The sequence below is a fragment of the Bradyrhizobium sp. UFLA05-109 genome, from assembly GCF_054185165.1.
Map to the genome: position 1 here is coordinate 1 of NZ_JBBIAR010000009.1, position 185,580 is coordinate 185,580.

Annotated in this window: 149 protein-coding genes, 1 tRNA gene and 5 pseudogenes; 62 read left to right on the top strand and 93 right to left on the bottom strand. The window is 60.9% G+C overall.

The features are described from left to right. Nucleotides 1–1,135: 1,135 nt before the first annotated feature. Both Q3C01_RS08265 and Q3C01_RS08270 read right to left on the bottom strand, forming a co-directional pair. On the bottom strand, nt 1,136–2,161 hold the full coding sequence (locus Q3C01_RS08265) for a PDR/VanB family oxidoreductase (RefSeq protein WP_458144829.1): 1,026 nt from the start codon (nt 2,159–2,161) through the stop codon (nt 1,136–1,138). Between the two features lie 10 nt (nt 2,162–2,171). Further along, nucleotides 2,172–3,245, bottom strand: a complete 1,074-nt coding sequence (locus Q3C01_RS08270; RefSeq protein ID WP_458144830.1) for an aromatic ring-hydroxylating dioxygenase subunit alpha — start codon at nt 3,243–3,245, stop codon at nt 2,172–2,174. Between the two features lie 168 nt (nt 3,246–3,413). On the opposite strand from Q3C01_RS08270, the gene Q3C01_RS08275 reads away from it, so the two are divergent. Continuing rightward, the gene (locus tag Q3C01_RS08275; protein ID WP_458144831.1) at nt 3,414–4,379 is read left to right on the top strand and encodes a LysR family transcriptional regulator; all 966 of its coding nucleotides are present in this window, start codon (nt 3,414–3,416) and stop codon (nt 4,377–4,379) included. A gap of 221 nt (nt 4,380–4,600) precedes the next feature. Here the strand turns inward: Q3C01_RS08275 and Q3C01_RS08280 are convergent. After that, nucleotides 4,601–5,826, bottom strand: a protein-coding gene (locus Q3C01_RS08280; RefSeq protein ID WP_458144832.1) for an IS3 family transposase whose coding sequence is annotated in 2 segments (ribosomal slippage) — nt 4,601–5,490 and nt 5,490–5,826 — 1,227 coding nt in all. Because the reading frame shifts where the segments join, the coding sequence is not laid out codon by codon here. 328 nt (nt 5,827–6,154) lie between these two features. Here Q3C01_RS08280 and Q3C01_RS08285 point away from each other — a divergent pair. Then, entirely contained in the window at nt 6,155–6,730 is a 576-nt protein-coding gene (locus Q3C01_RS08285) for an Mpo1-like protein (RefSeq protein WP_458144833.1), read from the top strand. A gap of 429 nt (nt 6,731–7,159) precedes the next feature. On the opposite strand, the gene Q3C01_RS08290 is transcribed toward Q3C01_RS08285, so the two are convergent. From Q3C01_RS08290 to Q3C01_RS08300, 3 genes are all read right to left on the bottom strand, one after another. Beyond that, on the bottom strand, nt 7,160–7,480 hold the full coding sequence (locus Q3C01_RS08290) for a DUF736 domain-containing protein (RefSeq protein ID WP_458144834.1): 321 nt from the start codon (nt 7,478–7,480) through the stop codon (nt 7,160–7,162). Nucleotides 7,481–8,030: 550 nt separating this feature from the next. Beyond that, nucleotides 8,031–8,381 (bottom strand): hypothetical protein, encoded by a 351-nt coding sequence (locus Q3C01_RS08295; RefSeq protein WP_458144835.1) that lies wholly within the window; start codon nt 8,379–8,381, stop codon nt 8,031–8,033. Between the two features lie 2,080 nt (nt 8,382–10,461). After that, nucleotides 10,462–10,647, bottom strand: coding sequence for a hypothetical protein (locus Q3C01_RS08300; protein ID WP_458144836.1), 186 nt, complete (start codon nt 10,645–10,647; stop codon nt 10,462–10,464). Between the two features lie 206 nt (nt 10,648–10,853). Here Q3C01_RS08300 and Q3C01_RS08305 point away from each other — a divergent pair, with 206 nt between their 5' ends. Continuing rightward, nucleotides 10,854–11,153 (top strand): hypothetical protein, encoded by a 300-nt coding sequence (locus Q3C01_RS08305; RefSeq protein ID WP_458144837.1) that lies wholly within the window; start codon nt 10,854–10,856, stop codon nt 11,151–11,153. A gap of 306 nt (nt 11,154–11,459) precedes the next feature. Here the strand turns inward: Q3C01_RS08305 and Q3C01_RS08310 are convergent, their stop codons facing one another. Then, nucleotides 11,460–12,398: a DUF2493 domain-containing protein gene (locus Q3C01_RS08310; protein WP_458144838.1), complete on the bottom strand. Its 939-nt coding sequence runs from the start codon at nt 12,396–12,398 to the stop codon at nt 11,460–11,462. A 570-nt stretch (nt 12,399–12,968) separates the two neighbouring features. Between Q3C01_RS08310 and Q3C01_RS08315 the strand changes: the two genes are divergently transcribed. Continuing rightward, complete coding sequence (locus Q3C01_RS08315) at nt 12,969–14,798, top strand: alpha,alpha-trehalose-phosphate synthase (UDP-forming) (RefSeq protein ID WP_458144839.1); 1,830 nt, start codon at nt 12,969–12,971, stop codon at nt 14,796–14,798. Nucleotides 14,799–16,386: 1,588 nt separating this feature from the next. Further along, the gene (locus Q3C01_RS08320) at nt 16,387–18,345 is read left to right on the top strand and encodes a glycoside hydrolase family 127 protein (RefSeq protein ID WP_458144840.1); all 1,959 of its coding nucleotides are present in this window, start codon (nt 16,387–16,389) and stop codon (nt 18,343–18,345) included. Between the two features lie 457 nt (nt 18,346–18,802). Here the strand turns inward: Q3C01_RS08320 and Q3C01_RS08325 are convergent, their stop codons facing one another. Both Q3C01_RS08325 and Q3C01_RS08330 read right to left on the bottom strand, forming a co-directional pair. After that, the gene (locus Q3C01_RS08325; protein ID WP_458144841.1) at nt 18,803–20,044 is read right to left on the bottom strand and encodes an O-antigen ligase family protein; all 1,242 of its coding nucleotides are present in this window, start codon (nt 20,042–20,044) and stop codon (nt 18,803–18,805) included. A gap of 905 nt (nt 20,045–20,949) precedes the next feature. Next, the gene (locus Q3C01_RS08330; RefSeq protein ID WP_458144842.1) at nt 20,950–21,576 is read right to left on the bottom strand and encodes a TetR/AcrR family transcriptional regulator; all 627 of its coding nucleotides are present in this window, start codon (nt 21,574–21,576) and stop codon (nt 20,950–20,952) included. A 109-nt stretch (nt 21,577–21,685) separates the two neighbouring features. On the opposite strand from Q3C01_RS08330, the gene Q3C01_RS08335 reads away from it, so the two are divergent. The 9 genes from Q3C01_RS08335 to Q3C01_RS08375 all read left to right on the top strand — a co-directional run bounded on the left by Q3C01_RS08335 (nt 21,686) and on the right by Q3C01_RS08375 (nt 30,980). Next, nucleotides 21,686–22,126 carry a VOC family protein gene (locus tag Q3C01_RS08335; protein WP_458144843.1) on the top strand — a complete coding sequence of 147 codons (441 nt, stop codon included), beginning with the start codon at nt 21,686–21,688 and terminating at the stop codon, nt 22,124–22,126. 817 nt (nt 22,127–22,943) lie between these two features. Beyond that, nucleotides 22,944–23,987, top strand: a complete 1,044-nt coding sequence (gene rfbB, locus Q3C01_RS08340; RefSeq protein ID WP_458144844.1) for a dTDP-glucose 4,6-dehydratase — start codon at nt 22,944–22,946, stop codon at nt 23,985–23,987. Nucleotides 23,988–23,994: 7 nt separating this feature from the next. Next, on the top strand, nt 23,995–24,888 hold the full coding sequence (rfbD, locus tag Q3C01_RS08345; protein WP_458144845.1) for a dTDP-4-dehydrorhamnose reductase: 894 nt from the start codon (nt 23,995–23,997) through the stop codon (nt 24,886–24,888). Further along, a complete protein-coding gene (gene rfbA / locus Q3C01_RS08350) occupies nt 24,885–25,757 on the top strand; it encodes a glucose-1-phosphate thymidylyltransferase RfbA (protein ID WP_458144846.1) in 873 nt (290 codons plus the stop codon). The genes rfbD and rfbA overlap by 4 nt, the downstream gene beginning before the upstream one ends. Before the next feature lie 34 nt (nt 25,758–25,791). After that, nucleotides 25,792–27,747 (top strand): glycosyltransferase family 2 protein, encoded by a 1,956-nt coding sequence (locus Q3C01_RS08355; protein ID WP_458144847.1) that lies wholly within the window; start codon nt 25,792–25,794, stop codon nt 27,745–27,747. A gap of 164 nt (nt 27,748–27,911) precedes the next feature. Next, entirely contained in the window at nt 27,912–28,676 is a 765-nt protein-coding gene (locus Q3C01_RS08360) for an ABC transporter permease (RefSeq protein ID WP_458144848.1), read from the top strand. Nucleotides 28,677–28,678: 2 nt separating this feature from the next. Further along, the gene (locus tag Q3C01_RS08365) at nt 28,679–29,461 is read left to right on the top strand and encodes an ABC transporter ATP-binding protein (protein ID WP_458144849.1); all 783 of its coding nucleotides are present in this window, start codon (nt 28,679–28,681) and stop codon (nt 29,459–29,461) included. A gap of 193 nt (nt 29,462–29,654) precedes the next feature. Next, nucleotides 29,655–30,662 carry a glycosyltransferase family 2 protein gene (locus Q3C01_RS08370; RefSeq protein WP_458144850.1) on the top strand — a complete coding sequence of 336 codons (1,008 nt, stop codon included), beginning with the start codon at nt 29,655–29,657 and terminating at the stop codon, nt 30,660–30,662. A 135-nt stretch (nt 30,663–30,797) separates the two neighbouring features. Beyond that, nucleotides 30,798–30,980, top strand: coding sequence for a hypothetical protein (locus Q3C01_RS08375; RefSeq protein ID WP_458144851.1), 183 nt, complete (start codon nt 30,798–30,800; stop codon nt 30,978–30,980). A gap of 318 nt (nt 30,981–31,298) precedes the next feature. Here Q3C01_RS08375 and Q3C01_RS08380 read toward each other — a convergent pair whose 3' ends face one another. After that, a complete protein-coding gene (locus Q3C01_RS08380; protein WP_458144852.1) occupies nt 31,299–32,072 on the bottom strand; it encodes an autoinducer binding domain-containing protein in 774 nt (257 codons plus the stop codon). Nucleotides 32,073–32,162: 90 nt separating this feature from the next. Between Q3C01_RS08380 and Q3C01_RS08385 the strand changes: the two genes are divergently transcribed. The 3 genes from Q3C01_RS08385 to Q3C01_RS08395 are packed head-to-tail and all read left to right on the top strand — an operon-like array spanning nt 32,163 to nt 34,476. Further along, a complete protein-coding gene (locus tag Q3C01_RS08385; protein ID WP_458144853.1) occupies nt 32,163–32,810 on the top strand; it encodes an acyl-homoserine-lactone synthase in 648 nt (215 codons plus the stop codon). Then, nucleotides 32,770–34,059: a cytochrome P450 gene (locus Q3C01_RS08390; protein ID WP_458144854.1), complete on the top strand. Its 1,290-nt coding sequence runs from the start codon at nt 32,770–32,772 to the stop codon at nt 34,057–34,059. The genes Q3C01_RS08385 and Q3C01_RS08390 overlap by 41 nt, the downstream gene beginning before the upstream one ends. Nucleotides 34,060–34,107: 48 nt before the next feature. Then, a complete protein-coding gene (locus Q3C01_RS08395) occupies nt 34,108–34,476 on the top strand; it encodes a hypothetical protein (RefSeq protein ID WP_458144855.1) in 369 nt (122 codons plus the stop codon). A gap of 237 nt (nt 34,477–34,713) precedes the next feature. Here Q3C01_RS08395 and rfbC read toward each other — a convergent pair whose 3' ends face one another. The 7 genes and pseudogenes from rfbC to Q3C01_RS08430 all read right to left on the bottom strand — a co-directional run bounded on the left by rfbC (nt 34,714) and on the right by Q3C01_RS08430 (nt 40,994). Then, the gene (gene rfbC / locus Q3C01_RS08400) at nt 34,714–35,283 is read right to left on the bottom strand and encodes a dTDP-4-dehydrorhamnose 3,5-epimerase (protein WP_458144856.1); all 570 of its coding nucleotides are present in this window, start codon (nt 35,281–35,283) and stop codon (nt 34,714–34,716) included. 179 nt (nt 35,284–35,462) lie between these two features. Beyond that, complete coding sequence (locus Q3C01_RS08405; protein ID WP_458144857.1) at nt 35,463–36,434, bottom strand: glycosyltransferase family 2 protein; 972 nt, start codon at nt 36,432–36,434, stop codon at nt 35,463–35,465. Nucleotides 36,435–36,600: 166 nt separating this feature from the next. Continuing rightward, a complete protein-coding gene (locus Q3C01_RS08410; protein WP_458144858.1) occupies nt 36,601–37,233 on the bottom strand; it encodes a helix-turn-helix transcriptional regulator in 633 nt (210 codons plus the stop codon). Nucleotides 37,234–37,701: 468 nt separating this feature from the next. Next, nucleotides 37,702–38,763 (bottom strand): DUF7146 domain-containing protein, encoded by a 1,062-nt coding sequence (locus Q3C01_RS08415; RefSeq protein ID WP_458144859.1) that lies wholly within the window; start codon nt 38,761–38,763, stop codon nt 37,702–37,704. Beyond that, a pseudogene (locus Q3C01_RS08420) lies at nt 38,763–39,170 on the bottom strand (strawberry notch-like NTP hydrolase domain-containing protein); the annotation flags it as partial. The pseudogene Q3C01_RS08420 and the gene Q3C01_RS08415, both read right to left, overlap by 1 nt. Beyond that, a pseudogene (locus Q3C01_RS08425) lies at nt 39,171–39,455 on the bottom strand (SAM-dependent methyltransferase); the annotation flags it as partial. 345 nt (nt 39,456–39,800) lie between these two features. Beyond that, the gene (locus Q3C01_RS08430; protein WP_458144860.1) at nt 39,801–40,994 is read right to left on the bottom strand and encodes a DUF932 domain-containing protein; all 1,194 of its coding nucleotides are present in this window, start codon (nt 40,992–40,994) and stop codon (nt 39,801–39,803) included. 812 nt (nt 40,995–41,806) lie between these two features. Here Q3C01_RS08430 and Q3C01_RS08435 point away from each other — a divergent pair. The 4 genes from Q3C01_RS08435 to Q3C01_RS08450 are packed head-to-tail and all read left to right on the top strand — an operon-like array spanning nt 41,807 to nt 43,749. After that, entirely contained in the window at nt 41,807–42,151 is a 345-nt protein-coding gene (locus Q3C01_RS08435) for an ArsR/SmtB family transcription factor (RefSeq protein ID WP_458144861.1), read from the top strand. Between the two features lie 11 nt (nt 42,152–42,162). Continuing rightward, nucleotides 42,163–42,633, top strand: a complete 471-nt coding sequence (locus Q3C01_RS08440) for an ArsI/CadI family heavy metal resistance metalloenzyme (RefSeq protein ID WP_458144862.1) — start codon at nt 42,163–42,165, stop codon at nt 42,631–42,633. A 13-nt stretch (nt 42,634–42,646) separates the two neighbouring features. Then, nucleotides 42,647–43,066 (top strand): arsenate reductase (glutaredoxin), encoded by a 420-nt coding sequence (arsC, locus tag Q3C01_RS08445; RefSeq protein WP_458144863.1) that lies wholly within the window; start codon nt 42,647–42,649, stop codon nt 43,064–43,066. Continuing rightward, a complete protein-coding gene (locus Q3C01_RS08450; RefSeq protein ID WP_458144864.1) occupies nt 43,066–43,749 on the top strand; it encodes an aquaporin in 684 nt (227 codons plus the stop codon). Before arsC ends, Q3C01_RS08450 begins: the two co-directional genes overlap by 1 nt. A gap of 338 nt (nt 43,750–44,087) precedes the next feature. Here Q3C01_RS08450 and Q3C01_RS08455 read toward each other — a convergent pair whose 3' ends face one another. From Q3C01_RS08455 to Q3C01_RS08470, 4 genes are all read right to left on the bottom strand, one after another. Then, nucleotides 44,088–44,414 carry an HU family DNA-binding protein gene (locus Q3C01_RS08455; protein ID WP_458144865.1) on the bottom strand — a complete coding sequence of 109 codons (327 nt, stop codon included), beginning with the start codon at nt 44,412–44,414 and terminating at the stop codon, nt 44,088–44,090. A 424-nt stretch (nt 44,415–44,838) separates the two neighbouring features. Continuing rightward, nucleotides 44,839–45,201, bottom strand: coding sequence for a ribbon-helix-helix domain-containing protein (locus Q3C01_RS08460; RefSeq protein ID WP_458144866.1), 363 nt, complete (start codon nt 45,199–45,201; stop codon nt 44,839–44,841). A 139-nt stretch (nt 45,202–45,340) separates the two neighbouring features. Then, nucleotides 45,341–45,943, bottom strand: coding sequence for a DJ-1/PfpI family protein (locus Q3C01_RS08465; RefSeq protein ID WP_458144867.1), 603 nt, complete (start codon nt 45,941–45,943; stop codon nt 45,341–45,343). A 271-nt stretch (nt 45,944–46,214) separates the two neighbouring features. Then, a complete protein-coding gene (locus Q3C01_RS08470) occupies nt 46,215–47,648 on the bottom strand; it encodes an MATE family efflux transporter (protein ID WP_458144868.1) in 1,434 nt (477 codons plus the stop codon). Between the two features lie 2,017 nt (nt 47,649–49,665). Here Q3C01_RS08470 and Q3C01_RS08475 point away from each other — a divergent pair. Next, nucleotides 49,666–50,337 (top strand): response regulator transcription factor, encoded by a 672-nt coding sequence (locus Q3C01_RS08475; protein WP_458144869.1) that lies wholly within the window; start codon nt 49,666–49,668, stop codon nt 50,335–50,337. Nucleotides 50,338–50,425: 88 nt separating this feature from the next. Then, nucleotides 50,426–50,812, top strand: coding sequence for a response regulator transcription factor (locus Q3C01_RS08480; protein ID WP_458144964.1), 387 nt, complete (start codon nt 50,426–50,428; stop codon nt 50,810–50,812). 1,765 nt (nt 50,813–52,577) lie between these two features. On the opposite strand, the gene Q3C01_RS08485 is transcribed toward Q3C01_RS08480, so the two are convergent. The 3 genes from Q3C01_RS08485 to Q3C01_RS08495 form a co-directional block, all read right to left on the bottom strand. Then, the gene (locus Q3C01_RS08485) at nt 52,578–53,024 is read right to left on the bottom strand and encodes a type 1 periplasmic-binding domain-containing protein (RefSeq protein ID WP_458144969.1); all 447 of its coding nucleotides are present in this window, start codon (nt 53,022–53,024) and stop codon (nt 52,578–52,580) included. After that, nucleotides 52,912–53,634, bottom strand: a complete 723-nt coding sequence (locus Q3C01_RS08490) for a LacI family DNA-binding transcriptional regulator (RefSeq protein WP_458144870.1) — start codon at nt 53,632–53,634, stop codon at nt 52,912–52,914. Before Q3C01_RS08490 ends, Q3C01_RS08485 begins: the two co-directional genes overlap by 113 nt. Before the next feature lie 533 nt (nt 53,635–54,167). Next, nucleotides 54,168–54,692 carry a hypothetical protein gene (locus Q3C01_RS08495; RefSeq protein WP_458144871.1) on the bottom strand — a complete coding sequence of 175 codons (525 nt, stop codon included), beginning with the start codon at nt 54,690–54,692 and terminating at the stop codon, nt 54,168–54,170. 951 nt (nt 54,693–55,643) lie between these two features. Here Q3C01_RS08495 and Q3C01_RS08500 point away from each other — a divergent pair. Beyond that, nucleotides 55,644–56,084 (top strand): VirK family protein, encoded by a 441-nt coding sequence (locus Q3C01_RS08500; RefSeq protein ID WP_458144872.1) that lies wholly within the window; start codon nt 55,644–55,646, stop codon nt 56,082–56,084. 362 nt (nt 56,085–56,446) lie between these two features. Here Q3C01_RS08500 and Q3C01_RS08505 read toward each other — a convergent pair whose 3' ends face one another. Continuing rightward, nucleotides 56,447–57,835: a methyl-accepting chemotaxis protein gene (locus Q3C01_RS08505; protein ID WP_458144873.1), complete on the bottom strand. Its 1,389-nt coding sequence runs from the start codon at nt 57,833–57,835 to the stop codon at nt 56,447–56,449. Nucleotides 57,836–59,617: 1,782 nt separating this feature from the next. Here Q3C01_RS08505 and Q3C01_RS08510 point away from each other — a divergent pair. Further along, nucleotides 59,618–59,740 (top strand): annotated as a pseudogene (locus Q3C01_RS08510) (ATP-binding protein); the annotation flags it as partial. Between the two features lie 394 nt (nt 59,741–60,134). Here Q3C01_RS08510 and Q3C01_RS08515 read toward each other — a convergent pair. The 12 genes and pseudogenes from Q3C01_RS08515 to Q3C01_RS08570 form a co-directional block, all read right to left on the bottom strand. Beyond that, the gene (locus Q3C01_RS08515) at nt 60,135–60,377 is read right to left on the bottom strand and encodes a hypothetical protein (RefSeq protein WP_458144874.1); all 243 of its coding nucleotides are present in this window, start codon (nt 60,375–60,377) and stop codon (nt 60,135–60,137) included. A gap of 386 nt (nt 60,378–60,763) precedes the next feature. Next, nucleotides 60,764–61,981 (bottom strand): MFS transporter, encoded by a 1,218-nt coding sequence (locus Q3C01_RS08520; RefSeq protein ID WP_458144875.1) that lies wholly within the window; start codon nt 61,979–61,981, stop codon nt 60,764–60,766. A gap of 1,150 nt (nt 61,982–63,131) precedes the next feature. Continuing rightward, entirely contained in the window at nt 63,132–64,034 is a 903-nt protein-coding gene (locus Q3C01_RS08525; RefSeq protein ID WP_458144876.1) for a terpene synthase family protein, read from the bottom strand. Further along, nucleotides 64,031–65,581: a hypothetical protein gene (locus Q3C01_RS08530; RefSeq protein WP_458144877.1), complete on the bottom strand. Its 1,551-nt coding sequence runs from the start codon at nt 65,579–65,581 to the stop codon at nt 64,031–64,033. Before Q3C01_RS08530 ends, Q3C01_RS08525 begins: the two co-directional genes overlap by 4 nt. A gap of 289 nt (nt 65,582–65,870) precedes the next feature. Continuing rightward, the gene (locus Q3C01_RS08535; protein WP_458144878.1) at nt 65,871–66,878 is read right to left on the bottom strand and encodes a polyprenyl synthetase family protein; all 1,008 of its coding nucleotides are present in this window, start codon (nt 66,876–66,878) and stop codon (nt 65,871–65,873) included. 144 nt (nt 66,879–67,022) lie between these two features. Next, complete coding sequence (locus Q3C01_RS08540) at nt 67,023–68,366, bottom strand: cytochrome P450 (RefSeq protein ID WP_458144879.1); 1,344 nt, start codon at nt 68,364–68,366, stop codon at nt 67,023–67,025. Then, nucleotides 68,366–69,211, bottom strand: a pseudogene (locus Q3C01_RS08545) (SDR family oxidoreductase). Before Q3C01_RS08545 ends, Q3C01_RS08540 begins: the two are co-directional and overlap by 1 nt. Further along, the gene (locus Q3C01_RS08550; RefSeq protein ID WP_458144880.1) at nt 69,198–69,506 is read right to left on the bottom strand and encodes a ferredoxin; all 309 of its coding nucleotides are present in this window, start codon (nt 69,504–69,506) and stop codon (nt 69,198–69,200) included. Before Q3C01_RS08550 ends, Q3C01_RS08545 begins: the two are co-directional and overlap by 14 nt. Nucleotide 69,507: 1 nt before the next feature. Then, nucleotides 69,508–70,797, bottom strand: a complete 1,290-nt coding sequence (locus Q3C01_RS08555; protein ID WP_458144881.1) for a cytochrome P450 — start codon at nt 70,795–70,797, stop codon at nt 69,508–69,510. A gap of 93 nt (nt 70,798–70,890) precedes the next feature. Continuing rightward, a pseudogene (locus Q3C01_RS08560) lies at nt 70,891–71,039 on the bottom strand (cytochrome P450); the annotation flags it as partial. Nucleotides 71,040–71,261: 222 nt separating this feature from the next. Then, entirely contained in the window at nt 71,262–71,669 is a 408-nt protein-coding gene (locus Q3C01_RS08565; protein ID WP_458144882.1) for a hypothetical protein, read from the bottom strand. A gap of 804 nt (nt 71,670–72,473) precedes the next feature. Next, entirely contained in the window at nt 72,474–72,779 is a 306-nt protein-coding gene (locus Q3C01_RS08570) for a hypothetical protein (RefSeq protein ID WP_458144883.1), read from the bottom strand. Between the two features lie 864 nt (nt 72,780–73,643). On the opposite strand from Q3C01_RS08570, the gene Q3C01_RS08575 reads away from it, so the two are divergent. The 3 genes from Q3C01_RS08575 (at nt 73,644) to Q3C01_RS08585 (ending at nt 77,258) form a co-directional block, all read left to right on the top strand. After that, the gene (locus Q3C01_RS08575; protein ID WP_458144884.1) at nt 73,644–74,111 is read left to right on the top strand and encodes a hypothetical protein; all 468 of its coding nucleotides are present in this window, start codon (nt 73,644–73,646) and stop codon (nt 74,109–74,111) included. 9 nt (nt 74,112–74,120) lie between these two features. Then, nucleotides 74,121–76,676 (top strand): caspase family protein, encoded by a 2,556-nt coding sequence (locus Q3C01_RS08580; protein WP_458144885.1) that lies wholly within the window; start codon nt 74,121–74,123, stop codon nt 76,674–76,676. 378 nt (nt 76,677–77,054) lie between these two features. Then, nucleotides 77,055–77,258, top strand: a complete 204-nt coding sequence (locus Q3C01_RS08585) for a hypothetical protein (protein WP_458144886.1) — start codon at nt 77,055–77,057, stop codon at nt 77,256–77,258. On the opposite strand, the gene Q3C01_RS08590 is transcribed toward Q3C01_RS08585, so the two are convergent. The 9 genes from Q3C01_RS08590 to Q3C01_RS08630 form a co-directional block, all read right to left on the bottom strand. Then, nucleotides 77,255–79,021 (bottom strand): gluzincin family metallopeptidase, encoded by a 1,767-nt coding sequence (locus tag Q3C01_RS08590; protein WP_458144887.1) that lies wholly within the window; start codon nt 79,019–79,021, stop codon nt 77,255–77,257. The genes Q3C01_RS08585 and Q3C01_RS08590 overlap by 4 nt on opposite strands. A 29-nt stretch (nt 79,022–79,050) precedes the next feature. After that, the gene (locus tag Q3C01_RS08595; RefSeq protein WP_458144888.1) at nt 79,051–81,225 is read right to left on the bottom strand and encodes a chitosanase; all 2,175 of its coding nucleotides are present in this window, start codon (nt 81,223–81,225) and stop codon (nt 79,051–79,053) included. Between the two features lie 9 nt (nt 81,226–81,234). After that, nucleotides 81,235–81,870: a papain-like cysteine protease family protein gene (locus tag Q3C01_RS08600; protein WP_458144889.1), complete on the bottom strand. Its 636-nt coding sequence runs from the start codon at nt 81,868–81,870 to the stop codon at nt 81,235–81,237. Nucleotides 81,871–81,930: 60 nt separating this feature from the next. Continuing rightward, entirely contained in the window at nt 81,931–82,110 is a 180-nt protein-coding gene (locus Q3C01_RS08605; protein ID WP_458144890.1) for a hypothetical protein, read from the bottom strand. 1,132 nt (nt 82,111–83,242) lie between these two features. After that, a complete protein-coding gene (locus Q3C01_RS08610; RefSeq protein WP_458144891.1) occupies nt 83,243–84,295 on the bottom strand; it encodes a hypothetical protein in 1,053 nt (350 codons plus the stop codon). Between the two features lie 89 nt (nt 84,296–84,384). Further along, nucleotides 84,385–90,174: an ATP-binding protein gene (locus Q3C01_RS08615; protein ID WP_458144892.1), complete on the bottom strand. Its 5,790-nt coding sequence runs from the start codon at nt 90,172–90,174 to the stop codon at nt 84,385–84,387. Further along, nucleotides 90,168–92,528, bottom strand: a complete 2,361-nt coding sequence (locus tag Q3C01_RS08620; protein ID WP_458144893.1) for a CHAT domain-containing protein — start codon at nt 92,526–92,528, stop codon at nt 90,168–90,170. Before Q3C01_RS08620 ends, Q3C01_RS08615 begins: the two co-directional genes overlap by 7 nt. Next, nucleotides 92,525–93,985, bottom strand: coding sequence for a M48 family metalloprotease (locus tag Q3C01_RS08625; RefSeq protein ID WP_458144894.1), 1,461 nt, complete (start codon nt 93,983–93,985; stop codon nt 92,525–92,527). Before Q3C01_RS08625 ends, Q3C01_RS08620 begins: the two co-directional genes overlap by 4 nt. 979 nt (nt 93,986–94,964) lie before the next feature. Further along, nucleotides 94,965–95,408: an AAA family ATPase gene (locus tag Q3C01_RS08630; RefSeq protein ID WP_458144895.1), complete on the bottom strand. Its 444-nt coding sequence runs from the start codon at nt 95,406–95,408 to the stop codon at nt 94,965–94,967. A gap of 448 nt (nt 95,409–95,856) precedes the next feature. Between Q3C01_RS08630 and Q3C01_RS08635 the strand changes: the two genes are divergently transcribed. The 4 genes from Q3C01_RS08635 to Q3C01_RS08650 all read left to right on the top strand — a co-directional run bounded on the left by Q3C01_RS08635 (nt 95,857) and on the right by Q3C01_RS08650 (nt 101,152). After that, the gene (locus tag Q3C01_RS08635) at nt 95,857–97,542 is read left to right on the top strand and encodes a hypothetical protein (protein WP_458144896.1); all 1,686 of its coding nucleotides are present in this window, start codon (nt 95,857–95,859) and stop codon (nt 97,540–97,542) included. 5 nt (nt 97,543–97,547) lie between these two features. Further along, on the top strand, nt 97,548–97,775 hold the full coding sequence (locus Q3C01_RS08640; RefSeq protein WP_458144897.1) for a hypothetical protein: 228 nt from the start codon (nt 97,548–97,550) through the stop codon (nt 97,773–97,775). 198 nt (nt 97,776–97,973) lie between these two features. Then, entirely contained in the window at nt 97,974–98,306 is a 333-nt protein-coding gene (locus Q3C01_RS08645) for a hypothetical protein (protein ID WP_458144898.1), read from the top strand. Between the two features lie 1,904 nt (nt 98,307–100,210). Then, entirely contained in the window at nt 100,211–101,152 is a 942-nt protein-coding gene (locus Q3C01_RS08650) for a hypothetical protein (protein WP_458144899.1), read from the top strand. Nucleotides 101,153–101,531: 379 nt separating this feature from the next. Here the strand turns inward: Q3C01_RS08650 and Q3C01_RS08655 are convergent, their stop codons facing one another. After that, entirely contained in the window at nt 101,532–102,152 is a 621-nt protein-coding gene (locus Q3C01_RS08655) for a hypothetical protein (protein WP_458144900.1), read from the bottom strand. A gap of 38 nt (nt 102,153–102,190) precedes the next feature. On the opposite strand from Q3C01_RS08655, the gene Q3C01_RS08660 reads away from it, so the two are divergent. Continuing rightward, the gene (locus Q3C01_RS08660) at nt 102,191–102,937 is read left to right on the top strand and encodes a hypothetical protein (protein ID WP_458144901.1); all 747 of its coding nucleotides are present in this window, start codon (nt 102,191–102,193) and stop codon (nt 102,935–102,937) included. Here the strand turns inward: Q3C01_RS08660 and Q3C01_RS08665 are convergent. Both Q3C01_RS08665 and Q3C01_RS08670 read right to left on the bottom strand, forming a co-directional pair. Then, on the bottom strand, nt 102,928–103,794 hold the full coding sequence (locus tag Q3C01_RS08665) for a DUF2971 domain-containing protein (protein ID WP_458144902.1): 867 nt from the start codon (nt 103,792–103,794) through the stop codon (nt 102,928–102,930). The genes Q3C01_RS08660 and Q3C01_RS08665 overlap by 10 nt on opposite strands. A 10-nt stretch (nt 103,795–103,804) precedes the next feature. Continuing rightward, nucleotides 103,805–104,626: a hypothetical protein gene (locus Q3C01_RS08670; RefSeq protein WP_458144903.1), complete on the bottom strand. Its 822-nt coding sequence runs from the start codon at nt 104,624–104,626 to the stop codon at nt 103,805–103,807. Between the two features lie 798 nt (nt 104,627–105,424). Here Q3C01_RS08670 and Q3C01_RS08675 point away from each other — a divergent pair. From Q3C01_RS08675 to Q3C01_RS08700, 6 genes are all read left to right on the top strand, one after another. Next, the gene (locus Q3C01_RS08675) at nt 105,425–105,673 is read left to right on the top strand and encodes a hypothetical protein (RefSeq protein WP_458144904.1); all 249 of its coding nucleotides are present in this window, start codon (nt 105,425–105,427) and stop codon (nt 105,671–105,673) included. A gap of 181 nt (nt 105,674–105,854) precedes the next feature. Next, a complete protein-coding gene (locus tag Q3C01_RS08680) occupies nt 105,855–106,385 on the top strand; it encodes a hypothetical protein (RefSeq protein WP_458144905.1) in 531 nt (176 codons plus the stop codon). A gap of 140 nt (nt 106,386–106,525) precedes the next feature. Then, nucleotides 106,526–106,942 (top strand): P-loop NTPase family protein, encoded by a 417-nt coding sequence (locus tag Q3C01_RS08685; protein ID WP_458144906.1) that lies wholly within the window; start codon nt 106,526–106,528, stop codon nt 106,940–106,942. Nucleotides 106,943–107,727: 785 nt separating this feature from the next. Beyond that, nucleotides 107,728–108,726: an ATP-dependent nuclease gene (locus tag Q3C01_RS08690; RefSeq protein WP_458144907.1), complete on the top strand. Its 999-nt coding sequence runs from the start codon at nt 107,728–107,730 to the stop codon at nt 108,724–108,726. Further along, a complete protein-coding gene (locus Q3C01_RS08695) occupies nt 108,727–109,506 on the top strand; it encodes an HNH endonuclease (RefSeq protein WP_458144908.1) in 780 nt (259 codons plus the stop codon). 161 nt (nt 109,507–109,667) lie between these two features. Beyond that, on the top strand, nt 109,668–110,999 hold the full coding sequence (locus Q3C01_RS08700) for an IS5 family transposase (protein WP_458144965.1): 1,332 nt from the start codon (nt 109,668–109,670) through the stop codon (nt 110,997–110,999). Between the two features lie 520 nt (nt 111,000–111,519). On the opposite strand, the gene Q3C01_RS08705 is transcribed toward Q3C01_RS08700, so the two are convergent. The 11 genes from Q3C01_RS08705 to Q3C01_RS08755 form a co-directional block, all read right to left on the bottom strand. After that, nucleotides 111,520–111,699, bottom strand: a complete 180-nt coding sequence (locus Q3C01_RS08705; RefSeq protein WP_458144909.1) for a hypothetical protein — start codon at nt 111,697–111,699, stop codon at nt 111,520–111,522. Between the two features lie 116 nt (nt 111,700–111,815). After that, complete coding sequence (locus tag Q3C01_RS08710) at nt 111,816–112,859, bottom strand: GSU2403 family nucleotidyltransferase fold protein (protein WP_458144910.1); 1,044 nt, start codon at nt 112,857–112,859, stop codon at nt 111,816–111,818. A gap of 89 nt (nt 112,860–112,948) precedes the next feature. Then, nucleotides 112,949–113,653, bottom strand: a complete 705-nt coding sequence (locus tag Q3C01_RS08715; RefSeq protein ID WP_458144911.1) for a hypothetical protein — start codon at nt 113,651–113,653, stop codon at nt 112,949–112,951. Then, entirely contained in the window at nt 113,616–114,845 is a 1,230-nt protein-coding gene (locus Q3C01_RS08720; RefSeq protein WP_458144912.1) for a Wadjet anti-phage system protein JetD domain-containing protein, read from the bottom strand. Before Q3C01_RS08720 ends, Q3C01_RS08715 begins: the two co-directional genes overlap by 38 nt. Further along, nucleotides 114,842–116,917 carry an SbcC/MukB-like Walker B domain-containing protein gene (locus Q3C01_RS08725; protein ID WP_458144966.1) on the bottom strand — a complete coding sequence of 692 codons (2,076 nt, stop codon included), beginning with the start codon at nt 116,915–116,917 and terminating at the stop codon, nt 114,842–114,844. The genes Q3C01_RS08720 and Q3C01_RS08725 overlap by 4 nt, the downstream gene beginning before the upstream one ends. A 227-nt stretch (nt 116,918–117,144) precedes the next feature. After that, nucleotides 117,145–118,341 (bottom strand): ATP-binding protein, encoded by a 1,197-nt coding sequence (locus tag Q3C01_RS08730; RefSeq protein WP_458144913.1) that lies wholly within the window; start codon nt 118,339–118,341, stop codon nt 117,145–117,147. Then, complete coding sequence (locus Q3C01_RS08735) at nt 118,338–118,979, bottom strand: DUF4194 domain-containing protein (RefSeq protein WP_458144914.1); 642 nt, start codon at nt 118,977–118,979, stop codon at nt 118,338–118,340. Before Q3C01_RS08735 ends, Q3C01_RS08730 begins: the two co-directional genes overlap by 4 nt. Next, on the bottom strand, nt 118,969–120,384 hold the full coding sequence (locus Q3C01_RS08740; protein ID WP_458144915.1) for a Wadjet anti-phage system protein JetA family protein: 1,416 nt from the start codon (nt 120,382–120,384) through the stop codon (nt 118,969–118,971). The genes Q3C01_RS08735 and Q3C01_RS08740 overlap by 11 nt, the downstream gene beginning before the upstream one ends. A 344-nt stretch (nt 120,385–120,728) precedes the next feature. Beyond that, nucleotides 120,729–120,805, bottom strand: a tRNA-His gene (locus Q3C01_RS08745). Between the two features lie 254 nt (nt 120,806–121,059). Then, entirely contained in the window at nt 121,060–121,494 is a 435-nt protein-coding gene (locus Q3C01_RS08750; protein WP_458144916.1) for a phasin, read from the bottom strand. 518 nt (nt 121,495–122,012) lie between these two features. Beyond that, complete coding sequence (locus tag Q3C01_RS08755; protein WP_458144917.1) at nt 122,013–122,396, bottom strand: phasin family protein; 384 nt, start codon at nt 122,394–122,396, stop codon at nt 122,013–122,015. 332 nt (nt 122,397–122,728) lie between these two features. On the opposite strand from Q3C01_RS08755, the gene Q3C01_RS08760 reads away from it, so the two are divergent. After that, nucleotides 122,729–126,004 carry a PAS domain-containing protein gene (locus Q3C01_RS08760; protein WP_458144918.1) on the top strand — a complete coding sequence of 1,092 codons (3,276 nt, stop codon included), beginning with the start codon at nt 122,729–122,731 and terminating at the stop codon, nt 126,002–126,004. An 8-nt stretch (nt 126,005–126,012) separates the two neighbouring features. Here Q3C01_RS08760 and Q3C01_RS08765 read toward each other — a convergent pair whose 3' ends face one another. Then, a complete protein-coding gene (locus tag Q3C01_RS08765; protein WP_458144919.1) occupies nt 126,013–127,224 on the bottom strand; it encodes an NnrS family protein in 1,212 nt (403 codons plus the stop codon). 137 nt (nt 127,225–127,361) lie between these two features. Here Q3C01_RS08765 and Q3C01_RS08770 point away from each other — a divergent pair, with 137 nt between their 5' ends. After that, nucleotides 127,362–128,075, top strand: coding sequence for a Crp/Fnr family transcriptional regulator (locus tag Q3C01_RS08770; RefSeq protein ID WP_458144920.1), 714 nt, complete (start codon nt 127,362–127,364; stop codon nt 128,073–128,075). On the opposite strand, the gene Q3C01_RS08775 is transcribed toward Q3C01_RS08770, so the two are convergent. Both Q3C01_RS08775 and hemN read right to left on the bottom strand, forming a co-directional pair. Beyond that, complete coding sequence (locus tag Q3C01_RS08775) at nt 128,076–128,273, bottom strand: DUF1858 domain-containing protein (protein WP_458144921.1); 198 nt, start codon at nt 128,271–128,273, stop codon at nt 128,076–128,078. It lies immediately after the preceding gene. A 96-nt stretch (nt 128,274–128,369) separates the two neighbouring features. Next, on the bottom strand, nt 128,370–129,722 hold the full coding sequence (gene hemN / locus Q3C01_RS08780) for an oxygen-independent coproporphyrinogen III oxidase (protein WP_458144922.1): 1,353 nt from the start codon (nt 129,720–129,722) through the stop codon (nt 128,370–128,372). Between the two features lie 282 nt (nt 129,723–130,004). Between hemN and nirK the strand changes: the two genes are divergently transcribed. Then, entirely contained in the window at nt 130,005–131,102 is a 1,098-nt protein-coding gene (nirK, locus tag Q3C01_RS08785) for a copper-containing nitrite reductase (protein ID WP_458144923.1), read from the top strand. 50 nt (nt 131,103–131,152) lie between these two features. Next, nucleotides 131,153–132,031, top strand: coding sequence for an SUMF1/EgtB/PvdO family nonheme iron enzyme (locus Q3C01_RS08790; RefSeq protein ID WP_458144924.1), 879 nt, complete (start codon nt 131,153–131,155; stop codon nt 132,029–132,031). Nucleotides 132,032–132,547: 516 nt separating this feature from the next. Here the strand turns inward: Q3C01_RS08790 and Q3C01_RS08795 are convergent. Together Q3C01_RS08795 and Q3C01_RS08800 are read right to left on the bottom strand one after the other, a co-directional pair. Next, on the bottom strand, nt 132,548–133,198 hold the full coding sequence (locus Q3C01_RS08795; protein ID WP_458144925.1) for a CoA transferase subunit B: 651 nt from the start codon (nt 133,196–133,198) through the stop codon (nt 132,548–132,550). A gap of 72 nt (nt 133,199–133,270) precedes the next feature. Then, nucleotides 133,271–133,978: a CoA transferase subunit A gene (locus tag Q3C01_RS08800; RefSeq protein ID WP_458144926.1), complete on the bottom strand. Its 708-nt coding sequence runs from the start codon at nt 133,976–133,978 to the stop codon at nt 133,271–133,273. A gap of 255 nt (nt 133,979–134,233) precedes the next feature. On the opposite strand from Q3C01_RS08800, the gene Q3C01_RS08805 reads away from it, so the two are divergent. From Q3C01_RS08805 to Q3C01_RS08820, 4 genes are all read left to right on the top strand, one after another. Further along, nucleotides 134,234–136,192: an AsmA family protein gene (locus tag Q3C01_RS08805; protein ID WP_458144967.1), complete on the top strand. Its 1,959-nt coding sequence runs from the start codon at nt 134,234–134,236 to the stop codon at nt 136,190–136,192. Nucleotides 136,193–136,558: 366 nt separating this feature from the next. Continuing rightward, complete coding sequence (locus Q3C01_RS08810; RefSeq protein ID WP_458144927.1) at nt 136,559–137,944, top strand: ABC transporter substrate-binding protein; 1,386 nt, start codon at nt 136,559–136,561, stop codon at nt 137,942–137,944. 94 nt (nt 137,945–138,038) lie between these two features. Beyond that, entirely contained in the window at nt 138,039–138,911 is an 873-nt protein-coding gene (locus Q3C01_RS08815) for a carbohydrate ABC transporter permease (RefSeq protein ID WP_458144928.1), read from the top strand. Continuing rightward, the gene (locus tag Q3C01_RS08820) at nt 138,908–139,759 is read left to right on the top strand and encodes a carbohydrate ABC transporter permease (RefSeq protein ID WP_458144929.1); all 852 of its coding nucleotides are present in this window, start codon (nt 138,908–138,910) and stop codon (nt 139,757–139,759) included. The genes Q3C01_RS08815 and Q3C01_RS08820 overlap by 4 nt, the downstream gene beginning before the upstream one ends. Here Q3C01_RS08820 and Q3C01_RS08825 read toward each other — a convergent pair. The 8 genes from Q3C01_RS08825 to Q3C01_RS08860 form a co-directional block, all read right to left on the bottom strand. Continuing rightward, nucleotides 139,756–140,253: a DUF6622 family protein gene (locus Q3C01_RS08825; protein WP_458144930.1), complete on the bottom strand. Its 498-nt coding sequence runs from the start codon at nt 140,251–140,253 to the stop codon at nt 139,756–139,758. The two genes, Q3C01_RS08820 and Q3C01_RS08825, sit on opposite strands and share 4 nt — an antisense overlap. A 13-nt stretch (nt 140,254–140,266) precedes the next feature. After that, nucleotides 140,267–141,079, bottom strand: coding sequence for an ABC transporter permease (locus Q3C01_RS08830; protein WP_458144931.1), 813 nt, complete (start codon nt 141,077–141,079; stop codon nt 140,267–140,269). Nucleotide 141,080: 1 nt separating this feature from the next. Next, nucleotides 141,081–141,992, bottom strand: coding sequence for an ABC transporter permease (locus tag Q3C01_RS08835; protein ID WP_458144932.1), 912 nt, complete (start codon nt 141,990–141,992; stop codon nt 141,081–141,083). Continuing rightward, nucleotides 141,989–143,158 (bottom strand): ABC transporter ATP-binding protein, encoded by a 1,170-nt coding sequence (locus tag Q3C01_RS08840; protein ID WP_458144933.1) that lies wholly within the window; start codon nt 143,156–143,158, stop codon nt 141,989–141,991. The genes Q3C01_RS08835 and Q3C01_RS08840 overlap by 4 nt, the downstream gene beginning before the upstream one ends. Before the next feature lie 116 nt (nt 143,159–143,274). Then, nucleotides 143,275–144,027, bottom strand: a complete 753-nt coding sequence (locus Q3C01_RS08845; RefSeq protein WP_458144934.1) for a hypothetical protein — start codon at nt 144,025–144,027, stop codon at nt 143,275–143,277. 19 nt (nt 144,028–144,046) lie between these two features. Continuing rightward, nucleotides 144,047–144,625 (bottom strand): hypothetical protein, encoded by a 579-nt coding sequence (locus tag Q3C01_RS08850; RefSeq protein WP_458144935.1) that lies wholly within the window; start codon nt 144,623–144,625, stop codon nt 144,047–144,049. Nucleotides 144,626–144,815: 190 nt separating this feature from the next. Then, on the bottom strand, nt 144,816–146,318 hold the full coding sequence (locus Q3C01_RS08855) for a glycerol-3-phosphate dehydrogenase (RefSeq protein ID WP_458144936.1): 1,503 nt from the start codon (nt 146,316–146,318) through the stop codon (nt 144,816–144,818). A 147-nt stretch (nt 146,319–146,465) separates the two neighbouring features. Next, on the bottom strand, nt 146,466–149,150 hold the full coding sequence (locus tag Q3C01_RS08860) for a sensor domain-containing protein (protein ID WP_458144937.1): 2,685 nt from the start codon (nt 149,148–149,150) through the stop codon (nt 146,466–146,468). Nucleotides 149,151–149,373: 223 nt separating this feature from the next. On the opposite strand from Q3C01_RS08860, the gene Q3C01_RS08865 reads away from it, so the two are divergent. Next, nucleotides 149,374–150,477: an NAD(P)/FAD-dependent oxidoreductase gene (locus Q3C01_RS08865; RefSeq protein ID WP_458144938.1), complete on the top strand. Its 1,104-nt coding sequence runs from the start codon at nt 149,374–149,376 to the stop codon at nt 150,475–150,477. A 265-nt stretch (nt 150,478–150,742) separates the two neighbouring features. Here Q3C01_RS08865 and Q3C01_RS08870 read toward each other — a convergent pair whose 3' ends face one another. Next, nucleotides 150,743–150,928 carry a YdcH family protein gene (locus Q3C01_RS08870; protein WP_449376847.1) on the bottom strand — a complete coding sequence of 62 codons (186 nt, stop codon included), beginning with the start codon at nt 150,926–150,928 and terminating at the stop codon, nt 150,743–150,745. 330 nt (nt 150,929–151,258) lie between these two features. On the opposite strand from Q3C01_RS08870, the gene Q3C01_RS08875 reads away from it, so the two are divergent. The 3 genes from Q3C01_RS08875 (at nt 151,259) to Q3C01_RS08885 (ending at nt 152,060) form a co-directional block, all read left to right on the top strand. Then, nucleotides 151,259–151,465: a YdcH family protein gene (locus Q3C01_RS08875; RefSeq protein ID WP_027553252.1), complete on the top strand. Its 207-nt coding sequence runs from the start codon at nt 151,259–151,261 to the stop codon at nt 151,463–151,465. 103 nt (nt 151,466–151,568) lie between these two features. Further along, nucleotides 151,569–151,784 carry a hypothetical protein gene (locus Q3C01_RS08880; RefSeq protein WP_254099836.1) on the top strand — a complete coding sequence of 72 codons (216 nt, stop codon included), beginning with the start codon at nt 151,569–151,571 and terminating at the stop codon, nt 151,782–151,784. Nucleotides 151,785–151,808: 24 nt separating this feature from the next. Further along, nucleotides 151,809–152,060, top strand: a complete 252-nt coding sequence (locus tag Q3C01_RS08885; protein ID WP_458144939.1) for a hypothetical protein — start codon at nt 151,809–151,811, stop codon at nt 152,058–152,060. An 89-nt stretch (nt 152,061–152,149) separates the two neighbouring features. Here Q3C01_RS08885 and Q3C01_RS08890 read toward each other — a convergent pair whose 3' ends face one another. Further along, nucleotides 152,150–152,911: a GGDEF domain-containing protein gene (locus Q3C01_RS08890; protein ID WP_458144940.1), complete on the bottom strand. Its 762-nt coding sequence runs from the start codon at nt 152,909–152,911 to the stop codon at nt 152,150–152,152. Between the two features lie 142 nt (nt 152,912–153,053). Between Q3C01_RS08890 and purE the strand changes: the two genes are divergently transcribed. Next, entirely contained in the window at nt 153,054–153,542 is a 489-nt protein-coding gene (gene purE, locus Q3C01_RS08895) for a 5-(carboxyamino)imidazole ribonucleotide mutase (RefSeq protein WP_458144941.1), read from the top strand. Further along, entirely contained in the window at nt 153,539–154,645 is a 1,107-nt protein-coding gene (locus Q3C01_RS08900; RefSeq protein ID WP_458144942.1) for a 5-(carboxyamino)imidazole ribonucleotide synthase, read from the top strand. Before purE ends, Q3C01_RS08900 begins: the two co-directional genes overlap by 4 nt. A gap of 147 nt (nt 154,646–154,792) precedes the next feature. Here Q3C01_RS08900 and aqpZ read toward each other — a convergent pair whose 3' ends face one another. Next, nucleotides 154,793–155,515, bottom strand: a complete 723-nt coding sequence (gene aqpZ / locus Q3C01_RS08905) for an aquaporin Z (RefSeq protein WP_458144943.1) — start codon at nt 155,513–155,515, stop codon at nt 154,793–154,795. A 262-nt stretch (nt 155,516–155,777) separates the two neighbouring features. Here aqpZ and rpsU point away from each other — a divergent pair, with 262 nt between their 5' ends. Then, nucleotides 155,778–156,080, top strand: a complete 303-nt coding sequence (gene rpsU / locus Q3C01_RS08910; protein ID WP_027525171.1) for a 30S ribosomal protein S21 — start codon at nt 155,778–155,780, stop codon at nt 156,078–156,080. A 127-nt stretch (nt 156,081–156,207) separates the two neighbouring features. After that, the gene (locus Q3C01_RS08915; RefSeq protein ID WP_458144944.1) at nt 156,208–156,861 is read left to right on the top strand and encodes a tetratricopeptide repeat protein; all 654 of its coding nucleotides are present in this window, start codon (nt 156,208–156,210) and stop codon (nt 156,859–156,861) included. Between the two features lie 28 nt (nt 156,862–156,889). Here the strand turns inward: Q3C01_RS08915 and Q3C01_RS08920 are convergent, their stop codons facing one another. The 10 genes from Q3C01_RS08920 to Q3C01_RS08965 form a co-directional block, all read right to left on the bottom strand. Continuing rightward, nucleotides 156,890–157,831 (bottom strand): hypothetical protein, encoded by a 942-nt coding sequence (locus Q3C01_RS08920; protein ID WP_458144945.1) that lies wholly within the window; start codon nt 157,829–157,831, stop codon nt 156,890–156,892. 92 nt (nt 157,832–157,923) lie between these two features. Continuing rightward, a complete protein-coding gene (locus Q3C01_RS08925; RefSeq protein WP_458144968.1) occupies nt 157,924–158,208 on the bottom strand; it encodes a cupin domain-containing protein in 285 nt (94 codons plus the stop codon). A gap of 14 nt (nt 158,209–158,222) precedes the next feature. Next, nucleotides 158,223–159,320 (bottom strand): calcium:cation antiporter, encoded by a 1,098-nt coding sequence (locus Q3C01_RS08930; RefSeq protein ID WP_458144946.1) that lies wholly within the window; start codon nt 159,318–159,320, stop codon nt 158,223–158,225. Nucleotides 159,321–159,380: 60 nt separating this feature from the next. Next, entirely contained in the window at nt 159,381–160,181 is an 801-nt protein-coding gene (locus Q3C01_RS08935) for an alpha/beta hydrolase (RefSeq protein ID WP_458144947.1), read from the bottom strand. 57 nt (nt 160,182–160,238) lie between these two features. Continuing rightward, nucleotides 160,239–161,636 (bottom strand): NAD(P)(+) transhydrogenase (Re/Si-specific) subunit beta, encoded by a 1,398-nt coding sequence (locus tag Q3C01_RS08940; RefSeq protein ID WP_458144948.1) that lies wholly within the window; start codon nt 161,634–161,636, stop codon nt 160,239–160,241. A gap of 39 nt (nt 161,637–161,675) precedes the next feature. Then, nucleotides 161,676–161,993, bottom strand: a complete 318-nt coding sequence (locus Q3C01_RS08945; RefSeq protein WP_283039714.1) for a proton-translocating transhydrogenase family protein — start codon at nt 161,991–161,993, stop codon at nt 161,676–161,678. Nucleotides 161,994–162,003: 10 nt separating this feature from the next. Then, a complete protein-coding gene (locus Q3C01_RS08950) occupies nt 162,004–163,131 on the bottom strand; it encodes a Re/Si-specific NAD(P)(+) transhydrogenase subunit alpha (protein ID WP_458144949.1) in 1,128 nt (375 codons plus the stop codon). 136 nt (nt 163,132–163,267) lie between these two features. Next, nucleotides 163,268–163,420 carry an aa3-type cytochrome c oxidase subunit IV gene (locus Q3C01_RS08955; protein WP_449376860.1) on the bottom strand — a complete coding sequence of 51 codons (153 nt, stop codon included), beginning with the start codon at nt 163,418–163,420 and terminating at the stop codon, nt 163,268–163,270. A 144-nt stretch (nt 163,421–163,564) separates the two neighbouring features. Further along, a complete protein-coding gene (locus tag Q3C01_RS08960; protein ID WP_458144950.1) occupies nt 163,565–166,516 on the bottom strand; it encodes a cell division protein in 2,952 nt (983 codons plus the stop codon). A gap of 347 nt (nt 166,517–166,863) precedes the next feature. Further along, a complete protein-coding gene (locus tag Q3C01_RS08965; RefSeq protein ID WP_458144951.1) occupies nt 166,864–168,744 on the bottom strand; it encodes a M3 family oligoendopeptidase in 1,881 nt (626 codons plus the stop codon). A 124-nt stretch (nt 168,745–168,868) separates the two neighbouring features. Between Q3C01_RS08965 and Q3C01_RS08970 the strand changes: the two genes are divergently transcribed. The 3 genes from Q3C01_RS08970 to Q3C01_RS08980 all read left to right on the top strand — a co-directional run bounded on the left by Q3C01_RS08970 (nt 168,869) and on the right by Q3C01_RS08980 (nt 175,004). After that, on the top strand, nt 168,869–170,371 hold the full coding sequence (locus Q3C01_RS08970) for a sigma-54-dependent transcriptional regulator (protein WP_458144952.1): 1,503 nt from the start codon (nt 168,869–168,871) through the stop codon (nt 170,369–170,371). Nucleotides 170,372–170,717: 346 nt separating this feature from the next. Beyond that, on the top strand, nt 170,718–173,027 hold the full coding sequence (locus Q3C01_RS08975) for a L,D-transpeptidase family protein (protein WP_458144953.1): 2,310 nt from the start codon (nt 170,718–170,720) through the stop codon (nt 173,025–173,027). A 339-nt stretch (nt 173,028–173,366) separates the two neighbouring features. Beyond that, the gene (locus Q3C01_RS08980) at nt 173,367–175,004 is read left to right on the top strand and encodes a peptidoglycan L,D-endopeptidase MepK (protein WP_458144954.1); all 1,638 of its coding nucleotides are present in this window, start codon (nt 173,367–173,369) and stop codon (nt 175,002–175,004) included. 111 nt (nt 175,005–175,115) lie between these two features. On the opposite strand, the gene Q3C01_RS08985 is transcribed toward Q3C01_RS08980, so the two are convergent. The 4 genes from Q3C01_RS08985 to Q3C01_RS09000 form a co-directional block, all read right to left on the bottom strand. Further along, nucleotides 175,116–175,538, bottom strand: a complete 423-nt coding sequence (locus Q3C01_RS08985) for a DUF1801 domain-containing protein (protein ID WP_458144955.1) — start codon at nt 175,536–175,538, stop codon at nt 175,116–175,118. A gap of 18 nt (nt 175,539–175,556) precedes the next feature. After that, nucleotides 175,557–177,323, bottom strand: coding sequence for an adenylate/guanylate cyclase domain-containing protein (locus Q3C01_RS08990; RefSeq protein ID WP_458144956.1), 1,767 nt, complete (start codon nt 177,321–177,323; stop codon nt 175,557–175,559). An 87-nt stretch (nt 177,324–177,410) separates the two neighbouring features. Next, the gene (locus Q3C01_RS08995) at nt 177,411–177,683 is read right to left on the bottom strand and encodes a DUF2312 domain-containing protein (protein WP_458144957.1); all 273 of its coding nucleotides are present in this window, start codon (nt 177,681–177,683) and stop codon (nt 177,411–177,413) included. A 194-nt stretch (nt 177,684–177,877) separates the two neighbouring features. Then, nucleotides 177,878–178,180: a DUF1244 domain-containing protein gene (locus Q3C01_RS09000; RefSeq protein WP_458144958.1), complete on the bottom strand. Its 303-nt coding sequence runs from the start codon at nt 178,178–178,180 to the stop codon at nt 177,878–177,880. A gap of 262 nt (nt 178,181–178,442) precedes the next feature. On the opposite strand from Q3C01_RS09000, the gene Q3C01_RS09005 reads away from it, so the two are divergent. Next, nucleotides 178,443–179,045, top strand: a complete 603-nt coding sequence (locus Q3C01_RS09005) for a DUF1036 domain-containing protein (RefSeq protein ID WP_458144959.1) — start codon at nt 178,443–178,445, stop codon at nt 179,043–179,045. Beyond that, nucleotides 179,042–180,478, top strand: a complete 1,437-nt coding sequence (pyk, locus tag Q3C01_RS09010) for a pyruvate kinase (RefSeq protein ID WP_458144960.1) — start codon at nt 179,042–179,044, stop codon at nt 180,476–180,478. The genes Q3C01_RS09005 and pyk overlap by 4 nt, the downstream gene beginning before the upstream one ends. Nucleotides 180,479–180,588: 110 nt before the next feature. On the opposite strand, the gene Q3C01_RS09015 is transcribed toward pyk, so the two are convergent. The 3 genes from Q3C01_RS09015 to Q3C01_RS09025 form a co-directional block, all read right to left on the bottom strand. After that, the gene (locus Q3C01_RS09015) at nt 180,589–181,266 is read right to left on the bottom strand and encodes a TetR/AcrR family transcriptional regulator (protein ID WP_027521917.1); all 678 of its coding nucleotides are present in this window, start codon (nt 181,264–181,266) and stop codon (nt 180,589–180,591) included. Between the two features lie 116 nt (nt 181,267–181,382). Next, complete coding sequence (locus tag Q3C01_RS09020; RefSeq protein ID WP_458144961.1) at nt 181,383–182,669, bottom strand: glycosyltransferase family 87 protein; 1,287 nt, start codon at nt 182,667–182,669, stop codon at nt 181,383–181,385. A 92-nt stretch (nt 182,670–182,761) separates the two neighbouring features. Then, nucleotides 182,762–182,926, bottom strand: a complete 165-nt coding sequence (locus tag Q3C01_RS09025; protein WP_027521915.1) for a Flp family type IVb pilin — start codon at nt 182,924–182,926, stop codon at nt 182,762–182,764. A 395-nt stretch (nt 182,927–183,321) separates the two neighbouring features. Here Q3C01_RS09025 and Q3C01_RS09030 point away from each other — a divergent pair, with 395 nt between their 5' ends. After that, nucleotides 183,322–184,812, top strand: coding sequence for a hypothetical protein (locus tag Q3C01_RS09030; RefSeq protein WP_458144962.1), 1,491 nt, complete (start codon nt 183,322–183,324; stop codon nt 184,810–184,812). Between the two features lie 221 nt (nt 184,813–185,033). Beyond that, nucleotides 185,034–185,345: a hypothetical protein gene (locus Q3C01_RS09035; protein WP_458144963.1), complete on the top strand. Its 312-nt coding sequence runs from the start codon at nt 185,034–185,036 to the stop codon at nt 185,343–185,345. Nucleotides 185,346–185,580: the final 235 nt, after the last annotated feature.

Consider the following 185,580-nt stretch of genomic DNA (forward strand, 5'->3'; position numbering starts at 1 on the left):
GAAGGCCGAAGACGATCGGCGACGCACCCGCTCGGGCCGGAGCGTACGCGGAGGACGCTGACGGGGAGACTTTCTTGTCTCGCGAGGAATGGGCGTAGCCCAGGGGAAGAAAGTCTCAACCGGCGGCGTTGCGGCTCAGACGATCGAGGCGCAGCCGGTCTTCGGCCAGATCAAGCCAACGAGGCGAGGTGCGTCCGAGCGCTGAACACAGACTGAAGTGGGAAAAAGACGTGGCAGACGTTGCTTTGCATCACAAGAAGGCCGCAGGTTTCGGCGCAGAGAAAGAAAGAGCGTGGAGGAAAGCGCGACATTGTTGCTAAGGAAAGCCCGCCACCGAGCCTCTCCCGTTGGCCGTTCATGGACGATCGAGTGGCGATATCGGTCTGACCTAACGCTACGATAGGCCGCCTGTCTCGAAGAGGCCTTCAACCCATCGCTATGCCGAGGCGAAAAGCACCCAAAGCGTAGGACCAAGCACTATTCCTCACGCGCCGAGCCATCAAAGCTGGCGGATTTCGGCCCGCCGCGTCCGTTCGTCGAATTGCGGTGGGGCGCCTTCATTCGGCGCGAAGAGGCGGTTGGTCAGCTGATCGCCATTAAACCGTGCTCGAGTATCGGTAGGTGGCGAGCTCGGCGCGGGGTATTGAAGCGGAGCACAAGGGGCGATCGAGGCCAATCACCAAGTCGCTGTCAAGTAGCTGTGATTCCGAGCAGCGCAGTCGCCATGGCGCCCATCTGAAAGCTTCCGCCCTGCGCAGCCGGACGGGTCGGCATGGTCGAGGACGGGTAAGGGGTAGCTATCGTATTGCGCGATTTGGGGCATTTCATACCCCAAATCGTGCATAAAATTTCAGTCTTCGCCAAACCTCCTCGGCCCCATAGTCACGAGGACCGAAGTTAGGTGGACTGACTGGGTTGCGACCACTGACCGCAACTGGCGATCACCTTTGTTCTTTCTGCGCGTGTTCTTTCTGCGCGGCAGACCGGACGCAAGGCAACCGAACAGATTGTGGTTCCCGGCCGCAATCCTTGCGCTTGGCTGAGACAATTTCTTTGGGTTGAAAGATAATCCCATTCTTCATCGGCATTGCGAGATTGGGCGCGATATTCGAGGTGCGAGATTTGCGCGGCGGTTTTACGGGGCGCCTGCATCCCACACCACGCCGGGGTCGGGGTCACGACGCAGGATCCGCGCTCGATCAGGCGTATCGATGGTTAAATTACCGCCCGCCGCGCGCGACACGCAAGTACAGAGCTTGCTGTTCGCCGCCCGCTCTTCACTGCTGAAGAACACGTCACGATGATCGACCTCGGCAGACGCCTCCATGATCGGCAGCACGCAAAGGCCGCATTCTCCCCGCCGGCAACCGAAGATCATGTCGACGCCGGCATCTTCAAGCGCCTCCAGCATGGAGCGGTTGGCTGGGACGTCGATTTCCAGACCCAACCTGGGAATCCTGATCTTGAACGGCGCGTCCGCAATGTTGCCGGCATTGCCGAACGTCTCATAGCGGAGATGCGGCGCTGGCCTGCCCGCCTCACGCCACAAGCGCTTGGCGGCGTCCAACATGCCGAACGGGCCACACACATAGAGCTCGCCGCGCGGATCCAGCTGCGCGATCGCGCCGGCGATATCGATGCGCTGTCCTTCTTCACTGACGACGAGCTGGAGCCGTTCGCCGATGTAGCGGGCAAGCTCGTCCGCGAACGCCAGGTCCCAGCGGCTGCGCGCGGCATAGAGCAGGCGAAATTTCGCGTCCGCTTGCTTCAGCGCCAGCGCCATTGTGTAGATCGGCGTGATGCCGATGCCGCCGGCCAGCAGCAAATAGTCCGGCCGGCCGTAGCTCAGTTCGAAGCCGTTTTGCGGCTCGCTGATCGTGAGCCGTTCGCCTGCCTTGAGGCGCCACATGCCGACAGACCCGCCACGGCTGGCAGCGAGCCGCTTGACGGCGATGCGATAGAGCCCGTCCGCACAAGGTCCCACCAGGGAATAGCTACGCAGCTGCGGTCGCCCGTCGATCGGCACGACGATATCGATGTGACTGCCAGGTGTTGCCTTGATCAACGGCCGATCCGGCTCGATCTCGAAAAGACGGACGTCGGGCGTAAGATCGCGCGTGGCGCAAAGGCGTGCACTGATCCGTTCCATCGGCTTGGCCATGATTTTTCGCTCACTCGGCCGCAACGTCTTCGATCACGCCGTCCTGTTCGCCGGCCATCATCCGGTCGATCAGCCGCCGTGCCCAGAGCGCGCCCGCATCGATGTTGAGATCGTAGAAGGGCGAACGCGGGTTCTTGTCGATGGCGGCCTGCTGCGCCTCCAAGATCCTGTGATCCTGATCGTAGACGCCCGCCCCGCCATTGACGTGGGCGAGCTGGAGCTCTTTCGTCAGTTCCACATCATCCTTCCGATAATTTCGGACGAAGTTCCAGAAATAGTGGCAGGTCGTCTCGGTTTCGGGCGTGATCGCCGCCAAGAACGCGCCGTTGACGCCGTGCGAGCGATCGCCTTGCGGCGCGCCCGTATTTGTCAGCGCCACGCCGACGTCGCCGACCACGACCGACGGTGCCTGGAACGTTACAATCTGCCAACGGTCGACACGGCCCGGCTGTCCAAGCTGCCGGCCCCAGAACGGGGGCGGCTCGATGTCGATCATCCAGCGCGTCATCGTCGCCGTGTTGTCGGTGTGGGTCACATCGAAGGGCGCAGCCGTAATCGCCTCGTCACCGATGCTGCCGGCGTGCACGTAGGTCTCGTGCGTGAGGTCCATCAGGTTGTCGACCACCAGGCGATAGTCGCATTTCAACCGATAGAACGTGCCACCCTCGCCAACCCATTGTGTGCCACCATTCCAGTGAAAATCCGGAATTTTGTCGGGGTCTGCCAGCGCTGGATCGCCGGGCCATAGCCAGACCAGGCGATGTCGCTCGGCGACCGGATAGGCGCGCACGCAGGCTGACGGATTGATGGTCTTCTGTGCAGGCATGTAGGAACAGCGGCCGGCCGAATTGAAGACCAGCCCGTGATAGCCGCACATGACATCGTCACCCTTGAGATGTCCGAGCGACAACGGGAGCAGCCGGTGCCAGCAGGCGTCCTCCAGCGCTGTGATGGCGCCATCCGTGCGGCGGTAAAGCACGACGTTCTTGCCGCAGATGGTGCGGGCGGAAAGCTCGCGGGCGATCTCATGACACCACGCAGCCGCGTACCAGGCATTGAGCGGAAAGGGTTTGGGTACATTCATGGGCCAGCTATCTCCATGGTTCGGTCGATGGTCGCGGGCTTGCCCTCTTAAGTCCCACTTTCGAGCAGATTGCGTTGGCAATAGTTGTCGGACAATCGGACAGAGTTGATATTCCTTATCTACTCTTTCGATATCGCATCGGGTTTCCGCCGGGAGAGTCTTGAGGAGATGGCAAAAGATTGGGATCCATTCGCGATTGATTTTGCCGCGATCCGTACCTTGCGCCTGGTATCGGAACTGGGTTCGTTCTCGAAGGCCGCCGAGGCGCTCGGCACCAATCAATCGACGATCAGCTACACCATGGATCGGCTACGCGCGGCGTTCCGCGACAAGCTGTTCGTGCGCCAGCGCGGCGGCATCGCGCCAACGCCCCGATGCATCGAGATCGTCGAATGTGCCAGCCGCCTGCTCGAAGATTTTGAAGGCCTAATGCAGCCGACGGATTTCGATCCCGCAAGCGCGTCCGGGCGGGTGACAATCGCCTGCAACTATTACGAACGCTCGATCATTTTGCCGCGTACCATCGCCGAGATTAGGCGCCGGGCGCCGCGCCTGGTGCTGGAGATCAAGACGGCGCGCGCCAAAGGTATCGCGTATCTCAAACGCGGCGAAGCCGATCTTCTCGTCGGCCCATACGACGTGCATGAGGACAGCTTCTATCATCGTCATCTGCTGGATGACCACTATGTGTGCGTCATGCACCGCAACCATCTGCTCGCCGCTAGGCGGCTCCGTATCGACGACTATGTCAAGGCGAGCCACGCCGTCGTCACCTATGGCGGAACCTGGCGATCAGGTTATCTCAGAGGACTCGACGAACGCGGCCTCTCGCTCAACCAGGTGGTCACAGTGCCGAGCATTTCCGATCTCACCCATATTCTCCCCGGCACAGATCTGATTTCGACGGTGCCAAGCCGCATCGCTTCGAACATCGCCAAATCCGTCGTGGCCACGTCGTGTCCTTTCCCGGAGCCGTTTCAAGTCGGGATGACCTGGACGTCCCGGACGCATCATTCCGCCGCCCACCGGTGGCTGCGGCAACTGATGGCCCGAATTGCCGGCGCTCTGCCGTACAATGCCCCTCCAGCCGCGCCGTCCGGGCCCAGCCGCAGCGGTGCCAATGCAAGAGCTTGAATTGCCTGCCCGCGGGCACATGGGTCTCTCCGCTCCCTTCGCATTTGGCACCGACCTTGTCTCCTCTATTCTGACTAAGCCGCCGACTTGCCCACGGCCTGCACGACCAAGTCAGTCCCGGCAGTCCGTCAGACCAGGCGGCTTCGCAAGTTCCAATCGGACGCGTTCTGTTCGTCCCGCCGCGGATTGAAACGAGAGAAACCGACGTGGAGTTGACCCCGTTAGACCGGACACTCGGCTGGTTTGAGTGATGCAATGTACTCCCGCGGCGAGCGGTAGCCCAGCCGGGAATGCGGGTGTTCTGAGTTGTAATCCTCCATCCAGTTGTCGATCCGCAGCAGCGCGGTGCGAGCGTCGGGGATCGGGTTCACACGAACATAGTCGCGCTTGAAGGTCTTCACGAACGCCTCGGCCATGCCGTTGCTCTCGGGGCTTTCGACCGGCGTGAAGCAAGGCTCGAGGTTCAGGGCCGCGGCAATCTCAAGAGTGCGATAGGCAGCGAAGATGGAGCCATTGTCGGTCAGCCATTGCACCTTGCGTGGAGCGCGCATGTCGCCAAACCGCTGCTCGACACAGTGGACCATCATGTCCCGGATCATCTCGCCGGAGATCCCAGCCGTTGTGGCCACCCAGCTGATGACCTCGCGGTCATGGCTGTCCAGGGCAAAGGCAACCCGCACGATCTCGCCGTTCCAGCAGGTGAACTCCAGCGCGTCCGAACACCAACGCACGTTGGAGTGGCTTGTCATGATCGTTCCATCATGGGCCCGCGGGATGCGGCGCCCTGTATGCCGGGCCAGCAACAAGCCGCCCTTCTTCATCAGCCGGTAGACGCGCTTGGCGTTGACGGGATCGTGGCCGGCGGATCGCCGCGCGCGCTTGAGGAGCGCGGCGATCCGCCGGTATCCATAGCTCGGCCGGCTATCCACCAGGCGCCGGATATCAGACATGAGCTCCACATCCCCGGCGCGGATCTGGGGACCGCGCTTCGGACGCTTGCCGTCAACTCGCTCAACCAGGTTGGAGCGGGCCACCCCGAGGGTCTCTGCGATCCGTTTCACGGGGTATCCTCCGGCGCTTGCGATCGCGACAGCAAGGTCGGTTTTTTTACCCGCGCAAGGTCAAGAGCCTCCTTGAGGATCTCGACCTCCAGGGTCTTGCGGCCGAGCATGCGTTCGAGGTCTCGAACCCGTTGCTCCAGCCGCCGGACCTCGGATGCGGCGACCACATCCTCATCCGCCCGCACTGCTTCCTTGCCCCCTTCGCTCATCAGCCGCCTCCATCGGAAGACCAGGCTCGGGGAGAGCCCATGGCGACGGGCAACATAGCTGATCGACATGCCCGGTTGCAGCGTCTCGTTAACGACCAGGAGCTTCTGCTCCGTCGTGAACCGTCGCCGGCGGGCAACGCCGGTGATGACTTCCACCTTTGAAAACGTCTCGGACATAGGCGTATGCCTAGGACTAGGCCTAGCTCCTCCGGCTAACGCCGGTGTCCGGTCAAAACGGGGAGCAGTTCACGACGTTCCTCCCGTGCCTTACTGCCCGCTTCAAAGAACGTTGCTTCCATGCGGATCGAGCGGGCGCACTAAGCTTACTCCTTTCTTGCCCGGTCACCACGAAACGCGCGTGTGGCTTTCGCCGTCTTCGTCATCAAACATGTTCAGGCAATCGAGGGAGCGGGTTACACGAGTCTACCAAATATGATGTTTTTGTTAGATTTGACGTGAGGCTTTCCTGCGCTTAAGCACCGGACGTTTTCGACAGGGGGCCAACATGCGCTCGGCAAATGATAAATTGTATCGTGGCTGCGGAGACGACGAACAAATCGAGCGCGGCATGAACTCCTTTTTCCGTCGGCTGCTCGCGGATTACGTGGAGTATCATCGCGATCCCTGGAATTGCGCGATGCACGTCATCAGCATCCTGTTCTTATTCCTGGCTGCCAGTCTTCCGCTCAGTCTGTGGGCTATCACACTATTCGGGCTTCAGATCAGCGTGGCGACCATCGCGCTTGCACCTATGCTGATCCTTTGGCTCGTGCTCGACTTCGAGCTTGGCGCCGCGATTCTTGGCGCTGTGATCGCATTGCTTGTAGCCGCGGCCGTGATCCTCAACCATGTGACGACCCTCGGTATGTGGTCGCTCACTGCCGTCCTGACTGTGCTCGGCGTTGCATCGCTGGTCATAGGGCACTTGGTGTTTGAGCGCCGTCGACCGGCAGTGGTCGACAATCCTGCCCATCTGTTGGTCGGACCCATGTTTGTCATGGCGAAGTTGGTTGTCGCGCTCGGCTTTCGGCACGATCTCGGCGCCATCATCGGGAATCGCCGCGACCCGTCTTTCCGGTGACCATGCTTTTCTTGTTGCCGCCCCTCCGCGAGGCGCCATTGAAGATTTCGGCTATGCGCCCGTCGATCAAGGTGGGGACCGACCTCTAAAGCGCGATGAGTTTCGGATGAATCGTCATCGCGCTTTGGCGCATGATCTTTCCGGAAAACCGCCTCACACTTGTCAGGATCATGCTTGAGCTGCCTGACGGAGGAGTGAACACCTCGTTGACTCTAGTTTCTGGTGAGTTCCGCGCATGAATTCGATGGTACCGGAAGATCGAGACGCTCATCTCTGAAGATTCACTCGTCTCTCATCATCTTGGACGGCTAAGAGCGACGTCGTTGTCGTGATCCGCTGCAACATAATTCGCCCCTCTCACTTTCCGTCCGCTGGCGTCAAAGAACGCCCCGCCCGAGTAGATCGGGCGGGGCGTAGGCGGGGCGAGGCTTACTCGCCGGACTTGCGCGGCCGCGACCAGAGCAGCGTGTAGCCTTCGCCACCTTCGTCGTCGAACAGGTTGGCGTAGATCGGCGCGTTGAACGAGGGGTCATCGAGCTTGAGCGAGAGGTAGTCGCGACCTTCCTCAGAGCGCTTGGACCAGGCCGCCCCAATCTCTGCCCGGCCCACATAGACGCGGTGGCTGGGAGCGTTTTCGTTGGTGCGGTTGGCCTCGGCGACGATGCGGACGCCCCTGGCCTGCAGGCTCAGCGTGACGATCTCGCCCTGGAAATCGGAGCCGACCTTCTTGAAAGAACCGATGCTAGCCATTGTCACTTCTCCTTGGTTTGTTTCGAGCCCCGCGACCACCGCGGCCTCGATGGCGATCTGAAGGCCGAAGACGATCGGCGACGCACCCGCTCGGGCCGGAGCGTACGCGGAGGACGCTGACGGGGAGACTTTCTTGCCTCGCGAGGAATGGGCGTAGCCCAGGGGAAGAAAGTCTCAACCGACGGCGTTGCGGTCAGACGATCGAGGCGCAGCCGGTCTTCGGCCAGATCAAGCCAACGAGGCGAGGTGCGTCCGAGCGCTGAACACAGACTGAAGTGGGAAAAGACGTGGCAGACCTCGCTTTGCATCACAAGAAGGCCGCAGGTTTCGGCGCAGAGAAAGAAAGAGCGTGCGGGAAAAGGCGACATTGCCGCTAGGTAAAAAGCCGCAACCAAGCCCCTTCCACTGGCCCGTGACAGGGCCGAATGAGCCGGCACGTCCGATTGATCCTTTACGAAGTCCGCCCTCTCCCGAAGAGTTCCTCTAATGAGGCCTAGATACCTCCGACCGAGGAAGAGCAACCCAGACGAAGCTGGCCAGGAACGATTCCTCAGGCGTCGCGGACGAGAGAGCCGGTTGACGCAGAATTGGTCAACGTGCCCGGCGCCGCCTCTGGCTCGGTCAAGACAGTGATCTGCGTCCAGGCCTTCCCGGCGATGAAGATTGCGCCGACGCATGAGAAGACCTCACGCCAGAACGGCGAGGATACGCCGATCTGCGATAAGGCGAGCATCACATGGTATCCAGCAATTCCTGCCGGAATGGCAAAAACCGCGCCAATCATGCCGCGCAAGATGATCGGCCGCGCCATCGAATGGGCGAATTGACCAATAGCGAGCATCGAGGCGGCACTGATGATGGCGACAATGAACGCGCCAGTCACCCCGGCGCCGCGTTCCAATGCCATTGCCGCGGCGCTGACCGCAACAAAGAATGGGAGGGCATAGACTGCGAGAGCAAAGGTCAGCCAGAATAAGAGGCCGAGCCCAACGAGATTGAGGGCAAGTCCAAGGGCAAGCACGGTGGTGGTTCCCGCTCAAAAGATGTAGGGACTGCGCCTTCCACCACCACCACGGCGCGACTTATTGTATAGAACCAAAACGTGATCAAATCGCGGCGCAAACTCCCGCATCATATGGAGATGCAGTTTTGCAGCGATTCAGGTCTCAAGGACAATTCGACCGCTGCGTCCGATTTTTGTTGGAATCGACCAAAACGTCCCTTGCGAGCGGTCCTTCACACTTCCAATCTGGATCGCGTTAGCCCGATAGCTTTTGCGGAGTTAGGAACTCGTTTCACCCTCCGCAATTGGCGCTACTCGCAAAATGCGTCTGGCACGACATCAACATTTTGGCGAGCTCGAACGCTGGACAGAAATGAAAGGTCTCGTACGAATGGATCTTCGGCCCATCGACGATTGACCTGAGACCCAAGGCAGCTCTGCATTCACCTGCAGCGCCAGCTTGGCTGGCGTGTCAAACACGACAAGGTGGTTCAAACGGCCGAGCGACGATGGCAAGGCGCTGCTCGCCATTTGTTATTCTGCGAGCCGAACACGACAAAGCACTCGATCGAAATCGCGCTATGATCGTGCCTCGTTCTTGCGCCCGAGGGATGCCGGTCTCGCGACAGCGCCCTTGGGCTCCTTGGCGACGGTATCAAAGGCACAATGGCATCGCTGCGCAGATCAAAGACGAGATGGACTTGTCAGACCGCCAGTTGGACCCGACTCCAGATTCCTTCCGTCACTCATATCGTGTGATGAGCGAGGAGCGTGAGGGAGCCACATTCCTCAACTCAGTGTGGATGCCCCTCGCCTCGGCCGATGAACTCCAACACCGTCTCGGCCTTATTGATCTCATGTGAGATACGCTCCAGTACCCGGATGGTAGAGGCCCGCGTCGGGATGAGACCCGCTCTTTCGTACGCAAGCTCCAAATGGTGCATCACCTGTTCGTGGGTAGGAGCGGCCCGGCTCTGCAGCGCGCTGATTGTCAATGATGCGAGCATGTGCTCGACCACGCTTTTTTCGGCCCGGCTCAATACTGCTTGCCTCTCTGATCGTTCTCGACTTTTTGAGATCGATTATCGGCAAAAGTGTGTGCGTTCCGAACCATCGGCGCGCCAGTTGGCGCGTACGTTGTGGATCGGCAACGCGCATGATGCAGAGGATTTCGCCGAAGGCCCCGACATCCTCGGGCGACGAAGTGCCGCATCGGAAAGCAACTGGCAAAGATCAGGCCAAGGCATCCGTCCAAGGCGTTGGTCCAAAGCACCCGTCCAACGCATGCGTCTTGGCTCGAAGCCGAGTCGCTCGAGGATTCAGCCGCGACAGAGGAGAACGATCAGAAATCGTGACACGAATCCGAGTCTTGGTCGGTTCTGTACACGTCGCGCCCTTCTGCGTACTGGGCTAGCTTGTCGTATTCCTCGGCGACTTTCAGGAGCCTGTCTCTGGGTTTGCCAGGTTCGAGCTCATCCGCTTTGATTCGCGTGGCCTGCGCACGACGGCGCCAGAGGTGTGGATCGTAGATTGGTCTGTATGGTGACATGCAGATGAAGATGCATATCGCAGATCAAGAAAATGCGACGGCCGACCTCCGTATCAGTACGTAGGTTGCGATTCGTAGTGACCAGAACTCACCCCTCTTGAATGCCAGCGGCAACGAACGAGCACGCGTTCTCGCACGACTTGGCACTCGGCTTCCGCAACGTCATGATGGCGAGCGCGATGAGGTGATACGGGAGACAATATGTCGCGAGCACACGTGGCTGCACCGGCGGATCACCGGTAACAAACATCGGCGATGCCGCCTCGTCGCAATTGGCCCGCCTGTCAGAATCCGAAAGAACCGCTTTCGTGGTGCCGGCCAACAGCTTTGCCGACTACGCGCCCGAGTCAGATCCGACGATCAGGTCGGCCTGGCTTGCTCTCGCAAGCTCGCGGCCGCTGCTCGCCTTGGCCGGATGGTCGCAGCTGCCTATCCGTTTTCCCATTCGGCCCCGCAGAGCGCTCGCATCTCGGCATAGGCACGGCGGATCATCGCGAACTTGATCAGACGGTCCACGATTGCGCAGGCTGCAAGCGCAAATAGGCCGGCCAGACAATCGTTCGTCCAACTCCAGTAGACATTCGAGGCTATTACCGGGAAAAACGCGACCAGCATCGCGCCCTTGCGGATCCATCGCATTTCTTAGAAATCGCTAGCCCGAGCGCGCACCAAAAGCTGCCCATCCGACCAAATCAATAGCACAAGACGTCGCATAAGTTCTTGGCTCGCCTACATCGGCAGCTGCAGGAACTTAATGTAGAAGGCCGAGCGCGCGAGGAAAACATGCGCCGAGTTGGACTTCATGTCCGAGAAAACATTGGGTGGCGGCCGGCCAAAGATTCGCATTTGTCATAGCGGCGCCTTCTGGGTATGTGTTGCTTGGCCTGTGTTACTTTTCTGCAATGAGCGTTGAGATGGAAAACTGTGTAATTGTGCGTGCTTATGGAAGAGTACTGGATCAGTTGCGCGAGGAGGCTTCCCGCGTTTCGCGAGGATACAAGGCGGACTGGTCGATCGAGCGTGGTGACAAAGGGGTACGCTTCTGCTTCGAGAACGCCGAAGCGAAAAAGGCGTTTGCGTCCATCTGCGAAAACCTCGCTATTTCGTACACGGAAGCTTAGACAGGCGCTTCAAATCAAAGGCCGACTGGAAGATACCTGATAGATACCGCCGAGATGACTTGGCGCCCGCTATGCGCGCGCCAGCGCATTTCGGTACGACAACGACCGAAGGAGCGCACCTTCCGGGTCACTGTTCGCGTGAATCGTGGAACTCCAAGGAAGCGAACAGGGAAGCGGACAAGGAAGCGAACAAGGAACGAAGAGGAACGGGCCGCCGGCTCGGTGTCTCGATGCACCATCGAATCCTGCGACATCGATTCTTTCAACGTGCCGCGCCCTAGCTTTCAGCGTCAGTCAGAACGGCGCTCACGCGCCGTCCTTGCCAAACTTCCAGACCGGGATACCGAGCTTCTTCGCCTTGTCGGCGAGGTTGTCCTGGATGCCTGTGCCCGGAAAGTGCATGACTCCGATCGGCATGACGTCGAGCATCGCGTCGTTGCGCTTGAACGGTGCGGCCTTCGCATGTTTTGTCCAGTCCGGTTTGAAAGCAATCTGCGGCACCTTGCGATGGCTGGCCCATTTTGCAGCGATCAATTCGGCGCCTTTCGGTGAGCCGCCGTGCAGGAGAACCATATCGGGATGTTTTGCGTGGACCTTGTCGAGGCGATCCCAGACGAGCGAAACGTCGTTGAATTCGAGGCCACCGGTAAGTGCGACCTTTGGCCCAGCTGGGAGCAATATTTCGGTTTCGGCCCTACGCCTGGCAGCGAGAAAATCGCGGCTGTCGATCATCGCGGCGGTGAGGGTACGATGGTTGACGACTGACCCGGAGCGCGGCCGCCAAGGCGAACCGGTGTGGACTTCGAAGTGTTCGGCAGCCTGGTCGCGAAAGAGCTCCATGACGCTGCGGCGTTCGATGAGCGTAATGCCCTGGGCAATGAGCCGTTCGAGCTCGACGGATCGCACCTCCGAGCCATTCTGCTCGCGTTGGCTCTCCTGCTGCGCCTGCTCGTTGGCGTCGAGTTCGCGTTCAATGCGGTCCGCCGCGCGATGGAAGAGACTGACGGTCGACCAGAGCAAGTCCTTAAGGTCAGGTTCCAGGCGCGTGTCATTCAGCGTCGCGACGAGAGCATCGAAGATATCGGCGACGGCGCCGGTGATCATCTTGGTTTCGGGAAGCGGCCGTGGATCGGGCTCGTCCTGCAAGGGACGGAAACCGAAGAGCTGAAGTTCGGCGAGAACGTGATCGGTCGGGGACGAAGCATGGAGCGGCTCGAATTGAGGGTCGTCGTGGTCGGTGGCCATGGGTAAGGTCCTTTGCGGGATCGGCCGCGCCCATCGCGGCCTTCGTGGCGATCACCTGACGGCGGGCGGAACGGACCAGAACCCGAAGCAAAGCGGAGGGCCGAAGCAGAGCGGAGGATGGCAGAGGTACAGCTATTTTGATTCGCGATGCAAAGGCGCGGGAAACGCGCCGGCGGAAAATAGCTGTGCCTCTGCCATTGCCGGCCCGTACCGCTTGCCGTTCGATCGCCTTCTAGAAGGCAAGGGGCGCAGCTTTATCCGAAAGGGCGATCTCACAGGGACCGATCATCACGAGCATCGCAAGGCCATCCGCATTGAACGTCCTCGAAACGCCACCGGACGCATGAATCGCGCAAAGCCTTTCATCTTGGAGCCGATCTCACAGATCAGCTCTCGTAGAGGGCGCTCAGTTGATAGCGGCATCAACATGGTGCACGAAGCGCGAAGGTCGCGAAAGGACGCAATCTGACACTGACTATAAGACTTGTCAGATTCCAGAAAGCTGCACCCACTAATCGACAAAGTGAGAAAATAAGAAGTCCGCAAGGCTGTATCGAACGGAGATACGGAATGGATCGAATTTCTGACACACTCAACGCGCCAGCGTCGATTCCAGGTGGGGCCATACATGCCACTCAGCAACATGAACCGATGGACGAGGCGGTCTTGGACCAGGACCTGAGCGGGCCATCACAGGGACGCGAGCCTCAAGGCGATACGGGTCCTGCCGGTCTCGATGTCTCGGTCCAGCCGGAGGTCAACCTCAATGCGGCAGCCCAGCAATCAGACATGAAGCTTGTCGTCTTGTCGAACCGCGTTTCGCCCTTCGACCCTACGAAACCCCGGGCCGGCGGGCTTGCCGCGGCCCTTGAGCCCGTCGTGGAACGTTCCGGCGCGATCTGGATGGGCTCCTCGGACGAGCGCAGCGATGGGACTGAGCGGCCCCTGCGCCTCGCGAAGATTGGCGAAGGCTATGTGGCGAGGCTGGATCTGCCGGCCGAGCCCTATCGTGGCTATTATCGAGGCTTTTCGAATTCGATGCTATGGCCGGTGCTCCACTCCCTCGCCGACCGCATCTCGGGTTCGGAAGGTGACTACGAAAGCTATCGCGCGATCAACGACCAATTCGCGCACGCGGCGTTCGACTTGCGCGATCGGGACGCATTCTGGGTGCATGATTATCATTTAATTCCGCTCGGGGCTGATCTGCATCGCCTCGGCGTCGAGCGGCCGACCGGCTTCTTCCTACATACGCCATGGCCGACGCCGGACATGATCGAACGGGTGCCCAACCATATTGAACTGTTGAAATCGATGCTGGAGTACAATCTGATCGGCTTTCAGACAAACCGGGACGTGAACAACTTCCTTGCCTGTCTGAAGTCACATCTCGGGCTCGAGAGCAAGGATGGCGTTGTGCGCTCGGAGCACGGCCAATCGCGATGTCAAAAGTTTCCAATCAGTATCGATCCGAGGCAGTTCGCAGAAAATCTTGCTGCAGAGCTTCCTGCCGAGGAGGAAGAAAAAATCTCATCTTTGCTGGAGGAGCTCAAGGGCCCCAAGCTTGCGATCGGCGTCGACCGGCTCGAGTATACCAAGGGTATCGACAAGAAGGTCGAAGCTTTCAATCAGGTGTTTGCGGCCGATCCAGGCAGCATCTCGCTCTTGCAGATCGCGCCCCTCTCACGCGCCGATATCGAAGCGTATCAGGAGTATGGGGAAGATGTTAAGAACGCGATTGATCGGGTCAATGCTGAGCATGGCACCGACAAGTGGAAGCCGATCCACTACGAAAACGTTCCTTTCAGCCAGGCCGCACTCGCGCGTCTTTACCGTACCGCGCACATTGGGGTCGTGACGCCGCTGGCTGACGGCATGAATCTGGTGGCGAAAGAATATGTTGCCGCACAGGATCCGAACGATCCCGGCGTTCTGATTTTATCGAAGTTTGCCGGTGCGGCTGAAGATTTCAATGAGGATGAAGCACTGCTGGTAGATCCGAACCGCCCGGAAGAGATCGCAGCCGCGATATTCAAGGCGGCCGAGATGCCGCGCGATGAGCGTATCAAGCGCTGGCGGTCGATGATGGACAAACTTGAAGCCTATACAATCCACGATTGGGCGGCGGACTACCTTGAGAAGCTGGACAACAGCCGGGTCACCCTGCCGGCCGATCACTTCCAACATCTCGGCCTAGGCTGGACCAACGAGAGCCAAATGCCTCTGTTCGCGAACTATTCCGAGGCGGCGGCCACCTACACGGAGGCGGATCCCGCCGATGTCGCGTTGAAGGAGGCCGCCTATGCCAATTTGGAGACGGCCTTTGACGCGTTAGCCGGCCCGCTTGCGCACACGCAGGATAGACTTTTTGTGCTGCCGACGAATGGTGCAAACCAATGAGAAGCGCGTTCGAACGATCGATCGAGCAATAGGATCGTCCTTCGTCAAAACTGAAATCCCTCAGCACGACAGCTGCATTTTTGCCTGAGATGGGCTTTGCCATCGATGCGTGGAATGGCGCTGACGTCCGCCGCCAAAATGGGAGGAGTTACAAGCGCCAGCAATAGGATCACAAAAGCGCGATGTGTCATTCTGCGGCCAATGACGAGACTGTCGCCTGGGACCAGGCGTGCGCCCGGAGCGCATCGCCTCACTGAAAATGGCACCCGCAGGAGCGTGAGCATAGCGACGCCGCAGGCGGCACGCGGGACCGAGTGCCGCGAGGAGACCGGTTAAAAGGGCACCCGGGACAGGGGCAGTGAAAAGCGACGCCGGCATGCTTCATGGCGGCGGGCCCCTTTCCCGAGTGCCCCCGGCGAGGAGCTCAGTATATCTTACGCGAGGGATTGCTACCCGAAAGGGCCGAGACCCAAGGCTCGGTGACCGCAGCGAGTAAAGCCCGGGCCGCCATCGGCGGACGCTCCCACAAGCTAGACGCCACTGCACATTTCTTACAAGGCGGCGATTTTGTAAGAGAAACTCTACAAATATCTTACAGACGCTCCGCCCTCGAACAATCCCAGGCGTACCGAAGCATCCAGTCGCGGCATCGTTGAAACCCGCGCACTGCGCAGACTTATGAGCTGGACACCCCTTCGGACACACCGGGATCAGGCGGTGTCCAACAGACGTACCTGGTCGCATCGTCTGTGCTTCCAGCGATTGGCTTATTGCGACAGATCTCGAAGGCTTGACAAGCCAGCATTAGCCGACGTGAGCATCGACCGGAGGGCACCTGCGCAACGCTAACCATTGGCTTTGAGGCTCACCAGCGGCAGCGCGGTCACTCGTGGAGCCCGGATTCAACCGGTCTCGACTGCGATCGGAGGAATGAGCAGGCGGCGTCCTGAGGAGTGAATCGGAGCTGCAAGGCCGAGCGCAATTCACCGAGATCGAACGTTCGCAGATCCTCGTTGAAGTCTGAAAGCCGACGCGAACGCAATCGCCCCGACGGCTCGACCTCAGCATGACCAGTCCGCGAGCAACCGCTCTCGACTGCAGCCAGAACTACGAAGCGCGGGGCCCCGCCGGAACCGAAACATCGGCAACGCAAAAGCGAAAATCGATCCGGGGCCGAAGGTGGCGCGCGGAATCCGCGTTGCCCCCCGATCAAGTGATGGACACCGACCACGGATGAACGATCTGCGCCTGTTCCCGGCACAGAAATTGCTGTCTTGATAGCGTGCTGGTCTACGCGATGTAAGGAAATCGACAATGTCGTTCGTATCGAGCGTCAAACAATGTCGCATTCTATTTGAAAACGGTGGGTTCGGTCTCCGCCCTGGGGTCAGGTTCGGGTTGCACTGCCAAAGGAACGCTTCATTCGCTGGTCACGCTCGGATTTGGACGAACGCGAAAGACGGATGAGCTGACCACAATAGGCAGGACGTGCTCGGGCTGCCCAGCCGCACCCCGCGATCTCGACAATAAGATATGGCGCAGGCTTTCGTGAAGTATGGGCCCGTGCACCCGACACGAAGGAGACCAGATGACTCAGCCGACGGTTACGGACGTAAATCTCCATGACTTACAGATCACGGATGCGGTCATTGGAAAATGCCAGCAACTGGTGAGGGAGGTGACGATTCCTTATCAGTGGGAGGCGCTGAACGATCGTATTCCCGAACTTCCACCGAGCCATGCGATAGAAAACTTCCGGATCGCGGCCAACCAAGCCAAGGGCGAATTCTACGGCACGGTTTTTCAGGACAGTGATGTGGCGAAATGGCTGGAAGCGGTCGCCTGGTCGCTATGCCAAACGCCCAATCCAGAACTGGAGAAAACCGCTGATGACCTGATTGAATTGATTGCGGCCGCCCAGTGCGGCGACGGCTATCTCAACACTTATTTCACGGTAAAGGCGCCCGGACAGCGCTGGAGCAACTTAAGCGAATGCCACGAGCTTTACTGCGCCGGCCACTTGATTGAAGCGGCCATCGCCTTCTTTCGGGCCACTGGCAAACGGCGCCTGCTGGAAGTCGTTTGCACGTTAGCTGACCGCATCGCCGTGGTTTTTGGCCCGGAGGGCCATCAGATACAAGGCTATGATGGCCATCCGGAAATCGAACTTGCATTGACGCGCCTCTACGAAGTGACGGAGGAGCGCCGATATCTCACACTCGCGAACTATTTCGTGGAGCAACGCGGCACTGAGCCGCACTTCTATGACATAGAATATGAGAAGCGATCCGGTCACCGCCAATCACACGGCACGCCCCGGGTGGTCAAGGATAAGGCCTATAGCCAGGCGCACCTGCCCGTCTCGGAGCAGCGGACGGCAACAGGTCACGCGGTTCGGTTTGTCTACCTCATGACCGGGGTTGCCCATCTGGCGCGTTTGCTTCAGAGCGAGCAGCTACGCCAGGCTTGCCTGCGGCTATGGCAAAACATGGTGCAGCGACAACTCTACATTACTGGCGGTATCGGCTCGCAAGGCGCTGGCGAAGCATTCAGCAGCGACTACGATCTGCCGAACGATACTGCGTACGCGGAGAGCTGCGCCTCGATCGGGCTGATGATGTTCGCCCGCCGGATGCTGGAGATGGAGGCGGATAGTCGCTATGCCGACGTGATGGAGCGCGCGCTTTATAACATCGTTCTGGGCAGCATCGCGTTGGATGGACGCCATTTTTTCTATGTCAATCCGCTTGAAGTTCATCCCAAATCGCTGCGCGCCAATCGCATCTACAGTCATGTCACACCGGTACGACAGCCCTGGTTCGCCTGCGCCTGCTGTCCGCCGAACATCGCGCGCCTTTTCACATCGATCGGCCACTACATCTATACGTCACGCTCCGACGCGCTCTATGTCAATCTCTACGTTGGCAACAGCGTGGCGCTTCCGATCGGAGAGCATACGCTGCGCCTGCGCATGAGCGGGAACTATCCCTGGGAGGACCAGGTGGAGATCGCCGTGGAATCCGAGCAGCCAATCACCCATACCCTGGCCTTGCGCCTGCCGGAATGGTGCGGCGCGCCAAAGGCCAGGCTCAACGGCGAACCGCTCAATTGCGAGTCGCGCAAAGGCTATCTGCACATCAAGCGCACGTGGCGGCAAGGCGATCGCGTCGAATTGATGCTGCCCATGAAGGCACGCCGCGTATACGGTCATCCGCAACTTCGCCACCTCGCCGGCAAAGTGGCTATTCAGCGCGGTCCTCTGGTTTATTGTCTGGAAGAAGCCGACAACGGGCCGGAGCTACACAATGTTTGGCTCGATGCAGACAGCCGGTTTTCGCTTGTTGAAGGCAGGGGCCTCTTTGCCGGCAAGATTTTGCTGCAGGCCGAGGGGTTCCGCTTGCAGCACGCGCTCGCTGAAGATGCACCGCTTTATCACTACGACAAAGTGCCAGGCCAGCGCCAATCGCAGCGGTTGACATTCATTCCGTGGTTCAGCTGGGCCAACCGTGGCGAAGGCGAAATGCGAATCTGGATCAATGAGTGGTAACCGGGGCCATCAGCGGCAGCTGTTTGAAGCAAACCTGGTCGCAGCAGAGAGCATCGGTTGAGCGCCGGCATGGGCTGGCCGGCCGCAAACAGGGCAGCAGGCCTTTTCAAGAGGCGACGGCTAGGCCGATGTTTTAGCTCGGCTTTCGGACTTTTAGCGATTCCAATCCCATCGACCTTCAAGACCTCGTTGGAAGTGGTCAGCCTTTCAGAGGCTGACCGCCGTCAGCATGGCCAGTAAGGAGATCGCATTCCGCGGGCCTTGATTGCAACCGGGCGTACGAAGCGCGCAACACCCTGCAGAGCCAACTGGCACTGCAGGGCTGAGCGGAATTGAAAGATGGCCATCTTGACGAGCGTTCCGCCAAACCATTTTTTAAATGAACGGGTCCGTGCCGGAGCGTCCTCGAAATTGTAAAGATTCCCTGCACGTCGCGCGGATGCGGATCGCTCTTGCCTTACTTAACATCCCGCGAACCAGGCGCGATGGCGGACTCCAGAGGGGCCGGCTTACGACCCTGAACCCGCAACAGTTCTCCGCCTGCAATTCCAACCACCAATACGTAGAGCCAGCCTTCGTACGCGTCCATCAGGTGCGAATTGAACATCGAGCTTGCAATATTCTGCACTGTCGCAAGCATTCCGATCCAGGCAACCAGGGCCCTGCTGCGGAACAGCCGTACGTGCGCTATCCACATTGCCCAGACAGCGAGGATCCCGACGCTGCCCCATTGCACCGCGGCCGCAAGCGTCTGATTGTGAGGATTACTCACAACGAGCGCCGATATTCCAGTTCGCCCAGCCGATTCTTGCTCGAAAAGACGTCGGATCGAACCAGTCCCATGACCCAGGACAGGTGCGCTTTCAATGAATTGAAACGACTTGCGCCAAAATTCAAGCCTTTCAGCTGCTGAAGGCTCTTTCTCTCCAATCTGGGCATCCGGCTGGAATGCAGCCACTTCTATGAAAATTGCAGAGACTTTTCGTTGGAGATTGGGGGATGTCTGCCACAACGCCCCGCATAAGATGCAGACTCCGATGAATCCCGCCAACGCAGTTCTTTGGCTTGCGTAACGTATTGTCAGGAGGACCAACATGATCGGTAAATAGAAGAACGCCGTTCGGGCGACATTGATAAAGGCAAGGTTAGCAAAGAATAGAAAGCTGACCACGGCCAGCGCAGCAACCAAATAATACTTCTGCCGAGAGGCGGCCTCGAATGCAACGCCGGCCAAAGCCACGGCAACAAGCGAAAACCCTTGGCTTTGGTCAATGTAATTTCTCACGGGAACGCCGAAGCCACCGACTCTTTGAACAATCGCCAGTTCCGGCATTACCGATGCAACGAACGAGTAGACCAGCAGAATCATGTTCGAGCCCACGAAGGCTGCGAACATCCATTTGGCGCGCGGACTGGATTGGAAATGGAACAACAGGAGCGGGAGCAGCAGCAGCTTGGCCATTTTTCCGAGAGCATTCAGCCGCTCCGGCCAAGGTACTCCGCCTGCCCAGGTCACCCCTGTCGCCGCTAGCAATACGAGCGCGAGCGGCAGAGCGCCGGCGGGATGACTGACAACGGTGAGAATCCGCTCGGTGCGAATCGTTGTCAAAATGGCAAAAAAGAGCACTACTCCAAGTATGCTGGTTAGGCTCGTCGACCAAGGTAGTCCGGCCACAAGCGCAAGCGCGATGATGTCCACATTCCGGAGTCTCAGACTGTCCGCACGGACTACCTCTGGGCCGCTCCAGGTTGTGCAGGCGAGCGACGCCTCTGTCACAAATCGCCGAGAATAAAGGAGAACAGCTGACACCATCTGCATATTGAGTATCCCATTGCGACCGCCTGCGCTCGCGCTGAGGCTTATGAAGCGGATCGCTCGCGACGTCGTAATCGTGTCGATGCGTTTCTTTCGGAAGGACTTGCGAAAGAGGCGGTTGAAATTGCTAACCCCGCCAAATTCCGGCTAGATGTTCCACAGTTTCCCGAGCAGGAAGCTCAGAAAAGCGAAGCTCTTTCTGTGTCGATTACGTGCGGTAAGATGAGCCAGAGAGATTTCGTGATGGCAATTCCACGACGAGCTGATCTTCGTTGTTCTTGCCAGCCCTGTTGTCGGGCCCGAGCCAGCGCGATGCCAGCCAAACGGTGAAGCCCTTTTCCAAGAGCGAGCAGGTGGCTTCATTCTTGGGTCATGATTCTTGGGTCATGAACGTCGACGCCTCCAGCTGCCAGCTCCCGCCAATCGCTCAACGGGATTGTTCTCGATCGGCGCAGCGAGGCCACACGCTAGATTAGGAATCCCGGCGAGGCACATAGCAGTGGAATAAACTCACCGCGCGTCCCATTTGGGATGGCATCTATCTTCTCGCGGAGTACTAAGCTCCAGTTAGGCCGTGTACCTACAATGGCGTGACACTGCAATGTCTGCGCCAGTCCGTTAGCGGGCGACTTCACGTCAGCGATGCAATACGTTTCGAAGGGCCAGAACCGGAGGTAAGCCAGGGGCTTTTGCCGCCACCCATCATTTTCGAAACAGGTTCAGTTCGTTTTTAACGATGTGCTGCCGTACGTGATCTATGCGACGGCGGCCCGCTCTCCCGATTTGAGTCAATCGCCCTCTTCGACCAATACATCGTCAGGAGATCCTTCGCTAGGCCAGCAGCGCGTTGCCATTTCCCACACGCTTTCTAGCTCGGGGCGTGTGGCTCCCCCGGCGGCTTGCACCGCCACTCCCTGATTGACGGTCCAGACAAAGCGGGCGAGTTGCGTCGGATCAAAGGCCGGCGGCAGATCACCTTCACGCGCGGCGCGTTCAAAACGCTCGCGAATTGCGGTTTCCGCGCCGTGCCGGTACTGCATCAGAACTGTTCGCGCCGAATCCGCGTCCGGCCCAGACGCGAGCGCTCCCTGGACGAGCAGGCAGCCGTCGGGCCGCCTTGGGCGCGTGGCTTGGATGATCGCGGCTCGGATGAGGGATGCAAAAACGCGCCGCGCCGTCGGTTCTTCCAGAGCCGCCCGGAACAGCTCGCCATACTTCTCATCGTAGCGCTCGACGGCCTTGCGAAAGAGCTCGTCCTTGTTACCGAACGCCGCATACAGACTCGGAACGCCGATTCCCATCGCTTCGATCAGCATGCCGATGGATGAGCCTTCGTATCCGTGTCGCCAAAAGACCTCGACTGCTGCGTCCAGAGCTGCTTTTACATCGAACGTTCGGGGTCTACCTAACCGCACAACTCAAATCCTGATTTCTAGAACGATCATAATATTAGTCCTCTTGACTCTCTCACGCAACCATCGATATATATAATGATCGTTATATAACATCATAGGGAGCTGCAACATGGCCGAACATCGCCCATCCCCTCTCCTCCGCAACGTCGGAACCGTGTTTGTGCCAGTTGCGGACCAGGACCGCGCACTATCCTTCTATAATGATGCATTGGGCTTCGAGACGCGATTAGACTTCGAGTATGACAATGGGCTGCGTTGGATTGAGATAGCTCCTCCGGGCAGCGCACACAGGATCGCTTTGGTTCCAAGAACCGAAGGCTCGGCGCGTGCTGGACCCCATACCTATTGCGCCCTTGAGGCGGACAACGCTGAAGACATTCACCAGGCACTCAAGTCACGGGGCGTGACGGTCTCTGAAATAGCCCGTGAGGGCTCCGAGCGCACGGGACTGTTTGGGGACAACGTGATCGTCAGAAATCCCATGCCTCCGCAATTCTATTTGCAAGATCCGGACGGCAATCGCTTTCTGGTCGTTCAGGCCCGAGGGTGATGAGCGCCAAAAAAACACACTCGAAAACACCACTTGGATTAGCGAATCGCAACGGGGCCTTCGGCGTCCTTAAAGCGCGATGAGATTAGGAAGAATCGTCATCGCGCTTTAGGTTGTTGTTTGAGCCTGATCTGGAAAGCCACTTCACACTTTTCCGGATCAAGCTCTAGGCCGCAGTTTAATCTAATCGATGGCCCAACGGGATCACGTCGCTGCACGCGCCCGCAGGGCACCGGGCCGAGCCAGAGTGTTGCCTATGATCGCGCGCTGGTGATTCAAACTCCCAACTGGGGCTCGAATCGTCCGCTATGAACTCGCCGATTTTGAATGGGCTGCCACAACGCCGAACCTCGGCACCCCTCGGGCAACAATCGGGCCTTCCATGGGCAGGCGCCCCGCTCGGCAAACTTGACGCCGTTCAAGATCGTGGCGCGTTTGGGCTGCACTTACATAGCGTAGAGCTTGGGCCACGCAAACTTGCACACTTCACCGCGGCTGGAGACCTTCTTCCGATAGGCCGAACAGCCGGCCTTCGGTGAACGCTGGGCGCGATCATGCCGAACTCGCCTATCCCAAATGGGACTGGCGCTCCCTTGAAGCTTCCCGCATGGGTACAGAAATCGAGACTGGCGGCCTGGATATGCAAGCTAATCGACGAACTATCCACTTAGTTGCGCTCGTGCCATCGCTCGAGATGATCCCGCATTCGAGGTTGATTGCAGGATGCCGTGGAGCGATTCCCGTTGTCAAAAGACAAGGGCAGCCAAGACGAGCTGCCGTAACGCCGCCTTTCAGCTACCAAAGCTTGAGCAATTGAATGCGCATTCTCGTATCGGGCGGCGCCGGCTTTATCGGGTCGGCGGTTAGCCGTCATTTCGTTTTAGAGCTCGGCCACGAAGTGGTCGTGGTGGACAAGCTGACCTATGCGGGGAATTTGGCGTCGTTGGCACCCATTGCCAACGATCCGCGCTATCATTTTGAGCAGCAGGACATCTGCGACGTAGAGGCCGTCGACGCCCTGTTCGCGAAATATCGCCCCGATGGCGTGGTTCACTTGGCCGCTGAGAGCCACGTTGATCGGTCGATTTCCGGATCTGACGTCTTCGTGCAGACCAATGTGGTCGGAACCTTCGCCTTGCTGGAAGCTGCCCGGCGGTACTTCTTATCCCAAAACCTGCCGGACTTTCGTTTTGTCCACGTATCGACTGACGAGGTCTATGGTTCGCTCGGAGAGCGCGGACTATCCACTGAAGCTACGCCGTACGATCCAAGCTCTCCGTACTCTGCAACCAAGGCCGCATCGGATCATCTCGCGAAGGCCTGGCATCGCACGTATGGCTTGCCGGTGATTGTTTCCAATTGCTCGAACAATTACGGCCCTTATCACTTCCCGGAAAAGCTCATCCCGTTGATGATCCTCAATGCCCTGAATCGCCAGCCGCTTCCCGTATACGGGACTGGCTCGAATGTTCGCGATTGGCTCCATGTTGAAGACCATGCGCGCGCGCTGGGCCTCATCTTGAAGGGCGGACGCGAAGGCGAGACGTACAACATTGGCGGGAGAAATGAACGCCGGAACATCGATGTGGTGCGCCAGGTTTGCTCGTGGATGGACCTGTTGCGGCCATCTGATTGGTCACATCACGATCTCATCCAATTCGTGCCGGACCGGCCGGGTCACGACCGCCGCTACGCTATCGACGCCTCAAAACTCGAAAACGAGCTGGGTTGGCGGGCCCAAGAAACGTTTGAATCCGGACTCGCCAAGACCGTCCGTTGGTACCTGTCAAACCAGGATTGGTGGCAGCCTCTCAGAGAGAAGATATATGCCGGCGAGCGCCTCGGTCTTGTAAGGGAATGAGTGCAGCGTGCGCCTCTACGTGATCGGGACGCAGGGACAAGTATCAAGGTCCCTCAGAGAGTTGGCTCCGTTCGTGAGTGACTTGGATATCGGCTTTGCGGCCCGGCCCGAGCTCGATCTCACGCGGCCGCAATCCGTGGCCAATGCAATTATGTCGTTCAAGCCGGATATCGTGATCAATCCAGCTGCCTACACCGCTGTCGATCAGGCGGAGACGGAATCCGATCTAGCCTATGCCATAAATCGCGACGCGGCCGGCGAGGTCGCGAAAGCGGCAAACGCGATTGGTTCGCTTATCATTCATCTCTCCACCGATTACGTTTTCGACGGAAAAAAGCCGGATCCTTACGTAGAGACGGACCAACCTAATCCGCAAGGCGTTTATGGACGCTCCAAATTGGAGGGCGAACTTGCTGTCGCCGCCGCCAACCCCCGCCACGTGATCTTGAGGACGTCTTGGGTTTATGCGCCGTTCGGGCACAATTTCGTTCGCACCATGCTGAAGGTCGGCGCGGAACGAGACTGCGTTCGCGTGGTGGACGATCAACGGGGCTGTCCGACCTATGCCCCCGACATCGCCGCTTCGATCGTCTCGATGGCCAGACGGTTGAGACCTTGGCAGCAGCAATATAGCGGGATTACCCACCTCGCCGGGTTGGAAGCTATGACGTGGCATGAATTTGCCCGTCTGACTTTCAGCGAAAGCGTGAAACGAGCGGGCCCCTCCGCCGCGGTCGAAACCATTTCGTCGGCCGAATATCCGACCGCGGCTGTACGGCCGGCCAATTCACAGCTGTCGACCGAAAGGTTGCGCTCACTCTTCGAGATCAGCTTGCCACCGACACCATCATCCATCTCGGCCTGCTTGGATCGCATTTCGCATGAGGAGAAAGGACTATGAAGGGGATCATTCTTGCCGGTGGCAACGGTACACGCCTTTATCCAATGACGGCAGTGACATCCAAGCAGCTTCTGCCGGTCTACGACAAGCCCATGATCTACTACCCCCTCACAACCCTGATGCTCGCAGGTATTCGAGACATTTTGATCATTGCGACGCCCCACGATCTACCGTTGTTCCAGTCCCTTCTTGGAGATGGCGCTCAATGGGGGATGTCACTGTCGTACATGCCACAGCCAAAGCCTGAGGGGCTGGCGCAAGCCTTTATTATTGGTGCAACGTTCGTGGAAGGGCACAATTCAGCGCTTATCCTGGGCGATAACATTTTCTTTGGACATGGCCTTCCTGCGCTGCTTGCGAACGCACGTGCTCGCACAAACGGCGCTACGGTGTTCGCTTATCAGGTTTCAGATCCTGAGCGTTACGGCGTCATCACCTTTAATGAGAGCGGAAAGGCTGATTCTCTTGAGGAAAAGCCAAGACAGCCAAAATCCAACTTTGCCGTAACGGGACTTTATTTTTACGACCCGCAGGTTGTCCATCTGGCAGCCGGTGTACGCCCGTCAGCGAGAGGCGAACTGGAGATCACCGATCTGAACAGGGCTTACCTCGATCGGGAGCAGCTTGCCGTCGAGCGCATGAGCCGCGGCTTCACGTGGCTTGACGCCGGAACGCCCGACAGCCTGCTCACGGCCGCAGAGTTTGTTTCCGTGCTCGAGCGACGTCAGGGATTCAGAATTGCGTGCCCGGAGGAGATTGCCTTCGGACAGGGGTTCATTGATCGCGAGCAGTTGATGCGGCTTGCCGGAACATTGGGCAAAGGTGACTACGCGCGATACATCGTTGGCGTTGCCGACGGCCACAGCTGACATTGGAACATTGGGTCAGCACAGAGCACAAACAGTGTTCCACAAACTCGCTTCAGATGAACACCTCGACTATTTAAAGTCGCGCGCGCGTCGCTTGCCGAATTGGATACGCACGCCGCTCAAGCGGCTCTTCAGGGCTACGAATCAACTGCAAAATCGGCGATACCAGAACTGGGTGCAACAATATGACACCCTCAGTCCGTCAGATGTCGACGCAATCCGTCGGCATGTCGACCTCTTACGACACAAGCCCCTCTTGTCCGTCGTTATGCCGGTCTATAACCCGCCGACCTGGGCTCTCCGTGCCGCAATTGAAAGCGTTCGCGAGCAATTGTACCCTAACTGGGAGCTGTGCATCGCAGACGATGCATCGCCTGACCAGCATGTACAAGCCTTGCTGGAAGAGTCGACGAGAGATCCTCGCATCAAACTGGTGAGGCGAGCCGTTAACGGCAACATTTCGGCCGCCTCCAATTCTGCATTGTCGCTCGTTCAAGGCGAGTTCGTCGCCTTGATGGATCACGACGACGTACTGGCTTCCCACGCGCTTTATGAAGTTGCCGTGGCGCTCAATGACCGCTCCGATCTCGACATCATCTACAGCGATGAAGATCAGATCGATCGGCGAGGTCGGCGTCAGACTCCCTATTTTAAGACGGACTGGAACAAAGAACTGTTCTTGGGCCATAACCTCATTAGTCATTTGGGAGTCTATCGGCGCTCTCTCCTGGGGAGCGTTGGCGGATTTCGATTGGGCTTTGAGGGTAGTCAGGACTACGATCTCGCGTTGCGATGTGTTGAATCCAGCTCACCCGATCGAATTCACCACATTCCAACTGTGCTCTATCACTGGCGTCGTGATTTTGGAGCGAGCTCGTTCTCCGAGGCAACACCTGCGCGGTGTGCTCAAGCGGCTCGACGGGCCATCGACGAGCACCTGCAGAGAGGTCACGAGAGCGCCGTCGCGGAATCCCATCCCGTTTTTCCGCTTTGGGTGCGTGTGCGCCGAACGCCTCCAAGAAAGACGCCGAGCGTCACACTCATCGTCCCAACGCTCGCCGAAACGGACTTGCTTGACGGCCGCGCAAGAGACGTCCTTGAGCAGACCGACTATCCCGATATCGAGCTTCTTGTGGTCGACTGCGAAAGCCGGCCAACGCAACGCCAATCGCTGCTTCAAAGTCTCAAGGATGACCCCCGCGTTCGAACCCTCACGCACACCGGGCCGTTCAATTATTCCGCAATGATCAATATGGCGGCTCGCCAGGCAAACGGAGCAATACTCGGTTTGCTGAGTGAGGATATTGAGGTCATCGATCCGGCTTGGCTTTCCGAAATGGTCTCATGGGCCGTTCGAGACGACGTCGGGGCAGTTGGGGCGAAGCTGGTCTATTCGGATGGTCGAGTTCGACATGGGGGATTGGCGTTCGGGTTGCCTGGTATTGTTAATACCTTCAATTATCGGCTGCGGCGAGACGCGACCGGGTATTTCGGTCGGAACGCACTCGTTTCCGAAGTCTCAGCCGTCACTGGAGCCTGTCTTCTTGTACGAAGATCGGTGTACGAACAGGTTGGCGGACTAGATGAAATCAACCTGCCCGAGACCTTCAACGACGTTGACCTTTGCCTGAAAATTAGACGCTGCGGGTACCGGAACATCTGGACCCCGCATGCGGAGCTCTATCATCATCAATCTAGGCGCGATAACTCCGACGCGCATGAGGACAATTCGAAGGAATTGGGAAGCGAGGCCGCCTACATGCTCAAAACATGGAGGTTGGAGCTGTCGCGTGATCCCTTTCACAACGACAATCTTGCGAACGACGCGACAGCCTCCTTTGAACTGGCGTTTCCTCCGCGACGCCGAAAACCTTGGCAAGAACACCTAGCGGCCCGAGGTGATCATTCGGTGAGTGGACTCGCTCAGCAAAGAAACTCCAGTTCAAGCGCGCCTAGCATCCAGATCCACGGCCGCGAACCGACTGCATGATTGATGCAACCGACTTCAGACCTAAAGTCTTTGCAATTTTGAGACGACCTCAGTACGCCGCGAAGTAACCGAGCAAGCCAATGCATCCATTGTCCGCTGATCGAAGTCAGTTCGACGTCCGCCTCCCGGCAACGACGACCGCTCGAGGCTTTAAGAGTGCCCGCTTGGACCTCCTGGATGGCCTAACTCACTGGAGGCTTTGGGGGTCTTTGGGCTGGAACGAGATCGTCCAGCGGTATCGGCGCTCCGTTCTGGGCCCATTTTGGTTGACCGCCAGCATGGGCGTCATGGTCATCGCTATGGGCGTGGTCTATGCGGAGCTCTTTCAACAGGAAGTCGACCGATTTATTCCGTTCTTCTGCTCCGGCATGTTGGTCTGGACCTTGATGGCGAGCTATTTGACAGAGAGCGGGACGCTGTTCACCGGCTCTGAATCCTACATCAAGCAAATTAGCCTGCCTTTCTCGGTCTATGTTTTTCGTTTCAACTGGACGAAGTTGATCATTTTCGCGCACAATTTCGTCGTGTATTTCGGCGTCGTTATTTATTTCAGAACTTGGCCCGGATCAGTTGCCCTCTTAGCGATCGTTGGCCTCTTGGCCATTGTCGTGAATGGGATCTTTGCGAGCCTGACAATTGGAATGATCTCCGCGAGATTTCGCGACATTCCGCAAGTCATCAATTCGGTCGTCCAAATTCTGTTCTTTCTTACACCGATCTTTTGGCGGCCGGACTCGTTGAGGGGGCACGCTTTTATCACCCGATACAATCCGTTCTTTCATCTTCTGCAGGTGGCGCGCGCGCCGCTCCTGGGAGAGATGCCATCAGCAGAGAACTACTGCGCAGTCGGATTGATCACGGCCCTCAACATCGGCGTCTCAGTCTACCTGCTTTCGCGATTCCGTGGCCGAATCGCGTATTGGATTTAAGGATGGTTGCATCAGCCTTTGACAAGACGCCTCTGCTTGCGTTCGAGGATGTGAGCGTTTCCTTTCCTATCTACCAAACAGGTTCCCGCTCCCTCAAAAAGCATCTGTTGTTTCGTGGCACCGGTGGCCAGCTTGCGACAGATGCCAGTCATCGGATCGTCGTCGAGGCACTCAGAAACGTCTCTTTCCAATTGACCGCCGGTGATCGCATCGCTCTGATCGGGAGTAATGGCGCCGGCAAGACAACATTGCTTCGCGTCATGGCCGGAGTCTACCAACCGACAAGCGGGAACGTAACGTCCTGTGGCCGAATTTCACCTCTGTTTGATATCGCCTTGGGAATCGATGCTGACTTGAGCGGATATGACAACATCCGGCTGCGCGGCATGCTGCTTGGGCTAAGCTCGAGCCAGATCGAATCGTACATGGCAGACATCGGCGATTTTACCGGGCTCGGTGACTATCTGAGCATCCCGGTACGCACCTATTCATCCGGTATGATGACGCGATTGACGTTCGCCGTGGCAACCTGTTTCTCGCCGGAAATCCTATTGATGGATGAGTGGATCATGGCGGGTGATGCAGCGTTTCTCGCCAAAGCGCAGCGCCGTGTCGCTTCCTTCGTTGAACGAGCCAGCATCCTGGTGCTTGCATCTCATAGTTTCGAAATTTGTCGGCAGTGGTGCACGAAAGCCATCTGGATGGAGCGCGGTCAGATCCGGATGTCTGGCGAAATTGAGACTGTCCTACAAGCATACTCTGAGATCTGTGCCGGCGGTCCTTGATCGCTTGCCATTTGCAAGGCGACGAGTCTCGAGATGGCACAATGCCCACAAACGCTTCGCGCCGGGATGGTCTCTGATTGAAAACTATGCCGGCACCAAGACTTGTCGCCAACTTCTTCGGCACTCGGATTGCACATATTCAACACCTTTAGATTAGACCCCCTTCACTGCAGATTGACAACTAGGAGCTCCCATGGGCACGTCCGATGATCTCTCGATCGTGGCTATTATTCCGATGTACAATGGCGCCACGTTCATTAAAGAATCTGTCGCGAGCGTTCTAGCTCAGACCCTTCCCGCGAGCGAGGTTCTGGTTGTGGACGACGGCTCAACCGATGATGGAGCGGCCATCGTCGCGAGCATGGCGATGATACATCCGAAGATCAGGCTGCTTCGCAAGCTGAACGGCGGCCAATCGTCTGCTCGAAATTTTGGCGTTTTGCACTCTAAAAGCCGTCTGATTGCCCTGCTTGATCAGGATGATGTCTGGCATCCTCATCACCTCGAGAGGCTGTCCAAGCCATTCCAAAAGAAGCGCGGAATTCCGCTTGGCTGGGTCTACAGCAATCTTGATGAAATCGATGAAAGCGGCGGAATGGTCACAAAGCGCTATTTGGATCGGGTGCCCGCTCAACACCCGAAACAAAGCCTAATCGAGTGTCTGGCCAGGGACATGTTCATCCTGCCATCAGCCTCACTCATCTCGCGCCGAGCATTCGAGGCCGTCGGTGGATTTGATGAAAGGCTCTCCGGCTATGAGGACGATGATCTATTTCTGCGGCTGTTTCGGGCTGGATACGATCACGTCTATCTTGACGAACCTCTTTCGAAATGGCGCATTTATCCAGGCTCGACATCGTATAGTCCGCGAATGGCGAGGTCGCGTATGATCTACGCATACAAGCTTGCAAGGACCTTTCCCGACAATCCTCGTCAGAATCGATATTTCGTACGTGACCTGATCGCGCCGCGGTTCTACGCAAACCTGCACGGCGAATACGTAACGGCTGTTCGCCGCGGTGACCGCGAGGCAATTGACCGCGTCCTTACCGACATCGGAGCTATCCTGCCGCACTTGAGAAAGCGACATGCCTTGATGTTTCGTTCGATGGGCACTTTGCTCCGCGATCCAACGATCGGCTACGTGGGTGTCGGCATCAGGCATTGCCTTACAGGACTAATCCGGGCTCGCCTTTCGTGAGGTGAGACGCGATGATCGTCCTATCCGGGGAGATCAAGGTCGAACCATTGAGCGACAATCCGTTCGTCTGCAGGCCAAAGTCGAGCTCAGTCGAGACAGTAAGCGCAATGCGAATACGAGAGTTGCTCGATATCGATGATCGAGCCGGACGCGTTTTCCTTTTTGCTGATCCCAATTCATGAGCTTAAAGCGACTCAATCGCGTACTGAAATGGTGTCTGAAAATCTGCCAATGCCGCGAAGCCAAACGGTCCTTGGCAAGGTTTTAAAGAAAAGCGTCGCTTTGCGACGCTTCCATCTTCATGAGCCGCGCCGCTAGTAAGCTTCATCTTTCCGCAAAATCGATGCAGAAAGACGGCGCGATTCGCTGAAGAATCGGCGAAATAGCGCGCGACAACATTATGCCATGAAGAAATTCATGCCGGATGCTGCCCGGATGAAACGCATTCCACCGCGAACTAGGGTGCAGGTTGTCGCCTGTCTCGGCGGCTTTTTGATCTGTCACCTTGCTAAGAAAACAACGCCTTGAGAGGCGCCGTGCAAGCAATCTAACTGAAAACTCGCTGCTTCCAGCGCCGTTCGTCTTTTCCGCGCGTCTGCCACCGAGTAGCCAAATGGCCGTAACAGCCTTGGCCGTTCAAATGTCAATCAAACCTCGGTAGACCGCCTGCACCGTGGCCTGCGTCTTGTTGGTGGCTCCGAGCTTGATCATCGCGCTCTTAACGTGAGCTTCCACAGTTTTGCGGCTCACGCTCAATATGACAGCTGTCTCGTCCGAAGTTTTTCCCATTCCAGCCCACTTGAGCACTTCCTTCTCCCGGTCGGTCAAAGCGCAGACCTGGACTACTGCAAATTGATCCGTCCTTGTCGAGGTCTTGATTTCGATCGCGTGCAGATCCACGATTTTCTGGGCGAGATAGAGCAGAATCACGTGCAGCTGGAGTCCGTTGTGCCTCAGGTTCGCGAAGAACCCTTCTAGGGGATTCTTCCAGAACAACGCACAAACACTGGAATAACGACGGCCAAGCGGATCATTGTAGTGAACCGGTATGGTCAGCCCCTCCTTGATACCGAAATCGCGCGCGGCCTGCATGGTCTTGACCGCGCCTGGCTTGCGCTTGCCCGTCACGGGCGGAAGCCGCACGCTTCCCCAATGAAAGGGTAGATTTGTCCGGCGGGCCATGGCCAGGCAAGGATCGGTATTGATGAAGTTTTCTGACCGATAGGTATTGATCCAGGCGGGCGTGTGAGTGGAGACGAGGAGCGGTTGGTCCTCCCAGGGATGCGATGCGTCCATGAATCCGAAGGTACTAAAGCCGTAATCTTCAATGATGCGCTGAAAAACTGCGCGAATCTCCACGATCGAGGCGCAATTCTCCAACGCGTCCAAATCCTGCTCCAGAGCGCCCATCCCCAAACCCTAGGAAAATTCCTAATTTCAAAATCAACGGCGATCCCATCATTTTCCCGAAGCTGATGCAAGGCCATGGGGAGCCGGGAAGTGCAGCAACCGCGATACACGGCGACGTTCTTCTCCACTGCGACACGTCCAGACCTCGCCGAGATTTTGTTTCGACTGCGCTACCGACTCTTTGTGCGCGAGTTGGGCTGGTCGTTACCGGCGGATGGGGGACGTGAACGGGATCAGTTTGACACAGACGACGCCGTCTACTGCGGCTTGTCCTTGGAAGGGGAAATGATCGGTTGCTTTCGCGCCATCAGTTGCGATCGGCCATATCTAGCACAAACCATATTTTCGCATATGGCCACACACAGGCCTTTCCCGGCGGGCGCAGGCTACGTCGAGATCAGCCGGTTCGGTGTTCGGGCCGGCCACCGGCAGGCCAGCACTGTGCTCTACAGCCTCCTGATACGATTTGCGTTGGCCCGTAACGCGCTCGCCCTGGTTGCGTTGGCAGAGCTGGCTCACGAAAGGCTGCTCAATCGGATCGGCCTTTCCACGTCGCGCTACGGTCGTGCGCAAATTGTCGGTTTTCGCGACGATGGTACATGGATTCTCGCCGTCGCCGGAGAAATCCCCATTCCTCAAGAGCTTTCGCCTGCTTTCCGTGCGCTTCTTGCACTCACGCAATTTCTGGAGATTAGCGATGAAGCATCTATTTTCGGATGTGAACGCCTTTCGGCGTGATCCTTTGGCCTTATTCAAGGAGCGCAGCGCCACTGGAGCCGCACCTCTTGTTCGGCTCAATCTTGGTCCCTCGCCGGTTTACCTTGTCACCGACGCGGCGGTGGCCAAGGCCGTACTGCGAGCGGACGAAACAGTGATCGACAAGGGACGGCTGGTCCACAAGCTCCGGACCGTCATTGGCACCAGCTCGATTACGTTGAGCGGTGCTGAGCATCAACGACGTCGGGCGATCATTCATCAGCACCTGGCACGCGGCATCATGAACGATTTCGTACCGCAGATCACGAGCTTGATCCGACGACAGGCATCGCTTCTAGTTCGTGAGCCCTGTTTCGATGCCCACGAAGTCACCGCGCCGCTTGCCCTTCGAATGATCGTCGCCCTGCTGTTCGGTCACGGCGCTCTGACATCAGCGGATGAATCCGCCTTGATGGAAGCGGTGCATGTGGCGGAAGAGGAAATGGCCGATAGCCTTTTTCGCGTCTTACCGCGAACGCCCTGGCGTAGCTTCTCGAAGCGTCGACAATTACGAAGAAGCCGGGCCATCATGGCTGAGGTCGTGGACCGCGTGCGCAATAGAGCTGGGGATGGCACCTTGGTTCAGGCCTTGCATGGGCTCAATCTATCTCCTGACGATATGCGTGATGAAATCCTGTTGCTGTTGCTTGCCGGCCATCACACCACCGGGAATGCGGCTGCCTGGTTGCTCTACTATCTCGCAACGGAGCCGGGTCTCGCAGAGCGCCTTGCCAATGAAGCGCAACCGATGATGGACGACTTCGGAGAGATCGATCCGCTGAGATTGCCGAAAGCCGAGATCAGCCTTCACGTCGCACGCGAGGTGCTCCGTCTCTATCCACCATTCTATTGGTTTTCGCGGGAAGTACGGATACCGCAGAACCTGGGCGGATTGCATTTGAGGCGCGGGACGTCTCTCATCATTAGCCCGTGGCAACTGCAACGCGACGAGCGTTATTGGGCCGATCCAGCCAGGTTCCGGCTTAACCGTGCCTATAACACGCCAGCTTTCATGCCGTTCGGATTGGGGCCGCGCGCCTGTGTTGGCATCGGTCTGGGGTTACTCGAACTCCAATTGTTGGCGCTCGAATTATCGGCCTCGAGCAGCCTGGAGATCTTGTCCGATGTTCCGGCGGGAAAGCCTATGCCTCAGATTACCTTGTTGCCGCCGCGTATCGAGCTGCAATTGCGGCCTCGTGCCCAGGCAAGGAAAAGACAGCATGTGGCATAGGCAGGCGAAAATCAGCTTGTTAAATTCATCCGGCCGCTGCGATCAGCGTTGTGGATATTGCTCGACCAACTCGATTATTTCGCGGCGCTGCGCGGGAGAAAGTTTGATGAACATCCTCAGCAGTCGCAGACTCTCGATGGTCTCGCGCGACACAGATCGTCCCTCCTGGGACCGAAGAAATTCGGCAAGGCGGGAATCGGTCATTCTGGTTCCTTCAAAATGGAAACTACGATGAGACAGCAAACGAACATTGAGCAGCTTTGCAGAAGACTTGACGAGGCTATCATTTGTGCAGAGGAGGCCGGCCTGAGCTTCGTCGTCATGATCCTGGATATGGCTCGCCTTGAAGTTGATCAATCGGCCAGAAGCAACGTGATCACTATGCCAACTTCCAGGACGTTGGACAAGCGGCCGTAGTCACGTCCCCCTCCGAATTCTCGTCCCAGCCGAACCCGGCCGGGCTTCTAAACAAGTAGCCAAGGACCTGCGGATTCGGCGGGTGCGCAAAGGGCGAAGAAGAGGAGCATAATTCTCCTATCGCACCAGAAGTATTTGTCATCCCAGGGGGCGGCAATTATCTCTCGGCAGCTATCGCTGGAAAATGCCTGGTTGCCGGCTCAAAGGCAAAGGCTGGAGCCCATGTCAAACACAAGGTCATCTCGTTTCCGAGCATAGATTTGTCAAGTCTCTAAGGCGCGGATACCGGCTGTCCTTGTCCGAAAGAACCGCACTCGCAAGAGGTAGCGGCCAATCGATACCGAGGTCGGGATCGCTCCAGAGAATGCCCTTATCGCAGTCTGGTGCGTAATAATCGGTGACCTTGTAAAGGACCTCCGTATTCTCTTCGAGAGTCATGAAGCCGTGCGCGAAGCCTGCAGGCACCAGAAGCTGGCTCCATGTCTCCGCCGAAATCACAGCACTCACATGCTGGCCGTAGGTCGGTGAGTTGTCACGTATATCGACGGCAACATCAAAGATGACGCCGCGTACTACGCGCACAAGCTTTGCTTGCGCGCGCGGCGGGATCTGAAAATGTAGCCCGCGCACGGTACCTGTCGCAGCCGAGAACGAGTGGTTGTCCTGCACGAAGTCAAGATCAAGACCAGCTTCCCGGAAGGCGCGCTTATTCCAGGTCTCAGAAAAGAAACCGCGATGATCGCCGAATTTCGGTGACCGGATGAGTTTTACCTCCGCGATGGCAAGAGACTGGATTTCGACTGTCATGTGATTCCCTTTCAATGGTGTTGGATACGACCGCGGTCTTCACCATCGAGCGTGTGAGCGCTGCGAAGAGCAACTGATCGCGAGTGGGCACACCGATCAGATACGAGCGAAACGGCTTCGAGGTGATGGCCGAACAAGATTGGGCTGCAAGCGTCTGGGCCCACGTCGGAAGCAGATCATCAAATCTTGTTTGCAATCACAGCCAACAGCATCGCGAGATTTGCGAGCGGCGTCTGCCGGTAAACTCCGGTCCGCCAGAAGTTCCATAAGCGTCGCGGAAGGTTGTCCGCCAGGCGCATCTCAACGAATTTCTCGAGAACACCCATGTTCTCCTCTGTCATGCGGTGTGACAGGTGGTGCTTCAGCACCCTGACATTGAGGGAATTCCAGCCTCGCCACTGACCCGCGAGGATCTTCTTCGCGCGATGAACGGCGGCTTGAAAACCCAGATTTGACCCAACCAAGTTGTCCCGATGCTGACGATACTTTAGCGAAGGAGTCTGATCATAGAAGACGATCCCGCCTGCTGCAGAGACCGTAAGATAAGTCATCCAGTCATGAGCGACGACGACCTCATCCGGCACATGCCGGAGCAGATCGCCGGCGAGCCGATTGAATACCATAGTGTTTCCCCCGCCGACATTTTGGACAAGCGCATTTCGAAAGCTCGGAGGACGTTTGAATGCGGTCGAATATCCAAGATGGCGCCCTGCTTCATCAATCAGTTCAGTCCGCGAACAGTATAGAGCGGGCTGGTGGCGCGGCACAGTGCGCAGCATATTGATCGCGCGGCCGAGCTTTTCGGCATACCAAATGTCATCCTGGTCGCTGAATGCGAAATAATCCGCTTCAATTTTGCCACCGCACAACAAACTTAAGAAGTTGGCCGCAGCTCCCGTGCGAGGACCACAGCGCATGGTCACTTCCTGCGGCACGCCGCCCGCGAACTCTTGAATGATCTCGCGGGTTCTATCGCTGGATCCGTCATCCGAGACATGGACGGACCAGTTGGGGTGTGTCTGCTCGGCATATGATTGGAGTTGTTCGGACAGGAAACGTGCGCCGTTCCTGACAGCAAGCAGGATAGCGACGTGCGGGCTGTACGTGTTTCGGTCGCTTGCAACAGCGAGAGCCGGTCGACCGTCTCTCATAAAGGCGCCCCACCTGCGATCATCCGACGCCGGAATTGATCTCTCAACGGAACTGCCATTAAAGCGGGGCATAAACCTCCCCGAACGCAGCTTATTCTCTGTCCATGAGATCGCCGATACACATGCGGACCCGCAAGGTGCAATCTCCCGCCCATCGTTCGCAGCATTATCGAAGGCGGGACAACAGCGAGATCAATTCGCCCTGTCGCTTGGTCGCGGTCCGCACAAAAACGGCCTTGAGATGATTGCGAGCTGTTCCCGCAGAAATGTTCATTTCGCGGGCGATTTCCTTTAGCGATTTTCCCATGACCAGGAGCCGTGCAAGATTTGCTTGAGCGCGAGTCAAGCCGAAGATCTCCTTAAGAGAGATTTGAGAAATGACAGGCATCTCATTCAGGTCGGTCAAGAGAAGAAGAGCGCCAGTGTCACAGGACGAGCTTTTGCAGGTCCAATCTTGCCAGATGGCTTCGATAACGATCGGCCGACGTTCCGAGCGATGGACTACGACTTGCGAGGCGAAAATCTCTTGCGAGTCGGACGCCAACCGGACCCGATTGAGCAACTCCTCCAATTTGATGCGCGATTGGTGATCGGTGACATAAAGACGCCGAGCCCGCACGAAGAGTTCGTCGTCGAAGAGCTTTGAAGCCTTGGCGCTCACAGCAACCACAGAGTTATCTCGATCCATCCAAATGGCCGGACAGTTGATGACGTCGAGCACGCTGACGATGCTCGAATATTCCTCCGGGTCCGTCAAGGATTGGCGGAACGCGGCTCTTCCTGCGCACAAATCAAGCATTTCAACTCTACGCGTCGTTGGTCATGAGCTAAGTCTCTCAGATTGCCTACAACCTGACGTAAGGTACGGTTCAAGTGAATTCCGACAATTAGCTGAGCCCCGTCCGAATTTGCGGCCTGACGAGAATAAAGTTTCCCATTCGCGACCCGAAATCCGGAACTACCACGCGGATGTCACGTTTCTCCCCTCGCTCCGTTCTCTGCCTCACCAAGTCCGAGAGAGTTTGCGGCGCCTGAGGCAAGGCGACTTCACGATAGTAGCAGCACGGACGAAACCCCAGCGCGCCCGCATTGGGGACAGTCCTGATGCCGCGATTGCACAGGTCTCGACGAGCGCCCAGCGGATCGGCTGCGACATTCGAAGAGCAGCGCCCTGGAGCGGGCTCCGGTCCGCTGAGCCGGACGAACATCGACCGGCCGAGCGTTGATAATATGATGGCGTCAACGCCATCACTTACTCGAGATGCGTTCAAGTGCCTTGATCGTAACCGGGGCGAAGGAAGCGCGCGACGTCCTGCTGCGTAAACTGGAGCCGCAAGGCCGAGCGCAGTTCACCGAGGCCGAATGTTTGCAGGTCTTCGTTGAAGTCTGAAAGCCGCGGCGATAAGGCAATCGCCTCGATACCGGCCTCCATGGCGCGCTCGGTCAGGGCCGCTACCGCGAAATCGCCGGCCGCATCGGCATCGCGTGCAATGTAGAGTCGGCGTAGCGCCAGCGGAAGCAGCAGTTCGGCAAGGTGGTTTGCGGAAAGCGCAGCAGCCACTGGCATCGTCGGAGCCGCGCAGCGGAGCGAGAGCATCGTCTCGATCCCCTCTCCCGCCGTAAGCACCTCATCGGAGGCACCAAAGCGGACCGCGTTACCGAGAAGATCGCCCATGGCACGTCGCGGCGTTGCGATCGGCGCTTTTCCGAGGCGCACGCGATCGAAGCCGTCAGGATCAAGCCAGGTGCGATGCACGCCAGTAGTGCGACCATTTAGATCCGTAACGCGAGCGATCAATGCCGGCCAGATCTCTGTTTCGGTGTCCTCATCGGTTCGGTAGTAGCAGTGCGGGTGGAAGCGCAGCTCACCATCGATGCACAAAGGTGCAATGCCTCGACCCTGCAAATAGGCCTCGGCGAGAGTTCCGGCGAGCGGCTGCGACACGGCGAATAGGCGCACGGCCGCCTCGGGCGAACCGGCCAGCACTTTATTGTGCGCAAGCTGAGAAGATGGCGCGGGGTTCGCGCGAGGCAAGTTGAGAAAACGCCGTGCCTCCCCCGCAACGTCACGGAAGTCAACCAGCCCGCAGCTTTCGCGGATGATATCGAGCAGGTCGCCATGCTCACCCGTTGCCGCGTCGGTCCATTTGCCGGCTGGCCCCTTGTGAGAGGCTATCAGTCGCACGAACATCGAGCGCCCGGGCGTGTTGCGGGCATCACCGACCATCCAGTAGCGACCTTGACGCCGGCCGTTGGAGAGATAGTAGCGGCACACAGCCTCGGCCTCCCGCGCGAGACGATGTGCCAATTCGGAAAGCTGGCGTCCCATCACGCGGCCTCTCGTTCGCTGACCCGCGTGAGTCGATAGCGCTCCAGCATCGGAGCAAGGATCCCAGGGCCGGTCGCATTTGCTGGCATGAACATGCACAGCTTCCAGGAGGTGATTTCGTGGAAAAGGCCGTAAGCCTTGAGAGGACCCAGCATCGTGTTCTTGAACCCGGAGAGTTCAATGCGGTTGGCACTCATCACTACGCCGCGGAGCTGAAGGCCTTCGGCGAGCTCGAAAATGGTCTTCCCCGCGTGGCTCTCCTTGACGATCATTCGGTCGAAGTCGGAGCTCAACCATTCAATGATCTGCTTTACACGCGAAAGCTTTTCGCCGCGTTCGTCGGTGCGCAGCGTAGCGTAGGTGGTAAATAGGACGCCTTCCAAAAGGCGGATCGAGGTGTTCTCTCTCGAACCAGCCTTGGTGCGCCTGGCCGGATCAAACTTGCGAAGAAACAGGACAATCGCCGCCTCGCAAGCGTCATAGGCGGTCTTCCAGGTCCAGGCACCGTCTGCGTCCGAAGCGCCAAAGCCAGCCTCCACGGCGCTGCGCAGGATACCGGCATCGATGCGACGGTCGCGTTCCAGGTCCGTCAAGAGCTGCCGCGCAGCCCTGACGACAGCGGAGGTGATATTTGCGGCGGCACGCATCGATAGCGGCGCGGCGAGAGCGCCGCCGGCGAGAGATTCGGTCATGGCAGGATTTCTTTCGGAGAGCAGGAGCGGGTCGAGCCGGCTGGCGCTCTCTCTGGACCAGGCCGGCTCAAATCCGTTCAGGCCGCCCTCTCGCCCTTATCACGCGGCCGTCCTCACGCCGCGCAAGGAGGCGATACGCGCCTCCCGCTTCGCGTTCGCAAACTGCAACAACGGATCGCGCTGCACGCAACCGCGAGTTTGTCGACGGGCCACCGCCCAAAGAGCCGTCGCGGGATTGTCGGCCCGCGACGGCATCGCATTCCAGGGCAGCACAACCGAATTCGCGCATCGGAAAGCGCAGATGCACCGATCTTTAAGACCCGAAAATCTGCGGCATCGCGGGAGTCACGCCGCCCGGTCGAGCAACTTCTTGGCCTTGGCCTCCATGTCCAGGCGGGCATCCTGATGTGGCTTGTCGCGCGCGACGGCGGTGATGCCCTGCACAAAATCAAAGATGCTTTCAGGCGGGCGGCCTTCCTCCGCCAGCACCGCGTCGATCACCTTGCCTGTCTCGGTTTTGGAGAAGCCGCGTCGACGCAGAAACTCAGTGCGATCCTCGTCGCTGCGTGCCACGATCCGCTCGCGGGCGGTCTTGATACCATTGACGAATGGCATTGGTGAGGAGTTGGCGAAGTTCAGCAGCGCCGGAGCAGCCTCGTGAGCAAAGCGGGAGGCTGCGTACTTAGAATGGCGGATCGTGATCTCCTCGAAATCCTCCACGCCCCACAAATTACGATTTTGGCAAACTGCACGGAGATAGAAGCTCGCCATGCCGAGCGTCTTCGCGCCGACTTCCGAGTTCCAGCAATAGAAGCCGCGGAAATACAGATCAGGCGAGCCGTCCTGGAGACGACCAGCTTCGATCGGGTTCAGATCATCGACGAGGAAAAGGAAGACGTCCCTGTCCGATGCATAGAGGGTGGTCGTGTCCTCGGAAATGTCGACGCGGGGATTGTAGATTCCGGTTGACCAGTCGAGCACACCTGGCACCTTCCACCGCGTATCGCCCGTGCCATTGCCGGCGATGCGCTGCACGGCCTCGACCAACTCGTGGTCATAAATCCGCCCGTAGTCGGGGCCGGTGACGGCGCGCAGCTCAACGCGACTATCCTCGGTCTCGAGCGTCTTGATCTGTTCGACGCGATTGGAAGTCAGACCATATTGCAAGTTGACGCCTGCGAGTGCCGCGGGGAGTTGTCGTAGGTAAGCGGCTGGAGCGCCAACTTGGCTTGCAAGCTGGCCGAAGCTCCAGTGGGTCGGCGCGACTGGCTTGTCCGAGCCGGGTAGCATCAGTGCCAAGCGCTCGGGGTCGGTACGGCTTGCTTCCACATGGATGAGCGCGCTTTCGACCACGCGCGTCCTGCTGCGGTCCGTACGCTCACGCACCGTGCGGGCCAATTCGTTGAGCGAGAGATAACGCTCATCCGCGGGGCGGGAAAACCACTCCGAGGATACCCGACCGACGCGCTCGCCGCGACTCACATCCACTCTGTAGCCACCGCTTGTATCGCGGTGGGCATCAAGAACCTGCGTATTCATGGGGGCAATCTCCATGACGGGCGCCGGAAGTCTCTCCTCCGGCCCTCAACCCGTCACGGCCAAAGCCGCTCCACTCTTCCTCTCCTGCTGCGTCAATCGCCGAAGCCTATGAAATTCCGCTGGGACCGTAGCTTCCGTCAGATGGGTAATCCGTCTCGTTCCCCTCGCTATCCTGAACCGGGGCTGATTCGGAGCTCAGAAGGAGACGCGTGATGGCTCTATTCGTTGGACTAGATGTGTCCTTGAAAACCACCTCCATTTGCGTTGTTGAAGCAAATGGCTGGCCGGTATGGGAAGGGAATACAAAGTGAGCCAACGATGCTGATAAGGGCATTTACGAGACCGCGTACTGTCTTCTGCGAATTAAAAAGAAATGATCGGTGCTTCGAGGGCAGGGCGTCAGTCTTTCCAAACGCGCCGGCGCAAAGAAGGCGTGGGTAGCGATCTGCTCGGCTAAGGACGTGGGGGAAGGCGAGTCCGTTTCTCCTTATGCAACGCTCGCGTGAAGCACGCGCTGTCAGCTTGGACGGCCCAACCTCGCCGGCCCCCATCATGGAGCGTCCCATCGAGCCTGCTCCGGACAGAAGCGCGGGCCAGGCAGACGCAGGCGAGTTGCGGTGACTCTTTTCCGCGACAACGATCGCTACCCGAATGGGTGAGACGCCGTGGCGTTTCCCGGTTGCCGACTTTTGGGCGGCGACTTAAGCGTGGCCCGACCCGGAGGGAGGGAGTCGCCAAATTCAAGCCGGACGCGCCCAAAATGATCATTGAAACAGTTGACGAGAGAGCGTCATTTCGATATTCGTTGAATTATGGAAACGACAAACGCGGTCGCGGCCCTTGCCGCACTCGCCCAGGACAATCGGCTCGATGTGTTTCGCCTGCTGGTTCAGGCAGGTCCGGAGGGCATGCCGGCCGGTGCGGTTGCAGAGGCGCTCGATCTGGCGCCCAATACCCTGACCTTTCATTTCGACCGGTTGCGCATGGCTGGCCTCGTAAGCGTTCGTCGCGAAGGCCGCTCGATGATCTATGCGGCGCGGTTCGAGACCATGAACGCATTGCTCGGCTTTCTCACGGAGAACTGCTGCGGCGGCGCTCCTTGCACGCCTGCTGCCACCTGCAAACCCACCCGCAAACGTACCAAACTGTTGGCCTGAAAGGATACGGCATGAAGCGCCTCCATGTTCACGTCTCAGTCTCGGATATCTCCCGCTCCGTCGGCTTTTACTCCGCGCTGTTTGCCGCACAGCCGACGGTGATCAAATCCAACTATGCCAAGTGGATGCTCGAGGATCCGCGGCTCAATTTCGCGATTTCGACCCGCGGACGTGAGCCCGGCCTCGATCACCTCGGTATCCAGGTCGAGAACACTGACGAGCTGCACGAGGTCTATGCACGCCTACGCCAGGCCGGCGGCGACGTTATCGAGCAGGGCGAAACGACATGCTGCTATGCCAAGTCGGAAAAATCCTGGATTGATGATCCCGCAGGCATCGCCTGGGAGACCTTCCACACCACGGGAGAGAGCACCGTCTATGGTGACGGTTCCGGCGAGAACACGGCTCGCATCGCCCGAGAGAAGGCGAGCGCGTGCTGTGCGCCGCAGACCTCAACAAAGCCGGCTTCGGCCTGCTGCTAAGGGCACATTCGCGATGGACGTTATCATTTATCACAACCCGGATTGCGGCACGTCGCGCAATGCGCTCGCGATGATCCGCAACGCCGGCGTCGAGCCACATGTCGTGGAATATTTGAAGGCGCCGCCGTCACGCTCGCTGCTCAAGCAATTGATAGCGCGGATGGGGATTTCGGTGCGCGATCTGCTGCGGGAAAAGGGCACGCCCTTCGCTGAACTCGGGCTCGCCAACCCGAAACTCAGTGATGATGAAATGCTGGATGCCATGGTGGCGCATCCGATCCTGATCAATCGCCCGATCGTGGTGACACCGAACGGCGTGCGGCTGTGCCGTCCCTCCGAAAAGGTTCTGGACCTGCTGCCGCCACAGCGTGGCGTCTTCGTCAAAGAAGACGGCGAACGCTTAGCCGATCCGCGCGGGCCGGCGGCGGCCTGATGCCTTCGCTCGGCAAGCGCCTCTTTGCCGAATGGCTTGGCACGGCCTTCCTGCTCGCCGCGGTGGTCGGCTCAGGCATCATGGCGCAAAAGCTCGCAGGGGGTAACGTCGCGCTGGCGTTGCTTTGCAATACCATTCCGACCGGCGCGGTACTGGTTGTGCTGATCCTGATCTTCGGTCCGCTCTCCGGGGCGCATTTCAATCCCGCTGTCACGCTGGCCTTTGGGTGGCGCGGCGAACTGCCCTGGCCCACTGCAGGCCTTTATACTCTCGTGCAAATCGCTGGCGGCATTGTGGGTGTGTGGCTTGCACATTTGATGTTCGAGCTGCCGATCTGGCAATCGTCAGTGACGGTTCGGACCGGAACCGGGCAATGGCTTGCCGAGGGTGTGGCAACCTTCGGCCTCCTGCTCACAATTTTCGGCTGTGTGGCTCGCGCTCCAAGCGCGGTCTCCTATGCGGTCGGCCTTTACATCACGTCGGCGTATTGGTTCACGGCTTCGACCTCGTTCGCTAATCCTGCCGTGACCATCGCACGTTCGCTGTCGGACACCTTTTCCGGCATCGCGCCCAGCGGCGTCCTGGCTTTCATCGCCGCACAACTGTTTGGCGCAGCCTTAGCGACGGCGCTATCAGGTTGGCTATGGGACCGGCAGGCGAAGCGGCTTGAGCGTGGGCTATGATGGCAAGTGGCCGCTTCTACCGCCCCAACGAGATATTGGCCCGGGAATGAGCTTGACCTTCTAATTCTGATTACAGAAGAGATGGAAGCCCGCAGATAGAAAAACTGGCTCTAACCGGGTTTTCCGCGGCCGACAGCTCGGTCCCGGAAAGGCAAACCATTGGGGTGCAGCAAACTCTGTCGATGAACACATTGCGCGTTTGTGAAGCGATGTGGTGCTACGCGTCGACGAGAGTCCGCCTGCCGACACTCAGCACCTCACTTCGCGAGGCGATCCACCGTGGCCTCCAGTGCTTCCGAGTGGTAGCGATCACCCTCTCCATCCAGTCCAACTGCAGTTTAGCTCGTGAGAGCGGGAGCTTCTTCATAGCGCACTGCGTCTTTAGCAACCTTGAGCGGCGAAGCTTTAACCGATTTGCTGGCTGGCTTGGCCGCGAATTCCATCGGCTGCTTCGTGAAGGGATTCACTCCGCTACGGGCCTCAGTAGCGGGTTTGTTCACCACTGACATCTTTACGAAGCCCGGAATGACGAACTCACCGGACTGATTCAACTCCCTGTAGCCTACAGTCGCCATCTGCTCGATGACAGCCTTTATGTCAGACTTGGAAATCTGAGTTCCTTCAGCAATTGCGTCAATGAGCTGGTTCTTGGTCATCTTGGCCATAGGGATTCCTTTGAGAGCCACAAATCGATTCAAATGCGTGAGCTAGCCGGCTTCGTTGCTTTTGTTCGAGCACGGCAAAACTGCACGAATCGCGTTTCTTTCACGCCGAGGTCATGAAGTGACGGCTTAAAACCTATTGAAAGGCAAAATACAAGGATCCGTTCGAGGTGCTTCCGACATCCCGCCCACTTCTTACGTCGGCTGGGATAGATTGCCGGTCCTTGAAATGGTCTGAAACTCAAGGGCTTGCGAGGAGACCGTTCGTCGCTTCACTTTTGCAAGAAACGCGTGTAAGCATGCGCCCGTAGCTCAGCTGGATTGAGCTCCGAAGGTTCAAATGTTCGAATGGTGTCGGGCCCTCCATTGAAAGTAGCTTTTTCTTTCCAGACGAGCTGCGGCACCGCCATCGATTGACGCGTTATACCTAACCAGCGACTGAAATCCTCGATTTGTTATTCACACTCCCGGCGTCCGCAGTAAAGCGTCGTGCCTCGCGCTCAAGTATGCGGTTGGCGTCTAGCGATCTGATCGGCGTGGCGAAATCGCGCGGAATGTCGCCAGTGAGCTGCAGCATCAGATACCGGCCGCAGCAGACGCGCAGGAACGAGGAAAAATGCTCCACATTTCCTCGATCCTCCAGCAATTCTTCATGCAGCCGGTCCAGGAGCTGCGAGAGTGTCATGCCGTCGCGCTGCGCGAGCTCCTCCAGAATCCGCCAGTCAAGGTTCTCCAATCGGATGTTGGAAAGAAACCGCGCATTCGCACGAGCTTCAGCGGTGTCTGCCAAGCTCCGCATCCGCATTGATAAAGAGCGTGGACATGGCCCCCTCAGGGCAGCAGAACCAGCCGGGTTACAGTCTATCACCCTGCCCTAGCGCCTCCACCTACGCTCATTCTCACCGGCCACGCGTCGTCAAGCCGGACGATCATCCGGCGCGGCGCAGGCCGGAATGGCTAATCGTCGTCCCCAGAACGGCAAGAAATTGCGATAGCCATGCCGGGTGAGCCGGCCAAGCCGGCGCGCTGACCAGATTGCGATCTATCACGGCGGCATCAATCGGGATATCGGCATAAAAGCCGCCAGCGAGTTCGACCTCGACGCGGCAGGCCGGGTAGGCCGAACAGGTGCGCCCCTTCAGCACGCCGGCGCCTGCAAGGAGCTGCGCCGCATGACAGATTGCGGCAACGGGCTTCTCGGCATCGAAGAAGTACCTGACCAGCTCGATCACCCGTTCATCGGTGCGAAGGTATTCGGGAGCCCGGCCCCCCGGGATCACGAGCGCATCGTAAGTTGTGCAATCGATTTCGGCGAATGTTGTATTGATCGTGAAATTGTGGCCGCGCTTTTCGCTGTAGGTCTGTTGGCCCTCGAAATCATGGATCGACGTTGCGATTGTGTCGCCCGCGGCCTTGCCGGGGCAGACGGCATGAACCGTATGGCCGACGGCGAGCAGGGCCTGGAACGGGACCATTGTTTCGTAGTCCTCACAAAAATCTCCAACAATCATCAGAATGCGTTTGCCGCTCATGCATCATCCTCCTTCATTGCTTCCAGCGCTCGCTCTTTGCGTGCCCAGGCACGGATACAGCCGGCGGGACTTGGTAATAATCGGTTAGCGCAGTCGAGCGAGCGGCACGCGCACGCTGCCGTCAGCAGTGTGCGTGCGCGCAAAGATGAACAAGTTGTAGATAGGATGCCGTGACCTGACGCAGGACATCTTAGCGCCACAACAAGTAATAGTGCGAGCTAAGCCAACCGTATTCATGGTCCCGAGCATTCTGACTGGCAAGAGGCCTGACTTACGAGATTGACGGACACCTCTGAAGGGCAAACCTGCTCGCCAGCAGCAGGAAACGCAAAACCAGAAAGCCCGCGTAGACGGTCGTCCCAACTGACAAGCCAATCCAGATACCGATGGCACCAAGCCCGATCTTCAAACCAAGGACGTAGCTAAGAGTGAAGCCGATCGCCCAATTGGCTATGCAGGCGAACAGAAGCGGGATGCGGGTATCCTTCAGTCCGCGCAAACCGCCCGCCGCAATGTGCTGTGCGGCATCACTGATAAAGAAGCTCGCGCCGATCAAAAGCAGGTTTGCCGCCAGTTCTGTCGTCGCACCGGCACCGTCGCGCGTCTGGTCCAGAAAAAGACCGGTAATCTCAAAACGCATCGCCACGACCGCGGTCGTCAGCAGTGCGGCAGCCACAATCCCGAACAGTATAGCGATCAGCCCTGACCTTTTGACGCCGGGGCCGTCACCGCGGCCGACTGCATGACCAACGCGCACGGCCGCCGCTGTGCTGATACCTAGCGGAACCACGTAAAGCATCAAGTCGACCTGGAATGCGATCTGATGGGCAGTGAGTGCGCTGACGCTGACGAGGCCGGCCAGCAGCCCCGCGGCGGAAAACAATCCGTATTCCAGCAAAACAATCAGCGAGATCGGAATCCCGGTTACGATCAAGCGCCGCATGAAGAGCCAATCGAACTGCCAGAAATGAGCAAGGACATGATAGTCTCGGAAAGGGAGGCGCATTGTGGCGAACCACAGAACGGCCAGGAACATCACAAAGTTCACCGAGGTGCTTGCAAGACCAGCCCCGAACAGGCCAAGCGGCGGCAGGCCCAGCTTTCCATAGATCAAGAGATAAGCCATGAGGGCATTGAAGGGGATGGCGCCAAGCGTAATCCACAACACCGGCTGCGGCCGGTGAACCGCGGCCATAAAGTTGCGGAAACCCTGAAACCACAGTGCCGGCACCACACCAAAGGCTAGTCCGAACAGGTATTGCTGTGCGAGCCGCGCCACGTCGGACGCCTCGCCGAAAGCGAGCAGTATTTGCTCACCGTGTAACGCGAATGCCATGATCGGGAGCGAAAGCAGCAGCGCCCCCCAGAGTCCCATGCGCAGCGTGCGTCGTACCGCGCCAAGATTTTTCGCGCCGAACGCCTGGGCCGCCAGGGGCGCGATCGGCGCCAGCAAACCTACGCCAAGAGTGAAGCCAACGAGGAAGATCGTGGCCCCCAGCGCTGCCGCAGCGAGCGCCTCAGGACCGATGCGCCCGATCAAGGCAAGGTCGGTCGTCATCATCGCGACCTGCCCAAGCTGCGTCAAAACCATCGGCCATGCGAGCTTCGCAACTTCGGCAAGCTCGACAGCGAGCTGATGGTTTTTCCCCCATGTCGTCCGTTTGCGCTGGAAGGTGAGCGGCGGCTTTTCGACGAATTTGTCCATAGAAATAACGCTGTCCGGTTTGCTTTGCCGGCTCCACAATCTGCTTCAAGCGAGGAGGATCTGCTTCCCTGCCCTGAAACGCGCGATGGTTACTGAGGCGAGCTCACATCAGCGATTGCGCAGGTCCGCCACAGAGACGAACCGCGTCAGCGCGATAGATCCGCATTGGGCTCGAGCCGCCCACTGCTCACCAACTGATGTGAGCAGCTCCGTCACTTCCGCCAGCGGCGCCGCCTTGGTGTGAAGGAAACGCGGCCGGTGGCCGATGCGCCGAAATGATCGGTCACCAACATCGCCCATGGGTATCGGCGCGAACTGGATCCTGGCGTGCTCTATCGAGCTGGGAAAATCTCGCAAGTGCGCGCAGCCAAAAGGGTACCGGCGTTAAATGTCCCGAAGTCACGTTCCTGGCATACGGGTAGCTGATATCGTCGGTCACCTGTGAATCCTTGTCCTGAACCAGCTCCTCTCTTCAAAGCTCGTGCCAACGCAAAAGCCTTGATTAGAAGGCGATTTGCTGAAGGTGGCGTGTCGCGGCTCTGACAGCGTGTCAGAAATCCGACAGCCGCCGTCAGGAATGCTTAATCTCGACCTTGCAGTGGTTTGAGGCAGACCGTTCAGGCGTGGCCCAACGCTGTCCTCTATAGGAGAGCGACAGCTTTGTTCATTCGATGCTCGATGACCCCAGCGAGCTTCGCTTTCGGCCCGCCTTCAAACAGTTGCGGAAAGCCCACCGCCCGTCCCACTCTGCGCTCGAACAACGAAGGAAGTGTTCGCGCAAAATGGCGAGTCCGCAATCTTCTTCACTCTGTCAGCAGGCATCGACAAAAAAGCGGAGAATCCAATTTGCTGCCGCGCCGCCTTCCCGGACATCTGGAGCTGCAGCGCAGCCGGGAGAATGGATCGGTGTGGTGCATAAGAAGCGCTAAAGCGCGATGAGATTGGGATGAATGGTCATCGCGCCTTAGGTTGTTGTTTGAGCATGATCTCCGCGCAAACGCGTTCCGCTGATGTCGCGAGGGAAAATCGCTTTACACTTTGCGCTAGTGGGGCCCTTCGGGTCTGGATCATGCTCTAGGCGCGGCAAGCCACAAGGGAGGCAGCCGCAAGCGCGCAGCACGGCGTCAGCTTTTTGGGTGGGACGCAGGATCGACGACAGTCAGCAAGACCCCTTAAGACGACCGTCCTCAAGATCGCCGGTGGGCCCGTCCGTACATCCGCCGGTACGGAACCCGACGGGACCCCGGACCGAGAGCCCTCGGCGAGTGACACAACTTTGAGCGCGCGGCATGGAAGTCGGATGGCCCAGACGCGACGCGGCTCGGTTCACGAGAGCCCGGTGCGGCCAGCCGCACGCGCAGCAAAAACCGAAATGGGAAAGTCAAGCGCGCGAAAGCTGGACTTCCTCTCTAGCCATTGTCTCAGCATCATAAATTCTGACCTGAAGCATGGGAAAGCGCTGCTTTAGCTCCTTCGCTGCGGACCAGGCCCCGTCTTTGGTCGCAAATTCGGTTTTCAATCGGCCATCCACTTCGAGAGCATAACCGGAAGCGGGAAGTTTTGGAGTGGCTGCGAGCATTTCATTCCTTTGTCGTGTTGGTCTGATCGACGAGGGCTGCTTAACCTGAGTCGCCCGGCCCTCGCCAGTCGCGTTGGATGACCGGCATCTGTCGCAAAAATAAGGACGCAGCCTCAGGTTGCCGATGGGGAACAGGGAATTCGCGCCTCCAGGCCGCTGAAGGGCGCATCTTCACGCAATTTGAGCCAAAGCAGCGAGACTTGGACTGCCGACGACAGGCGCCCAGTCGGGGCCTGCATCCTCCTTTTGCCGCAAACGAATCGCCCATATAGTCGATAAATGGGAACTTCTGTCATCAGGCCTGGCTACTTGCGAAATTGGCGAATTCGGCCCCGCGAGGCAGTTGTGGGCGGCATCAAGACGCTTCCTTTCGCTTTCTAACCGGAGATGCGGCGTGACATTTCAGATCGTCTTGGGAATGCAGCCAGAGGATGCATCATGAGCGAGCTCTCGCAAGAGATGAGGTCGCGCACAAGTCCTGACGGCGCGATCGTCATGGTCGTCGACGACGACGCTTCGATGCGTGAGGCTCTCACAAATCTGTTCGAATCGGTGGGCCTCAAGGTCGAGGCTTTCGGCTCTGCGGCCGAGATTTTGCAAGCCGACCCGCCCGAGCTGCCGAGTTGCCTCGTGCTCGACATCCGTCTGCCGGGATCGAGCGGCCTCGAGCTCCAGTCCGATCTCGCTAAGGCTAATATCCACACTCCCATCATCTTTATCACCGGCCACGGCGATATTCCCATGACCGTCCAGGCCATGAAGAGCGGTGCGGTCGATTTCCTGACCAAGCCGGTACGCGAGCAGGACCTGCTCGACGCGGTCCAGGCCGCGATCGAACGAGATCGGAAGCGGCGCGACCTCGAAAAAACGGTTTCCGACCTGCGATCCCGCTTCGAAAGCCTGACGCCACGCGAGCGCGACATCCTGCCGCTGGTCACATCCGGCCTGTTGAACAAGCAAGTGGCGGCCGAGCTTGGCCTCGCGGAAATCACCGTCAAGATCTATCGCGGGCAGGTCATGCGCAAAATGCGCGCCAGGACGCTCGCCGACCTCATAAAAATGAGTGAAGCGCTCGGAATTTCCCGTCCCAAGGGCGACGTACAAACCTAAGTATGCTTTTCAATCCTGCGCCGCGCAGCCACTTTCCATAGCGAGGCCGCAACCGCGGCAAGCAGTTCCCCGATCATGGGCCATCATCTTGTCAACGCCACATGTGATTTCGGTCATCGACGATGATCCATCCGTTCGCGACGCGACGACCAACCTTCTGACATCGTGCGGATACATCGTCCAAACCTTTGCCTCTGCCGATGAATTCCTCCACTCGGCACAGTTGCACGAGGCGTCCTGCGTGATTTCCGATATCCAGATGCCGGCGATGAGCGGACTTGACCTGCTCAGGCACATGCGCAGCCTCGGCCATCACATGCCGTTCATCTTGATCACTGCTTTTCCGGACGATGCAGTGCGCGCTCGCGCGATCAACGCCGGCGCGATCGGGTTTCTTGCCAAACCGTTTGTCACGCAAGCCTTGATCAAATGCGTAAAGAGTGCCCTAGAGGGATCGGACGGTCCAAGCGGGTGACGCCTAGACTCTGTCACCACCCATCCCCGGTTCCAGTTTGTCTTGAGATCAACGGCCTTGATGTTCAGCCACATTTTGCGATGGCTGTCCGGTCACGCAGCCTTCATGATGAGCGAGATCGGCAAAGGTGTTGAGCGCGCCGGCTCACGAAACAAGGATTCATGGCGCGTGTCTCAAACCCCACCCGGACCTCCACCAAGGCACATAGCATGGTGACGTACGTTGAACGTGTCAAAACGGTTCAGCAAGAACTTTACATTGCGGTCCAATGAGTATGATCACCGCATTCCCCTGAGAAATGTTTATCTCGCCGGTGAGGTGTTTCTTCACTAGCTGAGTCATGAGCAACCGCATACGGTTGCCAAATCTTCCAAGACGCGACGTAGAGGGGCTTCCTCGCCTTGCCGTCAAGGGGCAAGGCGAGGTCAGCGGTACTGCAGTTGCGACCCCGCCTAGGCCGCAGTGCTGCGCCCGATTTCTTCACACACCTTGGCCGCTCTGGCCGCAACTTTCGCATCCGGCGGGAGGGTCCCAAAACCACCGCAGGTCAAAGAGCCACGAACTTCTTCTGACGTGGCCTGTTCTTGGCTCCGCATCGGCGCTTTCTCTCCGTAAGCCCAAGATCCTGTCGTGCTGCTCATGTTCAGCTCCTTCGAATCGGCCTCGATTGGCCTACTGTGAGAACGAGCAAGGGCCGTGCCAGCGCACGTCACGAGCATTGAGCGCGTGATTGGGCTTCGCATAATCGCGCAAGATCAATCGCCTGCGGTGTTTTGGATCTCACAGTTTGTGCAGCGCTGTCAGACTCAGAACAAGGATCGAGTGCTGGGGCAGCCGGATCCTTGTCCGGCAGACCTAAGTCCAGGCTAGATTTCGCTCCGGCCCAAGATACATGTCGGCAGAAGACTTCGCTCTGCCCTAAGACAAGGGCTCGGGCACCAAACCCGGTTGCATCTTGGAAGAGTTAGGCATCCGATCGTCGCACCTGTCCGCCCTAGCTCCTTTTGACCAGCCATCATGAACCAATTCCCATCGAACGAGAGCGAAGCGCCTATCGAGAATAAAAGCGGACGCACCATCGACTTAGCACAGACCACGGCGGGCGAGTGAGCGGGTGGGAGCAGAGGCAGAATCGACTGTGAAATGCCTAACTAACATTCGATCCCAGGCGATCTCGCTCGTCCTGCCGGTTGCTCGTTGTCGTCATCTTACGCGGCTTTCATTTCTGCTCAGGCAACACATAAAAGCTCACACTGTACAACTTCACGCAGCGTGCGATTCAAGCCTCGCCGGGGCCATCCAGGCATGAGATAGCTGCAGGTGCTGCGGCGTCTGCTTGTTTGCTACGATCAAAGCCGCATCACTACCTCCCAGGTGATGCTGGGGCGGACTCGGCGCATCCCCCGATCCAGTCGTCGATGCCGCCCCATTTTTTTTTGCGATCGATCGGCAGAAAGGGATGCAAAACCGAGCGGCCGCAGCTACGTCTCATCGGCTCCCGCATCTAATCCTCAGAGAGTACGCGCGCGAGCCTATGCGCACATGATGACCAGCATCTCGTCCGGGACCAGAGTCAGTGGATAAAGCCAGATGGAGCTTTGGCCACGTGCAGCTTCCTTCTCCAATTCCCCTGCGCAGGGATCTCAGCTCGCACATAAACCTTGGCACGGGACGTGCAGACCCATTGTTTACCGGGATTTTGCACCACCCTCCCGAGTCATGGTAACGCCGCCTGCGATCATTTCGAGTGGGCGGCGTTGCTGTTTCACCAGGCGACAAACCGCAGCGCGAGCCCTTCACATATGAGTTTGCCGCCCACATTTGCGATGTTGAGGCCTTGCGCGCGGTCCATCGCGATTTTCGGCATCTTGTCCAAGGGATGGCATATGGACGCGGTAATCAGTCCTTCACTCAGGCCCTTGCGTGCCTCGGGTCCCAGGTCGCGGCAGACGATGCGGATTTTCCGCTGTCGTTCGGGAGACAGCTCGCGCATCGCGCCTAAGACGCCCGAAGTGCCGCCATCATTGACGAAGATGCCACTGAGGTCCGGATTTTCGTCGATCAGTTTTCGGACCATTCCATGAACCTTCCCGGGGTCTTCAGGAATCAGTAATGTGTCCCTGATGTCGAAGTCCGAGGCGTGCTCGCGCATGTAGGAGCGGAAACTCGCGTCTGAAATATCCTGGCACTGATAGCGGTGGCTGCCGATCACGGGAAATACCTTGGCCTGGCTCGTTGACCATCTGCCTGATGAACCAAGCCGCTGTTCGACCGACCTTCCAGTTGTCAGTTCCGACAAATCCTGCGCGGCTCGCGGCGGAGAAGTCAGTGATATAGGCGACGACTGGAACGCGTGTGGCCTGCAATTCGTCGATCGTCTGACTAACCAGTGGATGGTCGGCGGCGATGATAGCGACGGCGTCGCTTTGCTTGCCAAGGTTCAAGAGATTGGTGGCAACGGCTTCCGGGGCCAGGTGGTCCTCGAAGAGCACATTCGCCTTGATAGCCGTATCTGTCCGCCGGGATGCCGCAGCGACGATTTGTGCGGCCCACAACTGATGAAGCGGCCGGTGCGACTGTTGCATGAGAAAGCCAAGATTCCGGTGCGGCTTGCTGCGCTCGCGCAGCGTGCCCAATCCATAAAAGCCGATCCTTTCTGCTGCTTCGACGATGCGCTCAACGGTTTCGGAACGCACCGTGGCACCACCATGCAGGAGCCGGTTTACCGTCGACACACTCACGCCGGCTGGTTGCGCCACGTCGGCGACCGTTTGCCGTTTCATCGCTATCTCCGGATATCTCATCCCTAAATGAGATGCCATGACGAGAACATCTCGTTCTTTCTGGCGTCTCAAAGTAACAGTCAAGCCGCATTCAACGAAGTGCACACGTCTACCCCAACGCTCCTCGAACGGGCCGACAAGCGAACCAGAAGGATGTGAGTTGGCACGCTGTCGGTGAGGAGCTGCCGCTCCGCATCGTAACGGTACGCGAGCATAGCGTGACTGGTAGCCGGCAACAGCCGACCAGCTGTCGGTCTGGCGGATGAAGGGCTGACCATGCACAATTGGTTGGTTCCCCAATAGTTGGAGCTACTCTTTTAATGGCTGGCGGAACGTAATGACTGGCGGAACGCTGACCGGTCCCTAGGCCGCTTCAGGTACTGCAGCGATGTGGGGGCTACACGTATTTAATTCGCTAGTGTGGCCGTGCTGTTGTCGGTTGCGCGCAAGAGAGCGGCCGGCGTATGGACGCGTGCCTTTACGCGCCTGAGCGAAACGCGCACATCGAAGTATCAACACGAGGGTCTCGCGCCACCTCGGCAAACTCGCCGCTCCAAAAGCTCGTCGACACCTCACCAGCTCTTCTTGAATCCCGCCGTCAGACTCATGTTCGTCCAGCCCTGCGCGGTCTCCCCGATCGAGCTTGCGATGGTGATACCATCGAACAGCTTCTGCTCTGCGCCAAACGTGCGCAGCCATTTATCGTCAGTGGTCGACATGCTCTGACCGACGACAAAGCTGGTGCCGATCCCCGCGATTGTGACTTTGGCCGATTGACGGGTCTCGTAATTGCTTACTTGTCCGCCGATGCCGACGAACGGCATCTTCCCCTGCTGCATCACGTTGTAGTCGATCTGCACGGCCAGCGAGTGTACATTGGGCAGCGGCACCGACTTGGTGAGCGAGGCGCCGATCTTGCTGCTGTCTGCGCCCGGATCGAGGCGCGCCTCCACAACTGTTTTGTCCCAGATGACGCCTGCACCGGGCGTGGTCGCTACAGCCCAGACATTGCCGGAGGATTGCGGCACGTTTCCACCGTTGGCTGCCTTCTCGGCCAGCAAATCCGACATCGTGGTGTGCTGGCGCGCCACGGTCATGTCGGCGCCGATCCAAGTCTCCCAGAACGGCGAGATCGACTGCTTGGCGGTGACGGCGGAAGCGCCGTTCGATTGCGTACTAGATGACCAATTCAGCCTGTCGCTGGCGGGCGCGGCCTGCGTGGCGTGCGGCGCAGCGGCAATTATGGATGCGAGAACGAGTACGGCCATCCAGAGGGGCAGCTTGGCGCAGTCAACTCCTGACCTGACCACAGCCCTGTTCGGGGTCGACTCGGAGTCAAGATGCATTGCGAGAAACGGTTTTGTCATTTGAAGATCTCGTGGCGGCATTCTCGCTTGTTGCTTACAACTTGACGCTACGCTCGATTCAAGCCCTTTCGCCCGAGTACGTTACATCGCTACGACCAGAGATCGAATGAGAGGCGGCACGAGCAAGACGCCATAGCTCTGTGCTTCAGAGAAACCGCAAGTAAATCGCCCAAGTTTGAGAGTACGTAGTTGCCTGATCGCCGGCCTTGCTGTTTACCCGCCACAACAAGGAGTGCCGTGACGGCGCATGGGTGTCGAACTTGGATCGGGCGGCACGAATATTTGCGCCGCTCGGCCAACCAATCCCCGTGGCCATCGCCGCATACCTTGATTCAGATATTGTCTGAAATTCTTGCTCACGCTTATAAGAGTTCTAACCTGACCTCTCGATTATGTGCGCCTTCTTTGCATCCCTGCACTGTTGCGGTTCGTCCATTTGACGTCGTCAGCGCCGGATCAAAATAGCCGCGGAGGATATCACAACTCGCGGCATAATCGGAAAGCTTACGTACGAGGTTGTGACGTCAGGTTCGGCTTCGCAACCACTTGCGTGCAGTTGCGACACATGTTGTTGTCCAAAAGCGATGATGCCTGACGTCTCTAATCCGCAAGCTATTTGCGAACACGACATCGGGTACATTGCTGCTTGGGCGGCCCGCAGTTTTTGAAGGAGAAGAGCATATGCAGTTCAGTGGCAAACGACTGTCGATCCTGCTGTCGTTGTTTGCGGCTGCGAGCATGAGCACGATCGCCAAGGCCGATGAGCCCTCGCCGAAATACGCCGAAGTACTCAGTGCACTGCAGACCGGCAAGGATGTGAAGCTCATACTGGACCTCAGCCGCTGCACCACCGTCGATGGCGGCAAGCCCGGGCCGGCCGTACAGGGCGGGTTGACTATTAACGCCTTCAGGGTGAGCGCCCAGCACGGCATCAGCTTTGCCAATGCGCATCAAACCGTGGACAGCTCCGGACACCCGGTTACGGAATATATTCGCCACAGCCTCAGCCGCGAAGGCAAGGTCACGGTGCGGGCCTCCAAGCTCTCGGTCGGGGCTACCGAAGTCGTGGATCAGGGTGATTTCGTCTGCGAACTGCCGGACGGCGCGAAGTTCGTCTGGTAATCGGGAGAACAGCTCGCACGACGGTGGTGCGGCTTTGTCGCGCCTCCGATCGAAGCCATATAGACAATCATTGAAGCCAACACGGCAGTCGCGATCATGCGATAGCCAGTTGGCTTCCCATGGTCTCGGGTCGCCACGTAGAACGATTGAATCAGTGGCTGAAGCTGTTTTCGCCGAGGTGACGCGGTGCGCAGAGATGCTCGCCGCGCGGATATTTAAGCTATCGCGCGGGTTTTGGGAATGATGGCTTTGAGCCCCTTGTCGGGCGCGCGTCGCGGATGAGATCGGTCATAAATCGCATCTGCGAACACAACTTCGACCGGAACATTTCGAGACGCAAGCCTGCTTGCGCTCCGCGGTACTTATGCTCGCATCTTGATCAGAAAGTCGCTGACCTTCCCTTGCAAAGAAACGATGTTGTTGCCCAACTCTTCGACGTTATCGACAACCTGGCCTGCCGATGAGCCAGAGGTGCGCGAAGCATCGCTCAGTCGGTCAATATCTCGGGACGCCTCCCGCATATCAGCACTGATGTGTGCGATACTCTTTGAGATGTCGTTCGTAACAAGCGATTGCTCTTCTATCGCTGCCGATATGCTGCTTGAGATCTCGCGCATCTTGTCTATTATCCCAGCGGTGTCCGCCATCGCCGCTGCCGCCAGCCCACTCCTCTCCTGAATGGCAAAAATTTGAGCGTCGACCTCGCTGGTCGCCTTTGCGGCCTGAGCAGCGAGATTCTTCACTTCGCTGGCCACCACCGCAAAGCCTCTGCCTGCTTCACCGGCTCGCGCTGCCTCGATCGTCGCGTTGAGCGCCAGCAAATTGGTCTGCGATGCTATTCCCTCGATGAGTTGGACGACGCTACTGATCTTCGCAACCGATGCGACGAGCTCATTCAAGGTCGCTTCAGCGTGGGCGGTCTTTTCGCGCGCAGTCTGCGAAATGTTCGCTGAAGTCGAAACTTGCCTACGAATCTCCGAGATCGAGGCCGAGAATTGTTGGGCAGCTGACGACACGGAACTTGAGTTCTCTTCCGTCTTCTTCACTATTCCGGTCATGCCTTCCGTGCGAAGACAGACGTCGTTTGTGGACGTTGTAATTGCCAACGAGACTGTTTGCATGTGCCGCATGGAGTTCGCCACCACATCGACAACCCGCGACACCTCGCTTTCAAAGTTCTTTGCAAGACTCAACCGCTCCTCGCGCATGCGGACCAGATCCGTTATATCCTGCCAACCACACACAACTATCGGGCGGCCCTCAAATATAGAAACCACAAGACTTGTCCTGACCGGAATCGAACTTTGATCCTTGCGACGAAGCCACCACTCTATCGCGACATGGCCTGATTGCATGACGGCTTTATTGGTCTCTTCGAACATCTGCGCAACGCTCTTACCGTTCGGCTGCGGATCGATCGAAAGCGAGGCAAGTGCCAGTCCTCGCATTTCTTTCCTATTGGAAAACCCGAGGATGTGAGCTGCGGCATCGTTGCTCAGGACGCACTTGTCGGCGTCGAAAACTGCGATACCGTCCTTGAGGGACTCAAAGGCGTTGATCGCCATCACATCGTCCAAGGTCGGCGCTGCGGTCTTCCTTCGCGTCGATATCGCGAAGGAAACAGCCAACAATAGTCCACCGACAAGCAGCCCGCTCCAGAAGTGAATTGACAACACGTCCCCATTGGCTACCACGGTTGCCGCCGGGATAGACAACGCCAGTGCGAGATTTGATATTCGATTGTGCCACATCGAAGCCTCCCAGTGCGGATGAACCCAAGTCAGGTGGCTGTATCGAATCTCGATTAAGAGTCTCTTTCAGTCCTGTACGACCTGGCTGGGCAGATCGGCCTGCTCCATGTGAACCTCTCATGACGAAATCGGAGGCGCGAAGTGTTTGGAGGCGATCAAATTGAGGCGCGGCCATATCAACGCTCGCACTGTCCGCAGTCGACGCGTTGATGAATCTGGACGATTTCTATCTGTTGCTCGTTCGGCGATACAGGCGGACATCAAGGGTACGCATCCTTTGCAAGTAGCGCGCATATACCCAAGTATAGTGGTCTATACACAGGTATAAGTCGGAGCTTTTGAGCAGGGCGACTCGGACGCTCTTCGAGCAATGCGACTCCGCGCACTCTCCAAGACTCCGCGGTGATGCTCGCACAGCAAAGCAAGCAGGCGCCGAATAGCGCGGAGCTTTCCGTCGAAAGTGCCCGCGACCACCGCTCGTTCGATCTGCGAAAGCAAATCCTGCAGCTGCTCGAATGCATCAGCCGCGCGCGCGTGAATAAATGCGAATCATCATCGCCGTCCGTCGGCCAGTGCGGCGATCGCGGTCTTCAGCATTGCCCCGTCGCGCGACCCGGATCCGAGGCCCGGGCGGCAAAATTCGATCTCTATAGGCGCTCGCCGGGGCTGAAAGCGGCGCGCCCCGAGGCAGGACTACCCTCGATCGTATATAATGCCGAGCCGCATCCTTCGGCTGCTGATGAAGACGTCGCACATCCCCCGAAGGTGACCGCTGCGGCGCCTAAGCTTGCGAGATACTGCCCGTACAAGCACATTTACTTCAAGCGCTGATGGTCGATGGGTTCGAATCGATGATCCAAACTCCGAGATAACGTTTGATATTCAGTCCTGGCCGATCCTTCCAAATCTGACCGTGCCTGAAGCTGCAATGATCGCGACTGCTAGTGAGGACATCAAGAGCGACATCACAAGGGCGATCGCAACCTACACAGTTAAGGAAGATCGACATGCTGCCCGAACAACATTGGGTCGCAATGAACAGCAGCCACCAGCCGAGTGAGCGGATATCGCGCGGGTGCAGCCGTCGAAATTCAACAGGATGTCGGGCCACTCGAGATGCGTACCGACCCGCTCTATTTGTTTGACCAGCGGCCTCATTGACCAAACCGGTCTCACGTTCTTGGAAAGCAGTCCCAAATTGGGTTCAATACTTACGAACGATCCCAACCTTGCCCACCTTGACGTTTCGGGGAGTCGGTCTGATCTTTCGGAAGTGAAAATGTGAGCGGGAAGGTCTTGGCAAAAAGAGAATGGAGTGCGGCCTGCTCCTCTACAAGGCGTCTTTCCATGAACTGGCGTTCTGCGTCCGACAGTGTTGTTTCTAGCAGTCGTCGACACCGGTGTATGTTGTTGCGATGAGCCCGAATTCGAGCCAAGTCTTCATCGAGCATCGTGTCACTCCCGAAGACCCATGTCCTCGTTGATTTCGAGCAGCAGCAAGAGATTTTGCAGCGAAAAGCTTCGGCCTGTTTAGAGCGCGCACGCCGCATCGGAAAGGGAGGCAGCATGCATTTCGCCCACTTTCTGAACTGGTTTCTCCATTCCAAGTCGTCCTTCGCCAAGGGCGCGATGTGCAGGATCCCGCTCGCCGGCCTAAGCCGATACATAGACGATGATTGATATTGATTACTGCGACGGCTTGCCGCGCGACGCTTGAATCCCGCATCTGAGCGCCTTTTTCGAAGGATTTCGTCATGCCGGCAAGAAATATGCTTGCCCTGCTATCTACCGCCGGAGCCTAACGCGGCACACCTGTTCTTCTAGCTGGCCAGTCGGTGATACGAAACTGGCGCCATGCTGATCACTTCGAACCGAAGCGTTGCCGAATGGGGTAGCGTGTTCGGTGGCCGCCACCGCCCGCCATTAGGCGCGTCGGCGGCGGCGGCGGGCTGCCTGGTTGTCTTCGTAGAGTGCGTGCAATGGCTCCTTGAGGATCGACCTTTCGATTGTTTGCGTCGGCTGCACTGGTGGGTGCTCAATAAGGATGATCGCCTCCAACCGCGAGGGCGAAAAGCGTCTTGCCTCGTTCTTTTCGTCGCCGGGCAAGCCTCAGACTCGGAGTATATTCGCAGATCATGACGTACGGCGCTGCGGTGTTCCTGCAGGTCGTAAAGTAGCTCTCTGGATGTGCTCGCCGACACAAGAGCGCTATCTGCAAGCACCGCCCTGCCCCACCATACGGAAATTCAGGGACAATGAATACTGCTGGAATTGGTAGGCGTTCTTTCCCGATCGTCATCTAGTTGTACAAGCCAAACGAATAGACGATCGCACAAGCGCGATGAGGAGCAGGTTTGGATCCGAGCCATGCCGCGTCTCGAAGAACCGCGAAAGTTCGTGCAAGATAAGCGAAGCTGCGCAGCAGTTTTTTTTGAGCGCGCGCGACAGCGCGCGTTTCAAGAACGCCCGGCGCGGTAGCGGCAATAACAAGGCGCAAGGGATCGACGCCGAATGGCCGGAACGCCTCGGCGGTCCGGTTCACGAGAGCCCGGTTCGCTCGCGAATGCGCCCATCTCGCCTTATCCAACATCCTGAAGAATTTGGATGATTTGAGTTTCATTCATTAGGATTACGGCGCGCTTACCGCGATCGTGAATCCGACGGTTATGGCCGTGTGCAAGAGTGCTTGCATGTCGCGCGTCTAAAGATATTGCGAAAATGGGTTTCATGGATCCGACTTTGCCGAATGGCATAGCTCGACGGCTTGAGCTGTTGCTCTAGCTTCTCGCCACGTAGCCCAAACTGCGGTTGGGGTATTGTCCTCCCGGAACAGATTCCGCATTGTGCATGGATCGGACGCTAGGGTCATCGTCGTGCTCGCCGCCACCGTGCTGCGCCTCCTCATAGGCGCCCACACCAGTGCGCACCCTATCGTCCGTTCTCGCCAGGCGCTGCGGCGTCAGATTGGGGAAGCAATGCCGCAGCGAGCAAGGCGGATAGAGCATAGCCGACGCCCGGCATTATCAGCGTAACACCGTAACCGAATCTCGCCGCGACAAACCCGCTTGCTGCGAAGCCCACCAATGCGAACGCCGACATTACCGAAGTCAGAAACGTGACATCTGTTCCCGCCTTGCCCGGCCTTGCGAGTCCGAGAAACCAGCTCGTAAAGGTAACATGCTGGACGGCGAGTGCCGCGAACACCATCCCAACGCTCGCGACAGCGCTCATGCTTGCGCCCAAATAGCGATCGATAATCGACAGCCCTCCAAAACCGATGGCCAGAACAGCGCAGCCCCATATCAGGCCTCGGTGCGGCGCCATTCGCATCAGGATTGCGCTGGTCAGCGGGGCAATGATCGTAAACGTGAATACGTTCGAGAGCGCTCCGATCCAGCCGATATCTGCCGCGGCAAAGCCGATATCGACGAGCCGCAACTGCACCGTTGCGAAGGCCACAGCGATTCCGATAACGCCGGGCGCGATCAATGCTGCCGTCGTCCACAGGCCGTTGTTGCCTAGGATCGCGAAAACAGACAGGTGTCGCGGCGGGCGCAACCGGTCCTTGCCAAGGAGCGGTTCAGGAATGGCAAACACCCATCCAACGAAAACGGCGAGCAGCAGCGTCAACCCCAGCAAGGCCGGACGCCAACCGACAATCTCAATCAATTGGAGGCAGACAGCGCCGCCGATCACATGTCCGATGACCCGGCCCCAACCCAGCAGCGCGGCCCCGAGTGGCCGCTCGTCGGAATCGAGGGCGTCCGCCATGTAGCCCAACGTTGCGATCCGCTGTGTGGCGGCAATGGTCGCAAGCGCGAGAGAGACAAGAAAAACCAGCATGAAATCGGTCTTCGGGTTCAGAAATGCCATTGCTACCAGCACGGCGGTGCTGGCGACTTGGGTCACCAGTAACCATGAACGCCTGAGCCCGAGACGATTGAGGCTCCATCGGTCCACGACGGGGGCCCAAAGAAAGTTGACGGTGAAGGCAACGAATGCCGTGCTATACAAGCCGACGAGTTCCAGGCTGGCGCCGTTGCCCCGGAGGATTACCGGAACGGCCGAATAGATGAACGCGATCGCCAGATACTGTTGACTGGCCAACGCAACCATTCCGATACGTGGCATGTAACGACTTTCCATCAACCTCTTCCTCCGAATGAGCGATTTCGCATGCTCACCTCGAGCACGGTTTGAACAGGTGACGGATCGTTCAACGCAGCCACGCCTCGAAGCGGGATGGGCGGCTTTCGAGATATGGAGAAAGCGCTGAGGCCGCGGACAGCTCGTCGTTTCGATCGTTAGTTGGTCACCTTGCGACGTCTTCCGCTTGCGCGCCGAGTTGCCGTAACGCTTGAAAGGAAGCAGTCCGGCCCGGTGCCAAATTCCTCGCGCTATATCATTGTTGCGCTCGCACAATGAGGAACGGGCAAATCTCTCGCATCAGCTGCATTCAGAACCCGGCGTTGGCGGTTGCGATTACGGGGCTAAAGCGCGATGAGATTAGGATGAATCGTCATCGCGCTTTAGGTTGTTGTTTGAGCATGATCTTTTCGGAAAACCGCTCCACACTTTTCCGGATCATGCTCTAGCTTCCGGGCAGACCCAATTGGCCGCCAGCCCGTGTTCGCCGCGGGCCCTTAATGGCCGAAAGCCGGCCGAAATGGCTGCGCAGCTTGCGAAAAGCGCAATCCTTGTGGTTCTGCAAGAACGAACTCCAGATCTCATCAAACACTCCGCTGCGCCCGCTCGTTTCAGCCGAGCGCCGTACGCGTCGGTGACGGCGGTACGATTGGAGCAAGCAGCGTGCCGCTTAAAATCGGAGGATCTCTAGCGCCTCGTATTGGTACGCGCGTCAGTTTTGCGACATTCGTCTCTAGCCTGACATTCGCGCTGTTGCGTTTCGGCGGCAAAAACCGCACCAAACCACGCGCAATTCAAAGGCAGGACGCTGGGATTTTACACGCGCGCCCAACCCCTCTGCCGCCGACGGCACAGGTCGCGTGGGCGCTTGCGTTGTGTAGTTTGAGCGATGGAGACGGGTTGTTCGGATTGACAGCTTGGCCGCCTTTGTCGGAGGACACCTCGCGCATGTGATCGGAAACGTAAGCACGATAGTCTGAACGGAGGATCAGATTCGGCATTTGGTGGAGCACTTCGCTCGGAGATCGGGAGGTTGTCAGTACTTATTTTGGCGGCGGCACTCCGACGCTGCTAACGGAGCATCAATTCGGCGAGCTATTCGCCGCCCTCGATACTGCAGTTCCAAAACGACGCCGACGAGCGAGCGCGTTCAGGCCGGCGCACGCTGGCCTCCCCCCGCGGCGGCGCTGCGATAGCGGCTGGTCGAGGTCTGGTAGTACTGCGCGCGGATGGCCGCCATGGCCTCGATCAACGGTCCCCAAGGCGGAGGAAAGCGTTCTTCGGCCATGACCCGGTGCAGCATGCGCGTATGGCCGGCCAGCTCGTCGTCGAGGAACTCGACCACAGGCATTGACGGATAGCGCTGCAGCAGCAGGATCGCCGCGTTGTCGGCCTCGCCGGCCGACATGTCCTTGTCGCGTCCATGCAGATCGTTCTGAAGGCGCCCTATCGCGGAGATGAGCCGTAGGACCTGGCGAAACGCGGGACGCGCGCGCAAGGTCGCCATGTCCAGCCCCCACAGCAACGACAGGCAACAGAACACGTTCGCGTAGGCGATCGAATCGATGCCGTTGTGCAGGTACTCGGCGTAGGACCAGCGTTCCACCCCTGCCGCCTGCGCGTGCCCGGCGCGCAGCGCCGCGCAGTAGCGCCGGGTATCGTCAAGAAGCTGAGCATAGTCGCGACGATCGTAGGCGAGCGCGGCCAGCGAAGCGCGCAGCACAGCGCATCCCTCGAAGCCGGGGAGCGCGCACGGAACGCCCTGCCCCAGCGCCTGCTCCACCGCGGCGAGCTGCTCCGGCGCGATCAGGCCAAGGTCGTTGCAATCGTCGAGCCAGAACAGCAGCGCCAGTTCGCGATAGAACGCCACGATCAGCGTTTCATCCTGCGGATTGCGGCCGGTACGGGCGCTGGTGTCGCGCAGGCTCGGGTGGATGCGCTGCAGGATGTACTGGCCGCCCCTGACCGCTTCCACGGCATGCTCGTCGGCGAACCCGGTCAGGGAACGCCCCCACTCGAGCACCTGCTGCAGCGCGCGTTCGGTCTGGATCATGGCGCCGCTCCTGCTCCCTCGGCCAGGACGCGCTGGCCCCAACCAAGCGCCAGCCACAGCCCCGCGAGCTCGGCCACGCGCACGACCCGGGTGGGGCAATACAGCTCCTTGCCGATCCACAGCGGCGTCTGCGGCAATGCATGCGCCGCATGGCGGGCGAGCATCCACTCCAGCGCACGCGCCACCGCCTGCGCGATGCGCCGACGTCCTGTCGGCCCTTCGCTCCCATCCATCACGCGCAACGCGAATAGCGCATAGGCGGTTTCCTCGAATGTGGATGCGCGACCGGCGCCCCAGCCGCCGTCGGCGCACTGCGCCAGCAGCAGCGACGCCAGCGCGCGCTCGTCTCGCCACTGGGGCTTGCCTTGCGTCAACGCAGCGACCGCATGCGCGGTGGGATACAGCCACGAAACGTGCCATTTTTCGTTGTCCCATAGACCGCGCGCGTTGCGATTGGCCTCGACGTAGGCGCTAGTGCCGGCAGCTGGCTTTCCCAACAGTCGCAACGCATGCAGGGCATGGATGTTGGTCGACACCGAGGCATTGCGCTCGCCGGGGAAGGTGACGAACAGCTTGCCGATTTCGAAATGGCGCAACGCATCGACCGCCGGGTCGCGGCCTGCGAGGCGCAGGACGCACAACGCAACGGCGGTGTCGTCGGCATCGGCCGCGAAGTGCAAGGCCGGGCCCAGACCGCGCACGCCCAGGCGGGCGTCGAGCTGCGCGACGATCACACGCACCGACTCGGCGAGCGCGGGATGCGCGAACAGCCCGGCCAGATGCAGGGTGTACAGCGACCAGCATGGCTCGAACACGTTAATCGGCCAGACGTTGGGAACGACACCTTCGATGCCACTGCGCGTCGCCCGCGATGCCGCCTGCAGATAGGCGTCGGCGCGCCCGACCTGCGTCGTGCTCCCCTGTGTCACGGCGCGCGCACGCCACGCGGCGGTGGCCGCCGGACTGATGCCGATGCTGCCGTCGTCATCCGGGCATGCAGTGGTGAGCGACGTCCCCCAGGCTTCAAAGGAGTGCAGCAACGGATGGCCGCTCGGCAACTTTGCCACCGCCCCCAGCTTGATCAGGCATGCTTGCCGCAACGGCAACAGCGCCGGGTGGCGCGGAAACGCCATGTCGCCCAGCAAGGATGCGGCCTCGCCGGAAAACTGCGGCAGGATCAGCTCCGCGCCGATCGGCGCGTCTTCCGGCACCGCATGCGCGTAGGGATCGGGCTGGCGCCCGAGGAATCGGCTTGCAGCCTGGACCGCGTCGGCAGCGCCGGGAAGAGGATCGGCACGCTGCAATGCCATCAACGCCGCCCACGTGGGCACATGGCGGAACAGCGGGAAGTCCGCGCTTCCCCATCCGCCATCGGCCTGCTGCTGAGCGATGAGCCACCCGTATGCGTCCTGCCGAGCGGTGACGTTGCCGTCGAACTGCAAAGCTCGCGCCGTGTCGTAGACGGACGGACCGACGCTGCCGCCATCGCTCATCTCGCTCAGCAGGTGGCGCAATTCGGAAAGGATCTGTTCGGACAGCGCGTTCACGCGGGATGTTCCTTCTCCAGAGATTGACGAGAACCAGGATCGGGCAGACGTCGCGCACGTCCCCGCAGGCCCATCGCGGCACCGCGCATGGGCAGCGCCGCAAGGCCGCCCTGCTCCGGCGCGGGGACGCCCCGATGCTGGCGCCGGTCCGCCGCATAGGCTTGCGCGCAGCGCGGCCGTGCTGGGCACCGCTGCGATCGGCGCCGCGGACTCGGACACAGTGCAGTATGCACCGCCGCCACCGGCCGATCGCAGCGGCACAGGCGCAACTCCATGCGGACGAGCGCGCTCATGCGCATGGCGTGTGCTTTAACAGATACGCGTTTGCCCGCTTCGCGATTTGCGCCAACCGTTCCGCACGCGGCCCCAGCGGGGCGATGGCCTCGCCGGCGTCGCGCAACAGATCCGACGCGAACTGTCGCGCTGCCTGCAGCCCCATAATCGACGCGCAGGTCGGCTTCTGCGCCGCCGCGTCCTTGCCGGGGGTCTTGCCCAGCGTCGCGGTATCCGCTGTCGCGTCGAGAACGTCATCGATCACCTGCAACGCCAGGCCGAAACAGGCGCTGTAGCGATCGAGTGCACAGTACAGCGCAGCGTGCGCGGCATCCTCCGTGATGGCGCATAGAACGCCCATGCGAACGGACGCGCGCACTAGCGCTCCGCTCTTCATCCGGTGCATCGCGATGATCCTGTTCAGCTCGACGTGCTTTCCGACCAGCGACAGATCCATGGCCTGCCCACCTGCGGCACCCTCGGCGGACACCGCTTGCGCCAGTTCGCGCACGATCGCGATACGGTTGTCGCCCGGCGCATCCAGGCTCGCCAGGGTCAGGAACGCGTGCGCCTGCAGCGCATCGCCGACTAGGATCGCAGTGGCTTCGCCGAACTTGACGTGCACGGTCGGAAGGCCGCGGCGAAGCACGTCGTCGTCCATCGCGGGGAGGTCGTCGTGGACGAGGGTACAGGCGTGCATCATCTCGATGGCGGCGCCGACGTCGTCGAGCATGTGCGCCGGCGTGTCGGCCAGTGCGCCGGCGGCTAGACAGAGCAAGGCGCGGGTGCGCTTCCCGCCATGCAAGGTGGCGTAGCGCATCGCCGCCATCAGCTCGGTCTCACCGTCGTCTTCGACACAGAGAAGACGTGCCAGCGCCTGTTCGACCCGCTTTGCACCCTCCTGCATCCAGATCTCCGGCAGCAGCCTGCCAGATGCGCCGCCCGCCTGCGCGCCCAATCCGCCGAGCGCGGAAACGCCAGTCCGATCGTCGGATAGCGTAAAACCGGTCCGCATGTTGTTCATGTCCTTGTACCTGACAGAAGACGGCCGCGGCGAGCGGCGAGCCACCGCAGTGTTAGCTGCGTCGCACCCAGCGCGCGCGCCGAGTGCAGCAATGCCGCGCATCGCCGGCGCCGAGGTCCCGCCACAGGGGCATGCGATGCCAGCTCATGAGAATCCGATGCGGATTGTCATGGACGGATGTGCGGTCGGGTAATAGCGCCGGCCTTTTTCGATGCCGCTCAGCAACCGCGGCCGAACCCCGGCCTTGTGCATGGTCAGTGCCAAGGCGATGCAGAACTGCACCAGTTCAAGCCATACCAGATGGTAGCCGATGCAGACGTGTGGGCCGGTACCGAACTGCAGCATGTCAATCGGCCCGATCGGCTTCGTGCGTTGCAGCCAACGCTCTAGGCGGAACTGATCAGGCGCCTCGTGCAGCAGCGCCGAGGTCGAAAAATGCAGCAGCGGGATGCACAGACTGGTGCCCGCGGGAATGCGCCGTCGGCCGAGTTGCAATTCCTGTAGCGCGCGACGCGGCAGAAGCGTGATCGCCGGACGCATGCGCAGCGTCTCGCGGAACAGCGCCTCGGCGACCGGACACTGCGCCAGATCGGCGTGTCGGGTCGGCACCGCGCCCACGCGTTGCGCCTCCTCAACCAGGGCATCCCACAGCACAGGCTGCCGCGCGAGCTCGATCACCATCCAGGCCATCGTCGAGGCGGCGGTGTCGTGACCAGCAAGCAGCAGCAAGCGGATATTGGCGATCAGGACATCATCGGAAAGCACATCGTCGCTGCGATCGAAGGCGCTCACCATGTCATTAATCAACCCGGTCCGCGCGGCATGCGCGCGCGCGTCGCGGACGAACTGGCGCAACTGGGCGTCGATCCAGTCGCGGGCGGCGCGGCCGCGCCGCAAGGGCAGTCCGGGCAGGTCGAGCGGGGGCGCGACGATCAATTGCAGCAGTTGCCGGTACTTGCGATGCCATACCGGCAGGTCCTGCGCGGGGATTCCCATGAGGCCGAAGTTGAGCTTGAGCATCAGGTCGCCGGTTTCGCGCAGGATGCTTACTTCACCACGGTCGCGCCACGCCTGTACCCGCGCCCGGATGACGGGGGCGAACAGCTCGCCGATGCCGGCCTGGGTCAGCCCCTTGGGCAGGAACGCCGCCTTGATCGCATCGCGCGCCTGCCGGTGCGCGCCGCCGTCCTGGGTGACCAACGTTCCGCAAAACAAATCGGGCGCGATCTCTTCGATCAGCGCCGAGGACACGTCCTTGTGCCGGAGCAGTTCGAACGCATCTGGATCCAAGCAGGTCATCATGTGTCCGGCAGGACCAAAATCCAGCCAGAAGTGGCTGCCGAGCGTCCGTTCCGCGCGCTGAAGCAGGCGCGGCAGGTCGCAGACAATGGCGGGAAGATGCCCGACCAGGGGGAAAGCGCCGGGCACGACCGGGATGTCGTAGCGCAGCCGGTGTCGGCGGTTCAGCGGGTTGAGCAGCATGTGCATCAGCAGTGCGGCGCCGCGGCCGCTTCGGCGGTGTCGCCGGCAGGCCACGTGGCGCGGCCGTTGCCATCGGCGGCGTAGGTCGGCTCACGCGCCAGCATGCCGCCGGCGATGCTCACGACCTGGCCGGTGATGAACGCAGCATCATCGCAGAGCAGGAAGGCCAGCAGCGAGGCAACGTCCTCGGGGCGGCCGACGCGAAGCAGAAGCTGGTGCCGGCGCAGATGCCGCTGCATGCACCCGTCCAGCTTGGTGAGGAAACGCCCGGTCATGATCAGACCCGGCGCAACCACCTTGCAGCGGATCTGCGCGTGACCGTACTGGGTGGCGAGCGAGGCCGCCAGCATGTTGATCGCCGCCTTCGACGCGGCTGTAGGACGCCTGCGCGGTGTCACCCGCTGGGCCCCTGGCACGACAACATGTTGACGATCGCGCCACCGCCGCGGGCGATCATCCGTGGGATGGCCTGGCGGCAGCAGAGCAGGGTGCCGCGCAGATCGGTCGCCATGGTCTGATCCCAGACCGCCAGGTCCAGGTCCAGGATCGCGCGGTCGCGCGGGGGCAGATGCATGGCGCTCGCGTTGTTCACCAGCAGGTCGACCCCATCGAAGTGTCGCTCGGCCGTCTCGAACAACGCTGCCAGCGACTTCGCATCCGCGATGTCCATGGCCATGGCCAGCGCCTGGCCCGGTTCGGCCGCGATCTGCGCGGTGCAGGCGATGGCTGCCGCCATCAATGTCGGCCACCAACACTTTGCCGCCCTCGCGCGCGATGGCGAGGACGCATGCCTTACCGATGCCGGCACCCGCGCCGGTCACCACGGCCACCTTGCCTTCAAACCGTCCCATCGTGTCCTCTTGGACTGCGATGGTCTTTCGCGGCATATTGGTCGGTCTGCGCCGGAGAAGGCGCAGGGTCGGCGCTGGCGCGCTTGTCATCGCCAGCGTCGCTTTCGATGACCCGAATGGCGGCGACCGGGCACTGGCTGGCCGCGAGTTGCACAGCGGCGTGCAGCGCCTGCGGGACCGTCGCCACGCACACTTCAGCCACGCCGTCCGGTTCGCGCTGGCGAAAGGTGTTCGGCAGAGTCAGCACGCACTGCCCAGTGGTTCCGCAAAGATCCTGGTCGACCACGACACGCATCTCAGCCCCCCTGAGCATGCAGCCGCACCGGCAGCGCGCGGAACGTCCTAAGGAACCCCGAGGGCTCCCGGGTCGGCTGCTCGGCCAATGCCAGCCCGGGGAAGCGCGCCTGGATCCGCGGCAGGCTCTCGGCCAACTCCACCCGGGCCAGTTGCGCCCCGAGGCAGAAGTGGATGCCGTGGCCGAAGGTCAGCATGATCTTCCCGTCGGTCGACATGCCAGGAGTGGTGCCGTAGAACCGCGCGGGATCGAAGCGGTCGGGATCGGCGAAGGCGTCCGGGTCGCGATTGCCGGCCGCGATCAGCAGGCGCACGTCCGCGTTCTTCGGGATCACCACGCCGCCCAGTTCGATGTCGTGCTGGGCGATACGCGGAGTGGCGCTGAACATGGCGGCCGCGTCACAGCGTAGGACTTCTTCGACGAATGCCTTCACGCCCACGGCGTCTCCCTGCAGCCAGTGCCGCTGTTCGGGATACGCCAGCATGGCCAGGAACGCATGGTCGATTGTCGCAGCAGTGGTGGTGAAGCCACCCAGCAGCATGCCCCACAGCATGCCAATCAACTCCGCATCCGACAGCGTCTCGACATCGTCGTCGCGCGCGCCGACTAGCATCGACACGATGTCGTGGCGGGGATCGGTGCGTTTGCGCTGTATGAGGCCGCCGAAGTAGGCCTGCACCCTGGCGCTGGCCGCGTCCGCCTCGGCGAGCTGGGGATCGCTGGCGTGCGGGTTCAGGCCTTCCATAATGGTGCGGATGCCCGAGGCGAGCCCGAACATGTCGTCCTGAGGCATGCCGAACAGTTCGGCGAAGACCAGCATGGACGAGGCCAGGGCGAATTCCCGATGCAGGTCCACCGCCTCCCCGCGCTCCAGCGCGGGCGCCATGCCGTCCAGGCGCGCTGCGACGATGCGCACGATGCTCGGCCGCAGGTTGTCGATCTGGCCCATGGTGAAATGGCGCGAGACCAGCCGGCGCAGACGCGTATGCGTCGGTGAGTCCTTCATCGCTATCGTGGAAGCCAGCAGATTGAGCGACAGGCTGGTCGCCGCACGCGGGAAATAGCGCGCCAGTTCGCCTGGCGCCGGTCCCCGAAATGCATCGCCCGTGGCCTCGAGCGCCCAGTAGATGTCGGCGTGGCGGCTCAACAGAAAGAGGCCCGACGCCGCTCGATGCACCGGATCGTGCTCGCGCAACCAGCGCATGAACGGATAAGGGTCGTGGCTGCACGCTGGCGACGCCAGCTCGGCGAAGGCGTCCCGGCATGCGGCCGTGGTTTCTTGCACGTCCATCTTGGTTACCTGTCGGTTGGCTGATCTGCCGGCGCGCGCTAAGCGCGTCGGGAAATTGCAGACAAGATCGCGACCGCGGCGGCGTCCCGCGCATCACCAGAGCACCGGGAAGTACTCGAACCGGCCAGTGATGATCTCCTTGCGCAACTTCAGTTCTTAGGCGCTACGGCGAGGCGCAGCGCGGGAAAGCGCTGGAAGATCGAACCAAACGCCACCTTGAATTCCAGCCTCGCCAGCGCCACGCGGGGGAAGGTGATCTGCAGGCGCTGCGGGAAGCGGCTTCACGTGCGTTTGCGTTCATTTCTGTTCGCCGAGATGATCCCCGGCCGGACCCTAGGGCATCAATTTGGCTTTAGCCATCTACCGAATCTTGTAGGCACCATCCGGAAACCTATTTTCGATGGGTATCCGGTCGAAACGAACTGAGTCTTCCGGGTGAAGAAACATCTCTTTGGCAAGGAATGCTATTCGAACAAAGATGCTCTTCGAAATAGGGATGCCCGATCCCAACGATTGCTGATTTCCGGCTCCCTCCGACACAACTTCGCTCTAATGCGGTCGCGGCGTCGGGCTGCAGTTTGTGCCTTGATGTCATTGATCTCGCGATGGATCTTGGTGAATTCTTCGAAAGCCGTCGCATCCTGCATCTCCTTCGGCAGGTCGGCGACGAGAATGGCAACAGCGTCCATGACCCGGCCCAGCTGATGACCGTAGCTCTGCACGGCGACAATCTCTCGTTCGGTATCAGGCGCGCTTGAATTCTGCTCGGTGATGTTGGTAACACGACCAAACACCCATCCGGGCAGTATGGGCTGCACGAAATTCCGGGGCGCCGCAAAGAAATCCAGAGGATTGTGCATGCTGCGCTTCATCCAGAATGGCCATTCCTACCTCGGCGCGGTCTTAGACTGAGAGTCTGAATTTTGATTCGTCGCGTGTAGTGAGAGGCTTTACTCGCCAGCCGCATCAGAGCTTTCGGACGCGATCGCTCTAGCGCGGTACGGCGCAAAAGGCGGAGCTGAGAGAGAGATGTCGTCGGAGCGCCTTGAGAAAGCCGACGAGCGCTACCAGGCGATCAAAACCTGAAAGATCCGAGGTGCTGAACTGCCGGCCCGGCGATGCGGCGTCGTAAGTCGATGTTCAAATAGCCCCCGCGCGGAATTCATCAATGCGCCCGGCCAAAACTTTGCCGAGTGGGACTTCACAGGCGCAGACGAGTAATTGGAGCGACTGGGGCCACGTGGTTAGGAATGATCTTCATAACAGCCGCAATAAGCGGCCGCATCCGCTTTCGTGAGCCTACACGGGGAATCGATCGAGGCTGTGCTGATCCCTCCTCATGCGGACGATCCGACTCTCGCATTGCCGGCTCGGGTGCCTGAGGCCGCCCATGCCACGTTGACACGCAGGTTCCGTGCCACACTTCCAACGCTGTCATTCCGCCCCGCCGCCGCGCCGCTGCCGCGCATGCTCCGCACTGGCACTGCTCTTGCTGATGAGACGGTAAACCGGCCATTAGCATTGAAAGGTGTGCCGCAATGAGATCCATGGTGTTTCAAAAAGGTGCGGCTGGCATTGCTGTCGGTTGCGCACCTCCGTTCTTACGGGGCCGTCTGCTGACACGGCGAAAAACCCTCCGGCTGCGCCGAAAGCTGCCGTCCTGGACGGGTCTTGCGCTACTGGTGCTTGTCGCGGACATCCTGATGGCGGTGTACGCCTGGGTCGCCGTAGGCTTCGTCATGAACTGAGATGTCTTCCTTATGCACGCAGAACGCTGACAGCATGTAGGCGATCTGGCCAACGACGAGGCATCCGATGACGACGGACACGCCAGCAAAGAAGCCAAAGCCGGAGGCCTGAAGAACAATCGCGGCGAGGACCGCATTCGCCGGAGACACCAGCACCATCGCCCAGACCCGAAAGAACAGTCCCGTCGCCAGTCCGATGATTGCGCTCCCTAGCAGGGCTAGGATAATCGTCACATTCCACTTCCAGTTCGAGTGCGAGCCGCACTGCAATCCATCATCCAGATCGCTCTAACAAGGATCGCGTTGTCTGCCGCGCCGACAGAGCGGAGTTAGTATTAACCTCGACAATGCTCGTAAAATTCATCGAGCCAGACTTGTTCTGAGGGCTGGTCTTGAACACGTCGGCCTTTGCGTTCGTATCGCGCGCTTCTTGCGGCGAACCCGCAGGATTGCTTCGTTCTTTTGGATATGGCGCGGGAAAGCGGCGAGATGTCGCGCACGCTGCGCCACACCGATCTCATCGCAAAGAAAATCGTCGGCGCAGGAGGCCACAACTCACGATGCGTTCGGCGTTTCACCTTCGTAGAGCACTGTCGATCATACCGTCTCACAATCTAATTGGCGGTCAGCCGAATTCAGCGATCGACGTCGAAGGCACGTGGGCTGAAGCAATCCAACCTTGAACTGAAGGCGATCAGCAAGGTGGCGAGCGGCCGGAGCGCCGCGCGCCTAGTGCACGGATAGACCGCCCGTATCGACCGGAGGAGAGCGAAAGACATGGCGATGGAGACGCGTTCGCACGGCGATGAAGTCTGAAGCGGCAGTTGGCCGGACGACCCACGCGGCCTAGCCTGGCCACAGCGCGCGGAGCCCCCCCGTCGGCGTGTTGGAGACATCCCGCTCGCCTTAGCCTTTATGGCTTGATCATATTCGTGGGCGCGATCATTTAACGCGCTACGGCGGTCGTACCCGCAGTTTTCCTGCACGATCGCAATAGCCGTCTAGTGATCGTAGCTCTTGAGAAGTTTGCAATCGCGCTCGGAACGCTTGCTCTTCGCTTGACCTACACCGCGCCAGCAAGCAAATTCACCATGCATAGTGCTGGCGGTCCGCCGGCAAAGCGATGAACTTGGGTTACCCGTCGCCGCCGTCCGTCAGCGCCGTTGCGCGTATCTCCATCTGCCGGGTGAAGAGCGTTCGATTCGCCTTTGCCTCGAAGAGCTGAATAAAAGGAGGTATCCGATGACATTAAACTCTGCTTTGCAGGTTTTCTTGACGGGTTTTTTCGGTGGCATCCTTATCGAATTGGTCCACTGGTACGCAATCCGCAGGGACGGCCGATGGCCCGACTACGCGAGCACAGCCCAGTACTGGATTACGTCCTTAGCAATGGCGCTCGTAGGTGGCGTTTTTGCGGTTCTGTACTTCGGATCGAAGGCAGAGGGCATCGTGGCGCTTCACGTCGGCCTGTCGGCCCCTCTCATCCTGCAAAAGCTGACTACCACTATCGCCAACCCCGGCGGGAAAGGCGTTCGAAGAGACATCATCGATTTCTTCAGATGGTGAGGTACGGAGTTGCTTGTAGCGTCGATTTCGGTGGGGATCGGCCAGTACCTCCGCGAGGAGTACAGCAAGAGCGATATGCGCCTTCTGTACGCCCAGGACGACGCTCGCGCATTTTCGTTGTACGCGCGCGGTGCGGACGATGGCGGAGGCCCTGATGAAAGGCATCGGCTGCTGGTCGATGACCAGGCCGAGTGGCAACACATTGCCGAAGCCGCCGCGGAGATAGTATCGCGCGGGCGGCCGGATCTATTCGTACTCTATCTCTCTGGGCACGGAGAGGCGGGATTGGCGCCGGTCGGAGGCTGGTTTTGTCTCTTCGACGCTCGTGCGGGCGATCCAAGCCTCACTGGTGCACGGATAGATGAGTTGTTCCGCATTGTCGACGCCCCGAACTCGATGCTGATCATCGACTGCTGCTTTGCCGAGGCGGTAGTCGCCTCAAGCGGCTTCTTCCGAAACCTTGAGCGCGCCAGCGCCCGCTTCGCCGTTGCATCCGCGCGATCCAACCAACGATCGTGGGAGGACGCCGGCCTGAAGAGATCGATATTTTCGGACGTGTTGATCCGAGCGCTTTCCGTCGGCTCTGCCGTCGCGGACTCAATGGGCTACGTCGATGTCGAGGGCGCCCTTTTTCCGGCGCTACGCCAGCAGGTCCCGCTTCTTGCATCGACCAGGAAGGACGGCGCCGTGCAGGAGCCAGTCACGTTCGGCGTGGCCACTCAAGAAATTCGGCTCCCAACCGTGTTCGGTCGCTCGCTCGGGCGCCCTTTGACCGTCGCGGAAGCAGTCCGTTCCGGGGTAAAACGCTATCTCGTCGGCGCCATGTTGGTGGCGGTGCTGATCCTGGTCGGTCTCGATGCCCTTGTCTACCACGTAGCCGTGGCGCCGACCGGCGCCATTTTGGTGCGTCCGGGCCTGAGGCAAACGTTCGAGCTACAACCTCTACATCCCTCGACAGTCGACACAGGAATACGGCTCGACCAGGTCGACCGCGTGAACGACGACGGAGCTCGACGTTTGGCTGAAGCGAAGATCGTAGGTTTCCGTACTCACACCGATGAAAACGGCTTACGGACGTGGCTGTCGTCTCTCGAACCGATGCTCAACGCGGCCGATCAGAAATCTACTCTGGTGTTCTCACGAGGTGCGAAACCGTCTTTCGATCCAGACAAGGAGGCTCCTCCTCTTCTTGAAGCTACGTTTCTCGCGCTGCTCGGAAATTCCGATGTTCGTGTGATCGGGCAACAAATCTATCCTCTGAAACTAAGGGTCGACGTCCCCTGCGACGCGACCGGAATCGTCGACTTCACCCTTACCTCCCCTCCACCCGACGCATTCGATGCACAGGTATCTTGGGCAGCCGCGACGGCCCCCAAGGATTCCATCAACCGAGCTACGCGGCTGATGGAGCTGATGCGACTGGCAGCGTACCGGGCCATCGACACAAAGGACCCGGACGTCCTACGCAGGGAGTTTGATACGTTCGCGATGGCGACCCTCCGCATCGTCGCGGGTACGGACGATCGGCAAGCGTTGGCAACCACTTCCAGACAACTTCTGCCGAAAGGGACCGACGGCTGGTGCGCGGTACATGCCCGTTTCCTGATCGCTGCTATCGGCTCGGCAGAAGAAAGTCGCGTAGCGGAGAAGGGCCTATGGGATGTCCTTTTCACCTATGACCCGAACAAGGAGCTTCCACGTCACATCTTTGCCGCCGAGGCACTTCGATTTCTGGCGCGCGTCCGCGAGTTGGACCAAGATGCTGTGGCCCGGCTTGCAAATTGGATCGACTCCTCGAGTGAGGGTCTAGATGTAGACCACCTACCTCAGATCTTGTTGCGCGAAATCGGAGCGATCCGTGGTTACTCGGAGCCGATACAGGCATGGTTGGAAACGAAAATCGGACAGAAAAAAACCGACTCCGACTTCGACGAACTCGTCGCCGTACGGCTACTCGCGTGTTCTGTATTACTGGATTCCAATCGGCGCGAGCGTCTCAAACAGTGGTTACAATCGAACACCGCAAACCAGCGCACCATGTCCGACTTTGCTACCGCGCTTGGATGTGCGTCGCGTTACCAATCACTCGAAAACGCGCAGCTCCAGGTCCTTTTCGACCGTCTCTCGCCCCTATCTAGGTTTGCCCCGCCGTCGGTAAATTATTGGGGGGAAACGATCATCACCGCCAACGGCGATGCCGCCGCGGTAGCGTTGGGACGATACGCGCAGGACCACGAGCTTCCGGCGGATCGGATCGAGCAACTCGCCAATATCGCGCAAAGCCGGACCGATCTGGTGGATCGGATACAGATTCTGCGCGGGCTGGCCGCTCGCTGGTACGCTTCAAGGCAACCGTCGGCAGATGACATCAATCGCCGCCTTCGGGCGTCAATCAACGATGGCGCGAGACGAAGCCTCGAAGTAGAGGTTGCGGCCGACCTCGTTTCGCGTGCTGCAAACAGGGCCATGATCACCACCGACTTTCTGCAGCTTTGGAGAGCGGAGTCGGAGCCGGAAATGCGGATTGCCATAGCCAAGACCCTGGCAAAGGGCGCCGCTCCTTAGCGGTAAGCACATTCCCCCTTAGACATTCAACGACGGCCGTCATCGAAACGTAGGGATCGATCATGGCTCTTGCGAGCGTCTTTCCTCCCGGACCGGCGCGCCATGCGCGGTCGGGCGTGCTATTTGCACTGCTCGGCGCGGCGGCGGGAATAGCGCTTGCGCGAGATCGCCGATCACGCCAATGGATCAAAGGCGATGGAACCATACAGACCCACTTGCCATTACTTTGGCGGATGGAAGGCTGCTTCTGCCCTATGTCTTGCAGGGACCCGAGCCGTGCAATACCAAAGCTCAAGACCAAGCCTTGCAAGATAACGACAGTCGAGATTAGCTTCCACAGTGCGTTGCCGCCGCGCGGACAATTGGAGCTATGGCAAAATGGGCCCGGAAACTCATGACCACGATCCAGTTCGCGCCGAGCGCATCCCTGCTACGAAGTATGATGCGCAATTTCTCGACAAACTGAAGGCGCAACAGAAGGTGGCGCCGGTCGACGAGAACTGGACGGACGATCAATTGCGCAGCCTGCCGCCCAACATAAGCTGGCTGCTTTACCCGAACGGCGATCTGCAACGCCTCTAGTCTGGAGTGCAGGAAACGCGGGCTGGCCCGGTCGAACCGCAGCTAAAGCAAATACGCTTGAGGGTCATCTTCCCGCCCTCCTGGACCAGTGCATGCGTCATGCGGCTGGCGTCCTTCTTTCCGGCAGACGTGATCGATTTTGTCTCAACTGAAAGGTCGACCTGTTGGCGCTGAATCAATCCCTCGACAAAGCTTTGTGCAGCAGTGGTCTTGTCGTAGCTGTCATCCGCAACACGCAATGCGCCGCCAGCTGCAGCCGAGGCCACGGAAAACCGCAACGGCTCCTCGGTCGCATGCACATTGAGGACCATGCCGCCCGCAATCGTCAAAGGACGAATGGGAAGCTCTGGCGTGTCACCAAGACCACGCAAATGAGCATCGTCGGCCAGTCTGTCTTCGTAGGAATAGAGGATGGGACCACCACCGCCAGCCGCCGATGCGGCGCGCTGAGCGGGAACGATGGCGGTCGGCACCGGCGCGGTTCCCAGCTGCAAGGCGGAAGCGACGGAAAGTATGCCGTGCTCGAGAAACGCGCCGGTCAATTCCGCCTTGTATCGACCGCCAAACCGGGCCTGATCCGCCTGCACGATCGAAGCGGCTACCTGGCTGAAATAAGTCTCGACGATCGGCGCACCGTGAATGGCGTCGATCAGAAGCTGAGCCATATCCCGGCTCACGGCCAGCAGGGCAGCATCGTCCCGCGGCGATCTCGTCGAATACATCCGGGCAAGCGCGTCCAGGAACGCGCCCGTGAAAATGCGCGAAAATGAATGCTCCTCACTCGAAAGCAGATTGGCGTCCGCCACCGGCGGCAGCAGATCCGCACTCTTGTAAAAGAAGCTGTTCGCTGCATTGCGCAGGCAGTCGCGGTCCACCTTGCGCGGCGAGATTTGACGGATACCCCAACCGAGTTGCTCGGCCAGACGAGAGAGCCTCGAGTTGATGTTGAGGCGCCCGCCGGTCTCATCTACGACCCGCTTGCGCATCTCAGGGATCTGCAATGCGCACAGTATAGCGCTCATGTCACCGAAGGATTCGTGAAAGGCAGAGGTCTCGGTGTTTGCTGCATTGAAAAGCTGCGGTCGTAATGCATCCAACACCGCATGGCCAAGTTCGTGGCATACGACATCGGGGCTCTCGCACGAGTAGATGTCGAAGCTACGAACCGTTTGCCGATAGAACCGGAGGCCGAAAGTACGCGTATAGTTTGCGTTCAATTGCTCGCCCGCCTCGACCAGCGAGACCTGCATGGGGTTTGCCGTCGACCAGGTCGTGGCGGACGGCAGGAGCGAACCCCAGAAATTAATCCCGCGCGACAACGCCTCGGCCGCCACCCAATAGCGAAATGCCGTTGTGCCGGGATTGTAGAGGCCACTCGCGGGCGTACTCCCCGCGATGCGTATTCCCAATGTCGGGTAATCTAGAGTCTCAAGCCGGACCGCAGCCGGCGCAGCGATTGCGGGATCGACGCTCGCAACCGCTTCGCTGAACGGGTCATCCCAACTATTGACCTGTTGGCTCGCCGCGCCGGCCGCGGGTATCACGCTCGAGGCGGCATTGGCACGCATGAATTGCTGCAGTTCGTCATTGGTTGACGATATCAGCTCCGCAACCTGCTGAAGGACCGCGGCCACGTCCGGGCCGTTGCTCTGCTTGCCTTTGGTCCGCTTCACCATGACCGCTCCCTTGTGATCTGCGATCCAACGAAATGCGTAATCGAGCGCCGGCATATCGACGACGGAAACGAGAACTGCCCTCGCCATCTCGTTACTGGCGAATTCCCCCGGCCGGCCTATCCCGACCGTCCCCAAAACCGCGGTCCGGTCTGAACGGCAGGAACTAACGCACCGGCGTTTGCCAGTCCGGCCGCCGCGCCGCCCGCAACTGACGTGTTATCAAGCGCGAGGACATAGACAAACGTGCTCGCTTGGAAGCCCGTGGCAGTCCACGCACGTGAGTCCGGCCCGACACCGCCACCGTGGGATTCGATGGTCTTCGCCCCCGAGATTAGAAGAACATGGCCAATGTGGCTCAAGGTGTCCTGCGGCCTGAGGAAGGCGATCCGGACCAGTCCGTCGCTGTGGGTTGCCTCGGCAGGAGAGGATTTGGCAAACCCGTGCGCTCGGATCCAATCATGCTGGTTCACCGAGCCGTCCGGGAAGGCGATCACCGGGTTTGTGGCCAGACGCAGCGCTTCCCTCACAAAGCCGCTGCAATCCACTGCAGTAAAGTCCCGCCCCGGGACCGCCCCCAGGAATGGCACCTTTTTTCCGAGACCGTAGGTCACACGCGGGTTCGAGGTCTCGCAGCTCTTCAGGAAAGCCCAGATGCGGTTCATATCCAGCGTCAGGCGTGGCGCCGCTGCTGGTCCTCCAGCTAGCGGGGCGAGATCCATCACGCTGCTCTCACCGAAGTTCGCGAGGTAGCTCCCCTCGGTGAGGTCGTCGACCTCTCCGGGCAAGGGAGCTGCCGGATCATCGCCGCCGAAGGATACGCCGGCTTGTCCGATGTACGGCACGCCTAGCGGCAGTCCGCCGGCGAGCGCCGCCCCCGCGGCCAGCGGGCGTGCGTCAACCGGCACGCCGTTGGCAGAGATCGGCGTTATGGCGAGGTCCCAATTGCCGCGCGCGATCTCGCGCGCGAGGTCCCGCGTCCGATAGGTCGTGCTGCGCACGATCGGGTTCGCATTGTTGGCAAGCCAGTCATTGCGGACATTCACATATTGCTGAATCCAGGTCTGCTCATTGCCGCCCCGCGCCGGGATCGGTTCCGGAAAACGGGCCCGCAAGAGCGACAGGATCCCACCACTCTGAATCTGTGAATCGTAAATGACGAGCATCGACAAGGCGCGCGAGAAGCCGTTCGTCTGCGCCCAATTCAGCGCGTGCTGGAAATAAGCGCGGTCAAAGAATACATCCTGCGTCTTGCGCATGATCGGATCCTGCGCACCAGCCCGGTGAAGCAGGTTCTTGAAGTTCGCGTCGTCGACCAGCGCAATGACTCCGATCTTTTCGATGTAAGGCCGCAGGTCGTTAGCAAACTGGCCGCCGGCATCGACGTACATCTTCACCAGTTCCTGCAAGTGACTGTATTCGGTGGTTTGCGCGCGGCCGTAAGTGATCTGGCGAATCATCCCCGGCCCGTCGTGGAAGATCGTGATGTCGCTGTAGTCGCCCTGGATCGATCCGGTTTCAAAACAGTTGATCACACGCTCGCAAATCAAGCGCTGATCGGCATTCAACTGCATCGCCGTAGCACCCTCACCGCCTGCTGCCGCGGCGGCAGCTGGCGTCGACGGCTTGATCTGGCTGAGTTGCCTTGAGGTCTCGTTGAGCTGGACCGCCGCTTTCATTAGCGCTTCAATCGCCTGCTGGAGCGCGTGAATGTCAGGATCGGTCATGCTGTCCTCCTCTTTCGATTGCTTGCGTTTGGTCGCGGCGGCCGAAACGGCTCGCAGAATGAAGCCGGGGTCCTCGCGCGGCGGCAGCGATTTCTTCGCGCTGCCGTCGGTCAGCGGAATGAAGATGTCCTTTGGACCGTGCAACCAGAGAGCGGACATGTAGATCGAGGGAATTTCAAGAACCCTCACCTCGTATTCGATCGGATTCGCCTCATAGCGTTGAGCGGCGTACTCGGCCGCTTCGGCCAATCGGCTAGCGAAGCCACCCCGTATCAGGCTGTCGAAGCCCGCCTCGCCGCCGGTCTCCTCCTTGAGGTCGGCAACAGCGAGCGGGTTAGGTCCGAGCACCAGATAGCGCCACCCGATTGGCTGGGCCCTCTCCAGAAAATGGACGTCGATCAAATCGGAGAGCTTCACGAAATAGCGCCGTATCGGCTGGCTTGCATGCGGAGCGGCGCCGCCGCCCGCGGCAGACAATACCGCCATTTGATCGGGCATTAGGTCGTTGACGGCACGCGCGACGACGTCCACTCCGCGCGCCGGTCCGGAAGGCAGTTTGATCGTCATCTCCCAACCTCAACAGGATTTGGGTGAATTGGGATCGGGCGCGGCGCCACCCGCAGCAGCAACATTGCCGGCCAAGCCGGTGAAGTAGCTGTGCGTCCAGCTATCACCTGTCGTCATGTAGGCCGAAACGAAGTCGGCGTATTTTTTCGTCGTCGGCCCGTAATAGGGATCGCAGACCATGACATATTGGCTGCCATCGGCGGTGACGCTCCATCCACCGAGTGCCACGAAGTGAGCACTTCCGCCCGCCCAAGCTATTCGGCAGCCGAGCGGTCGGCCGCCGTTGATCTCGCCCTGCACGACGGCAAAGGTCGCGTCCGAAGCTGCGATGTGATCGAAATGACCGACGCGCGTCAGCGCCCTGTCGAGGTACCATGGCTGGTTGCAGCCATCTGAAGCATCACCGCCGCAGCAGTTGAGCGGGGCGAGCTCGCCGGAGGCGATGGAGCACTGCGTCCATGCGCTCGAACCAAAGAAGCTCGCGACGCTGCTGCTCACCGCCGCCCAGCACCATTCGGACTGTTGCTGTATTTCGACCGAGAAGCCGCTCAGCGATTGAGATGGTGCTCCGCCATCAGCGGCGGCGGCGCCAGCCCGCGCTAGCGGCAGAACTTGTAGAGGACCCAGAACATCGGCGACGGGCATGTCTTCCTCCCCGAGTTCAACCCAACGATTTCGATCCGCTTACGCGCTAAAGCAGCGTTGTCATTTGACGACCGATACTCCGAGCGACGTCACCACCGATCCGAATGAGGCCGTCATCGCCTGACCGCCGATGGGCACACCCAATTCCCATGCAACACGTGTGATGAAGTCGTTGAAATTGCCGGAACTGCTGTTCAGGACCAGCGCGAGCGCGCCGACGACGATCGTTGCCAGCAGCACGCCGAGTCGGGCGGCAGCGCTGTTTACGCGATTTGAAACATCAGATGGCCGTATGACAGCATACCGGAGACTGCCAGCGCAGAACCGCCGACGAGGTTTACCGCATTGACTGTATTGATCCGGGCTTGCAGCTGCGTTCGCACCGTGCCGAGCGCAAAGGGAGAGCGCGATCCCGGCAACGACAGCTGGAGCCAAACAAAGAGAACGGGAAAGCCACAACGCGCGCTTCGTCCCGCCGAAGCTTGCCCAAGCGTGCTTCGGCTCAATCAGTTGTGTTGCGCCGTCAAACCCGAGACGCATCGATATACATACCAAAAATAGATTGCGAAAATTCATTCAGCCATAACGGGAGCGTATGTTAATCTCGCGACTTGTCAACCTTTCGTAGAAAAAATCACACTTGCGCAGTGGTTGGCCCGCTGATGGCGCGAATGATGATCAATGGTGTAAAGGGTTCGTGGAGCGTTGGAGCGGGTGAAGAGAACCCTAGTATCGAGTTTGGAAGTCTCCAAATTTCCCTTCGCTCGCTCAACGCGCATTCTGACAATTCACAGCCATTTCGCTTGTTGAGATCGTTACAGAACCTTCTCTTGTCAGTGTGACCGTGGCGACGGCTGCCGACCCGCATACGGATTACCATGGCCCGACCGCGATCACACCTCCGCTCTGAGTTTTCGGAACCGGGCTCGGAATCTCACAGGCTTAGCCCACGCGTTGCGTAGGGGCGTCCTGTGAAATTCATCCACCGAAGTTAGCCTTACTGAGCCAGGCCAAACGCTCACGACGAGCGAGCCTGCGACGGACAAGGGCCCGACAACAGGTCTGGAGATCGACGGACGCAAGATGCGCGATCTTAGGGTACGCTCGGAGGGCCGTCACATTTGTTGCGATTTCAATGATTTGGTGCGGTGGGTTAGGAAGCCAGGTGCCTTCCAGCCGAGCCAAAGCTGCTCCAAATCGGGTGCGGCATCGGTTGACCAGCGCCGGCACGCTTAGCTAGCGGCGCGCCGACAGTCGGGAGCTGCGGCCTCTTCCCCGGTTTCGAGAGGCTCCTAGATTTTAGTCTTAACCCTCTCCTCGTTGCGCTGCGTTGAAAATACCTGCGGCGATTTCTCGCCGCGCACCGCAATCGTCAATTGCCCTCGGACAGAGCCTCTTCGAGCGTGATCGGCAGCAGCTTATTAGCCAATTCCGCGCTTATAGCGTGCACTTTGACGATGTCGGCGAGCGATCGCGCTTCATCCCCAACGGCCTGCTTGCCCTCCTTCGTGACGGCCTCCAATTCTGCCTTGATGGCCTGCACGACACGGCGTCGGTCTCCGACGGCCAGGTCGTCCGACTGCCAAGCGGCGGTGATCGCCATGACGCGAAAGGCCTCGGCTTCCTTATCTTCCCCTTTGAGAAGCGCCTCTATGGCTTTGCCTAGGGGATCTGAGATGTTCTTCAAACGCCAGTCGTCTCGCTCGGTACGACCTTCGATGCGCAACAGTATGTAGTCGTAGCCCGTGAGCGGCTGCGCCGCTGCTCCCGCGCGCGGGGCGTAGAAGAGTCGATCGTCCTTGACGGACAAACGCTCCCTGGCGATGTCCTTAGTGGGAGCGAGCACGACTGCCAGATAACCAGGAACCAGCGGGTTCGCGCCATCGCCCCCCGCCGAAGTGAATGTCTGATGGAGTCCCAAATGCACGCCGCCATTGGCATCATCGAGGAACTTTTGAATCCCGGTCTGGACCTTTTGCGCGATCGGGATGGCAGGCCCAAGCGGCGCCGCGATCAGCGAAGAGAAATCGCTCAGCGTGCCGACAGCTGCGCTGAGCAGATTATTGCCAGGCACCGCCACCAGCGCGGCAGCGATCTCGACCAGGCCGCCGTTGAACGGCGTCAGATCCATGAGTCTGTAGTTGAGCTTTACACCCTTTGCCACGGCGCTTTTTGGCGCCTCCGTGATGGCATTGAGCGAGATTTCCTGATTGGCATATTTTAGCTTCACCGTGCCGGTTACCGATGGATACCATTGTGTGAACCACTTGCCACTCTCAGCAAGGAACATGTCCGCGATAAAGATGCGGAAATAGCTCTTCATCGGCACTAAGGCGGTAGCGCCTTCAGCGGGTATTGCTGCATAAACGTAGTGGTCGGATTCGGTCTTCACCCAGCTCTTGATCAAACTCCATAGATCAGCCATTCGACCCTCCCTGTTTGCTGCCGGCCTGCTTTTGATGCTCGGCTGCAGCGATACGAAATACCGACGCGAGCAGCGGTCCGCCGCCATCTTCATGCTTCTAATTTTGTCCGAGGCGCTTTGCTGGCAACCCGGGGCGTTTTGCCAAGCACTGTCGATGTGTAACGGGCGAACAAGCAGACATCCAACGCGAGCTCCGCCCGCGCTTCCTTCGCCCAATCGGGCACCGTCCATGATTCGATCGCCTTTCGCACGTAAGTCACAGCCCGAAAGACAGCGTCCCGGTTTGTCGTGAGGACCGCAATCTCGGGCGTGGAGCTTGTGCGCCTATTGGCCTCCCCCTTCTCCTGGTCAACCGTATCCGGTTCGACAATGTCGTCAGTCGGAGCCTTGATGGTCCGTACTGCGTCTTTGCGCATTTCCTCGGCGATGATCTCGACAAGCTTCGTCGCAAGCTTGGGTGGCAGGCCCGGCAGCACGATGACGGCCCATGCGCCCGCGGCGAATAGGTCGGCCCCGTAGGATCGCAATGCCGCCGCGCGCTCGCGCTCTGTGTCGAGCCTCTGCAGCGGCGTCTCATTGTCCTGCCACATCGAGTCGTCGGGCTCGCCCTGCACGATGACCAGGGTCGGTGCGTCGGTCGGGTCGGAGAATCCTGAAGGTTTCCCAGCCCGGCGCGAAGATTCCGTTTTCAGCCGTCGTCCGCTCAAGCTTTCGACGACGCTGCCGATGACATGCAGCAGGTAGTCGGCTTCGCGCCGACCCGACGGCATCGTGGGACCTGTTACCACGGGTAGGTCTAGTTTGCTCCATCCTGTCTCGCCGATCCTATCCCAACCGCGAGAGACGACCCTGACCTCGGTAATCCTGGCCGAGTCTGCCGCCCTGCCTTGTTGAGCCCCAGGTAGAGCGTCTCCGCACCTCCATGGCTGTAGTTTTGCAAGGAGGTCCGCACGCGTCAGCGGCTTTTCGGAGCGCAGTTGAATACCGACCGCCAGCACTGCCTCCCAGGGTAAATCTGAGAGCGCTGGCGGGATGTCCAATGCGACCCGCAATGGACGCCGCCGAGATCTCGGTAGCAGCCCGGCTAGTTCCTTAACGATCACCGGCGGCAACACTTCGACGAGCTCACCATACGCACGCGCGGAAGGCGCCACGCCGTCTGCTTCAAGTTGAACGGCCGGCTCCCAACGGAACGGCAGCCCGACATCCAGCGCAAACAGGAATGACGGTGGCTGATCGCTGTCGTCACGCGACGATGGAGTCATCCTGAAACGCAACCACGGCGACGCCTGCCTTAACGTCCTTTTCGACAAGAGCCAATTGATCGAACTGGTTGCACCGTTGCGAGAGCGCGAGCTTGTTCGCTTTTGCGAACGAGCCTTGACACGCAAGCGGACGGACGACCAAGAATCTCGAAGAGATTCCAACACGACCTGAGCGACCCCGGCGCACAGCGCGCCGAAAATTAGCATAGCTAGAACGAGCGGCCAGACGGCACCTAGACCGTCGCCCGCACTCGCTTTCGTGATGCCAAGGTTCGCCAGATACACGAGCCCGGCGATGATGCCGACTAAGGTTGCCAGCGACGTGACGACCACAGCGACGTCGAACGCAACGGACGTGATACGGCTCCAGGTCAGTCGCCGCGTCGGGTGTGGCAGATCGAGCTCCGGCGGCCACGGCTCGGAATAGCGCTGGGCGATCCAACTGTGCGTCGCCGCCTCTGCGTCCGGAGACATCCCAGCAGTGACGGCGGTGCGCGCACGAATGAGACGGTTCAGCCAATCGGCCCAGTCCGGGTGCGACGGCATCCTCTCGGGAGCATCGGTCTTCTTGGCAATCGCTTCCGACCAGCTCACAATCGATTCCCAACTGGGCAATGACGCGGTGGGAGCAAAGTCCTGATACGTCGGTCGGACCTTATTCTCAAGATCCGCAATTGCCTTGTCCTTCTCGCCAGCGCGGACGGCCGCAATCACACCGCCGATCGCGGCAACTAAAGCGCCTGGTGCATGACCGATCAGCTTGAACCGCTCATAGGCAAAATCGAACAGCATTTTGGCCCGCTGCGGCAGACGGAGCGCGAGCAGCTCGGCCTCTTCCACAGCGACCTCGGCCGCGAGTAGAGGCTGATCGCTTCCAAGTTCCGCGAAATCGATTGCGCCGATCGGCCCGGATAGCACAAGCATTCTCACCAGCGAGCGCAACAGGCCTTCCGCCTCCGCCAAACGGACGTCTCTTTCCGGCCGTCGGAATACCAGTCTCTCGGCGGCCGACGATGGGACGTCCAACAGATGCGCTTCCGCCACGTCGAGCTGGAGCAAGCTCGTCATCTTGGGCGGGCTTTGGTCCAGTGCCGTGTAGAGGCGCTCGCGATAGCCCGCGACGGTCTCCTGACTGGCTGAAACCAGACATTGCCATGCAGCATGCACGAGCGTCGGCGACTCGGGGATCGGTTCGGCCGGGCGTAACTCCCGTGAGCCGCCGGCAGTCACGAATACTTGCCACGCTGCCGAGACATCGTCGGGGTCGCTGGAGATCACGAGGCGATGCAGCAGATCAGATGAGCGTCCGTAAAGACGCATCCGCCGAATGGTGCGAGCTATCTCCCGTTGCGCTAGCCGGACCGTCGGCCCGTCGTTGCCGGTCTCGCTGGCGTCGGCAAGGTGGGCCTCGAGAATCTCAAACGCACTCTCTGCGTCCCCAATGCTGGTGATGGCCCGGGCCAGCGCGACGAACAGGGGCCGCGTTTCACAATGGGCAAACGCGGTCGCTCGTCGGTCCTGCCGATACTCGTCGGTGTTCGCGAGATCTACAATTTCGCCCCAATCTAGCGGTCTCCCGGTCGACTGAATGCCGATAATGATGGAAACCAGCCGCTCGGAATCGATCGATCTAAGTTGCTCGAGCGTCCCGGCCTCTGCCAGCCACTGCGCCATTTCGGAGCTGTAGCGCCGCAAGACCTCCGAGATGGGCAGGCAACGGAGCACTTCAAGCCGGATTCGGTCGCGCAGCGACGACGGAGCGCGCCAGTCCGCCCACGGAACTGGTCGCTTCCATGGATCCAACGCCTCATCGAGCGCTTCGTGGAAAAGATCCATGCGGCGATCGCGGCCTGCGAGCATAGCTGCCCTGCCGTCAAGGATCATTCGGTATGCTAAAGGAATTGCAGCTGTGTCGATCTGTGGGTTTAGACTTGGTATGTCGAACCCTGGTTGGCTGCAGGCCTTTGCAACTTCTAACACGTCCAGGACGTGCTCCCAGGCTGCAGCGAAGCAACCACGCAACTGGGCCATCTGATCCGGAGCCAACGAGCTGCCTTGCTCACCGTCCTCAAAGGCCTTCAACAATCTCAGCTCTTCCACTGCTTCGGCAAAGCTGCGGCGGCACACCTCCACATCGGAAGGATTTAAAGCCACGCCCGCCGTGCCGACCGCCGGCAAAAAACCGGCAGCGATGGCAAAGAACTGGGCCGTGACCCGCCCTAGCTTGGCCCGCTGTCGTAGCCACGCCTTGATGCCCGGAACAGGATGAGAATCAACAGTATCCTCAACCTCCTTCCACGCCTCGCGCGCATCAAATCCGAGATCGTTCTGAATCATGGCCGCTGTGTGCGTTGCCCGCACCGCGGCACGCAGGGGCGATACCTTGCCGCCAGCGGTTTCGCTGGGGGCGGCCGCCCCATCCTCTCCCAGCACTCGTTCTGTCACTGAGCGAGCCCACGACCAATCCGCCTCCGAGGGTACGCGACGCTCGATGTTGTCCCACAACACCGCCGCCTCCTCGGCCGGCAGCAGGCGCAACGTGGCATCGATGTGGTCTACGCCGAGCTCGCGAAGCGCTCTTTCACGGACTTGCCGCGCAAGACCGGCGCGAAGCTGCGTCCTGGACCTGTCGATCTCCTCGCGTCGGGGATAGGTGTCGAAATATTGCCAGACGCGCTGGTAGAAATTGCGATCAATCTCCAGGAATGCTGTGCCCAGCGCCTGGTCACTTTGATAGTTGATCCACTCCATGTCTCCCAGCTCGCGAAAGACTTCATCCGTATTGCCTTCCAAGGGCATGGCCGACTGCAGCATGTCCTTGTCGAACCGGCGCAGAAGTATTGCGGCGGGAAGGACCGCACGGACGATTGCATGTTTGATGCGCTTGACAATCCGCAGCTCAACATAGGGATCCGCAATTCCGCTACTTATCTCCGCAGCGGTCAGTTGCGGGCTTTCTCCCAACCAGTCTCCGTACAGCGCCAGATCGAACGGATTGTAACGTTCGTCCGCAAGATCGGGCGCCTCCGGCGTGACACGCAGGATCGGGATCGCCGCACTCGGCTCGCGGCTCCGCGCCAAAACGGCCTTCTTCATGGCGTCATCGAGCTCGCGCCCGCTTTTGCGGTGTAGAAGAGTTTCGGAATCCTCTCGATCGAAGCCGCGCAACTGATGGATGCGGAGGTAGCTTTTGCATTTTGGCAAATGGCCCTTCGCCGCTGTCGCCGCCTCGTCAACGTACCAGCCGGCCGTACCGTTCGGTTGCTCCTCTCCCGAGAGCGCAAGCAGGCGTCGACCCGCGAAGATTACGCGTACCGAGGGCACCTTTTTGTGCACATATTCCAGCATGTCGAACGCCGCCATTAGGCTTGGCAGCATTGCGCCTGACGGGGTGAGCTTCGCCAGCTCCTCGCAGGTATCGAGGATCAGCAACACGGGTGCCGGCAACGGCAAGAGCAGGTCACAGAACGTATCAAGTGCATCTTGAAATTCCGCACGGCGAGTGCTGACGAGCGGATCGGCTTCGGGCTTCAGCTCGGTGGTGGACACCGGGTCGGCGCTGCCCTTCACCGCACCGGCAGGACCGCTGATGGCCTCGTGCAGCTGCAGAACGCGCTGCTGAAACTCCTCCGCCAGTTTGTCCTGGCGCGTAGATAAGCTGAACGACTGCAATTCGTCGGCGAGGGCGGAGAGGAGCTGTCCCGGCCTGCGCAGCGGATACTCGGGGCTGAGGTGATCGAAATCGATGCGCGCGACCGCGATCTTACGTTGCGACGCCAGTCGCGAGGTGATGTAGCGCACCAGCATGCTCTTGCCGACTCCGCCCGGCCCCACGAAATGCAAAGCCCAATGCTCGGCAGACGGCAGAAGCAGTTTTTCGACTTCCTTGATCTCCTCCGTGCGCTCAACAAAATCCTTGAGCAAGCGCTCGTCCTGCTTCCTTCGATAGACAAGCTCGACCCAGCGATTTCCGCGCGCGACGGTGCCTTCGAGGGTGCCCCCCAGTATCGACGCTAGCTCCTTGCCTGTCGTGAGCAAGTCGAGCGCCTCACCGGTCGCGCCCTCTTTGATCAGTTCGCGAGCTTTCTCGGTCAACCACGCGGCCGCACTCCCGGAACTTCGATCCCGTTCTACCAGCTCCGACCATTCGCGGACGGTTTTAGGCACGAAAACTTCCCGACCGGCTGCGTTGATCGATTCAGCGGCCTTCCAAGCCTCTCCGCGCAAAAAAGTGGCCCCCGGATCGCGCATCAACCGGCCGACGTGCTCGGTCCTGTCTGCCGCCGGCATCCAAAAATATCTTTCCTGGACTATGGATGCCCGTCGCGGCGGAACGTCCGGTGAGTCGTCAAGCGGTTCTGGAGGATCACTGCGGCTGCACAACCCAGCCATTTCCATGCGAACCAGCAATTCCTCGAGGTTTTCGCTGCCGACGGGAAAATGGCAAGCGAGAGCGAGGTGCTCGGTCCAGGTCGGCAGCAGGGCAAGCCAGGCGAGCGCGCGAGGATCGAACGACTTGATCAACGCAGCACGCTGCTCGGCAAACAACGTAACCGGTGTTGTTGCTGACGAAGCGGAGGGTATTATCGCCGTAGCGCCGGTTGTTGCTACCATGGGGCCACTCCGGCGCGCTCCTGCTGCAAGCGCATTTCGTCGTCGGCCTCCTTCAGGAATTTTCCCGCAAGGGCCAGTCTGCCGAGAAGCCGGAGCTGCTTGAGTTGATTTGGCATTCCTCGCAGCTCAGCTCTGAACTCCCTGCAAAAGCCCACTTTGACCTCCTCGTCGGCATCGTCATTGAACGCCATGGGAAGGATACGGTTGGCTCCGGGCGAGTTCTGAGGATGCAGCAGCACACGCTGATAGGCGAGCATATCCTCGCCGTCCTCCTTGAACCGCGACAACACGATCTTCATGAGCCAGGGCTTGCCTTGTTCCAGCCACGGCCACAGGAACTGATCGGCGGGCGTCTTCAACGAGGCGACCAGCACGACCGGCACAACCTCGTCGCTGGTACCAAGGCCGAAGTCGTCGAGCATCTCATGCAGGAGCGGCGGTAGGGCATTGTCGTAGCGCTCGACTTGATCGAGAAGAATCAAGGCGCGGCTATTGGCGTCCGCTCCACCCGGTGCGCCCCGGATTTTGTGCAGCAGCTGCCGTAGGTCATTTCTCAACGTCCCTTTCAGGTCAGTGACGCCGACCAGCTCGTCCTTAAACGACTGAGACAGTTCAAGGACCTTGCCGACGATCAGATCACCGTTGCGATACTCGTCCAGCTCCGGCGAACCATGCTTCTTCAGCAACAGCTTCAACAATTCACTGTTCGCTTCCGACACCGGATCAAGGTTGAATGCCGCGCGAGCGGTGTCGATCGCCCCCATCAGCTGCGCTGCGAACTGCGCCAGGTTTTTCGGTGGTGTCCAGCCGGGGATCTCGGACGCGATCAAACACGGCACATGCCCATCTCGTATCGCGCGCGCGGCAAGCTCCTGTAGCAAACGGGTCCGTCCAAGCCCCGATTCCGCGGACTCGACATAGGCCGCGAGAACGGGACGATCGTCACTCCGCAGGAGCTCGTCATATGCGTCCGCGAATTCATATCGGGCGCAGAAGATTGGATTTTTCCGCACGCCGTAGATCTTGATTCGCGTGCGAATCCGCTCGCCCCTGGCACGCGCCTCGGGGGTGATGGCGACGTAGTCATGGTCTATCTTCGACGACAGGAACACCGCGGGAGATGCCCAGTCGAGCGTAGCGGACAGCTTATTCCCCGCGATCATTTGAAAGGATGCTCGCCGCGCTTCCGCCGTCGCAGCGATCAAGCCGTCTCCCTCCTTCAGCAACATTTCTCCGAGACGGCGCGTAAAAAGACGGCACCCTACGTCCGAAACGCGGCCCGTCATGGCGATCACGATCGGCAAGCCGCCGGCGACGAGCTGAACGGCGAGCGGCATCACCGCGGGCGCTCCCATAACGGCCGAAGTGCCGCCCGCCGCAAAACAAGCACTAAGAACGACAACCCGCGGAAGCCATGCGGCTTCGTTACCACGTGCCGGCACCCGCAGCATCTCAAGGATGTCGCCCGCGAAGTACCGATTGTTGGCGCTGGGCGGATCTTGCTCAAGGCGCAAAAATCCGCCGGTCCGTGTGTCGATATCCCCGTGGCATATGAAATGTACCACATCGGGACGGAAGCTCGCGACGGCCTGTTGGATCGCTGAGGGACTTTGCCGCTGGAGCACACGGGACTGGACGCGCGTCCCGTCGCGTTCAAATTGCTCGAGTAAGCCCAGCACTTCCGCGCCCGGCTTGATGTCCTTATCGGTTAAGCTCGCGCCGACCACAAACAGCAACCGAGGCGGAAATTTCATGGGTGCCGGCATCTCGGCCGCGCTTGCAACCCTGCGGGTGATCGCGACGCTCAGCCGGTGCGGCGTTCCATCGCATTGCGCGCCGGCGGCCAAAAAACGATGCCGACCATGCAACATTTCCCAGTTCAATTCCTGAAACCGTGGGTCCGCGCCGGTCGAGCAGATCGAGAGTTCGATCAAGCGCACGCCTGCTGCGATCGCCGTCTCCAGCATCCGCTGCCACACGGTATCGCCGAGCAGGACGGCATAGAGATAGCGGCCGAAAGTCTCGCGCTTGTCGGTCGGCAAGCGGTCCCCGATCGCAGTTTCCGTGTCGGCGAGCGCGGCGAGATCGCGTCCCTCGCACCAGTCCTTGTGAGGCCCGTCGATCGTGGCAAGTTCGGCGTCGGGTGGGCCGGGAAAGGTGCGCGGATCGCCCGCAATATTCACAGTATAGCGCTTGAAGTTGCGCGTCACTGTCTCCCATTTGAGATCGATCGAGCCGCGTCCTGCGGCGTTTGATAGGGGCGAGCACGTGATCGTCTGCTCCCAGTTGGAGTCGATCGTGATGTCAAATCTCACCGTCGCCAGCATTTGTGCTCCCCGCACGCGATCGATCATTCCGGGATCTGGTCGAGCAGATCGGTCAATTGCTTCCCCAACGCCTCTACATTCGTGGCCGCGGGCTCGTCGCCCGACCGAGTGCCCTCCTCCCGGCTGTTGCGTAGAGTCGGGAGAATATTAATTTTGAGCTTATGTTGCTGCTCGTCGCGCTTTTTGTCGCATTCGATGACGGATATCTGTTGCCAGGCGCGCAAGGCTCCGCTGAGGATATAGCGTGCGGCCCGAACGTCTTTCTCCGGCTGCGGCTGAGACTTAAGCAACTCCACCGACCAATATTTGGTTTGTTCGAGGAACTTCACCGTCTCCCACGCGCAAAGCTTCGGCAGCGACGGCAGGGGTGCCAGAGGTTTCTCGAGGACTGCCTTGAGGATGACGGGGATTCGGTCCAATTCGGCCGCCGCCTCGGCTCGCAATCTTTCGTCGCCTTCGTGGACGTCTGTCGTGAGCCCGCGCGGGTCCACCCAACGCAGCGCATTCCCGTCCTTGAGGCCAAGATCGTCGGCCAACCCGGCCAGCAAGGCCAGCCTCACCGCGGGCGCAGGATACAAGGTCTTGGGTTTGAGCATCGATCCTGCCGAGGCGGTTTCAAGTTCGGTCATGGCCCAAACAGCAGCCTGGCCAATCTGCAGAACCGAAAACGCGTCCGCGAACACTTCGCGTCCCCACGCACTCCAGCGCGCAGCTTCCGGCCGGACCAACGCCTCCGGCGCCTCGTCCGATCCGGTGACTGCAGCCGCGAGAACTGAGCCGAAGGTCGGGACCAGGTCGGCCCCGGGGAGGATGTCGTATTGCACGTGGTGCCCGATCTCATGAGCGAGAAATGCAAGCCACCATGGCTCCGTCAGGCAGACCGTCGGCAGTCCGATCAGCGGCAGAGGCAACTGAGCCAAACACTTGGAAATAAAATCGGCGTCCACATCGGATTTCAGATCGGTAGGCGGCTCCGCGCGCGGAATCGCGTTTGGGGAATATTGCGGCTCGATATAGGTCAGCGGCACCGTCCCCCGGGGGTTTCGCTTCGCGCGCGCAAAAGTTTCCGAATAGCAGCTCCAGACGATCTCATCTGCTGCAAGGAGGGTATCGGCGTAGGCCGTGTCGCGCTGGTCGAACTTCTCGCGGAAGTACTTCCACAATCGCCTGATCCAAACGATGCGTTTGTCGTATGTACGGCACTGATCGTAGACCTTCGAAATCGAGGTGATGAGGGCCGCCGTCGCGAGGGCATCGAGCTCTGGCTTCAGCCGCAACAGTGCGTTGTCGAGAACGCCAGTGAGCGTAGTTAGCTGCGAAAAGTACTGTCGAACCTGATCGGCCTTATGCCGCTTGCTGGCCCAAGCATCGATTTCGCCGCCGAGCTGCTCCAGCTCTTGGCGCGTCTGGAGAATCCGCAAGCGTTTCACAAGGAATTTTTGTCTGTGGTCGGTGGCGTCCCCGTCCTGAGCGCTCAGCGTCATCGCACGATGCCCTAGGTGCCATTAGGTCTCACGAAAGATACGACATCAAGCCGGAGTGATTTGTGTTTCACTTCACAAAGGACATGAATCGCGCTCCTTGATGCATTCGTCAAGAGCGCGATCACAGGTAGTGGCACAATTCACCTGGCGCGTCGTTTCGGCTTTACCGGTTCGCACGGGGCTAGCTGAGAGCGGGGCACTCGTTAATGAGGGTGTTAGCCCGCCGATTCCTACTCGGGGCTATACCACTGCCCTCTCGTTACCAAACAGCCGTTTGCCGTGGCGGAGCATTGTTTCAAAGAAACACGACCACGAGAGCGATGCTCGGTCGCGAGACGCTGCGGGTAACAATGTGGGAATAGGAGGATCGTGAAACCGTTTCGCGTCAACGGCTTATCGCGTTTGGCGGATTGCGGTCGCTTTGCTGCGATTTCAATAGCTTGCCGAGATGGATGCCCCTTTCGAGAGGCTTCTAGCTCGTCATTGCCGCGTCGGCTGCAACGAAGAGATAGCTGGCTTTAAACTTCGCCCACTTATCTGCAAGAAGATGATCTCTTGCCCGTGATGAAGCCAGAGCATTAGCCGGTAAATTCAATTGAAATGACCAGCGCCAGAACGAAGGTATGTGCGAATAATTCATTGAAGACAAGGCAGACCGGCCTCGAGATCTTTGAGCAACTTCTATCGATTAATGCATATACAGCTCGAGAAACGCTGGTTCAGGTGGACAGCCGTTTCCGTCCCGGGGCGCCCACGGCCCACCGCAGGTTGCCGCGACGCACGACAAGAACGAGGAGTCCGAGAGCAGGCCGCGCCGCGTAGCCGTGCCAGCGCAAGCCCCAAGGAAGGCGAGCAAAGCCTTGTTGCCCTTTTCGTGCTTCGTCCGACTTCCTCCTTTGTCTGGTTTGTCCGCGTCGGAATCAAACATCACACAGGCGGGATGCCCATGCACTTCGCGATCGCCACGGGTTGGAGGAGTTCACTCTTTCCGTTGACCGGAACAAAAGACACCCGGCCCGTCTAAACGCATCCCATTGCCCCAATAGATGAAGAGTTGCGGACAAGTATCCGTTGTCCTGTAGTCTCTCGACCAGCACCAGGCGTGAGTAAATGAATATCTCGTTAAGCGCGGGTTGAAGTGACTGATGGATTTTTGCAAGTGTCCCGGAGGGCTTCTTTGGCGGTTCACTGTCGCGCCGGCGATTGCCTTGGAGAGATCGGCATACGACATCAGGGCAACCTTCGAGCGTTTCTCGATTAGATTATTGCGAATCGTGCGAACCTTCTCAAAGCCATCCCCTGACACGAAGTGTGGACTGTGCGTTGTGGCGACAATCTGAGAGTTCGTCGTACCGAGCCTCGTGAGCACGGATGCAAGGTGCCACGCTTGAGGGCGGTGCTGGTATAGTTCGGGCTCTTCCACCCCAGAATGAGACTCGCGAACTCACATCATTGATCGACGACTCGAGCCGGGCAAAGGTCGACTAACTATCGGCTTGGTAGCCGAGGTTACGCGGAGTGAATGTCCGAAAGCGGCGCGGTAGGCTTGTCACGCACAATAGCAATGTACCGAGATCGATTGCTGCAGCCGCTTCTGCGTTCACGCCTGAATTCCACGGTTATGCACTCTCTTTCGACGGATTTCATCACGTCGTCGTCGGCATTGGCCTGCCAGCGGCGTTTGAGCGACGCCAAGGTGATCCGGAAGCTCGCTAAACAAAGCCGTTTCAGTTGCGCTGCGGCGCAACACTATTAATGATTGCAATCTCCTAAGTCCTGCGTACGCTGTGTGGCGTTAGACGAGCGCGAGCTCACGCGCCTTCGCCTCAAATCATAGGGGTGCCGGATTCCGCGGAGTGTGGCGCGCAGAATTGTCCGAACTCGCAATAGCGGATCTATCGATTTCCAAAGCGCGCAATCAGCCGCTCGATTCCACGTTGAATAACGGCGGCGGTCTACTCAAAGTTCTTCAACCTGAGGGGGTCATTATGTCTGCGACTTGCGATAAAGCGATCATCACCAACGTTTTTGCCATGAAGAAGAAGTACGGACCGGCCTATACGAAGATCGTCGCGGCGGTGGACACGGTTATCGCAGCGGACAAAGCCAAGGGACTGAACACCCTGCTTATCGCACTAGACGACGCGCCCCAAATGAAGCGGCTCAAAGTCAAGCCGGTTACGAAGGCAAGCGATCCCAAGCAGAACAAGGGGGCCATCGATGGAATTTATCGCGCACTGACTCCTGACTATCTAGCGATACTCGGTTCGACCGATGTTGTTCCGCATCAGGATCTCCTCAATCCCTTGTACGATCCGAAGTCGGAAGACGTTGACAAATTCGCATATGGCGACCTCCCCTACGCGTGTGAGGCACCCTACAGCCAAAAAATCAAAGACTTCATCGGTCCGACGCGGGTAGTCGGAAGGATACCCGACGTGACGGGCGAAGGTGATCCAAGCTACTTGGTGGGCCTGCTCGAGACGGCAGCTGGATACGCTGCGACAGATATCGAAACCCTGAAGAGCTACTTCGCAGTCAGTGCGCAGATCTGGGAGAAGTCAACCTTTGAATCTGCCGGCAACATCTTCGGCACGCCTGCCACAGTTGAGGATGTTCCTGCGAATACCTACCAATGGAGCAACGCTCAGCTGGCCGGGCGTCTGCAGTTTTTTAATTGCCATGGAGCACCCCGGAGTCCACAGTTCTACGGCCAGCCGAGGAGCGGGCAGGAGGTCTACCCACCGGCTCTCGATGCAGCATATGTCGACGGAAAGCTCAAGGAAGGAACTATTCTCGCCGCGGAATGCTGCTACGGTGGCGAGTTATATGGGTTGTCGGCTACCCAGAAACAAATCGGGCTCTGCAACGTCTATCTCGCCAACAAGGGTTATGGGTTCTTCGCTAGCACCACGATCGCCTACGGACCCGCTTCCGGCAACGGGCAGGCCGACTACATCTGCCAATACTTTCTTCAAGGCGTCTCGCACGGAGCGTCGCTAGGACGGGCCGCGCTGGAAGCGCGCCAGAACTTTGTTCGTAAGGCATCGCCACTTGATCCTTCGGACCTGAAGACACTTGCGCAATTCAACCTCTATGGCGATCCTTCCATCACGGCGCTCGCGCCTACCAAGGGTGTCGCGACGATGAGGAATGCAGATTCCGCTCTTACAGTACGTTCCGAGCGGAAGGACCGGCGGCGGATGTTGTTTCGGGAGGGAACGGATCTGTCACAAAAAGAGCCATTCCCGGAGCGCTTCAAAAGGCAGCCAAGAGGCACCATCCTCGCCACGTTGCGAAACAGCGTCGAATCTGAAGGCGGTAAACCAGGTGCAGTTCTTTCCTTCCAGATACGTCATCGCAACAGTCCGAAGATGCCGCGCAGGTTGCTGGATCGGGAACACCTCCCCACCGCATTTCATGTGATATTCTCGGTCAGAGCCAAGCGCAGCAAAGCTGCCGCAGCGGAGGACCCCGGCATCGTCGACATCGTTGCCTACATAGGCAAGGAGGTTGATGGAAAGTTGGTCTCGGTCAACAAGATAAGGAGTCGCTGATCGCGGTGCGCCAGTTCGTCGGCAAGGTCACAAAAGGCCCCTTTGCGGCCGGTTCGAAGAGCGAGCGCAACGCCATTCGACTGGAAACGGCCGAAGGCTCCTATGTTTTGCGACGAGAAGGCGGGAATCCACTTCATGATCCCGCCTTGGAGGACCTCGTTGGCAAGTCGATCGAATGCCAGGGCGAGACCCACGACTACACGCTGACTATGAGATACTGGAAGATAGCTTGAGGCTGTGGTCGCATGCGATGAGATCATCTCTCGTCCGCCTGGATTCGGCCAGCTATGTGGAGCATCAAACCTCACGCGTCGCATGACGCGACAGTGCTTCGCCCGGTGGCCCAATTCGACTAAAGAATCGCCAACCATAGTGTGGCAATCAGCTGTACGTTGCTCACTACGACGTCTACCGGTTTCATAAAGCTCCACGTGGCATCGCCGATCGGTTCTGGACAAATGTGCGTTGCCTTGGAGCCCAATCGCCGGATTTATGCGCGATCGATTCTGGTAAGACTTGATGCGCGACTGCAAATTCAATTTTTAGTTGCAACCAACAGATGCTTTCAATCAACGAATATTTCAGGAAATCAAATGAAGATACCTGCCTATCATACCGACTCGCAGGAATATTCTCCCGCCCATCGAAATGTCCATCTCGACGACCACGATAATTGTCCCGCCGGCAAGCAGATCAAACAATGGCACAGAAAGCCGGAGGATACAGGAAAACCACGGTGTGATGACTGCAAGAAGCTCGGTTAGTCAGTTATCCCCCACAGGTTCGCGTCTGAGCACCATCTCGTCCATCAAGAATAATCAGCCTGCGGATACTCGGCGATCAGCGAGACCAACAGCCGTTACGCCGAGATATCTGATCCCGTTCGGCTTCGCTGAAGCTCCGGGTTCGATCCGACGGGTACTTCAGAAGGACCACTCGATTCACCCTGAACGCTCTCAGCGCTAAACCGCAAGGGAGGCAGTTGCAGGCGCGCAAACATAGCGTCCCGCCTTGGGCGGGACGCTAGAGCGACGACAGTCCTTGAGTTTGCTTTAAAAGGCGCACCGAGGGAGAAGCCCGGGTCAACGCCGACGCGGTGCAGCGGGACCTTGGTCCCGAGCGTCTTCGGCGAGGGACACATCTTTGTTTCGCGCGAGGGATCGAAGCCGGATGGTGTGGGTCCACACCTTTCTGCCGGCTTGGTAGCTCATATGGAAGTAGAGGGCTTGTCGGTTGCTCGCGACTTCGCAACTTGCAGATCGGCGAGATGAGCGAAAAGCACAGTGTGCTTGCACTGTCGGTCGAACAGCGATGCCTCACGACGCAAATCATGACAGGGCGAGCGACAGGTGGAATTGGAATGGCTGACTGAGATACCGCAATTTGCCGAAGCAGGTGTCGTACAGACAAATGCGCTAAGCGCGGGCCTGTTTGCTTGGATGCTCCTGTTGGGACTTTCGACCAATTTCAAGCTCGCCGGACCTGCACAAGCGCCCGGCTTTTCGGTTCGGCACAGAGCTTGCTTCTGTGCACAACAACATCGCCGAGCCGTCGCGGTGATGTAGGGGCGGACCCGGCGCCGCCATGAACGGCGTCGCGTTCGCCCCGCTCTGTCTTAATCGGGGCCACGCAGCCTGATACCGGACCGAGCATTTTGAGACCGCTTCGTGTCGTGTTCGGCTCATAGTCGCGTCCCATTTCTCGGAGAGACTAGCAACACAAGGCGAAAACATGTTGTTCTTAGTTATTGGAAAGAAGCTCTGTACTGGACGTAACGAATTCATGGCCAATTGCTCACAATGACAGGCTATCCCATCAACCGGCAGATAATTCCGATCACCGTGATTGCGGTCTCCGCATGGCTATTCTCGGAGCCAGGCCGGATAGCGAGTGGGCCTCGACCCGCACAGGCCAGCGCTCCGTCGAGCGAGATCCTCGCCGATCCGGCCGCCCCTGATGACCTGGATGCGGATCATAAGTCCGTTGACACTCGCTCATTGCCGAGTGGGCATTGTCGCGTCAGAAGCTCCCAGCTAAGCGTTGTCAAGCTTGGCTCGAACTACGCAGACGTCGTTCACGTGTTCGGTTGCGCGGGCACTCTCACATCAAGCGAGATCGTGGAAGGCACCAAGTTCGAGCTATTTGCATGGAACGAAGGACGGGTTTTGGCGCTGTTCGCCGACGGGAGGCTGTTGCTCGCATCGCGGTCTGCCCCATCATAAGGCACCTGAGATTCTTATAGCATTGGTACGCGCGCCTTTGCCTTTACGACAATAGCGAAGCAGAGAAACGAAAGAGCGGCCGGCCGCTTCTCAGGTCGCTCCGAGCGGAATTTGTTCCGCCGCGTAGCTAGTCCGCAGATTAAACATTGGATCGCGCCAGCGCCGTGACGATCGACGCGCCACTTCGTTTGTTAGCTTCGAGACATTTCCGACGGATGGCAGCGGGCGCAAGGTTCAGCCTCAAACATGTCTGAACCCATGCTAGTTAGAAGCGGCGATTTCCCTTCGGCATGCTGTTTGCTTTGTCATGACCAGCCTCACCGATTCTCCCAGCCACCCGGGGCTTTGGGCTCATCGCTGATGGGCCGCCCGCTCTGTGATGCCTGCTGGTTGCCGCGTCTCGAAACGTCATATTCACGGCTTCCGCCGCGAGGCGCCGAGCATCTATGACCCGGAAATTCGTGGTTGCGAGAGTCCGTGCACAAGCGGAGGACATCGGGGAGGCGCAGATTTCGCTCGATCTCAATCATTCATTGGAACTCATGGCCACCGAAGAATCAGCACTGGCAAATTTCCAACTGCAAATGGGCGACGCGCCGAACGCGCTCGCCGTCAGTCACGATCGAGGCTCCGACGCCCTGGTATTGGTCGAGGCAGCGGTTGACTATCGCTGCGCAATATCAATCCTCAAGGAGGAATTCACTTTAACGGACTTAGAAGCGGACGATAGACTCAACGAGCTCTTTCACAAACCTCGCATCGCGCGCTATTTCCTGCTTGTTCTTGGGCAACACGTCATCGGGGCTGGTTTGGTTCGGCTAAACCCTATGATCCCACAGTCGATATACGTCCCATACATTGCTATCCGCGCGGCCGACCGCGGAAGACTATCTACGCGGAGGATGAAGCAACTGTTCGCCAAGTTCACGCGGGAGATGGGCGCCCGCAGAATTCTGGTTGAGGTCGAAAGCCGGCCTCGCATGCTACTCGATGGTCACCATCGGAAAGAACGCATGCAAAATTGTGCTATGAGAATACATCTGCTGCATCGCGTCTTAGGCACGATCTTTATTGACGATCCGGAACGGGCAATCGCGTATACACGGCCTGCTTCCGATGATCCGCAGAAGGTGAGAACCTCTCTTCTGCTGGGCTTCGTGCCTGTCGAGGCAGAACCGGCAAACTTCTTCAATCCCGAGCGTACCGCGATATCAATTGACCGCTATAGGGAGCTCTATGTGGAACTTATGCAGCTAGATTACGGCACCGAAACACTTATACCCACGCCGAGTCAGCTGGCCGGAAGATACCCCGCAGTTCGCGATTTCCTGATCCGGACGGATGCTTGTCGCTGGGAGCGCTTTTGGGTGTCGCTTCGTCCCTCCTGATTGTCCAACCACCGTTGGCCGCAAAGAGTTGAGCGGGGCGGCTCCGACGCCATACCTCCTCAAGTGCTCGCGACCACTGTTTGTCCGATCTGCGAGAGCAATCCTGTAGGCGCCCGGATACACCGCCCGCAAGCGCGAACTAATGCGGATCATCATCGCTGTCCATCGGACACTACCACGAAAGCCGCGTTCAGCATTGCCGCGTCAAGCGTTTCCTACCGACCCGCATCCAGAGCCTCGGCCGCAAACTCGATCTAGATCGCCGCTCGCTAGCCTGCTGAAACCGGTGCGCCCCGAGGCTCCCTCGATCGTACAAAGCCGATCTATACCCGGACGCTCCTTCGGCTGCAGATCAAGATAGGTCACAGTGCGCACCGCGTCAGCTGATAGCGCTTTGTGGTGAGTTCGCCGATAACGGTATAAAGTCGCCCAACTTTTGAAATGACTCTCGTTCTCTAAGTCGTTTTTCGCTCAGGAAGCGGCTTGCCTGATCCCGCTCGCAGCTTGCTCTACATAGACGATGCCTGCTATCGATGACTGCGATTGCCTGCCTCGGGGCGTGTGAAACGCGCATTTGAACAGCGTTTTTGAAGGATTCCTTCATGCCGGCAAGAGTATGGCTTGGACGCAATGATGAACTCGTGGTGAAGCCAGACGGGCACCCGCCGCAGCCTGCGCACGCACAGCCTGAGCTTTCCGCTCCAACTTCGCCAGCACTAGCTGCTCCAGCGAACGGGTTTCCAACTAGTTCACTCTCGTTGGTTGACCAAAAGGCGAAGCGTGAGAAGCCGCGCTGGTTGATAGCGGCGCGAAGGTCTTCTAGATCGCGGCGCGACCCTCCGTTGTTGCCACGCCATTTCGTGTAAGCCCGGCAGTTCGCACCATTGACGTCAGAAAGCACTTTGCCGCCCCACCATTTGTTGAGGCGGGCAATCCTTTCGTCAAACTTAGCTTTGTTGGCCTGTGTCTCGCGTCGATCCTCGTAGTAGATCGAAAGCACGTCCGCGACGTCGATAGCCTCGATATCCTTGAGGCGACGTGTTCTGCAAAGATTGGCAGAACGCACTAGGTATGCGGCCGCCGATCGCCTATTTCAAGATGAAAGAAGCCAACGCATTAACCGGCGAATTCGAATTCTGGAGTGAATCAAGAAGAAATGAGCGTGTCGCGTTGCTGTTCTCGATTGTTGAGAATCACGCGCTGTTCGGCGTCAGTACAGCGGCGCCGCATGACGTTTATCAATCTGTGTTTGTCGGCAATTTAGATAGTAGTACCCGTTTCCTAGAACATCCTTACTGTCTGATGCTCTTCGGTATAGTCACTTCCATCGCCAGTTGCGCAGTTACTTCCGGCGAGAAAGAGCCTATTGAATTTGTATTTGATAGCCAGCCAGATCAGATGAACAGGATACTGGCGGGATGGGAGCTCTTCGTTTCTGTCTCTCGCGAGGACTTAAAACCCTTCCTTAGTCGACCACCGGTTTTCCGTGACGACAAGACTGCTTTGCCCCTACAGGCAGCCGATCTTCATGCTTGGTGGACACGCCGCATGTGCGAGGCATATTTTTTTGGAAAAGCCGATCTGAAGCCGTCGTTTCCCGGTGGTAGAGACAGTCTGAGCATTCGATGCGTCGAAAAAATACTGGACAGAAGATTCCTTGCTAAGAATGCGTGCGTCTTTGTCGGGAGCAATTCCTATCTTCTTTCGCCCCAGATAACCCAACGCTATCCGGCAAACCCCTTGGGAACACGGACCACAGGCATCAATCGACCCATTCAAACGTAGGGCGCGTCGGATCGGCTGACCTTGATACCATCCCAACCCAGGCCAGACAGAAACATCTCGACGTTTGCCTCGCTGTCGGGATTTTTCGGACCAAGTACAATCTTTTTGATCGGCGCGTTCCTACCTCCATCCGTCATATCCAATACGACGTAGGGAACCTGCACACCATTGCGAACGCGATAAACGATCGGCTGCGGACTCGCACGCCTCACGCCGTTGTCGTCGATCCCTCCCATCGGGATCATTTTCCGCCTTTCGTTCTCATCGAGCGCCACAGCCGAAACGTGAACGTTGCGAATCTCCATTTCCTCCGCAAACGATGGATGCTTGTAAGCACACAAATCCAGCCCGAAATTGAACCAGTGCTGTTCGAAGCGTTCGTCGTATCTAAAGCCGAACCGCTTTTCTACTTCAAAGACGTGCTTGATGTTGTTGGTTAGCTCGTTTCTCTGCGCCGCTCTGTCGTAGAGCACTCTCAGCGGCTTTGCAGGCCACTCCATCTCTTTAGGAGAAAAGCCAATCGCGAAGCCTCGCCCATCGTCCGTATAGGCGCGCCATTGACTTAGAAGATCACCATTGAGCGAATAACTAGATATCATCGCTACCGAATGATCTTGGGTCAGCCGCACCATGGCGGTGATACGATCTACAAAGTCAGCGCCACAAACCTTCCTCAGTTTGTCGGCGGCATCCTGAAACTGAGTAAAGCCCCATTTCCGCTCTTGGGTGTCGTTGAGCGCGGAGTAAGCTGTGTGCCACATTGTCCGGGATCGAACAATGTTCGTAAAGGCGTCCGCGCCGCAGTAGTGGTAGATCAACTCGTCTTTTGGCGGCTTATAAAGGCGATCCTGAATCATCTAGGCCTCTTCAATCGAGTTGACCGATGGGGTCTAAGTCCTTTGAACCCGTAAAGACGAGCATTCGAGCGCTAGCCTTCAATAGATACGGCATCGTTATCTCCAGAACGGTGCCACAGAAATTGAGCTGATAATCCGATGGATGCGAGAAGGATATGCCTTGCGCGGCAGAGCGCAGGAAACTCACCGGATGCGAGTGCACCCAATTCGATAGGTACGTCTGATGGAAATCAAATGCATCCACATCCCAACCCGCCTCTCGCGCCGCTCCTCTAACTCCATCAATGAAAACGTTTTGACCTTTTAGGATCGCTTCGATCTTTTCCTGAGAGTAGCCCACCCCTTTCGCGAGACCGTTAATGCGCGCTCGTAGCGTGACTTTTCGTTCCTCGTACGTATCGAAAAAGGCCAGTCTCGGGGTTTGACTTTCTGCGCCCGCTGCTGTGAGAAATCTGCTGCGATTGAACAGTTCGTGGAGACGCAGGATTTGTCGCCTCAAATCCCACTGCTCACGGTTGATGCTAGTATCGGAAATATACATAGTCATCACGGCGGCATCGAGCGCGGCTCTGCCTAGAGTAGCCAGAGAGAAATGGTCGAGCAAGCCACCCGTTTTCAACACTCGCTGATGATCACGCAAGAGCAACCTCATCGACATACAGTGTGCGATCAACTTCGCAAATATGAAGAGCGCTATGTCTTGTCTCCCGGTATGATCAACGCCAATCCGGCTTTCTGATATAGCAATCGCATCACGCGTGTCCTTTTCGAAGGCAACTATTAGAGCCTCAAGTGTCGCCCTTATCGTTTGGCTGGTCTCATCTTCGACCATTGTCTCTCTGTCCGCGTTCGATAGACCCTAAACCCTGAAGTCGAACTATGGGTGCGGCGGCAATCTCTTACGCGCTAAACTCTTGACTCGTCTAGAACATAATGAGAACATTAGCCAGCTCCGCCTATTGGTTTTCCCCGTGCACGAAGCTGCCGCCCCTAAGCTGCAATTGGATGCGCTGGCTTTGGAAGCGGCTGGCAATCGCGGCTTGCGGCGGTGACGCGCGCGAAGCTGTCAAGGCACTGTTGATTGCGAATGAGTATCTAGAGCGCGAGATGGAAGCACAGGTCCCGCACGGGTATATGCGGGGTGTGAAGCATGGAAGGCTTAATACTTATTCCGGTTAGCCGCTGTCGTTCAGTGGCGCCGCTACTGAATCAATTCATCTTCATCTGTTTTCTCACCATTTAACGGATCCCCTGCGCCAATTAGCCAATCCGGAGTCAATGTGGGGTCCGGAGGTAGCTGCAGGATTGGAGTAGACAGGCCCAACCGATCGCAGGTCAACAAAAAATCATATACCGGCAACAACTCAGCAGTGGACTCAATCGCTAGGCGCTTCTGCAAATCGGCGTCGCTCTCACCAAAATGGGTCTGTCCTGTAACGTGGTTGCCGAAAGACCAGCTTAGCCTTTGCGCCGGATTGACCCTCTCGAATCGTCGAGTTGCTTCCATCCGCGCGTTTACGATGACACGATTTCCGGGACGCCAAGCAGCAGGCAGTAGAGGCCAGCTTTTGTCGCTGTGACCACGGAATACCCAAGGAATTTGATCGTCTTCGATTTGCTACGATGAAGAATGCAGCGCTTCACCGTTTCAGTGGATACAGACGTTGAATCAAATTGGTATCTGACGCCGTCCGGCTTTGACGATTTCGAAACCGCGTTGCGCTTTGCGGCCGGTATAGCGAAGTCCCTCCACGGAAATGCTGGCGCACCGGACGCGATTTGGATTCATGGCAGCAAATGGGATGATGGGCCGTGGCCTGTTCATGCGCTTATTTTCTTGGCAATGATAAATGGATGGTTTGACGACGATCCCAGCTAGGTTTTCCCATTTTGGGGATATGTAAATTTTCCCATGGGCCGGTGCTGATTCTCGCGTCGTCAGGGACACAAGGGCCCCTGGGGTAAGGATGGGTACCACTCTTCCTGAAGTGGATTACCTATTGCCAGCCGAAGTGTTTCGCCTTTAGGTTGGCACGCACAGAAAGTTCGTGGGGCTGCCAATGAACCTTCAGTCGCTGTGGTCCATTCTTAAGGATAAGGACAATGTAGCAATCTTAGCTGCAATTCTCGCAGCGGGAAAATTCCTTTTCGAATATCACCGCGAGAACAAACGAAAGCGCATGGAGATGTATATTAGTCTCCGCGAGAAGTTTCGGGAAAACGACGATTTCGATCCTATATTCGCAGCGCTCGACCAATACAACGAAGCCGAACCCGATTCGGCAGCTGAGGCTCAAGCGCGATTAAAGCTGTCATCGATCCCGTACGGCGATCGGTACGAGTTCGTGGCTTTGCTCGACGACATCGCTATGGCTATGAATTCTGGGACACTAAAGCCGCGTGTAGCGAACTATTCGTTCGGACACTATGCGATACTTTGCTGGGAGGTAGATGAGTTTTGGACTGATTTGCGCGAAAACAGGAATGATCCTTATTGGTCGTTGTTTAGACGGTTCGTGAAGCGCCTCGAATGGCGCCAAAAGCTACTCTGCAAATATCCTCGGCTAGTGGCGTTTTCGCTGAGGGTGTGACCCCTGCGCGCATTCTAGGGGCAAGACCACCGCCCCAGTCTCGGAAAAAATAGGTACCCATTCGCCACCCCGTTTGAGCCATTGCTTTGGCGGCGCGGCCGCCGTACGCCGAGGCGTCATTCATTTGGACCCGAACGATTATGGCTCTCACCATCATTTGCGTGACTGGACCGTCCAACACTGGCAAGACAAGCACTATCCGCGAACTCACCGCCAAGCCCCTCGGATACACCAAAGCCAAGGGCGAGGTTCGAGGTGTGTTTCAGATGCCCCGACGAGGTTATGCCGTCGGTGTGAACAGTGGTGGCGACAACCTTCCCGGTGTCTTGCGTGGTCTAAAGTTTTTGGACGGCTACAAGAAGCTTAGGGTCATGATTGTGGCCGGCCACACGCGCGAGAGTGATACCTTTCAGGCGGTAGAGCGCTTTGCGAAAAGTAAACGCGCCGCTTTTCATGCCATCGAGACGGAGACGCTCGACGGTAACCGTGAACGGTACGCCGCTATCAGAGCGAACGTCAAAAAGATAAAGCGTCTCATGCCTGGCCGGGAGCGCTAGCCACGGGCTGCGGCGCGTTATTCCGAAGCGCGTCCCACCAAACACCGGCCAACCACCGAACGCACCACAGGCCGCCGTAGCGCGTTCTGGGGCGCGACCGCCGGCCTAGCCCCACCCTGCCTTTGCTCCACCCTTATTTTACATGCTCCACCGCTCCACCACCCTATAGGGGGTGGTGGAGCAGTGAAGTGCCACACTAAAACAACCTGCGCTCCACCGTGGGTGGAGCAAGTGGAGCGCCTGCCTAGGTTGTCCGGATGAAGTCCCGGGGCCTGCGGCTAGCGTCATTCTTATAGACTTCCAGATGCCCTTCCTTGATCCACGTCTTGAGCATCATCGCGACACGGGCCTTCTCGGCCCCCGCCATAGGCTGGTTAGAGCCACTTGATTGCCAAAGAGTCGAGGCGCTTTGACGAAGAAGGAGACGACCTAGTAGTATAAAATAAAAGGCCAAAGGATCGTGTCATTTCCGGTAATTGAACTGACAGCGACCTTCCAAAGAGAGCAGTTCGCTTCAAGGACTACTCACATCGCTTAATGACATCGTCGCGGATGAGAGGCTGTATCAGCGGGCGCGCGAAGAGAAAGTTACCGGCACGTCGCTTATGCGGTCTGTAAGCGAACGAACGATTGTGGGCCAATTTCGTCGCATTGTTGCAGGAGGCGCGCGTCTAACGGACTACTCGTTCCGATATCGAGGTCCAGCGCAGATCGATCCCGAGTTCGATCCAGTTACGCTTGTCTTCGAGGTGGCACCTTCCTCCAGACCACCAAGCAATATCCAAGTGATCATTGGTCGCAATGGCGTCGGCAAGTCTCATCTTCTAAATGCAATGTCTCGCGCTCTCGTCGAAGGGGAGGACGTCGATAAGAACGGGGAGTTCATGTCCGATGAAGATGAACTCGACGAAGAACTTGAAAGTCCGTTCGCAAACATTGTCTCAGTGACCTTCTCGGCCTTCGACGATTTCCCTCTTATTCGAAAATCAAAGAACGCCACGAAGGGCGTTCGCTACGCCAATGTCGGCCTTCGTAAGCGGGTACGACAGACAAATGACGATGGTAGCACTGAATTTATCACAGTGACTCAACAGCCCGGCGAACTGACCCAAGATTTCATCGCCAGCGCAAAAGCATGTACTACTGGCCAGCAGCCCCGCGAGCGATGGCGACGAGCGCTTCGCACACTTGAGTCAGACCCGATTTTTGAAGAGGCCGACGTCACAGCATTGCTTGATCTTGTCTCGGACGATCTCGGCAGCTCGGCGAGCCGGCTCTTCCGCAAACTGAGTTCGGGGCACAAGATTGTACTTCTTACTATCACGAAGCTTGTCGAAAGTGTGGAAGAGCGCACATTGGTTCTCATGGATGAGCCTGAAGCTCACCTCCATCCACCCCTTCTTGCAGCACTTATCCGCGCCGTTTCAGATCTCCTCATCAACAGGAACGGTGTCGCTATCGTCGCCACCCATTCTCCTGTGGTGTTGCAGGAGGTGCCGCGCAGCTGCGTTTGGAAACTTCGTCGTCATGGCGGCGGCGCGGTTATCGAGCGTCCAGAGATCGAGACCTTTGCCGAGAATGTCGGCCGTTTGACACACGAGGTGTTTGGCCTTGAGGTGACCCAGTCAGGTTTCTACAAAATGATCGCAGAGGCAGTTGTTGCTAATGACGATTTCGATGACGTTATCAGCAAATTCGATGGCGAGGTCGGACTAGAAGGACGGGCCCTGATCAGTGTGCGGATTGCAGCACGCGATGCTACCGACGATGAGGATCTCACCTAGATGTGGTGCGTTAATCGACCGGCTTTCGATGCCGAGGACACGTTCGCCGCATGCATCAGCCGAGTTCATGACAAACATTTGAAGCACCGCTTAACCGCCATTGCGGGTCACGTTAAGGGTGAGGCCACAATCTATGCTGATCGCGCGGAAGACGCCGAACTTCACCTCATCCCTCAGACGGTCGGCGTTGATGGCTCGGTCACCACGGACGAGATGGTCAGTGTGTACGACCAGCGAATGGCTGGAAAGAGAGGCCCGGGCCGCCACGTCTATGACGCGATAAAGCTCCTGCCGAAGCAAGGTATCTGCCCTTTCTGCGATCATCGTCCTGTCTCAACGCTTGACCACCTCCTACCAAAGCGGCTTTTCCCTGCTCTGGCAGTAACCCCTGACAACCTCGTCGGCGCCTGCGCTGACTGCAACAAAACAAAGCTGTCTTTCGCTCCCGCTGCAGCAGAGGAGGTCTTTCTCCATCCATATTTTGATAACGTCGAGGCCGAGCGTTGGCTCGCGGCCAAAGTCGTTGAGGGCCCGGTCGCGGCACTGATCTTTCGGACGCAGGCAGTTACATCCTGGCCTGGTGTTCTTAACGAACGGGTGCGCCGACAATTTCGAACGTTGGGGTTGGCGCAGCTGTATGGAGCACAGGCCGCACGCGAGATCAGCGGTCAGGCGCAGCTTCTCGGGGACATTTACGACAGCCGCGGTGTAGATGGCGTTCGCGAGGAACTAACGCGGCAAGCCAAAACGCGCGAAGCGGTTCGCATGAGTCGTCGGTGAAGAATGCAAATCGGCTTGGGAGATAGATAGAAGTTGCCTCGATAAAGTATTCGATTTTGCAGGAAAGCCGAGTGTTGTGGCGCGCTTTCTTGCGTTTTGGGATTTTGCTTTCGAGCGATTCGTGATTCCCTGGCGGCGGGTCATCGGCATTGGGGAAGGCGATGAGCAAACCGCGGGATGATCGCCAGAAAGACCTGTTGCTTCCTGCCCTCGATCAGATCATCGACATGGGCCACCCGGTGGTTCGGTTGGCGGGGCTGATCGACTGGAAGTTTCTGGATGACCGTTTTGGTTCGGTGTGCCAGGCGGGGTCGGGGCAGCCAGGCCTGCCGACGCGGATTGTCGCCGGCCTGTTCATTCTGAAGCACATGCACAACCTGTCAGATGAGGTGCTATGTGCCCGCTGGATCGAGAATCCCTATTACCAATACTTCTGCGGCGAGCTGAGCTTCTGCCACCGGCTGCCGTTCGATCGATCGTCGATGACGCGCTGGCGGCAGCGGCTCGGCGAGGAGCAGCTCGTCACGCTGATCCAGGAGAGCCTGTCGGTGGCCCACAGGACTGGCGCCATCGGTCCGAAGGACCTGGAGCGCGTGGTGGTCGATACCACGGTGCAGCCCAAGGCCATTGCGCATCCGACCGACGCGCGGCTGATGCATCGGGCAATCACCAGGCTCGTCGGGCTCGCCAAGCGCAACTGTGTGCCGCTGCGCCAGAGCTATCTGCGCCTGGCCAAGCGCGCCGCCATCATGGTCGGCCGCTATAGCCACGCTCACCAGTTCAAACGCGCCCGGCGCCAGCTCAAGTTCCTCCGGACACGGCTTGGCCGGATCATTCGCGACATCCGCCGCAAGATTGATGGCGATACGGTGTTGGAAGCTCGCTTCGACCCGCTGCTCGGTTTAGCGCAGCAAGTGCACAGCCAGGACCAGCATCAGCGCGGTCTGAAGGTCTATGCGTTACATGCCCCGGAGGTCGAGTGCATCGGCAAGGGTAAAGCCCGCGCGCCTTACGAGTTCGGCTGCAAGGTTAGTATCGCCACCCCCGTGACGTCTCCGAAGGGCGGACAGTTTGTGCTCCATGCCAAAGCCCTGCATGGTAATCCCTTCGACGGGCACACGCTCGGCCCTGTCATTGTCGACATGGAGAAGCTCACCGGCGTGGAGGCTCGCCGCATCCACGTCGACAAAGGCTATCGCGGGCACAACCACCCGCATCGGTTCAGGGTCTGGATCTCAGGTCAGGTCCGCCGCGTCACCGCTTCGATCCGTCGCGAGATGAAGCGTCGCGCGGCCGTCGAGCCCGTCATTGGCCACGTCAAAGCCGAACACCGCATGGACCGCAACTATCTCAAGGGCCGCCTCGGCGACCGCATCAACGCCGTCCTTGCGGCTGCCGGCTACAACTTCGGCCTCCTGCTGCGGTGGCTGGCAGAGCTTTTGCGCGTCATCCGCACCTTCGTCGAAACCGTCCCGGCCCAAAACATCGCTTGAGCCAGGTACTGCACCGGTTCTTCACGGGCGACGCATGAACAGCTGGCAAGCCGTCACTTACCGCACACTGAGCGGAAGTGATTGGTTCTGCAATGAGGGATTCCGCGGCGCTTAAAGCGCTAGACTGTTCGAATCTCACGGATGCGAGCGTGCGCCTACAAAAAAAGCACCTTTGAAGGCGCGAGGAGCGACGACGATTTGCAATGCAGATGCACGAATGCAAACGAACAACAACAACTTGCATTTCGTTGTCAAAATGCAAAAGTGTAAATAATTGATATTATTGAGTTTTTTAGACATGCGAGCGAGGCCGCTCATAACGGTCTGGTTGCAAGTTCGAGTCTTGCCAGGCCCACCAACAAAGTGAACCATGTTGTTGGTCCACTATAAGAACGACTCGCTCGGGCTGTAAGAGCGACTCGATCCCGAGCCTTAAGAACGACTCGATTTTGTAAGTCGATGCCCAATCATTGAAAATCAGCGACCGAGCTTGAAACCGAACATTAACGCCGCGAAGATCTCACGGTGAGTACGGTAAGCAGTTTTGCGGTGATCGCAATCGATTTTTGATCGGTGTCAAGTCGCCAGCAGCCGCTGGGCCGCCGGCAATGCCGGCGGCCCAGATCGCGATGCTGAAGCTGGTGCTGCTGGTGGTGGTGCTGCTGGCGATGATGATGCCGGTGATGATGATCGTCGTCACGCCGACTATGGCGCGACCATCATGCCGACGAGCAGCAGCACCATGCTGATCATCATCATGGTGCCGCCGATGATCGGCACCGGCTGTGCCGGCCTCGTTCTTGTCGAGCCTGACCGTTAGGCCCGCGCAGCAGTGTCTTTCTTAACGAAAAGCGGCGCCGCGCTGTCTGCTACTTCTTTAGGGAGCATCCTTAGCTGTTCTGCGTCGAACGGCAGGTGAGTGAGATAGTTCGCGACCAGAGCACCCACGGCTTCGGCCTGTGCTGCATCTCGTTGGCGCTTGAGCGGCTCCCTGTCCGCACGACGGGACAACCAAAGCTTATGGGCGGCCCAAACCCGCGGATCTGGAGCGACGATGCGCACCGGTTCGCCCTTTTCGTCGATCGCGACCGCCTCGAAAGCCGGAGAATTCTGCAGCCAATCGAGTCCTTCGATTTGAACGGCAGTCAGGTCTTCGGGGTCTGAGCCGATCTTGTCCGGAGCCTTCTTCCAGGGAGGGCTCTGCATGGGCTTGATCAGATCGACGAGATAGCCGTCGCGGTTCACAGCTCGAAACGTCTGCTTTGTGCGTTCGAAACTGGTGTCGACGCGTTGAAGTATCTTCAGGAGCGAAGACTCGGAGACGTCGTCGTCCGCCACGAACGTAAGCCCGCCGCGCGCGTCGAACAGAAGATCGATGTCTTCCGTCGTGGTCAGGCCTGGATCGATCTTGACGCCGGAAGAGGCTTCATAACCGTAGATCGCGTTCGTTCCGAGAATCCGAATGCCGGAGCCCAACATCCCGAAGCCGTCGAGAGCTCGCACGATCCGAGCTCCGATCAGGGGTACGCGACCCAGGCCGAGTGCACGATTGACAGCGGATTGCCGCTCCATCGTGTCACGCAGGTTTCTCAATCGGGCTTCCGCAGCAGCACGCTTAACCTCGAAGTCGGTCTTCATTTTTTCGGTTTCGGGAGAGCGCGCCCCGAGCGAGCTTTGCTTCCGGAGGCCGGCTTTGTCGTAGTAGCTCCGGGCGAGGTATTCGCGGCCTTTGGACTCCACCCAGGTCAGGGAACCGCGATGCGCGTCGTACGCCTCCTTGGCGTCCCGCAGGGCCTGAAAGCGCTGCTGGCTGTTGACTACCTCGCGGCGTTGATCATTGTTAAGCTCTTGAAATTCCATGGTTTCAACACTTATGGCCGATTTAGATCGTTACTGTTGAAACCATATTTATCATTGAAAATCAAAGGTTTCAACAGTCACGTGTAAAATTACGCCAAACTGTTGAAACCGAGAACCTTTGGCCACTTCCGGCGGCGCCTCAAGCCGCCTTGGAGCTGATGTTGAAATGTGCGTTCGGCGAACCTGAATGGGTAGGGACCGCCGAAAACCCCCATGGCCAAAGCGGCAGCGATCAACATGCCGTTTGCGACGTAGTTTCCCGTCGCGCGCTCGGCATCGTGCTTCAGGCCGTAGCTGCCCCTTTTGCGGTTGATCGTCTTGCGACGTGGATACTTCGAAAGGAATTCGACTGCGCGAAGGAACTCGGCGATGGCCTGGTCGTCCAGCATCTCCGCCCGGCTCGTCTGGAAACGCGCGTCGGCCTCCTTGGCAGTCTCGTCGCGGTCGCGGGACGGCCGGTACCCGAACCAGCTGAGATCGGGCTCCATATCCATCGCCCGCCGAACGCCCAATTTCGCAAGCGAACGCGTCAAGCAGTCAGGCGGCGGCAAGCGATCTGGCGGATCGACCAGACCGCCCCGCTGGGCCGCTACACGCTGGACAACGCCCGGCGCATCGCCGAGATGAAGAACCGCGGCTTCACCGAGGCTCGCGAGCAGTTGCCCATCCTGCGGCCGCACTTCTTCGCCGAGCTGGAAGGAATTCGTGCCGTTCCATTCGCTGAAGCCCGAGAGCGGCAGCGTCGACGGGAAGAAATCAGCCCTGAAGCCGGCCGCCTGACGAAGGCACGCCAACCGCAAGCGAGGGTGGCGCCGGATCCAGCGCTTCCTGCTCCAGGTGGCGCACGTCCGATCCGAACGCCAACCACTCCGCCAGCTCGCGGATCGCGCTGTCGGACTTCGCGATCGAGGCCAAGCTCGGATCCGCATCTGCCGGCTGGCCGGCTCTCTCGGCCAGCTCCTTGGTCATCAGGTGCGGACGCGGCCCGCGGGGAAGGTTCTCTTCCAGATACCTGAGAATGCGCACGCCACCGGCGTCCACATCGCCCCAATGAAGGAACGGCACATCGGTCGGAACGGCGGTCAGGACCTTCGCCAGAAGCTCGATGACTCCCGCTGCGGGAAAGCCGCCGGTGTACACGACTAGGCTGCCGTCCTCGATCTCGCGAACCTGCCGATTGAAGCTCGCGTAGTTCTCGATCGTCAGCACGGCCGTCGGCTGTTCCAAGACCGATAGTTGCGGGAGCATCTCCGGATGAATTGAGGCGAACGGCCTGGCGCGGCCATCGATCAGACGACCGCCAATCCCTTCCACGGCAACAGGCCCTTTCAGGTGAACGGGATGACTGAATCGCTCCAGCCCGATGTGCGCCCAGACCACATCGGCAGCGGCGCCTGGCTGCCCGATCCGGACGCCGAGAACGGCGGCGAGCCGCGAAGCGTGCCGATCGAACGCCTTCGTGTCGTTCGTCGCCTTTTGAGAAAAGGTTCGCCCGTCCAGTCCTTTAGCCTCCTGCCGCGAGATGGACGCCAGCAGCGTAAAGAACTCCTTGGCGGAATCTGCCTGGGCGGCGGTCAGACGATAGGCGGCCTCGCTGCGGGCCCACCTGGCCGTCATCTCGCCCAATAGGCTGACAACCCACGGTTCTCCGGTTGCTGCAATTGGAAGCAATTCGTCCCTGACGCGCTGCGCGACCGCCGGCGCGGTCGGGCGACCAAGATGCCTGGCGAGCAGTTCGGGGTCTAGGACACGGACCCGCTCGATCAGGTGACTCCGGTCCCTCTTGCCTCGCTCCACCTTGACAGCGCCGAACCTCTCGGCCGCCGCCATCTGGTCGTGGAAGCGGCTCACCTGCTGCGCGGTAGAGAGCCTGTCGTACTCCGGAGCCGCGGAAGCCGGTCGGGAGCGATCGGGGTTGCGCTCGCTCCGCTCCAGCAGCCGTTCGAGGAATTCGACGCCGGCATCCGTTGTACGAACGTCGGTCATTCCGCGGCCTGGTCTTGCGGGACAGCCTCAGCCTTCTCGGCGGCAATCAACTCGGATTTGAAAACGTCGAAGCCCTTGCGGTACGGATCGATGGCAACGATGGCGTCGCGGGCCTTGTCGGTTAGGAATTCTGTGTCGATCATCACTTGGTTGCCCAAGCGGTTCACGTTGACGACGGTGTCGACCACCTCCATGAATACGTGGCGCTTTTCGTCGGGGGTGGCCAGCATCACCTGGAGTCCGAGATCCCGCATGAATTCCGAGCACTGACCGATCGCCTTCGTGTCCAAGCGGTTGAAGGCCTCGTCGAAGATCGCGAGGGACAGCCCGCTCTCGCCGGTCCGACGGTTCTGGTACGTGGCCGCGAGCGAGGCACCGATGGCGATGTAAAAGGGCAGTTGCCCTTCACCGCCGGATCCCGTGCCCGCGCGGCTCGTCAGCGACGAGCGGATCTTGCCCTCGGCATCCTGAATGTAGAGCTCGAAATTGAAATACTTGCGCGGGTCCTCGATATCCTCGGTCCGCGCCTCCGGATTCGACAGGATCTCCTCGATCTGGCGGACCGCCCGCATCATGGGAGAGGTCGCGTCCCCGCTGCGATCCCCGAAGAGAGGCAGATTGAATTCCGGCTTCCTGGATTCCTCGACGAGCTCGATCATGTCGACATGGGTCGGGGCCTCCAGCGCCTTGAACGAGTAGTAGTCCCGCCCGTGGAACTGACGATCCTTCAAGTGCCGGTTGAGCTCGTTCAGGGTGGACTTGATGCCAGTGAAGGCATCGTCCAGGCGATGCAGAAGATCGTCGCGGAATGCCGAGGTCATCTCGGTCGCAGCGTTCCGGCACTGCTCTTCGTACTGGACCAGTTCGTGCGTATCGAGGCGCTGTTTTTCAGCCGCGGCCCACTGCTCGACGGCCGCAGGCGTCGCTTCCTCGGCGGTGAAGGGCGGCACCACATGGAATTCCTGACCATGCTTGTTCATCGCGCCGGTCATTTCGCGCATAAGGCTGGAGCGCCGCTCGGTCGAACGGCGATCCCGATCCGCGACGAAGCCGGAGACGAGGTTCGGAATGGATTCGGTGGCGATGACAGCGACCTGGACTCGGTAATCCCGCATGGCCGTCGACTGCGGAAAACCTTCGCGCACCTGGCGTGCCCGGCCGCGCCGACCCGATAACAAAACCTCGCGGTTCTCTCGCACGTAGATTTCGTAAGCACCCTCGGCTCGGTCCCGCGCGGTTTGCGCTCCGTTAAACGCCGTTTGGGTCGTGTTTTTGAGCTTGGCGGCCACCCCGGCTTCAGACCGCAGGCGGTCCCGCTCCGAAATGAGCTTGGGATCGCGATTGCGCCTGGCGTCCTCGATGTTCTTCTCGACGTCCGAGATCTTGCGATCGAATTCTACCAGCGCGGCGCCGCACGCCAGGCAGCTCAGTCCTGTGGCTTGCACCTTCTGGAATTGCGCGAACATGTCCCCGAAGAGACTGGCATCTTCTTCCAGTCGCAAAACCTCGCTGGCCTGCTCGGCGAGTTTCTGCGCGAGCTCGCCCCGCTCGCTCTCGAGCTGCTGGCGCATCTGAGCCTGCGTGGCGCGCCCGAGCTTCAGGTACTCCGGCTTGGGAAGCCTCCGGACGGTCCGGCCGCCCTGCATCATGCGGTCGGGCGTAATAGCATTCTCGGCGGCGACCATCCTGTCCATGGTCTCTACCATCATCAGCCGACCAAGCCGATAGTTGAGGAATGCCCTGGCATGCCGGTTTTCCGTGCTGATGATCTGCGCCAGCGAACCCTTCTCGGCCGGCCGCGTGCTGTCGGTCTTGGTCGTGTTGATGACCTCGGCGTGTTGAAACGAATACTCCCCGCCTTCCCTGTAGATTTCCAGGGCGCGGACTGCGCGACCGGGCTCAACGATCAGCGCCTCGCGGGAGCGACCCAGGACAGCCTCGGCCGCCATCCGCCATTTGTCGTCCCGAATCTCGACCAGATCGCACAGCGGCTCGGCTTCGATGCCATGCGAACGAAGCTGATCGATCAGATCGCGGGTGCCGCGCTCAATCGGGCTCAGCCCCTGGTCCATGCGCTTCAAGTTGCTGTCGATCTGATCGATACGATCCTGAAGATCCTTGGTCGCGACGCGGGCGTTGAAATGGATATCCGAGAACGTCTTGCGGACCGCCGCAAGCCGCTCCTGGTCGACGGCGACAAGAGCCGCATCGAGATGGGAGGCGCTGTCCTTCCAGTCCTCTGGGAGCGTCTTGTCCCAGTCGGAAAGCGGCGCCCTTCCCCGAGCGACGATGACCGCGCTCAGTAGCGCGTGCAGCAGATCGTCCCGGCGGACCAGCAGATTGCGGTCGACCGCCTTCTTGATCGAAGCGATGAGGCCATCGATCTCCTTGACCGGCGCCATGGCGTTGGCGCGCAGACCCACGGTAAGGCTCTTGTCCGCCTCATACATCTGGGCGAGTTGTTCGCCGACACTGGTGTTGATCGACAACTCAACGGCCTTGAGCTCCGTCTCGAATGTCGAGTGCCGGTCGACGCGGCGACGGCTTCCACTTCCGCTTTGGCAGCGGCGCTCTTGAGCTGCGCGATATTCTCTTCCTGGCGTCGCGCGTCCCGCCGGAACTTCTCCCACTCTAGGCGGGCGATCTGCCAATTGGTGACCGTGATGACTCGCTCGTTTTCGACGGCGCGAGCCACAATCCGGAGGATCCCAGCGAGGCTGGCGCTCTGCGCCTTCAACTCTTCGATGCGGCGGGTCAGCGAACGCCAGTGCTCGATACCTCGCCGGAGCCTGTCGACCTGGATCGGCTGGACGTCGAGAACGTAGTTCCGGACGAACTCGGTGGGATTGTCCACTGGCTTCAGCAGCAGGGCATTCCGAAACGCCCTCTGGAAGCGCCTCGGATCAAGCGGAAAGCCCGCCGGCGACAAGGCCCTGAGCGATTCCGCCACGAAGTCGGTCGCGCTGGAGAACGCATCGTCGACTTCGATATTCCTGGCGCGCAGCGCGTTGCGCACAGCGTGCCACTGTAGCGTCTCGACCTCGTCGTCGCCGACCGAGGCAAGGACGTCGTCCTTGGTCAGCGCGCCCTTGGCGATGAAGCGCGCCTCGCAGGACTCATCGCTTCTCGACGCCGAGGCCGAGAAGGCCACGCCCAGGCTCACGGCCGAGCCGTCGGCCAGGTCCTCGAAGACCAGGATGACGTAGGTGTAGGCATGCTGGCGCGTCGGCTCCGACCGCTCGCCCTTCTCGTCGAGCGAGACCACGCCGAGGCAGTAGTCGCGCAACGTCCGCTTGCTCCTGACGTTGCTCTGGGCGCTCGGATTGAACCGGATGCTGGCCATGCTCGCGCCGGAGAGCACGGTCTGCACGGCGTCGATGATCGCCGATTTCCCCGCGCCATTCGGCCCGATGATGGCGGTCATGCCGCGCATATCGACCTGCTGCACACGGAACAGGTACCAGTCGACCAGGATGATACGACGGAGTTCGATCACGCCTGCACCTCGCTCGCGGTGTCGGCCTTTGCCGTCGCCGCAGTGGCGCGCGACACGAACTCCTCCAGAGAGCCGAGCGTGTCCTTGGAGACCACGATCGGCAGGGCGGGCCGCAGGAACAGGGTGAAGTTCCTGTCGTCACGATCCTCGATCCGGACGAGCCCGCGCTGCCTGAAGCCGGCCAGGATTTCCTTCACCCTCCCGAAGTTGGGCCGTTCCCGATGGGTCCGATCTTCGTAGATCTGCAGGATCTGCTCGCTCTCGACCTCCACCTCGCCGAATTCCTTCGCCTCGAACCGCGTAAAGGCCTCCTCATAGTGGAGTCGCAGCACAAGCAGGAGCAGGCTCTCGTCGAGCTTCATGCTCTGACGCGGAGGCAGTTCGTTCGCAACCAGGCCGACATAGCCGTCGTTCGGCCTGCCCACGACCCGATACCCCAGCGCATCGAACAGGTTCTCGAAATAGCCTATGTAGCGGCGGAGCACCTCATAGAAGGTCTTCATGCCCCAGTCGTTCTCATAGATGAACTGGGCGCGCCAGAGCGCCTGGGCAGCCTGACGCAACTCCTTCTGCAACTGGTCGCCGTCGCGACCCTCGGAGTCCGCGTCGTCGATGATTTTGGAGAGATCACGCAGCATCGGCCGTGGTCCTCGTTCTCTCGATCCGAAAGGCGGTCACGTCGATCCAGTCGTTGGCGGTACGGCCCTCCTCGATCGTGATCGTGAACTCGCCCAGCCGCACGGAGCGACCGACCGCGGCCAAATTCGGCAGCGTCCGGTAGGCGAATAGATCTGGAATGCTCTCGATCTCAATCTCCGCGGATGACACGGCATCGCGGCCTTGCATCTGCCGGCGGGCGAACTCCAGCAGCTTCTGATCGGTCACGCGCACCATCCGATCGAACTCGGTTGTAGCCTGGACGTAGGCGCGCAGATAAGGATCCTGCTTCGGCACCTTGAAGCGCGTCCGCTCGGGCGGAGCCTTCGGCGGCGGCGGAGTGTACAACGCGAGCGACGTGATCGGCAGACCGACATCCGGCGACCTCAGACGGATCTCCACCTCGTCGCTGCCGATCTTCGAGAGTTGCTCGATCAGCCGGACGATCCGTTCCGCGGACCCTTCTCCCATGACGTCCATGTAGTGGACGGTGGTGCGGATGCGGCGTTCGAGGCGGTCGCGGAAATCCTCGATCTTGTCCATGAAGGGACCGACGTCTTCAAAGACGCTCTTGATCTTCCCGAGCTCGGCGATGACGCGCTCCTCGGCCGTGACGATCGTGGCGCCCGCGGCCATGACACCCTGCTCGATGTAGGCGCGCGAGATCTTGCCGACGAGCCCTGCGTCCGCGAGCATGTCGCCCGCCAGGGAGGCGATCGTGCGACGGTGACGGTAGGGATTGTTGGACGTCTTGAGTTGCTTGTAGTCGGCGATCAGCAGTCCGTCGACAAAGTCCTGGAAGAACGTGCGGAGAATGGCCGCCGCGTTCGGATTGCCCAGGATGCGGTCCTCGATCTCGCGCATGCCGGCCAGGATGCGGCGCATGCTGCGGGCGAACCGAGCAGCCGTGTCGTGCGCGTTGGCAAGACCTTGGGCCATGGTCTCAGGTTCCCGGAACGCAGCCTCCAGGTTGTTCTTGACGTCCACCACGGCACCGGCGACGCGCACGCGGCTGTTGCCGAAATCGGTGATCGCGCCCAGGACCATGAACGCGTCCGGGTTCATGTCGACGTAGGTGCGCCATTTCTCGGTCTCTTCCGTGAGCCAACCGGTGTCGCGCAATCGGTAGTAGGCGAGATAGTGGGCCTGGCTTGTGGTCTGATCTTCATCGGGATCTCCCTCGGAAAGATCGCCCATCGATCCGATGCCGAACTCCGAAAGCCCGATCTCGATCTGCTTAACGACCTCTTCCCTAAGCGGCGTCTCAAGGATGCGAGCCGAGTAGACCCGTTCGTAGAGGCGCATCAGGAGCCGGGCATAGACGTGCTTCTTCGGCCCCGACAGGGGCTTGAAAAGGGTCTCCGGAAGATAGCCAAACAGCTTCATCTATCGGTCCTTTAGCCGGCCGATTGAACCGTCACGCCCGCGCAACCGCAAGAATAGCCGGAGCAGACTTTCACTGACACCAGGCTCCCGATCTGACGGAATCGGCTGTTTAGCCGCTTTCCAGCGAGACGACTCACCGTTATTGCGGAATCTGACTCACCGACGATTTAAAAAGCTCCGGTTTTGTTGAGTCTAGACGTCTCACTCCTGCCTGGGGCGGATAACGCCGTCATTACGAATGACTGCTTTTCGAGCCAGACCGCGTTGCCGTCGGCCGTGGTAGCTATATGGTAGCTAGGGGTCGCTGGTGTGGTGCCAAGACAGGAGGAAGTTATTGATTTCGCTGGTACAGTTGGGTGGGCTCGAACCACCGACCTCCTGTTCCACAGACAGGCGCTCTAACCAACTGAGCTACAACTGCATTTTCGCGCGAGCCGCCCTTGAGGCTGCCTGAAAGGCTTGAAGCGCCGAGGGGGGCTGGACGGGCCGGAAACTAGGTGCAACGGCTCTGTTTGGCAAGGCCGCAGCTAAGCTAAAATCCGCCCCTAATCACCCTATTCCAAAACAAAACCCGGGCCGTGGGGCCCGGGTTTCTTATTCCTTGGGCATGATCTTATCGGAAAACCGCTTCACATTTTGCGCTAACGCGGATCATGCCTAACGGCGCCGATCGGCTCAGGCGGCGGGCTTGTAGAACTTCGCGGCGTTCGCCTTGATGGGTTCGACGGTCTCGCTGGCAACGCGCTGGCCGAGCTCGGCAAGCTCCTTGGCCTGGGTCTGGAAGGTCTCGAACTGCTTCTTGGTGTGGGTATTCCACAGCTCCATCGCTTCCGACGGCGACTTGAGGCCGAGCAGCTCCTGGGCGAAGTCCAGATGCGCGCTGGTGTTGGCCTTCGTGAATTCCATCAGCTTGGCGGTATACTCGCCAAAGCCCTTGTTGGCGGAGGCGAACACCGCCTCGATGGTGCCGTTCTGGCTTTCGGCAGCATCCTTGAACTTGGCGTAGCTTTCGCGGGCTTGTGACACGCCCTTTTCAGCAAACGCACGCATCTGCTCGGGGACCTCGAACGGAATGATCGAGGCGGAGAATGGATCAGTCGCACCTGTCATGGTTAACCCTCACAATGGTCGAAGAAACGAGTGAGCCGTCTGGCGCCCGCCGGCCATGATGGCGGGACGGGTACGGTCGAGATGGAAACGCTTAAAACGAGATGGCTCGCCCAGCGCCTCCGGTTATCTACGGATATCATGTCAACATTGTGCGTCGCAATGCGACATCAGGTGCGACGCCGCAATTTAATCCCGGCCAAGGGTAGTTCCTGGCCGGGGGAACCCACGGTTGCAGGTGCGTGATGCGTGCCACGAAGGAAGCGCGCGCCCCTCTCCCGCTTGCGGGAGAGGGCTGGGGAGAGGGTGTTTCCACGTCGGGATTGTCTGAGATTTGCGGAGAAAGCCCCTGGGTGGAGAGAACCCCCACCCGGCGCTTCGCGCCGACCTCCCCCGCAAGCGGGAGAGGTTGAGTGAGCCCGCGGCGCGAGCGGAGCGACCATCGGGCCGCAGCGTATGTGGGGCGATGGATTCCGGGCTCGATGCTTCGCATCGCCCCGGAATGACATCCACTTACCGCTTCAGTGCTTCGGCTTGGTCGCGTCGATGGCGGCGCGGCTGACGGCCTGGCCCATTTCGCTGGCCTGCTCGGCCAGTGCCTTCATCTGCGCCTGCACGTATTCGCCGTGTAGCCGCATGATCTCGGACAGGTCCTTGGCGTGGATCAGCGACTGGGCGTAGTCGAGCGAGGCCTGCACGTTCCTCTCGGCAAAGGCCAGCGCGCGGGCGTTGAGGTCCTTGGCGCCGGCGCGCATGGTTTCGCCGCGCTCCTCGATCGAGCCGGCCGCGGCCTGGGCGCCGCTGAGGAATTTCTCGAACGCATCGCGCGCCTGCTTGAAGCTCGTCTCCGCCATGGATCGCATCTCCGGCGGCATCTCAAAACGTTCACGGGCTGGTTCGCTCATGCTGCCACTCCTGTTGTTTTGGTTTCGGCTTGGCAACCCGTTTGGGCTGCCGTTTTCTGGAAGCGCCGCCAGCATCACCGGCGCGATGGCGGCCCGCTTCCCTCAGGGCCCCACAGCCTCTTACCCACATGCAACGCACGGGCGGGCTTGCGGGTTCAGCAACATTAAGGTTATCGCGGCTATGGTCGCTCTTCGGGGGCCGGGGCCCGTGGACCTGCCGGCGGGGGCGGGCGATACTAACCCTTTCTTAAGGCTGCCATTCCCGCAGGCCGCCCGACGATGACGACAAGAGACGATCAAGAATTGCGTGACCACCAGAACAAGCCGGTTGGATGAATAGCTCGGATTTCCAGTTGCGAGGCGTGGACGATCCGCGGCTGGCCGTCCATGCGACCTCTCCCCTGCCCGCATGGCTGTGGTCGATCGACGGCGCGCGGGTGGTCTGGGCCAATCCGGTCGGCGCAAAACTCTTTGGCGCTGCCAATGCCGCCGAGCTCGCCAAAAAGACCTTCGGGCCGGCCGATCCGCACCGCCGCCAGGTCGCGCAGCTCGGCCGACGCCTGTTGCCCGGCGGCGCGGTGCGGCTGGAGCGGCTGCGCGGTTTTGGTAGCACGCTCGGCATGCTGATGACCTGCGCCTGCGCGCGGCTCGAATTTCCCGACGGCAGCCACGCCGTGCTGGTCGCCGCGATGTCATCGAGCGGCCGCGTCATGCCGCTGGTCGAACGGCTGCAGCGCCTCGTCGAAGGCGCTGATGTACCGATGGCGGCGTTCGCGCCGGACGGCCTGTTCGTCGGCGCGAGCGAGACCGCGCGCACCCTGCTCGGCATTCCCGATCTCAATCACGCAGGCCTTGCGCAGGCACGCAGCGATGCGCTCGCGCAAGGGCGGGCCAGGACGCCGCTCGGCATCGGCCACATGGTGCTGCAACGGGTCGGCGTAGGTGCCGATACCGGCCTCGTCGCGCTGTACGAACGCGGCGCATTCGAGGCCGCGCATGTGCCGCGAGATGTTGCGCCGGACGCGCCCGAGGCGCCGCCGGTCGAGGCCGTTCAATCTGCGGCGCCAATGGCACCGGCGGTACCGGACTACGAGCAGCCGGCGCTGGCCAACGAGGCGCCGGCCGAATTTGCGCTGTTCGATGCCTTCGCCGAACCACTCGACGCCGAGACGGTGGAGACGCCCGCGCCGGTTGAAGATGCGGTTGATAACCCGGACGAGGACATTGTCTCGCCCAAAGCCGAGCCGACCCATGCGGCGATGGACCAGCCGCCCCCAGCTGCGGATGCGCCTGCCACGCCGCGCAATCAGCCTTTGCGCTTCCTGTGGCAGATGGATGCCGTGGGGCGCTTCGTGCTCGGCTCGGACGATTTCATCCGCCTGATGGGCACGCACACCGCCGCCGGCTTCGGCCGGCTGTGGTCGGAGATCGCAGAAGAGTTTGCGCTCGATCCCGAGGGGCGCATCGCGAGGGCCCTCGCCAGGCGCGACACCTGGGCCGGCATCACCGTGAACTGGCCGGTCGATGGCGGCGAACGGCTGCCGGTCGAGCTCGCCGGCCTGCCGATCTATGACCGGCTGCGCAACTTCGCGGGCTTCAAGGGCTTTGGCGTCTGCCGCGATCTCGACGGCCTCAACCGGCTCGATGCGCTGAGGCGCTTCGAGCTGTTCACCGATCCGCCCGCAACGCCGCGCCCATCGGCCGACACCATCCCGCCCGTCACAGAGCCGGAGCCCGCACCGCCGCCGGCCGTATCAGATAGTCCAGAGCCCATTGCCGAACTGCCCGAACCCTTGATCGACGCGAATTCACAACAAGCCGATTTGGATAAGCAAGTGGAAACGCCCCCCAACGTCGTGCCATTCCGCCCGCTCGGCGACAACAAATCGCCGACGCTGACGCCAGTCGAGAACTCCGCCTTCAACGAGCTCGCCCGGCAATTGTCCGAGCGGCTCGAGCGCGAGCGGGACGCGGCCGCAGCCTCCGTCGAGCCGCAAGAGACGACGCAGGCGACCATCGAGGAGCCACCGGCTGCGCCCGCAGAGGAGAGGCCGCGCGAACTGGCCGAGTGGCTGATGACCGAGCCCGAGCCGCCGCCGCGCGGCGAGGCCGTGCGCGACCGCATGCTGCTCGATCTCATGCCGACCGGCATCCTGATCTACCGGCTGGACCGCCTGCTCTACGCCAACCCCGCTTTCCTCGCGCGCGTCGGCCATCCCAATCTGGGCGCGCTGGAGGAAGCCGGCGGGCTGGATGCACTCTACGTTGCGCCGGGCGTGTCGTCCGAAAGCAGCACGTCGGAGGCCGGCACGCCGGTGACGATCAGCGCGACCGATGGCTCTGAGGCGACCGAGGCCCGCCTGCACACCATCATCTGGGACGGCGACACCGCGCATGCGCTGATCTGCGAGCTGCCCGCGCCAGCGCCCGTCATCGCCGAAGCCGTCACTGCTGCGGAAGAGCCCGCGTTCGAGGACGAGCTGGAGCTCGAACCCGGTCAGGCCAATGCGGAAGATCTGGCCGCGATCCTCGACACCACGGCCGAGGGCATCGTCATGTTCGATGCCGAGGGCAACATCCACGCCTGCAACCGCAGCGCCGAGGCGCTGTTCGGCTATGACGGCGAGACGTTGCTGCAGCAGAACCTCACGACGTTGTTCGCGCCGGAAAGCCAGCGCGTGGTCGTCGACTATCTCGACAGCATCAGGGGCGGCAACATCGCGAGCCTGCTCGACCATGGCCGCGAGGTGCTGGGCCGCGAGTGCAAGGGCGGCGTCATCCCGCTCGCCATGATCATGGGCCGCACCCAGCCCGACGGCCCGAACTTCTTCGCCGTGTTCCGCGACCTCTCGCAGACCAAGCAAGGCGAGAGCGAATTGAAGCAGGCGCAGCGCCTCGCCGACGGCGCGGCCAACGCCAAGGCCGACATGCTTGCGCGCATCAGCCACGAGATCCGCACCCCGCTCAACGCCATCATCGGTTTTGCCGAGGTGATGATCTCCGAGCGCTTCGGCGCGCTCGGCAACGAGCGCTATGGCGACTACATGAAGGACATCCGCGCCTCAGGCGAGCGCGTGATCGCGATCGTCGACGATCTCTCGGAGCTTTCGCGGATCGAGACCGGCAAGCTCGATCTCACCTTCGGCAATCTCAACCTCAACGATCTCGTCGAAGCCTGCGTCGTGGTGATGCAGCCGCAGGCCAACCGCGAGCGCATCATCATCCGCACCTCGCTCGCGCATGCGCTGCCGCAGGTCTCGGCCGATGCCCGCGCGCTGCGGCAGATCGCCGTGAACCTGATCGGCAATTCGATCCGGCTCGCCAGCGCCGGCGGCCAGGTCATCGTCTCGACCGCGCTCACTGACCGCGGCGAGGTCGCACTTCGCATCCGCGATACCGGCCATGGCCTTTCCGAGCAGGAAGTCGCCGCCGCCATGGAGCCGTTCCGCACCCCGCCGCCGCTCGATGCCTCGGAAAGCGCCGGCCTCAGCCTGTCCCTGATCAGGGCGCTGGTCGAAGCCAACCGCGCGCGCTTCAACATCAAGAGCGCGGTGAACACCGGCACGCTGATCGAGGTCGTGTTCGCCCCGTCGCTGGCGCGGGCGTAGAGCTGATCTCAGCGCGCCGCTACAGCCGCGCGCGGGATTGCCAGCGCGCGCCATTTGCTGCCGACGAGCAGCGGGCCAAACGCGATTGCAAAACCTGCGAACGCCGCGACCCAGCCGAATGCTGCAACGTGCAGCAGCACCTCGCCGTGCGCGGGCGAGACCACGGCACAGATGCGCGCCAGCGCTGCCACGATGATCGCGGCGTAGATCGCTTGCGTCGCGACGGAGGCCGTCAGCGCCTGCCCGGTGTGGCCGAGTGTTGCACGCGTCATCACCGCGAGCGTCATGGTGCCGGCCGCCCCCGCCATCCAGGCGTGGATGCCCGCGCTTGGCGGCAGCGCGCCGAAAGCGGCCGCCGCGTGCAGGAGGAAGCCGAGCGGCACGAAGGCGTAGCCGACATGCAGGATCAGCAGCAGCCGCTCGCGCGTGGTGCGGTCGCCGGCCCAGCGCGCAAGGCGCACGATGTGCAGCACACCGACAAGCGCCATTGCAACACCCGTAAGCGCACTCAGCGGGCTCGCGATCCAGCACAGCAGCGCCAGCGCGCTTAGGGCGATCACGACGCTGTCGAAGCGGCCGAACGGCACCGGCAGGCGGCCGGGATTCATCTTGACCAGCCAGTTCCGTGTGAAGCTCGGGATGATGCGCCCCCCGATCAGCGAGATAAGCAGCACGACCACGGCGATGCCGACGCGGATGCTGTAGTCCGCCGCGCCTTCGATATGCACCTCCAGATGGAACCCGACGTTGCCGGCGAGCAGCAACAACACCAGCATCACCACCGGCAGATTGCGCCAGTTTTTCCCGGCGGCGATCTCACGCAAGGCGGCGGCGACGACCAGCGCCAGGAAGGCGGCATCGACCGCAAGCGCAACGGCCCAGCCGAGCCCGGCCGAGCACGTCACCGCGATGCGGCCCGCAAGCCACACGATGACCAGGGCCGCCAGCGGCGTGCCCTGGATCGGCAGCCGTCCGGTCCAGTTCGGGATCGCCGTAAACAGGAACCCGGTGATTACAGCGGGCAGGAAGCCATAGAGCATCTCATGCACATGCCAGTCGCGCGGCGCGAACGCAGAACTCAGCGACAGCTCGCCATAGAACAGCGGCAGCCAGACCAGGATCGACGCGGCAGCCTGGATCGCGGCCAACAGGAAGAACGGGCGGAAGCTGTGCGCCAGCAGCGGCCAGCCTTGGTGGTTGCGGGTACGGGCGCCAGCCATATCGGTAAACTCCGGCTCAATCGGGCTTTGCACACAAAAATACCGGCGCCGGACCGGCATGTTTTGCGCTAACGCAAATTGCCGGCCGAATGGCGTGCGATCACAAAGTCCTGAAAGGTTCGCGCCATGGAGGCAGAATGGCCAAGGTCGACCCGTCACTGGTTGCGCATTTGCCGCTGTTTGCCGGCTTCACGAACGAGGAACTCGAGGAGATCCTGCGCGAGGCGCGCTCGTCGCGTCATCCGAAGAACAGTGCGGTCTTCGAGCAAGGCGAGGACGCGCATTCCTTCTTCCTGCTGCTGCATGGCCATGTCCGCGCCGCCAAAACCACGCCAACCGGCGAGCAGATCGTGGTGCGCTATGTGGCGCCCGGCGAGACTTTTGGGCTCGCGATGGCGATCGGGCTCACGCAATATCCGGCGACCGCGACCGCGGTCGACGACAGCGTCGTGCTGGCCTGGCCGACCGGCAGCTGGCCGCGGCTGGTCGAGAGGTTCCCCCCACTCGCGACCAACACGCTGCAGACCGTCGGCGCGCGCTTGCAGGAGAGCCACACCCGCGTGCTGGAAATGTCGACCCAGCAGGTCGAGCAGCGCGTCGCGCATGCGCTGCTGCGGCTTGCGAAGCAATCCGGCAAGAAGCTCGATCACGGCATCGAGATCGACTTCCCGATCAGCCGCCAGGACATCGCGCAGATGACCGGCACCACGCTGCACACCGTGAGCCGCATCCTGAGCGGCTGGGAAAGCCAGGGCCTCGTCGAAAGCGGCCGCCAGCGCATCATCCTGCGCGAGCCGCACAGGATCTTCGTGCTGGCGGAACAGAGCGCCGACGGCGGGTCGGCAGGTTGATCACGCCGGCACGCTCTCGCACAGCGCGGCCAGGAACTCTTCGCGATCGATACCATGCTCGCGGCAGGCATCGTCGACGGTGTGGAAGCAGCCGATCGGACAGCCGACGCACGCCATCCGGAATTCCAGGAACACGCGGATCGTGTGCGGCGCCGAGCGCATGATGTCGTCGACGAGATCGTCAGATCGGAAGGACATGGGCAACTCCGTTCCGATGCGACGATAGCGGCGCTGTCAATGCCCTCTTTGCTGAAGCGCAAGCTTGCACCAGTTCCTCGATGAGTGGGAGAGACCTCACACCGCCCGGCTGTGCAGCTGCTTGGCGGCGTCCAGATGCGCATCGAAGGCGGCAGCGACGCTGCGAACGAGGAAGCGGGAATCCCTGGCGACCGCGAGCCAGTCGCCGTCGAGCCTGACCACGCCATCGGAGATCAGCGTCTTCAGCCGCGGCGCGGATTGCAGCATGCTATCAGCTCTCGCGCCGTGGCGGGCGCAGATCGCGCCGAGATCGGCGCCGTAGTCGCACATGATGCGCTCGATGATGTCGGCGCGCAGCCGATCGTCGCCGGTCAGCGCGTAGCCCTTGACGGTTGCAAGGCGACCAGCCTCGATGGCCTTCGCATAGGTAACGATCGACACCTCGTTCTGGACATAGCCCTGCGATACATGGCCGATGGCGCTGGCGCCGAAGCCGAGCAGCACGTCACTCACATCGGTCGTGTAGCCCTGGAAATTACGCCGCAACGTCTTGCTCTCGAAAGCAAGCGCCATGGCATCGTCCGGCCGTGCGAAATGGTCGAGCCCGATCTGCACATAGCCTTCGTCCTTCAGCGCGTTGGCGATCGCGCAGGCCTGGTCGTGACGCGCCGGGCCGTCGGGCAGAAAAGCCTCGTCGATCTTGCGCTGGTGCTTCTTGAAGGTCGGCACATGGGCATAGCCGAACACCGAGAAACGGTCGGGCTCGAGCTCCAGGCTGCGCCGCACGGTGTCGAGACAGGAGGCGATGGTCTGGTGCGGCAATCCGTAGATCAGGTCAAAATTGACGCCCTTGATGCCGGCGCGCCTTAAGCTCCGGGTGACGGCGGCGGTCTGTTCGAAGCTCTGCACGCGGTTGATCGCAAGCTGCACGCGCGGATCAAAACTCTGCACGCCGAGGCTGGCGCGGTTGACGCCAGCAAGCGCCAGCGCGGCGGTCATCTCCGGCGTCAGCGCCCGCGGATCGATCTCGATCGCGATCTCGGCCGACGGCAGCACGAAGTACGCCTGCCGAATCGCCGCCATCAATTCCGTAAAAGCTTCGGGCGCCATGATCGTCGGCGTGCCGCCGCCGAAATGGATGTGCGCGACCTTGGTGCGGCGATCGATGGTGTCGGCCACCAGGTCGACCTCGCGGCGCAGCGTCTGCTGATAGGCGGCGATCAGATCGTCGCGGCGGGCGATCTGGGTATGGCAGCCGCAGTACCAGCACATCTTGCGGCAGAACGGCACGTGCAGATAGAGCGAAGCGCTGACATTGGTGGGAAGCTCGGCGAGCCATCGGCCGTAGGTGTCGGCGCCGACCGCGGGCGAGAAATGCGGAGCTGTCGGGTAGCTCGTATAGCGCGGCAGACGTTCGTCGCCATAGCTCGCCGCGAGATCCGCTCTCATGTCCTGATCCATCCTGATTCAAGGGTTTGCGGACGCAACATCCTCGCCCGTGGGCCTTGGCTTATCCCGGATTTGAGCCGCCGACCTTGCGCTTGCTCAAAGTGCGGCGATGACTTGAGCATGCGAATGAGTTGCTCGCAGCCGCCCTGCTCCGGTTACCGACCTAAGTACTGCTCCGGAGGCAAATCAGGCGAAAGATTGTCGCAGCGCAAACTCTCTTGCACCAGGAAGCGCAGAGTAGGTCCCGTCATCAAAAACCATCTCAGATGAAGGATGCTTCCGATGTTCACCCGCAGAGCCGCATTGATCAGCGCCGCCGCGACCGCCCTGATGCTGGCGACCCCCGCTTTCGCCGCCGACGATCTCAAGCTGCCGCGGCAGAAGGTCGAGCTGGTCGCACCGCCCTTCGTGCATGCACACGAGCAGGCCACCAAGCAGGCACCCAAGATCATGGAGTTCACGCTCACGATCCAGGAGAAGAAGGTCGTCATCGACGACAAGGGCACCACCTTCCAGGCTATGACCTTCAACGGATCGATGCCCGGGCCGCTGATGGTCGTGCATGAAGGCGACTATGTCGAGCTGACGCTGGTCAATCCCGCGACCAACTCCATGCCGCACAACATCGACTTCCATTCCGCGACCGGTGCGCTCGGTGGCGCCGAGCTGACGCTGGTCAACCCCGGCGAACAGGTCGTGCTGCGCTGGAAGGCAACCCGCACCGGTGTGTTCGTCTATCACTGCGCTCCGGGCGGCCCGATGATCCCCTGGCACGTCGTCTCCGGCATGAACGGCGCGGTGATGGTGCTGCCGCGCGACGGGCTGAACGACGGCAAGGGCCACGCGCTGAAATACGACAAGATCTACTACATCGGCGAGCAGGACATGTATGTGCCGCGCGACGAGAAGGGCAACTTCAAGTCCTATGACTCGCCGGGCGAGGCCTACACCGATACCGAGGAGGTGATGAAGAAGCTCACTCCGAGCCACGTCGTGTTCAACGGCAAGGTTGGCGCACTCACCGGCAAGAATGCCCTCACCGCCAATGTCGGCGAGAACGTGCTGATCGTGCACTCGCAAGCCAATCGCGACAGCCGCCCGCATCTGATCGGTGGCCATGGCGACTATGTCTGGGAGACCGGCAAGTTCAGTAACGCACCGGAGACCGGGCTCGAGACCTGGTTCATCCGCGGCGGCTCGGCGGGAGCGGCGATGTACAAGTTCCTGCAGCCCGGCATTTACGCCTATGTCACGCATAACCTGATCGAGGCCGCCGATCTCGGTGCCACCGCCCACTTCAAGATCGAAGGCAAGTGGAACGACGATCTGATGACCCAGGTGAAAGCGCCTGCGGACATCCCGCCTTCCGGCACCAACTAGCGACGAAGGGGCCGGTGATCACCGGCCCCTTCTTCTTTCGGGGGTTCACCATGCTGGTCGCATTCAAACTCAAGCTGGCGCTCGCCTGCCTCGCCGGATTCGCGACGCCGCTGGCCGTTGCGCCTCTGATGACTGATGTCGCCACGCACAGCGCGGCGAGCGTACCGGCGATCGTCGAGATCGCCGCCGGCAGTTTCAGCTATCGTGCCGCCGGCGATTTCACCCGCGCGGGCCAACAGGCGGAAGCGCCGCTGCGCAAGATACGCTTTGCAAGGCCGCTTGCGATCATGCAGCAGCAGGTGTCCTCCGCCGACTATCAGCTCTGCGCGAAGGACGGCGCGTGCCGCGCGCTCGACCGCGATGTCGTGGTCGCACCCGATCGCCCCGCAGTGCAGGTGAGCTGGCACGATGCGCAAGCCTATGCCGGCTGGCTGTCGCGCAAGACCGGCAGGAGCTGGCGCCTGCCGAGCGATGAGGAATGGGCCTTTGCCGCCGGCAGCAAGTTCAGGGATGATGGCTCGCCGGTCGACGCCGCCGATCCCGCGAAGCGCTGGATCAGCCGCTACGAGCGCGAATCCGAACGCGACCGGTCGGACTCCGCGACGCATCCGTTCGGCAAGTTTGGTCTGAATGAGCACGGCGTCTCAGATGTCGCCGGCAATGTCTGGGAATGGACCTCGACCTGCTTCGTGCGCGAGCGGGTCGACGAGAACGGCAATGCGGGCCGGCAGACCGTGAATTGCGGCGTGCGCGTCGCCGAAGGCGCTCACCGTGCCTACGTCACCGACTTCATCCGCGACGCCCGCGCCGGCGGCTGCGCCCAAGGCGTCCCGCCCGCCAATCTCGGCTTCCGCCTGGTGCGCGAGGAGACGTCGTGGGTGGCGAGCGTGTCGCAACGGCTCGGCAGGGCCTTGTCGGCGAGGTTGTAGCTATCCACGCGCGCTGCGTTGGGGGAGCGCCGTAGCCCGGATGGAGCGCAGCGCAATCCGGGATAAGTCCATCCACTTGCACGCGCCCCGGATTTCGCTTCGCTCCATCCGGGCTACGACGACGCTTCGTGTTGCGCTGGAAAATTGGAAGAGTTAGGCCCCTCCTCACTCTCTGGCGCCGTAGGGTGGGCAAAGCGAAGCGTGCCCACCATGGCCCCGCGATCGCAGAGAGATGGTGGGCACGGCGCTTCGCGCCTTTGCCCACCCTACAAACTGAGACGGGCGATCCAGCATTCCAGAGGCGGCGACGAATACGGATAAGCCGCGGCGTACTGGATTCCCCGCTTGCCGCCTTCGCTAAAGCTTCGGCGGGCCAAGACCTCACGCCTCGGCGAAGCCTTGGCGTAGCCGGGTCGCGGGGAATGACGGCGGTGACGTGGACGTGGAACCGCGCCAATGACGCAAAACGAAAATGGCCGGGACGAGCCCGGCCACGGCAACGATCAAATTCGACGCTCAGCTATTCTTCAGCGCGACACGAAACTCGGCTTCGGTCTTGGACTTGACCTCATCGAGCGTGACGCCGTCGGCGAGCTCGATCAGGGCCATGCCGCCGTCGCCGTGCTTGTCGATGGTGAAGACGGCGAGATCGGTGACGACCATGTCGACCACGCGCTCGCCGGTCAGCGGCAGGGTGCAGCTCTTCAGGAGCTTCGCGCCGTCCTTGGCGGAATGCTCCATCACCACCACGACGCGCTTGACGCCGGCGACGAGGTCCATCGCGCCGCCCATGCCCTTGACCATCTTGCCGGGGATCATCCAGTTGGCGAGGTCGCCGTTCTGGGCCACCTGCATGGCGCCGAGGATCGACAGGTCCATGTGGCCGCCGCGGATCATGCCGAAGGAATCGGCGCTCGAGAAATAGCTGGTCGACGGCAGCTCGCTCACGGTCTGCTTGCCGGCGTTGATGAGGTCGGCGTCCTCTTCACCTTCATAGGGGAACGGGCCCATGCCGAGCATGCCGTTCTCGCTCTGGAGGCTGACGTCCATGCCGTCGGGGATGTAGTTCGATACCAGCGTCGGGATGCCGATGCCGAGGTTGACGTAGTAGCCGTCACGCAATTCTTTTGCGGCGCGCGCGGCCATCTGTTCACGGGTCCAGGCCATCTTATTCTCCTGTAGTCCTTAGTTGCGCATGATCTTGCCGGAAAAGCGGTGTCCACTTTTCCGGATATGCGCTCAAGCTGCCGGGCGCGGGCGGGTGTTGCGGAATTCGATGCGCTTGTTGGCGGTGCCGACCTCGACGATGCGCTTCACGAAAAGACCAGGCGTGTGGATGTGGTCGGGATTGAGTTCACCGGCCGGAACCAGATGCTCGACCTCGGCCACCGTGATCTTCGCGGCGGTCGCCATCATCGGGTTAAAGTTGCGCGCGGTCTTGCGGTAGATGAGGTTGCCGGCAGTGTCGCCCTTCCAGGCGTGGACGATGGCGAGGTCGGCGAACAGGCCGCGCTCCATCAGGTACTTCTGGCCGTCGAACTCCTTCACTTCCTTGCCTTCGGCGATCAGCGTGCCGACGCCGGTCTTGGTGTAGAAGGCCGGGATGCCCGCGCCGCCGGCGCGGATGCGCTCGGCGAGCGTGCCTTGCGGGTTGAATTCGAGTTCCAGCTCGCCCGCGAGATATTGCTGGGCGAACAGCTTGTTCTCGCCGACATAGGACGAGATCATCTTCTTGATCTGCCGGGTTTCCAGCAGGCGGCTGAGCCCGATGCCGTCGACGCCGGCATTGTTGGAGACCACCGTCAGGCCCTTGACGCCGGAGTCGCGGATCGCGTCCGAGAGCGCCTCGGCGATGCCGCAGAGGCCGAAACCGCCCGACATGATCATCATGCCGTCCTTGAGAATGCCATCGAGAGCCGACTTGGCGTCGGGATAGACCTTGTTCATGCGGAAAACCTTGGGGTGTGGGGCGTTAAGCCCGTTGTTGCTTGGATTATTAGGCGAAATGATCTTGAGCCGTCAATGATACGGGGTTTCCGGCGCGCGGGCGCGATGATAGAGGCTGCCCGTGCGGTGGGGGTAACCGCCTCCGCGGCCTTGAAAGCGACAAGAAAACCCATCAAATTGCGGGACTTGTACGTGGGGCGCGTGAGGCTCCCGGCTCGTCCCCGACAGCAACCCGATCAGGATATGCCATTGACGATGGCCCAAGGAATGAAGCGCCTGGGGACGCCGATTGCGGCGCTGCTCGGCATCGTGCTGATCGTCCTGGTTGGGACCTCCTGGCTGATCAACCGCGAGGCGCTGCGCAAGGCGGTGGAGGGCCAGATCCGTGCCGTCACCGGCCTCGAGCTCAATGTCGCTGGCGCCATCGACATCTCGGTGCTGCCGGCGAGCTACATTTCCTTCCATGACGTCAGCCTGAGGGGCCCCGGCGGGGACAGCGATCCTGCTCTGCGTGTCGACGTCCTCACCGCGAATCTGCGGCTGCTGCCCCTCCTGCTCCAGCGCTTCGAGATCGCCGACCTGATGCTGCTGCGGCCGCATATCCACGTCAGCCTCGAAGCCAATGGCGACAGCAACTGGACACCCTTCATCCAGACCATCGCGCGCACCATGAAGCCGGGCGCCGACAACCAGGTGTCGTTCTCCGAGATCCGGGTCCAGGACGGCGTGCTCGACTACGAGGACATGGCCAGCCACGGCACCGAAAAGTTCGAGGACATCGACCTGTCGCTGGCCTGGCCCTCGATCTCGCGTTCCTTTGCCGCCACCGGACAATTCGACTGGCGCGGCGAACGCGTCGACGGCTCGATCAGCTTCTCCGATTTCGTCGCGGCGCTCTCCGGCGACCGCTCGGGCCTGAAGGCGCGGATCACCAGCCCGCCCCTCAAGGTCGCCTTCGATGGCAGCGTCGCCAACCGCAGCAGCGCGATGATGGAAGGCACGCTCACCATCGACAGCCCGTCCCTGCGCAACGCGCTGCGCTGGACCGGCCAGCCGCAGCCGGGCAGCGGCGGCTTCGGCCGCTTCGCGCTCAAGGCGCGCGCCAATGTGGTTGGCGCCTCGATCGCGCTCACCAACGTCAATGTCGAGCTCGACGGCAACGTCGCCGAAGGCGTGATGACCTACGCCAATAACGGCCGGCAGACGCTGCAGGCAACGCTCGCCGCCGACGCGCTCGACTTCACGCCCTACATCTCGACCTTCCGCCTGCTCGCCAGCGGTGCACGCGACTGGAACAGGCAGCTGTTCGACCTCAACGGCCTGTCGACCACCGATCTCGACATGCGCCTGTCGGCGGCGCGGCTGACGGTCGGACCGTCGAGACTCGGCCGCACCGCCATCGGCGCGAATTTGCGCAATGGCACGCTGGCGCTCTCGGTCGGTGAGGCGCAGGTCTATGGCGGCATTGCCAGGGGCTCGTTCGGCATCGCGCGCTCCGACACGGTCGCCGACGTCAAGGCGCAATTCCAGTTCATCGACGTCGATTTGCAGGCCTGCACCTCCGAGCTGTTCGGCATCAACAAGCTGTCCGGCCGCGGCAACATCAACGTGTCGCTGGTCGCCTCCGGCTCGAGCCCGTTCGGCCTCATGCAATCGCTCGACGGCACCGCCTCGGTGACCGGGCACGATGGCGCGATCTCCGGCTTCAACGCCGAGCAGCTGTTGAAGCGGCTGGAGCGACGGCCGCTGTCGGGCGGCGGCAATTTCCGGAGTGGCTCGACGCCCTACAACAACATGACGTTGTCGGTGAAATTCGCCGACGGCATCGCGACCGCCGACGACATCCACATCGAGGGACCGACGGCGAAGATCACGCTGACCGGCACCGCCTCGGTGCCGACGCGCGAATACGACATGAAGGGCGTGGCGAGCCTGAACGGCGCGTCCGGCTTCGAGCTGCCCTTCGTGGTGCAGGGGCCCTGGGACGATCCGCTGATCTTCCCCGATCCGGAGAGCCTGATCCGCCGCTCGCCGGCGTCCGCGCCGCTGCTCGAATCCGTGCGCAATCCGAAGACGCGCGACGCCGTGCGCTCGGTGCTCGAGCGCTTCACCGGCGCCAAACCCGCCGCACCCGATGCCGCGGCCGCACCGACCACGGAGAACGCGAAGGAAAGCGCCAAGGACGGCGCCAAGGACGGCGCCAAGTCGAACTAGTTCTACTGCGTCACTAGCACTCCTTTCCTCATCCTGAGGAGCGCGGAACGCGCGTCTCGAAGGATGGCCGCGGGTAAGATCCGGGCCTTCATGGTTCGCCCGGCGATGCGCAGCATGGTCCGGAGACGCGCTCCGCGCTCCTCACCATGAGGGTCTTCGCAGCAAGATCGGCGGCGCGCAACCGACGCAGCGCGAATTGATTGCCGTGAATTGATGCGTCGATTGGATCGATGCGCGACGTTAAGACTGTTCGCGACCAAATCCCCCTCGACCTAGGTCTGACAAGATGCCGCTAGATCGGCCCCCGCCCATGCGCTAGTGTTTTCGCCGACCGGTTAAAACACCGGCGACTTGAGGGAGAAAAACGTGAAATCAAGGGTTATTGGCGCATTTTCACTTGCGGTTGCTGCGGTCGGGCTGTTCGCCGTTACTGCACCCGCATTTGCCCAGCAGAAGACCATCACGGTCTGGTGGGGCAAGGGATTTTATAAATCTGAAGACGACGCGCTGCTCGACACGATCAAGAAATTCGAGGCGAAGACCGGCATCAAGGTCGAATTGTCGCAGTATGCGATCCAGGACATGATTCCGAAGACGGTGGCCGCGCTCGATGCCGGCACCGTGCCGGATGTCGCCTATTCCGACACTTATGATGTGCAGGCGCAGGGCAAGTGGGCCTATGAGGGCAAGCTCGAGGACCTCTCGGACGTCATGACGCCGATCCAGGACCGGTTCGCGCCGAACACGCTGGAAGCGTCGAAGCTCTATGACGACGTCGCCAAGAAGAGATCCTATTACGGCTTTCCGCTGAAGCAGCAGAGCATGCACGTCCAGATCTGGAACGACATGCTCGAGAAGGCGGGCTTCAAGCAAAGCGACATTCCCAACGACTGGAGCGGCTATTGGACGTTCTGGTGCGACAAGGTGCAGCCGGCGATCCGCAAGGCGACCGGCCAGCGCATCTATGCGGTTGGCCAGCCGATGGGCGTGGAATCGACCGACGCGTTCCAGTCGTTCTACACCTTCATGGACGCCTATCACGTCAAGCTGGTCGACGACGAGGGCAAGCTGCTGGTCGACGACCCCAAGGTTCGCGACGGCCTGATCCACGCGCTGAAGGACTACACCGACACCTACATCAAGGGCTGCACACCGCCCTCGTCCACGACCTGGAAGGATCCGGACAACAACGTCGCCTTCCACAACAAGACGATCGTGATGACGCACAACTTCACGATCTCGATCGCGGCGAAGTGGTACGAGGACTCCCAGAACCAGGCGCTCACTCAGGAGCAGCGCGACGCCGGCAAGAAGGCCTATGAGCAGGACATCATCACCGCGTCCTTCCCCAAGGCGCCTGATGGTTCGACCATCCGCTACCGCTCCGACGTCAAGACCGGGCTGATCTTCAGCGCGGCCAAGAACAAGGCCGAGGCCAAGCAGTTCATCAGCTTCCTGCTCCAGGAAGACAACGTCCGGCCCTACATCGAGGGTGCGCTCGGCCGCTGGTTCCCGGTGACGAAGGAAAGTCAGGCAAGCCCGTTCTGGCAAGCCGACAAGCATCGCAAGGCGGTCTACAACCAGTTCATGGGCGGCACCGCGCCGTTCGATTTCACCAAGAACTGGAAGTTCACGATCCTCAATAACGAGAACGTCTGGGCCAAGGCGATGAACCGGGTGGTGAGCGAGAAGGTCCCGGTGGACAAGGCCGTCGACGAGCTCATTGTCCGCATCAAGCAGGTTGCGGGTTAAACCGTTTTCCCCTCTCCCCACCCCGCGGGGAGAGGTGTAAGAACATTACCGGCCGCATTTTGCGGCCGGTAACTCGTTGAAGAGTTCGAAAAGAATGGCGATCACGCTCTCTGGCGATCAAGCGGTAGCTTCGCCGCCCCTGTCGGCGCGGCTGACCCCGGCACAGGTCTGGGGCATCGTGCTGCTCGCGCCCTATTTCCTGGTCTTCCTGGCCTTCGTCGTCTACCCCGTCTGTTACGGGCTGTGGCTGGCGCGCCATCCCGCGAGCTACGTCGCACTCTACAATGACCCGATCTTCGCGCGCGCCGCGGTCAACACGCTGATCTTCCTGGTCATCGGCATCAACATCAAGATGCTGATCGCGCTGTTCCTGTCCGGCTTCTTCGCCCAGCAGCGCACCTGGATCAAATGGCTCTCGGTGATCTTCATCCTGCCCTGGGCGGTGCCGTCGATCCCGACCATCCTGTCGGTGCGCTTCATGCTCAATCCCGAATGGGGCATGGTCAACCACATCATCTTCAGCCTCACCGGCGATGACGGCCCGAACTGGCTGAACGATCCGACCGTCGCGCTGACCATGGCGATCGCCGTGCACATCTGGAAATCGCTGCCGTTCTGGACGCTGATCCTGATCACCGGACGCCTTGCGATCTCGCACGATCTGTTCGAGGCCGCCGAGGTCGACGGCGCGAGCTGGTGGCAGAAATTCCGCTACATCACCTGGCCGTCGATGCAGACGCTCTACATCACCTGCACGCTGCTCTCGATGATCTGGACGCTCGGCGACTTCAACAGCGTCTACCTCCTGACCGGCGGCGGCCCGGCCGACCTCACGCATGTGCTGTCGACGCTCGGCATTCGCTATCTCCGGCTCGACCAGCTCTCGCTCGCGATGGCCTCCATCGTCTGCGCGATGCCGTTCGTCCTGCCGCTCGTGTACTTCATGATGAAACGGTTGTCGCGATGAAGCTCCCTACCTTGCGCGAAGTCGCGACCGAAGCAAAGTTGCTGCTGATCGGAATCCCGGTGTTCATCTGGACGATGGTGCCGATCTATCACATGTTCCTGTTTGCGATCTCGCCGAAGGAGGACGCGTTCTCGGGCAAGCTGTGGCCAGACCATCCGACGCTGCACAACTTCTCGATCGTGTTCAACCAGCAGCACTATTTCCTGCGCGACTTCTATGTCCAGTTCTGGAATTCGGTGGTGATCGCGGCGGCCGTCGGCGCGCTGACGCTGTTCATAGCAACCGCGGCCGCGTTCTCGATCTCGCGGCTCAAGGTACCCGGCGGGCGCGTGGTGATGAACCTCGCACTCTTCACCTATTTCATTCCGGCGGCGTTCCTCGCCGTGCCGATGTACCGGACCATGGGCAATTACGGCCTCCTCAACAATCACTGGTCGCTGATTCTTGCGATGGTCACGATCGCCTCGCCCTACGCGATCTGGGTCTTGAAGCAGGCATCCGACAAGCTGCCGGTCGAGCTTGATGAGGCCGCAGTGATGGACGGTGCCACCACGCTGCAGATCTTCCGCCTGGTCTATCTGCCCCTGATGATGCCCTCGCTGGTCGCGATCGGCACCTACGCGGTGCTGCTGGCCTGGAATGAATATCTCTACGCGTTCCTGCTGCTGTCGAACGACCGCGAGATCACCCTCCCCGTCGCGCTCGGCAACTTCCTCGCCGCCGACGATTCACCGTGGGAGCTGTTGATGACGACCGGCTTCATCTACGCGCTGCCGCCGGCCGCGATCTACTACGCCTTCCGCCGCTACATGGTGGGCGGACTCACCGCAGGCGCGGTGAAGTCCTAGTCTTCCGCGCGCTTCCTGCGATAGGCAACCAGGAGCGCGATCGTCGAGCCGATGAAATAGCCCGCGGTTGCGCCCGAGATGGCGCGGCCGACGATGATCGCGAGCGCGCGGTCACCGGCGTCGATCGCCGAAATCACACCGACCGTGTATTGCAGGCCGAATACGATGAGGTTGCGGACCAGGCCAAACGCGCTGCCCGGCCGGATGATCTCTCCGCTCTTGTGATCCACCTCGAACGGGCGCGGCGTCAGGATGCCGAGCGGCAGCAGCGCCAGCGCCGCCGCAATCCACGCAACGAGCGGCCAGGCGCTGTCCTGATGCCCGAAGCCGATCCGCGAGACGCCCCAGACGATGAACACGACCGGTACGATCAGGGCGCGCCAGATCGACGTCGTGCGCGGCTGCATGGCCTTGATGCCCTGCCACACCAGGAAGGCGAGCAGCGCAAACACCCAGACCGGGGTATGGATCAGGATCTGATAGACGAAGGTCATGATTATTCCCTGCTCAAAGCGGCGCCGCACTCTCGCCTTGCGAGCTCGACAGCTTTGAGGCGAGCGAGGCGATGACGATGACGATTGCGATCAGGCCTATCACCAGCGTGCAGATCGCATTGATCTCGGGCTTCACCCCGAGCCGCACCTCGGAATAGATCCGGATCGGCAGCGTCGCCGAGCCGGGTCCAGTGGTGAAGCTCGCGATCACGAGATCGTCGAGCGACAGCGTGAAGGCCAGCATCCAGCCGGCAATGATACTGGGCGCGATCAGCGGCAGCGTGACCAGAAGGAAGGCGCGGACGGGAGCGCAGCCGAGATCCATGGCCGCCTCCTCGAGCGACCGGTCGAGCGAGCCGAGGCGCGACTGCACCACGACGGCGACGAAGCACATCGTCAGCGTGGTGTGCGCGATCGTCACGGTCCAGAAGCCGCGCTCCGCATTCAAGGCGACGAACAGCAGCAAGAGCGACAGGCCGGTGATCACCTCCGGCATCACCAGCGGCGCATAGAGCATGCCGGAGAACAGCATGCGGCCGCGAAATCCTTCGCCGCGCGACAGCGCCACCGCGGCCATTGTTCCAAGCACGGTCGCAATGCTGGCCGAAGCGACCGCGACGCGCAGGCTCATCCAGGCCGCCTCGATCATGGCGCTGTCGTTGAAGAACTCGCGGTACCAGCGCAAAGACCAGCCGCCCCACACCGTCACCAGCCGCGAGGCATTGAAGGAATAGATGACGAGGATGAGGATCGGCAGATAAAGGAACGCCAGCCCGAGCGCGAGCGAGGCGACGTTGAAGCGGGAGAGGCGAGCGGCTTTACGCATCTCACCGCTCCTCCAACTGCCGCCGCTGGAGCCGCTCGTAGAGCAACAGCGGTGCGAGCAGCACGACCAGCAGGATGATGGCAGCCGCGGACGCGACCGGCCAGTCCTTGTTGGTGAAGAATTCCAGCCACAGTGTCTGGCCGATCATCAGCGAGTTGGAGCCGGCCAAGAGATCCGGGATGACGAACTCGCCGACGATCGGAATGAAGCAGAGCAGCACGCCGGCGCCGACGCCGGGCAGCGACAGCGGAAAGGTGACGAGCCAGAATACCGCCCCCGGCGGCGCGCCGAGATCGGCGGCGGCCTCCTCCAGCGCCGGCTCCATCTTGGCCAGCGTCGCATAGAGCGGCAGGATCATGAACGGCAAATAGGAATAGACGATGCCGAGATACATCGCGCTGTCGGTGGAGAGCCACACCACCGGCTGGCTGACGAGATGCAGCGCGAGCAGGATCTGATTGAGCAGGCCGTCGTGCTGCAAGATGTTGATCCAGGCATAGATGCGGATCAGGAACGAGGTCCAGAACGGCACGATCACCAGCACCATCGCCACCGCCTGCCAGCGCGTCGGCAGCCGCGCCATGCCATAGGCGATGGGATAGCCGATCAGAAGCAGGATCGCGGTGGCCGTGATCGCGACGGAGAGGCTGTGCACATAGGCGAATACGTAGAGATCGTCGGAGACCAGCAGCTTGAAATTGTCGATCGACAGCGCGCCGAAGGCGGCCTTGATCGCCGCCCATCCAGCCGTCAGGTCGAACACTGGTTCATAAGGCGGCTGCGCGATTGCCGTCTGTGACAGGCTGATCTTCAGCACGAAGCCGAACGGCACCAGGAAGAACAGCGCCATCCAGAGGTAGGGCGCGATCGCGGCGAAGCGCGCGGGCCGCGCAAAGATTCGGCGTGCGCTCATTGCTCCAGCACCACGCAATCATTGGACGTGAACCAGGCCACCACGCGCTGATTCACGCTGTACGCATCGGTGTCGCGGCGCGCGGTATTTGCGATCGCGGACCGCACCGTGCCACCTGCATCGAGCTTCACCTTGTAGGCGGTGCTGCCGCCGAGATAGCAGACGTCGCTGACGGTGCCTTCCAGCCGGTTGATCGCCGGCCCCTGGTCCGCATCACCGCCGAGCCCACGGCGCGAAAGCTTGACCTTCTCGGGACGGATCGCGACGGTCAGGTTAGACTTGCCGAGCGGCGCGCTCGGCTCAGCCACCACGAGTGCTCCGGCATCGCGAGTCGCAATCATCAGGCGATGCGCCTCACGCGACTGCAGCTCGCCCTCGAACAGGTTGATGTCGCCGACGAACTGGGCGATCCAGCGCGAACGCGGAGCTTCATAGAGCTCGCGCGGCGATGCGACCTGGACGAGCCTGCCGGCGTCCATGACGCCGATTCTCGTCGCCATCGTCATCGCCTCCTCCTGATCGTGGGTGACGATGATGAAAGTCATGCCGAGCCGGCGTTGCAGCTCCATCAGCTCTGCTTGCGTGCTCTCGCGCAATTTCTTGTCGAGCGCGGCCAGCGGCTCGTCGAGCAGAAGGAGTTGAGGCCGGCGCGCCAGCGCACGCGCCAGCGCGACGCGCTGCCGCTGGCCGCCGGAGAGCTGGTCCGGTTTGCGCTTCTCCATTCCCTCCAGCTTCACCATCGCGACCATCTCGGCCACGCGCGTGGCGATATCGGCGCGCGCCATGCCGGCGCGCTTCAGGCCGAACGCGATGTTGTCGCGCACAGACAGATGCGGAAACAGCGCGTAGCTCTGGAACATCATGTTGACGGGCCGCTCATGCGGCAGCGCCTGCGCGATGTCGTTGCCACCGAGCAAGACGCGCCCTTCGTCCGGCGCCTCGAAACCGGCCAGCATGCGGAGCAGCGTGGTCTTGCCGCAGCCGGAGGGACCGAGCAGCGCAAAGAACTCGCCGGCCCCGATGTCGAGCGACACGCCGTCGACCGCGCGGAAGGCGCCGAAATTCTTCACCACGCCGTCAATGCGCAGCAGCGAACGCTCTGTCGCCGGATGCGCGCCTGGCCTGGCCGCGGCGGCCGCCTTGATCCCCTCGAGTTCGTCAGCCATGTTCCCTGCCGGCCCCAATGCAGCCGCACGCTAGCGGCGGAACGCCGCCGGCTCAACCGGTTCGACGTGAACTATCCAAAATCAGCTTAGCTAGTAGCGTGCGATGATATTTCCGCTTATCTCTTGAGTGCATCTTCCTCGACCACGATGGCGCCGCGCGGTGAAATGCGCGCCAATCCTTGACCGCTATCGAACTCTATAAGGCGATGCTTGTGCAGCGGCGTCAGCACCTTGCCACGGAACACGCTGGCGTTCGAATACTCGATCCACCTGAGAAGATCGGCCACTGACACCCAACCACCGCTATGGTGCAGCAAAACAAGCACTTGATCCTTCGCACCCATCCTCGGATCGAGCACGCGTTTGATATCTCCTACGATCCAGATCAGGGGCGATTTTCGTTCTACCAAGGCATCGACTGTCTCCTGCGCTTCCTCGGTCGTAACGCCGTGGAAGATGCGCACAAGTTCGGCCATGATCCAACTTGCCATGGCCTGTACCGCCTCGGCGTCCATATGATTGGGATCAACATCGCCGCCGACATGCCCAACGCCACGGTTGTTGCGGATCTCATAGAGCACCGGCAAGAGCCGTGGAATGAGCACGCGCAGATTGCGGTCTCCGACACGGTTGGGATTAGCGGGCTCCTTCTCGAGCGCCTGACAAGCGATCAGCATGTTGCCGGGCTTGCTTGCCTTCACGGGAAAGCTGCCCTTAACGGCACCATTGATGATCGAGTATGCGGCCTCGCAGAACTTGCCTCCATTGAGCTCCGACGGCTCCCACCGCCGCTCCAGATAGTTGGATATGATCTTCTGGTAGCTGTTGAACAATTCGTCGCGTAGCGCCTGCGGCAGCGCCGCGAGCACGCGGGAAGGATCGATCATTTCACGCGCTTGCCCCCGCCACTTCCTTTACGAGAACGGCCCCACGCTTCACGCCGGGATTAGTGAGGGCGTACCCCTTGTTCTTGTCGCCGGTGAACTCAGGGCCCCTGTTCTTCAGATGCGCGGCATGGTTCGCTTGGTCGTAACACCCGATCGTCTCGCAGAATTGGCGGGCTGTTGCGTCGTCAAAAGTCCGGTCGCCACTAGAAGACAGGTACTTACCCAAACCAGTCAGAATGTAAGTGTTCAGCGTCTGCTCTTTCTTCGACCTGCCCGGCGCATTGAGCAAATCGAACGCGCCATCAGAGCCGAAATGGAATACTTGATCTAGCTCTTCGGCCGAGACGCTATTCTGCTTCATCCATTTGGAGCGGTGGGCGGGATGGTCACCATCCGCATCATCATAATATTCTTCTGCCGCATCTCCTCCCGCAGCGAGTTTGCGCTTCGGCGCCACAGTCTCGCCAAGGAACATCATTGCTGCATTGACGGTACGGTGGCGCTCTTCGGAGGAAAGTGGGGTCAGAGCGTCAATAATGCTGGTCAACGCTTTGGTGGCCGCGCCCTCAGTGTCTGACATGCTAAAACCTCATCGAATATGAGAAGCGATATGGAATTATTAGTTCTCATATTGAACCCCATATGAAAATGGAAGCCCCCATAACCAGAAAACATGATCACACCCCAAGAAACCCACAGGTTCCTGGGCGTAACCGCCTATTACGCGGCTCGATGAATGTCGGCGCAACAAAATTTCGCCTAAGCGATCTTTATGTGGTCTTGAAGTTTTCAGTCTGCAAACCGAACGGCTCGATCGCATTCGCCATGAACGCGGCCAGCGCGTCGCGATCCGCGGGCGGCATGGTCAGGCCGAGCTTGGAGCGGCGCCACAGGATGTCGTCGGCGAAGCGAGCCCATTCGGTGTGCATGAGGTAGCGCACCTCGGCTCCCGTGAGTTCGGGACCAAAGGCCGGCCCCAGCTCGGCCCAACTCGCCGCCTCGCCCAGCACGGCCGGCAGCCGCGAGCCGTAGGAACCGACCAGGCGCTGCGCCTGCGCCTCGGAGAGAAAGCGCCAACGGTCGCGCGCGGCATCGACTGCCGCTTCGAAGCCCTGCCAGGGAAAGTCCCCGCCCGGAAGCGCCGCGCCGAGCGTCCAGGGCCGCGACATCGGATAGAACGGCGTCAGCCTGGTCACCGCGCGCTCCGCGCGCCACCGTGCGGTCGTGACGTCGCCACCGAACATCGTGATCAGCGGCGCCTTGCGCCGCCGCGCATCGAATGCGGGCGCACCATCCCGCCGGCGCGCCGCTTCGGGCGCCAGGTTGACGCCCGACATCGTCCGCACCACATCGACCGGCGCGACAGGCTCGCGGAAATAGCGGTTGGCGGCCTCGCAGAGATAACTCACGTCGGCGGCCGGCATGGCGACGATCGCGGGATCGCCCGTGAAGGCATGCGTCACGGTACCGATCAGGGTGAAGTCGCGCTCGAAGGGGCTTGCGAAGATCAGCCGGCCATCGCTGTTCTGGAAGACGTAGACATTGTCGGGTTCGAACAGCCGCGGCACGACGATCTGGCTGATCTGCACGGCTGCGCCCGCGCGTGGTGGCGGCTGTCGGAGCACGGTCTCGGCGACGCTCACGCTCCATCCACCGCTGGTGTTCGCGAGCGCGCGGGTCGTGATGACCCTGCGATGGCCGCGATCGACGACGGCGAGCCGCCAGATCTCGGTGCGATCGGCCCGCACACAGCGCGCGCCGGTACGGATCACGGCACCACGCTCCGCCGCATCCAGCGCGGAGAGGACTGTGAGCCTGGAATCATCGACGACGCAGTCCGAATATTCAAAGGCGGTGCCGAACGGCCGTTTCAGGGCGTTGCCAACCGGATGATGCGTGATATCGATGGTCGCCGACGGCGGCAAGCCGCCGCGCCCAGCAAGACGGTCGTAGAGCAGGAGACCGGCGCGCAGCAGCCAAGGCGGACGTTCGTCGGAATGCGCAGGGATCACGAAACGCATCGGACGAACCAGATGCGGGGCGATCGCGAGCCACACCTTCCGCTCGGCCAGCGCCCGGCGCACGCGGCGGAAGCGGCGACGCTCCAGCACCGAGAGATCGCCATGGATCAAATGCGGCGTCGCCGAGGAGGCCGCGCCACCGAGATCGCCCTGCTCGAGCAGAACGACGCGAAGGCCGCGCCCGGCGGCGTCGCGCGCGATGCTGACGCCGTTCAGGCCACCGCCGATGATCGCGAGGTCGTAATCCGCCATGAAGCCGTCGTGAAGGAACGAAGCAGGGACTTCGTCATCACTAGCGCATGATCCGGAAAAGTGTGTAGCGGTTTTCCGCGCGACAAACGCGGAACGCGTTTGCGCGGAGATCATGCACAAACATATGGCTGGAGCGCGACCAGCGCTCTAGCCGGTCTTGAGCGCAAGCTCCATCGCCTCGGCGCGGCCGATGAGGCGGGCATATTGTCCGATCGGCAACGGCTTGCCGAGCAGATAGCCCTGCACGCCGTCGCAGCCCTCCTTGGCGAGGAAAGCGAGCTGCTCGATCGTCTCGACGCCCTCGGCGATGATCGACATTTCCAGGCCGTGACCGAGATCGATCACGGCGCGCACGATCGCCGCCGATTGCGGGTTGCGGCCGAGATTGATCACGAAGGCGCGGTCGATCTTGATCTTGTCGAACGGGAATGCCTGGAGATAGCTCAGCGAAGAATAGCCGCTGCCGAAATCGTCCATCGAGATCCGCACGCCCAGTGCCTTCAGGCGGCGCAGCAGCGCGAGGCCGCGATCAAAATCCTCGATCAGCACGCCCTCGGTGATTTCGAGCTCGAGCCGGCCAGGCGAAAGCCCGGTCTCCAGCAGGATCGAGTGGACGAGGCCGACCACGTCGCCATGGGCAAACTGCGCCGGCGACAAGTTGACCGCGACCTGGAGCGGCTTGGCCCAGGAAGCCGCCTCGCGGCAGGCCTGGCGCAGGATCCACTCGCCCATCTCGACGATCAGGCCGCTCTCCTCCGCGATCGGAATGAACTCGGCCGGCGAGACCTGGCCGCGGACCGGATGCTGCCAGCGCGCCAGCGCCTCGAAGCCGATGATCTCGCTCTCGGCGACGGTTTGGCCGGCGACGCCCTGCGGCTGGAACGCGAGCGAGAGCTCGCCGTTCTTGATCGCTTTCGACAGATCCTGGTGCAGCACGCGGCGGTCGCGGATCTGCTGGTCCATCTCGGGCTGATAGAGGCTGATCGTGCCGCGCGACTTCTGCTTGGCGCGGAACAGCGCTGCCCCGGCATTGGCGAGCAGCGAAGCACCGTCCGCGCCATTGTGCGGGAAGACCGATATGCCGGTGGTGACCCCGGCGCGCACCGCGCGGCCGTCGATCTGGAATTCCTGGGAAAGGGCTTCACCAAGCTGGCGCGCCAGCGCGAGACCCGTGTCGGGCTGCTTGCCATCGATGATCAGGCCAAACTCGTCGCCGGACAGGCGCGCGACCACGCCGCCACGGGCGGCGTCCTGGAGCCGCTGGGCGACCTCGACCAGGAGCTTGTCACCGAGCGCATGGCCGAAGACGTCGTTGACCTCCTTCAGCCCGTCGAGATCGATGCAAAGCACGGCGAACTCCTCGCCGGTGCCCTCGCAGGCCTCGATCATCTGCGTCAGTGCCTGGAGGAAGGCAGAGCGATTAGGCAGGTCGGTCAGACCGTCGTGATAGGCCATGTGCGCCATGCGCGACTCGGTCTGGCGGCGGTCGGTGACGTCCTCGTGGGTCTTGATCAGATATTCCGGCTCGCCGGCATCGCTGAGCACGGTGGCGCGGCGGGTGAGGAACAGCCGCAGACCATCCTTGGTCGAGATCGGATGCTCCTCGGTAATCATCCCCCGCTTCTTGATCGCGGCCTCGTCGCGCGCGATGATCAGCTTGGCTTCCTTGACATTGAAGATGTCGGAAGCGGTGAGGCCCGTGGCATCCTCGCGTTTACGGTTGAGGATCGCCTCCGCGCTGCGATTGGCGAGCAGATAGCGGCCGTCTTTGACTTGCTCCACGATCAGCGCAACCGGAATGTTGTCGACCACGAGCTCGAGGAATTTCTTGGTGCTCTCCAACTCCTCCGAGAGCGAGCGCCGGTCGGTGATGTCTTCGAACACGAGCAGCAGGAATTCAGGCTGGTTGCGTTCGTTGCGGACCACGATCCGGACCGAAGCAACCATGCGCCGCGCGGATCCGCGCTCGACCTCGAATTCGTTGCGGAACTGCCCGTCGGGAGAGTTAAGCGCGGCCCGATCGGCGTCCTCGATCCTGGTCGCCGAGACTGCAGCAAACAGCTCCCGCGCATTTTTGCCAACAGCGTAGTCCCGCGACAATCCCCAGAAGCGCTCATAGGCAGTGTTCGCGAAGATGTAGCGGCCGTCCTCGATGTTCTTCGCGGCCACACAGACCGGGACGTTGTCGAGCACCGATTCCAGGAATTGCTTGGTGGAGGCAAGCTGCCGCGACAAGTTGCGCTGCTCGCTGACGTCGAGATGCGTCGCTACCGAACCGCCATTCGGGAGCACGAAATATTTCACCAGGATGGCTCGCCCCTCGGGCAGCTCGGTGATCAGGCCATTCGAGCTGGCAGCCTTCTCGTAGAACTCGTCGTCGGTCACGCCGAGCACGCCACGATCGCGACGCAGCCTGAGCATGTCTGACCCGGTCATATCGGTCCAGAGGTCCGAGCGCGCCAGCCCGTAGATTTCGAGATAGCGGTCGTTGCAGAAGATGATCCGTCGCTGAGCGTCGGTCATCACGATACCCTGGTTCAGATTGTTCATGGCGGACGAAACGAACGCATTGCGCCGCAACTGCATGCGCCTGGCTCGCCGTAACGCCGAGTGGATCCACAGCACGATGGCCGCCAGGAGCGAGCACACCGCGATGCCGCCGAGCAGCGCCTCCCAGACCAGATTGGGATCGAGCCTGCCCAGATAGCTCTGCGGGCCGAAATTGTCGGACAGCGCAAAGGCGCGCGCGGGCGCAACCGTGCAGGCAAGGCACAGCAGGGCCTGCACAGACGTCAAAATCGTGCCGCTCGCGTGCCAGTCCTTCTCAGCCATCAGCCACCCGCGATTTCAACTCCGGATTGTCTGGCCTCACGGGTTGGGATCGGGTAAACGCCTGTCAGCACGACAGAAAAATGTGACGCCAGATACGGCAATTGCCCTGACATGATAAATTCTTCCTTAATGGAGAGCCGCCTTGGATGCGGTTCCTTAAGTCTCTCGTTAAGCCCCTTGTTAGACTTCTTGGCCCTGCCGCTTACGGACCTCCTGCCCCACCATGGATAGAGTTGACTGCGTCGTCATCGGAGCGGGCGTGGTCGGGCTCGCGGTCGCCCGAAAGCTCGCCCAGGCCGGGCGCGAGGTGATCGTGCTGGAAGCTGCGGAGGCCATCGGCACCGTCACTTCCTCGCGCAACAGCGAGGTGATTCATGCCGGGATCTACTACCGGGCCGGGAGCTGGATGGCGCGGCTGTGTGTCAGCGGCAAGCATGCGCTCTACCGCTACTGCGCCGAGCGCGACATCCCGCACAAAAATTGCGGCAAGCTGATCGTCGCGACCAGTCCGAAGGAGACCGAGAAGCTGCAATCGATCAAGGCGCATGCCGAGGCCAATGGCGTGCTCGACATGCAGATGCTTGCAGGCGACGCCGCGCGCGCGCTGGAGCCGGCGCTCGCTTGCGATGCCGCGTTGCTCTCGCCCTCGACCGGCATCATCGACAGCCACGCCTACATGCTCTCGCTGCGCGGCGAGGCCGAAGCGGCGGGAGCTGCGTTCGCGTTTCACACGCCGCTGATCCGCGCCAAGGCGTCGGGCGGCGTCATCGAAATCGATGCCGGCGGCGAGGCGCCGATGACGCTGCAATGCAGCCTGCTGGTCAATGCGGCCGGTCTTTCGGCGACGACGGTGGCGCGCAGCATCGACGGCATGCCGCTCGACCGGATTCCGCCGGCCTATCTCGCCAAGGGCAACTATTTCAGCTGCAGCACCAAGGCGCCGTTCTCACGGCTGATCTATCCTGTGCCCGAGCCCGGCGGGCTCGGCGTGCACCTCACCCTGGACATGGCGGGCCAGGCACGCTTCGGTCCCGACGTGGAGTGGATCGAAACGATCGACTATGCCGTCGATCCCGCACGCGCAGAGCGTTTCTATCCGGCGATCCGCAAATACTGGCCGGACCTGCCTGATGGTGCGTTGATGCCGAGCTATTCGGGCATACGGCCGAAAATCGTCCCGCCGGCGGTGGCCACACAGGATTTCCTGATGCAGGGCACGCGCGATCACGGCGTAAACGGCCTGATCAATCTCTTCGGTATCGAGTCGCCCGGCCTGACGTCATCGCTTGCGATCGCCGACCACGTCGCCGAGCTCGCAAACATCTAAAGCGCGATGAGATTGGGAGTGAATCGTCATCGCGCTCTAGGTTGTTGTATGAGCATGATCTCCGCGCAAACGCGTTCCGCGTTTGTCGCGAAGGAAAACCGCTTCACGCTTTGCGCTAACACGGCCCCTTCGGGTCCGGATCATGCTCTAGCCTTCGCACGAAGTTAACCGCACGACGCTTCGCACCTCGACGCAGGGATGAGCGCAACAGCTCTCATCCCTGCGTGAAGGATGCGTGATCAGGCTTACATGTGTACGGGGTTTACTAGTGGAGCGTGTCGTCCGTGCCGTGCCTCAACCGCTCGATCTGGTCCTTGACCATCAACTTCCGGCGCTTCAACTCAACAATTTGCAGGTCGTCTGTTGAAAGGTGCACAAGAGCTTCGTGCAATTCATTTTCGAGAAGTTTGTGTTTCCGCTCCAATTCAACAAGATGTGCCTGAATTGTCATTCGAAACCTCCTCGGTAGGGTTGAACCTCAGAATTCGATCCGGACGAAGAAGTGTACATCACCGATTCGTTCTGTCGATAAGTATCCGTAGTCTCCCTGTCATTTTTGAAACTTCATATGTAATGAACAGTGAGTAAGGAACCGCGGCAGGAATCATCCATGATTTCAATGCACCTGTGCGCTGGCGCCGCGATCCACTGAAATATCTTTGCGAGAGAACGTTGATAGGGGACCCAGATAGCTTGCGATCACGTCGCGCAAGGACGATACTTTCCACAGGCCTTCCACAGGCTTTCGCAACTTCATCGGGTTTTCCGGCTACCGCACATCATGACCAATGAAGACGAGCGCGAACTCGAAGCCGAGCTCGCCCGGTTGCAGCAGGAACACCGAGATCTCGATGCGGCGATCGATGCATTGCATCAATCGCCCGCCCCCGACCTGTTGCGGTTACAGCGCCTGAAGAAACGCAAGCTGTTGTTGCGCGACCGTATCGCCTTCATCGAAGACCAGATCACGCCCGACATCATCGCCTGATCCCCGCCGGTATGCCGGATGCGTTTTCCGCATACGGATTCCACTTGACTCAAAAAGAACAAAAGAAGAACATTCGGATCTCAACCGCTTCCGGGGAAATGCCATGTCCGCAGCCGCCTTCGACAACAGCCACTATGAGCAAGCCTGCGATCAAGCGATCGCGATGTGTGACGGCAATCTGCGCAGCACCATCAAGGCGCTGATCATGGCCAACGAATATCTGGAAGCGGAGCTCGAGGAATTGCAGGCGGCAATTTCGGCCGGCTGCATTCCCGAGACGTCGCGCAACAAGATGCGGAGCACCTCCAGCGCCGCGTGAGCCAAGGAGCACGAGGAGCCGACCATGTCCGATGTCACCTACTATGTCGCGCTGCCTTTCCTCATCGATGGAGATGGATCGCCGGTCGCGGGCGCCGCGGAGGAATGTCAGACCTCGGCCGCCGCGCTGCGGCGCGCCGAAATCCTGGCGCACGGCGCCGGCCATATCGGCGCGATCGCGTTCAGCCGCAGCGGCGATCCCATGACCGGCGAGTTCGGCGACGCCAAGCTGCTGCGCAAGTTCGGCAACGTGCCGGAAGATCTCAGCGCGCTTTAATCCAAAGCAGGATGAGTTTTGACTGAATCAATGCAAGCCGAGGGGGACACCTCTCCCCGCTGGGGAGAGGTGAGCCAGATCATCGCATCCTAGCTGCTGATCAGCCTGATCCGCGGCTCGTGCCGCCGCTGCGCCTTGCGCACGTACATGGCTGCGTCGGCCTCCTCCAGCGCGCGGCTTGCCTCGGCATGAGATCCCAGCAGCGCGACACCGGCGGAGGCGCCTGCATTCACGCGCTGGCCGCGAAAGACAAAGGACAAGTCGTCGATCGCCTGCTCGAAGCCTGCGGCCTTGGCCTTGGCGTCCGTCTCGCTGAGGTTCCAGAGCAGCAGTGCGAACTCGTCGCCGCCAAGGCGGCCGACCACGTCAGAGGCGCGCACCTGCCGCGTCAGCGCGGCGGCGATCGCCTTCAGCACCTCGTCACCGGCGGCATGACCGAAGGAGTCGTTGATGGGCTTCAGGCGATCGACGTCGAGCACGATCAACGCGCCGCGGGCGGCGTAGCGCGCCATGTAGGCGATCGCACGGTGCAGCTCGCGCTCGAAGCCGCGACGGTTCGGGATGCCGAGCAGGAAGTCGGTGTCGGCGGCAGCCTCGAGCTCGTCGATGCGCCTTTGGGCTCGGGCGAGCTTGGTGCGCAGGCTGCGGATGATCGCCTTGGCGTCGTTCTTGGCGTCGTTCTTGGCATCGTTTCTGGCATCGTTCCTGGCATTTTCCTTGGCCCGGCCGGTGGTCGCAGCGGTCAGGCCCGCCGACCGGGCCGTGCGCCTGGCCGCGGGTTTGGATCGGCTCCCGCTGCTTTTCCGGCGCTTTTTGGCCTTCGCAGCGATCGCCCTTTTTGGTTTCTTCATGGGCGTCCTGCTCAATGAAGGCTTGCGGGGATTCACCAAGACAGGATAGTGCATTCCCTTCTCCTTGCCACCGCCTTGCGAGCCGCCGGCCGGAACCGCTAATCTGGCCTATGTTTCTGTATTCCCGAGCACAATTGACGTCATGACCGCGCCGATCGCCATCATCATGGGAAGCCAGTCGGATTGGGACACCATGCGGCATGCTGCCGATACGCTCACAGCGCTCGGTGTCGCCTGCGAAAGCCGCATCGTCTCGGCCCACCGCACCCCGGAACGGCTGTTTACCTTTGCCAAGGGCGCCAAGGCCGAAGGCTTCAAGGTCATCATTGCGGGCGCCGGCGGCGCCGCGCATTTGCCCGGCATGACGGCGTCGCTGACCGAACTGCCGGTGTTCGGCGTTCCCGTCGAATCCAAGGCGCTGAAAGGCGTCGATTCGCTGCACTCGATCGTCCAGATGCCCGCCGGCATCCCGGTCGGCACGCTCGCCATCGGCAAGGCGGGCGCGATCAACGCAGCGCTGCTGGCGGCTGCCGTGCTGGCGCTGTTCGATCCGGCGCTGTCGGAACGCCTCGTGGCCTGGCGCAAGGCACAGACTGACGCCGTGGCCGAGCGCCCGGAGGACAAGGCGTGACTGGCACCAAACGGGTGAAGCTGAAGCCCGGCGACACCATCGGAATCCTCGGTGGCGGACAATTGGGGCGGATGCTTGCGATGGCCGCGGCGCGGCTCGGCCTGCGCTCCCAGGTGTTCTCGCCCGATCCGGACTCACCGGCCTTCGACGTCGTGCTGAACGCGACGTGCGCGGAATATGCCGACGTCGAGGCGCTCGAGCTGTTCGCGAATGACGTCAACGTCATCACCTACGAATTCGAGAACGTGCCGGCCGCGGCCGCGCTGGTGCTGGACGCGCGCCGCCCCGTGCTGCCCAACCGCAAGATCCTCGAGACCACCCAGGACCGGCTCGCCGAGAAGGATTTTATCACCCGGCTCGGGATCGGCACCGCCGCCTATGCCGATGTTACCTCGGTCGCATCGCTCCGCGAGGCGATCGTCAGGATCGGGCTTCCGGCCGTGCTGAAGACGCGCCGCTTCGGCTATGACGGCAAGGGCCAGGCGATCATCCGCGAGGGCGACGACATCGCGAAAGTGTGGACCGGCCTCGGCACCAAGTCGGCGATCCTCGAAGCCTTCGTGCCATTCGAGCGCGAGATCTCCGTGATCGCCGCGCGCTCGGCCGAAGGCCAGGTCGAATGTTTCGACGTCACCGAGAACGAACACCGCGATCACATCCTGAAGATCTCGCGCGCCCCGGCCGCGATTCCGGACGCGCTTGCCGAAGAGGCGCGCAACGTCGCCGGCAAGATCGCCGACGCGCTCGATTATGTCGGCGTGCTGGCGGTCGAGATGTTCGTGCTCGCCAACGGCACGGGACCGAAGGTGCTGGTGAACGAGATCGCGCCGCGCGTGCATAATTCCGGGCACTGGACGCTCGACGGCGCGTCCGTCTCGCAGTTCGAGCAGCACATCCGCGCCATCGCGGGCTGGCCGCTCGGCAAGCCCGTGCGGCACGGCGAGGTCGTCACCATGACCAATCTGATCGGCGACGAGATCAACCGCTACACGGAGTGGCTCACGGTCCCCGGAGCCACCGTGCACATCTACGGCAAGGGCACGCCCAAGCCGGGCCGCAAGATGGGCCACGTCACCGAGGTCGCGCCCGCCCGCGGTAAGTAAGGGGACCGCGGCGCTTCGCGATCCCCCTCTAAAGCGCGATCATCGTCGCGCCTTAGATTCTTGTTTGAGCATGATCTCCGCGCAAACGCGTTCCGCGCTTGTCGCGAGGAAAACCGCCGCACACTTTTCCGGATCATGCTGCGACGATCACGCGGTCTTCACACCGGCGACGACGCCGCCCGGCTCTTCGCTCAGCCAGCGATAGATCACGCCGCCGAGCGCGCCGCCGACCAGCGGTGCGACCCAGAACAGCCAGAGCTGTGCCAGCGCCCAGCCACCGACGAACAGCGCAGGGCCGGTGCTGCGCGCCGGGTTCACCGACGTGTTGGTGACGGGAATGCTGACGAGATGGATCATCACCAGCGTAAGCCCGATCGCGAGCGGCGCGAAGCCCGCAGGCGCCCTTCCGTGCGTCGCGCCCATGATGACGAACAGGAACATCATGGTCATCACCACCTCGGTGATGAAGCACACCACCATGCCGTACTGGCCGGGCGAGTGCGCACCGTACCCGTTCGACGCGAAGCCCTTGGCGACGTCGAATCCCGGGGCGCCGCTGGCGATCACATAGAGCAGCGTGGCCGCCACGATCGCGCCGATGACCTGCGCGACGATATAGGGCAGGATCTGTCCGGTCGGGAACCGACCGCCCGCCGCAAGACCGACCGTGACGGCCGGGTTGAGATGGCAGCCCGAGATGTGGCCGATGGCGTAGGCCATGGTGACGACGCTGAGGCCGAACGCCAGGGACACGCCGACCAGGCCGATACCGACCTGCGGAAAGCCGGCAGCGATCACCGCGCTCCCGCACCCCGCAAATGTCAGCCAAAAGGTGCCGATGGCCTCGGCGGCGTATTTCTTCATATCCATGAGGGACTCCCCTGATTTCCAAGACTTCCGGATCAAAATCCGGGAACGGCCCCGCGATTGGCACCAAACCACCCAAATCGCGGCCGCACGGGGGCATTTTTGCCCCATTTAATGGCTTATCTTGGCCCGAAAGCCCTCTTGGACAATGGACATCTCAGGTTTTGTCTGATACATCCGCGCGCTCAAGGTTAAGGGCTTGCGCTTTTTGCCATCCCCTTTGACTTACCAGAATTCAAATCCGATCCACTGAAGAGGATGCCGCGTGCAGGTTCTCGTTCGCGATAACAATGTCGATCAAGCCCTCAAGGCGCTGAAGAAGAAGATGCAGCGCGAGGGTATTTTCCGCGAGATGAAGCTCCGCGGTCATTACGAAAAGCCCTCCGAGAAGAAGGCCCGCGAAAAGGCCGAAGCCGTGCGCCGCGCGCGCAAGCTGGCCCGCAAGAAGCTGCAGCGTGAAGGCCTGCTGCCGATGAAGCCGAAGCCGGTGTTCGGCGCTGGCCCCGGTGGCGAGCGTGGCGCTGGCGGCCGTGGCGGCCCGGGCGCAGGTCCGCGCGGACCGCGCTGATTTTGCCGCTTCTGCAAAACTGAGTTTTCGATGACGCGGGCCCCGAGCCCGCGTTATTGTTTTGTGAGCGGTGCCTTTTCTGGGACGGGGCACTACCGATGCGGCACCAGCGCGAGCGAATCCGTAGATGGCCTCCCCTTTCCCCAAGCACAGCCCGGCACTGTCGTGCCGGCTCTGGCGGCGTTCCGTCACGCTCACACTGATCGCGATCGCACTGTCTGGCTGCTCGTTCGACCTGGGATCGCTGATGCCCGAGAAAGAGAAGCCGCAGGACGCGCCAAAGGCTGCTGCCGCGCCCGCCGAGAGCGCGGTCAGCGCCGGCAATGTCACTGAGGCCCAGAACCACACGGCAAAGGGCCAGGCGCTTGCGAAATCAGGAGAGACGGCAGCAGCGCTCGAGGAGTTCAACCGCGCCGTCGCGCTCGATCCCTACAATGCGCAGGCGCTCTATGGCCGCGCCCTGATCTATCAGGCGAGCAACGAACACGAGTTCGCAATCGCGGATTTCAGCGCCGCGAGCGGGCTCAATCCGCAGAAGCCGGAGCCGCTGCTCGGCCGCGCCATCAGCTATCTCGCGGTCGGCAAGGTCAGGGAAGCCGCAGCCGACCTCGACGAGGCCTCCGAGGCTGATCCGCACAATGCGCAAGTCTGGACCACGCGGGGGCTCGCCTATGAGCGCCTCGGCGACAAGGCCAAGGCGGCGGCGTCCTACACCAAGGCGGTCGCGCTCCGTCCACGCGACGATGCCGCCCGCAGCGGGCTGGCCCGAGTCGGCGGCTGAGACGGGATCGAAGGCGCAGCGCCCCAGGTCAGTCTGGGGTCACGCTTTTCGGCAGGACCGCGTGGAACATCGACTTGACGCCTGACAGCATCTCGTCGGCGACGTTGGTCTTTGGCCGCGGCACGGGAGCGGCCGCATCGGCCCGCAGATCGAGCGGAGGCGCAACGACAACCGGGACCGGGATGTCGGCCGGTGGCGTCAGCCGGTTCGCATCATCCGAGCCAACGGACGCGGTGTAGGGTGGGTTCGACGTCGTGGGGGAGCCGTAGGCCTCCGGGCCCGGCGTCGACACCGTGATCGGCGGTGGCAACGGCTGCAAGGCGGACGGAGTTGCCGTCACGACCCGCGGGGCCTCATGAACACGCGGCGCTTCCACGGCATGGGCCGTCTCCTGAGGGGCAGCCTCGGGCGACTTGCGCAGCCGCTCGATCGCCGCGCGGGCAAGATCGTTGGCGTCAGGAGTCGCGGCATTCGATGCCGGAGCCTGAGTGGTCTCGGAGGCTGGCGCTGTGATGGCCGGCGCAGGCGTCGCCTTGGCCATGGCCTTGCTGTCGCGGGAAGCCGTCGGCCGGCCGCGCGGCGTGGCGGGAGCGGCGGCGGTCTCGGCGGGTGCAGTTTCGGCGGGCTTGTTCTCGGCCGGCTGGTCAGCAGCCTTGGTGTCAGCCGGCTTCTCGGCCGGCGTCTTGTCCGTCGCGGTCTTCTCGGAGACGCCCTTCTCGGCAATACCCTTCTCGGAAATACCCTTCTCGGAAATACCCTTGGCCTTCACTCCGGGCGCGGGGAGATTCGCGACCTCGGCAGGCTTGGCATCCTTCTTCGTCTGGGTGGTCTGAGCAGGCGCGACCGCGGCAGCGGGAGTGTCGGACGCCGGCCGGGCGTTGATGTAGTGATTAACGATGTACGCCCCGATGATCGTCGCGAGCACCGAGGGGAAGATGTCCATGGAGATTTTAGTCAGGTATTTCAGCATTCCGGCCACTCCCCACACGGTCTGATGCGGGAACTTTGAGGCAATAGTAAGGGGTCAACTGCGACGGATCGGTGGCCATTGGCAAGCCACTTTTACGGTTTCAGCTCGACTTCAAGGAACACGATCTCCGTTGCAGTTTCGTTAAGCACGTCGTGCGCGACACCTGCCTTGCGGAAGTAGGACTTGCCCGCCGAAAGCTGCGCTTTGGAACGCTCGCCATTGGGCGCCACGATGGTCATCTCGCCGGCCGTGACGGGAACGATCACATAGTCCATCCCGTGAATGTGATGGCCGGTGGCGCCGCCCGGCGGCAGCCGCCACTCGGTGACCCGGACCTCGTCGTTGTCGACCTGCACATCGGATTTTGCGGCCAGCATATCCATTCCTCTCGCTACGGCACAAAGACCATGAACACGTAGACCGCGAATACCACCATATGGACCAGCCCGAACAGGACGTTGGTCCTGCCGGTGCCGAATGTCAGCATGCTCAGCAAAAATGTCAGGAACATCAGCGCCGTATTCGGGGGGTTCAGGCCCAGCACAAGCGGCTGGTCGAGCGCATAGGTGGCGAGGCCGACGGCGGGAATCGTCAGGCCTATGGTGGCCAGCGAGGAGCCGAGGGCCAGGTTGATGCTCTTCTGGAGATCGTTCTTGCGCGCGGCGGCGATCGCCGAGACGCCCTCCGGCATCAGGATCAGCAGCGCGACCAGGAGCCCGGCAAAGGCCGGTGGGGCGCCAATCATGGCGGCGACGGCGTCGACCACCAGTGAGAACTTCTTGGCGAGCAGAACGACGGCAAGGAGCGAGATCAGGAGCAGGACCATGCTGAGAACCAGCATTGTGCCTGACAGATGGCTTTCGCCGCCCTTCCCGTCATCAGCCTGATTGATGAAATAGTCGCGGTGCAGCACGGTCTGCGTGTAGAGAAACACGCCATAGAGCACGATCGTCACGAGATCGACGAAGCCGAGCTGGAGCGACGAATAGATCGGGCCCGGCGTCGTCAGCGTATAGTTGGGCATGATCAGCGTGATGGTCGCCAGCGCGATCAGCGTGCTGAGATACACGTTGGAGCCCGAAACCTGGAAACCCTGCTCGCGATAGCGCAGGCCACCGATGAACACGCAGAGGCCGACGAGCCCGTTGCAGACGATCATCACCACGGCAAACACGGTGTCGCGCGCGAGCTCCGGTGCCGGCTTGTCGCCGAGCATGATGGTGGTGATCAGCGCGACCTCGATGATGGTCACCGCGAGCGTGAGCAGCAACGTGCCAAACGGCTCGCCGATCCGCTCCGCAATGACCTCGGAATGATGAACGGCAGCGAACACCGTTCCGAACAGGATCACCAGCAGGACGATCGCAAATCCAAGCCCCCCGACCGACAGGGTGAAGCCGTACCCCGTCGCGGTGACGATCAGGAACAGCAGCACCGCTAGGGCGGGAAATAGCCAAGACGACCGCGGCATCGGTCCGTGTGCGCTCATGCAGGCGATTCCTTCAAATAGGCGACCGATTATGCGCGAGAAGATCGCGCCCGTCAGCCCTCAGGAGCCATTGATGAAACGTCGGGCAATCTCCTGGGCACCAAAGCTGTCGAGATTGTCGTGCCCTCCGCCGGGAATGCGAACGAGCTGCCTTGATTGATTGGCGAGAGCGAACAGGCGCTCGCCGAACGCGATCGGGATCACCGTATCCTCCGTGCCGTGCATGATCAGGAGTGGAACGGTGACGCGAGCGATCCGCTCGTCCGAACGAAATTGATCGCGCATCAGGAAACGGACCGGAACGAAGCGAAAGAGCGAGGCCGCAACATCGACGGTCGAAGTGTAAGGCGCTTCCAGGATCAATTTGCCTATCGGATGCTCGGATGCGACCGCGACGGCCACACCGGTCCCGAGCGAAAAGCCCCAGACGACGATCCGTTCAGCCGCGTAGCGCGCGGTCGTGAAGGCGTAGGCGGCCGCAGCATCGCGCAGCAGGCCCTGTTCGCTCGGCGCACCGCTCGAGCCGGCATAGCCGCGATAGGACAACGCGACGAGGCCGGTGCCGTCAGCCGTCATCGCCTTGAAGCGGCCGACGAGGCCGGCCAGATAATCACCATTGCCGGGAAAATGGAGGATCACGGGGCGGCCGGGCTTTGCCGGCACGTGCCAGATGATGATCTTCTCGCCGTCCGACGTGGTGACCAGATGCTCTTCCGCCTCGGGGAGGCCTGCGGCTTCCGGTAGCGTTCGACCGACCGGGGGGATCGGGAACAGCATGTCGCGCTGTTTGACATAGAGCACGACGAGACCGGCGAGATAGCCGGTCACCAGCACGACGGCGACCCACTTCACGACGATCATGACGACGCCGCCAATCCAGAGCCCTAGGGCTTGCGAGGGCTCTCGAGCATGTCGCGATTACATCGCCTTGACGATGTTCTCGGTGACCTTCTTGGCGTCGCCGAGCAGCATCATCGTGTTGTCGCGATAGAACAAGGGATTGTCGATGCCGGCATAACCCGAAGCCAGCGAGCGCTTGATGAACATCACGGTGCCGGCCTTCCAGACCTGGAGCACCGGCATGCCGTAGATCGGCGAGGTCTTGTCCTCTTCGGCCGCCGGGTTGGTGACGTCGTTGGCGCCGATCACGAAGGCGATGTCGGCCTGCGCGAATTCGGAGTTGATGTCCTCGAGCTCGAACACCTCGTCATAGGGCACGTTGGCTTCGGCCAGGAGCACGTTCATGTGGCCGGGCATGCGGCCTGCGACCGGGTGGATGGCGTATTTCACCTCGACGCCTTCCTTCTTCAGCATGTCGGCCATTTCGCGCAGCGCGTGCTGCGCCTGCGCCACCGCCATGCCATAGCCGGGCACGATGATGACCTTGGAGGCGTTCTTCATGATGAAGGCGGCATCGTCCGCCGAGCCGAGCTTTGCCGGCTTCTGCTCGCCAGTGCCCCCGCCGGCCGCCGCGGTCTCGCCGCCGAAGCCGCCGAGGATGACCGAGATGAAGGACCGGTTCATCGCGTGGCACATGATGTAGGACAGGATCGCACCGGATGAGCCGACCAGCGCGCCGGTGATGATCAGCGCGGAATTGCCGAGCGTGAAGCCGATGCCTGCCGCGGCCCATCCCGAATAGGAGTTCAGCATCGAGATCACGACCGGCATGTCGGCGCCACCGATCGGGATGATCATGAGCACGCCGAGCGCAAGCGCCAGGATGACGTTGAGCCAGAAGAACACCGGGCTGCCGGTGACGACGAGCCCGACGATGCAGGCGACCAGTGCGACCGCGAGCGCGATGTTGATGAGGTGCCGCGCCGGCAGGATGATCGGCGCGCCGCTCATGCGGGCCGACAGCTTCAGGAACGCGATCACCGAGCCGGTGAAGGTCAGCGCGCCGATGGCGACGCCGAGCGACATTTCAACGAGGCTCTGGGTGTGGATGTTGCCGGGGGTGCCGATGTCGAAGGCTTCCGGCGCATAGAACGCGCCGGCTGCGACCAGCACCGCGGCCATGCCGACCAGCGAGTGGAAGGCGGCTACCAGTTCCGGCATCGAGGTCATCGGGACACGGCGCGCAACTACGGCGCCGATCGTACCACCGATGGCGATGCCGACGATGACGAGCAGCCAGGCAAGGCCGTCCGCCGGCGGGTGGTTGGCAAGCGTGGTGGCGACCGCGATCGCCATGCCGATCATGCCGAACAAATTGCCCTGGCGCGAAGAGGCCGGGCTCGACAGCCCGCGCAGCGACAGGATGAACAGCACCCCCGCCACGAGATACAACAATGCAGAGAGATTGGCGCTCATCTCAGGTCCCCATCTATCCCATCAGCCCGAGGTGGCCGCTTACTTGGCCTTCTTCTTGTACATCGCCAGCATGCGCTGGGTGACAAGGAAGCCGCCGAAGATGTTAATGCAGGCAAAGATCAGCGCGATGAAGCCGAAGGCGCGCGCCCAGCCCGAACCGCTCGACACATTCGCAACGCCACCCGCGAGCAGCGCACCGACCACGATCACCGAGGAGATCGCGTTGGTGACGCTCATCAGCGGCGTATGCAGCGCCGGGGTCACCGACCACACCACGAAATAGCCGACGAACACCGCCAGCACGAAAATCGACAGCCGGAAAATGAAGGGATCGACGACCTGTGCGACATGCTCCATGGCTTCTCTCCTAGGCTTTCGGCTGGAAGTTCGGGTGGATGACTGCGCCGTCCTTGGTCAGCGCGGTCGCCTTCACGAGCTCGTCGTCCCAGTTCACGGCAAGCTTCTTCTCTTTCTTGTCGATCATGGTCTCGATGAAGGAGAACAGGTTGCGCGCGTAGAGGCCGGAGGCCGAGGCGGCGACGCGGCCGGCGACGTTGGTGTAGCCGACGATCTTGATGCCATCGAGATCGACGACCTCACCGGGCTTGGCACCCTCGACGTTGCCGCCACGCTCGACGGCGAGATCGACCAGCACCGAGCCCGGCTTCATCGACTTGACCATCTCGGCATTGACGAGCTTCGGCGCGGGCCGGCCCGGGATCAGCGCCGTCGTGATCACGATGTCCTGCTTCTTGATGTGCTCGGCGGTCAGCGCGGCCTGCTTGGCCTGGTACTCCTTGGACATTTCCTTGGCGTAACCGCCGGCGGTCTGCGCGTTCTTGAACTCCTCGTCCTCGACGGCGAGGAACTTGGCACCGAGCGATTCCACCTGTTCCTTGGTGGCGGGGCGCACGTCGGTCGCGGTGACGATGGCGCCGAGACGGCGCGCGGTCGCGATCGCCTGGAGGCCGGCGACGCCGACACCCATCACGAACACTTTGGCGGCGGGCACGGTGCCGGCCGCCGTCATCATCATCGGGAAGGCGCGGCCGAAGGCTTCGGCACCCTCGATCACGGCACGGTAGCCGGCAAGGTTCGCCTGCGACGACAGCACGTCCATCACCTGGGCGCGCGTGATGCGCGGCATCAGTTCCATGGCGAAGGCGGCGATACCGGCATCGGCCATCGTCTTCAGCGCGGAGTCATTGCCATAGGGGTCCATGATGGCAATGACCAGCGCGCCGCGCTTGTACTGGCCGAGCTCGGACGCCTCGGGGCGCTTCACCTTGATGATGATGTCGGCATCCCTGAGCGCATCGGCGCTGACGGTCGCGCCGGCGGCGGTGTAGTCGGAGTCGAGCAGGCCCGACTTCACGCCGGCACCGGGCTCGACGGCAATCTCGGCGCCCAGAGCCTTGAACTTCTTCACCGTGTCCGGCGAAGCGGCGACCCGCGGCTCGGATGGATCGATTTCCTTGGCAACGGCAATCTTCATGAGGCCTCCGGCGGCGCGGGACAGCGCGCACGCGAATTTAGCGTTACTCCCGCAACGTTGGATACCGGTTTTAGAACCGGTTTGGATGCAAATTTTCTGAGCAACCGCCGCCTTTGGCGGTGCAGCCGACGATGGATCAGGTCAGGAAGATCGCCATGAGGATGACGATGAGCGCGACAGTGGCCGTGCCGTACTTGACCAGCTTGATGAAGCCCTCGTAGGTCTGCTCGTGGGCAACGTAGTCGTTGCCGTCGGCGGTGCTGTACGCCACTTCGCTATGGTCAGCCATGGATGTCCCCAGTCGAAAGTCGAATTCCCGGCTGGCAATACCGCAATCCGCCGGGCAGGGCAACGGCACAGCTGCGCAGTTTTCCCGCAAATCGGCTCATTTGGAATCCGGATTGTCGGGGCGTGCGGTGCAGACGGCAACCAGCTAGCCCTGATCAAGCGCGCAAACCGTGACTGCCGCGGTCTGAGGTTGCTGCACCGGCAGACCAAGCGCTCCGCGCACGGCGTCGATCGCCGGCTGGCCTGCGTCGGTAAATCGAACCATGCGTGGATCGACGGCGGACCCGACCACCACAGGATTGTCACCGCACAGGAAGCCGTGAGTCGTGTGGAAGCCGAGGGCACGATAGACCTCGAACTGTTCCTCGGAGAAGAACTGGTCGCCCGTGGTCTCGTGCGGGAAAGTGGCGTGCCGCCGCGCATAGTCGCGAATGTAGTCGTTCTCGTCGCCGGTCAGGGACGACTTGATATAGACGAGGTAACCGTAGTCACCACCGCCATAGTCGATCGTGCCGATCGCGACGTGAGCGTGATCCTGCGGCCGATCGTCGTGCTGACACGGGGCCGACTCGTTGCTGGCATTGCGCGCCATCAATGCGCGCGTGCACTCGCGGATCGGCGTCCACGGCAGATCGATCCGGACGCCGAGATCGATGCGGGCATAACGCTGCAGCGTCATCAGCGAGGCGAAATTCATCGGCGTGTCCGCCTCCGCGTCCACGGCAACGATCACTCTGCAGCGCCTGCGCAACAGCTCGTAGACGCCGAGATTCTCGATGTGTCCGCCGTCGGTGAGGTAGACCCCCTCGCTGTTCTCGTAGAGCCGGCCGGATATTTCCGCCCAGAAATAGAGCGGCGAGAAGCGAGGGAACGAGAGCGCATTCACGTAACGCGGATTCCTGAGCCAATAGCCAAGCCGCACGTTGAGAAGGGCGAGCGTCGGCGTCAAAACCCTGATCGAGCTCGATCCCATGTTGGAGGAAGCTGCGGCTCCCGAGATCGCCATCGCGGTGGCGAGGTCGAGGCTCTGCTCGACTTTCTCGAGGGCCGAAGTCGCGGCGTATCCGGTCGCCTCGCTACCGACATTGCGCGGCGAAAACAGGAAAAAGTCCGCGTTGCGGCCGCGCCGGTTGGCAAAATCCGATCCCTGGATGTTTAACGCCGTGTTGATGAGGTGGTAGGGCGCGCTCAACTTCGGCCCGGCATTCGGGTCACCGGCGTTCGCGATGGCGTAGAGATCGCTCAGCTTCATGCGATCGAGCGGCTTGAAATCGCGGCCCTGGTCGAGGCTGGCTTCGGTGCGCGCGATATCACCGTCGGCAGGCAGGGTCGGATCGAACAGGAAGGCCTTGCTCAACCGGTCGCGGTAGAGCCTGTGAAGGGAATTCGCGTTCGGCGTCAGGAGCCACGACACGAGGAACAGAAAGACACCCGCCAGTGCATAGAGGATGACCACCGGCAGGCTGAAGGAATAGCCGAGTTCCGACGCCAGTCCCTGGAACATGCCTGGGAATCGCTTCTGCGCCTCGGCTCCGATCCACTGCGCTGCCGATTCGAGCCATGTCGGCGCGTGCCAGGTCGGTGTCAGCCGCTCCGTATCCGGAGCGTCGGGAAGTGCTGGTTTCGGCGTGATTTGCGCGGACAGGGTGCCCGCACTGGCGTCGAACTGAATCTTGCCCGCCAGGCTTCCCTGCGTTGAGGCGCTCGATTTTGCATTCGCCAGGCATTCTCTTTGCGTCGGAGACGGTGGGCACTGCTCGAACAGATCATTGGCGATGCCCCAATATGACAGATAGAGGTAGGCGATCCAGATGATCAGCGGCAATGCGAGACCCGCGACCCAGAGTGCGACCTTGGCAACGATGGCCAGCACCGCCGATCCCCATTGCGATGAGATGCCGTTGCCCTTGAGAAGCTCGGCGAACTGCTGCCGGAAGGCCGTGACGAACACGCCGATCGGCGCCGCGATCGCAGCGAGCGACTTGATCCAGGCCACCCCGACGCCGCCGACCGGCCCACCGATCACGCTGCTGTCGGCGACTTCGAACATCTGCCGCAGCACGAAGGGCTGAAATTCGAGGAAAGCGAGGGTCGCCAGCATCACCAGGAAGGTTGCACCCGCTGTCGGAACATGGGAGCGAAATTCCTGTCGCTTCTTGGGGCTGGCAAAGGACCGGAAAATCGCCCACAGAAAGAACAGAACGACCCCGATGATGGCCATCGCCAGCGTCAACGCAAAGTTTTTCACCTGGAGCACGCGCGCGAAGTCGCAGCCGACGCCGACCACGAAGACAATGCCGGCAAGATAGGCGCACACAATGCTGGGACCGCTGCCCCTTTCCGATCGCGAGCCGAGGTAGGTCAATCCGCTGACGGCAAGCAGGATCACGGCGAGGATCGCTCCGACGGCGCTGAATCCATACTGATTGACGAAGCTGAAATCGTGCAGCTCGCATTTCTTGAGGTCGCCGATGGCGACGCCGAACAGGTTTGCGACCGTCAGGCAGCTTCGCACGGGCGTCGACCAGATCGTGACCGCCGCGAGCATCAATATGATCGGCAGGGTGAGCCCGATATTTGCGATCAACCCGCGCACCACGATCGCTATCCCGGTCAGCAGATCGCGCACGCCGGCAGGGATCAGATAGTTGGAGTAGTTCCGGATGTGTCCGACCGACGGCGTGTCGCTGATCTCGCAGGCGGTCGCGGTGTCGCCTGCCGGCCTTTCGCCGAAGACGAAACGTCCTGCAACCGTCATGCTCGCGCTGAGCGAGGTACCGATATATCCGCCGCCCGACACCGTCGAAAGGTAGTCGATCCGCCCGAACAGATCGTGATGGTTCAGCCCCTGGAGAACGCCGAGACAGAAGGCCGAGGAGCGGATCCCGCCACCCGACAGCGCGAGCCCCGTGACGTCGAGCATCTGGCAGGGATGCAGATCGTCAATCCGGAGCTGGCGCGTCCCATCGCGACGCGTGTTGATTGCCTCGATCTCATCGCGAACGATCAGGTGGTGCTTTTCACACCAGGGCTTGTCGGCGGCGAAGGCGGCCTTCCGCGCTTCTGCGGCAGCTGTCGACGAGACTTGATTGAGCATGCGTGTCTCCCCCAACGGCAGAGCCACAAACAATCAATGGTTGCATAATAGGCTGGAGAATCTAATAGAGATTAGTCGCGCCGGGTTTCGCGAACGTTCAATCCCACGTAGCAGAAGCTCCGGACCCGTCGCGAAGGTGGCCCATCCAGCGGCTGGGAAAACGGGGGCCGAAGGCTGCAGGACGCGCCGAACTGCACGGCAATGACGTCGTTCGGGGCCGGTTCCATCAACAAGGGAGGCGCCTGCCGCACTGCGTCCACGAGCTCATAGCCGAGCTCGCGAAAAAATGTCGCAGCCGTGAGAGGCAGGGGCCAATCCCGTCGAGAGGCCGACGCGGCCAGGCCGCTTCAGCCCATCGCCTCCAGCTCGTCAATCATACCGGCGACGACGCTAAGGCCGCCGTCCCAGAATTTTGGGTCCTTGGCATTGAGACCGAACGGGCGCAGCAGCTCGGAATAATGCTTTGTGCCGCCGGCAGCGAGCATGTCGAGATAGCGCTCGGCAAAGCCCCCGGCGGCATTCTCGTAGACCGCATAGAGCGAATTCACGAGGCAATCGCCGAAGGCATAGGCGTAGACATAGAACGGCGAATGGATGAAGTGCGGGATGTACATCCAGTAGTTCTCATAGCCCGCCTTGATCTCGATCGCGGGCCCCAAGCTCTCGGCCTGCACCGAAAGCCAGATCTCGCCGAGCCGCGTCGCGGTGAGCTCGCCGTTCTTGCGCTCGCTGTGGACGGCGCGCTCGAAGGAATAGAACGCGATCTGCCGCACCACGGTGTTGATCATGTCCTCGACCTTGCCGGCGAGCAGCGCCTGGCGCTGTTTTGCATTTTTGGTCTGGGCAAGGAGCCGCTTGAAGGTGAGCATCTCGCCGAACACACTCGCGGTCTCGGCCAGCGTCAGCGGTGTCGGCGCCATCAACGCGCCGTTCCTGGCCGCCAGCACCTGGTGCACGCCGTGGCCGAGCTCGTGCGCTAGCGTCATCACGTCGCGCGGCTTGCCCTGATAATTCATCAGCACGTAAGGATGCGCCGACGGCGTGGTCGGATGCGAGAAGGCGCCCGGCGCCTTGCCGGGACGAACCGGGGCATCGATCCAGCGGTCACTGAAGAAGCGCTCGGCGATGTCGGCCATCTCAGGCGAGAAGCCGCGATAGGCCGTCAGCACCATGTTCCTCGCATCGGGCCAAGCGATGGTGTCGGTCGCGGCAAAGGGCAGCGGGGCATTGCGATCCCAATAAGCGAGCCGCTTCTTCTTGAACCAGCGTGCCTTCAGCGCGTAATAACGATGCGACAGTCTTGGATAGGCCGCGCGCACCGAGGCGACCAGCGCATCCACCACCTCGCGCTCGACGCGGTTGTTCAGATGGCGGGAATCCGCGACGTCCTTGAAGCCGCGCCAGCGGTCGGAGATGTCCTTGTCCTTGGCGAGCGTGTTGGTGATGAGCGCGAAGGTGCGCTCATTGGCCTTGAAGGTTTTTGCCAAAGCTTCCGCCGCAGTCTTGCGCTTGGCGCCGTCGCGGTCCTGCAAGAGATTCAGCGTCGGCTCGATCGCGAGCTCCTTAGCCCCGACCTTGAAGCGCAGGCCGGAGATGGTCTGGTCGAACAGCCTGTTCCAGGCCGAATAGCCGGTCTGCGCCTTTTCCAGGAAGAGCTGCTCGAGCTTGTCGTCGAGCTGATACGGCTTCTCCTTGCGGAGATCCTCGATCCAGGGGCGATAATGCGCGAGCTCGGAAGCCTGCATTGCGCGATTCAAAATTTCGTCATCGATCCGGTTGAGCTCGAGCGCGAAGAACAGAAGATGGGTCGAGGCGGCCGTCAGCCGCTCTGACACATCGCCGTAAAACTTTGAAATCTTGGGATCAACGCTGTCGCCGGCATGGACTAGCCCGGCATAGGACCCGAGCCGGCCGGCGAGATCGTCGATCGCCTCATAACGCCGCACGGCCTCCGCGAGCCATTTTCCGCCATCTTCATTTGCTGTCGCTGTCGCGAGCTTGCCCTTGTAGTCGGTCTCGAACGCGACGCAATCGGCATCCATCTTCTCGAGATCGCGCGCCACTTCCGGCGCGGTGATCCCGGAATAGAGATCGGCGAGGTTCCACTCCGGAAGCTTGCCGGCTTTGCTGGCGGCTTTGCCCGAGGACTTTGCTTTGGCGACGGCTTTTTTGGTGTTCGGCTTGCGGAGAACGGACGTGCTGAGAGCGGACTTGGAGCGCGAAGTCATTGTGTTGGAAACCTGTGTTCAACGATCGCAATGGATGGGGTCAGCAAGGTTTAAGAGTGCGTTAATCGGCTTCGGCCAGATTGACCCGATTCGAGACAGATAGTTGTAGCGTGCGGGGATCACCATGGCTGCCAGTATTTTGATTGCCGATGACGACGCCGTCGCGCGCCGCCTGGTCGAGAACATGGTGCAGAAATGCGGCTATGAAACGATCATCGTCGATTCCGGCGATGCCGCGCTCGCCGCCCTCACCGCGCCCGACGCACCGGCGGTCGACGCCGTCATCCTCGATCTCGTCATGCCCGGCCTCGACGGCATGGGCGTCCTGGCAAAAATCCGCGAGGCGGGCCTCAGCGTACCCGTCATCGTCCAGACCGCGCATGGCGGCATCGACAACGTGATCTCGGCGATGCGCGCAGGTGCGGCCGACTTCGTGGTCAAGCCGGTCGGCATGGAGCGGCTCCAGGTCTCCTTGCGCAACGCGCTCAACGCGTCCGCGCTCAAGGGCGAATTGCAGCGCATCCGGCACAGCCGCGAGGGCCGGCTGACGTTTTCCGACATCATCACGCGCAGCGACGCGATGGCGCATGTGATGCGCGCCGCGCAGAAGGCGGCAAACTCTTCGATCCCCGTCCTGATCGAAGGCGATTCCGGCGTCGGCAAGGAGATGTTCGCCCGCGCCATCCATGGCAGCGGCGAGCGCAAGGCAAAGCCGTTCGTCGCGGTCAATTGCGGCGCGATCCCCGACAATCTCGTCGAGTCGATCCTGTTCGGTCATGAGAAAGGCGCCTTCACCGGCGCGACCGAACGGCACGCCGGCAAATTCGTCGAGGCCCATGGCGGCACGCTGTTTCTGGACGAGGTCAGCGAGCTGCCGCTGACCGCGCAGGTCAAGCTGTTGCGCGCGCTCCAGGAGGGCGCAGTCGAGGCCGTCGGCGGACGCAAGCCGGAGAAGGTCGACGTCCGCATCATCTCCGCGACCAACCGCAAGCTCCTGGATCGGGTGAAGCAGGGCCACTTTCGCGAGGACCTGTTCTACCGCCTTCACGTGCTGCCGCTGACGATTCCAAGTCTGCGCGCGCGGCGCGAGGACATCCCGCATCTCTTGCGGCATTTCCTGGCGCGGTTCGCCGCCGAGGAGAATCGCCCGATCACTGGCATCAGCGGCGAGGCTATGGCGCATCTCTCGACGCTCGACTGGCCCGGCAACATCCGCCAGCTCGAGAACGCGGTCTATCGCGCGGTGGTCATGAGCGAGGGTGATCAGCTCGGCCTGGACGATTTCCCGCTGCTTGGCGGGCCCCCGCATCAGATGAGCGACGCTGCGACCGCGCCGCTGATCCTGGAGCCACTCGCGTCAATGGCCCCCGCGATGATCTCTGGTAACGAAATACCGATCGCTCCATTGGCCACCGCCGGGTCGCTCGCGATGCTGACCAGCACCGGAGAAGTACGGCCTCTGGAGGAAATGGAGAACGAAATCATTCGCTTCGCGATCTCGCATTATCGCGGGCAGATGTCGGAGGTCGCACGCCGCCTCAAAATTGGCCGTTCCACGCTTTACCGCAAACTCGACGAAGCCGGCGTCCAAGGACATGGCGGCAAAAGCGGTGAGGAGACGCACTGAGCAGGGCTCGCGGAACGACGTTCCCTCTATTGCCCAAGCGGGGCGCAAGTCCTTCGCATTGCGGACGATTTGAACCGTGACCGGGAAGTGACAGACAAAGGGAAAAGCGCGTGGCAGAGGCGCACAATCCGTTGCCAAGGGGTCTCCTTGAAGTCAGTTTGTCGTGAGTTGTCCCGGGTCGCGCTGGCTGCAAAAACGGGGCCTGTATATCGTCTGCGTAAGAATCGCTGCGTGCAGGCGTGCAACTTTCGAGAAGCCGGCGCGATTGGCCGAAGCTGTTAGACGATAACGAATCTGTTCCGCGAATCTGTTTCATGGGGACAGTTCACCCGAGGGGCGTGACACGATGCGAGACTGTTTGAACAACCGTGCAGGCTTTGACCGCGTGCTGATGACGGTCGCGGCGACCTTCCTCACGGTCTCGGCCACTTCGGCGCTGGCCCAGGACCAGGCGCGCAGCAGCGCCGCGGAGCTCGCGATCGAAGCCGCGATCCCGCGCCCCGAACCGGCCAACGTCCCGCCACCGACAGCCGCCGACATCAAGCTCGATACCACGGCCACGGTGCAGGAGCCGACCAAGGACGCAAGCAGCAAGGAGCCCGTGAAGGCGGAAGCCGCACCGGCGCCTGAGAATGTCGAAGCCAAGCCTTCCGCAGCCGAGCCTTCCGAAGCCAAGCCTTCCGACGTCGCCACGACGCCCGCCACTGAGGCGCCGAAGAGCGAGACCGCGAAGACCGAGCCTGCCAAAACTGAAGCTGCCAAGACTGAAGCTGCCAAGACTGAGCCTTCCAAGACTGAACCGGCAAAGACCGAAGCTGCGACCGCGCCGGCCGCTCCCGCTGCGCCCGCGACCGCTGCAGTGCCGGCCGAGCCGCCGAAGGATGTCGCGAAGGAGCCGGCCGCCGAGCCGGTGAAGGCCGCGAGCAACGTTCCCGCTGCCGACCAGCCGGTTGCCGACAAGATCAAGGACGTGCTCGGTGCCAAGAGCTCGCGTTATTTCGATCGCAAGAATGAGCGCGCTGCCGTCGAGAAGTTTTACGGCGCACGCGACTTCGCGCCAGTCTGGACGCAAGGCGGCAGCCTCAGCGCTTCGGCGAAGGGCGTGATCGCACGACTGAAGGATGCCGCGTCCGACGGCCTCAACGCCGCCGACTATCCGGTGCCGGATTTCGCGGCAGCCACCACGCCCGATGCGCTCGCCGAAGCCGAGCTCAAGCTCACCGCCAGCATGCTGGACTATGCGCGCCAGGCGCAGAGCGGCCGCATGCACTGGTCGCAGGTCAGCGCCGATATCCTTTATCCCGAGCATCCGGTCGACCCGAGCGAGGTGCTGGCCAAGGTCACGACCGCGACTGATGCGTCCGCGGCGCTCGACAGCTACAACCCGCCGCAGAAGCTCTACAAGGAGCTCAAGGCGAAGCTCGCCCAGCTCCGCGGCCAGGGCGAAGGCCCGGTGATCGAGATCACCGACGGGCCGGCGCTGAAGTACACGCCGGCGCGCGGCAAGAAGCAGGCGGAAGTGGTCGTACAGGATCCGCGCGTGCCGCAGCTCCGCGCCAAGCTCGGCATCACCGAAAACGCCAACGACGACCACTATGACGCAACGGTTGCGGAAGCCGTGCGGAAATTCCAGGACGGCGCCGAGATGAAAGCGACCGGCGTGCTCGACGCGCCGACCGTAAGGGCGCTGAACAGCCCGAAGCGCGACAAGCAGATCGATACCGTGCTCGTGAACATGGAGCGCTGGCGCTGGCTGCCGCGCGACCTCGGCGCACCGTCTCTCGGCGATGCCTATGTCATCCTCAACATTCCCGACTACACGCTGAAGGTGATGCAGCGCGGCCAGCAGGTCTGGACCACACGCGTGGTCACGGGCAAGCCGGGCACGCACGCCACCCCGCTGCTCAGCGAGACGATGAAGTACATCACAGTCAATCCGACCTGGAATGTGCCGCCGTCGATCGTCTACAACGAATATCTGCCGGCGCTGCAGCAGGACCCGACCGTGCTCCAGCGCATGGGACTGCGCCTCGAGCAGAACCGCGACGGCTCCGTGCACATCTCGCAGCCGCCGGGTGAAGCCAACGCGCTCGGCCGCGTCCGCTTCAACTTCCCGAACAAGTTCCTGGTCTATCAGCACGACACGCCGGACAAGTACCTGTTCGCCAAGGAAGAGCGCGCCTTCAGCCATGGCTGCATGCGGGTGCAGAACCCGGATCAGTACGCCTCAGTGCTCCTCAACATCACCATGCCGAACGAGCACTACACGCCGGAGCGGATCCGCGGCATGTACGGCTCGAGCGAGATCGACCTGAAATTCCCCACCCCGATCCCCGTCAACATCACCTACCAGACTGCGTTCGTGGACGACGGCGGCAAGCTGCAATTCCGCAGGGACGTGTATGGCCGCGATGCGACGATGCTCAGCATCCTGAAGAACGGCCGCGGCAAGGACCTCGAGAACGTCGTCGCGCATTCCCAGCCAAGCTACTCGCGGCCAGCCACGACCCTGCCCTCTGGCGTCGCGGTAGCCAATAGTGGCTTCGGCGGCGGCTTCTCCTCGTCGGGTCCGTCGTTCTTGGAGCGGCTGTTCGGCGCGCCGACCCCGCCGCCGGCTCCGGTCGGCCGGCGCCAGCAGCGCGTCTTTACCCGCTGATCGTCTCAGCGGACTCGCGTCGAAAGAACAGATTCATCAATAAAATCAGCGATCCCGTCCCCGACGGGATCGCTTAACGTTAACCATTGTCCACCAGAGCCGCCGCTGGGGGCGTTTTTTCGCCACACTCGACCGGTTAGGTCTGTATCCTGACTTGGGTTTTCGGCTTGGGTTTTCGACTTGCTTGGAATCCCTCTCGGGATTTCGTTGGGGTTGGGGGCGGGAAGGTAAACCTCAAATTAACCTTCTCGCTTTAAGAAAGCGTTCATCCTCTTTCGCGCGCTAGCGGGGTTGGCGGGAGAGTCCATTTGAACGCTCGTCGACTGGGTGGGCTCATTCGTGCTGGCTGGTTTCGCACGCCAATTCGTTGCGGTGTCGTTGTCCCATGCGGGAGTCAGGGCCGGATCCCGGATCGCCCTGGCCTCGCTGCTGTTGCTTGCCGGCGCCAGCTCCGTTCACGACGCGACCGCGTTGAACGAGACCCGCACCCTCTCCTTCCACCACACCCATTCCGGCGAAGACCTCACCGTCACCTTCAAGCGCGACGGGCGCTATGACGAGGCCGCGCTGAAGCAGCTCAATCACTATCTCCGTGACTGGCGCAGCCAGGACGAGACGGTGATGGACCGCCACCTCTTCGATATCCTCTGGGAGGTCTATCGCGACGTCGACGGCAAGCAGCCGATTCAGATCGTCTCGTCCTATCGCTCCCCCGCCACCAACGCCATGCTCCGCCGTCGCTCATCAGGTGTGGCGCGCTTCAGCCAGCACATGCTGGGCCATGCGATGGACTTCTACATTCCGGGCGTACCGCTGGAGCAGATCCGCTTCGCAGGACTCCGCCTGCAACGCGGCGGTGTCGGCTTCTACCCGACCTCCGGCTCGCCTTTCGTGCATCTGGACACCGGCAGCATCCGGCACTGGCCGCGCATGACGCATGACCAGCTCGCCCGTGTCTTCCCGGACGGCCGCACCGTGCACCTGCCGACCGATGGCACGCCGCTGAAAGGCTATGAGCTCGCCAAGGCCGATATCGAGCGGCGCGGCAATGGCGATGACGCCGCGACGATCGGCAAGCCGAGCTTCCTGGCGGCGCTCTTCAAAGGCAAATCGGCCCCCGCCAGCGACGAGGATGACGAGGGCGCGCCGGCCGTCAGTGCTAAACCGGCGGTACCGACCGTGGTTGCGGCAGCCGCGCCTGCCAAGACCGCCGAGAAGCCCACCGATCCAGTGCCGACGCCGCGCGCCAAGCCGCAAGTTGCGGCCGCGATCCAGCTTGCCGCGGCCGACATGCAGGTCGTGCAGCCTCCCAAGCCGAAGCCTGCTTCCGCCGCCGACAGATCGGCTGAGGCCAAATCAACTGAAGCGAAGCCGCAGACGCCCGCCGACATCATCAACGCCCGCGGTTTCTGGGATGCGCCGGCGGCTCCGCAGCAGGCTACGCCGGCCCAGGTCGCGGCGCTCAGGGCACGCCAGGCACTGGCCTCGGCGACCGATCCGCAGGCGACCGCAAGCGTTTCTTTCTCGGCCTACCAGGCGCTTGCCTATGCGCCGGCCGCCGCCTCGCCCGTCGACCATGCCAACGTCGTCGCCGCCTCCGCGCCGGTCCCGCGCGCAGCCCGTCCGCTTGCTGCGACTCGCAGCCTGGCCCAGGCCACCGAGATCAACACCGTCGTTGTGAAGGGCGCCCAGGGCATGGTCGCGACCTCGACGCGACTCTCCGCCGCCAAGGGCGAGAGCATGTGGCTCAAGATCGTGATGCTGGCGCCGAGCGCCAGCCGCGCGATGTCGGTGACGCTGATGGGCGATATCGACATGACCGCGATGCGGGCCTATTTCGTCAAGCCGCAGGCGGTTATCGCAATGGGCTTCACCGATGATCCGATGCAGGGCATGTCCTGCGACAGCTTCTCGGGCTCGGCGACCACCAAGCTCGAGACGACGTCCTTCGTGGTCCGCACCGCAGCATTGCGCTAACGGCCCTTCCCTTCACATCGTGCCGTAGCCTGGATGGAGCGCAGCGCAATCCGGGTATCTTGCCGTGTACGCGAATCCCGGATTTCGCTGCGCTCCATCCGGGCTACAAGCTTATTTCCTGCTCCGGCGGTCGAGGTGATACGTCAGCGCCAGCGACAGGCAGACCGCGAGCGGCTGCTTCGCCAGCTTGCCCGACACCGGCAACAGCAGCGCCCGGTTCTGCCGGTATTCGAACGCGTCGGGAAAGCGCTCGCGAAAACTGTCGATCAGCGTTGTCTTGCAGTTGAACAGCACGGCTGCGTACGTCTCGGAGTCCTTCACGCGACCGAGCCGGATGGTGCTGCCGCTTCCGGTCTGTGCGGTGAGATAGGCCGGCTCGCCCCATTTCAACGTCTCAGTCAGCGCGCCGACGTCGTCATGTGCCCCGGCGGTCGCGAAGATCAGCTCGCGTACATCGAGAAGACGCCGGCGGATCTGCAACGGAAAGGCCTCGAAGGCTCGGCCCACCTCGCGCGGCAATGGTGGCTCAGTCACGCTCTCCCCCTTGATGGATCAGGCCGGCAGGCCGGCGCCGCGAAGGCCCGTCTCGTAGCGCTGCCGGTCGACCTCGCGCTTATAGTGCTGGGTGGAGAGGTGATTGGCTACCGAAAATGCAGGCTCACGCTTGAGAACCTCGGCCGCGTGAGCGCCGGCCGCAACCGCGTTGCCCATCTGCGCGAAGATCGCGGCGAGGAACGCGTGATGGGCGTGATCGGGCCGTGTGATCCGTGAGAAGGCTTCGGCGGCGTCGGCGTATTTCTCGGCACAGTAATAGGCGCGCCCGAGATGACTCCAGAAGCGTTCGGGGTGACAGGGGTTGAGCCGCATCGCCTTCTTGATCCAGTCGATGCCTTCCTCCGGCCGGCCGAGCCAGGTCAGCAGCTCACCCTGCTGCACTACCACGAGATCATAGTTCGGGTTGAGTGCGAGCGCCCGCTCCTGATGGTAGGCGGCCCTGTCATGGTCGTCGCGGTTCAGATTGAGCGCGGCGAGGATGCGGTGGACGTCGCTGTCATTGTCGTCGAGGGCCAGCGCGGTCTCCAGCTCCGAAGCCACCTGCCGGAAAGTCGCGTCGCGATCCTCACACCAGCTATAGACCCAGGTCTGGCCTAACACGCACGCCTTCCAGGCGTGTGCGTGGGCGTAGTTCGCATCGAGCGAAAGCGCCCGGTCGAGCAAGCGCTGCGCCTGCGCATTGTCGTCGCGGTTCGAGCGGTGGTGCAGGATCTTGGCGGCCAGCACGCATTCATAGGCCGCCATGTTGTCGGTCGGCTTGCGTTTCGCGCGATCGTGGCTCGCCGCCTCGACGCGGCCGGGCAGCGTCGAGGCGATCGCGCGGGTCATCTCATCCTGGATCGCGAAGATATCCTCGAGTTCGCGGTCATAGCGATCGGCCCAGATGTGCCGGTCGGTCTCCGCGTCGATCAGCTGCACGGTGACGCGCACGCGCCCTCCCGCCTTTCGCACGCTCCCTTCGACGACATAGTCGACGCCGAACTCGCGGGCGACGTCCTGCACCTTCACCGCTTTGCCCTTGTACACGAAGGCCGAGTTGCGGGAGATCACCAGCAGATCGTGGAAGCGCGACAGCTCGGTGATGATGTCCTCGGTCAGCCCATCGGCAAAGAACTCCTGCTCCGGATCCCCGCTCATGTTGGCGAAGGGCAGCACGGCGATCGAAGGTTTCCTGGAAATGCCCGCCGCGGGCGCGGCGTCCGTCGCCCCGTCCGGCGCGCCCGCCATCTCCTCGTTCAGCCGGACGCGGAAGACGCGGATGGGTCGCGCGATGTTCTTGACGTTCTGCTCGCCCAGATCGTCGAAGTCGACGCCATCGAGACGCTGGCCGAGTTGGTCGCGAACCGCGCTCGAGATACAGATGCCGCCAGGCTCGGCCAGCGCCTCCAGCCGCGCCGCGACGTTGACGCCATCGCCGAAGATGTCGTTCTGGTCGACGATCACGTCGCCCAGATTGATGCCGATGCGAAACTGTATCCACCGTCCGGGCGCAACGTCGGCATTGCGCCGACCCATGCGGCGCTGAATCTCGGCCGCACACAGCACGGCATCGACGACGCTGTGGAATTCGACGAGCAGGCCGTCGCCCGTGGTCTTGATGATGCGTCCGCGATTGCGGCTGATGACCGGATCGATGAGCTCGATCCGGTGGGTCTTGAGGCGCGCAAGCGTTCCAGCCTCGTCGGCCTCCATGAGCCGACTAAAGCCGACCATGTCAGCGGCGAAGACCGCGGCGAGCCGGCGCTCTGGTCCAGGCGCATCCATGACTCGGTCCCTTCACCGAGCAGCTTAGCAGAGAAGCGGATTTTGCCTAGGTTTGGTGCGCCGCGATCGAAAGGCCGAAGCGGCCCGTCAGAGCATTCCGAGCGCCTGCATATACGTCTCGAGGATCGTTTCGGCCTCGGCGCGCTCATTGGGATCCTGCTTGCGCATCCGCACGATGGTGCGCAGCGCCTTCACGTCGAAGCCGTTGCCCTTGCTCTCGGCATAGACGTCGCGGATGTCGTCGGAGATCGCCTTCTTCTCTTCCTCCAGCCGCTCGATGCGTTCGATGATGGAGCGGAGCTGATCTTTGGCGAATTTCGTGGCGGGCGCTTCTTCGTCGACGGCGGTGGCAATGGCCATCTCGTACTCCTGATGGAACTGGCAAGGTGAGATAACGCCGGCGTCCTAGCACCGCGCGTGCTGGTTTGACCCTTAGGTTTGGCAGCCGTTACGTCAAGGCACCATCGCGCCCGTCCACAGCGCACCCACATCTTCGTGCCGCGGGGGTCAAAAACCGGTTGTGCTGCGAACGATTCGGTCCCTCGAGTCGGAGGTCAATGCCCGGGATGGACCTTCTTCATGGCCTCGAGCTGCTCTGGCGTGGCCGTGCCCTGGTACTTCGCCTTCCAGGTCTCATAGGGCATGCCGTAGACCGCTTCGCGGCTCTCGTCCTTGCTGAGAGGTACCCCTTGGGCGTCAGCGGCGTCCTTGAGCCAGTTCGACAGGCAATTGCGGCAGAAGCCGGCGAGATTCATCAGATCGATGTTCTGGACGTCGGTCCGCGTCTTCAGATGCTCGACCAGGCGCCGGAAGGCCGCTGCCTCGAGCTCTGTTCTGGTTTTGTCGTCGATTGCCATGACGATGACCTCACTGTCCGGACAGATCCTTACGGGACCAAAGCGCGACGAGATTGGGATGAATCGTCATCGCGCTTTAGGCTATTGTTTGAGCATGATCTTTTCGGAGAAGCGCTGTGCACTTTTCCCGGATCATGCTTTAGGTAGGCCTTTGTCACAGATTTTGCCATATCCCGGTGCAAACGGGTCCCTTGGACGGTCCTTGGGCAGTTCCCGCGCTCTACGCCAAATCGTCAATGATCTGATATAGCTTCCCGCGACTATGATCGCCGAATCTCCCGCCTTCCAACGCCTCTCCACATGGCTCGTCCGCCTCGCCCCGGCGCTGGCGATCGCCTTGCTGTGCTTGTCCGCGAGCCCCGCCTCGGCCGACTTCCGCCTCTGCAACAACACCTCGAGCCGGGTCGGGATCGCGCTCGGCTACAAGGACGCGGACGGCTGGACGACGGAGGGCTGGTGGAACATCTCGTCCCGCGCCTGCGAGACGCTGCTGCGGGGCACGCTGGTCGCCCGCTACTACTATATCTACGCGATCGACTACGACCGCGGCGGTGAATGGTCGGGCCAGGCCTTCATGTGCTCGCGAGACAAGGAATTCACCATCCGCGGCACCGAGGATTGCCTCGCCCGCGGCTACGACCGGACCGGCTATTTCGAGGTCGATACCGGCGAGCAGCGCGCCTGGACGGTGCAGCTGACCGACGCCAACGAGCAGCCCTCGCAGCAGCGGGTACCTGGTCTGCCGGGCCCGGTTGGCCCGGGTGGTGGCGTTCCGGGTTTGCCCAATAGCCCGCCGGGTGCTACGCCCCCGGGCTCGCCTGGCCTTGCGCCAGCACCCCCGCCCCCGCCTGGAAATAAGCCATGAGGCGACTTCGCCGTATCAAGATTCTCGCGACCCTGGGACCTGCCTCTTCGGACCTCGCGACGATCCGCCGCCTGTTCGAGGCCGGTGCCGACATCTTTCGCATCAACATGAGCCACACCCCGCACGACAAGATGCGGGAGCTGGTGGCGACAATCCGTAACGTCGAGTCCAGCTACGGGCGGCCGATCGGCATCCTTGTCGACCTCCAGGGGCCGAAGCTCCGGCTCGGCTCTTTCGCCGAGGGGGCCGTGCAGCTCCAGAACGGGCAGACCTTCACGCTGGACTCCGACAAGGCGCCGGGCGACACGACCCGCGTCTACCTTCCACATCCGGAGATCCTCGCCGCTCTCCGGCCCGGCCATGCACTCTTGCTCGATGACGGCAAGGTGCGGCTGATCGCGGAGCAAACCACGAAAGAGCATGCCGTGACGCGTGTCGTGGTCGGCGGCAAGATGTCGGACCGCAAGGGCGTCAGCCTGCCCGATACCGACCTGCCGGTCTCGGCAATGACGCCGAAGGATCGCGCCGATCTCGAGGCTGCGGTGACCACTGGCATCGATTGGATCGCGCTGTCCTTCGTGCAGCGCGCCGACGACGTCATTGAAGCCAAGAAGATGATCCGCGGCCGTGCCGCCGTGATGGCCAAGATCGAGAAGCCGCAGGCGATCGATCGCCTCGCCGACATCATCGAGGCCTCCGACGCGCTGATGGTGGCGCGCGGCGATCTCGGCGTCGAGTTGCCGCTGGAGCGCGTGCCGAGCCTTCAGAAGCAGATGACGCGAATGGCACGCAGCGCCGGCAAGCCGGTGGTGATCGCCACCCAGATGCTGGAATCGATGATCCAGGCGCCGGTGCCGACCCGCGCTGAAGTCTCCGACGTCGCGACCGCCGTCTATGAGGGCGCCGACGCCATCATGCTGTCGGCCGAATCGGCTGCTGGCAAGTTCCCGGTCGAAGCGGTCTCGACCATGAATCGCATCGGCGAGGAGGTCGAACGTGACCCGACCTATCGATCCGTGATCATGGCCCAGCGGCCGGACCCCGAAGCGACAGTAGGCGATGCGGTTGCGGACGCCGCGCGCGTGATGGCCGATACGCTCGACCTGCCGGCGCTGATCTGCTGGACCAGCTCCGGCTCGACCGCGATCCGGGTGGCGCGCGAACGTCCAAAGGCGCCGATCGTCGCGATCACGCCGAACATGACGACGGGACGCAAGCTCGCGGTGGTCTGGGGCGTGCATTGCGTAGTGGCGGAAGACGCGCGCGACCAGGACGACATGGTCAACCGCGCCGGCCAGATCGCATTTCGCGATGGCTTTGTCCGCGCCGGCCAGCGCGTGATCATCGTCGCCGGCGTGCCGCTCGGCATTCCCGGCACCACCAATATGGTGCGGATCGCCTCCGTCGGCCCCGAGGGCGACGCCAATATCTGACGTCAGTCATTCCGGGGCGCGCGCAGCGCGAACCCGGAATCTCGCGCCGCAATCTCTAGATTCCGGGTTCGTCCGCGCTTTGCGCGGCCGTCCCGGAATGACGTACCAACTTAAGCCCCCACCAACGCCTTCGCCGGTAACACCGTCTGCTGCACCACAAGGCCGCGGGCGCGGGCATCCATGACGCCGACCGCACGCAGCGCCAGCAGCGTGACCGTCTGCACGGCGTCGCGCAGCTTGACCGGATCCTCCAGATTGTCGGGTGCGAGCGGCCCGACCAAGGCCTCATGCAGCGCGCCGAGCAGCGCCGTTGCCGCCAGCGCAGTATCCTGCGCCGGCAGATGGCCGGCACGCACGGCGGCGTCGATCCGGGACGCGATTTCGCCCGCAATCTCGCGCCGGCTCGCAAGCCTGGAGGCACTGACATCGACGTCGACGGGCTCGGCTAGAATGCCCCAGGCGAGCTTGCGCTGGGAAAGGGTGTGCACCGCAACCGTGGTGACGGCCGCCGCCAGCGCCGAGGACGGACCGGGCGCGGCGTCAGCCGCCCGGCGGATCGCGGCGAGCTCGTCACGCGACACTTCGGCAATCAGTTCAGAGATCAGATCGGCTTTGGACGGGAAATAGCGGTAGACCGTTCCCGCCGCGACATTGGCCCTGATCGCGACCGGGGCGATCTGCACCGCGACCATGCCGCCTTCCGCCGCCGCCTCCCGCGCCGCCGCCAGAATGGCGCTGCGCCGGGCGGCTAGGCGTTTTACCACTTGATGGGTCCGCCGGTAAACCATGGCGCGCTTCCTGTCCCACGCGCCTGGCCGCGCGTATCGGCCGAACGCTTCTTCACTGTTTTCGCCGCAAATCGCCCGCAAGAACTGAACAACTATTCAGAGCGGATGACAAGACCTCAAATGCGCGAGGCTGATCTGTCAACGCAGGGCGAGGCTTGGGACGAGGCTTGCGACGAGGCCTGGGACGAGGCGAGGCCGGGCCGGGACGCCTGCAGCTCACGCCAATCGGCGAGCGCGCGGGCGACGATGAGCGCGGCGACGATCAGTGTCGCCACAAGCCCGACCGGAATTTTCAGAAACGGGAAGCTCGCAAGCAGCGCAAGCACGAAGCCGAGCGCACAGGGCTCGTAAGCACGGAAGCCATCATCGTATCCAGCGCGCACAAGCCAGGCGACGGGAATGGCCAGCACCGCGAAGTCATACATGTAGGTATAGGGCGAGCACAGCAGCGTACCGGTCGCAAGCGCAGCTGCCTTCAGCGCGTAAGGCAGCTTGCTGCGCCACATCAGCACGAGCCCGATCGCGACAGCAGAAGCCACCACCACCTGCAACGCCCAACCGAGCGTCTCGCTACCGCCAAGACAGCGCACCATCGCGAACACGCTCTGGAGCCTCAGCCATGATTCCGACCCCTCAGATAAAACCGCCTTCGAGATCATCGGCATCCAATGGAAGGAGACAACCCAACTCTCGACGCCGAACACGAGCATCGACGCGAGCGCAACGCCCAGCGCAGTGATGGCCGCCGAGACGAAGACTTTCCATTCTCCGGTCGCCATGAGGACAAGCGGAAACAAGAGCCCGTATTGCGGCTTGTAGGTGAGCAGGCCGAGACAGATTCCAGCAAGCAGCTGATGACGCGGCAATAGATATAGCGTGCCGCCGATCAGGCTGGCGGTCAGAAAGCCGTTCTGACCGATCGCAAGATTGTCGAAGGTCGCCGGAAACGAGATCGCAAGCATGACACCGAAGCTCCGTCCGACGATCGCGCGCATCAGCGCGACATAGGGCAGCATGCTGGCGAAGGCCCAGCCCGCGAAAGCTGCGGCATAAGGAAATTGCGCGAGGAAGGCGGCGACGAACAGGAACGGCGGCGGATAATGCCAGGCGAAATAGCCGGAGAAATCCTGCCCCAGCACGGCGACCTCGACCTGCTTCTGCACCTGCCAGTCCCACGCCTGTATCGCGTGGCCGTCGAGCGCCAGCCTGCCGGCGGCCCACACGTTCACGAAATCGGTGGGGTTACCGAGCCCATTCGCGTCATAGATCCAGGAATGCGAGATATAGGCGAGCGGGAAATGCAGCAGCGTGAGGACGAGCAGTACGAGGCAGACGTTGAACAGCACGGACGGCACCGAGCCTGGCCGCAGGCCTGATGGCGGACTCAAGGCGAGCTCGGCCATGCTGCATTCCTCTCAAGTCGTCGCGCGCAGCGGCTGAAATGAAAGAGCCCCGGAATCCCGGGGCTCTTCGAATTCACGTCGATCGTCCGAACTTACTTCAGGCTGGACGAGATCGAGCCGAACTTGGAGTTCAGCGAGGTGCCGAGGTTATTGACGACGGTGATGATGGCCAGCGCGATGCCGGCGGCGATCAGACCGTATTCAATAGCGGTGGCGCCGGATTCATCCTTCACGAAGCGCGCAACGAGGTTTTTCATAGACTGCTCCCAAGAGTACACAAGGCTACAACAACTAGTCTGGTCTGACCGGCTTCCCAGCGCCGCGCGACCATGGAACCGACCATAGCGACAAAGAATTGCACCGCAGTTAATTCGTCCGCGGAAACATGCAGCGGTTTGCGTGTATTCCGCGATGGTAAACCGAAATTGAAAACAACCAGTTAAATCGTCGGGAAACATGCTGGCCACATTCGCGCCGGTTTACTCGAAGTTATGACCGTCATGGTCCAATGCCGCCCGCTAAAGCGCGATGAATCCTCATCGCGCTTTGGGTTCTTGTTTGAGCATGACCTTTTCGGAAAACCGCTTCACACTTTTCCGGATCATGCTTTGGAAGCCGGCAGGATCAACGTCCGGCAGAACGACGAGGCGGAATGTCCCTCTCCTTTACCTACGGCATGGCGATGCAGAGCCGCGCGCGAGTCCTGGTGCCGCTTTGCCTCGGCGCGGGCGCATATCTCTGCTTCCTCTTTATCGGCGACACGCTGCTCCAGGATTCCGACTCGTTCTGGCAGATCAAGATCGGGCAATGGATCCTCGATCATCGCGCGCTGCCCTATACGGACATCTACTCCTTCACGCGGACAGGCCAACCCTGGATCTCTACCTCGTGGCTGTCGCAAGTCGCGTTCGCGAGCTCCTATGTGCAATGGGGCTGGGCGGGACCGGTGATCCTCACGACGGTTGCGATCGCGCTCACTGTCGCAATCTTCGTCTACCTGCTCGACGCGCATCTCGAGCTTCCGCGATCGGTGCTGTTTGCGATGCTGGCGCTGCTTTTGTCGCTGCACCACCTTCTGGCGCGTCCGCACATCCTGGCGCTGCCCGTCATGGTGCTGTGGGCTGGCGCGTTGATGGCGGCTGCCGATCGCCGGAGCGCGCCGTCATGGCTCTGGCTGCCATTGATGGCGTTGTGGGCGAACCTGCATGGCGGCTTCGTTCTTGGTCTGGCGTTGATCGGTCCGATCGCGCTCGAGGCGGTCGAGCATGCCGAGAAAGGACGACGACTTCAGCTATTCCTGCGCTGGGTGCTGTTCGGCATCGCCGCGCTGATCGCAAGCTGCGCCACGCCTTATGGCTGGCGGACGCTATGGGGCGCGACCAACATCCTCAACCTCGGCGAACTGCTGACGGTGATCTTCGAGTGGATGCCGGCGAATTTCGCCTCGTTCTCTGCGTTCGAAGGCGCGCTGCTCGGCCTTATCGCCATCGGCTTCTATCGCGGCCTCGTGCTCTCGGCGCCGCGAATTTTCCTGATCCTATTCCTGACCTGGAGCGCGCTGACGCATGTCAGGAGCATCGAGGCATTTGCGTTCCTGGTACCGCTGGTGCTGGCAAAGCCGCTCGGGCAATTATCGCCGCGCCCCACGCCGGACTCCGGCAATGACGAAATCTGGCCGGCCCGCTACGTCACTGTAATGGGCGCGCTGATGATCGTGGCGGCTGGCTGGACCTCGACGGCGATCTATATGGGACATCACCGCTTCGCGTTCACGATGTTTCAGACGCCCGTCGCCGCGGTCAACCTGCTCGAGCAACGCAAGGCGCAGCGGATCTTCAACGCCTACCAGTTCGGCGGCTATCTGATCTCGCGCGACGTCCCGGTCTTCGTCGACGGCCGCGCCGAACTCTATGGCGAGAAATTCGTGATGGATTTCTTCAAAGCGACCGAGGGCAAGCAGCCCGAGCTTCTGCCGCGCCTGCTCGACGAATACAAGATCGACACGACGCTGCTGGTTGCCGATGCCCCAGGCCCGCAGATCCTCGATCACCTCAAGGGCTGGAAGCGGATCTACGCGGACGACATCGCGGTGATCCATGTGCGGGAGAGCGCGGAAGATGGGGCGGTAACGCCGCCGAAGTGACGGCGCGGCTCAGGGGCGTGGCCTTGTGAATGGGCGGGGCACGAGGCGGGCCTGAGCTGGCATTCCGGCCATTTTGCCGTTTGGCCCGAAGCAGTAATTAGCGTTGCGCGATCAACAGGCCCATCATGCGCTCCGGACGGCTTCGTCAGCTCCCCTATTTGGTTCACACCAACAGAGAACTTGGCCTGATGCTGAGGGGCGCCAAGCCGCTCGCATATTTCATGGATGTCGTCGGTCGCGAGCCAGACATCTGTGTTCGATATTGGCGGATGTTCGACAGGCACGTTGCTGTAGGCCGCCTAATAAGACGCGAAGCGATTGAAGCATGCCCTGACCTGCCGCAGCTCGAATATCGGAGGCTGTTCTACGCCTTGCCGGGCCACGAATGGCGGGTTGATGCCATGCTTACGCTCCTGAACGAACCGGGAGCTTGGAACAACGACCGCGAGCGGCGCTTTGGCGAGTTGCTTGGCTACGAGAGGTGGCAGATCGACTACTGGCTGACGCATCGTCCCCCGCGCGCGGACGCTTAGTTTGTTGTCGGCCTCGAGCAGACATCGACGGTCTTTCTGCGAATCTCAGTTTGTAGGGTGGGCAAAGCGCGAGCGTGCCCACCGCTTCTGTCGCTATTGCCGAGAGATGGTGGGCACGGCGCGTGCGCGCCTTTGCCCACCCTACCCTGGCTCGCAATTGTGCATGTTCATTAATTCGGTGATCGAATCCAGCCCGGCAGGGAGGGTTCGATGCGCGACAATAGCTTCGATCGGA

Bases quoted from the DNA above. Each gene is read 5' to 3' on its own strand.
- Q3C01_RS08695 (WP_458144908.1), top strand. From the start codon at position 108,727: ATGTGGTGCGTTAATCGACCGGCTTTCGATGCCGAGGACACGTTCGCC.
- Q3C01_RS08410 (WP_458144858.1), bottom strand. From the start codon at position 37,233: ATGCTTGATTTGTGCGCAGGAAGAGCCGCGTTCCGCCAATCCTTGACG.
- Q3C01_RS08265 (WP_458144829.1), bottom strand. From the start codon at position 2,161: ATGGCCAAGCCGATGGAACGGATCAGTGCACGCCTTTGCGCCACGCGC.
- aqpZ (WP_458144943.1), bottom strand. From the start codon at position 155,515: ATGGATATGAAGAAATACGCCGCCGAGGCCATCGGCACCTTTTGGCTG.
- Q3C01_RS08925 (WP_458144968.1), bottom strand. From the start codon at position 158,208: ATGCTGGCCGCAAAATCCGATGTGCAGGTCGACAACGACGAGGTCCGG.
- Q3C01_RS08700 (WP_458144965.1), top strand. From the start codon at position 109,668: ATGAGCAAACCGCGGGATGATCGCCAGAAAGACCTGTTGCTTCCTGCC.
- Q3C01_RS08495 (WP_458144871.1), bottom strand. From the start codon at position 54,692: ATGACCGTGGCGCGCCAGCACACCACGATGTCGGATTTGCTGGCCGAG.
- Q3C01_RS08790 (WP_458144924.1), top strand. From the start codon at position 131,153: ATGCTGGTCGCATTCAAACTCAAGCTGGCGCTCGCCTGCCTCGCCGGA.
- Q3C01_RS08430 (WP_458144860.1), bottom strand. From the start codon at position 40,994: ATGAATACGCAGGTTCTTGATGCCCACCGCGATACAAGCGGTGGCTAC.
- Q3C01_RS08490 (WP_458144870.1), bottom strand. From the start codon at position 53,634: ATGGCATCTCATTTAGGGATGAGATATCCGGAGATAGCGATGAAACGG.
- Q3C01_RS08375 (WP_458144851.1), top strand. From the start codon at position 30,798: ATGATCGAGCCGGACGCGTTTTCCTTTTTGCTGATCCCAATTCATGAG.
- Q3C01_RS08885 (WP_458144939.1), top strand. From the start codon at position 151,809: ATGTCCGATGTCACCTACTATGTCGCGCTGCCTTTCCTCATCGATGGA.
- rfbA (WP_458144846.1), top strand. From the start codon at position 24,885: ATGAAGGGGATCATTCTTGCCGGTGGCAACGGTACACGCCTTTATCCA.
- arsC (WP_458144863.1), top strand. From the start codon at position 42,647: ATGGACGTTATCATTTATCACAACCCGGATTGCGGCACGTCGCGCAAT.
- Q3C01_RS08455 (WP_458144865.1), bottom strand. From the start codon at position 44,414: ATGGCCAAGATGACCAAGAACCAGCTCATTGACGCAATTGCTGAAGGA.
- Q3C01_RS08935 (WP_458144947.1), bottom strand. From the start codon at position 160,181: ATGATCGTCGTGAAGTGGGTCGCCGTCGTGCTGGTGACCGGCTATCTC.
- Q3C01_RS08665 (WP_458144902.1), bottom strand. From the start codon at position 103,794: ATGATTCAGGATCGCCTTTATAAGCCGCCAAAAGACGAGTTGATCTAC.
- Q3C01_RS08955 (WP_449376860.1), bottom strand. From the start codon at position 163,420: ATGGCTGACCATAGCGAAGTGGCGTACAGCACCGCCGACGGCAACGAC.
- Q3C01_RS08275 (WP_458144831.1), top strand. From the start codon at position 3,414: ATGGCAAAAGATTGGGATCCATTCGCGATTGATTTTGCCGCGATCCGT.
- Q3C01_RS08930 (WP_458144946.1), bottom strand. From the start codon at position 159,320: ATGAGCGCACACGGACCGATGCCGCGGTCGTCTTGGCTATTTCCCGCC.
- Q3C01_RS08600 (WP_458144889.1), bottom strand. From the start codon at position 81,870: ATGCCCGTCGCCGATGTTCTGGGTCCTCTACAAGTTCTGCCGCTAGCG.
- Q3C01_RS08535 (WP_458144878.1), bottom strand. From the start codon at position 66,878: ATGAACAACATGCGGACCGGTTTTACGCTATCCGACGATCGGACTGGC.
- Q3C01_RS08370 (WP_458144850.1), top strand. From the start codon at position 29,655: ATGGGCACGTCCGATGATCTCTCGATCGTGGCTATTATTCCGATGTAC.
- Q3C01_RS08795 (WP_458144925.1), bottom strand. From the start codon at position 133,198: ATGGCCTGGACCCGTGAACAGATGGCCGCGCGCGCCGCAAAAGAATTG.
- Q3C01_RS09035 (WP_458144963.1), top strand. From the start codon at position 185,034: ATGGATGTCGTCGGTCGCGAGCCAGACATCTGTGTTCGATATTGGCGG.
- Q3C01_RS08675 (WP_458144904.1), top strand. From the start codon at position 105,425: ATGCAGCGCTTCACCGTTTCAGTGGATACAGACGTTGAATCAAATTGG.
- Q3C01_RS08825 (WP_458144930.1), bottom strand. From the start codon at position 140,253: ATGACCTTCGTCTATCAGATCCTGATCCATACCCCGGTCTGGGTGTTT.
- Q3C01_RS08620 (WP_458144893.1), bottom strand. From the start codon at position 92,528: ATGATCGATCGCGTGCGGGGAGCACAAATGCTGGCGACGGTGAGATTT.
- Q3C01_RS08800 (WP_458144926.1), bottom strand. From the start codon at position 133,978: ATGAACAAGGTCTATCCCGACGCCAAGTCGGCTCTCGATGGCATTCTC.
- Q3C01_RS08920 (WP_458144945.1), bottom strand. From the start codon at position 157,831: ATGCTGAAATACCTGACTAAAATCTCCATGGACATCTTCCCCTCGGTG.
- Q3C01_RS08320 (WP_458144840.1), top strand. From the start codon at position 16,387: ATGACTCAGCCGACGGTTACGGACGTAAATCTCCATGACTTACAGATC.
- Q3C01_RS08805 (WP_458144967.1), top strand. From the start codon at position 134,234: ATGGCCCAAGGAATGAAGCGCCTGGGGACGCCGATTGCGGCGCTGCTC.
- Q3C01_RS08835 (WP_458144932.1), bottom strand. From the start codon at position 141,992: ATGAGCGCACGCCGAATCTTTGCGCGGCCCGCGCGCTTCGCCGCGATC.
- Q3C01_RS08290 (WP_458144834.1), bottom strand. From the start codon at position 7,480: ATGGCTAGCATCGGTTCTTTCAAGAAGGTCGGCTCCGATTTCCAGGGC.
- Q3C01_RS08720 (WP_458144912.1), bottom strand. From the start codon at position 114,845: ATGACCGACGTTCGTACAACGGATGCCGGCGTCGAATTCCTCGAACGG.
- Q3C01_RS08685 (WP_458144906.1), top strand. From the start codon at position 106,526: ATGGCTCTCACCATCATTTGCGTGACTGGACCGTCCAACACTGGCAAG.
- Q3C01_RS08285 (WP_458144833.1), top strand. From the start codon at position 6,155: ATGCGCTCGGCAAATGATAAATTGTATCGTGGCTGCGGAGACGACGAA.
- Q3C01_RS08520 (WP_458144875.1), bottom strand. From the start codon at position 61,981: ATGGAAAGTCGTTACATGCCACGTATCGGAATGGTTGCGTTGGCCAGT.
- hemN (WP_458144922.1), bottom strand. From the start codon at position 129,722: ATGAGAGCGGATCTCGCGGCGAGCTATGGCGACGAACGTCTGCCGCGC.
- Q3C01_RS08300 (WP_458144836.1), bottom strand. From the start codon at position 10,647: ATGCTGGTCGCGTTTTTCCCGGTAATAGCCTCGAATGTCTACTGGAGT.
- Q3C01_RS08315 (WP_458144839.1), top strand. From the start codon at position 12,969: ATGGATCGAATTTCTGACACACTCAACGCGCCAGCGTCGATTCCAGGT.
- Q3C01_RS08670 (WP_458144903.1), bottom strand. From the start codon at position 104,626: ATGGTCGAAGATGAGACCAGCCAAACGATAAGGGCGACACTTGAGGCT.
- Q3C01_RS08975 (WP_458144953.1), top strand. From the start codon at position 170,718: ATGCGAGACTGTTTGAACAACCGTGCAGGCTTTGACCGCGTGCTGATG.
- Q3C01_RS08760 (WP_458144918.1), top strand. From the start codon at position 122,729: ATGAATAGCTCGGATTTCCAGTTGCGAGGCGTGGACGATCCGCGGCTG.
- Q3C01_RS08965 (WP_458144951.1), bottom strand. From the start codon at position 168,744: ATGACTTCGCGCTCCAAGTCCGCTCTCAGCACGTCCGTTCTCCGCAAG.
- Q3C01_RS08555 (WP_458144881.1), bottom strand. From the start codon at position 70,797: ATGGACGTGCAAGAAACCACGGCCGCATGCCGGGACGCCTTCGCCGAG.
- Q3C01_RS08970 (WP_458144952.1), top strand. From the start codon at position 168,869: ATGGCTGCCAGTATTTTGATTGCCGATGACGACGCCGTCGCGCGCCGC.
- Q3C01_RS08775 (WP_458144921.1), bottom strand. From the start codon at position 128,273: ATGTCCTTCCGATCTGACGATCTCGTCGACGACATCATGCGCTCGGCG.
- Q3C01_RS09000 (WP_458144958.1), bottom strand. From the start codon at position 178,180: ATGGCAATCGACGACAAAACCAGAACAGAGCTCGAGGCAGCGGCCTTC.
- Q3C01_RS08525 (WP_458144876.1), bottom strand. From the start codon at position 64,034: ATGATCCAGACCGAACGCGCGCTGCAGCAGGTGCTCGAGTGGGGGCGT.
- Q3C01_RS08505 (WP_458144873.1), bottom strand. From the start codon at position 57,835: ATGTGGCACAATCGAATATCAAATCTCGCACTGGCGTTGTCTATCCCG.
- Q3C01_RS08310 (WP_458144838.1), bottom strand. From the start codon at position 12,398: ATGGCCACCGACCACGACGACCCTCAATTCGAGCCGCTCCATGCTTCG.
- Q3C01_RS08475 (WP_458144869.1), top strand. From the start codon at position 49,666: ATGAGCGAGCTCTCGCAAGAGATGAGGTCGCGCACAAGTCCTGACGGC.
- purE (WP_458144941.1), top strand. From the start codon at position 153,054: ATGACCGCGCCGATCGCCATCATCATGGGAAGCCAGTCGGATTGGGAC.
- Q3C01_RS09030 (WP_458144962.1), top strand. From the start codon at position 183,322: ATGTCCCTCTCCTTTACCTACGGCATGGCGATGCAGAGCCGCGCGCGA.
- Q3C01_RS08755 (WP_458144917.1), bottom strand. From the start codon at position 122,396: ATGAGCGAACCAGCCCGTGAACGTTTTGAGATGCCGCCGGAGATGCGA.
- Q3C01_RS08740 (WP_458144915.1), bottom strand. From the start codon at position 120,384: ATGAAGCTGTTTGGCTATCTTCCGGAGACCCTTTTCAAGCCCCTGTCG.
- Q3C01_RS08945 (WP_283039714.1), bottom strand. From the start codon at position 161,993: ATGGAGCATGTCGCACAGGTCGTCGATCCCTTCATTTTCCGGCTGTCG.
- Q3C01_RS08870 (WP_449376847.1), bottom strand. From the start codon at position 150,928: ATGACAATTCAGGCACATCTTGTTGAATTGGAGCGGAAACACAAACTT.
- Q3C01_RS08465 (WP_458144867.1), bottom strand. From the start codon at position 45,943: ATGAGCGGCAAACGCATTCTGATGATTGTTGGAGATTTTTGTGAGGAC.
- Q3C01_RS08765 (WP_458144919.1), bottom strand. From the start codon at position 127,224: ATGGCTGGCGCCCGTACCCGCAACCACCAAGGCTGGCCGCTGCTGGCG.
- Q3C01_RS08650 (WP_458144899.1), top strand. From the start codon at position 100,211: ATGACCCGGAAATTCGTGGTTGCGAGAGTCCGTGCACAAGCGGAGGAC.
- pyk (WP_458144960.1), top strand. From the start codon at position 179,042: ATGAGGCGACTTCGCCGTATCAAGATTCTCGCGACCCTGGGACCTGCC.
- Q3C01_RS08815 (WP_458144928.1), top strand. From the start codon at position 138,039: ATGGCGATCACGCTCTCTGGCGATCAAGCGGTAGCTTCGCCGCCCCTG.
- Q3C01_RS08770 (WP_458144920.1), top strand. From the start codon at position 127,362: ATGGCCAAGGTCGACCCGTCACTGGTTGCGCATTTGCCGCTGTTTGCC.
- Q3C01_RS08335 (WP_458144843.1), top strand. From the start codon at position 21,686: ATGGCCGAACATCGCCCATCCCCTCTCCTCCGCAACGTCGGAACCGTG.
- rfbB (WP_458144844.1), top strand. From the start codon at position 22,944: ATGCGCATTCTCGTATCGGGCGGCGCCGGCTTTATCGGGTCGGCGGTT.
- Q3C01_RS08380 (WP_458144852.1), bottom strand. From the start codon at position 32,072: ATGGGCGCTCTGGAGCAGGATTTGGACGCGTTGGAGAATTGCGCCTCG.
- Q3C01_RS08850 (WP_458144935.1), bottom strand. From the start codon at position 144,625: ATGTCAGACACTGAGGGCGCGGCCACCAAAGCGTTGACCAGCATTATT.
- Q3C01_RS08615 (WP_458144892.1), bottom strand. From the start codon at position 90,174: ATGGTAGCAACAACCGGCGCTACGGCGATAATACCCTCCGCTTCGTCA.
- Q3C01_RS08450 (WP_458144864.1), top strand. From the start codon at position 43,066: ATGCCTTCGCTCGGCAAGCGCCTCTTTGCCGAATGGCTTGGCACGGCC.
- Q3C01_RS09020 (WP_458144961.1), bottom strand. From the start codon at position 182,669: ATGGCCGAGCTCGCCTTGAGTCCGCCATCAGGCCTGCGGCCAGGCTCG.
- Q3C01_RS08750 (WP_458144916.1), bottom strand. From the start codon at position 121,494: ATGACAGGTGCGACTGATCCATTCTCCGCCTCGATCATTCCGTTCGAG.
- Q3C01_RS09025 (WP_027521915.1), bottom strand. From the start codon at position 182,926: ATGAAAAACCTCGTTGCGCGCTTCGTGAAGGATGAATCCGGCGCCACC.
- Q3C01_RS08960 (WP_458144950.1), bottom strand. From the start codon at position 166,516: ATGCTCAATCAAGTCTCGTCGACAGCTGCCGCAGAAGCGCGGAAGGCC.
- Q3C01_RS08680 (WP_458144905.1), top strand. From the start codon at position 105,855: ATGAACCTTCAGTCGCTGTGGTCCATTCTTAAGGATAAGGACAATGTA.
- Q3C01_RS08415 (WP_458144859.1), bottom strand. From the start codon at position 38,763: ATGGGACGCCAGCTTTCCGAATTGGCACATCGTCTCGCGCGGGAGGCC.
- Q3C01_RS08890 (WP_458144940.1), bottom strand. From the start codon at position 152,911: ATGAAGAAACCAAAAAGGGCGATCGCTGCGAAGGCCAAAAAGCGCCGG.
- Q3C01_RS08565 (WP_458144882.1), bottom strand. From the start codon at position 71,669: ATGAAGCGCAGCATGCACAATCCTCTGGATTTCTTTGCGGCGCCCCGG.
- Q3C01_RS08585 (WP_458144886.1), top strand. From the start codon at position 77,055: ATGGGCCCGGAAACTCATGACCACGATCCAGTTCGCGCCGAGCGCATC.
- Q3C01_RS08625 (WP_458144894.1), bottom strand. From the start codon at position 93,985: ATGACGCTGAGCGCTCAGGACGGGGACGCCACCGACCACAGACAAAAA.
- Q3C01_RS08880 (WP_254099836.1), top strand. From the start codon at position 151,569: ATGTCCGCAGCCGCCTTCGACAACAGCCACTATGAGCAAGCCTGCGAT.
- Q3C01_RS08500 (WP_458144872.1), top strand. From the start codon at position 55,644: ATGCAGTTCAGTGGCAAACGACTGTCGATCCTGCTGTCGTTGTTTGCG.
- Q3C01_RS08435 (WP_458144861.1), top strand. From the start codon at position 41,807: ATGGAAACGACAAACGCGGTCGCGGCCCTTGCCGCACTCGCCCAGGAC.
- Q3C01_RS08820 (WP_458144929.1), top strand. From the start codon at position 138,908: ATGAAGCTCCCTACCTTGCGCGAAGTCGCGACCGAAGCAAAGTTGCTG.
- Q3C01_RS09005 (WP_458144959.1), top strand. From the start codon at position 178,443: ATGATCGCCGAATCTCCCGCCTTCCAACGCCTCTCCACATGGCTCGTC.
- Q3C01_RS08710 (WP_458144910.1), bottom strand. From the start codon at position 112,859: ATGGAATTTCAAGAGCTTAACAATGATCAACGCCGCGAGGTAGTCAAC.
- Q3C01_RS08550 (WP_458144880.1), bottom strand. From the start codon at position 69,506: ATGCGTGTCGTGGTCGACCAGGATCTTTGCGGAACCACTGGGCAGTGC.
- Q3C01_RS09015 (WP_027521917.1), bottom strand. From the start codon at position 181,266: ATGGTTTACCGGCGGACCCATCAAGTGGTAAAACGCCTAGCCGCCCGG.
- Q3C01_RS08590 (WP_458144887.1), bottom strand. From the start codon at position 79,021: ATGGCGAGGGCAGTTCTCGTTTCCGTCGTCGATATGCCGGCGCTCGAT.
- Q3C01_RS08735 (WP_458144914.1), bottom strand. From the start codon at position 118,979: ATGCTGCGTGATCTCTCCAAAATCATCGACGACGCGGACTCCGAGGGT.
- Q3C01_RS08725 (WP_458144966.1), bottom strand. From the start codon at position 116,917: ATGGACCAGGGGCTGAGCCCGATTGAGCGCGGCACCCGCGATCTGATC.
- Q3C01_RS08440 (WP_458144862.1), top strand. From the start codon at position 42,163: ATGAAGCGCCTCCATGTTCACGTCTCAGTCTCGGATATCTCCCGCTCC.
- Q3C01_RS08990 (WP_458144956.1), bottom strand. From the start codon at position 177,323: ATGGATGCGCCTGGACCAGAGCGCCGGCTCGCCGCGGTCTTCGCCGCT.
- Q3C01_RS08940 (WP_458144948.1), bottom strand. From the start codon at position 161,636: ATGAGCGCCAATCTCTCTGCATTGTTGTATCTCGTGGCGGGGGTGCTG.
- Q3C01_RS08540 (WP_458144879.1), bottom strand. From the start codon at position 68,366: ATGCACATGCTGCTCAACCCGCTGAACCGCCGACACCGGCTGCGCTAC.
- Q3C01_RS08270 (WP_458144830.1), bottom strand. From the start codon at position 3,245: ATGAATGTACCCAAACCCTTTCCGCTCAATGCCTGGTACGCGGCTGCG.
- Q3C01_RS08405 (WP_458144857.1), bottom strand. From the start codon at position 36,434: ATGAGAGACGGTCGACCGGCTCTCGCTGTTGCAAGCGACCGAAACACG.
- Q3C01_RS08875 (WP_027553252.1), top strand. From the start codon at position 151,259: ATGACCAATGAAGACGAGCGCGAACTCGAAGCCGAGCTCGCCCGGTTG.
- rfbC (WP_458144856.1), bottom strand. From the start codon at position 35,283: ATGACAGTCGAAATCCAGTCTCTTGCCATCGCGGAGGTAAAACTCATC.
- Q3C01_RS08830 (WP_458144931.1), bottom strand. From the start codon at position 141,079: ATGCGTAAAGCCGCTCGCCTCTCCCGCTTCAACGTCGCCTCGCTCGCG.
- Q3C01_RS08470 (WP_458144868.1), bottom strand. From the start codon at position 47,648: ATGGACAAATTCGTCGAAAAGCCGCCGCTCACCTTCCAGCGCAAACGG.
- Q3C01_RS08390 (WP_458144854.1), top strand. From the start codon at position 32,770: ATGAAGCATCTATTTTCGGATGTGAACGCCTTTCGGCGTGATCCTTTG.
- Q3C01_RS08855 (WP_458144936.1), bottom strand. From the start codon at position 146,318: ATGGCGGATTACGACCTCGCGATCATCGGCGGTGGCCTGAACGGCGTC.
- Q3C01_RS08840 (WP_458144933.1), bottom strand. From the start codon at position 143,158: ATGGCTGACGAACTCGAGGGGATCAAGGCGGCCGCCGCGGCCAGGCCA.
- Q3C01_RS08595 (WP_458144888.1), bottom strand. From the start codon at position 81,225: ATGACGATCAAACTGCCTTCCGGACCGGCGCGCGGAGTGGACGTCGTC.
- Q3C01_RS08995 (WP_458144957.1), bottom strand. From the start codon at position 177,683: ATGGCCATTGCCACCGCCGTCGACGAAGAAGCGCCCGCCACGAAATTC.
- nirK (WP_458144923.1), top strand. From the start codon at position 130,005: ATGTTCACCCGCAGAGCCGCATTGATCAGCGCCGCCGCGACCGCCCTG.
- Q3C01_RS08365 (WP_458144849.1), top strand. From the start codon at position 28,679: ATGGTTGCATCAGCCTTTGACAAGACGCCTCTGCTTGCGTTCGAGGAT.
- Q3C01_RS08610 (WP_458144891.1), bottom strand. From the start codon at position 84,295: ATGGCTGATCTATGGAGTTTGATCAAGAGCTGGGTGAAGACCGAATCC.
- Q3C01_RS08865 (WP_458144938.1), top strand. From the start codon at position 149,374: ATGGATAGAGTTGACTGCGTCGTCATCGGAGCGGGCGTGGTCGGGCTC.
- Q3C01_RS08950 (WP_458144949.1), bottom strand. From the start codon at position 163,131: ATGAAGATTGCCGTTGCCAAGGAAATCGATCCATCCGAGCCGCGGGTC.
- Q3C01_RS08915 (WP_458144944.1), top strand. From the start codon at position 156,208: ATGGCCTCCCCTTTCCCCAAGCACAGCCCGGCACTGTCGTGCCGGCTC.
- Q3C01_RS08860 (WP_458144937.1), bottom strand. From the start codon at position 149,150: ATGGCTGAGAAGGACTGGCACGCGAGCGGCACGATTTTGACGTCTGTG.